The following is a 230,686-nucleotide window of genomic DNA, read 5'->3' as shown; positions in this document are numbered from 1 at the left end:
GTCCGTCCAGACGGGCGCGCGCTTCTCCAGGAACGACGCCATGCCCTCCCGTGCACCCGGGCTCTGCGACAGCGCCGCCATCACCTCCACGGCGATCGCATAGGCGTCGGCCTCGGGCCGGTCCAGCTGCGCGTAGAGGGTCTGTTTGCCCACGCCCTTGCCGAAGCGGCTGCCCCGGGTGGCCCGCGCGAGCAGGTCGTCGACGCGCGTGTCGAGCTCGGCGTCGGGCACCGCATAGTTCACGAGCCCCCACTCGGCAGCGGTGGCGGCGTCGATCGCGTCGCCGGTGAGAGCCATCTCCATCAGGCGCTTGCGCCCGACGCTGCGGGCTACCGGGACGGCGGGTGTGTGGCAGAACCAGCCGCCCTTCCCACCGGGAAGGGCGAACGCCGCCGACTCGGCGGCGACGGCCAGGTCGCAGGACGCCACGAGCTGGCAGCCTGCAGCCGTCGCGATCGCCTGCACCCGCGCGATGACGACCTGCGGCACCGACTCGATCGTGCGCATGACCTTCGTGCACAGCTGGAGGAGATCGCGGACGCCTGCCAGGTCGCGCGCGGCGACGTCGCCGAAGTCGTGCCCTGCCGAGAAGGCCTTGCCCTCGGCCCCGAGCACGATGCCCGTGGCGTCGGAGGCGGCGGCGGTCTCGAACGCGTGGAGTAGCTCCCGCAGATGCGCCTCGGTGAGGGTGTTGCGCCGCTCCGGCCGGTTCATCGTGATCCGGACCGTGTCCCCGTCCTGCTTGACCAGCAGGTGCTCGTAGTCGGCCATGTTCCAACCGTAGCCCGGACCGTGCGTCGCGTCAGGGTCGTGACAATTCCTGCGAAACGGGCTTGTTGCCGATTCGCGGCGGGCGTAGCGTGACCGCGTGACCGGATCAGCAGATCTGGTCACAACGTCAGACGGTCAAATCGTCACGAAGCAGGAGGTGAGGGTGGCCGATCCGGATTTCGCGAGCCCCCGCATGGAGCGGGTGCTCGACACCGCGGCGGACCTGTTGGTGCGGTGGGGATACCAACGGGTCACGATCGACGAGGTCGCGCGGCACGCCGGGATCGGCAAGGGCACGGTCTATCTGCACTTCCGCACCAAGGAGGCGCTGTTCCTCACGGTGCTGCTACGTGCGCAACGTCAGATCGTCGCGGCGATGGCCGATCGGATGGAGGCCGACCCGGGCGAGGTGCTGCCCTCCCGGTTGCTTCGCGGTCTCTACCTGGTGCTGAGCAACGACGCGATCGCCCGCGTCCTGTACATGGGCGACGCCGAAGTGCTCGGCCGGCTTGCGCACGAGGCGGAGGACACGCTCGGTGGGCTCGTCACCCGCAGGCAGGAGATGCTCGCCGAGTACCTGCGGCTGCTACGTGCGGAGGGGTGTCTGCGGTCCGACCGCCGGCCCGAGGAGCTGCACTACCTGCTCTCGGCGATCGGAGCCGGGTTCTTCTTCGTGGGCGGGATGCCGGGGGGTAGTCCCGATCTCGACGTCGAGACCCGCGCCGACCTTCTCGAGCACGCGATCGCCACCGCGATCCAGGTGCCGGATCCACCCCCCGCCGCGCTGGCGAAGGTGGCACCCGTCATCGCCGCGCTCTATCGATCACTCATCACGGAAATCGATCACGAGGTGCGCCGCCGCATCCGGTGACCCCGGGGCGGGGCGGCGCCGGGAAAGGGAGTCAACGATGACCGCATCTGTCGAGCCGAACATCATGGATCCCGCGCTGATCGCGGATCCGTACGGCGGCTACAACCGGTTGCGGGAAGAGGCGCCGGTGCTGCGGGGACGTACCCCGGACGGCAGCCCCGCCTGGTACGTCACGCGCCAGGAGGACGTGCGGACGGTGTTGGGCGACCCCCGCTTCGTCAACAACGCAGCGTCCGTGCCGGGCGTCGAGGTCGACAGCGTTCGCGACAAGATGTTCGAGATGGTGGGCATCCCGCCGGAGTACGCCCGCTTCCTCAAGGACACCATCCTCGACTCCGACGGTGAGCGGCACACGCGGCTGCGCAAGCTGGTGTCGCGCGCGTTCACCGTGCGGCGGGTGAACGACCTGCGCCCGCGCGTCGAGGAGATCACCGCGCGGCTGCTGGACAAGTTCGTCGACCCGGTGGACTTCATGGCGGACTTCGCCTACCCGCTGCCGATCACCGTGATCTGCGAGCTGGTGGGCGTGCCGGAGGCCGACCGGCCGTCCTGGCGGGAATGGGGTGCTGCGATCACCACGATGAAGCCGGACGTCGTGGGTGTCGCCGTGCGGGACATGGTCACCCACGTGCAGGACCTGATCGCGCGCCGCCGTGCCGAGCCCGCCGACGACCTGCTCACCGCCCTCGTCCACGTGCGCGACGAGGAGGGCGACCGGCTCAGCGAGGACGAGCTCGTGACCATGGTGCTCACGCTCGTGATGGCCGGCCACGAGACCACGGCACACCTGCTCGGCAACGGCTTGGTGGCCCTGCTCGAGCACCCCGACCAGCTCGCCCTGCTCCGCTCGGACCCGGCGCTGTGGCCGGGTGCGGTGCACGAGCTCATGCGCTGGTGCAGCCCGGTGCAGGTCACGCGGATCCGCTACGCCACGCAGGACCTCGAGATGGGCGGGGTGGCGATCCGCGCGGGCGACGCGATGCAGGCGGTTCTCGTGTCCGCCAACCACGACCCGCGCGAGTACACCGACCCCGAACGGCTCGACGTCACCCGTCGCCCGGCCGGGCGGGGCGAGGGCCACGTCGGTTTCGGGCACGGCTTCCACTACTGCCTCGGCGCCGCCCTCGCGCGGCAGGAGGGTGAGGTGGCGCTGCGCGCCATCGTCGAGAGGTTCCCGAACCTGGCGCTGACCTCGTCGGAACACGACTGGCTGCAGGCGCCAGGAATGCGCCGCCTGGCCCGCCTCCCCCTCCACCTGGGCTGAGGAACACGGCACACACCTTCGCGCTTCGGCACACGGCGTCGGCCGTCTGTGCGGGGACCGGAAGGTGTGTGCCGTGGTCAGGCCGTTGCGGGGATCGCTATCGCCGACTCCTGTTCCGGCACCACCCAGACCGGTTCCCCGTGGCCGAGGCCCTTCTTCTCCCGGTACATCCGGGAACGGAGCACCGTGTCCCCCACGCGGACGTGGTAATCCCAGCAGTCACCGCGGTAGATGCTGAACTCCACCGTTCCCTTCCAGCCCTGTCCGGCGGAGTTCTTGCGGGACAGCACCAGGCACTCCGGGCGGACGAAGACGTTCACCTCCGTGCCGGGTGGGAACTGGCCGGCCGCCAGGCAGATCAGACGGCCGTGGCCGAGTTCGATCTCGGCGCGGTCGTCCGTCCGGGAGATCACCGTGCCGGGCAGGCTGTTGGAGATGCCCATGAACCGGGCGGTGAACTCCTCACGCGGCCAGGCGTAGATCTCTTGGGCGGGGCCGCGTTCGACGATCCGGCCCTTGTCCATGACGACGACCTCGTCGGAGACGGCGAGCGCCTCGTCCTGGTCGTGGGTGACGAACACGGTGGTGATGCCCAGGCGCTGCTGCACCGCGCGGATCTCGTCGCGGACGCGGTCGCGCAGTCCGGCGTCGAGGTTGCTCAGCGGCTCGTCCAGCAGCAGCACCTCGGGCTCGCGGGTCAGCGCTCGGGCGAGCGAGATGCGCTGCTGCTGCCCGCCGGAGAGTGCAGGTGCGGGGCGGTCGGCGAGGTCGGCGAGGCCGACCATCTCCAGGGCCGCCATCGCGCGTTCGCGTGCCTCCGCCTTCGGCAGGCGCTTCTGGCCCGAGCGCAGCGGGAACATGACGTTCTGCACGGCCGTCATGTGCGGCCAGATCGCGTACGACTGGAAGACCACGCCGATCGGACGCTGGTGCACCCCGACGAACACGCCCTCCGCGGGGGCGCACACCACGCGCCCGCCGATCCGGATCTCTCCGGCGTCCGGGCGCTCCAAACCGGCGATCAGCCGGAGGGTGGTGGTCTTGCCGCAGCCGCTCGGCCCCAGCAGGGTCACCAGCTTGCCGTCCGGCACATCCAGGTCGACGCCGTCGACCGCATTGCGGGTGACCGCCCGCCCCTCGAAACGTTTGACCAGTCCACGGATCTCGATCACGGGACGCTCCTTTGCGTGCTCAGCTCGACTGCCGGTTGAGCCCGGTTCTCCTGCCGAGAAGGCGGACCAGGACGACGATCAGGGCGAGGAAGACGACGATGCAGACGCCCAGTGCCGCCACGACGGGATAGCTGCCGTTGGACCACTCCTGGTAGATCGTCACCGACACCACCTGGGTGTCCTGCGTGTAGAGGAAGATCGCCGCTGAGATCTCCCGGAACGCCACGATCACCGTGTAGAGGAACGCCGCCAGCAGCGACGGGGCCAGGAGCGGTACGTAGATCTGGCGGAAGGTGCGCAGCCAGGACGCTCCGCTGGCGGCGGCAGCCTCCTCCAGTTCGTCCTTGATCTGGGCCATGCCCGGCACGATGTAGCGCATGCCGTAGGGCAGGCCGATGGTGACGAACGCGATCACGAGGATCGTCAGCGTGCCGTAGAGATGGAACGGCAGCGGCGCCGTCAGGTACCAGTACAGGATGCCCACGCCCATCACCACACTCGGGACGGCCAGCGGCACGGTGGCCAGTCCGTCGAGCAGTCCGCGGCCGCGGGCCCGGGTCTTGACGGTGATGTAGGCGACCAGGGCGCTCAGCACGGTGACGATCGCGCCGGCCAGCACGGCCGTGATGAGGCTGTTGCGCACCGAGGACGTCAGCGCCGGGGTGTGCAGCACCTGCTGGTAGTCGGCGAGCGTCAGGTGGTGCAGGGCCGAGATCGACGGCGGCTCGTAGCCGGGCAGCAGCGACGACCACACCAGCATCAGCAGCGGCAGTGCCACCGCGACGACGAAGAACAGGACGAACACCGCGAGCCCCAACCAGCGCCAGCGGCCCAGGTCGGTGACGGTGGGCCGGAAGCCCTTGCCGGTGATGGTCTGCGCGGCGGCGCCCGAGCCGGACAGGCGCCGGGAGAGCCACAGGCCGCCGCTGGACACGGCGAGGATGAAGATCCCGGTGACGCCCACGGTGCCGTAGTCGGTGGGGAAGGTCTGCAGGGCGGAGTAGATCCGGCTGACGAAGACGAACGTGTGCCCGGGTACGCCGATGAGCTGCGGCACCTCGAACGTGGAGATCGTCTGCACGAACATCAGCAGCGCGGCCGACAGGATCGCCGGCCGGATCATCCGCAGGGTGATCATGCGGAAGACCCGCAGCGGAGGGGCCCCCGACGCCTGTGCGGCCTCCTCCAGGGACGAGTCCATGTTGGAGAACGCGGCGGCGCCCATCAGGAACGCGACCGGCGTCACGTGCATCGCCTGCACGAGGACCATGCCGGCGAGCGAGTAGATGTTGAACACGGGCAGGTGCACGGCCCGCAGCAGCACGTTGAGGGCCCCGGTCTGCGGGGCGAACAGCAGTGCCCAGGCGACGGTGTTGAGGATGCCCGGGATGATCAGCGGGATCATGGCCGCGATCTGCGCGAAGAACTTCGCCGGTGTGTTGGTGCGGGCCACGAGGTAGGCCAGGCCGAACCCCAGCACGGTGCACAGCACGGCGGTGGCGCCGGCGTAGGCGAAGGAGTTGCCCACCAGCCTCCAGAAGGAGGCGCTGCCGAGGGTCTCGCTGTAGTTGCGCAGGGTCCATTCGACCGGCCCGGTGGACAGGAAGGACGACTGCAGGCTCGCGACCGCCATGGTCAGCGCGGGCACGACGGCCAGGTAGGCCACCACGACCGCGACGACGGCCAGCAGGATGTGCCGCGGGTCGCCGAACCAGGACAGGACGCTTCGAACCCGGTTCTTCGGGCCGCGGGATACACGCGTGGTGCGGGGCTGCGCGGTGCGCGACCCGATGGTCAGGCTCATAGCATTTGCCGTCCTTGCAGGTGAGGAGGTACCGAGATGGCGTGGCCTGTCAGACGGCGTGCAGAGCCTCCTGGTACTCCTCGAGCAGGTGGTCGTAGGTGTCGGCGCTGATCACGGGCGTGGACCAGGCAGGCGTCCAGTTCGAGGGGTTCCACACGCTCGTGTCGTTCTGCGCGGACTCGCTCAGCGAGACGTGGTTGGAGACGTCCACGACCTCCTGCTGCCCGTCGTTGGACATGATCCAGTCGATGAACAGCTTCGCGGCGGCCGGATGCGGCGCGTTCTTCGCCAGCTCCGCCAGCACGCCCGCCGAGGGCAGCGGGTCGGTGTTGCTGAACGCCATCCGCTCGGGAGTCTCCTTCGCGAGCGACGCCGCCTTGTAGCCGTAGGCGTTGATCGCGGCGACGGGCTCGCCCGCCTGCACGTCGGTGAGGGACTGCGTGTGGCTCTCCGCCAGCCGTGGGTCGTTGTTCCCCAGCGCCTTCACCAGCGCGAGGGCCTTGTCGTGCCCCATCGCGGAGATGAGGCCCTCGTACCAGTTGATGGCGTTCGGGTCGATCGAGAAGCGGCCCCTCCAGGCGGGACTCGTCAGATCCTCGATCGAACGTGGCACCGGGAGGTGCCCGGCCTCGAGAGCCTGCGGGTTGTAGGCGATTGCACTCGTGTTGACGTAGACGACGTTGCGGTAGCCGTCCGGGAGGCTCTGCAGCTGCTCGGGCAGTGCCGGGGTCTCGGGCACCCGGTAGGGAGCGAGCGTGCCCACTTGGATGAGCTGGTAGACGGGTTCGGAGTCGGCGGTGATGACGTCCGCGTTGAACTTGCCTCCTCGCTGCTCCGTGACCAGGCGGGTCGGCAGCTTGTCGGCGGACAGGCGCAGCGCATCGACCTCGACCCCCGGGTACTTCTTCTCGAACGCGGCGATCACGTCGTTGACGTCGTCGTCGGCGAAGGTCGTGTACCAGAGCACCGAGCCCTCCTGCCGCGCCTCGGCCAGGAGTTGCTCGGGCTGCTGGGCGGGAGCCACCGCCGTTGTGGTGGTGGCCGCGGGCCCTGCGCATGCGGTCAGGAGCGCGATCAGGAAAAGCGCAGGCGTGAGGCGGGCGGGGATGCGCGGTAGTGGGGGCAGGTGCAGGTCGTGCATTCGGTCCCTCCGGGTCGTGACTGATCGGTTGCCGCCCGCCGGTGGAGGACGGTCTCTGCGGAGGAGGTCAGTAGCCCTGTGGGCGCAGCACGAGACAGCAGCCCAGGGATATCAGCACGGTGACGAACATCAGCCCGAAGCCGGCGGTGTAGGAGCCGGTGGCGGTCAGCAGGATGCCCACCAGCGCCGGCAGCGTCGCACCCACGAGGTTGGTGATCGAGGCGAACACGCTGGAGGAGTACTCGGACTGGTGCGTCGGCATCAGGCTGTGCAGCAGGGACCAGTTGGTGACCACGCACCAGGCGTTGCCTGCCAGGCCGAGGAAGATGAAGAAGCTGTCGACACCCGCGTTGGAGAACAGCACCGTGCCCGCGATGCCGACGCCCTCGATGACGAAACCCCATGCCGCCCAGCCTGCGCGTCTGACCGTGCGGTCCGATGCTCGTCCCACCAGCACCATGACGACGATCGACAGGACGTTGGCCACGGTCAGCACGACGCCGATGTCACTGAGCTCGACGTGGCGCTCCTGCTGGAGGTAGAGCGGCGCCCACGTCACCAGCCCGTAGAAAGGGGCGTTGGTGCCGACGTACATCAGCATCGTCAGCCAGTAGCGGTAGTTGCGAAAGGGCGACGCGGGTCCCCGCTTCGGCACCACCGTCGTCGACTCGAACCGGCCTTCGACGATGTGGTTGACCTCTTCGGTGCTCACGCCGTGTGCCTTCTCGGGCTGGTCCTGGAGCAGGGCCAGCACGACGCAGAACGCGAACACGGCGGCGATCAGCGCTTGCGAGAGGAAGGTGGCGCGCCAGCTGAACGCCGTGAGCATCGTCGTCGTGAGGACGCTGCCCAGTGCCGAGCCGACGAAGATGCCCGAGAGCCAGGACGCGTTGGCCCGCGCCCGTTCGTTCATCGGGAACCAGCGGGCGGTCAGGGTGTGTGCCACCGGGTAGAAGCACGCTTCGCCCACCGCGAGCAGGATGCGCGTGCCGTACAGCTCGCCCAGGCTGTTGACGAACGGCGGGAGCGCGAGCGCCACCACCCAGATCCCGGTGCCGATGAGCATCGATGTGCGTGGGCCGAGCCTTTTGAGGATGAATCCCCAGGCGAAGAGCGCGATTCCGTAGGCGTAGAGGAACAGGCTGGTCAGCCAGCCGACGGAACCGGGATGAACGTCGAGACCGAACTGATGGCTGAACGCCCGATCGGCGACGATGACGCCGATCGAGGACTTGCTGAGCTGCGCCACCGAGAAGGCGATCAGCAACGGCAGGCTGACGTGAAGCCATCTCTGCATGTGGCGGCCGCGCAGGGCGGCGGGAAGCCATTCCCTGCCCGTTGCGGGGCGGACGTCCGTTTCGGGTGTCATCGGGATCCTTGCGTGCGGGGTGCGTCGTTGAACTCGGCGCGCTCATGAACTCGGCGACGCTCCGTGCGAAATGTGCGGCGGAACCGGAATGCGAGATCGGGGGAGGAATCGACGTTCCTCACGCACCGGCATTCGGTCCGACGCGACGGCCACCCAGGTGGTGGGGTGGGGGCCGGTTCAGCTCTGTGGGCTCCGGGAGGCGCGGCCGATGAACAGGCAGCTGTAGAACGCCTTCCAGGCGACGTCCACGTCGCTCACGCCCGCGGCTCGATAGCCGTCGAGATGATCAGCCTCGCTGGGTAGCGGGTAGTTGTGGTGGTGGGACGGGGTGGCCGCGCGGGGTGCGGCGAACTTCTTGCGCACCGATCGATAGCGCTTGTCCCACACCTCGTCCTCTGGGCCGATGTGGTCGAGGTTGACCAGCCAGCCGCCCGGGGCGAGCAGGCTGCCGACCTCCCGGTAGAAGTTCCGGAGCTCCTCGCCTGCCAGGTGGTGGCTGGCGCGCGAGGTGACGAGCACGTCGACCTGCTCGGGTACGCCTGCCGCGCGTAGCGCCGTCATGTCGCCCACCATGAAATCGACGCGGTCACCGAAGCGGGCCAGATCCGTCCGGGCGCGCTCCAGCATCGTGTCCGAGACGTCCGTCCAGACGCCACGCGCGTCGGGGAAGGCGTCGAGCAGGACGGACAGGAACTTGCCCGCCCCGCTGGCCACGTCCACGATCAGCGCCGGTTGCGGGGTCTCCTCGGCCACCAGCCGGGCCGCCATGTGCCGTGGCAGTTCGAGCAGGTCCTGCGGGCCCTGCGGGTCGGCACCCAGCCAGGCCTGCGCGAACTCCGCATCGGACCACACCGCCGCGGCGGAACGGCTTTGTTCCGACATCTCGTCTCCTTCGTCAGAGAAGTGGGTCAGGAACGGGCGCCGGCTGGTCCGTCGTACTCGGGCGCGTTCTCGAGGAACACCGTGCTGTTGTAACCGAGCTCCTTGAAGAGCCGGTTCTGGGCGGAGACGAAGGTGAGCGGTTCCCCGTCGGCGGCGAAGTGCTGGGCCACCGTGTTCTGCGGGACGTAGAGCGTGTCGCCGGGCTTGAACTCGTGCCGCGTGGGCTCGTGCGCGATGCGGGCGTAGTACTTCTCGGAGAGCTCGGCCGCAACCTCCCAGTGGAGGCTGTACCCGGAGCCGGAGCGGACGTAGAGCACCTCGTCGGCCATGTGCCAGCGCTTGCCGGAGCGGCTGCCTGCCGGGATCTCCAGCACGTACGCGTCGACGCTGAAGGTCCGCACGTCGTCGCCGGGCCGGGACATCACCCGCACCTTGCCGAGCGGGGTCGACTCCCAGTGCGTGTCGGCCGACTTCACGACCTTGCGGCGCTTCTCCACATCCGGGGTCCACAGCTGCGACCAGTCCATGCGCGGGCCGAAGCGCTCCTCGTCGTCGACCGGGCCGCTGCGGCCCTGCTGGAGCAGGCCGAGGTACATCCACATCGACTTGGCCTTGAAGATCAGGCAGCGCGCTGTCTCGTCGTACGGGTTGAAATGCCGGTGGATCGAGTCCGTGTGGACGATCACCAGGTCGTCCTTCTCCCAGTCGTAGCGCTGGTCGTCATGGATTTCGTAGCCGGCGCCCGCCAGGATGAAGAAGGCCGCCTCGTTCTGGTGCCCGTGGCCGTGGTTCGAGGTGCGCGGGGGCAGCTCGACGAAGTGCACCTGGAGGCTCTGCGTGAGGAAGGGATCGTCGCCCGGTCCGATCCGCCACCATGTGCGGGACTCGTGCGAGTCGCCGGAGTGTGCGACCTTCGCGTCGTCGACCACGACCGAGTCGTCCCGTACCCGTGGCGCGTCGAGCTGGCGTCGCCGGAACTCCTTGAGCCCGTACGTCTCGGACGTGATGCCGCGCAGGAAGACCCTGCCCTTCGTGTCGCTCATACCGATGCCCTCACAGATCCCGGCCCGAGTCCGCACTCATCGGTCCCGGCCGTCGCTCATCCGACAGTGCCGTATCGGCGCTGTATCCACCCGTGCAGCGAGCCCGGCCCCGTCCGGTGGGCGGAGGCCCTGAGCAACGTGAACAAACCGGGCCGACGAAAGGGCCAGGACGGATTCGAAGCGGTCCTGGCCCACGGCCGGAACATCCACTGCTTCTGGTGGTACGGCCAAGGTTCTGCGGCTCCGACACAACCCGGGCCTCCATTGGCCTAACAGTTATATCAATAGCCCTCAACGCGGGTCAATGGGCCGGAGGGACGCCTTGGGGATCACCGCGTTTTACGCCGATTCGGCGGCTGCACGTGAGACCCGCGCGGACGGCGCCCGGAGGACATGCCTGACGGGTCGATCGCCGGCGCGGCGAAAGGATTCAAAAGGGCGAGCCGGGCATAAATGCGCAAAACGCCCGCCCGACTGATCAGCCGGTGCGGCCGGGTCGCCGCGGGTCCTCACTGAATATCAGGGACTTGATGGTGACCGGCACGGTATTCGACGGAAAGCGCACCCGGCCGATGTCGATGTAATCGAAGTCCCGCAGGCTGAGCCCGTCGACGACCAGGAGGTTGCCCGCGACGCCGAGCTCGTCGGTGAGCAGCCGGCCGAGTGTCATGGCCACGTCCCCGTCGAGCATCACGTACACGGGCCGCCCGAGCGCGGTGCGGTGGGCGAGCCCGTCGCGGATCCCCCGCGCGAGCGCCACGACCCGGTGGTAGCTGGGCAGCCCGCTCCACCCCATGGCGAGCGCAACGTCAGCGGTCTCCGGGACGTCGAGGGCGACCAGGTGGCGCCGGACCGCGTCGGCGACGGCCTCCGGGTCGACCGTCTCGCCGAGCCGGTAAGCGGGCTTGACCACCTGGAGGTTGCGGCGGGGCAGCAGCGCGTCGGGGTCGGTGATGAAGCCGGTGTTCCCGCTGAGCTGCACGCTGTACTCGGACGCACCCAGCGCGGTGGCGCGGATGCACTCCCCGGCGGGCAGCAACGGGAACGGCAGCTCGCCGGAGTCGATCCGGCGGCGCAGGGCCCGGCCCAGTGGAAGGCCGAGATCGCCGAACCGCCTGGTCTCGCGGTCGTAGACGTACTCGGCGACCCCGCCGGAGAACATCACGCCGTCGATCGGGCCGAGCTCACCGATCGGTTCGGTCAGGTACAGCCGCTCGATCTCGGCGGGCAACGCGGCTCCGGCGGCGACGGCCGTGATCAGTGCGTCCGCCATGGTCTCGGCGACCTTCTCGATCTCGTCGGCACGCGCGACGTCGCCGAGCGCCCAGTCGTACCCGGCGCGAGCGGCGTGGTCGCGGCCCGCGGGGTCGAGCCGTACGACGCGGTCGTCGGCGTCCACGACCTGTAGCCGGCCTCCGATGTGCACGGCCGCGGTGCGCACGACCTGCCCGCGGTCGAGCACCGCGAGCTTGGTGGTACCGCCCCCGATGTCGATGTTGAGGATGCGCGTGCCGGTGTCGTACGAGGTCTGCGCGGCGCCGGAGCCGTAGGCGGCCAGCATGGCCTCCATGTTGTGGCCCGCGGTCGCCGTCACGAGTTCGCCGCCGCGCTCGGCCAGCACACCCGCGATCGCCTCGGCGTTGCTGCGGCGCAGGGCCTCGCCCGTGAGGATCACGACGCCGGTGTCGATGTTCTCCGGATCCACCCTCGCGGTGTTGTAAGCGCGGTCGATGATCGACCCGAGTGCCTCGGCGTCGATGCGCTCGGCGCTCGCGTACGGGGTCAGCTCGACCGGTGAGCGGTAGTCGGTCTGCCTGCGCACGACGATGTAGCGGCTGGTCAGCTCCTCGCTGATGCGGCGCAGGTGCAGCGTGGAGAAGACGACCTGGGTGCCGGAGGAACCGATGTCCATCCCGACGCTGCGCAGGGTGACGTTGTCCTGCTGCCAGATCGGGTTGTCCTCGAGCGGGCTGAGCGGCTCGTCGTCATGCACGTGGTCGTCGCCCGGCAGGTAGGAGGACGAGTAGACCGTGCCCGGCTCCTCGTGGCCGTGGCCGTGGCCGTGGCCGTGGCCGTGCGGGGCGGCGTCCGTCACGCGCGTACTCCTCGTCGTGTCGCGAGCGTGCCCGTGCGGCCCGCCTGGGGAGCAGGCGGGCCGCACGGGATGCCTCCTGGCTAGGGCTTCGGGGCGAGCGTGGGCAGTTCGGCCTCGTAGACCGCGTCCATGTTCGGTTCGATGCCGTACTTGGCCAGCGCTTCGCGGAACAGTTCGCGGACCACGGGCGACTCGTCGGCGTAGTCGATCTGGTCGCCGCCCAGGCGCTGGCTGATCCACGCCTTGGGCACGCCCTGGGCGTTGCGGATGGAGACGCCTTCGTGCTTGAACGCGAGGTAGCGGCTGGGCTCCTCGCCGGTGTTGAAGTGCTGGTGGTACCACATGTTCGGCGGGACGATCAGCGCGCCGGGGCCCCATTCGTAGCGCCGCGGCTCTTCGCCTTCGGGCCACATGAGGCTGTAACCGGTGCCGGACAGGATGATCACGTGGGCGCCGGGGCCGTGGCGGTGGCCCTTCTTGTAGGTGCCCACGGGGAACTGTGAGATGTGGCTGTTCATCGATCCGCGGGCCATGTTGAAGCGGATGTGCCCGCCGCCCGCGCCGCGTTCGGCGGCGTGGACCAGGGGCAGGTTGACCGCGTCGGCCACGAAGTTGGTGTCGAGCAGCAGGCCTTTCTGCTCGCCCTTGGGGGCGAAGTAGTCGGGCTCGCCGTTGAAGCGCTTCGGGAAGTCCTTGGCGGTACCGAAGACGAACTCGACGTCGTCGTAGAGGTTGATGACCGGGGGCATGTTGGTGGAGGCGACGAACCGGGCGGTCTTCTGTCCGGAGCCGTTGAAGTGCTGGTGGTTGGCGTTGAGCGGGATCGCGAACAGCGACCCGGGCTGCCATTCGAAGGTGACTTCGGCGCCGTTGTCGTTCCAGACCTTGGTGGAGCCGTGCCCGTCGAGGACGAGGATCATCTCCTCGAACAGTTGCCGCTGGGGGGCCAGGGCGGCGCCGGCGGGGATCTCGCAGACGTAGCAGTCGTTGGAGGTGCGGGTGGCCTCGTGGTTGATGAACACCCCGCGCCCACCGCGACGGTCCCAGGGCTTGAGATCCACGGTGCGCAGGTCGGGCACGTAGTGGGCGGCGATGATCTCCAGGCCCTCGTTGGCGACCCACCGGGTGTAGGGGGAATCCTTCTCGGTGGCGAACTTCGCCGCCAACGTGTCGTCGACGATCGCGTCCCCGGCCATGCAGCAGACCTCCGCTTCGAGTTCAAGCTATTGGTATGACCATAAGGCCGATATTTCCGCCATGTCAACGCCGCCCGTACGGAAGGGCGGCGAGCGCGTGGTGCTATGCGTCCGCCCGGACCGCCGGTGCCTCGTCGGCGGCCTCCGGGCGCCTCCACCGTCGCAGCGTGGGGTTGGTGGCGGCCAGCACGGCCACGACGAGGGCGCAGGCGAGGCCGCCGGTGACCGCGGCGAACCCGGCCGACGTGAGGTCGGCGACCGCACCCGCTCTGGCGTTGCCGATGCCCGGCCCACCGGCGCCGACGACGTTCTCGACGGAGACGATGCGACCGAGGTAGCGGTCCGGTGTCGCCAGCTGGACCAGGGACCCGCGGGAGATGACGGAGATCGTGTCGGCTGCTCCGGCGACGGTGAGGCAGGCGAGGGTCGGGAGCAACGTGTCCGCGAGGCCGAACCCGGCCAGGGCCACGCCCCACACGCCCGCGGCCGTGAGCTGGACGAGTCCGGCCCTGGGGATGCGCGCCACGATGCCCGAGGTCAGGCCGGCGGTGATCCCGCCGACCGCTATCGCCGACAGGAACAGGCCGAGTGTCTGCGGGTCCCCGCCGAACCGTTCCTCGTTGAGCACCGGGAGGAGCGCGATGGGCATGGCGAGCACGGTTGCCGCCAGGTCGGTGGCGATGGAGCCGCTCAGGGCCGGGCGCCGCAGGATGAAGCGCCACCCGTCCACGCTCGCCCGCAGGCCGACGGTGGTTCCTCCGGTGGGCCGCATGCCCGGCAGCCGGGCCACCCCGTACAAGGCGAGCGTGATGGCCGCGGCGTCCACGGCGTAGGCCCACGTCAGTCCCCCGTGGGCGAGCACGAGTCCGGCGGCGGCCGGCCCCACCAGCATCGCGATCTGGAAGCTGACGTGGTTCAGCGCGATGCCGGCGGGGACCTGGCCGGGTGGGAGCAGCCGGGCCACGAACGTGCGGCGGGCCGAGGAGCCCAGCGCTCCGCACGCCGTCTGTGCCGCCACCAGGACCAGGACCAGTGGCAGGGAGTGCGCACCGAGACCCGCCTGGACGGCGAGCAGTACCGCCGCCACGGCCGTGCCGATGCTGGTGACGGCGACGAGCCTGCGCCGGTCCATCGCGTCGGCGAGGACGCCGCCTAGGAGTCCGAAGACGATGGTCGGGACGGCGGTGGCGACCCCGATCGCGCCGACCCACACGGCGCTCTGCGTGAGCTCCCACACCTGGTACATCACCGCGACCACGGCGACCTGACCGCCGAAGCTCTGTGCCGTGGTGCCCACCCAGATGCGGCGGAACGCCGGGTGTGATCGCAGCGGGCGGGTGTCGAGGATGCCGTCGATCGCGCTCACGCCCGGCGGCCGTGATCGTCGCCGGGAGCCGACGGGTGGTCGAGCTGCTGCTTGAGGCGATCGAGGAACGAGCGTTGTCGCAGCGCGGCGGCGATGTCGTCGACCACGCGGGTCAGGGGGTAGGGAATCTCGGCCTCCAGCTCCACCCACGCTCGTTCGGTCGCGCGCCATTCGTCCTCGAGGAACGGCACCAGCGCGCGGCCCCGCTCGGTGAGCGACACCGTGCGCGTGCGGGCGTCCGAGCCGGTCGAGGTATCGACGAGCCCTTCGCGGCGCATCACGGTGACGGTCTGGCTCATTGCCGAGTGCGTGACGTCGATCTGCTCGGCGAGCTCCTTCACCGTCATCGGGCCGCGGTGGCGCAACCGGATCAACGCCATGCTGAACCGCGGGCGGACCCCGGCGACCCCGTGCTCCGTGTAGAGGCGCCCGATGTCCGCGTCCATCGCCGACAGCAGGACCTTGAGCGGCCGGATCGAGCTCTCCAGCGTCGGGTCGACCGGATCTTCAGGAGATGTCACAGCGCTAATATAACAGCGCTTCTGAAATATTTCTCAGGGCGGTTCCGGCCGAGATCACGCAAGATGGGGACGGGACGACCGGGAGGTAACAGGGTGGGCTTCGCCTTCGGCATCTTCGACTCGTTCGATCTCGGAGACTCCACACCCGGTGCGGTACTCACGAACCGGCTGGATCTCGCCGTCGCGGCCGAGGCAGCGGGGATCGACCACTACCACGTCACCGAGCACCACGGCACGCCGTTGTCGGTGTGCCCGTCACCCAACCTCTTCCTCGCCGCGCTGAGCCAGCGCACCTCCCGGATGCGCATCGGGGCGCTGGTGAACGTGCTGCCGATCTACGACCCGCTGCGCCTGGCCGAGGAGATCGCCGTCCTCGACCAGCTCTGCGCGGGACGGCTCGATCTCGGCGTCGGCCGCGGGGTCAGCCCCTACGAGCTCGCCTACTTCGGTGTGTCCGACGAGGACTCCAGAGCGCTCTTCACCGAGACGCTCGACGTCGTCACCACCGCGCTGGCGACCGGGCGCATGATCCATCGGGGCGAGCGCCTGCGCGACTACGACGTCGAGCTGTCGGTCCGTCCCGTGCAGCAGCCGCACCCACCGCTCTGGTACGCCTCCAGCAACACGAACAGCGCGGAGTGGGCCGGTCGGAGCGGCATCAACTTCGTCGGCCGGTGGAACGGCGGCTCCTTCACCTCTGCCGCGGACACGTACTGGAACGCCTGGGAGTCCGGCCCACGCCCGCACGACGGGACACCGCGGGTGGGGATGGCCGCCACCGTCTACATCGGCGACACCGATGCCGAGGCGCTGGACCGCTACCGCAAGGCCAACGACGTCTTCGTCCGTGAGCTCACCAAGCTGTGGCACGACAACGACGACCACCGGGTGGACGCCCAGTTCGACACCGACGCCGGGCTCCGCCGCGGCGCGGCCCTCGTCGGATCGCCGGAGACCGTCCGCGATCGCCTCCTGGAGCAGGTCGAGCGTGCGGACATCAACTACTTCGAGGCGACCCTCGCCTTCGGCGACCTTGCCGCCGCTGAGAGCATCGCGAACCTGGAGGCCTATGCCGAAGTGGTGGTGCCGGCCGTGCGCGCAGCCACGGCCGGTCGCCCCCACACCGGATAGGCCGACACCCCCGGTCTAGCCGGCCCATGATCATTCCGAGATCTGTGGTTTCGCCCTCCGGAGGGCGCGTATCTCGATCTCGCGGTGATCTTGATGTCGCGATCGTTGCGAGATCGGGGTCTTCGCCGCACCGGTCCCGGCGTCAGCCACATAATGACTGGTCAGGGCTAGTACGACTTCGGCAGCCCGAGCGAGTGCTGGGCGATGTAGTTGAGGATCATCTCCCGGCTCACCGGAGCGATCCGTGCCGCGCGTACGGCGCCGATCAGGGTGCCGACGCCGTACTCGACCGACATCCCGTTGCCGCCGTGCGCCTGCACGGCCGCGTCGACGGCGTTGATGGCGGCCTCGGCCGAGGCGTACTTCGCCATGTTCGCCGCCTCGCCCGCGGCGGCCTGGTCACCCTCGTCGTAGAGCCAGGCCGCGCGGGTGGTGGCGAGGCGGGCGAGCTCGACCTCGACGTGTGCCTTCGCCAGCGGGTGGGCGATCGCCTGGTGGCTGCCGATCGGCGCCTGCCACACGGTGCGGTCCCTGGCGTAGGCGGCGCCCTTGCGCAGCGCGTAGCGGGCGAGCCCGTTGATGTACGCGGCCACGGTGATCCGCTCCGGGTTGAGCCCGGCGAACAGCGCCGCCAGCCCGGCCTCCTCGCCGCCCACCAGCGCGTCGTCAGGCACGAACGCGTCGTCGAAGAAGACCGTGAACTGCTTCTCGGGGCTGTGGATCGCCATCTCGATCGGCTGGTAGGTCATCCCGGGCGTATCGGTGGGTACGACGAACATCGCGGGTCGCAGCGTCCCGGTGGTCGCGTCCTCGAGGCGGGCCACCACGAGCGTCGCGTCCGTCTCGTCCACGCCGGAGATGTAGTACTTGGTGCCGCTCAGCAGCCATCCGCCGCGGTCCCGGTCGCGCCGGGCGGTGGTGCTGATCCGGTGGGAGTTCGATCCCGCGTCCGGCTCGGTGATCGCGAACGACATCCGCACGGAGCCGTCGGCGAAGCGGGGGAGCCAGCGTTCCTTCTGGTCGACGGTGCCGGACCGGGCGATCACCGAGGCGGCGATCGCGGGCGAGACCACGATCAGCAGCAACGGACAGCCCGCCGCGGCGATCTCCTCGGCGACGATCGTGAGCTCGACCATCCCCGCACCGCCGCCGCCGTACTCGGCCGGCACGGCCACGCCGAGGTAGCCCGCCGCGGCGGCGTCGGCCCACAGCTCGGTGGTCTTGGCGCCGGTGCGCGCCTTCTCCATCAGGTAGTCGTGCCCGTACCTCGCGGCCATCGCGGCCACGGAGGACCGCAGCAGCCGTTGCTCGTCGGTCTCACGAAGGTCCATGCACCGGTGCCTTTCCCGTCGTCGGGTGTCGTCGCGGGCGATCTTGCCGTGCCCGTCGTCGGCGCCGGTGGTGCGGATGCAGGAGCAGACGCGAGCTACTTGCGCCGCAGCGTGATGCCCAGGTCGCGGGTCAGGTGCACCTCGATGAACTCGCGCAGGTAGGTCTGGCGCGACATCTCCGCGAAGAGCGCGGCCATGGACGGGTCGACCTCGTCGGTGAGGTGCACGATGCGCCAGGCGTTCAGCGGCCGCTGCTCGGTGCCCCTGACCGAGTGCTCGACGTGGAACAGCGGCTGACCGGTGCCCGCGGTCACGGTGCGGCCGTCCGGGGTGTCGAACGAGGCGGCGCCGATGAAGAACGCGCGCCGCTGCTGGTCGTCGAGGTGAACGTGTTCGATGATCGTGCCGTACGTCTTGGGGTCGAGCCACAGTCGCTGTTCGGTGATGCGGACGAAATCGACCGCCGGCCCTGTTGTCGGCAGGCCGAAGGTTTCCAGGCTGCCCGCCTTGACCACGCCGGAGATGTAGATGTCGGGCGCGGCGGCCTTGCGCTGCTCCATCTCCCACATCATCGACGCGGTGTAGACGAAGCCGGGGCGGTCGGTCTCGTAGTGATCGGCGAGGACCTGGTTGACGTCGACCGACGCCAGCTCGATCGCGGTCCGGCCTGGTGCGTGCCACTCCCGTTCCAGCTCGTCCAATGCAGTGCTTGCCGACGATGCCATCTGGTCCTCCCAGGTCACAGAGCCCGAGTTAGTAAGGATTTATTACTAACCGCAGGCTAGCCGCCGCCTGTCCGTCCAGCAACGAGCACAGCTCGCCGACCTCGAGCGCGTATCGGACGGCGTCGACACGGGAGTGGAAACCGGCGGCAACGGATTAGTGACGTCGCTCACACCGTTACGAGTCCGGCTTCAGCCCCGGTCGTGCAGCTGCAGGAGCAGGTAGGCGGCGAGGCTCTGGGAGTCGGTCATCGCGCCCGAGCGGGCCATCGCCTCGAACTCCGCGGCGGTGAACCAGGCGGTGCGCATGTCCTGCTCGGTGTGTTCGCGTTGCGCGGGACCCTCGGTCAGCTCGGTCGCGAGCCAGACCGTTCCGGTCTGGCTCGACATCCCGGGCGCCACCTCGAGCTTGCCGACCAGCTCCATCCGGCCGGCGACGAGCCCGGTCTCCTCGCGCAGCTCCTGCACGGCGAGCTCGGCGGGGTCGACCTCGGCACGGTCGGGAGCCGTGCCGGCGGGGAACTCCCACCGCCGCCTGCCCACCGGGTAGCGGAACTGCTCCACCATCTGTAGACGGTCGCCGTCGCGGGGGATCACCAGTGCGAATGTGGGCTTGTCGATCACTCCGTAGATGCCGTTGGTTCCGTCCGGGCGGCGCACAGCGTCCTCACGGACCGTCATCCAGCTGTTGGCGTAGACCTGGCGGCTGCTGAGCATCTCCACAGGGACACGGTGCCGGGTGCCGGGATCGGGCACGATCCCGGGGTGCGCGCGTCCCGCCTGGTCACCCTGTTGTTCACCCTTCAGCGCCTGCGCGAGGCCACGGCGGGCGAGCTGGCGCGCGAACTGGAGGTCTCGGAACGGACGATCTACCGCGACGTCGCCGCGCTCTCCGCGGCAGGCGTGCCGCTCTTCACCGAGCCGGGCCGGGGAGGGGGCATCCGGCTCGTGGACGGCTGGCGCACGCGTCTCGACGGACTGACGGCGCAGGAGGCGGCTGCGCTCTTCGCGGTCGGTGCCCCGCAGGTTCTCGCCGAGCTGGGCATGAGTGCCGCGCTGGCCGGCGCGCAGGCCAAGCTGCTCGCCACCCTGCCGGCGGGGATGCGGGAGCACGCCCGCACCGTCGCGGAGCGGTTCCATCTCGATGCGCCGGGCTGGTTCCACACGCCGCATCAGGTCACCCAGCTCGCCGCCGTCGCCGAGGCGGTGTGGGGGCAGCAGCGGCTGCGTATCTCGTACCGCCGCCGGACCGATGTGGTCGACCGGACGATCGAGCCGCTCGGCGTGGTGGTGAAGGCGGGGACGTGGTACTTAGCCGCGCGGAGCGTCAGCGGAGCGCGTGTCGATTCAGCGCGGAGCGTCAGCGGAGCGCGTGTCGATTCACCGGACACCGTGTTGACCTACCGGGTCGACCGGATCGTGGCCGCGGAGCCCACCGGCGAGGGCTTCACCCGTCCGGACGGGTTCGACCTCGCCTCGTGGTGGGCCGACGCGACGACCCGGTTCGCGAGCCAGATGCTGCGCGTCACGGTGCGGCTGCGGCTGGGACCGCGCGGCGTGAAGATGCTGTCGCACGTGACCGACTCGGATGCAGCCGCGCAGGCGATCGCGCGTGCCGGCCCGCCGGATGCCGAGGGCTGGCGCGAGGTCGAGCTGGACGTGGAAGAGATCGCTGTGGCTGCGTCGCAGCTCACAGGCCTGGGCGGAGAGGTGGAGGCGCTCGACCCGCCCGAGCTGCGCACGGCCTTGGCCGCCGCCGGCGCCGCCCTCGCGGAGCGCAACGCTCCTCGGTGATCGTTACGAGATCGATGGGGCGGCCCTGTGGCGCAGCGCTCGTCCGTCAATTATTGACAGAGCGTCCGGCCGGTCGTGAGCATCGTTGTCATGGAGACGACCACGGCGCGCGGGACCGGCAGTTCCCGGCGTGCTGTCGTCGCGGGCACGGTAGGCAACTTCATCGAGTGGTACGAGTTCGGCGTCTACGGCTTCTTCGCCACGATCATCGCCACCAACTTCTTCAGCCCGGACGGGAGCGCCGGGCTGGAGAGCCTGGTCAAGACGTATGCCTCGTTCGCGCTGGCCTTCTTCTTCCGCCCGATCGGGGCGGCGTTGTTCGGCAGGGTCGGCGACCGGATCGGCCGCAAGCCCACCCTGGTGCTGGTCCTGCTGCTGATGACCGGGGCCACCTTCCTCATCGGCGTGCTGCCCACATACGCCACGGTCGGCGCCGCGGCCCCGTGGCTGCTGACGCTGGTCCGAGTGCTGCAGGGCCTCTCGGCGGGCGGTGAGTTCGGCGGCGCGGTTTCGGTGATGACGGAGTTCGCCCCCACCGGCCGGCGCGGGCTCTACGGCTCCTGGCAGTCGTTCACGGTGGCGCTCGGCCTGCTCGCCGGGGCCGGGCTCGCGGCGATCCTGGGTGCCGTGCTCAGCGCCGACCAGCTCACGGCGTGGGGCTGGCGGATCCCGTTCCTGCTCGCGTTGCCGTTGGGGCTGGTGGCGCTCTGGCTCCGCCTGCGACTGGAGGAGACGCCCTCGTTCCGGCGAGCGGTAGCCGTCACGGGTGAGGCGCCTGCCCGGCCGGGCGCCTGGCAGACGACCCGGGCGATCGCGGTGGGGGCCGCGCGGCTCATGGGCTGGTCGGCGGCGGGCTACACGTTCCTCGTCGTGATGCCGGCGTACCTGCAGTCGTCGCTGGGGGCGTCGTTCCTGCAGGCGCTGGTGGCCACGGTGGTGGCCAACGCCGGGTTCGCGGCGACGATCCTGCCGGCAGGCATGCTCAGTGACCGGATCGGCCGCCGCCCGGTGATGCTCACCGGAACCGTGCTGATCGTCGTACTGGCACTGCCGCTGCTGGGCGTGCTGCAGGACAAGAGCAGCGGCCCGCTCCTGCAGGGACTCGCGGTCCTGGTGGCGGGCGGGGCCGTCGGCCTGATCGCCGGGCCAGGGCCTGCGATGTTGTCGGAGATGTTCCCCACCGGGGTCCGCTACACGGGCCTCGGCCTCGCGTACTCGCTGTCGAACGCGATCTTCTCCGGCTCGGCGGGCCTGATCATCACGGCGTTGATCGCCGGAACGTCCGATGTGGACATTCCGGCTTACTACGTGATGGCCACCTGCGTGGTGAGTGCCATCGCCCTCGCCACGCTGCGCGGAGACGACCACCGCAGGCCGTTGGGGGAGTCGGCGTGAGGGTGATCGGGTTGATGTCCGGGACGTCGTTCGACGGGATCGACGCCGCCGCGGCCGATCTCGACCTCGACGGCGACCGGATCGTGCTGCGTCCGCTCGGCGGGCTCGGGGTTCGCTACCCCGACGAGCTGCGTGTTCGGATCGCCTCGGTCCTGCCCCCGTCCGTCACCACGATCGAGGACGTCTGCCGGCTCGACACCGGCATCGGCCAGGCCTTCGCCGAGGCCGCGGCCACCGCGAACGAGAAGCTGTGCGCCGGGCGTGCCGAGCTCGTCGTCGCGCACGGCCAGACCGTCTTCCACTGGGTGGAGGGCACTGCCGTCCGGGGCACGCTGCAGATCGGCCAGCCCGCCTGGATCGCGGAGCGCACGGGTTGCGCGGTGGTGGCCGACCTGCGCAGCCGCGACGTCGCCGCGGGCGGCCAGGGCGCTCCGCTGGTCAGCGCCGTCGACGTGATGTGGCTGCGCGGACGCCCCGGCGCTCCCGTCGCGCTCAACCTCGGCGGCATCGCGAACGTCACGGTCGTCCCGCCCGGCGCCGACGCGATCGCGTTCGACACCGGCCCGGCGAACGCACTGCTCGACCTCGCCGTGTCGGAACGCACGGCTGGGCGGCTCACCTGCGACGTCGACGGGGCCATGGCCGCGCGGGGACGGGTGGACGCCGAACTGTTCGATCGCCTGCTCGCCGAACCCTACTACGCGCGGCGCGCGCCGAAGACCACGGGCAAGGAGCTCTTCCACCGTCAGTACCTCGACGCGGCGCTCGCGGGGCTCCCCGCCGTCGCCGACGACGACCTGGCCGCCACGCTCACAGCCCTGACCGCTCGCACCGTCGGCGATGCCGTCCGCTCCGTCGGTGGCACCGAGGTGATCGCGGCAGGGGGTGGCACCCGCAACCCCACGCTGATGCGCGCGCTCGCGGCCGAGCTGCCCGGCGTCCCGGTTCGCAGCTCGGACGAGCTGGGGCTTCCGGCGGCGTGGAAGGAGGCCTACGCGTTCGCGCTGCTGGGCTTCTGCACCGTGCACGACATCCCCGCCACCGTGGCGAGCTGCACCGGCGCTCGGCACCCGAGCGTGCTCGGTGCGGTGCTCCCGGGCCGGGCGGGGTTCCCCTGGCGGCCGCGACCCGAGCGGCTGCCCCAGGTGCTCGAGATCGTGGCGGCCGCCGCATGAGCAGCCTCGCCACCCGGATCCGCGCCCTGCTCCCGGAGCTGTCGCCCGCCGAGGCCAGGGTCGCCGCCGTGCTGGACGCCGACCCCGCTGCCGCGGCCCGGCTCACGATCACCGAGCTGGCCGGGCAGACGTCGACGAGCACCGCGACCGTCGCCCGTATCGCGCGCCGTCTCGGCTACCCGGGCTACCCGGCGCTGCGGCTGGCCCTGGCCGCAGTCGGCGACCGTCCGGGCGCCACGCTGCCGCTGGACTCCGATGTCGCCGACGACGACCCGATGCCGACGGTGCTGCGCAAGCTCGCCGCGTTCGAGAGGGAGCAGCTCACCGGCACCGCCGAGCTCGTCGACGGCGACACGCTGGAGGCGGTCGTCGCCGCGATGGCAGGCGCCAGGCGGATCGACGCCTACGGGATCGGGGCCTCCGGCCTGGTCGCGCTGGACCTGGCGGGGAAGCTCAGCCGGATCGGGTTGCTCTGCATCGCCCATCCTGAGCACGACGCAGCCATGGTCAGCGCTTCCCTGCTCCGTCCCGGCGACGTCGCCATCGGTATCTCGCACTCCGGCGGCACGGCGGGCGTCGTGCGTCCCGTCCAGGTGGCTCGGACCGCAGGCGTGGTGACCGTGGCCGTCACAGGTGCGTCGCGATCCGTGCTGGCCCGCACGGCGGACCACACGCTCCTCACCGCGGGCCGCGAACTCGGCTTCCGCTCCGCGGCCATGGGCAGCCGGACGAGCCAGCTGCTGGTGGTCGACACCCTGTTCGTCGGCGTCGCGCGGCGCACCCCCGGAGCGCGCGCCGCACTGGAAAGCACGTACGAGGCGGTCTCCCCCCGCCGGCGCGATCGCTCCCGAAACGACCCGAACGGATGTTGATGGATCTGCAGTCACTCACGACCGAGTCTGCGCTCCCCGAGAGCGCAGACCTCGACCGGATGCCGGTCGCCGACCTGCTGGCGCTGATGAATGCCGAGGACCACAAGGCCCCCGCCGCCGTCACTGCAGCCCTGCCGCAGATCGTGAGGGCCGTCGAGCTGATCGTCGCGGCCAGGGCGCGCGGCGGACGGCTGATCTACCTCGGTGCGGGCACGAGTGGCAGGCTCGGCCTGCTCGACGCCGTGGAGTGCCCGCCGACCTTCGGCACCGAGCCCGGCGATGTCGTCGGGCTCATCGCCGGAGGACGGCAAGCGGCCGGCACAGCTGTCGAGGGCGCCGAGGACGACCCCCTGCTGGGCGCCGAGGACCTGCGCGGCATCGACCTGCGTGCCGTCGACGTCGTCGTCGGCCTCACGGCGAGCGGCCGCACGCCCTACGTGCTGGGCGGGCTGGATCACGCGACGTCCGTCGGGGCGTTGACGGTGTCGGTGGCCTGCAACATCGGTGCGCTGGTCAGCAGCCACGCGGACGTCGCGATCGAGCTCGCCACGGGCCCCGAGGTGCTCACCGGCTCCACCCGGCTCAAGGCAGGCACCGCGCAGAAGCTGGTGTGCAACATGCTCTCGACCGCCGCGATGGTGCAGGGCGGCAAGGTCTTCGGGAACCTCATGGTCGACGTCAGGCCGACCAACGCCAAGCTCGTCGACCGGGCCCGCCGGATCGTCGCCACCGCGGCCCGTACGGATGCCGACACCGCCGCCGCCGCGCTGGACGCGGCGGGCGGTGAGGTCAAGGTCGCGGTCGTGATGCTGCTCGCCATGTGCTCGCGCCAGACGGCGATCGACCGGCTAGCCCGCGCCGACGGACGGGTCCGCCCCGCCGTCGACGGGCTGTGAGCCTGTCGTCGCCCACATTCGGCCGGCCCTCGCAGGGTTGAGGGGTCCTGCGAGGGCCGCGTCTTGTGCGCGCACTAGGGTCGCCGGGGTGCGTCTCGTCATCGCCCGCTGCCAGGTCGACTACGTCGGTCGGCTCACCGCGCATCTGCCGATGGCGCCGCGCTTGCTTCTGGTCAAGGCGGACGGGTCGGTGAGCATCCACGCCGATGACCGCGCCTACAAGCCGCTCAACTGGATGAGCCCGCCGTGCTGGCTCGAAGAACAGCCCGGCGTGTGGACCGTGCGCAACAAGGCCGACGAGTCGCTCGTGATCACCATCGACGAGGTGCTGCACGACACCGAGCACGAGCTGGGCGTCGATCCTGGCCTGGTCAAGGACGGCGTCGAGGCGCACCTGCAGGAGTTGCTGGCCGCGCACCCCGGCACGTTGGGTGAGGGGTTCACGCTCGTGCGGCGCGAGTACATGACCGCGATCGGTCCGGTCGACCTGCTCTGCCGGGATGCGGACGGCCGCAGCGTCGCCGTGGAGGTCAAGCGCCGCGGTGAGATCGACGGTGTCGAGCAGCTCACGCGGTACCTGGAGTTGATGAATCGCGACCCACTGCTCGCGCCGGTGGCTGGTGTGTTCGCCGCTCAGCAGATCAAGCCGCAGGCGCGCACGCTCGCCGAGGACCGTGGAATCCGGTGCGTCACGGTCGACTACGACGCGCTGCGCGGGGTCGAGAGCACCGACCTGCGCCTGTTCTGAGCCGTCCGCCCTGCGCGCGGCCACCTGATCGCTGACCGGTCTAGATGGTGCCGGTGAAGATCGCCGGGTCGCCCATGATCACGGGCCGCACCTCGATCTGTACCTCGGCGGGGTTCTGCCCGATCGAGAACGCGGCCGGGAAGGTGATCGACTTTCCGGGCAGCACCGTTCCCGCAGGCTGCATGCCGAGACCCCGCTGGCTGTCGAAGATCTGTGTGGCCTGCTGCCCGCCGTGTCTGCCGTTGACGGTGATGAGCGCGGCGTCGATCGGCTTGTCGGTGCCGTTGGTGACGGTGATGTCGACCTTGATGGCGCGGTCGCGGAGGTGTCCGGCAGCGTAGGACGACGGCTTGAACGTGACAGGGGTGGCGACGAGGACCTTCATGCCGTCGTCGAACGTGACCGCCTGGCCGAGCCGCGCCGTCGCGCCGCCGACCTGGTTGGCGGAAGCTCCGATGATGGGTGCCGGTCCGGACAGGCTGTCGAACAGCTGATTGGTGACTCCGAACACGATGGTGATGCCCCAGGCCCCGAGGGCGAGCGCGCCGATGCCGACGATCAGGCCGAACACGGTGGTCCTGCCGTTCGAGGCGCGCCGGTAGCGGTAGCGGGACCAGCCGACGAGGGCGAGGGGGACGGCGACGAGGCCGCAGATGACGGCGATGAACCCGGTGAGCGGGATGAGTCCGAAGAGGATCCCGATGGGGGCGATGATCGCGGCGGCGAGGCCAGGGCCGTTCTTCGGAGGCGGCGGGGCGCACCGCGGCTGGTAGTGGAGCGGCTGGGGCGGATAGTGCTGCTGGGACGGGTGTTGGTGCTGGGGTGAGCGGTGGCGCTGGGGCGGGCGGTAGTGCTGCTGGGGTGGGTGGTAGTGCTGTCTGGGCGGGTGGTAGCGCTGCTGGGCCGGGTAGGGCTGAGGCATCGGGGCTCCGCGGCTGTTCGGAATGGTTGGGCACTCAACCGTCGCTCAGAGTATCGAGCACGTTACAGAGAGTTGGAGAGGCGGGGCCGTTCGACCGTCGACGACTTGTAGCCGCTGCTCTTTCACGCGGGAACGTCGGCTCGCCGTGCGACGGTCCGTCACCCGTGCGCGGTTAATCGCGTGACCGCTCCCGTGCTCCGTGGCGCCCGGCTGCGCCCTGTGCGCCGTGCGGTCGTACCCCTACTCTGGAGTAATGACCGCCACCGACACGCCCCTCCCCGGCGTCAGCGGCACTCCGGCCACGTTCGAGTCACTCGACCCGCGCACCGGAGACGTGGTGGGTACGCATCCCGTGCACGACGCCGATGCCGTGGCGGCTGCCGTGGCGCGGGCGGAGGACGCCGCGCAGTGGTGGGCGGCCCTGGGCTTCGCCGAGCGCCGCCGCAGGCTGGATGAGTGGCGCAAGGCGCTCGTGCGTCGCATCGACGACCTCGCCCGCGTCGTCACCGAGGAGACGGGCAAGCCGATCGACGACGCCCGGCTCGAGCTGGTGCTCGCGATCGACCACCTGGACTGGGCGGCGAAGCACGCCGAGCGGGTGCTGAGGCGGCGCATGGTCCTGCCCGGGGCGCTGATGAGCAACCAGGCGGCGAGCGTGACCTACGTGCCGATCGGCGTGGTCGGCGTGATCGGCCCCTGGAACTACCCGGTGTTCACCCCGATGGGCTCCATCGCCTATGCCCTCGCGGCGGGCAACGCGGTCGTCTTCAAGCCCAGTGAGCTGACGCCCGGTGTCGGGGTCGCCCTGGCCGACTCCCTGGCCGAGATCGTGGACGGACGCGCGCTGTTCCAGGTGGTCACGGGCTTCGGTGAGACCGGGGCCGCCCTCTGCCGGGCCCCGGGAATCGGCAAGATCTCGTTCACCGGTTCCACCGCCACCGCCAAGCGCGTGATGGCCACGTGCGCCGAGAGGCTCACTCCCGTGCTCATCGAGTGCGGCGGCAAGGATCCGATGATCGTCGACGCCGACGCCGATCTGGCCGCGGCTGCCGACGCCGCCGTCTGGGGTGGCATGTCCAACGCGGGACAGACCTGCGTGGGCGTGGAGCGGGTCTACGTGCTCGACGCGGTTGCCGAGGAGTTCATCGCGAAGGTGGTGGGCACCGCGCGGACTCTGCGCTCGGGGTCGACGGGCGACTACGGGCCGATGACATTGCCCGCTCAGGTCGACGTGGTGCGCCGGCACGTGGAGGACGCGCTCGGCCGCGGTGGGCGCGCCGTGGTCGGCGGGCCCGAGTCGGTGCAGCAGCAGTTCATCGAGCCGGTCGTGATCGTCGACGTCCCCGAGGACAGCACCGCCGTCACCGAGGAGACGTTCGGGCCGCTGCTCGTCGTCAACCGGGTGCCGGACGTGGCCGAGGCGGTGCGCCGGGCCAACGCCACCGGCTACGGCCTGGGCGCCACCGTGTTCTCGAAGAACCGCGGCGAGGAGATCGCGACGCAGCTGCGGTGCGGGATGGTGGCGATCAACGGGGTGATCTCGTTCGCGGGCGTGCCGAGCCTGCCGTTCGGTGGCGTGGGCGACTCCGGCTTCGGCCGCATCCACGGAGCCGACGGGCTGCGCGAGTTCACCCGTCCGCAGGCGGTCGCGCGCCAGCGGTTCCCGCTGCCGATCGCGGTCACGAGTTTCCGCCGTTCTTCGCGCGGAATGAAGGCGCTGCTGGGGGTCGTCCGGCTGCGGTACGGCCGGTAGCCCGCAGGGGTCGGTGAGGTCACAGCGGAGCCCGCACAGGGCTCTGGAGTGCGAGGATCCGGTAATTGTCCTCGGAGTCGGGAGGTGGACGGGTGGCACGCGAGTTCCGGACGGTCGGCGTCGTCGGTCTGGGCACGATGGGTGCGGGCATCGTCGAGGTGTTCGCGCGCAACGGCCTCCGCGTGATCGCCGTAGAGATCGACGACGAGGCGGTCCAGCGCGGACGCGAGCACCTGCAGACGTCCACCGCACGGGCCGTAGGCCGCGGCAAGCTCACGCAGGAGGACGCCGACGCGCTCCTCGGGCGGATCATCACCACCACCTCGCTCGCGGACCTTGCCGACGCCGACCTCGTGGTCGAGGCGGTGCCGGAGCACATCGAGCTCAAGGCCACGCTGTTCGCCGAGCTGGACGCGGTGTGTCCCCCCGACGCGATCCTCGCGTCCAACACCTCGTCGCTCTCGATCACCGAGCTCGCGGTGCGCACCGGGCGTCCCGGCAAGGTCATCGGGATGCACTTCTTCAACCCGGCCCCGGTGCAGAAGCTCGTGGAGCTGGTGCGCACGGTCGTCACCGAGCACGACGTCGTGGACGACGTGAAGGCGTTCGCCGCCACACTCGACAAGGTGCCGGTCGTCATCCGCGACCGCGCCGGGTTCATCGCCAACGCGCTGCTGTTCGGCTACCTGAACCACGCCGCCCGGATGTACGAGGCCCACTACGCGAGCCGTGAGGACCTCGACGCCGCCATGCGGTACGGCTGCGGCTACCCGATGGGCCCGCTGGCCCTGCTCGACCTGATCGGTGTCGACACGAGCTACGAGATCCTCGACACGATGTACCGGGAGTCGCGCAACCTTATGCACGCGCCCGCCCCGGTGCTCCGGCAGATGAGCACCGCAGGCCTGCTGGGCCGCAAGACCGGCCGCGGCTTCTACACCTACGCCAAGCCGCACAGCTCGGAGGTCGTGCCCGACGCGCTCACCCCGTCAGGCACGGTGGCTCCCGACACCGCGGTGCGCGACGTGCAACGTGTCGGCGTGGTCGGCACGGGCACCATGGCCACGGGCATCGTCGAGGTGTTCGCCAGGGCCGGGTTCGACGTGATCGTGCGTGGACGCTCGCAGTCCAAGGTGGACGGCAGCGTGGGCGGTATCCGCAAGTCGCTGGACAAGGCCGTGGTGCGTGGCCGGATCACCGAGGACGACCGCGACGCCACACTGGCCCGGATCACCGGCACCACGCACCTGGAGGATCTCGCCGACGTCGACCTGGTCGTGGAGGCCATCGCCGAGGAGCTCGACGTCAAGCGCGCGGTGTTCGGGGCTCTCGACGAGATCTGCAAGCCGGGCGCGATCCTCGCCACCACCACCTCGTCGCTGCCGGTGGTGGAATGCGCGGGGGCCACCAGCAGGCCGCAGGACGTCGTCGGACTGCACTTCTTCAACCCGGCGCCGCAGATGAAGCTGGTCGAGGTGGTCTCGACGATCACCACCGACCCCGAGGTGGCCGCCTCGGCTCGGGTGCTGTGCGAGCGGCTGGGGAAGGTGCCGGTGGCCTGTGGCGACCGGGCCGGGTTCATCGTCAACGCTCTACTGTTCCCGTACCTCAACGACGCGGTGAAGATGCTCGAGGCCCACTACGCCACCGCCGACGACATCGACGCGGCCATGAAGACCGGCTGCGCGCTGCCGATGGGGCCGTTCGAGTTGCTCGACGTGGTGGGGCTCGACGTCTCGCTGGCCATCCAACGCTCGCTCTACCAGGAGTTCCGCCTCTCCGGTCTTGCGCCGGCCCCACTGCTCGAACACCTGGTCACGGCGGGCAGGCTGGGCCGTAAGACGAGTCACGGATTCCGGGACTACGCGGCGCGCTGAGGCCGTTCCGACAACCGTGCCCAGATCCAACCGTCCGCGGCGCGCCGATCACGTTCCGCTGCGGTCGGCGACGCACACGCGTGTCGAAAGTGCGGCGGACGGTGAATGGTTCGTGCGCAGCGTGCCGGGCTCGTCGTCGGCGAAGACATACCGCTGCCCTGGCTGCGACCAATCGATTCCGGGTGGGACGCCGCATGTCGTGGCGTGGCCGGCAGCGGAGTTCGGCTCGGTGGAGGAACGCAGGCACTGGCATGCGGCCTGCTGGTCGGCACGGGATCGCCGTGGTCCGGGCCGGCGGCGGTGGCGCTGAGCGCCGTTCGGACAACCGTGCTCGGATCCAACCGTTTGCGGGGCGCCGATCACGTTTCGCTGTGTTCGGCGAGCACCCGTGTGTTGAGAGTTCGGCAGTTGGGGAACGGCTGATCCCGCGGATTCCTGATATGAACGTAATTCACTCGGGAGAGTGAACTTCGGATCCGGTTCGATGGCTTCCCTGAATTCTGTAGGACAATCTGCGGTGCCCCGATCCGACGTGCTTCGCCACAGTTTTCGTCGCTGGCGAAGGGATCCTACGGCAGCGAAACCGGCTCCGTCGGCTAGGCCGTTCCGGTGTTCTCGCGCGCGATTCCCAGCGAATTGTGACGCGCGGATGAGCTGTCCAGGTAGATCTGTGTCAGGAATCGATGACGATCTTGCGAAAACGGGATCCCGGCCGCAATCTGAACGTGCGGCCTCCACGCCTCCCGCAGTGGGAATGCACCGGGGGCCGTCCCTCGGAAGAAGGGGGCACGTGATGGGCAACGAAACACTGTTGACCATGGTGGTGGTGGCCGGTATCGCCGTGCTGCTGGGGATCGCGTTGATCATCGGCCGCGGGGACATCACGGCCCGTTCCGGGGCCTGGAAGAGGATCGCCGCCGCCCGGCATGCGAACTGGCTCCACGAGCAGGACCTCCGGTCGATGCTCGACCAGCCCAGGTGCGCCGAGTGCCCGATGAACCGGATGTGGCCGTGACGGCCCCGGCCCCGGAGCCTGCCGCTCAGCGGTGGCCGGCTGCCGCCTGAGGGCGGGGACGGGGGCGCGGACGGCCGTTCGCCAGGGTGTCGGTCCCATCGCCGGCGTCGCCGACGGGACCGGCCTCCGCGTCGGTGGTGGCTCGCCCCGCGACGGACTCACGCTGGCTGGGCACCGCACGTCCGTCGGGTCCGACGGGGGCCCGTTCCGGAGTGGCGGTCATCTTCTCGAGAGTGCGATCGAGCAGCACGCGCGCGTCGCTCAGCTGATCGCTGATCCGCTTGCGCAGCTCGATGAGGTCATCGAGGCGCTGTTCGGCATCTCCGACGATGGCGCGGCCCATCTCCTTGGCCCTGATCTCCTCCTCGCGGAAGCGTTGCGCGGCCAGCTCGCGCAGCTCCTCGGCCTGGCGGTGGGCTTCCCTCCGCTCGGCGGCGATCGTGGCGAGCGCCTCTGCGCGTCGCTGGTCCAGGGCCAGGGTGAAGTCCTCTTCGGCCGTACTGCGCCGTGCCTCCGACTCGGCCCAGGCGCGTGCCTGCTCCTGCTCGGCCGCCTCCCGCTCGGCGGCGAGTGCCTGCTCCACCTCGCGCTGGTGCGCTGCCAGCTGCTCCAGCGACGTTCTGCGCTCGGTCTCGAACTCGGCTCGAGCGATGGCGAGCTCCGCGGCCAACCGCTCCGACTCGGCCCTGGCCGCACTCAGCGCCGCGTCGGCCTCGGCCTTCGCGGTGTGCACGGTGGCCTCGGCGTTGGCCCTGGCGTTGCTTACCGTGGCCGCTGCTTCGGCTCTCGCGCTGCTCAGCGTCGACTCGGATTCGGCTCTGGCGGCGGTCAGCGTCGACTCGGATTCGGTCCTGGCCGCCGTCAGGGTTGATTCGGCTTCGCTCCGGGCGCTGCTCAGCGTCGCTTCGGCTTCGGCTCTCGCGCTGCTCAGCGTCGACTCGGACTCGGCCCTGGCTGCGGTCAGGGTTGATTCTGCTTCGGTCCGGGCACTGGTCAGGGTTTCCTCGGCTTCGGCCCGGGCGCTGCTCAGGGTCGCTTCGGCTTCGTTCCGAGCGCTGGTCAGGGTGGTGTCGGCTTCGGTCCTGGCGGCTGTCAGCGTTGATTCGGCCTCGCTCCGGGCGCTGCTCAGGGTCGCTTCGGCCTCGTTCCGGGCGGCGGTCAGCGTCGTCTCGGCCTCGCTCCTGGCCGCGTCGAGGCCCGCCTCCGCCTCGGCCCTCGCGGTGGCGACGATCTGCTTGGCCTGGGCCTCGGAATCCGTGAGGCGCCGGGTGACCTCGCTGGCGGCCCCGCTGAGCATCTCGGTGACCTCGTCCTGGGCCAGTCGGAGCATCGCGCGCATCCGCTCGCTCATGCCCTGTACGTTCTGGCCCGGGCTCACGAGGGTGCGCACCTGCGCCCGCAGTTTCTCCGCGCGCACCCGGGATTCATCGAGCTCGCGAGCGAGCTGGCCGGCCTGCTCGAGCGCGGCGTTACGGTCCGCCACGAGGATGCTGACGTGCGCGTCAAGAGTGCGCAGGTGGGTGTCGACCTGGCCCTGGTCGTAACCCCTGCGGACGACCTCGAAGCCGGCTTCGGTAGAGGGCGGAACAGGGTGTCCGGGCATGTTGGTCACCGTACCGGGGAGGTTCCGCGGCGGGGCGATGCGCGGGCATTGTGGTGAACCGCCTCACTCCACCGGGCGAATGGTGACGAGATCACACCCCGCGGAAGCGATTGATCGCGTCGAGGTGTTTCGCGCGCTTCTCCGGGTCGGTCACCCCGAGACCTTCGGACGGGGCGAGCGCCAGCACCCCGACCTTGCCCTGATGGCTGTTGGTGTGGACATCCAGCGCAGCCTGGCCGGTTTCGGCGAGCGGGTAGACCTTCGAGAGTGTGGGGTGAATGAGCCCTTTGTCGATCAATCGGTTGGCTTCGAACGACTCGCGGTAGTTGGCGAAGTGTGAGCCAATGATCCGCTTGAGGTTCATCCACAGGTACCGGTTGTCGTAGGTGTGCTCGTACCCCGACGTGGACGCGCAGGTGACGATCGTGCCGCCGCGGCGGGCGACGTAGACGCTCGCCCCGAACGTCTCGCGCCCGGGGTGCTCGAAGACGATGTCCGGGTCGTCGCCGCCGGTCAGCTCACGGATCTTCGCGCCGAACCGCTTCCACTCCGCGGCGTCCTGGCTGTGCTCGTCCTTCCAGAACCGGTACCCCTCCGCGCTGCGGTCGATGATCAGCTCCGCGCCCATCCTCCGGCAGATGGCGGCCTTCTCCGGGGACGAGACGATGCAGACCGGGATCCCGCCCCCGTTCAGCGTGAACTGAGTGGCGTACGAGCCGAGGCCGCCCGACGCCCCCCAGATCAGGACGGTGTCGCCCTGCTTCATGTCGGCCCCGTTGCGGGAGACGAGCTGCCGGTAGGCGGTGGAGTTGACCAGGCCGGGGCTCGCCGCTTCCTCCCACGTGAGGTGGCGTGGCTTCGGGAGGAGCTGGTTTGACTTGACCAGCGCCAGCTCCGCCAGTCCGCCGAAGTTCGTCTCGAAGCCCCAGATGCGCTGCTGGGGGTCCATCATCGTGTCGTTGTGCCCGTCAGGGCTCTCCAGCTCCACCGACAGGCAGTGCGCCACCACCCGGTCGCCTGCCTTCCACAGGTTGACGCCGTCGCCTGCGCGCAGCACCACGCCCGCCAGGTCGGAGCCCACCACGTGATAGGGCAGGTCGTGGCGCTTGGTGAGCGGCGAGAGCCGCCCGTAGCGCTGCAGGAAGCCGAACGTCGGCATCGGCTCGAAGATCGACGTCCAGACGGTGTTGTAGTTGATGGCGCTGGCCATCACCGCCACGAGCACCTCGCCAGGGCCCGGCTCCGGAGTCGGCACCTCGTCCAGGTGCAGGCTCTTGCGTGGGTCCTTCTCGCGCGTCGGGATGTCGGCGAACATCTCGGTCTCGTCGGCGTGCACCGTGATGCCACGGTAGGACTCGGGCACCTCGAGGTGGCCGAGGGTGTCGAGCTGCTCGGCGAGGATCGCGTCGAGGATCTCCTGCACGGCTGCCTCCGGTGGCTCGAGTCGCGCCGGGTGGTATCCCAAAAGTTACTGCGCAGTATGGTAGCCGTAGCAGGTGATCGACGGGAGTGACCAGCGCCACTTCCACTCAGTGGGCGGCGTCCTCCGCCGGTTCCACCAGCTCGACGAGCACGCCTCCTGCGTCCTTCGGGTGTACGAAGTTGATCCGCGAGTCGGACGTGCCCCGGCGCGGCTCGTCGTAGAGCAGGCGGATGCCCTTCTCACGCAGGGCCGCGCACGTGGCGTCGATGTCCGCCACGCGGTAGGCCATCTGCTGGATGCCCGGGCCGCTGCGATCGAGGAACTTGCCGATCGCCGAGTCCGGACGCAGCGGGGCGAGGAGCTGCACCGCGGCCCCGGCATCCCCGGGTGCGGACAGCATGGCCTCACGTACTCCCTGCTCCTCGTTGGTCTCGACGTGCGTGGCGACCAGCCCGAAGGTGTCGGCGTACCAGGCGATGGCCGCGTCCAGGTCCGCTACCGCGATCCCGACGTGGTCCACTGCGACGACCGTGTGCTCTCCCATGGGTTGGGAATGTAACCCGGCGGGGTCGTGACGTGCGGTTTGTGCGGTGAGTCACCATCGGGGGCCGTCGCAGACCAGGATCATCGGTGGTAGCGCGGGTATCGTGGCCCCGCGCCGTCGGAGCTGCTGGAGGTAGTCGTGTCCGGATCCGTGATCGTCGCAGGTGCCCGCACCCCCATGGGGAAGTTGCTGGGCGGTCTGAAGGACTTCAGCGGGGCCCAGCTCGGCTCGTTCGCGATCAAGGCGGCCCTCGAACGCGCCGGTGTCGCCCCCGAGCAGGTTCAGTACGTGATCATGGGGCAGGTCCTCACGGCAGGCGCCGGTCAGATCCCGGCCCGCCAGGCCGCCGCAGGCGCCGGCATCCCGATGGATGTCCCGGCGCTCACCATCAACAAGGTGTGCCTGTCCGGGCTCGACGCCATCGCCCTGGCCGACCAGCTCATCCGCGCGGGCGAGTTCGACATCGTGGTGGCAGGCGGTCAGGAGTCGATGACGCAGGCTCCGCACCTGCTGCCGAAGTCCCGTTCCGGGTTCAAGTACGGCGATGTAACGATGCTCGACCACATGGCTCACGACGGGCTGTTCTGCGCGTTCGACCAGGTCGCGATGGGTGCGTCCACCGAGAAGTTCAACTCCCGCTACGAGCTGACCCGCGAGGAGCAGGACGAGTTCGCCGCCCGCTCCCACCAGCTCGCCGCCAAGGCGTCGGTGAACGGGACGTTCGCCGAGGAGATCACCCCCGTCGCGGTGCCGCAGCGCAAGGGCGACCCCGTGGTCATCGACACCGACGAGGGCATCCGCGGCGACACCACCGCCGAGGGCCTCAGCAAGCTGCGCCCTGCCTTCTCCTCCGACGGCAGCATCACCGCGGGCTCGTCGTCCCCGATCTCCGACGGCGCCGCCGCCGTGGTCGTCATGAGCAAGGCCAAGGCCGAGGAGCTCGGGCTCGCCTGGATCGCGGAGATCGGTGCCCACGGCATGGTCGCCGGACCGGACGCCAGCCTGCACGAGCAGCCCGCCAACGCCATCGCCGCCGCGTGCGCGAAGGAGGGCATCGGCGTGGCCGACATCGACCTCGTCGAGATCAACGAGGCGTTCGCGGCGGTGGGCATCGTGTCCACGCGGAAGCTCGGCATCGACCCGGAGAAGGTCAACGTCAACGGCGGCGCCATCGCGCTCGGCCACCCGATCGGCATGTCCGGCGCCCGCCTCGCGCTGCACCTCGCGCTCGAGCTCAAGCGCCGCGGTGGCGGCACCGGCGTGGCTGCGCTCTGCGGCGGCGGTGGCCAGGGCGACGCCCTGATCGTCCGCGTGCCGGCGGCGAGCTGACCCCACCGGCATGGCACGCCGGGCGGCGGTCGCCGATCTGGTCGATCGGGCCCGGCGCGGCGAACACCTGGCCGTCGCGCGCCTGATCTCCCTGGTGGAGGACGGCGTCGGGACGTCCGGTGGCGGGCAACTGCGGGAAGTGGCCGCCGCGCTCGCCCCGTACAGCGGCCGGGCCCACGTGGTGGGCCTGACCGGGCCTCCCGGAGTCGGCAAGTCGACGTCGACCTCGGTGCTGGTGCGTGCGCTGCGAGAGCAGGGCCGCCGGGTCGGCGTCCTCGCCGTCGACCCGACCTCACCCTTCTCCGGCGGCGCGCTGCTCGGCGACCGGGTGCGGATGGGGGAGCACGCCACCGACGACGGCGTCTTCATCCGCTCGATGGCCACCCGCGGCCACCTCGGCGGCCTGGCGTGGGCCACCCCCCAAGCCCTGCGCGTGCTCGACGCGGCCGGCTGCGACGTGGTGCTGGTGGAGACCGTCGGGGTGGGACAGTCCGAGGTGGAGGTCGTGTCACTCGCCGACACGACGGTGGTGCTGCTGGCTCCCGGCGCGGGCGACGGCATCCAGGCAGCCAAGGCCGGGATCCTCGAGGTGGCCGACGTCTTCGTCGTGAACAAGGCCGACCGCGACGGCGCCGATCAGGCGATCCGCGACCTGCGCCACATGCTCTCCCTCGGGGAACGTCCTGCCGAGGGCGGTTGGACCCGCCCGGTGGTGCGCACCGTGGCCGCCCGCGGCGAGGGCGTGGACGACCTGGTCGCGGCACTCGACGCCCACCGCCACTGGCTCGACGAGGCGGGCGAACGTGAGCGCAGGCGGATCGCCCGGGCCGAGTCGGAGATCCAGGCCATCACCCTGGAACAGGTCCGATCCCGCATCGGCGACCTGCGCGGCGTGCACGGGCTCCGCGAGCTGGCCCGACAGGTGCTGGCCGGTGACCTGGACCCCTACCGCGCCGCCGACCAGCTGACCGGCCGCGTGGGGCCGGCTGGGGCGACACCCGGGGGACACGGGCCGCAGGCGTGACGACGTTGCGGGGCGGGCGGCGAGGCGGCTTCCCGTCGCGGGTGGCGTGATCGTTGTTTGGGGAGCGGTGGCCGTGTGGGGTGCGGCTGCGCGTCCCCAACTGGTGATCTTGGTGGGGCGGCTGACGGGCGGGTGGGGGCGGTAGGTGTCGGTGGGCGGGCCTCCCTGCGGGCGGGTGTGTCGTGCTCGTTGTTCGGGGAGCAGTGGCCGTGTGGGAGCGGCCGCGCGTACCAACCTGGTGATCTTGGTGCTGCGTGGGGCAGGCGCGCGCCGTGGTGATCGGAGTTTCGGGGCGGCCGCCGGGTCCGGTGATCGGGTCGTGGGCGGCGGCGTGATCATCGTTTGGGGCGAGGTGGCCGCGGAGCGGTTCCGCGCCCCGACCGGGGGTGCCGCAGGGACGACGGTCGTCATGATCGCTGATTCGGGAGCGGTAGCCGTGCTGGACGCGGCTGCGCGTCCCCAACCGGTGATCATGGTGCCGCTGAGGGATGGGTTCCCGTGATGATCGCTGTTTCGGGAGCAGCAGCCGTGTCGGACGCGCCTGCGCGTCCCCAAACGGTGATCATGGCGGGGACGACCCGGTGTTGGGGGCGTTAGCCGCGGCGGCCTGGCTGCGTGGTGTCGTCCGATGATCACCCGAGCCCACGGGCGGGCTCGCGGTGGCGTGATCGTTGTTTCGGGCGCGGTAGCCGTGTGAGGGCGGCTGCGCGTCCCGTCCTGGTGATCACGGTGCTCGGTCATGGACGGCACACCGTGGTGATCGGCGTTGCGGGACCGGTAGCTGTGTTGGGCGCGCTTGCGCGTCCCCAAGCGGGAATCATGGTGCTGACGGCGGTCGGTGTGCGGTAGCCGGGCGGGCTGGCCTTCGTGGTGCTGGCCAGTGATCGCCTCATCCCCCGGCTGGGTGCGCGGTGGCTTGATCATTATTTGGGGAGGGTTGGCCGTGCTCGGCGCAGCTGCGCGTCCCGAACTGGTGATCTTGGTGGGGGCGGGGGCGGCTCGTCGTGATGATCGTTGTTTCGGCGGCGGGAGCCGTGTTGGGCGCGCTTGCGCGTCCCCAAATGGTGATCATGGTGTGGGCCGCCGTCGGTGCGAGGCGGTCACTGGAGCTGGCCGGCCTTCGACCAGTGGTCACCTCAACCCGCGGGCGGGTGCGCGGTGCCTGATCATCGTTTGTGGAGCGATAGCCGTGCCGGGCGCGGCAGCGCGTCCCAAGCTGATGATCACGGAGCCCTCTCAGACATCGGCGCTCCGCGGTGATCCGGTGCTTCGGACGTAGGTGCGCTGGGGGGCGGCTGGCGGGGTCCCGTGATCGGCGCGGCGGGGGCGTGGGTGCCGGGCGATCAATCCCTTCTGAGGGCGGCGACCTGGCATGACAGCGGAGGGACGTTCACGAGCCCCTGCGGAGCGCGGCGAGCCGGGCACCGACTCGCTCCGAGCCGATGCGAAGGGCGAGTTCCCTGGCCCGGCGCGCGTGCTCGGCAGCGTCTTGTGGCCGGTGGGCCGCGAGCGCGAGGGCGAGGTCGGCGTGGACGGCGGCGCGGTGGCGGGCTGATCGGGGAACGGACGCGAGTGCGCGCTCCAGCGGCCCGACCGCCTCCGCATCGCCGAGCGTGACCAGGGCGCGTCCGTGCCATCGGTGCAGGTCGGCCAGCTCGAGAATGGGCCCACCCCGCAGGGCGACGATGTCGATCCGGGAGTGCTGGAGCCGGCGTGCGGCCGCGGCGATGGCTCGGTGGGCGGCGGGGGCGTCGCCCGCGGCGGCGCTGGCGACGGCGCGTGCGGCGTCGAGACGTACCTGGGCGGGGTCGCAGGTGGCAGGTCCGGCGAGGTCCAGCAACTCGACGGCGGTGGCGGGCTCGCCCACGTCCACCAGCACAGCGGCCTGTCCGGCCACGGCATCGGCCTCCGGGACGCCGGCCTCCCGCGCAGCGGTGCGGGCGCGGTCGTACCGGCGCCAGGCCTCGTCGGGGCGGGCGCGGTCGAGCTCCTGGGCTCCGGCCAGTGTGGCTGCTCCGGCCAGCACGGCCGCGATCTCGGACCGCCGGGCTGGAGTCAGTGTGTGGATGAGCGTCTCCTCGAGCTGCTCGACGAGCGCTCGCACCAGTTCGCCCGCCCCGGCGGCGCCCAGCTCGTCGTCGAGCCTGCTAGCGACAGCGAGCTGCTCCCACCACAGCTCGAGGCCGGTGTGGTCGACGGCCGCGGCTGCGGCGATCGCCGACCGGAGCCGATCGGACGCGGTGGTGGCATCGGCTGCGGGGGCCACCGCGATTCCGAGGTCGTCCGGTGTGCGGCCGTACAGCTCGGCGAGGAGGGCGCGGTAATGCGGCTCGGGCAGGGCGTGGCCGTTCTCCCACCGGGAGAGCAGGGTCTTCAGGCTGGCCGGAGCCGCGACGGGTGTGCCCGAGGCGCGGCCCAGCGCCACGAGCTCCCCGGCCGCGTCGGCCTGGGACCAGCCCCGCGCCGCCCTGGCGGCACGCAGACTCATGCGTCCGCCCGTGCCGGTGACGGCGGCAGGCCGACGAGCGGCCACGTGGCCGGGTCGCCCGCCACCCGGCTGCCCTCGGCGACGGTGATGGCGCCGGTGTGCAGCTCCGGTGAGGTGGTCTCCACGTCGATGAATGTGCCCACCGACGCGCCACTGAAGGCCACGTCGCCGCTGAAGGTGGCGTGCTGGAAGGAGATGCCTCCGTCGAACCGGGCGTCGCGCATGTCCACGCGGCCCAGGAAGGTGGCGCCGGAGAACAGTGCGGGCTTGCTCGCCTGAAGGCTGCCGAGCCGGGTGATGCCGTAGAACCGCGTGCGCCGCGCCGTGAGCCGGCCGATCCTCCGGCCCTCCAGCCGGAAGTACTCCAGGCTCGCGCCGGTGAGATCGAGGTGGTAGGCGCGTGGGTCGTGGTTCATCCCCCACGGGAGCAGGTCGGTGATCAGCCGTTGGGCGGTGAGCCGCACCTGACGCTCCCGGTCGGCTTCGGGCGCCTCGTCGGTGGTGGTCTGTTCGGGATCGTCCGCGCGCTGGGTGTAGCTGGGGTGTGAGAAGGGCCTGCGCAGGTACGCGCACAGGACGTCGAGCACCGTCTGCTTGTAGCGCGGGCTGGAGTCGGCGAGCCACGCCAACGCGTGCAGGGCGCCGACACGCACCTGGTCGGCCTCGTTGCCCAGGAGTTCCACCGACCGCGCGAAGCGCTCGTCGGCCACCTTGTCGCTCTCGAGCTCGTGGCGCGCCTCCTCGGTGCGTCGCCTGCGGTCGTTGAGCCACAGCGCGTACAGCGCGACGACGGCGCCACCGGCGAGGCCGCCGGTCTTGATCGCCTCGGCCTTGGACGCAGTGGGTTCGACCAGCAGCAACACGACGGTGGTGGTCGCCGTGACGAGGATGGCCGCAAGCACGCTGGCAGCCAGCAGGACGCGACCTCGCACGTGAGCTCCTCGCCGTTGATCTCTCCGTCGTCGTCCAGATTGTCGGGGTCGCCACCTACTGTCAACGCTGTTGCCGCAACGCGCGTCAACAGCGTCGGAAGGGGATGGCCATGGATCTCACCACGTGCTCGGTCTGCGTGATCGCGGGATCGGCCGGTGGAGCCGTCAGTGGCTACTACGCGGCCGGAGGGCGGGGTGTCCGCCGCCCCGGCCGCCGGGCGGCCACCAGGTCCACCCACGGCCGCACGATGCGGTCCTGGCCCGGGGCGCGCCGGCGCCACCGGCGGCGGCCAGGAGGGTGACGCGACGCCCGCGGGCGGCGGCCCTGCCGACCTGACGCGCGGCGGCAGTGTGCGTCAGTCGAAGTCGCCCGCTGCCCTACGCACTTTCGCCAGCAGTTCGGTCAGCTGCGCCTCCTGCTCCGGGCTCAGGCCGCTGAGGCCGAAGTCGATCTCGGTCACCGACTTGGTCGCGTCCTCCTGCAGAGCGGAGCCGGCCTGGGTGATCTCCACGAGCGTGGCCCGCCGGTCGGTCGGATGCGGGATGCGGCGAACCAGCCCGTCGGCCTGCAACCGGTCCACGATGTTGGTCACGCTCGTGGGGTGCAGCTGAAGCCGCTCGCCCATCACCCGCATCGGCAGCCTGCCGACACGGGAGAAGGTGAGCAGCACCAGCGCCTCGTACCGGGCGAAGGTGAGGCCGTGCGGGCGCAGCGCCCCGTCCACTGCAGAGAGCAGGATCTGTTGCACCCGCATCACGCTGGTCACAGCAGCCATGGTGCGGGCGGGGCCGATTCGCTCGTCCCAAATCTCCGCCGCCCGCAGGATCGGGTCGAACGGCAGCGGATCGCGAGTGGCCATGACCGGCGACGCTAGCAGTGACGTGCTCGGCCGGGGTCGCGGTCGGCCCATTCGCTACGGCAGGCTGTGGTTCATGCTCTTCGCATTCAGTATCGCCCCTGCCGGGGGCGACAGCGGCACCGACAGCGTGAGCGAGATCGTCGCGGAGGCGGTCCGCGTGGTGCGTGAATCCGGGCTGCCCAACGAAACCACGGCGATGTTCACCACTATCGAGTCCGAGACCTGGGACGAGGGCATGGACGTGGTGAAGCGGGCCGTCGAGGCGGTGCAGGCCCACGCTCCCCGCGTGAGCCTCGTCCTGAAGGCCGACATCCGGCCGGGCCACTCCGGACAGTTGAAGGCGAAGGTGGATCGGATCGAAGAGGCACTCCACAAGGAATGACACTCGAAAAGGCCGGGCCACCGGGTCGGCGCACGGGCGCCCGCCCGCCGACCCGGTCGAGGGTGGATCAGCGCATGGCAATGGCGAGGGTGAAGAAGAAGACGCCGACCAGAATGGCCGCCGCACCGAGCGTCATCGCGATCTTCGCCTGCTTCACGCACACGGGGCGGCGCACGGCAGCGGCACCGAGGCCGAGCGCCGTGATGCCGACGATCCACCCGAGGATCGACACCGGGCTGACGATCAGCGCGATGATGCCCACGATCAGCGCCGCCTTGCCGAGCGTCGGGCTCTCGCTCTTCGCGGTCCTGCGGCGGGCTTCGTCGAGGAGGCGGTCGGCAACGGGGTTCTTCGTGCTCATGCGGGTTCCTTCGAGGGGAGGCGGCGTGCCGCGACGGGTGGGATTTGTCGGCGGGGAGCGACCATTGATCACTCGTACCTTCTCAACGATTGCCGGGGTGGCCGCGTTGTTCTGCCAGTCCGGTGACCAGCGCTCTTCCCGTACCTCTCGGAACGCCTTTTCCGACTCCAGAGGGTGACCACCGACGACCGGACCGGTGAATTACTGTGCGAAATCGAGTGCATCACAGAAACAGCGAGGACTGAGATGGCCGAGCGTGTCAGTGCAGAACCCGACCACCGGTCGCGCCGGATGTGGAGGGCGGTCGAGCCGATCCACACGATCACCTACTTCGCGCCCGAGTCCCAGGCGGCGTGCGAGGCGCTGGGCACCAGGGGCTACTGGATGAGCTACTTCGCGCTGCGGGCCGCTCCGCTCGGGGCGGCGCCACCCGAGATCGTCACGGCGCTGTTCTACAACTTCCACCCGGGGCTGGTGGCCAAGGTGGTGCCCGCCGTCTGGGAGTTGGCCTCGCCCGAGCGCTTCCGGGCCATCCGCCTGGAGACGGTGGACGCGGCCATGCGGCGGCTGGTCGGCGCGGAGTTGCTCGGTTCCCCGGGGCTGGCCGAGGCGGCCTTGATCGCCCGCGAAGCCGCGGTCGCGGCCCCCACGGCCGGCCGGGCTCTCGCCGCCGCCAATGCCGCGCTGGAGTGGCCGGAGGAGCCGCATCTCGTGCTGTGGCAGGCCCAGACGGTCTTGCGTGAGCACCGCGGTGACGGGCACGTGGCCGCGCTCCTCACGGCCGGCTTGGATCCGGCGGAGGCGCTCGTTCTCTTCGCAGCCGACCAGGAGATCGAGGCGGAGTGGTTGCGCAAGCGCAGGGGCTGGTCGGAACCGGAGTGGGCAGAGGCCATCGGCCGGCTCACCGAGCGCGGGCTGTTCGACGCCGGTGGGATCACCGCGGCCGGGCGTGCCGTCCGCGATGAGGTCGAGGCCCGCACCGACGAGCTCGCCGACCCGCCGGTGGCGGCCATCGGCGACGCAGCCGAGCGGCTGGTGGAGCTGGCGGCGCCACTGGTCACCGCGATCATCGATGCCGACGGGTTCCTCCGCGCAAACCCGATGGCGCTTCGCCCGCTGGTGTCCTCGGGCTGAAGCTCCGGTCGAAGCGGACGGTCGCCGACTCCGGTGGCAGGATGAGTCTCGTGTCCCGACCCGATCCCCGTCAGGCGGCCAGAACGGCCGCGCTGTCGTCCGCCATGGCAGGTGCGGTCGACCTGTCCGCCCTGAAGGCCCGCTCGGAGGCCGCTGCGCGCTCGCAGCAGACGCAGGCGTCCGGGGGTGCGGAAAGCGCAGACGGAAGCCCCTTCGTCATCGACGTCACCGAGCAGAGCTTCCAGGCCGACGTCCTCGAGCGGTCGTTGCAGGTGCCGGTCGTCGTCGATCTCTGGGCCACGTGGTGCGGCCCGTGCAAGCAGCTCTCGCCCGTGCTGGAGCGGCTCGCCGAGGCCGGCAACGGCGCCTGGGTACTGGCCAAGGTCGACGTCGACGCCAACCCGCGGATCGCCCAGGCGTTCGGCGTCCAGTCCATCCCGATGGTGGTCGCCGTCGTCGGGGGCCAGCCGGTGGATGCGTTCAACGGAGCGCTGCCGGAGCCCCAGGTCCGCCAGTGGATCTCGGCGCTGCTCGACGCGCTGCGCGACCGGATGCCGGCCATCGCCGAAGCGGAAGCGGGGGCCGCCGCAAACGGCGCACCGACCGAGGAGCCGGAGGATCCCCGGTTCACCGCCGCCGAGGATGCGCTCGATCGCGGCGACTACCCCGCTGCGGAGGAGGCCTACCAGCAGATCCTCGCCGTCGAGCCGGCCAACGAGCAGGCACTGGCCGCGTTGTCGCAGGTGCGGTTCCTGGCCCGTGCGGAGAACGCCGACCCCTCGGCCATCGCTCGTGCCGACGCCGCACCCGACGACATCGACGCGCAGCTCGCCGCGGCGGACGCCGAGGCGGCCTCCGACCGGGTCGAGGACGCGTTCGCGCGGCTGGTGGGCACGGTCGCGCGCACCTCGGGCGACGAGCGTGACCGGGTGCGCGAGCACCTCATCGGGCTCTTCGAGCTGTTCCCGCCGGACGACCCCCGGGTCACCGCGGCCCGGCGGGCCCTCGCCCGCGCGCTGTTCTGAGCCACACGCACTCGCTGTAGTCCTCGCAGAGCCGGCGGGCCCTGCGAGGACGAGACACGGCGCCAGATCGCGGACGAGCTAGGTGCCGGCGGCCACCGCGTCGATCTCGGCGAGGATCCGGGTGCGCAGCTCGTCGGAGCAGAACGCCACCCGCGCCCCGGTCCTCGCGATCTCGGCCAGCTCCGGAATGCCCATGCCGAACGCCTCGTGGCACAGCAGGTACTCCGCGTCGAGGTCGGTGTGGAACATGCCGGGATCGTCGGTGGCCAGCGTGACCGGCACCCCGGCGGCGACCAGCGCCGGTAGCGGGTGCTCGGCGAGCGACGGGGCCGCACCCGTGCGCAGGTTGGACGTCGGGCACACCTCGAGAGCGATGCCGTGCTCGGCCAGGTGGGCGAGCAGGTGTGGATCCTGGGCCGCCGCGATGCCGTGCCCGATGCGCTCGGCGCTCAGCTCGGTGATCGCGGCCCAGACCTCGCCCGGCCCCACGGTCTCCCCGGCGTGGGGCAGGCTGTGCAGCCCGTCCGCCGCGGCCCGGTGGAACGCGGGCGCGAAGTCGGCGCGGCTGATCCCCAGCTCCGAGCCGCCCAGGCCGACCCCGACCGTGCCGTCGGGACGGTGACCAACAGCGAAGTCGACGGTCTCCTCGGCACCCGCTGGGCCCAGCACGGCGTCGGCGTCGAAGATCCAGCCGATCTCCACCCCGTGGCGTTCCCTGGCGAGGGCCCGGCCGTCGGTGAGCGCCTGGGCGAGGTCGTCGTAGCTCGTGCCGGCCAGACGGTGGCGGACGGGGGTGACCTGCACCTCGGCATACCGGACGGTGCGGGCGGCGAGGTCGGCGGCGAGCCCCGTCACCAGCGTCACGACGTCGGCGGCGGTGACCAGCAGGTTCACCCGACGGTAGACGTCGAGAAAATGCGGGAAGTCGGTGAACGCGTAGAACTGGCGCAGCGCCTCGAGTTCGGTGGGCACCCCGCCTTCGGGGTGCCTGCGCGCGAGGGCGAGCACCGTGTCGAGCGAGGCGGACCCGACGAGGTGCAGGTGTAGTTCGACCTTGGGCAATGCGGTGACGAACGACGCCACGGTGGACGTGGGCATAGCAGGGGACCTCCCTGGACGAGGGGGTGCGGCGGACGGGCGCGAACGGCCCGCGTCACCGGTCGGCGTCGCCCTGTCGCGGCACTCACCGTAGAGCGGTCGCCGCAGCAGCGTCGTCGCGACGAGATCCGCATCAGCAGCCTTCCCCTCGGCCTCTCGAAGCGTCAAGCGCCGACGTTCGTTGCCTTCAGCGGTGAGGCAGGCAGGAGCCGGGGCCGTCGAGCAACCCGGCGCGGAACCGTGCGACGCGCTCGAACCCGTGCTCGGCCGAATCCACATCGCCCTCGGCGTCGCGGGCGGCCCAGTCGTGGGTGAGGAGCACCTGTACGGCTTCGTCGAGGTCGCCAGGGGAGAGCGTGAACCCGCGGCCCGGCTCCATGAGCGCAGCGGTGTAGGCGCCGGCCAGGCACACCGCGGCCGCGCCGGCGGCCGGCCCCTCCGTGGCCAGGCCGAGCGCACCGAGCACTGCGACGCCGTAGCGGCTCGCCACCAGCGTGACGCCCGCGAAGTCGCCCACCTCCCGATGCACGGCGGCGAGCGCGCTGCGGTCGATCGACAGCCCGCCGTCTGCCGGGCAGAACAGCACCGGACCCTGGGCCGTTCCACCGTGGACCGGACAGACCGCGCCGTTCAGTGGCGGCACGTTCCGGCCGGGCGCCAGCGCGCCGAACCATCCGACGGCGTCGTGCTGCACGGCATCCAGAAGCAGCGGCAGCGGAAGGTCACCGCCCCGGGCCCGATCGGCCGCTGAGCCGAACCGGCGCTGGGTGAACACCCGGTTCTCCGTGGTCATCGCCGCGCAGCGGGCGGCTCCGTCCCGGAAGCCGTCCTGGAACGCCGAGACTCGGTCGAACGCGTTGCCGTGCGCGCTGTCGTCGCCCGGTTCGACACCGAGTGGGTCGCGGAAGCCCACGAGCGCCAGCAGCGCGTCGTCAGCGACAGGTGCGTCGGTGGCGAGCCCGCCCACGGACTCAAGGCCCGGCTGGGCGAAGGCGGCACCTGCATAGCAGTCGGCCATCGTCTCCAGCAGGATCGCCGGGTATCGCCGCGGTTCCCGGGACTGCGCCTCGTCGATCCCGAGCCGGGTCTGCACGGCGTGCCCCACCTCGTGCGCCAGCGCGACGGTCACCCCGGCGCTTCCGAACCGGCGGTGCAGGTCGGGCACCAGGGTGTCGGCGTCCCAGACGACGGCGTCGGCGGCGGGACAGTAGAAGGCCTGGCCGACGAGGTCGGCCACCCGGTCGACGCACGTCGGCGCAGGCGCGGCGGCGTTCGCGGTGTGAACCGGCTCGAACCTCGCGATGTCGGTCCACGCCCGGCCGAACGCAGCCGGGAACGCGCTGCGCCAGATCTCCTGGAGTGCGGCAGTGGCATCGGCGGTGACGTCGCCCGTGGCCGGCAGGCTGCCAGGGGTGGCCGCAACCGACGCTGCCGGATGCTGGGGCGCGGGACGGGCGTGACCCGGAACCGCCTGTGTGCATCCAGCGACGAGAACGCTCAGCGCGACGGCGAGAAGGGCCGCTGCCGGCGGTCGCTGCCGGGACGGAACGCGCACGACGATCATCATCGTCACTCGGGCGATGCGGGGGAGCGGTTCCGCGGAATCCGGACGCGCGGGATAGCGTCAGTCACCGTGTCGTTGATGAAGGAGCACCCCGAGCGCCGGGCCGAGGCCGTGCGATGGGGTATCGCCGGGCTGCTCGTGGTGGCGTCGATCGTCACGACGGTCGTGCTCTACGTGCGGCATCCCGACGCGCTGGTGATGTTGCTGCCGTCCACGGACATGCGCGAGCTACACGTCGACTTCGACACCTTCTGGCACTCCGCGGTGGCGGCCACCCACGGCGCCGACATTTACCACACCGGTGCCAAGCTCACGAACCTGAACCCGCCGCTCCTCACGGTGCTGCTCACGCCCCTCGCCGGGTTGAGCTCCCTCGTGGCGTACCGGATCTTCGCCGCGTTCACGCTGCTCATCGTCGTGGCCGCGGTGCTGGCCGTGGCCCGTGAGCTGCGCCTCGGGCGAGGTGCCACCACGCTGGCCGTGCTGGCCGTGCTCTGTTCCTCGCCCTTGCACGGCACGCTCGTGCTCGGTCAGATCTACCCGCTCCTGCTCGCCGGTCTCGTGGCCGGCTGGATCGCCGAACGGCGGGGCCGGCCGGTTCTCGCCGCCGTGCTTTTCGGGATCACCGTGGCGCTCAAACCGTCGCTCGCGCCACTGCTGCTGCTCCCCGCGGTGCAGCGGCGCTGGGTGCCGTTGCGCGCCGGGCTGACCTCGGCCGCAGCCGCCACGCTGCTCGGAGTGCTGATCGCCGGGCCGTCCAGTGGGTTCGAATGGCTGCGCATCGCGGTCACGGAACCTGTGCCCGACACGGTGGACAACGCCTCGCTGCCCGGGCTCGCGGTGCGGTTCGGGGTGCCGTCCGTGCTGGGCACGCTGCTCGGCGCGGTCGTCCTCATCGGCACGCTCATCTGGATCGGCCGCCACCGCGAGCGCATCGACCCGGCCGGAACGGCACCGTTCGCTGTGGTCGCCGCGGGCCTGCTCGTCTCTCCGATCTCCTGGCACAACTATCTGATGCTGCTGTGGCCGGGCGTGCTCGTGCTGATCGCGCTCGGGCGGACCGCCACCGCGGCCGTCGCGCTCGCGGTGATCGTCATTCCGGTGTCGTGGAACGCGGAGTGGCCGCCCCACGGCCTCTGGCCGGACGTGGCGCGGTCGCTCTACTGCGCGATCCTGATCGGTTACTGGGTCGCTCTGCTCGGGTCGACGCCGTTGCGTCCGCTCGTCGGCGTGGTCGGCTCCGCGGGCTCGGCGAGATCCGACGGCCCGGCGGGCGCGGAAGCCGTGGCCACGGGCTCGACCTCCACGTGCGGCTCCCCTTCCACGTCGGCGCGAACCTCGACCTCGACCTCGGGTACGGGCGGCGCCACCTCCGGGGCATCGTCCGTGACCGGAGCCGCGGGAGCCTGATCCACCACGTCCTCCTCGGCGGGCACGACATCCAGGAGCACAGCGGGTGCGGCGGCCGGGACGGATGCCCGCGCGGCCGCGGCCCGGCGCACTGCGCCCTGGAACGGCTCGGGGACCAGCCACAACACACCTGATGGCGGAAGCTGCAGCGTCGCCGACGCCGGTCGGCCGTGCCACACCGACGGCTCGGCCTCCACGGCGCCGAGGTTGCCCACCCCCGAGCCGCCGTAGATCTGGGCGTCGGTGTTGAGCACCTCCCGCCACCTGCCCGCGAACGGCAGCCCCACCCGGTAGTCGGGCGTGGGGGTGCCCGAGAAGTTGGCCACGCAGGCGAGCACGGTGGGCTTGCCGTCGGCGTCCACCCCGTGCCGCAGGAAGCTCAGGACGTTGCCCGAGGCGTCGTTCGCGTCGATCCAGGAGAAGCCCTCGGGGGTGGTGTCCTTCGTCCACAGCGCAGGGGTGGCCCGGTAGGTGCGGTTCAGGTCGCCGACGAGCGTCTTGATGCCCTGGTGCAGCGGGTCCTCGAGCAGGTCCCAGTCGAGCGAGCGCTGCTCGGACCACTCCCGCTCCTGGCCGAACTCGCCGCCCTGGAACAGCAGCTGCTTGCCCGGGTGGGCCCACATGTAGGCGAGTGTGGCGCGCAGGCCGGCGGCCTTGTTCCAGGCATCCCCAGGCATCCGCGTCCACAGCGAGCCCTTGCCGTGCACCACCTCGTCGTGGGAGAGCGGCAGCACGAAGTTCTCGCTGAACGCGTACATCAGCGAGAAGGTCATCTGGTTGTGGTGGTAGCCCCGGTAGATCGGGTCGCGCCCGACGTAGTCGAGCGTGTCGTGCATCCAGCCCATGTTCCATTTGAAGCCGAACCCCAGCCCGCCGAGGTGGGTGGGGCGCGAGACGCCCGGCCACGCCGTGGACTCCTCGGCGATCGTGACGACCCCCGCGTACTTGCGGTACACGGTCGCGTTCATCTCCTGCAGGAACGCGACGGCGTCCAGGTTCTCCCGGCCGCCGTGCACATTCGGCAGCCATTGGCCCTCAGGACGCGAGTAGTCGAGGTAGAGCATGCTCGCCACGGCGTCGACCCGCAGGCCGTCGACGTGGAACTCCTCGAGCCAGTAGAGCGCGTTCGCGACGAGGAAGTTGCGCACCTCGATGCGTCCGAAGTCGAACACGAGCGTGCCCCAGTCGGGCTGCTCGCCGCGCCGTGGGTCGGCGTGCTCGTAGAGCGGCGTGCCGTCGAATTTAGCCAGCGCCCACTCGTCCCGCGGGAAGTGCGCCGGTACCCAGTCGACGATCACGCCGTAGCCGTGGCGATGCAGATAATTGACGAAGTAGCGGAAGTCGTCGGGTTCGCCGAACCGTGCGGTCGGCGCGTAGTACGACGTGACCTGGTAACCCCACGACCCGCCGAACGGGTGCTCGGCCACGGGCAGCAGCTCGATGTGCGTGAAGCCCGTCTCGTCGAGGTAGTCGACCAGCTGGTGCGCCATCTCGCGGTAGGTGAGGCCCTGGCGCCACGAGCCGAGGTGCACCTCGTAGACACTCATCGGCTCGACGTGCGGCTGGCGGAGCTCACGCGCCGTCATCCACTCCTCGTCGCCCCACTCGAAGGTCGACTCCTCCACGATCGACGCCGTGGCGGGCGGGATCTCGGTGCGGAACGCCATCGGGTCGGCCTTGTCGCGCCACCGGCCGTCCTTGCCGAGGATGCGGAACTTGTAGCGCACGCCGGGGCCGATGCCGGGGACGAAGAGCTCCCACACCCCCGTGCTGCCCAGCACACGCATGGGGTGTGCCCAGCCCGACCAGCCGTCGAAGTCGCCGGTGACGCGAACGCCCTGCGCCGTGGGCGCCCAGACGGCGAAGCTCGTGCCCGTGACGGGACCGGCCGGGGTGTCGTAGCTGCGCACGTGCGCGCCGAGCACATCCCACAGCCGTTCGTGGCGGCCCTCTCCGATCAGGTGCAGGTCGATCTCGCCGAGCGTCGGCAGCCAGCGGTACGGGTCGTCGACGTTGTCCACGCGCTCGCCATAACGCACGGCGAGGCGGTAGTCGGCCGGTGGGCCCGGCACGATGCCGGAGAACAGTCCGGCCTCGTGCACCTTGACCAGGGGGTGGCTCTCGCCGCCCTCGCGGACCACGTTCACCTCGTCGGCGTGCGGGCGCAGCACGCGTATCACGGTGCCGTCGGGGTGCGGATGTGCGCCGAGCACGGAGTGCGGGTCGTGGTGCGCTCCACCGAGCACGCGGTCCACCGTTTTGGGGTCCGGCGGATACGCGTGGGCGACCGTGCTGGTCGTGGACGACGAGGCGTTCGAGGTCGAACTCTTCGAGGTCGAGTTCGTCGTCGCTGCGCTGATCGTCCGGGTCTGGTTCTCCTCACGATCCACCCGCGCACCCTATTGTGCTGCAGCGTTCGCTGCCGACCCTGGCTCGACCATCCGGTGTACCCGGCCGGAACCGACCAGCGGCCCGTAGGTGATCTCTGTGCGGGCGCCCGGTCGGATCAGCCGACGCTCCTGGTGTCGCCGCGCTCGGACATGGCGTCGGCAGTGAGCCGGGCGATCGAGGCCAGCGGGATCTGAGCCCACGACGGGCGGCTGCGGGTCTCGTAGAGCACCTCGTAGACGGCCTTGTCCAGCTCGTATCCGCGCAGCAGCACGGCCTGGTCGCGGGGATCGGAGCCTGCCCGGAGCGTGTAGCCGTCGCAGAACGCCGACCGGTTGCGCTCGGCCCATTCCTTGGCCCGCCATGCCATCTGCGAGTCGTGGTCCGGGTTGGTCAGATCGCCTGCGGGCTCCCACTGCGAGAGCTGGTGGAAGGCTGCGTAGTCGAACGAGCGCAGCATCCCGGCGATGTCACGCAGCGCCGAGTCGGGCTTCACCCGCTCGGCGAGCGGTGCGGCAGGCTCTCCCTCGAAGTCGATCACGAGCCAGCCGAACGGTGTGCGCAGCGTCTGGCCGAGGTGCAGGTCGCCGTGCACGCGCTGGGTGGGGATCGATCCCTCCACCGTGGCGACCGCGTCGTAGACCTCGCGGATCGGCTGCACGTACGGCTCCAGCGTGGGCACCTGCGCCACCACGGCGGAGAGCCGCTCGTGCCACGTGGCCGCCAGTGCGCGCGGGTTGCGCTCGCTCGTGCCGAGGGCCCGGCGCAGCTCGGCGTGCACCACCGCGACGGTCTCTCCGAGCCGTGATGCCTCGCCCGCGAAATCGCCACCGACCTCGTCGGCGTGCAGATCGCCCTCGGCCAGCAGGTCACGCACGCTCGCGAGCGCCATCGACCAGCCGTCGGCCGAGTTGGCGGCGAAGTCCTGCAGCATGGCGAGCGTGACGGGCTCGCCGTCCAGCACACCTTCGATCGCCCCCTGCAAGGCGGCGACCTCCCGGCTTCCCACTGACCGCAACGCGCGGTGGAGCTCCAGGTCCGGGTTCACGCCGGAAGCCATCCGGCGGAACAGCTTGAGGATCGACTGGTCGCCCCAGGACACCGACGTGTTGGACTGCTCGACGCCCATGACACGCCCGATCGCACCCTCCGCGATCTTGGCGCCGGGCTCGGGCACGAACCGCACGTCACCGACGGTGAGCCCGCTGCGCACCGCTTCGAGCAACCACTCGGTGACCGTGGGGTCCCACAGCCCGTCGTAGGCCATGCAGTTGCCGACCTGTCCGATGCACGCGTGCTCCAGCTCGCCACGCAGGTGCTCCCTGCGGGCGACGAGTAGCTGGTAGTGCTGCACCGGGGAGTCGTCGTCGAACGCGACGGCGAACAGCACGAGGTCGAGGAGCGGTTCGTCCTCGGTCAGGAGCGGTGTGACGCTGGTCAGTGCCACCTGCCGGACCGGTCGGCCCTTTGCGGCGAACCAGCGCTGCTGAGGCAGCCACTGGGGCAGCAGGGACGGGAGCTCCTCGGCCAGACTCACGCAGACTCCTCCGCAGGGGTGATCGAGAACCAGTAGAAGCCGTGCCCTGGCAGCGTCAGCAGATAGGGCAGCTCACCGATCCGCGGGAACGGCACTCCTCCGGTGAGTTCGTGGGGGGCGCACCCCTGCCACGGCGACAGGTCCAGCTCGACGGGCTGCGGGAACCTCGACATGTTGTTCACACACAGGACGACGTCGTCGCCGTAGCTGCGCACGTAGGCGAGCACCGATGGGTTGGTGCCGCCGAGCTCCTGGTATTCGCCCACACCGAAGGCGTGGTGGCGCTTGCGGACCTCGATCATGTGCCGGTTCCAGTGCAGCAGCGACGTCGTGGAGTTGACCTGCGCCTCGACGTTGACGGCCTGGTAGCCGTAGAGGGGGTCCATGATGATCGGCAGGTACATCCGCCCCGGGTCGCACGTGGAGAAACCGGCGTTGCGATCGGGCGTCCACTGCATCGGGCTGCGCACCGCGTCGCGGTCGCCGAGCCAGATGTTGTCTCCCATACCGATCTCGTCACCGTAGTACAGAACAGGTGAGCCGGGCAGGGACAGCAGGAGGGCCGTGAACAGCTCAAGCTGGTTGCGGTCGTTCTCCAGCAGCGGGGCCAGCCGGCGGCGGATCCCGATGTTGGCCTTCATCCGCGGGTCCTTGGCGTACTCCGCGTACATGTAGTCGCGCTCTTCGTCGGTGACCATCTCGAGCGTCAGCTCGTCGTGGTTGCGCAGGAAGATGCCCCACTGCGCCCCGGACGGGATCGACGGCGTCTGGGCCAGGATCTCCGAGATCGGGAAGCGGTTCTCCCGGCGCACCGCCATGAAGATGCGTGGCATCAGCGGGAAGTGGAATGCCATGTGGCACTCGTCGCCGCCGACCTCCGCGTCGCCGTAGTACTCCACGACGTCCGACGGCCACTGGTTGGCCTCGGCGAGCAGCACCCGGCCCGGGTACTCGTCGTCCATCACCTTCCGGCAGCGCTTGAGGAAGGCGTGCGACTCCGTGAGGTTCTCGCAGTTGGTGCCCTCCCGCTCGAACAGGTACGGCACCGCGTCGAGCCGGAAGCCGTCGATCCCGAGGTCCAGCCAGAACCGCAGCACCTCGAGCATCGCTTCCTGGACGGCCGGGTTGTCGTAGTTCAGGTCGGGCTGGTGGGAGAAGAAGCGGTGCCAGTAGAACTGCCCGCGCACCGGGTCGTAGGTCCAGTTCGACGTCTCGGTGTCGACGAAGATGATCCGGGCGTCGGCGTAGCCGGAGTCGTCGTCGGCCCAGACGTAGTAGTCGCCGTAGGGGCCCTCGGGGTTGCGCCGGGACTCCTCGAACCACGGGTGCGTGTCGGACGTGTGGTTCATGACCAGGTCCGTGATCACCCGGATGCCCCGCTTGTGCGCCTCGTCGAGCAGCACGACGAAATCCTCGACCGTGCCGAACTCGGGAAGCACCGCCCGGAAGTCGCGGATGTCGTAGCCGCCGTCGCGCAGCGGCGAGTCGTAGAAGGGCGGCAGCCAGAGGCAGTCCACACCCAGCCACTGCAGGTAGTCGAGCTTCTCGGTGAGTCCGCGCAGGTCTCCCGTGCCGTCGCGGTTGGAGTCGGAGAACGCTCTGACGAGCACCTCGTAGAACACGGCCCGCTTGAACCAGTCGTGGTCGACGTCGAGCGTCCGAGCGTGGTCGTACTCGTCGGAGGAGTTCTCGATCAGCTGGTCATCTGAGGAGTTTTGGGCGGCAGCGGCCGAGGTGTCGATGGACATAGGGGTATCGCGTTCCTACCGGGCGGGGACGGATGGCGGGAGGAGCACCCGGCCAGTCTTACCGGGCGAAGGGCCCGCGCGCAGAACGTGGCTCGGTAGCTGGGGTGAGAGTAACTGTTGCACCCGGCGCGGCAACGACCGCGCTCGTCTTCGGGTGCGCTGTAGAGATGAAGTTCTGGTAACCGATCTCCGACGAACTGCTACCGATTTCGCCCGGGCCGATCAAGGGCACAGCCGAAACGATCTTGAGCACCCGGAGGGGGCCGGTACCCAGGCAAAAGACGTCGTCGCGCGCCCGGATATTCCGGGCGCGCGACGACGGTGAGTGGATTCCGGCGGCGGGCTACGCCGTCGGCCGCTCCACGCGGAAGATGTGCGCGACGTGGGCCAGGGGGTCCAGCCGGACGTAGTTGAACTGGCCCCACTGGTAGGACTCGCCGCTCACCTCGTCGTGCACCGTGACGGTCTCGTCCCAGTCCACGCCGAGTGCCGGCATGTCCAGTGACGTGGTGCCCTCCTGCGCGAACTTCGAGTCGAGCGTGCACACCACGAGCACGGTGTCGCCCGTGGCAGGCTCGGTCTTCGAGTAGGCGATGAGCGCGTCGTTGTCGACGCTGTGGAACTGGATGTCGCGCAGCTGCTGCAGCGCCGGGTGCGCGCGCCGGATCTCGTTGAGCCGCGTGATGTAGGGCTCCAGCGACTTGCCGCTCGCCGCGGCTCCCTCGAAGTCACGCGGGCGCAACTCGTACTTCTCCGAGTTGAGGTACTCCTCGCTCCCGGGCTTGACGGGCTCCCACTCGTACAGCTCGTAGCCGGAGTAGACGCCCCACGTCGGCGCCATCGTGGCGGCGAGGGTGGCCCGGATGGCGAACATCGCGGGGCCGCCGGTCTGGAGCGACTCGTGGAGGATGTCCGGGGTGTTGACGAAGAGGTTGGGCCTCGCCTCGTCGGCCCGCTCCGCATGCATCAGCGCGAACTCGGTGAGCTCGGCCTTCGTGGTGCGCCAGGTGAAGTAGCTGTAGGACTGCGTGAACCCGAGGCGGGCCAGCCCGAACAGGCGCGCGGGGCGCGTGAACGCCTCGGCGAGGAAGAGTACGTCCGGGTAGCGGGACTTCACCTGCCAGATCAGCCAGTGCCAGAAGTTCGGCGGCTTCGTGTGGGGGTTGTCCACACGGAAGATCCGGACGCCGTGCTCGACCCAGTGCAGAACGACGCGCAGCGACTCGGCGTAGATCCCGGCCGGGTCGTTGTCGAAGTTGATCGGGTAGATGTCCTGGTACTTCTTCGGCGGGTTCTCGGCGTAGGCGATGGTGCCGTCGGGCCGGACCGTGAACCACTCCGGGTGCTCGGCCACCCACGGGTGGTCGGGGGCGCACTGGAGCGCGAAGTCCAGCGCCACCTCCATGCCGAGGTCGTGGGTGCGCGCCACGAATGCGTCGAAGTCGTCGATCGTGCCGAGCTCGGCCTCGATCGCGTCGTGCCCGCCCTCCGCCGAGCCGATGGCCCACGGGGAGCCGACGTCGCCGGGGCCTGCGTTCACGGAGTTGTTGCGGCCCTTGCGGTGCACCGTGCCGATCGGGTGGATCGGCGGGAGGTAGACCACGTCGAAGCCCATCGCGGCGATGCGGTCGAGCTCCTTGGCCGCCGTGACGAACGAGCCGTGCACGGCGCGGCCGGTCTCGTCGCGACCACCCGTGGAGCGGGGGAAGATCTCGTACCAGGAGCCGAAGAGTGCCCGCTCCCGGTCGACATATATCTGCTGGGGACGGCCCCGCGTGATCAGCTCACGGATCGGGCGCTCCGTCATGATCGTCTGGACGGCCGGGAACAGCGCCGGCGCGACCCGGGCGTGGAGCGGCAGCGCGGTGTCGCGCAGGGCGTTGGCGGCGCCGAAGAGCAGGTCACGGTGGTTGCGCTCGCCGGGACGGCGGCCCACTCGCTGCAGCAGCCGGGCGCCGACCTCGAGGTCGTTGGCCAGCTCGTCGGGGCCCTGGCCCGCATCGAGCTTGACGGTGACGGCGTGGCGCCAGGTGGACCAGGGGTCGCTCCAGGCGTCGACGCGGAAGGTCCACAGGCCGGACTCGGGCGCGGTGACGATGGCTGCGAAACGGTCGGTGCCGGTGCCGGTGGGGGTCATGCGGACGTGGTGGGCGGGCTCGCGACTGCCCACCTTCTTCCAGACCACGTTGGCGGCGACGGCGTCATGGCCTTCCCGCCATACCGTGGCGCCGATAGGGATCACCTCGCCGACCACGGCCTTGCTGGGATGGCGGCCACCGCTCACCGAGGGGCTGACGTCATCGATTCCCAGCCGACCCGTCATCGTCGGCTCACCCCCCAGCTGCACGCCCATCGCGGAAGTCACAAACCTATCTACCCGTTATGGCCCAGGTCAGAACGGGTCACTGCCGTTCACGTGATCGTGACCTGATGTCCGCCGTACGGACGAAGCCGCGTCGGCGCGGCCTCTCGGTCGCCCCCGCCGCGGGCCGCGCGGTGGAAGGCCGCACAACGCTTGACCGATCACGGAATCCATTCATCTATGGTTCCCGCCGTGAGAGCTCTCCGGCGGTTCACCGTACGCGCCCAGCTGCCAGCGCCGCTGGCACCGCTACAGGCCCTGGCGACCAATCTGCGGTGGAGTTGGCACGCACCGACGCAGGATCTCTTCGCCGCCCTCGACCCGGACGCCTGGGAACGGGCGGGACACGACCCCGTGCGGCTGCTGGGCGAGATCTCCTCGGCGCGCTTCGGTGAGCTCGCCAAGGACGCCGACACCGTCGTCACGGTGCGGGAGCTGGCCGACGATCTGGAGAGCTACCTCCAGGAGCCGCGCTGGTACCAGATCGAGCGCGAGGACGACCCCAGCCTGCCTGCGGCCGTCGGCTACTTCTCCATGGAGTTCGGCGTCAGCGAGGTGCTGCCGAACTACTCCGGTGGGCTCGGCGTGCTCGCGGGCGACCACCTCAAGGCCGCCTCCGATCTGGGCGTGCCGCTGATCGGGGTGGGGCTGCTGTACCGGTCGGGGTACTTCCGGCAGTCCTTGTCGTTGGACGGCTGGCAGCTCGAGCACTACCCGGTGCTCGACCCCCAGGGCCTCCCGCTGCAGCTGCTCACGGACGCCGACGGGCAGCCCGTGCTCATCGACGTGGCCATGCCGGCGGGGCGCACCCTGCGGTCCAGGGTGTGGCAGGCGGCCATCGGCCGGGTGCCGCTCCTGCTGCTCGACTCCGACATCGAGGAGAACGAGCCCGACTACCGCAGCGTCACCGACCGGCTCTACGGGGGCGACCAGGACCACCGCATCCGGCAGGAGATCCTCGTCGGCATCGGCGGGGTGCGTGCTGTGCGCGCGTTCTGCGCGGTCACCGGCCACGCCGAGCCCGAGGTGTTCCACACCAACGAGGGGCACGCCGGCTACCTGGGACTGGAGCGCATCCGCGAGCTGCTGGCCCGTTCGGAAGCCGGTGTGCAGCCCCTCACCTTCGACGAGGCCGTCGCCGCCGTCCGCGCAGGCACCGTCTTCACCACCCACACCCCGGTGCCCGCTGGCATCGACCGGTTCCCGGTCGACATGGTGCAGCACTACTTCTCCGACACCCTGCTGCCGGGGGTGCCGATGGACCGGATCCTCGCGCTGGGCGCCGAGGAGAACCCGAACATGTTCAACATGGCGCACATGGGGCTGCGGCTGGCCCAGCGCGCCAACGGCGTCTCTCGGCTGCACGGGCGGGTCTCGCGCAGCATGTTCGGCGGGCTCTGGGAGGGCTTCGACGCCGACGAGGTGCCGATCGGCTCCGTCACGAACGGCGTGCACGGCCACACGTGGGAGGCCAGGGAGGTCACGGCGCTGCTCGGCGACCCCGGGCCGGGTGCCATGGCCGGGCAGCCGTCGCACGAGCCGGTGCCCGACGAGACGCTCTGGGAGCTGCGCGGCGCGTTGCGTGCCCGGCTGGTCTCCGAGGTTCGGCGCCGCGTCCGGGAGGCGTGGCTGCAGCGCGGGGCGTCGACGCCCGAGCTGGGCTGGACCGACCAGGTGTTCGACCCCGAGGTGCTGACCGTCGGGTTCGCCCGGCGCGTCCCCACCTACAAGCGGCTCACCTTGATGCTGCGTGACAAGGACCGGCTGCGCGACCTGCTGCTCGACCCGCACCGGCCGGTGCAGCTCGTCGTCGCGGGCAAGAGCCACCCCGCAGACGACGGCGGCAAGGCGCTCATCCAGGAGGTCGTCCGCTTCGCCGACGACCCTGCGGTGCGGCACCGCATCGTGTTCCTGCCCGACTACGACATGTCGATGGCCCGCTACCTCTACTGGGGCTGCGACGTGTGGCTGAACAACCCGTTGCGCCCGCTGGAGGCGTGCGGCACGTCGGGGATGAAGTCGGCGCTGAACGGGGGGCTCAACCTCTCGATCCGCGACGGCTGGTGGGACGAGCTCTATGACGGCGCCAACGGATGGGCCATCCCCACCGCCGACGGGATCGACGACCCGGTGCGCCGCGACGACCTGGAGGCCAACGCCCTCTACGAGCTGCTGGCCACGCAGGTGGCACCGGCGTTCTACGAACGCACCGACGGTGTGCCCGTGCGCTGGACGGAGCTGGTGCGCCACACCCTCACCACGCTGCGCCCCCAGGTCCAGGCCACCCGCATGGTGCGCGAGTACGTGGAGGACTGGTACGCCCCCGCCGGGCGCGCCGCCGCCCGGATCGTGGCCGACGACTACGGGCCCGCGAGGGAACTGGCCGCCTACCGGGCCCGGCTCAACGCGGCGTGGACGCGCGTGGGTGTCACCGGCGTCGACGCCTCCGGGCTGCCGGACACCCCTGAGGTCGGCGCGGCCATGACGGTGCGGGCCGCCGTGGAGCTCGCCGGACTCGCCCCGTCGGACGTCATCGTGGAGGCCGTGGTGGGACGCGTCGGCCACACCGACGACCTGGCCGACGCGGTGACCGTGGCGATGCAGCACGTCGGCGACGCGGACGGGATGGGTGAGCGCTTCGAAGCGGTCGTGAAGCTCCCGCACGCCGGCCTCACCGGCTACACGGTCCGCGTTCTGCCGTCGCACCCCCTCCTGGCCACGCCCGCGGAACTGGGCAAGGTCGTACTCGCCCACTGACGCCGACTCGCCGCGAACCGAACGGCACGGACCCGGTGGACGAGCGCCCCGTTCGTTGGGGCGGGCACCGGGGACGGTGCCGAATGACCTGAGCCGGGGTCACGTTCTCCGCAGTCCTGAGTGGACCCAGCGGCACTCTCGTCCGTAACCATCGGACGGGGGTGCCATTCGTTCGGCCAGACTTGTTTTGTTACTTGCCGGAATTCCCGAGAGCAGTTGAAATGGGACGTTTTCCGTGTTCAGCGGGCCGGCAGCTCGTGTACGGTCGGGGCGGAAGCGGGTTCGAGCGAGCCGAATTGCCGGCGCGGGCGTTCATGAATCGCTCCTTTCTGGCGGGGGTGTGTCATTCCGGAGGATTCTGCTGTCTCTGCGAAGCGGGCCGCGGAGGAACTGCGAGAACGGATCGCGGGCTCGGTTCTGCTGCCGGGTGATGCCGGTTACGACGTGGCGCGGGCGGTCGTGAACCAGGCCGTCGACCATCGGCCGGCTCTGGTCGTGCGGGGTGTGAGCACCGAGGACGTACGGGCCGCGGTGCGCGCGGCTCGATCACACGGCCTGCCGTTGTCGGTACGCGGCGGCGCCCACGACTGGCTCGGACGGGCTGTGCGGTCCGACGGGTTGGTGCTCGACATGAGCGGGCTGCGGGCCGTCGAGGTCGACGCCGGGGCGCGGGTGGCCACGGTGGGAGGAGGGGTGCTCTCGGGGAGCCTCGCGCAGGCCGCCGCGGAGCACGGGCTCGCAGCGGTGCTCGGCACCGTCAGCGTGGTCGGGGTGGCCGGGTTGACGATGGCGGGTGGGTACAGCCCGCTGAGCCCGCGGTTCGGCCTGTCGCTGGACAACCTGCTCGGAGCGGAGATCGTCCTCGCCGACGGCACGGTGCTGGACGTCGACGAGTCGCAGAACGTCGACCTGTTCTGGGCGCTCCGCGGTGGAGGCGGCAACTTCGGCGTCGTCACGTCGATGCGGATCCGGCTCCACGCCGTTCCCACGGTGATCTCCGGGCCGATCGTCTTCCCCTGGTCACAGGCGGAAGCGGTGCTGCGCGGGCACGCCGAGTTGGCTGCGGCCGCGCCCGACGAGCTCGGCATGGTCGGGGGCATCGTCCCGGGCCCTGACGGAGCGCCGGTGGTGGCGTTGACGCCCGTCTGGTCCGGAGATCCGGCGGAGGGCGAGCGGTTCCTGGCCGAGGTGGCAGCACTGGGCAAGCCGATCGTCGAGCAGGTGCGGCCGATGCAGTTCCCGGAGACCTTCGTACCGGCCGACGCCCGGGCGGCCGTGCCGGCACGGTCCGCGATGCGCACCCGATCGTTGGCTGAGCTGGGCCCCGACTCGGTGGCCACGCTGGTTGCCGCCGGTGGTGACCGGACCTCGCCGCTGTCGGTCGTGTCGTGGCAGTACCTGCGAGGGGCCGCCACGCGCGTTGCCCCGGACGCCACCGCGTTCGGGACGCGCCGGGACCACTTCATGCTGCAGATCATCCCGGTGTGGGACACGGCCGACGGGGCCGAGCGGCACGTGGCCTGGGCCGAGGGGCTGAGCCGTGCGTTGGCCCCGCAGGCCCTGCCGGGCGGCTACCCCAACCTGCTGGCGCCGGACATGCGCGAGCAGACCGAGCATTCGTATGGCGGGAACCTGCCGAGGCTGCGGCAGGTGAAGCAGCACTACGACCCGGACTCGGTGTTCACGGCGACGCCGATCCCCGCCTGAGACCCGGATCGGTCGTGCTCAGCCCTCCGCTGCGACCGTCGCCTGCCAGGTGTAGATCTGCGTGCCGGCGGTCTCCTCGCCGTTGTCCGGCGCCGCCCACATCGTGATCACGTCCCCGTCCGCGGCGAGCTTCAGCGGGTTTCGGGTCATGACGTGGCCGGCGGCCGACCACTGCTGGAACGGGAACTCATTGACGACGGTGTGCGAGCGCAGGTCGAGAAGCGCTACGCCGCCGAGCTCGTAAGTGGCCTTCGCGCCCCCGGCGCTCGGTGTCTGCGGGAGGTTCGTGATTCCTCCGCAGGCCATCTTTCCCTTCGGCACGTACTGGCAATCCTGGAAGTCCACCAGGTTCTCCGGGTTCTTCCACGTGGTGACGGGCTTGCCGCTCGGCGTCCACTCGTAGAACTTCCGCGAGCCCCAGTTGTTGCCGACCAGGTGCCCGGTGGAGGCGTCGTAGACGATTCCGCCGATGTGGTCGTCGACCGTGAACTCCGTGGTGACATCGAGGGTCCGGACGTCCACACGGTCGATCTCGGCCGTGCTGCCCGGCCGGTACTGCGCTACGGGGATCCAGAGGTCGTCGCCGTGCAGGTCGATTCCGCCGGGGTGGTAGACGTCGCCGTGGCCGAGGATGACGTCCTTGACGAGCTTCCCGTCGCGGTCGATGACGAACAGGTGGCCGATCCCCTTGCCGGGCGTGCGGTCGAACCCGTCGACGGGCGCGGGATACGTCTTCGTGGGTTCGATGATCTGCGTGGACGTCAGGTAGAAGCGGTCGGCCGTGACGACGAGTCCTTCAGGGTGGTACGTCGGGAAGCCGAGCGTCACCGTCGACAGGAGCTGCCACTCGGTGGAGCGGTCCACTGCTGCGAGATCGGAGGCCAGGTCACCGTCGGAGGCGGCGGGGGAACTCGCCCCCGGCTCCGCGACGGCGTTGCCGGCGGCCGGGAGCAGAGCCGCGAGTGCCAGTGCCGCCGCAGCGGCTCCCACAGCGAACATGCGCGAACGACGACCCATGGCGGTGCACTTCTCCTGCGTGAGGCGGCCAGTGAGGAACCGGCCACCGCAGCGTCGCCGTCGCGGGACCGCGCGAGAACGCTAGAGATCGTCACTGGCCCCGAGTGCGCACCGACGTGAACAGGGCCGAACATCCACCCGACATCCCGCGACGGCTGGCGGACGGCAGGCCCCGCGGGTCAATTCCGGTGAGCAGGGATCACCGGAGCGGCTCAGCCGCAGCAGCCGCCGCCGCAGCAGCCGCCTCCACCGCCACCGACCCGGGCGGGTGCGGCGGAGCGCGAGCTCAGTCCGCCGACGGCCACGGTGGTGAGCAGCTTGACGGTGTCGTCGTGCCCGTCGGGGCACGGGGCCGGGTCGCTCGCGGCGGTCATCGAGCGGCTGACCTCGAATGTGGAACCGCACTCACGGCAGCGGAAGTCATAACGGGGCACGGAGGGAGCGTACGTCCTCACGAGGTGCGCAGGAGGAGCAGCGAGCGAGGCGGGAGGGTGATGGTCGTGCGGCCGGGCAGGGGGCGCGTGCTCACCGGGTCGCCGTCCGGGCGGGTGCTGTCGAGCACCGGCGTGAACGGGCCGCCCCGGGGCAGCGTCGCGGCCAGCGCGGGATCGCCGGCGTGCAGGAGAAGCAGCCACTCCGCCCGCAGCAGGCCGAGGCTGTGCAGGTTGCCGTCGTGCCAGTCGTGCCCGCCCATCCGGCGCCCCGACGGGTGCCACCAGAGCACCTCGCCGTCGCGGTAGAAGCGGTCGCGGTGCAGGGCGGGGGAGCTGCGCCGGATCTGGGCCACGCGAGCGGTGAACGCGGTGAGCGCGGCGGCCTCGTCGTCGGTCCAGTCCACCCAGGACGTCTCGTCGTCGAGGCAGTAGGCGTTGTTGTTGCCGCCCTGGGTGCGCCAGAGCTCGTCGCCTCCGAGCAGCATCGGGGTGCCGGTCGACAGCAGCAGCGTGGCGAGCATCGCGCGGGCCGTCGCCAGCCGCCGCGAGACGAGCACCGGCGAGGTCGTCTCGCCCTCGACGCCGAAGTTCTGCGAGCGGTTGTCGTCGGTGCCGTCACGGTTGTGCTCGCCGTTGGCCTCGTTGTGCTTGTGCTCGTAGGAGACCAGGTCGCGCAGGGTGAAGCCGTCGTGCGCGGTCACGAAGTTCACCGACGCCCACGGACGGCGACCCGAGAGCCGGTACAGGTCCGAGCTGCCGGTCAGCCGCGAGGCCACCTCGCCGATGCCGCCGTGGCCGCGCCAGAAGTCGCGCACGGCGTCGCGGTAGCGGCCGTTCCACTCCGACCAGGCCACGCCGAACCCGCCGACCCGGTAGCCCTCGCCCGTGGCGTCCCACGGCTCGGCGATGAGCTTGACGCGGGACAGCACCGGATCGACCGAGATCGCCGTGAGCAACGGTGCGTTCGGGTCGAACGCTCCTGACCGGGGCCGCCCGAGCACGCTCGCGAGGTCGATGCGGAAGCCGTCGACGCCGAAGGTGGTGACCCAGTGCCGCATCGCATCGCACACGAGCCGGATCACGGTGGGCGAGCCGGCGTCGAGCGTGTTGCCGGTGCCGGTGATGTCGGCGTCGTGGCCGTTGCCGCCCAGCGAGTAGTACGCGGGCGCGTCGAGGCCGCGGTAGGACAGCGTGGTGCCCCCGACCCCGCCCTCCGCGGTGTGGTTGGGGACGAAGTCGAGGATCACCTCGATGCTCGCCGCGTGCAGCGCGGCGACCATGGCGCGGAACTCCTCGATCTCCGCTCCCGGGACGCTCGCGTACCCGGCGTGCGGGGCGAGGAAGCCGAGCGTCGCGTAGCCCCAGTAGTTCGTCCGGCCGCTCTCCACCAGCGGTGGCTCGTCGGCGATCGACGCCACGGGCAGCAGTTCGACGGCCGTGACGCCGAGCGCGCGCAGGTGTTCGACCACGGCAGGGTGGGCGAGCCCGAGATACGTGCCGCGGTGCTCGGGCGGCACCTCGGGGTGCAGCTTCGTGTAGCCGCGGACGTGCAGCTCCGTGATCACGGTCTCCGACCACGGCACGTCCGGGCGCGGCCCCGCCGCGAGGACGTCGGGTTCGGTGACGACCGAGAGAGGCACGTGGCCGAGCGAGTCGACGGTGTTGAGCAGGCCGGTCATGGGGTCGTCGACCCAGCCGCGCGCTGCGTGCAGGTCGGTGACCCGGCCCGTGATCCGCCGGGCGTAGGGGTCGACGAGGATCTTGGCCGGGTTGGCGCGCACGCCGTCCCACGGCCGGTACGGACCGTGCACCCGGTAGCCGTAGCGCTGCCCGGGCATCACCCCTGTGAGGTACCCGTGCCAGACGCCGAAGGTGCGTTCCGTGAGCGCCACGCGCTTCTCGCCCAGCGCCCCGTCGGTGCCGTCGATGAGGCACACCTCGACCGCGTCCGCGCTGGTGGAGGCCACGGCGAAGCGGACGCCGCCCGCGTCGGCATGGGCACCCAGAGGGAAGACCGGCACGATCGGCGAGGATAGGGCCGTGGCAGCGCCGGAATCGCACTCTGAGTCCTTCCTCACCGTAGGCAGCACCCCACGCAGCGTCAGCGACAACAGTGACCTCGTCATCGGAATGGAGGGCGTGGCGGTCCGACGCGGGAAGTCGACGCTGCTGCACGACGTCGACTGGTCCGTCGAGCTGGACGAACGTTGGGTGGTGCTCGGGCCGAACGGTGCCGGCAAAACCACTCTTCTGAAGCTGGCCGCGGCCGAGCTGCACCCGACGCAGGGCGCGGTGCACGTACTCGGCGAGCGGCTGGGCCGGGTGAACGTGTTCGAGCTGCGCACCCGGATCGGCCTCACCTCAGCGGCGCTGGGCATGCGCGTGCCGGGCGACGAGACGGTCGAGGACGTCGTTGTGAGCGCCGGGTACGGCGTTCTGGGCCGCTGGCGCGAGCAGTACGACGCCGCCGACACCGACCGTGCGAAGCAGCTTCTCGACGCGCTCGGCATGCTCCCGCTGGCCGAGCGGATGTTCGGCACCCTGTCCGAGGGCGAGCGCAAGCGCACCCTGATCGCGCGGGCGCTGATGACCGACCCCGAACTGCTGCTGCTCGACGAGCCCGCTGCCGGGCTCGACCTCGGCGGCCGCGAGGACCTCGTCTCCCGGCTCGCCACCCTGGCCGCCGATCCCGACGCTCCGGCGTCGGTGCTGGTCACCCACCACGTCGAGGAGATCCCGGTGGGCTACAGCCACGGCCTGCTGCTGCGCCAGGGCGCAGTGGTGGCCGCGGGGCTGCTCGACGACGTGCTGACGAACGAGAACCTGAGCACGACCTTCGGGCTCCCCCTCGCGGTGCAGCGCCGCCGCGGCCGGTACACGGCCTGGCTGCGGTAGCCGCGCGCCCTCCCTCCGTCGTGCACCCGCGACACTAGGGTCGGGCCGTGAGCGAATTCGTGAGGCTCGAGGTCGATGGCGGCGTGGGGACGATCCGGCTGGACCGGCCGCCGATGAACGCGTTCAGCCGGCAGGCGCAGGAGGAGCTGAAGGCGTCCGCGGAGGAGGCCACGCGCCGCGCCGACGTACGGGCGGTGGTCGTCTACGGCGGGGAGAAGGTGTTCGCCGCGGGAGCCGACGTCAAGGAGATGGCCGGCATGTCCATGGCGGACATGGCGCCGGTCGCGCGCAGGCTCTCGGCCTGTCTCGGGGCCCTCTCGGAGATCCCGAAGCCCACGGTCGCGGCGATCACCGGTTACGCGCTCGGCGGTGGGATGGAGGTCGCGCTGGGCTGCGACCGGCGGGTCTGCGGCGACAACGCGAAGCTCGGCCAGCCGGAGATCCTCCTGGGGGTCATCCCGGGCGGCGGCGGCACCCAGCGGATGGCCCGCCTGATCGGGCCGTCGCGGACCAAGGACCTGATCTTCACCGGCCGGATGGTCGACGCGCAGGAGGCGCTGGCCATCGGCCTCGTCGATCAGGTCGTGCCGGCCGATGAGGTGTACTCCGCGGCCCGGAGCTGGGCCGAGCAGTTCGTCGACGGTCCGGCGATGGCACTCGCGGCGGCCAAGAAGGCGATCGACGGCGGTCTCGACGTCGACCTGCGCACCGGCCTCGACCTGGAGGCGGAGTTCTTCGCGGCGCTCTTCGCCACCGAGGACCGGCAGACCGGGATGACGTCGTTCGTGGAGAACGGGCCGGGGAAGGCGAAGTTCAGCGGGCGCTGACGGCGTCCCCCATATGCTCCCTACCCATGAGTACGGACCCGGCCCCCAACCCGCACGCCACCGCTGACGAGGTGGCGGCCGCCCTGCACGACCGGAAGCTGGCCAACGTCCTCTACCACGACTGGGAGGCGGGCTCGTACGACGAGAAGTGGTCCATCTCGTACGACGAGCGCTGCATCACCTATGCCGCTGATCGATTCCGTTACGCGGCCGGTGAGGGCGGCTGGCCCTATGAGCACGCGCTGGAGCTGGGCTGCGGCACCGGGTTCTTCCTGCTCAACCTCATGCAGGCGGGTGTGGCGAAGCGGGGGTCGGTCACCGATCTGTCGCCCGGCATGGTGCAGACCGCCCTGCGCAATGCCCAGGGTCTCGGCCTCGACGTCGACGGGCGGGTGGCCGACGCCGAGACCATCCCGTACCCGGACGCGACGTTCGACCTGGTCGTCGGGCATGCCGTGCTCCACCACATCCCCGACGTGGAGCTCGCGCTGCGCGAGGTGCTGCGGGTGCTGAAGCCGGGCGGCCGGTTCGTGTTCGCCGGGGAGCCGACCACCGTCGGCGACTTCTACGCGCGCCGGCTCGGGGCGCTCACCTGGAAGGCCGCGACGACGATCACGCGGCTGCCCGTCCTCGCCGGCTGGCGACGGCCGCAGGAGGAGCTCGACGAGTCCTCGCGGGCGGCCGCGCTCGAGGCGGTGGTCGACATCCACACCTTCGACCCGGCGGAGCTGGAAGAGACCGCGCGCCGGGCCGGAGCAGGCGACGCACGCGTGGTCACGGAGGAGTTCACCGCGGCGATGCTCGGCTGGCCGGTGCGCACGTTCGAAGCGGCCGTGCCGCCGGGAAAGCTCGGGATGGGCTGGGCGATGTTCGCCTACCGCTCGTGGCAGCGACTGTCCTGGTTGGACCAGAACGTGCTCTCCCGCGTGGTGCCGCGCGGGTGGTTCTACAACGCGCTCGTCACGGGGACCCGATCCCGGTAGTTCCACTGATCCGCACTGCGGCCCGGTCGGCAAGGATGGAGCGGTGAGGACGCCGCAGGCCGACATGGAGCGGCCACTCGTGCCGCTGTGGCGCGGTCTACTGGTGTACCGGGTGCTGGCACTGCTGAGCGCGTCGGCCGTCGTCCTCTACACACTGCCCGAGTTCGCCTCTCCCGTGGGCGCGGTGGTGGTGCTCGTGGTGATGGCTGCCTGGACGGTGCTCAGTGGTTACGCCTACGCCGGCGGCGGCCTGCCCGAAGTGTTGAGGGACCGGCCGGGCCGGGTCGCGATCAGCGACGTCGTCGTCACGGTTGCCGTCATGGCGACGACACCGATCGTGCAGACGCCTGCGCAGTTCGCCGGGGACGCGCCTGTGATGGGCTCGATCTGGACGCCGGGCGCCGTACTCGCCTGTGCGTTGGCCTACGGGATTCGCGGCGGGCTGGCCGGCGCAGTGGTGGTCTCGGCGGCGCTGCTCGCCTTCCAGGCCCACTGGCGCGACGAGCTGAGCGACGTTCAGCTGCTCGTCCTCGCCGGGGTGGTGATCGGCTACGCGTCCACGGTGCTGCGCCGGTCCGCCGAGCGGCTCCGGCTCGCGATCGCTTCCGAGGCGGCGATGGCCGAGCGTGAGCGGCTGGCCCGTGCGGTGCACGACGGCGTGCTGCAGGTGCTGGGGTTCGTGCGGCGCCGCGGCGCCGAGCTGGGCGGGGCCGCCGGGGAGCTGGGCGTGCTCGCCGGGAAGCAGGAGTTCGCGCTGCGGACGTTGCTGACCACCGGCGCGGCGCCCGTCGACGCCAACGGCCGCCGCGATCTCGCGGCCGCGCTGCGGATGCTCGGCTCCGAGCACGTCTCCGTGTCGACGCCGGCGCAGCCCGTCGAGCTCGGCGCGCACGTCGTCGACGAGCTGGTGGCGGTGGCGGCTGCCGCGCTGGCGAACGTCGCGGTGCACGTCGGCCCCGATGCACCGGCGTGGGTACTGCTCGACGACACCGGGGCCGGCGTGGAGATCAGCGTGCGCGACGAGGGACCGGGCATTCCCGACGGCAGGCTGGAGGAGGCGGAGGCCGAGGGGCGGATCGGGGTGGCCCGCTCGATGCGCGGCCGGGTGATCGACCTGGGTGGCACGATCTCCTGCGACACCGGGCCGGGCCGGGGTACGGACTGGACCATCAGGTTTCCCAAGCGGGAGGTGCCGGCATGACGGAGCCCGAGATGATCACCGTGATGGTGGTTGACGACCACCCGATCTGGCGCGAGGGCGTGGCCAGGGATTTGACCGAACGCGGCCTGACGGTCGTCGCCACCGCGGCCGACGCGGACGCCGCGGTGCGGATCGCCGCAGCGGCCCGCCCACGCGTGGTGCTGATGGATCTCAACCTTGACGGCACGTCAGGTGTCCGGGCGATCGAGGGGATCCTGCAGAAGCTGCCGGAGACCCGGATCCTCGTGCTCTCGGCGAGCGGCGAGCACACCGACGTGCTGGAAGCGGTGAAGGCCGGGGCCACCGGATACCTCCTGAAGTCGGCAGGCGCCGACGAGTTGCTCGCGGCGGTGCAGCGCACGGCCGAGGGCTTCCCGGTGTTCACCCCCGGGCTGGCCGGGCTGGTACTCGGGGAGTACCGGCGGCTCGCGGGCGAGTCGGACGGCCCCGCGGTTCCTGCGCTCACCGAGCGGGAGACCGAGGTGCTGCGACTGGTGGCGAAGGGCCTCACGGCCCGGCAGATCGGCGAGCGTCTCGTGCTGTCGCACCGCACGGTCGAGAGCCACGTGCAGAGCACGCTGCGCAAGCTGCAGATGCACAATCGCGCCCAGCTCGTGCGTTACGCCATTGAGCGAGGATTGGCCGGGGACTGATCACCCGGTGTGGTTGTCGTGTGGCGAACGGGTGATCATTTCTGAACGGATTCCGCGTGGCGTAGCTCCTTGGGAGGATCCGCGACATGTTCGCGGGCGCGCCGCTGGGGCGGGTGACAGGCTCGACGGTGGGCACGGGGCCCGCGATCACCGCCGTGCTGGTCGGTGAGCCCGCCGTAGGCGCGTACTCCGCGCGCGAGTTGGCTCGCTGCGGCGTCGAACTGCTGCACGCGGTCGCCATCCGGGGCGCCCTGCAGGTGGTGTTCGAACTGCGCCCGCGGGTGGTCGTCGTCGATCTCGCAGACGGCCCCACCGCACTGGCGGTGATCGGGTCGATCGCTGCTGCGGTCCCCCAGACCCCGGTGCTCACCCTCAGCGCTGCTCCCGACCATGCCACCGTGCTCGCCGCGGTGCGGGCCGGTGCCACGAGCCATCTCGTCGCGCCTGCCACCGCGCAGGAGCTGGCCGACGCCCTGCGGCGCACCGCAACCGGGCACGCCGTGTTCAGCCCCGGGCTCGCCGACGTCGTGCTGGAGGAGTTCGGCCGTCCGGCCGACCTGCTGGACGGCTCGCGGCGGCTCACCGAGCGGGAGGCCGACGTGTTGCGGTTGGTGGTCGACGGCCTCACCGCCCGCCAGATCGCCGCCCGGCTGGTCCTCTCGCCGCGCACGGTGGAGAACCACGTGCAGAACGTCCTGCGCAAGCTGCGGTTGCGCAGCCGCGCCGCGCTGGTGCGCTACGCCATCGAGAACGGACTGGCCTGACGCCCTCAGCCCAGGCGCAGCAGGCGGGTCAGGATCTCGGTCAGCACGGCGTCGACTTCGGCGTCGACGGCAACGAGCACCGATGGGGCATCGACGTCCGCAAACGCCACGGTGGCACCGCGGGCCGGGCCGAGGTCGCACGCCACCTGGATCGGCATCGGCGTGGTCGCCAGTACGCCGGGCGTCACCGCCTCCAGCACGGCCACCGCGTCGTGCAACGCGACGGCGTCGATGCCGTAGCGGGCGAGGTAGGCCGCGCGATAGTGGGTGATCGTCTCGGCCAGTGCGGCACACCGCGAGCCGCCGGAAGCCAGGGTCTCGATCCAGGCCGGACCCGCCGGGCATCGCAGGGTCATGTCGAGCGGCACCATCGTGACCGGGACGGCGGGCTGGGTGAGCACCCGGTGGGCGGCCTCAGGATCCGAGTGGATGTTGAACTCCGCGACGCCGCTGATGTTGCCCTCTCCCAGCGCGCCGCCCATCACGATGATGCGACCGATCCGGGGTGCCAGCTCCGGGTGGACCGCGAGCAGCAGCGCGATGTTGGTGAGCGGCCCGATCCCCGCGATCGTCACCGGCTCGCTCGCCGCGCTCAGCACGGCGGCCATCAGCCCGACGGCGCCGCGTGGGTCCGGCTCGGCGGCCGGGGCGGGCAGCATCTCGGCCCGCCCGCCGAGCCCGTCGCCCCCGTGCCAGGCCTCGGCGCGCTTGCGCTGCGGGTGAACGAGCGGGCGGGTGGCGCCCCGGCCGACCGGCACGTCGGAGCGGTCGCACAGAGCGAGAAGACGCCCGGCGTTCTCGGTGGTCCGGGGCTGCGGGACATTGCCGAACACCGTGGTCACAGCCAGCAGTTCGATCTCCGGTGAGGCCAGCGCCAGCATGATCGCGACGGCGTCGTCCACGCCGGGGTCGGTGTCGATGATGAGCGGTGTGGGGCGGGTCGGCGCGCTCACAGGACAGCCTCCAGTTCTGCGGCGGTGGGCAGAGACGGCTGGGCCCCGGCCTTCGTCGCGGCCAGTGCACCGGCGGCGCACGCCCTCCGCAGGGCGTCGGAGTCGGGCGCGCCGTCGAGCAGGGCAACGGTCAGGGCGGCGGTGAAGGCGTCACCCGCCGCGGTGCCGTCGACGGCGTCGATCGGCGGGGGCTCCGCACGGGCCACTTCCTTGCCGCCGCGGCGCAGCACGGCCCCCTCGGCGCCGGCGGTGACCGCCACGGCGCCGGCCGCGTCCAGCCCGTCGATCGCGGCGTACTCCGCCGTGTTGACGACCACCAGGTCGACCTTGCGGAGCAGCTCATCCGAGAGCGCACGCGCCGGAGTGGCGTTGAGCACGACGAGCCCCGAGGCCTGCTCGGCGGCAGCCGCCACCGCGGTGTCGGGAACGCCCAGGACGGTGAGCACGGCATCCGCGCCGCGCACGTCGTCCGGGCCGACCTGGAGGGTCGCGTTCGCACCCGCAGCGGCGACGATCATGGTCTCGCCGGAGTCGTCGACGATGATCACGGCATGGCCGGTGGAGCGGCCAGGCTCGCGGCGCAGCCCGTCGAGCCCCACTCCGTCCTGACGCAGCAGGGCAAGCGCCTCGTCGCCCGCGGCGTCGTCGCCGACCGCGGCCACGAGATTCACCTCGGCGCCGAGCCTGCGAGCGGCGAGTGCCTGGTTCGCGCCCTTCCCGCCCGGCACGCGGCACAGGTCACCGGCGGCCAGCGACTCCCCGGGAGCGGGCAGGCGGTGCACGCGGGCCACGAGGTCGATGTTCACGCTGCCGACGACAGCGATCCGGGGCACTCCGCGGACGATGGCCGACCGTGCGGGCCTGCGCAAGGCCTTCACCCGCTGATCAGCGGGTCGGGTCGGGAAAGTGCGCTCACAGGACGGCCGCCAGTTCCGCGGCGGTGGGCAGCGACGGCTGGGCCCCGGCCTTCGTCACGGCCAGCGCACCGGCGGCGCAGGCCCCGCGCAGGGCGTCGGCGTCGGACGCGCCGTCGAGCAGGGCCACCGTGAGTGCGGCCGTGAAGGCGTCACCCGCCGCGGTGCCGTCGACGACGTCCACCGGTGGGGGCTGTGCGGAGGCCACCTCCCGGCCGTCCCGGCGCAGCACCGCGCCCTTGGCGCCTGCGGTGACGGCGACGGCCCTGGCCGCGTCGAGCCCCTCGATCGCGGCGTACTCCGCGGTGTTGACGACCACGAGGTCGATCCGGCGGAGCAGCTCGGACGGGAGCGCCCGCGCGGGAGCGGCGTTGAGCACGACGAGCCCGGTCGCGTGCTGCACGGCGGCAGCCACCGCGCTGTCGGGGATCTCCAGCACGGTGAGCACCGCATCCGCGCCGCGGACGTCGTCCGGGCTCACGTCGAGGGTGGCGTTCGCCCCGGCTGCGACGACGATCGTGGTCTCGCCGGAGTCGTCCACGGTGATCAGTGCATGGCCCGTGGGGTGCCCGTGCTCGCGGCGCAGCCCGTCGAGCCGTACTCCGTCGTGCTGGAGCAGAGCGAGGGCCTCGTCGCCTGCGGCGTCGTCACCGACTGCGGCCACCAGCGTCACGTCGGCGCCCAGGCGGCGAGCCGCAAGCGCCTGGTTGGCGCCCTTCCCGCCCGGCACCCGGCGCAGGTCACCCGCGGCCAGCGTCTCCCCGGGAGCGGGCAACCGGGGCACGCGGGCCACGAGATCGAGGTTGACGCTGCCGACGACCGCGATCCGGGGCACCCCGCGGACGATGGTCGATCACGCAGGCCTGCGCAAGCACCCTCACTCCGACCGCGTCGGTTCGCTCTCGTTGCTCGAATCGAGGTCGTGCCCGGCGCGCTCGGTGGTGCTCCCACCACCCCCGCTGGATCGGTCGGGCGTGGCCGGGTCGGCGTCGGGATCGGCGGCGCGATACGCGCGTTCGTCCTCCGGGCCGGCAGCCGTGGGGTTGTCGACCCGCCGCGAGACGACCCGGTCCTCCTCGGTGGCGCTCGGCGGCTCGGGTCCGCCGATGCGCGAGCTCTCGGTGGTCACCGCCGCGACTACCCGGGCGGCAGCGGAGGGGAAACGCGCCGGTCCTATCGTCGGGTCATGACCAGCATGTGGGGGGCGCCCATGCGCGAGCGCTGGGGGCGGGCATCGAGGCGCGACCCGCGGCAGGCCAGGTTCCTCACGCTCGCCTCGCTGCGCTGGGTGATCCGCAACCGCGCCTACACGCCCTGGTACCTGGTCCGGTACTGGAGACTTCTGCGGTTCCGCTTGGCGAACCCCCACGTGATCTTGCGCGGAATGGTGTTCCTCGGCAAACGCGTGGAGCTGCATGCACGGCCGGGTTACGGGCGGCTCGAGATCGGCCGATGGGTGCACATAGGCGATGGCAACTCGCTGCGCTGCCACGAAGGCTCGCTGCGGATCGGCGACAAGGTCGTTCTCGGCAAGGACAACACCATCAACTGCTATCTCGATGTCGAGGTCGGCGCATCCACGATCGTGGCGGACTGGGTGTACGTCACGGACTTCGACCATCGCACCGAGGACGTTCACGTTCCCATCAAGGACCAGGGCATCGTGAAGACGCCGGTACGCATCGGGCCCGATTGCTGGGTCGGGGTGAAAGCGTCAATCCTGCGTGGCACGAGGGTGGGGCGGGGTTCGGTGCTCGGCGCGCACGCCGTGGTACGTGGCGACATCCCTGAGTACTCGGTGGCAGTTGGCGCACCGGCGAGAGTTGTGCGCAACCGCCTGGCCGACTACGAGGCGGGCGCCGACCGCCGCGCTGCTCTCGCCGACATCGCGCGCAAGACGGAGGCCGCTGTACACGAGCGTGTCGCGCAAAGTTCCAGTAGTGCGGTCGTCAAGAAGGGTTAACAAACTCTGAATCGATGTGAGCTGCGGCAACTATGGTAACGGATGCGGCCCGTCCTGCGTTGGAATAGGCGTCGGAGAAACCCCGAAGCCCAGGAACAGGTGCCTCATGAAGGACGACACCGTCCGCCGCCTCAATGCTCTCGACCAGGAGTACACCGCGGCCGTCAACTCTGCCGTGGCGGAGGACCGCGACGACCTCATCCAGCAGCTCATCGCCGAGTACCCCGACGCCGCTCTGGAGATCATGAACGACGAGGCGGCCTGATCACCGCCACGGGCGCGCTGCGTCCGAAGACGTTGCCAGTAGGAATCTTCGGCCGGCCCAGCTGGGTCGGCCCCTCTACGGGTGCTGCTGCGTACACCGCAGCGGTACCTGCGGCGATACGGGCCCAGTCGAAGTCGACGGCGAGCCGTGCCCGTGCCGTGTCAGCGCGCCGTGCCGCGGCCTTCGGGTCGTCGAGCACGGCGCCGACCGCGCTTGCGAGCGCCGTGACGTCCCCCGGCGCGAACGACAGCCCGGTCTCCCCGTCGACCACCACCTCGCCCAGGCCGCCCGCCGTCGACGCCACGAGTGGCGCTCCGGCCGCCGCCGTCTCCAGGGCCACGATCCCGAACGGCTCGTAGCGGCTCGGCAGCACCACCACGTCGACGGCCGCCAGCAGGGCCACCAGATCGTCGTCGGGCAGATGCCCGAGAAAGCCGACGCTCCGCCGCACCCGGTGCGTCCGTGCCGTCCCCACGAGCATCTCCGCGGCGGTGCCCGTGCCCGCTATCAACGCCTTCGTGCCCGGATGCGCGCGGCGGACCCTGGGCAGCGCCGCGATCAGGTCCTGCACGCCCTTCTCGTACTCCAAGCGTCCGAAGTAGAGGAGTAATGGTTCCCCGCGGGGTGCGAACCGCTGCCGGGCGGCCGTGACACGGGACTCGTCGGCACGCCAGCGCCGGGGCGAGATGCCGTTGTGCAGCACAGCGATACGGGCCGGGTCCAGCTCGAACAACTCGGCGGCCTCGTCGCGCATCGCGGTGGAACACGTGATCACGGTGTCCGCCCGGTTGGCGAGCCACCATTCCGTTGAGTGCACCTGACGGCTCAGCGGTGAGGACAGCCATCCCGCGTACCGGCCCGCTTCAGTGGCGTGGATGGTGGCCACGAGCGGCACGCCGAACACGTCCGCCAGTGCGATGGCGGGGTGGGCTACGAGCCAGTCATGGGCGTGGATGACGTCCGGGCGCCATCCCGCGATCCTTGTGAGCGCCGTGCGGAGCAGCGCGTGCCCCATCGCGAGCGTCCACGCCACCATGTCGCGTTCGAACTCGAGGTGCGCTGGATCCTCGGCGACCCGCAGGACCCGCACGCCCTCCACGACCTCGTCGACCGTCGGGTGCGTGCCGGCGTCGGTGCCGCTCGGCTGCCGGGACAGGACGACGACGTCGTGGCCGGCCGCCGCCAGTTCCGTCGCGAGGGCGTGCACGTGCCGGCCCAGGCCTCCGACCACCACCGGCGGGTACTCCCACGACACCATCAGCACCCGCACACATCGGAACCTATCCCGCGGTGGGACCCGGCCCCGAGGACGCCCCATCCCGTCGTGAGTTCAGGTGGTGGTCGAGGACACGGCTCAGCAGGTCGGTCAGCTCGGCCCGTTCGTGCTGTGAGAGGGGCGCGAGCAGCGCGTCCTGCACGCCGTCCAGCGTGGCGCCGAGGCGGTGGAGCCGGTCGATCCCGGCGTCGGTGATCGTGATGATGTTGCGCCTGCGGTCGGCCGGATCGTGGGCACGTACCACCAGCTTCTGCTCGGCGAGCTCGGTGACCGCCTCCACGACGTAACTGCGGTCGATCCGGCAGCGCCGCCCCAGCTCCGCCTGGCTGGCGGGGCCGAACTCCTCGAGCGCGGCGAGAAGCGCGTAGTGATACCGGCGCCATTCGCCGGCATCGAACGCCTCTCCCAGTAGCCGGCCCGCGTACGTCGCGAGGTGCGTGATGAGCCACGTGGGCTTGGAGTGCAGGCGGGTGGGAGTCCGGCGGTCCGCTGGGTTGTCCACGCAACGAGGCTACAACTGTTGGCCTGGCCCACAATCCCCGCTACTGTTGGCTGCGCCAACGTTGGTCTAGCCAACATTCTTGCTTGGAGAAACCATGCTCAGCCCGTACCGCATCGAGATCCCCCAGAGCACCCTCGACGACCTGGCCGACCGTCTGGCGCGCACCCGCTGGCCCGACGAACCGCCCGCCGCCGGGTGGGACTTCGGTATCCCGCTGACCCGCGTTCAGGAGCTCGCCGAGCACTGGCAGAAGGCCTACGACTGGCGCGAGCACGAGGCCGAGCTGAACAGGTACCCGCAGTTCGTCACGGAGATCGACGGGCAGCGCATCCATCTCCTGCACGTGCGGTGTGCCGACCCGGACGCGCTGCCGCTCGTCCTCACGCACGGCTGGCCCGGATCGATCGTCGAGTTCCTCGACGTCGTCGAACCGCTCTCGCGCGACTTCCATCTCGTGATCCCGTCGATTCCCGGGTTCGGCTTCTCCGGCCCCACCAGGGAGCGGGGCTGGGACGTGCAGCGGGTGGCCCGGGCGTGGGCCGAGTTGATGCGCAGGCTCGGCTACGACCGCTACGGCGCCCAGGGTGGCGACTGGGGGTCGGCGATCTCCCGCGCCCTCGCTGCCGTCGCACCTGACCACGTCGTCGGTGTGCATCTGAACTACCTGCCGACCCCACCGCCGCCGGAGGGCGAGGAGGACGGCCTCTCCGAGTCGGATCTCGACCGTCTGGCGCGCACCAGGCGCTACCTCGCCCACCAGCCCGGGGTCCGCGTGCTGAACGCCACCCGGCCGCAGTCGGTGGCGTACGCGCTGACCGACTCACCGGTCGGGCAGCTCGCCTGGCTCGCCGACGTGTTCGCCGAGTGGGGCGACCCGAGTGGGGCGGTTCCGGTCGACCGCCTGCTCACCAACGTCATGCTCTACTGGCTCACCGGTACGGCCGGTTCGTCGGCGCGGCTGAATCGCGAGAGCCCGCTCGGCCCGCTGCCCTGTCCGGCGCCGGTGGGCGTCGCCGTCTTCGCCCACGACGTCACCCTGCCGATCAGGTCCCTGGCGGAGCGCGCCTACAAGATCACGCACTGGTCGGAGTTCGACGAGGGCGGCCACTTCGCAGCGCTGGAAGCTCCGGCCCTGCTTGCAGGAGACGTCCGCGCCTTCTTCCGCGACATGGACACGCATCGCTGATCCGCGGGCGGTCGAACAGCGTCAGGTGTCCATGTCGCGCTAGAGGGTGCGGGCGTCGATGTGACCGAAGGGAGCCGGCGGCCAGGACGTCATCCTGCGGATGGCCGATGCCCGGCCCTCGGGGGTCAGCAGGCCGGCCAGCTCCTCCACGCGGTTGGCATGTCCGTACGCGCGCTCCCGGGCGTAGCCGGCGGCGGAGTCCTTGCTGACCATGAAGGCCCAATCGCTGGACAGCGCGAGGAGGGCCTCCTGCGCGAGGCGGTCGCGCAGGGGGTCTCGCGTCCGCGCCGGCGTTACCTCACCGAGCAGCGCCTTCTGCACGCGCTCGTTGAGCGCCACCAGGTCCGCCACCGGCTCCCCGGCCCACACCCGCCAGTCCTTGCCCGACCCCCACGACGACGGCGGCAGCTCGACAGGTTCACCGATCAGCCCCGCCGCAACGGCCCCGCGCAGCGTCGTCACGCGGACGCCGGCGGCGGGTAGCGCGCGCAGCACCGCCTCCAGCCAGGCCGGTCCCTCGTGCCACCAGTGCCCGAAGAGCTCCGTGTCGAAGGCGGCCACGGTCAGCGCGGGCCGCTCGAGCCGTTCGCGCAGGCCGAGAAGCCGTTCTCGGACGATCGACACGAAGTCGGCGGCATCCCGCGCCACGGCGGCCGCGGCCCGCTCGGGGTCGTAGGGGTGCTTCTTCTCCGGCGGCACCGACCGTCCGGTGACGCGCGCGGGCTTCAGTCCGGACGGGTGGTCGAACGTGTGGAAGTCGCGGTAGTCGCGGTCGCCGGGATAGCCCGAGCGTGGTGACCAGACGCGGTAGGTGACCTCCAGGTCACGGCCGAACGCCAGCACGTCGGAGCTCCCGACCGGGCGGGCGAGCGCGGTATCGCCGCGCAGCGCCGGCCCGTCGACGAGGAACCGACGCACACCGGCCGAGGCGTACCCGTGCTCCATCCCCGGCGCGTAGCCGCACTCGGGAGCCCAGATGCCCGCCGGTCGGGTGCCGAGCCGGATGGTCGCGTCGGTGAGTCCCGTCTCGAGCGCGAACGTCCGGACCTCGGGCAGCAGCATCGGCGCGAACGGATGCGTCGCAGGCCCGCCGAGCAGCTCCAGGGCGCCCGCGTCGGCGAGGCGGCGCAACACCGGCGACGCCCCGTGGCGCCACCGGGACTCGAACAACCTAAGCGCGGCGGTCGCGGCGCGATGCTCGTACGTGGCCAGGTCGGGCAGTCGTGGGGCCGCGCCGTGGGCACGCAGCAGCCAGCCACCGAGCCACTCGTGCATGCCACGCAGGCAGTGCGGGTCGTCCAGCTGCGCGGCGAGTACGGGCGTGACGCCGAGGGTCAGCAGGTCGCGGTGGCCCTCGGCGGCGAGCCGCTCGACGACGTCGAGCACCGGGAGGTAGGCGTGCGCCCACGACTGGTAGAGCCACTCCTCCCCGACGGGCCAGCGCCCGTGGTGGGCGAGCCACGGCAGGTGGCTGTGCAGTACCAGGCAGAACGTGCCGGCGGGGTCGCTCACGGGCGCACGGCGAGGGCGACGAGATCCAGGCTCGCGTCCGGGTCGCCCGCGGTGAGCTCGAAGTCGGCACACGTCACGGAGGTGACGTCGCGCAGCAGCGCCGCAGGCCAGCCCTCGCCCGAGAGTGCGACCTCCACCTGCGCGTCGACGATCGAGCCGCCGTGGCGCGCGTCGATGTCGCGCAGCCGCGGCCCGTGGTGCAGCCCGAGGATCTCGACGTCGGCGAACCCGGCGTCGCGGACCAGCCCGGCCAGCTCGGCCGCGGACAGCTCACGGGTGTGGAACGGGTTGAGCGGGGTGTCGCGCCCGGGTGAGAACGTGAGCCGGTTGGGAGTGGACAGCGCCACCGTGCCGCCCGGGCGCACCACGCGGAAGCACTCGCGCAGGAACCGCTCCTGCTCCCAGAGGTGCTCGATCACCTGCAGGGACACGAGCGCGTCACAGACCTCGTCACGCACCGGGAGCGCCACGAGGTTGGCGCGCGCGGGGGCGACGCGCGGGTAGCGCCGGGCCACGTGCGCGACGGCGAGCGGGTCGTAGTCCACGGCCAGCACGGTGGGGGCGCTCCCGGCCAGCAGATCGGCGCCGTAACCCTCCCCGCATCCGGCCTCGAGCACGACGCCACTGGAGCAGCGGGTACGCAGGGCCTCGTAGACCACCTCGTGCCGGCGGAACCAGTAGTTCTCCTCCGGGATGCCGGGCACGGTTCGCTCGCCGGTGAGGGGCAGCGCCTGAACGCCGATGTCGGTCATCGCGGGAGGACCACGGACGAGCTGATCGCCTGCGCACCGGAGTGAGATCTCACGCGCGGACCGTCTCAGACGGCACCGAGGAGGTCCACAACAGCCCTCGCGCAGTTCGGCGCATGGCCGGTGGACGTCGTCGAGCGAGCGCGCGTGGAGCCGCCCGGGACGTAACAAGCGGCCGTCCGCAGCGATCGAGCAGGTGCAGCCCCCCAGCGCAGGGGCGCGGCAAAGGGGGCGGCACATGACGCACGACGGGCCACCGCAGCAGCCGAACCTTCAGCGCCGGCTCGGGCGGCGCACGACGTGGCCATGGGTGGTCGGCGCGGGCGTACTCCTGCTCGGCGTGGTCATCGCTACCGGAGTGCGAATCTCGCCGCCGTCGAACAGCGCGTCGATGCCACCGCCTCCCCACCGCGCGGTCGACGCGCGGGAGTGGCAGGTCATCGCGAAGGACCCTGATGCCTACCAGGGCGAGCGCATCGTCGTGTACGGGCACGTGACCCAGATCGACCCCGCCGCGGGCGAATCCACCGTCCGTGCCAACGTCGACGGCATCGCGCACGATGGTGAGGACCGCGCCTATCTGAAGTACACGACGAACACGATGCTCAGTGGGGACGCGAAAGCTCTCGACGGCGTCGTCAGCGGGGATCTGTTCACCGCGGAGGTCACCGTGCGCGGGTCGATGTCGTACGACACGCAGGTCGGGGGGAACGCGACGGTGCCCGTGCTCGCGATCGACTCCATCCACGTGACGGGCTAGCTCGCGTCACGTCTCCGGCACGCGGAAGAGCGTGAAGAACTGCTGTGCCGCGGCGAGGTCGCCGCCGGCCTCGAGGACGCCGGCTGTCGCGCCCGACGCGAGGGTCGCGTCGCTGAAGATGAGACCCAACAGAACCGGCACGGGGGCCCGGACGGTGGCGTCGACGTCTCCGGTGGCACTGCGCCTGACGTCGATCGAGCCCGGCCGTACCCGGGCGTCGAACGAGTCCGTGCCCACGAGGAGGCGGATCGCGATCGTCGGGGTGGCGTCCGCGGGCGGGAAGTACAGCGCCTTCAGCAGGAGCATGAAGGCGTCGGTGCTCATCCCGGTGTCCGGGCTCGCGGGGATGCGCGCTCCCCAGCGGGACAGCGCGAGGAGCACCGGCTCCAACTGGTGTCCGCGTTCCGTGAGCTGGTAGGCGTGCGCGCTGGCGGGTGGCCCGAGTTCGACGCGCTGCACGACGCCGCTCTCCTCGAGTTCCTTGAGCCGTTGGCTCAGCACGTTCTGGCTCGCCTTGGGCAGCCCCGTCCGAAGGTCTCCGAACCGCTTCGGCCCGAAGATCAGCTCGCGTACCACCAGCAGGGCCCAGCGCTCCCCGATCGCGTCCATCGCGAGGGCGGCGCCACAGGCGTCGTCGTAGCTCCTGTGCGTCACCTCGCAACACTACTGACACGCCACTTGTCGGTGCTACTTTAGGACTGTTGAATCCTAACTGAGGAGCGACTGGTGGACGCGTTGCTGAAGCACGTGCTGGAGGCCGGCGGTGGGGTCGACCGGTGGAAGGAGGTGTCGTCCTTCGAGTCGCGGATCGCCTACGGCGGCCCGTTCTGGGAGTTCAAGGGGCAGGCCGACTTCGTGGGCACGGACGCCGTGGAGGCGAGGCTCCACGAGCAGTTCATGCGCTCGGTCCAGGAGTCGACCGGCCGCGTGGTGGTGTTCGACAAGAAGGCCGACCGGGTGACCGTGACCGGGCCGGACGGCGAGCTCATCGAGGCGCTCGACAACCCTCGCGCGAGTTTCGATGGGTACACGCCCGAGACTGCGTGGAGCCTCGCGCAGACGGCGTACTTCCGCAGCTACGCAACCTGGCACTACCTCGTGGAGCCGTTCCTCTTCACCTACCCCGGCGTCGAGGCGCACGAGGTGGAGCCGTGGGTCGAGAACGGCGAGACGTGGCGCGGACTCTCCGTGACCTTCCCGGACACGATCGACACGCACAACGACACGCAGCTCTACTACTTCGACGACGCCGGTCACCTGCGGCGCATGGACTACCAGCCGGTCGTCAACGGCTACTCGCCGACGGCCCACTACGTGCGCAAGGAGGAGACGGTCGACGGATTCGTGGTCCCGACGCAGCGGCGCATCCACATCCGCAACGAGGACCGCACCCCGGACCTGTCCTGGGTCCCGATCACGCTCGACCTGAGCGATTCCAGGTTCAGCTGACGGCGGGCCGATCCGGTGGGGAGCGGGGTGAGGCGCTTCCCACCGGAGCCCGGTCAGCCGTGGGGCCTCGGGCGGGGAGTGGGGCTTCCCTTGACGGTGAGCACGCCCCCGACGTCGTGCGTGAGCCACGCGAGGATCGTCGTGTCGTCGAGGGTGAGTGGGACGCGTGGACCAGACCAGCTCAACGTGGCCGTCGGCCGGTGGTCCAGCGCGTCTTGCAGCAGCGCGGCGAGCTCTGGGGTGGCCAGCACCGTCACCCCGTTGTGGCTGATGGGTCTGCCTCCGGGCAAGCCCTCGGCTGCGTCGGGCCCCGTGCTGAGTACGTAGCCGCAGCCCTGCCGGTCGTCGTAACCGGTCACGATCAAGGTCTTGCTCCCGTTACTCACTCGATGATGCCGGCCGCAAGGCGTGCGAGCCGGTCGGAGTCGGCGGCGAGCCGCTCGATGTTCGGGTCGTTCGCGGAGATGCCGTGCCGGACCGCGAGCCTGCGCACGTCGGGATAGCCGATCTGGGTCAGTTCCTCCGCGTCGAGCCACACGACGAAGCGCATCGGCAGATCCAGCCCGATCGACGGCGCGGCGGTGAGGAGGGGGATCTCGGCTCCCGAGTTGCTCACGAACACCACCGACGTCGGACGGATCGGTGGACCGGAGTCGGCCGAGCCTGCGGCCAGGTCGACCACCGCGATCGAGCGGGTGGGCGCGCGATCGGCGTTGCGGCGTAGTCGCTCGACGGTGGTGGGTACGTCGGCGCTGCCGTAGACGGTGACGAGGTAGTCGAAGGGGGTCACGCCGATCAGCGGGGAGCCGACCGGCACGGAGGAACCCGGCGCCGTGTCGGTGAGAACGGGCATCGTGGCGTCACGCAGTGCGTCGCGCGGGGCGGCGGCTGCGATGCCCGACACGGCGGCGACGTAGTCGGCGCTGTTGACGGTGAGGCTCACCCAGCCGTCCGTCTCCCGCACGAGGAATCGCTGTGGCAGGTCGACGCCTGCCCGCTGGTCGACACGCAACAGCGGCAGCTGCCCTGCAGGCGGTCCGCCGATGACGAGGGTGGAGGCCGGGATCGTGACACCGGCCTTGCGGGCCTCAGCGGCGTGGTCGACGACGGTGACCACGGAACCGCCGCTGCTCGTGATCGCGTCCTTAACCCGTTGTGTGGTGGTGGCGACGTCTGTGCCGACCGTCAGCATGATCGTGCCCGACGGCTGGCCCGGCGCGGCGCGGGGTGCGAGCTCCACCTCCCCGTTGCCGACGTTGCCGCAAGCGGCAGCGACCACGGCGAGCATGACTGTGGCGCCCCACGTCCGGATGGTGTCGGATCTCCGGGTCTGGGGGCTCGGACCAGCACGGACATGGGGCGGCTCCGCGAGTAGACGGCGCCCGACCCTATCCGCCTTCAACCGCCTGTCCGGCGAATGAAATGGGCGCGCCGGTCAGCGGCGCCGCAGGCGCGCCAACAGGCCCCTCGCCCGCTGCTGATTGCGGGGATCGGCTGCCATCCGCCGGCCCTGTTCGGTGAGGCGTCGGCCCTGTGGGCTAGCGAGGAAGGTGCGGATGCGGTCGATGATGGGCATTCGGACTAATACCCGATCACGCGGAGGATCACACAGCCCGTCCGCCACCACGGTGAGAAGTTTCACCCGGGGTCCGTTTGCCGCTGGGGATACTCGCCGGTAACAATTGCCCGATCCGGCTGCCCCCGCGCCGAGCTGTGGTCAGTGGTGGCAGAGTCGGGGAGATTGGGCGCGGCGTGTGAGCGCCCCCGTGTGGCCCACCGCGGCTCGTCCGCACCGGCAGGAGGTCGAAGAGGTCTGATGAACATCGTCGTGCTGGTCAAGCAGGTGCCGGACACCTATTCGGAGCGCAGGCTCAGCCCGTCGGACGGCACGTTGGACCGGGATGCCACCGATGCGGTGCTGGATGAGATCAATGAGCGTGCGGTCGAGGCGGCTTTGCAGTTGAAGGAGAGTCACGGTGGTGAGGTGACCGTGGTGACGATGGGTCCGGATCGTGCGACGGATGCGATTCGGAAGGCGTTGTCGATGGGTGCGGACAAGGCGGTGCATCTGTCGGATGAGGCGGTGCACGGGTCGTGTGCGGTGCAGACCGCGCGGGCGCTGGCGAAGGTGTTGGGCACGGTCGAGGGCGGGTTCGATCTGGTCGTGGCGGGCAACGAGGCCTCGGACGGGCGCAGCGCCGCGGTGCCGGCGATGGTGGCCGACGTGTTGGGGTTGCCGGCGTTGACCCACGCCCGCGAGATCACGGTGGACGGCTCGACGGTGACGGTGCGCCGGGAGACCGACGACGGGGTCACGCACCTGAGCGCGGAGTTGCCGGCGGTGGTGAGCGTGAACGAGAAGATCAACGAGCCGCGGTATCCGTCGTTCAAGGGGATCATGGCGGCGAAGAAGAAGCCGGTGGCCACCCTGTCGCTGGCGGATGCGGGCATCGACCCGGCGGAGGTCGGGTTGGCCACCGCGCTGTCGGCCGTGGTCTCGTCGCAGCCCAAGCCGCCCAAGAGCGCGGGGGAGAAGGTCGAGGACGAGGGCGACGGCGGCGCGAAGGTGGCGGCGTTTTTGGTCGCGCAGAAGCTCATCTGAGAAACCGGTTCGGCGAGAAGGGGAGAAGGCTCATGGCTGAGGTGCTGGTCCTCGTCGACCACCTCGAGGGTGAGATCAAGAAGGCGACGTTGGAGTTGTTGACCGCGGCCCGCGCGCTGGGTGAGCCCAGCGCGGTGGTGGTGGGTGTGGCGGGCACGGCGGCGAAGCTGGCCGGGGTGTTGAAGGAGCACGGCGCGGAGAAGATCTACGTCGCGGAGACCGACACGGGCGAGTTCCTCACCGCGGAGGTGGGGGTGTTGGCGTCGCTGGTGGAGTCGAGGGATCCGGCGGCGGTGCTGATCGCGGTGTCGGCGGACGGGAAGGAGATCGCCGGGCGGGTCGCGGTGCGCACCGGGAGCGGTCTGCTGGGCGACGTGGTGGCGGTCGCCCCGGACGGGGTCACGCATTCGGTGTTCGGTGGGGCGTTCATCGCCGAGGCGAAGTCGAACACGGGGCATCCGGTGATCACGGTGCGGCCGGGTTCGGTGGAGGTCGAGCCGGTGGCGGGTGCGGGGGTGGAGGAGCAGGTCGCCGTTCCTGCCACGGCGGGGCGGGCGGCCACGGTGACCAGCCGGGAGCCGATCACGGGTGGGGACCGTCCGGAGTTGACCGAGGCGTCGGTGGTGGTCTCCGGTGGCCGCGGTGTCGGGTCGGCGGATGACTTCGCCGTGGTGGAGGCGCTGGCCGACTCGCTGGGTGCGGCGGTCGGGGCCTCGCGCGCGGCGGTGGACTCGGGGTATTACCCGCATCAGTTCCAGGTGGGTCAGACCGGGAAGACGGTCTCGCCGCAGTTGTATATCGCGTTGGGGATCTCGGGTGCGATCCAGCACCGGGCGGGGATGCAGACCTCGAAGACGATCATCGCGGTGAACAAGGACGCGGAGGCGCCGATCTTCGAGATCGCCGACTTCGGGGTGGTGGGCGATCTGTTCAAGGTGGCCCCCCAACTGACCGACGAGGTCACCAAGCGCAAGGGCTGAACGCTCGGTCGGCCGACATCACGCCCCTGCCCCGGACGGTGAACTCCGTCCGGGGCAGGTCTGTGAGAACGCTGTGCTGTTCACCCGGTTGCCATCGGCGGTCGATGCCCGCGGCGGTCGGCGTTAGCTCACGACCCGTACCAACTCCCGCGTGACCTCATCGCAGGTTCTGGCCCGGACTCCACAGGCCGCCAGTTCACGCTACTCGCTGCTGATCACCACCGACCCGGACGAGGTGCGCGAAGCCCAACGGCTCCGGCACCGCGTCTTCGCGGGCGAGCTCGGCGCCGTGCTCCACACCCCGGAGCCCGGGCTCGACATCGACCGCTACGACGAGTTCTGCGACCACCTCGTCGTGCGCGACGACATCACCGGCGAGATCGTCGGGACCTACCGGATGCTTCCGCCGGAGCGTGCCGCCGCAGCCGGCGGCCTCTACATGGAGTCCGAGTTCCGGATCGACGCCCTGGCGCCGCTGCGGTCGTCGCTCGTGGAGACAGGGCGTTCCTGCGTGCACCCCGACCACCGCGACGGAGCCGTCGTCGGACTCGTCTGGGCCGGCATCGCCCGGTACATGCTGCTCACCGGCCACCGCTGGCTGGGCGGATGCGCGAGTGTCCCGCTGGGCGACGGTGGCGGGATCGCCGCGAGCGTCCGCGACCGAGTGCGTGCCCGCCACCTCTCCCCGCAGCCCTACAGCGTCCAGCCGCTGAACCCGTGGGACCCGGACGGGGTCGTCCGGTCGCAGCGGGCGCCGATGCCCCCGCTGCTGCGCGGCTACCTGCGCCTCGGCGCGTGGGTGTGCGGCGAGCCTGCACACGACCCGGATTTCGACTGCGCCGACTTCATGGTGCTGCTCGGCATGGACCACGTGGACGACCGCTACCTGCGCTTCTTCCTAGGGGACGGCGCGGAGTGACCAGCGTGATCACGGCGTCGGGGATGACGCCATCGACGGCTTCGTTGCCGTCTCCGTCGGCGACGTCGGCGACGTCCGAGCCGCCGCACCCGGTGCATACGGCGAGCTGGGCGCCGTCGTCGCCGTGCGGGCCCGGTTGCCTGCAGGACGACGAGGCGCCCGTGTCACAGGTACGGGTGGTCGTTCGGCTGGTCCGGCTGGTGGCAGTGCTCTGCGCGGCCGTGCTGGTCGGCGCTGTGCTGGCCGTGCCGGTGCTCGGTGGACCGGCACGGGCCCGGTGGCTGAGCGCGTGCTGCCGGGCGGCGCTCCGCGCCGTGGGGGTGCGGCTGCGGGTCAACGGCGGTCCCTACAGCGACGGCGCGGGCGTGCTCGTCGTCGCCAACCACATGTCGTGGATCGATGTGCTCGCCATGGCCGCGGTGCAGCCCGTGCGGATGCTCGCCAAGCACGAGGTGCGGGACTGGCCGGTGATCGGCGCTCTGGCGGCGCGCACCGGAGCGCTCTTCGTCGACCGCGCGGGGCTCCGGGCGCTGCCCGCCACGGTCGACGCCACGGCGCAGGCGCTGCGCTCCGGCTCGGCCGTCGGGGTGTTCCCCGAGGGCACGACCTGGTGCGGGCAGGCGGCCGGGCCGTTCCGGCGGGCTGCGTTCCAGGCGGCCATCGACGCGGGGGCCCAGGTCCGGCCGGTGGCGTTCGAACTGCGACGCCCGGACGGGACCCCGGATCGTTCGTCGGCGTTCGTCGGCGACCAGACGCTGTGGGACTCGCTGCACCGGGTGCTGCGGCTGCCTGCACTGATCTGCGAGCTGACGGTCCTTCCGGCGATCCCGGCAGGATCCGCGGCCGACCGGCGCGAGCTCGCCCGAATGGCGGCCGACGCCGTCGCGGCGGTCACCGGAGTGCCACACACGGCGGAGTGGCAGCAACCGCTCGGCGGTGCCGCTGAGTCGGCGCGTGTCGAGGCCGCATAGCCCGAGGCCGCGGGCTGCGGACGGCGACTACCCTGGCGTGCGATCACCGAACCGGGACGGGTCGCCGACCTGAAATGGCAGCGTAGAGCTCTGTGACACCACCACCGATCTACCTCGACCACGCCGCCACCACGCCGATGCTGGATGAGGCAGTGGTGTCGATGACGGATGCGCTGCGTCGCACCGGCAACGCCTCGTCCCTGCACACCGCAGGGCGGCGGGCCCGGCGCGACGTCGAGGAGGCGCGCGAACGGATCGGGGCCGCGGTGGGTGCCCGGCCCTCGGAGGTCGTGTTCACCACAGGTGGCACGGAGAGCGACAACATGGCGGTGAAGGGCCTCTACTGGTCGCGCCGCGCCGCCGATCCACAGCGCGTGCGGGTGCTCGTCTCGTCGATCGAGCACCACGCCGTGCTCGACTCGGCGCAGTGGCTCGCCGAGCACGAGGACGCCGAGCTGGAGCTGCTCGAGGTCGACGAGGTCGGCCGCGTCCGTCCCGAGACGTTGCGCGCCGCGCTCGCCCACGAGCCCGAGCGGGTCGCGCTGGTCTCGGTCATGTGGGCCAACAACGAGGTCGGCACGGTCAACCCGATCCGTGAGCTGGCCGCCATCGCCCACGACTTCGGCATTCCGATGCACACCGACGCCGTGCAGGCCGTCGGCGTGCTGCCGGTGGACTTCGGCGCGTCCGGAGTGGATGCACTCAGCCTCACCGGGCACAAGCTGGGCGGCCCCATCGGGGCGGGCGTGCTGCTGCTCGGGCGGGAGGTGGCGCTCACCCCGATCCTGCACGGTGGTGGTCAGGAGCGCGACGTGCGGTCCGGCACCCTGGACACCCCCGCCGTGGTGGGTCTGGCCACGGCGGTGGAGCTGGCGGCCGGCGCGTCCGCCCGCCGGGCGGCCACCCTGGCCGGGCTGCGCGACGACCTCGTCGGCAAGATCCTCGCCACCGTGCCCGACGCCACCCTGAACGGCGACCCCGGCACAGGCGTGGTCGAGGGCGGCCCGTCGCGGCTGCCCGGCAACGCGCACCTGTCCTTCCCCGGGTGCGAAGGCGACAGCCTGCTCATGCTGCTCGACGCCCAGGGCATCGAGTGCTCCACCGGGTCGGCGTGCACAGCCGGGGTGGCGCAGCCCAGCCACGTGCTGCTCGCCATGGGTGCCGACGAGGCCGTCGCCCGCAGCTCGCTCCGGTTCTCCCTCGGGCACACCTCCACGCCGTCCGACGTCGACGCCGTGGTCGCCGTGATCGGCGCCGTGGTCGAGCGGGCGCGACGCGCCGGGCAGCCGGCGGCCGGCATCCGATGAGAGTGCTCGCGGCGATGAGCGGCGGCGTCGACTCCGCCGTGGCGGCGGCGCGGGCCGTCGACGCCGGGCACGACGTCGTCGGGGTGCACCTGGCGCTGTCCGAGACCCCGGCCGCACTACGTGCCGGCTCCCGGGGGTGCTGCTCGCGCGAGGACGCTGCCGACGCCAGGCGAGCCGCGGACGTTCTCGACATCCCGTTCTACGTCTGGGACTTCGCCGCGCGCTTCACCGCCGACGTGGTCGACGACTTCGTGGCCGCCTACGCCGCGGGCCAGACCCCCAACCCGTGCCTGCGCTGCAACGAGAAGATCAAGTTCTCGGCGTTGCTCGACAAGGCGCTGGCGCTCGGCTTCGACGCCGTCTGCACCGGGCACTACGCCCGGCTCACGGCAGGCGAGCTGCGCCGGGCCGTGGACGCCGGCAAGGACCAGTCCTACGTGCTGGCGGTCCTGACCTCCCACCAGCTCGCGCACGCCATGTTCCCGATCGGCGACACCGAGAAGACGGCGGTGCGCGCCGAGGCAGCCGAGCGCGGGCTGCGGGTGGCCGACAAGCCCGACAGCCACGACATCTGCTTCATCCCTTCCGGCGACACCCGCGCGTTCCTCGGCGCCCGCGTCGGCGCCCGGCCGGGCTCCGTGGTCGACCACACCACCGGCGAGGAGCTGGCCCGCCACGACGGCGTGCACGGCTTCACGGTCGGGCAGCGCAAGGGACTCGGCGTCCACGCTCCCGCCGTCGACGGCAGGCCGCGTTACGTGATCGGGATCGAGCCGGCCAGCGGCACCGTCCGCGTGGGGCCGGCCACCGCCCTCGATGTGCGCACCATCGACGCAGCGCGTCCGGTGTGGAGCGCCGGGCAGGCGCCGGCCGGCCGGTTCCCGTGCGTGGTCCAGGTGCGGGCCCATGGCGGTCTGGCCGAGGCTGTCGCCGTTCCGAGCGCCGACGGGCTGCGGGTCGAGCTCGACGAGCCACTGCGTGGTGTCGCTCCCGGCCAGGCGGTCGCCCTCTACCGGCCGGACGCCGGCGGCGATGTCGTGCTGGGCAGCGCCACGATCACCAGGGCGCACTGAGCTCGACCGCCGGACCGCCCACCGAGTGGCGGTGTCGCCGTGGCAGGCCGCCAGGGGACGCTTCGCGCGCACGAGGAGGTGCGCGTGGTGTCCGAGACCACCGAGGCAGCGGCGCGGGATGTGGTGCGCAGCGCACCCGTGGTCATGCTCGGCCGAGGTGGCCTCGTCGCGTACGGGGTGGTGCACCTGCTGGTCGCCGCACTCGCCGTGCAGGTCGCGCTCGGTGATCGAGAACGAGTCGACAAGAAGGGTGCGCTGCAGACGATCGCCGAGCAGTGGCCGGGGGTGGCGCTGCTGTGGGTGATCACGGTCGGCCTGAGCGCGCTGGTGGTCTGGCAGCTCGCCGAGGCGGTGTGGGGGCACCGCGGCGCACCGGTCGGGAACCGCGTGCTGCGAACCGCGGTCAATCTCGCCGAAGCCGCGCTGTTCGGCGTTCTCGCCTGGTCGGCTGCATCCATCGCCGCGTCCGGAGGCGCGCCGTCGAAGCAGCCGTCGTTCGCCACGGTCGTGTTCGGGCTGCCCGGAGGCCCGTTCCTCGTGGGGCTCGCGGGCGCCGGGCTCGTCGTCGGGGGCGGTTACGCGGTGTACCGCGGGATCACGCATGCGTTCCTCCGTGAGCTCGACCTCGCCGGGGCCGGGCTGAACCGCTCGCAGCTGGTCACCCGGGTCGGGCAGATCGGCTGGGCCGCGCTCGGCGTGGCCTACGGGATACCCGGGGTGCTCCTCGTCGTCGCAGCGGTGCGGTTCGACCCGGCACAGCCGACCGGCCTCGACGCGGGGCTGCAGGCCGTCGCCGGCCAGCCGTACGGGCCGGTGGTGCTCGTGGTGCTGGCTCTCGGGCTGGTCGCGTTCGGCGTCCACTGTTTCTTCGACGCCCGGTACCGGAAGGCATGAGCGCGCGCTCCGGGTGGTAGACACCGGCCGTGAGTACCGATGACGCGCTCGAGGCCGCGATCGCCGCAGCCGGCCTGGCCGGGGTCACCCCGGGCGAGACGGCCGCAGGCGGCGCCATCGTGATGCCCGGGCCGGTCGACGAGGCCGAGCCCGCAGCACCGCCTCAGCGCTGGCCCGACGGGGCCGCCACCGGCGTCGGGTCGCTGCCCGGCAGCGATCCGCGCGAGGCCGCCGCCACTGTCGTGGGGGAGGTGCCGCTGCTGCCTCACCTGCCCGAGCTGCCGGCCCGCGGTGTGGGCGCGGACATGATCGGGCGCACGGCGGGGATGCTCGTGGACATCGCCGTCGAGGTCGTGCCGACCGGTTACCGGGTGACTGCCCGGCCCGGAAGAGACCACCGCCGGGCCGTCGACCTGATGCGCGTCGATCTCGACGCCTTCGAGGAGGCGTGCGAGCCTGCCCGGCCCGACTGGGTGAAGGTGCAGGCGGCCGGGCCGTGGACGCTCGCGGCAGGCGTGGAGCTGCATTCGGGGCACCGCGTACTGACCGACCACGGTGCCGTGCGCGAGTTCGCCGAGAGCCTGCTGGTGGGCTTCCGCACCCACGTCGCCGAGGTGGCCGCCCGCACCGGAGCCCAGGTGCTGGTGCAGCTCGACGAGCCGACGCTGCCGGCCGTGCTGGCAGGCTCGCTGCCCACGGCGTCGGGATACGGGACGGTTCGAGCGGTCGGGCGGAACGAGGCGCAGGACACACTGCGCGAACTCGTCTCCGGACTGGGCGTGCCGGTGATTGTGCACTGCTGCGCCGACCGACCGCCGGTGCGGCTGCTCGCGGACATCGGGGCAGCCGGGATCGGGATCGACGCCACGCGCCCGGCGTTCTCCGGGGACACCGCCCTGCCCGCGGCGCTCGACGCTCTCGGTGAGGTCTGGGACGCCGGCACCCCGCTCATGCTGGGTCTGGTGCCGGCACTCGACCCCGGACGACCGGTCACGACACGGGAGCTCGTTCGCCCCGCGTTCGATCTCGCCGACCGGCTCGGCTTCGACCGCTCGCGCCTTGCGGCACTCGCCATCCCGACGCCGACATGTGGTCTCGCCGGCGCGACGCCGGCGTGGGGCCGCCGCGCACTCACCCTCTCCCGTGAGTTGGGTGACGTATTTCTCGATCCACCCGACGTGTCCTCCGCTACCGATCGCACGTAGCGTGCGACCTATGCACGGTGACCGTCTGCTCCTCGGCCCGGGACCTTCCGCGCCGTACCCGGAGGCCGTCGAGGCCCTGACTCGTCCGGTGCTGGGCCATCTCGACCCCGAGTACCTCGGTGTGGTGCACGAGATCGGCGACCGGCTCCGCGAGGTCTTCCGCACCTCCAACCAGTTGACGCTTCCGGTCAGCGGCACCGGCTCCGCCGGTATGGAGGCCTGCCTGGCGTCGCTGCTGGAGCCGGGCGAGACCGTCATCGTCGGCGTCAACGGCTACTTCGGCGAACGCATCTGCGAGGTCGCCCACCGCGGGGGCGCCCGCGTGGTGCGGGTCGAGGCACCGTGGGGCACCGCGCTCGACCCCGCCGACGTGCTCGCCGCGCAGCGGGCACACCCGCAGGCCGCGTTGGTCGCCGTGGTCGCGGCGGAGACGTCCACCGGTGTGCGCAACGACATCGCCCCGCTCGGGCCCGAGCTGTCGCAGACCGACACCCTGCTGCTCATCGACGCTGTCACCGCGCTCGGCGGCACCCGCCTCGAGATCGACGAATGGCAGATCGACGCCTGCTACTCGGCTTCCCAGAAGTGCCTCGGCGCGCCGCCCGGGCTCGCTCCGGTGACGCTCGGCCCGCGTGCCGTCGCGAAGATGCAGGCGCGCACCACGCCGATCCACTCGTTCTACCTCGACCTAGGCCTGCTCAACGAGTACTTCCTGGCCACGCCCCCGCGCTACCACCACACCGCGTCCTCCACGCTCGCGTACTCGCTGCACGCTGGGCTGGGGCGGCTGCTGGAGGAGGGCGTCGAGGCGGTCTGGGAGCGGCACGCGCGGGTCGGCGCGCTGCTGCAGTCGGCGCTGCCGGAGCTGGGTTTCACGGTGCTCGCCCCCGACGGTGCCCGGCTGCCGCAGCTCACCACCGCGCTCCTTCCCGAGGATCTCGACGACGCGCAGGCGCGCACGCGGCTGCTCGCCGACTACGGGATCGAGGTCGGGGGTGGCCTCGGCGCATTCGCCGGGCGGGCGTGGCGGATCGGGCTGATGGGGCACGCCGCCACGGAGCGTTCCGTCGTGACGTTGCTCGGTGCGGTGCGGGAGCTCCTGAAGGCCTGACCTCCTGACCTGGGGTGTCGGCCGGCTGAGACTGTCGGTCGGTCTCGGTAGCCTCACGGCGTGAGCCCAGAACCCGCCGCCCCTTCGGCCCCGCCCGCGGAGGTCCGCGAGCGTCACTCTCGGCTGGCGACCGAGATAGCCGACCACCAGTTCCGCTACTACGTGCTCGACGCGCCCGTGGTCTCCGACGGGCAGTTCGACGCGCTGTGGCGTGAGCTGGTGGAGCTGGAGGAGCAGCACCCCGAGCTGGCCACGCCCGAGTCGCCCACGCAGAAGGTGGTCGGGCGGTTCTCCACCGACTTCACGGCCTACAACCATCTCGAGCGCATGCTCAGCCTGGACAACGCGTTCAGCCCCGACGAGCTGCGCAGCTGGGCCGAGCGGGTCGCGCGCGATGTCGGTGCGGAGCAGCTCCACTACCTCTGCGAGCTCAAGATCGACGGGCTGGCCGTCAACCTGCTCTACGAGAACGGCAGGCTCACCAGAGCGCTCACCCGTGGCGACGGGCGCACCGGTGAGGACATCACTCTCAACATGCGCACGCTCGAGGAGGTGCCCGACCGGCTCACGGGCACCCCGGAGTTCCCTGTGCCCGCGGTGGTTGAGGTGCGCGGCGAGGTCTACTTCCGGCTGGAGGATTTCCAGGCGCTCAACGCGGCGCTGGTGGAGGCGGGCAAGCCGCCGTTCGCCAACCCGCGCAACACCGCGGCCGGGTCGTTGCGGCAGAAGGACCCGAAGGTCACCGCGTCGCGCCATCTACGCCTGATCTGCCACGGCTTCGGCAAGCGCGAGGGCTTCGCACTCGAGCGCCAGTCGCAGGGCTACGACGCGCTGCGCGCCTGGGGGCTGCCCGTCTCGGAGCGCACCGTGGTGCTCGACAACGTCGGCGACGTCGTCGCCCACGTCGAGTACTGGGGCGAGCACCGCCACGACATCGAGCACGAGATCGACGGCGTTGTCGTCAAGGTCGACGAGGTGGCGCTGCAGCGGCGGCTCGGCTCCACCTCGCGGGCACCCCGCTGGGCCATCGCGTTCAAGTACCCGCCCGAGGAGGCCACAACCAAGCTCCTCGACATCCAGGTCAACGTGGGGCGCACCGGCCGGGTCACGCCGTTCGCGCAGATGGAGCCTGTGGTGATCGCCGGGTCCACGGTCTCGCTGGCCACGCTCCACAATGCCGATGAGGTGCGGCGCAAGGGTGTTCTGATCGGCGATCGCGTCGTCATCCGCAAGGCGGGCGACGTCATCCCCGAGGTCCTCGGCCCGGTCGTCGATCTGCGCGACGGCTCGGAGCGAGAGTTCGTCATGCCCACCCACTGCCCGGAGTGCGGCACGCGCCTGGTGCGGCAGAAGGCGGGCGACGTCGACCAGCGTTGCCCCAACGCCCGTTCCTGCCCCGCGCAGCTGCGTGAGCGGCTGTTCCACGTGGCCGGGCGGGGCGCGTTCGACATCGAGGGGCTGGGCTACGAGGCCGCCACCGCGCTGCTCGCCTCCGGTGTGGTGCAGGACGAGGGCGACGTCTTCACGCTCACCGAGCAGGACCTCCTGCGCGTCGACCTGTTCCGCACCAAGGCGGGGGAGTTGTCGGCCAACGGCCACAAGCTGCTGGCCAACCTGGAGGCGGCGAAGGACCGGCCGTTGTGGCGTGTGCTGGTCGGGCTGTCGATCCGCCACGTCGGACCCACCGCCGCGCAGGCGCTGGCCCGGGAGTTCGCGTCGATGGATGCGATCGAGGCGGCGGCGGAGGCCGCGGCCCGCGACACCGCTGCTGCCGGAGTTGCGATCACCTCCGACGGTTCGCTCGACGACTCCGACGACTCCGCCGATGCGGTTGCGCTCGCGGCGGTACCGGACGTCGACGGGGCGGTCGACGGGGGAGCGGTTGACGGAGCGGCGGCCACCGACGGCGAGGCCATCGAGGCCGCTGCCGGCAGTGGGGCGAGCGACGGTGCCGCGGAGCCGGCCACGGCAGGGGCAACCGAGGAGGACGTGCCGGAGCTCTCCGCCGAGGAGCAGGCGGCGGCCGCGCAGCGCGCGGCACGCGTGGCGGCGCGGGCGCAGGCGAAGGCCCTCACGGCGGCGTTGGCGCCGATCGCCGGAGTGGAAGGGGTCGGACCCACCATCGCCGCGGCGGTGCGCGACTGGTTCACCGTCGACTGGCACCGGGAGGTCGTCGAGAAGTGGCGGGCCGCGGGCGTCCGGATGGTCGACGAGGTCGACGCGTCGGTGCCGCGCACGCTCGAAGGCCTCTCCATCGTCGTCACCGGCTCGATGGAGGGTTATTCGCGCGACGAGGCCAAGGAGGCGATCACCGCCCGCGGCGGGCGCGCGGCGGGCTCGGTCTCGAAGAAAACCGCGTTCGTGGTGGCGGGCGATGCCCCCGGCTCCAAATACGACAAGGCGTTGGAGATCGGAGTGCCGGTGCTCGACGAGGCCGGCTTCCGGGTGCTTTTGGAACGGGGTCCGGACGCGGCGAGGCAGATGGCGACAGTAGAGTCATAAGCCCCCGATCGTGTCAGGCGTGAGTCCGTATGATCGATGTGCCGAGAGCCTCTGATGGGGCTTGTCGGCCCATTGGGGTTCGCTGCGTGGTCCGTGTGGGGGTGTTTGCGTGCTGCAGGCGGTTCTGAACGGATCGCGACCGGCGGATGCGCATCCCGCGCTCCCGGTGCTCGCCCGGCACCTCGCGCGCGACGCCCGTGACGTGGCGCAGCTGGGCATCTCGTCGGTGCACGTGCACCCACGCGGGCCCGACCAGCAGGAGACGCTCGACCCCATCTACGTCGGCGACACGGTCGCTGCCATCCGGGCCCAGGTGCCCGGCATGGAGATCGGCGTCACCACCGGCCGCTGGATCCAGCCCGACCCCGTCAAGCGCATCGAGGCAGTGCTCGCGTGGGGCCATCTCGGTGTCGGCAAGCCGGACGTCTGCTCGGTGAACGTGCACGAGAAGGGCTGGGTCGACGTCTGCGCCGCGGCGGCGTCGGTGGGGATCGGCGTCGAGCTCGGCGTGTGGACCAGCGGCGACGCCGTCACCTTGCGCACCACCGGGGTTCCCCGCGGCACCACCCGCGTGCTGGCCGAGTCCACCGTCTCCGACCCCGAGACGGCAGTGGCCGAGGCGGTGCGCATCCTGCGTGCGCTCGGCACGCTCCCGGTTCCGATCCTCCTGCACGGCGAGGAGGACGGCGCTTGGCCGGTTCTGGAATACGCGATGCGCATGGGTATCGACACCCGCATCGGGTTCGAGGACGTCCTCGTCACGCCGAGGGGATGGCTCGCCACGGGCAACGACCATCTCGCCGAGCTGGCGTTGGAGATCCGCGTCTGATCCACGGATTTGGCTCCTGCAACAGAAGGGGCTGCCGGGACGTGGTCCGCGACGTGGCCGGTTGTGTGAAGCCGGCAATAGCGTCGGACGTATGGGGGTTCTGGGGTTATTCGGACGGCGGGCGCGAGTGGCAGCGTCCTGGTTCACGCAGCCATTGCTACCCGATGATCTGCTCGGCACGCTGAACCCGCTGTGGTCACGCCGCGAGCCGCACGCCCGCGTCGCCGGACTGCGCCGGGAGACCGCCGACACCACCACTCTGCTGTTGCGTTCCGGCCCTGGCCGTCTGGAGCACCGGCCGGGCCAGTTCGTCGGGGTCGGCACCCGGATCGACGGGGTCTGGCACTGGCGGACCTACTCGGTGACGTCCTGCCCGGGCGACCCACTGCTCGCCGTCACCGTCACGGCCGTGCCGGGCGGCACCGTCTCGAACGCGCTGGCGTACAGCACGCCGATCGGCACACTGCTGCGGATCGGGCCGCCGGCAGGCGAGTTCGTGCTGCCGGAGCCGGTGCCCGAGAAACTCCTGTTCCTCACCGCAGGCAGCGGGATCACGCCCGTCATGGGCATGCTCCGCCACTTGGCCGCGGCCCGGCCCGGGACGCTCGGCGGAGCGGTGCTCGTGCACTGCGACCGCACGGCGTCCGACGTCGTCTTCGGGCAGGAGCTGCGGACGCTCGCCGCGCGTACCGGGCTCACGCTCGTGGAGCGCCACACCGCCGTGGAGGGCCGGCTCACCCCGGAGAACCTCACCGACACGGTCCCCGACTGGGCGGCCCGCCAGACCTGGGCGTGCGGGCCTGCCGGCCTCCTCGACGCCCTCACCGCGCATTGGGCCAGGGTCGGTGACCCGGACGCATTGCACGTCGAGCTGTTCACACCGCCGGTAGCCGTCGCCACCGACGCCACGGGCGGGCGCGTGTCCTTCACCGCCAGCGGGATCGAGGCCGACGCCGGCCCCGGCACTCCGCTGATGGTGGCCGGCGAGGCGGCGGGTGCGCTGCTGCCCAACGGATGCCGCATGGGCATCTGCCACACGTGCGTCGGCCGGCTGCGCTCCGGCGCGGTCCGCGACCTGCGCACCGGCGACCTGCACGACACCCCCGGCGAACCCGTACGCACCTGTGTCTCCGGTGCCGCGGGCGACGTCGAGATCGAGCTCTAGGAGGCATCTCCATGGCTACACAGACCTTCACCAAGTCCACCGTCCCCAGCGCTGCAGCGCACCTCACCGACGAGCAGGTCGAGGCCATCGGAGCCGAGTTGGACGCGATCCGCGCCGAGGTGGTCGCGTCGCTCGGCGAGGCCGACGCCCGCTACATCCACCGGGTCATCGCCGTGCAGCGAGGACTCGAGGTGGGCGGCCGCGCCGCGCTGATCTTCTCCTTGTTCCCGCCCGCCTGGGTGGCCGGTACGGCGGCGCTGTCCGTGGCCAAGATCCTCGACAACATGGAGATCGGCCACAACGTCCTGCACGGTCAGTGGGACTGGATGCGTGACCCGAAGATCCACTCCACGACGTGGGAGTGGGACCACGCATCGCCCGCGGCGGCGTGGAAGAAGTCGCACAACTACGAGCACCACACGTTCACCAACGTCCGAGGCAAGGACCGCGACCTGGGTTACTCGATCATGCGGATCACGCCCGAGCAGGAGTGGAAGCCCACCGACGTCTTCCAGCCGCTCGTGAACCTCGGCCTCTCGATGATCTTCGAGTGGGGCGTCGCGATCTACGACATCGAACTCGAGAAGGTCAAGGACGGCACCAAGCCGTGGCCGCAGGCCAAGGCCGAGCTGATGGGACTCTGGCGCAAGGCGCGGCGCCAGCTCGCGAAGGACTACGTGCTGTTCCCGCTGCTGTCGGGCCCCGGCTTCCTGAGCACGGTGGCGGCGAACGCCACCGCCAACGTCGCACGCAACATGTGGGCGCACGCCGTGATCTTCTGCGGCCACTTCCCCGACGGCGTGGAGACGTTCGACGAGGAGCGGCTCGAGGGCGAGACGAAGGGACAGTGGTACGTCCGGCAGATGCTGGGGTCGGCGAACCTGTCGGGCGGCAAGCTCTTCCACCTGATGACCGGCAACCTGAGCCACCAGATCGAGCACCACCTCTTCCCCGACGTGCCCAGCAACCGCTACGCGGAGATCGCGCCGCGGGTGCAGGAGATCTGCAAGCGCTACGGCCTGCCGTACACCACCGGGTCGCTGCCGCGGCAGTACGGCAAGGTGCTGCGCAAGATCGCTCGCCTGGCCTTCCCCGGCGGGGGCAAGGCCCCGGCGACCACGCCACCCGCTCAGCTGCCCACCCCCACCCGTCGCCCCCTGGCCGCCGCGGCCCGCCTGGCCTCCTGACCCACCGTCACGCGGCTGGACCAAGATCACCGCGAGATCTGCTTATCCGCCCCCAAAGGGCGGAAACCCGGATCTCGGAACGATCATCGGGCCAAGATCGCTGCGAGATCCGGTTATGCGCCCCCGCGAGGGCGGAAACCCGGATCTCGGAACGATCGCTCGGGGTCACGGCTCCGGGGGGTGGTCGGTTGCGGTGCAGCTGTCCACCGACATTCGCAGTGCTATCGCCAGTTCCAGCCGCGCTGCCGGGTCGTCCAGCGCCCCACCGAACGCGTCACGGAGCCCGGCCAGGCGGTAACGCACCGTTTGGGGGTGCACGTGCAGCGCGGCGGCGGTGGCCGTGATGTCGCCGTGCGCGTCGAGCCAGGCCCGCAGCGTCTCCTCGCCGCGGGCGGCTGGTCCGGCCGGCAGGGTGCGCAGCGGTGCCACGGCGCGTTCGTACAGGTCGGCGGCGAGTTGGGGTTCGGCGGCGAGGAGCAGAGCGAGCAGGTGCTCGTCGGCGCGGGCCAGTGTCTGGTCGGAACCGGGGTGAAGGAGGCCCGCGACGTGCAGCGGCCACGCCGCCTGCGCCCTGGCGATGGAGCGGTGCGCCTGCGACGGCTCGACCACCGGTCCGAGCACAGCCCGCCGGCCGCCCAACCCGGCCCGTAGCCGGTCGAGCCAGCCGGTGCCGTCCGGTGTGGGTTCGCCGCGCGTTCCGCTCGGGCCCGCAGGTCCGTTCCGGGTGGCGCCGACGCTCACGATGGCGACGCCGACCGGATCGAGGTCGGCCCCGATCGCTCCGGGCAGCCTGCCCGCCATCGCGACGGCGTCTTCGACCACGAGCGCGGCGAGCCGGCCCGGCAGGACCCAGCCGGCCGCCGCGGCGACCCGTTCGACCTCGGCCGGGGCCGCTGGTGGCTGCCGGGCGAGCAGCTCCACCAGCGCGTGCCGACGGGCCTGCATCGAGCTCGCGCGGCTGGACTCCTCGTAGGCCCAGCCCGCCACCGAGGCGGCCGAGATCTGTTCGACGTAGCTGAACAGTGCCTCGGCGAGGCTGAAGATCACCTCGGAGGGCAGCTGACGTGCGGTGGTACTGCCACCGAGCCGGCGCCACATCGTGCGGGTGCCGACCTGGTAGGCCGACTGCAACGCCGCCAGCGTGCGGCCCTCGCGGTGTTCGAGCTGGCCGAGCGCCCGGTAGACGCTGGCATCGCCGAGGGGCTCGTCGCGGCCGAGCAGGTCGATGAACTGCCCGAGCGCGACCGAGACCCCCTCGGTGATCCGCATGCCGAACCGGCCCGTCAACGGGCGCGCGTAGTCGGGCACCTCCGCACGCACTGCTGCGATGACCTCGTCGGTGGCGCCGGCGAGCTCCGGCCGCAGCGCCGCGCCCACCCAGCCGGGCACGCGGGACCAGGGCCGGTCCACGGTCAGCCCTCCATCACTGGCTGCCGAGCACCGTGGTCACGATCCCCGCGAGGTGCGTGAGCCGGGCAAGCTCCGACGGCCGGAAGGCCGGACCGCCGGGCCTGCCGACGACGAGCGCCCGCGCGTCGGGCCCGAACGGCGCTGCTCCGAGCTCCGTGTCGAGTGCACGCCAGGGATCGGGCACCCAGTGCACCGAGGGGTCGACGACGATCGCGCGCTTCAGCGGGAGCCACGGCAGGTCGCCCGCGCGGGTCTCCGGCGCCGCTGAGCTCTCGGCCAGCCGGTAGGAACGCGTGCCGTCGCGCTCGGCGACGAGCGCCCACCCGGCCCGGAAGATCCGCGGCACGCCGTCGGCGAGGAGTTGCAGGCCATGCGCCGGGTCGCTGGTGATCTCCTCGATCAGCTCGAGCTCGCGGTGGGTGTCGAGCTTTCCCGAGTGTGGCCGCACCGACTCCACCTCCACGCCCGGAATCGACTCGGCCGCGGTGATCAACACGTCGGGCGGCCGCCCTGACGGCAATTCGACGGCGAGGTCATCGACCGCGTGCCCCCTGCTCCGCTCGACCACGTCGACGCTGAGGATGTCGGCGCCTGCGTTGCCCAGTGCCGTGGCGAGGGCTCCGAGACTGCCCGGCTTGTCCGGCAGCACCACCCGGAGCAGGAACGACACACTTCACGTCCTCTCGCGAAAAGCTTCCAGCCGCGAGGGACCGGCGCCACTCGGGCGGGCCGACGCGGCACTCCGGGCGAGATTGTGTCAGGGTGCGCCCCCTTCGGCGCAACATCTGGCGAAGGCATCTGAATCCGCGCAGATCCGGCAGCGGATCCGGACGGAGGCCTGGTTGCCGGACGACTAGACTCGACGTAGTCGACATCTGCGCCGGTGCCGCTGCGCTTGCCCGGCGCGCGGGGAGCAGGCGCAGTGCACGCCGACACCACCCCGCATCCTGCGCAGCACTGAACCGCCCTGGAGGGACATGTCCGCCGATCCCGTGACCTCGGGTGGCGACACCGGGATCACCCGGGATGAGGTCGCGCACCTCGCCCGACTGTCCCGGCTCGCCGTCACCGACGCGGAGCTCGATGTCTTCGCCGGTCAGCTCGAGGTGATCATCGCCGCGGTCAGCCGCGTCGGCGAGGTCGCCGCCGACGACATCCCGCCCACCTCGCACGCGGTGCCGCTGCAGAACGTGTTCCGGCCCGACGAGCTGCGTCCCGGCCTCACGCAGGAGCAGGCGCTCGCCTGTGCCCCCGCTGCCGAGGACGGGCGCTTCCGGGTGCCCCAGATCCTGGGGGAGGAGGCATGAGCGAGGAGCTGACCCGCCTCACCGCGGCCGAGCTGGCCGAGAAGATCCACTCGCGAGAGGTGTCGGCCGTCGAGGTCGCTCAGGCCCACCTCGACCGGATCGCGGCCGTCGACGACGAGGTGCACGCGTTCCTGCACGTGGCCACCGACGCCGCGCTGGCCTCGGCCGCGATGGTCGACGAGAGCCTGGACGCCGGCACGGCCCCGGCTTCGCCGCTGGCCGGTGTGCCGCTGGCCCTCAAGGACGTCTTCACGACGCTCGACATGCCCACCACGGCGGGGTCGAAGATCCTCGAGGGGTGGCGCCCGCCCTACGACGCCACGGTGGCGTCGCGGCTGCGCGCCGCGGGGATCACGATCCTGGGCAAGACCAACATGGACGAGTTCGCGATGGGCTCGTCCACCGAGTACTCGGCCTACGGGCCCACCCGCAACCCGTGGGACACCACCCGCGTGCCGGGCGGCTCCGGTGGCGGCTCGGCGGCGTCGCTCGCCGCGTTCGAGGCGCCGCTCGCGATCGGCACCGACACCGGTGGCTCGATCCGTCAGCCTGCCGCGTTCACCGGCACGGTGGGCGTCAAGCCGACCTACGGCGGCGTGTCCCGCTACGGGCTCATCGCCTGCGCGTCCTCGCTCGACCAGGGCGGGCCCTGCGCGCGCACCGTGCTCGACGCAGCGCTGCTGCACGAGGTGATCGGGGGACACGACCCGCTCGACTCCACCTCGATCGACGAGCCGATCCCCGCTGTCGTCGAGGCCGTGCGGCTCGGCGCCACCGGCGACCTCTCCGGGCTGCGCATCGGCGTGGTGCGCGAGATGGGCGGCGAGGGCTATCAGCCCGGCGTCCGGGCCTCGTTCGACGAGGCGCTGCGGCAGCTGGAGAAGCTCGGCGCCGAGCTCGTCGAGGTCTCCTGCCCCCACTTCGAGTACGGGCTCGCGGCGTACTACCTGATCCTGCCGAGCGAGGTCTCCTCGAACCTCGCCCGCTTCGACGCCATGCGCTACGGCCTTCGCGTCGACACGGGCGCGTCGGCGGAGGAGGTCATGGCGGCCACCCGCGAGGCCGGGTTCGGGCCCGAGACCAAGCGGCGCATCATCCTCGGCACCTACGCGCTCTCGTCGGGCTACTACGACGCCTACTACGGGCAGGCGCAGAAGGTGCGCACGCTCATCGCGCGCGACTTCGCCGCGGCGTTCGCCCAGGCGGACGTCCTGGTCTCGCCGACGACGCCCACCACGGCGTTCCCGATCGGCGACAAGGTCGACGACCCGCTGGCCATGTACCTGAACGACCTGGCGACGATCCCGACCAACCTGGCGGGCACGGCCGCGCTGTCGGTGCCGACGGGACTCGCGGACGGGCTGCCCGTCGGCCTTCAGGTGATGGCCCCCGCGCTCGGCGAGGCCGTCATGTACCGGGTGGGAGCGGCGTACGAGGCCGCTCGCAACGCCGAGGACGGCGGCCCACTGATCAACCGGGTCCCTTCGCTTCCGGGAGGTGCGGGATGAGCGAGCTTGCGAGCGAATCATCGATACAGCGTGTGCGCGAAGCGCCGACCGAGCTTTGCGAGGGAGGACGATGAGCGCCCCTACGCTGGTCGACTTCGACGAGGTCGTGGAGCGCTTCGAGCCGACGCTCGGGCTCGAGGTGCACGTCGAGCTCAACACGAACACGAAGATGTTCTGCGGCTGCCCCACCACGTTCGGCGCCGAGCCGAACACGCAGGTCTGCCCCACGTGCCTGGGCCTGCCGGGGGCGCTTCCGGTGGTGAACCGCGCGGCCGTGGAGTCGGCGATCCGGATCGGCCTGGCGCTGAACTGCGAGATCGCGCCGTGGGGCCGCTTCGCGCGGAAGAACTACTTCTACCCCGACATGCCGAAGAACTTCCAGACCTCCCAGTACGACGAGCCGATCGCCGTCAACGGGTACCTGGACGTGCCGCTCGACGACGGCACCACCGTCCGCGTCGAGATCGAGCGCGCCCACATGGAGGAGGACACCGGCAAGTCGCTGCACGTCGGAGGCGCCACCGGGCGGATCCACGGCGCGGAGTACTCGCTGCTGGACTACAACCGCGCAGGTGTGCCGCTGATCGAGATCGTCACGAAGATGATCCCCGGCACCGGCGCGCGGGCGCCGGAGGTGGCACGGGCGTACGTCACGGCGCTGCGCGACCTGCTGCGGGCGCTCGAGGTCTCCGACGTGCGGATGGACCAGGGCTCGATGCGCTGCGACGTGAACCTGTCGCTGTCCCCGCGGGGCTCCGGCGTGCTCGGCACGCGCACCGAGACCAAGAACGTCAACTCGCTGCGGTCGGTGGAGCGCGCCGTCCGGTACGAGATGACGCGGCAGGCGGGCGTGCTGCTCGGGGGCGAGCCGATCGTGCAGGAGACCCGCCACTTCGAGGAGGCCGGCGGCACCACCCGGCCCGGTCGCCGCAAGGAGACCGCCGAGGACTACCGGTACTTCCCGGAGCCCGACCTGGTGCCGATCGCTCCTCCCGCCGAGTGGGTCGAGGAGCTGCGCGGCACGCTGCCGGAGCGGCCGTGGGAGCGTCGCCGCCGGCTCCAGGCCGAGTGGTCGCTCACCGACGAGGAGCTGCGCGACCTGGTCAACGCCGGGGCACTCGACCTCATCGAGGCCACGGTCGCAGCAGGCGCTCCCGCGGGTGAGGCCCGCTCCTGGTGGGTGGCGTACCTCGCCCAGCAGGCGAACGCGCGTGGCGTCGAGTTGGCGGGGCTGCCGATCACGCCCGAGCAGGTGGCGCGGGTGATCGAGCTCGTCGCGTCGGGCTCGCTGAACAACAAGCTCGCCCGTCAGGTCGTCGACGGGGTGCTGGCCGGAGAGGGTTCGCCCGACGACGTCGTCGCCGCTCGTGGGCTCGCCGTCGTCTCCGACGAGGGCGCGCTGGTGGCGGCGGTCGACGAGGCACTGGCCGCGCAACCGGACGTCGCGGAGAAGATCCGCGGCGGCAAGGTGCAGGCCGCCGGTGCGATCGTCGGTGCCGTCATGAAGGCCACGAAGGGCCAGGCCGACGCCAAGCGGGTGCGGGAGCTGATCATCGAGCGCGTCGGGGCGTAGCGGCGTTCGGAGTGGTGGGCCGGGTCGCTCGGTGCGGCCCGGCCCCACATGCCGAGGGCTGCGTAGAGGTGGCCCCCCTGCCGTCAGGACAAGATCCAGCGAAGACCTCCTTGATGTGAAGCGCTGGATCTGATCGTGCACCGCAGCGGTTCTCGACCATCCGGAATCGGCGGCCCCTGGCCGCACCTGACCCCCTCGGCCTTGCGTACAGTTCGTACGACTCGTACGCTGTAGTGGTGACTGCGCCTGAGGAACTGCCCATCTCCGACGCCCGCGACCACTTCGCCGACGTCCTTGGGCGGGCGACGTACGCCGGGCAGATCACCTACATCACGAAGCGTGGACAGCGCGTCGGTGCGGTCGTCCCCGTCGAGGTCGCCCAAGCCGCGGAAGCCGCCGAAGACGCACACCTGTCGAGGCTCGCACGGGAAGCGGAGGAGGAATTGGACGCCGGCGCCTCGACCCGGCCGCTGCTCGACGTCGCCGACGAACTGGACGTCGTTCCCCCGCCGGTCCCCAGGCAGAGGGACGCGAGGCCGCTTGGTCGTCGGGGGCGCAACAGCCGGTCGATCGGGTCGACCACAGCCGATGACGCCGAGCCGCGCGAGCGTCAGTGAACGAGGACGACGACCTACTCCGCTACGAGGTCGAGCTGACCCCCGCGGCTGAACGCACACTGCGCAAGCTCGACAAGCCCATCGCTCGCCGGCTCGTGGTGGCGATGTACAACCTCGCCCTCGAACCGAGGCCCTCCGGGGTCAAGGCTCTCGCCGGTCATCCTGGGGCGCTGCGGCTCCGTGTCGGCGACTACCGCGTGGTCTACCGGGTCGAGGACAAGCGGCTCCTGGTCCTGGTGCTCGACGTCGGACACCGCCGCGAGATCTATCGGGCCTGGTGACCCGCGGCACGCCCTCCTGGTCGGTGGGGTGCGTCAGGACGCGGCCGTCGCCGATCGGTGGGCGCGCCATCCGCCGTGGTCCGAGATGTCCCTGGCCTGCTCGATGGCATCACGGCGCGCTCACGTCGGCTGCCGCGACGAGAACGATCTTCCCGGGCGAGAGGCGGAGCGGTAGGACTTCCGGAATGGAGTTCAACCAGATCGTCCGCAGACGACGCATGATCCGGAACTACGATCCAGAGCGGTCCGTGCCGTCTCCGATCCGGGACCGCATCCTGGCCAACGCCCTGCACGCTCCTTCCGGCGGCTTCAGCCAGGGCTGGGCGTTCCTCGCACTCGAGAGTCCGCAGGACCGGGAGCGGTTCTGGGCGACAGCGGCCGAGGAGGAGGCCGACGGGAGCCACGACTGGGTCCTTGCCGGTCTGCAGCGTGCGCCGCTGCTGGTGATCCCGTTCGCGCACAAGGCCGGCTACCTCGAGCGCTACGCCGAGCCGGACAAGGGCTGGACCGACCAGGACGAGGCCCGCTGGCCCATGCCCTACTGGTACATCGACACGGGTATGGCGTCTCTGCTGATGCTGCAGACCGTGGTGGACGAGGGGCTGGGTGCCTGCTTCTTCGGGCTCCCACCGTCGCGGGTGTCGCCTGTCCGGGCCGAGTTCGGGGTGCCGGACGCGTACGAGCCGATCGGTGTGCTCTCCATCGGCTACCCGGCCCCCGACACACCCTCCCCCTCCTTGAAGCGGGGACGGCGCGGCGTCGCCGAGGTCGTCCACCACGGCCGGTGGGGGCAGCACCAGCCCTGACCGCCCTGATCATCGACGTCCGGCGCCGCCCCCGCTCGTCGATATGAATGCGGGAATTCGCATATCCGGATTCCGGATCCGGGCGGATGTGATTCCTTCCACGTCACTGGACCGGCCCGCCCGCCGCGCACGTCTGCCTTGGTGTGCGCAACGCCTGCGCATCACGGGGGCGACCAGTGCCGGGGGGAACGATGGAGCAACAGCGCCAGATAGCGTGGCAGCGGGCCAGATGCCGCTACGGGGCGGTCCGCCTGCTCGGTGAACGGATCCTGCCCCACAGACTCCAGTTCCGCGGCACGACGGTCGGCGGGTTCTCCGGTGTCGACTACGACCCTCACACCGGCCGCTACCTGCTCGTCAGCGACGACCGCTCCGCCGTCGACCCCGCGCGCTTCTACACGGCCGAGATCGAACTGGACGCCGGCGGGCTCCACGACGTCATGCTGACCGGGGTCACCTTCTTCCGGCGGCCCGACGGAAAGGCATATCCGTCACTCGACGAATGGGCCACGGAGCAGTTCGACTTCGGACCGGGTGAACGCAATGTGTTCGGCACCGTGGACCCCGAGGAGATCCGCGTGGATCCGCGTACCGGCCGCATGTTGTGGAGCCACGAGGGAATCCTCGCCGAGTCGAGCGCGGGGCAGCGCATCCTCGTCGATCCCGCGCTGCGGATCTCGACCCGCGACGGCCGTTTCTTGCGTGACCTGCCGATCCCGCGCAACGAGCTGTACTCGGGCGGGCTCGGGCCGAGGCAGGACCACGCCATCGAGAGCGTCACGTTCGCCCGTAACGGCGACCTCGTCGTCTCCGTCCTGGAGGACCCGCTCGTGACGGACGGGCCCGAGCCGACGGTGGGTGCGGGCGGCGTCACGCGGATCACGGTGCAGTCGGTGGAGGGGGCGGTCCTCGCGCAGTACGCCTACGAGCTCGACCCCCTTCCCGAGGGGCCGGCAGAGGGAAACTCCGGCGTGGCGTCGATCCTCGCCTGTGAACCGGCGACCTCCACCCGGTTCCTCCTCCTGGAGCGGGCCTTCGTGGCCGGCTTCGGCAACCGGATCCGCGTCTACGTGGCCGACATCTCGCGCGCCACCGACGTGCGCGCTCTGCCGTCGCTGGTCGGGGCCTCGGTCCAACCGGCGCGCAAGACGCTGCTCGTCGATCTCGCCGACGTCGGGCTGGAGGGGATCGAGAACATCGAAGGCATGACGTGGGGGCCGGACGTGTGCACCGGTGAGCGAACCCTGGTCCTGGTCAGCGACGACAACTTCGCAGCGACTCAGCGGACGCAGGTCGTCGCGCTCGCCATGGCCCGCACGGGGGGACGCATCCGGCCGGTCTGACTGCCGTCGACCTCAGGTGCGGCTCTCCCCGCCTCCCGCAGGCGGCTGGATCCGGATCACCCTGTCGTCGCTGGGCACGGGCTTGCCGCCCGCCTTGTTGACGGTGCCCAGCCAGAGCAGCCCGTCCGAGCCGAAGGCTGCCGCCGACAGCCGGCCGTAGGTGTTGGTGAGCATCTTCTCCGGCGTCCCCGTGAACATGGCGTTGTCGCCCGGGTGCAGCACGAAGAGCGACGCGGCTCCGGTGAGCGCGATGGCGACCAGCCCCGGCTGGGCCACGCAACCGGCCACACCGGGCCGGTCGGGCCAGGTCCAGGCGGGGGCGGGGAGCGGCCCGGGCACGACGAGGTGCAGCACGTCCTGCGTGCCGGTGCGGTCGGTCACCCACACCATCGTCGTGACCGGGTCGATGCAGATCCCGCCCGGCGCCCGCAGCCCGGAACTGAGCACCACCGAGGCGGGCTCCGGGTTGCCGGGGGCGGGACGGCCCAGCGTGTCGATGCGCAGCAGCTTGCCCGCGAGCGAACCGGGCGCCGCCGGGTCGCCACCCGCGTCGCCCGTGGCCACCAGCAGCGACCCGTCGACGTCCACGCCGAGGGCTCCGCTGTTGTTCCGGGGGCCGCGGGGGATGCCGGTGAGCACGGGTTTGGGGGCCTCGCCGGGTGCGATCCGCACCACACGGTTGTCCTCGCGGGTGGTGGCGTAGGCGTAGACGAGCTGGTCCTCGGCATAGGACGGGGAGAGCACGAGCCCGGTGAGGCCGCCGCCACCGCTCGGGTCCACGGGCACGGTGGCGACCAGGACCGGGTCCGCTCCGCGCTGCACTCGCAACACCCGGCCGGTCGCGCGCTCGGCCACGAGTGCTGAATGTCCGTCGGGAAGGACCGCGATCGCGCCCACCGGCTCCAGGCAGGTCGCCACGACCTGCGGGTCGGGGTCGACGCACCCTGTGGGCTGCTGGGGCGCACCGGGCTGCCCGGCGTCGCCTGCGGGAGGCGGGGACTGCGGCGGGCTGGGCTCCGGAATGACGGGCGGGCCTCCGAGCTCTCCCGCGCCCTCCACCTGCTCCCGCCATTCCCGCGGGCCCTGGTCGGGGAACGTCGCGCAGCCGGCCAGCAGCAGGCCGAGCAACGCCGTGGCCGCCGCCCGCCGAACCCGTCCTCCCACGGACCCAGGCTATGCGGCACGGAGTGAGCGGCCGGTGAACGGTTCGTGTTGGACCCCCACACCCGCAGGCCGACGCGAGCCACGTCATTAGGGTCGTGGCATGGGCGACATCGTTGTTCTGGTTCCGCACGAGGAGGGGATGACCGCTCTCGCCGCCGTCCCCGGCATCATTCCGTTGAGATACGACGTCGGTAGCGAGCTCCCGGAGGCGGCGGAGACCGCACAGGTGCTCGTGCCGGCCCTCGCGAACAGCGACGGGCTGGCCATGGCGAGGTCGTTGCCGAAGCTGCAGCTGGTGCAGCTCCTGTCGGCGGGTGCGGAGAACTGGGTCGGTCAGCTGCCCGACGGTGTCGCACTCTCCGACTGCCGGGGCGCCCACGGTGGCGCCACGGCGGAGTGGGTCGTCGGGGCCCTCCTGGCTGTCTATCGCGACTTCCCGCGGTTCGTCCGGGCGCAGGACGAGGGGCACTGGGACCAGCACACCACCGAGGAACTGGCCGGGAAGCGGGTGCTCATCCTCGGTGCGGGCGACCTCGCAGAGAACACGGTTCACCGCCTCGCGCCCTTCGACGTCGAGACCACGCTGGTCGGGCGCCGGGCTCGTCCGGGCGTGCACGGCATCGACGAGGTGCTCGACCTGCTGCCCCTGCACGACGCCTGCGTGGTGGTCGTTCCCCTCACCGACGAGACCCGCGGGCTCGTCGGCGCCGAGTTCCTGGCCGCGATGCCGGACGGGGCGCTGCTGGTCAACGCCGCGCGCGGGTCGGTGGTCGACACCGACGCGCTCACCGCGGAGCTCACGAGTGGCCGGCTGCGTGCCGCGCTCGACGTCACCGAGCCCGAGCCCCTGCCCGCCGACCACCCGCTGTGGCGCGCGCCCGGGCTGCTCATCACGCCGCACGTGGGCGGCAGCGTGCCGAGCACGAGGCGACACGCTTACGAGGTGGTCGCCGAGCAGCTCGGTGCCTACGTGCGCGGGGAGCAGCCGCCGAACCTGGTGGAGAACGGGTACTGATCCGGGTGAGTGACGAGCCGAGCCGGGTGCGTAACCGGCCCGGCGCGTCTACCCTCCCGGCATGACCGACCGGCCGACGTCGATGCTCCCGGGTCCTGGTAGTTCCTTCGGCGAGCCGGAGGCGAGCACCACGCGTCCGAACCGCAGGCCGCTGGCATGGAACGGCGCCACGGACGTCGGGCTGCTGATTCTTCGGTTCGCGGTGGGCGGCACGTTCTTCGCCCACGGCATGCAGAAGGTGTTCGGGCTGTGGGACGGGCCTGGGCCTGCCGAGTTCGGCCGCATGCTCGAGCGGTACGGCTACCAGCAGGCCCCCACCCTGTCGTGGGCCACCGGGATCGCGGAGCTGGTGGCCGGGGCGTTCGTCGTGCTGGGGGTGCTCACGCCGCTCGCGGCGGCCGCGCTGGTAGCCATCAAGATCAACGCGGTGCTGATCAAGATGACGAGCGGGTTCTTCATCACGGCCGCGGGGGCGAACGCCGTGGAGCTGGACGTCGTGCTCGGGCTCGCGGCCGCCGCGCTCGTCCTCACCGGGGCCGGAAGGATCGCGATCGAGAACGGCAGCGCCTGGCACCGGCGGCCGGCCTCGTGGGGCGTGCTGGCGCTGGTGGTCGGCGTGGCCGTGGGTGTGCTGGTGTACGTGTTCCTGCGCGTCTGACGCCGAGCCGGCCCGGATGCCACGGCGGCATCCGAGCCGGCCGGAGACGTCAGGGCACCCGGCGAACGGCGCCCGTGTGCGCGCTCGTGGCGAGCGCCGCGTAGGCGCGCAGTGCCTTCGAGACCGGGCGCTCGCGGTCCTTCGGCTGCCACGGCTGCTCGGAAGCGTCCATCTTGGACCGGCGTTCGGCCAGCACCTCGTCACTGACCTGCACCTCGAGCGTGCGGCTCCGGACGTCGATGAGCACCGTGTCGCCGTCCTCGATCAGGCCGATGACACCGCCCGCAGCGGCCTCGGGGGAGATGTGCCCCACCGAGATACCGCTCGACCCGCCCGAGAAGCGGCCGTCGGTGATCAAGGCGCACTTCGCGCCGAGCCCCGCGCCCTTGAGGAACGCGGTGGGGTGCAGCATCTCCTGCATCCCCGGCCCGCCCGCCGGACCCTCGTAACGCACCACGAGCACGTCACCGGGCTGGATCTGCTTGGTGAGGATGACCGACACGGCCTCCTCCTGGCTCTCCACCACGCGAGCGGGCCCGGAGAAGCGCCAGATGTCCTCGGGGATGCCGGCGGTCTTGATCACCGCGCCGTCCGGGGCGATGTTGCCGCGCAGCACGGCCAGCCCACCGTCGGCGGTGTAGGCGTGCTCCGCGTCGCGGATGCAGCCGTCGGCCGCATCCGTGTCGAGCGACGACCAGCGGTTCTCCGTGGAGAACGCCTCCGTCGTGCGTACTCCGCCGGGGGCCGCGTGGTACAGCTCAACGGCCTTCTCCGACGGCGCCTCCGCCCGGACGTCCCACTCGGACAGCCACTGCCGCAGCGACGGCGAGTGGACCGTGTGGACGTCCTCGTTGAGCAGGCCGGCCCGCCAGAGCTCGCCGAGGATGGCGGGGATTCCACCGGCCCGGTGCACGTCCTCCATGTGGTAGCTGGAGTTCGGCGACACCTTCGCCAGGCAGGGGACCCGGCGCGACAGGGCGTCGATAGCCTCCAGGTCGAAGTCGATCTCGCCCTCCTGCGCGGCGGCGAGGATGTGCAGCACGGTGTTGGTGGAGCCACCCATCGCGACGTCGAGCGCCATCGCGTTCTCGAACGCCTTCCGGTTCGCGATCGACCGGGGCAGCACGGAGGCGTCGTCGTCGCCGTACCAGCGCTTCGCGAGCGCCATCACCGTGCGGCCCGCCTCGAGGAACAGCTCGCGCCGCGCGGCGTGCGTGGCCAGCGTGGAGCCGTTGCCGGGCAGCGCGAGGCCGAGGGCCTCGGTGAGGCAGTTCATCGAGTTGGCGGTGAACATCCCGGAGCACGAACCACAGGTCGGGCAGGCCGAGCGCTCCACGAGCCCCAGGCCTTCGTCGTCGACCTGCGACGAGGCCGAGGCGGAGATCGCGGTGATCAGGTCCGTGGGCGCGTGCGCCACCCCGTCGACGACGACAGCCTTGCCGGCCTCCATCGGCCCGCCCGAGACGAACACGGTGGGGATGTTGAGGCGCATCGCGGCGTTGAGCATGCCGGGCGTGATCTTGTCGCAGTTGGAGATGCAGACCAGCGCGTCGGCGGCGTGCCCGTTGACCATGTACTCGACGGCGTCGGCGATCACCTCACGGCTGGGCAGCGAGTAGAGCATCCCGCCGTGGCCCATCGCGATGCCGTCGTCCACGGCGATGGTGTGGAACTCCCGCGCCACGCCTCCCGCTTCCCGGATCGCGCCCGCCACGAGCTCACCGAGCTCCTTGAGGTGCACGTGACCGGGCACGAACTGGGTGTAGGAGTTGGCGATGGCGACGATCGGCTTGTCGAAGTCGTCGTCGGTCATGCCGGTGGCGCGCCAGAGCGAACGAGCTCCGGCGGCATTACGGCCTTGGGTGGTGACGCGGGAACGCAGAGCCGGCATCGGCTCACTCTCCAGCCGGGTCGGGCAGCCTGCCGCCACTGACGGCGGCGAGCTGGGGCAGGTCGCGGACTCCGACGGCGGGGAGCGAGAGCTCGGCGCCGTCGGTCAGCACCGCGCTGACCCCGGCACGACCGCGAATTCGAGAACGTTGGCCGAGGCGCAGGGAGCTGATTTCCGGCCACGTTACGCGCCTCCCGCCGACTATCCGGCGGATGGTCACTGCGTCCGGATCGGCCACGGTGCGCACCCGCAGCGTCCAGACGATGATGCCGATCGGTATGAGGTAGAGCAGCCACAGGTACGGGCCCCCCAGCGCCACGGGTGTGGCGCAGAAGGCGAACGCGAGCGCCACCAGGATCGTCAGCGGCGAGGTGCGGAAGACGGCGCGGGGGACGGGATCGGGGCCGGTGGTGCTCACCAGGCCATGGTCTCACCCATCGGGGATCGCCACCTGCGGACCGGGCGGTCGCGGGGACGGCGGGGTGCAGGCGGTGATCGGGCTTGTGCAGACTTCGACCCCACGGTTCGGTGTCCCACCGTTCGGCAGGAGGCCCGGTGACAACGCGCACTCTGGCCGTCGCCCGGTACGTGGCCGCCGACGTCGTCCGGTCCCAGCGGGTCCTGATCCCGGTAGTCGTCTACGGCGTCGTGCTCGCGGTCCTGCTCAGCGACAGCGTCGGTCCTCCGCCCGGCGTATGGCCGGCGACGGCGCTCGCGCTCTACCCCATTGCCGCATGGCTGACGTTGGTGGTGGCGAACATCGAGGCCCCGGCCCAGCGTCTCGTCACGATGGCGGCGGCGGGCGGGCCGGTCCGGCTGGTGACCGGCACCGTGCTGGTCGCTCTCGCCGCCGACGCCGTGCTCGTCCTGCTCTCCGTGGTGGTGCCGGTGGTGCGGGCGACCGACCCCTATCCGGCGGAGGCGGTGCTCTCCGGTGTGCTCGTCCACGTCGCCGCGGCAACCACCGGTACCGCGATCGGGGTGCTGTGCGCCCGGCCCCTGGTCACCCGCATCGGCTGGTCGTTCCTTCTCGCCGTCAGCGTCGTGACGATCACGGCCGTACAACCCTGGCTCCCGCCGGTCGGCAGTGCGGTGCGCGCGCTCACGAGCGATGCCCCGCCACCGTTCGGTGAAGCGCTCCTCGGTCTACTGCTCGTCACGTCTGCTGCTGCCGTGGCCGTGGCGGCGGACCGGCGGGCGTGAACAGATCGGACCATCCGGACGAGCGTGGCGGGAATCGCCTGGTGGTGTTCCAGTATCTGGTATCACAGTCCCAGGGATTTGACGCCCTCGTGGGCGGGCGGCTAGCGTCCCGCGCATGCCCGCCGTCCAGGACCTCGTACTTATCAGGCGCGTCCACGCCTGAGAGAGCCCTCGGTCGTCGACGCGCCACCCTCGTTCCGCCCGCTGGCGGTCGGGGGTTTTTTCATGTCCGGCCCCAACTCCCGGAGCTGCCGCAGATGACCACCGCAACGCCCCGTTCCGGCTCGGTCCCCGGACCGTCCGGACCGAAGCCGGCGCCGCCGCCGGGCCGCCAGGGTGCCCAGCCCGGCTCGGGCCCCGCTCAGCCGGCCTCGGCGCAGACCGTCCCCGGTCCGCGCTTCGACCGTGTACCGATGACCGGCGCACAGTCGCTCGTCCGCTCCCTCGAGGAGCTGGGCTGCGAGGTCGTATTCGGTATTCCGGGAGGCACGATCCTTCCCGCGTACGACCCGCTGCTCGACTCGACGCGCGTGCGCCACGTGCTCGTGCGTCACGAGCAGGGCGCGGGGCATGCGGCCGAGGGGTACGCGCAGGCCACCGGCAAGGTCGGCGTCTGCATGGCGACGTCGGGGCCGGGTGCCACGAACCTCGTCACGCCGATGGCCGACGCGTACATGGACTCGGTCCCGATCGTCGCGATCACCGGCCAGCAGACGCGCGCGCTGATCGGCACAGACGCGTTCCAGGAAGCCGACATCACCGGCATCACCATGCCGGTGACCAAGCACAACGTTCTCGTGAAGGACGCGACGGAGATCCCGCGCGCGATCGCGGAGGCGTTCCACCTGGCATCCACGGGCCGACCCGGCCCGGTCCTGGTGGACATCCCGAAGGACGTGCTGCAGGAGCGCACCACGTTCTCCTGGCCGCCGGAGTTCAAGCTCCCCGGCTACCGGCCCACCACGCGGCCGCACGGCAAGCAGATCCGGGAGGCCGCCAAGCTGATCAACTCGGCGCAACGGCCGGTGCTCTACGTCGGCGGCGGCGTCCTCAAGGCGGAGGCCTCGGCCGAGCTCCTGGAGCTGGCGGAGCTCACCGGCATCCCGGTGGTCACCACCCTGATGGCCCGCGGCGTCTTCCCGGACAGCCACCGCCAGCACGTCGGGATGCCCGGCATGCACGGCACGGTCACCGCGGTGGCGGCCATGCAGGAGTCCGACCTGCTCGTCGCACTCGGGGCGCGGTTCGACGACCGGGTCACCGGTCATCTCGCGAGCTTCGCGCCCGACGCCGCGGTCGTGCACGCCGACATCGACCCTGCCGAGATCTCCAAGAACCGCCGGGCCGACGTCCCGATCGTCGGGGACGCCAAGGAGGTCATCGCCGAGCTCATCGACGCGCTGCACGTCGAGCGGGCCGAGCGCGGTCAGACCGACCTCACCACGTGGTGGAAGCGGCTCGACGGGCTGCGTTCCACCTACCCGCTGGGCTACGACTGGCCTGCCGATGGCTCGCTGTCGCCCGAGTACGTGATCGAGCGGATCGGCCAGACCGCAGGCCCGGACGCCGTCTACGTGGCGGGGGTCGGGCAGCACCAGATGTGGGCCGCGCAGTTCGTCCGGTACGAGAAGCCGCGCACGTGGCTGAACTCCGGGGGCCTCGGCACCATGGGCTACGCGGTGCCTGCGGCGATGGGCGCGAAGATGGGCCGCCCGGACACGGTGGTGTGGGCGATCGACGGCGACGGCTGCTTCCAGATGACCAACCAGGAGCTCGCCACCTGCGTGCTGGAGGGCATCCCGATCAAGGTCGCCATCATCAACAACGGCAACCTCGGCATGATCAGGCAGTGGCAGACGCTCTTCTACTCGGAGCGCTACTCGCAGAGCGACCTCGGCACGCACAAGCACCGCATCCCCGACTTCCTGCTGCTCGCCGAGGCGATGGGCTGCGTCGGGCTGCGTGCGGAGTCCAAGGACGAGGTCGACGCCGTCATCCAGCAGGCCATGGAGATCAACGACCGACCGGTTGTGATCGACTTCGTGGTCGGCGCCGACGCCCAGGTGTGGCCCATGGTCGCAGCGGGCACCGGCAACTCCGAGATCATGGCGGCCCGCAACATCCGGCCGTTGTTCGACACAGACGAGATCGTCGCTGACGACGCCGGCACCGGCGCCGTCACGGCGGAGGCCATGAGGCAGGGTGAGGAAGAGTGATCGAACGGCACACCCTGTCGGTGCTCGTCGAGGACAAGCCGGGGGTGCTCGCCCGGATCTCGGGCCTGTTCTCCCGGCGCGGTTTCAACATCGAGTCGCTCGCCGTGGGACCCACCGAGCACCCGGACATCTCGCGGATGACGATCGTCGTTGCCGTCGACGAGTTCCCGCTCGAGCAGGTCACCAAGCAGCTCAACAAGCTCGTGCACGTGATCAAGATCGTGGAGCTGGAGCCGGCAGCGTCCGTCCAGCGCGAACTTCTGTTGGTCAAGGTGCGCGCCGACCCCGGCGTGCGCAGCCAGGTGCTCGAGATCGTCAACCTGTTCCGCGCGAAGGCGGTGGACGTGACACCGGAGGCACTGACGATCGAGGCCACCGGAACCGCTGAGAAGCTGAGCGCGCTGCTCAAGAACCTCGAGCCCTTCGGCATCCGCGAGATGGTGCAGTCGGGGATGGTGGCCGTCGGCCGCGGTCCCCGCTCGATCACCGCCGCCGCTGCCATCCGTTAGCCACGATCCGAGAGGAACACTTCACCCGTCATGGCCGTGAACATCTACTACGACGACGACGCCGATCTGTCGATCATCCAGGGCCGCAAGGTCGCTGTGATCGGTTACGGCAGCCAGGGCCACGCGCACGCCCTGTCGCTGCGTGACTCCGGCGTCGACGTCCGGATCGGGCTCCCGGAGGGCTCCAAGTCGCGGCAGAAGGCTGCCGACGAGGGGCTCCGGGTCGTCACGCCTGCCGAGGCGTCCGCCGAAGCCGACGTGATCATGATCCTGGCGCCCGACACCAAGCAGCGCTTCATCTACGCCGACGACATCGCGCCAAACCTGAAGCCGGGCGACGCCATCTTCTTCGGCCACGGCTTCAACATCCGCTACGAGCTGATCAAGCCCCCGGCCGATGTCGACGTGGCCATGGTCGCGCCGAAGGGCCCGGGTCACCTCGTGCGTCGCCAGTTCATCGACGGCAAGGGCGTGCCGTGCCTCATCGCGGTGGAGCAGGACCCCACCGGCAACGCGAAGGCCCTCGCCCTCTCCTACGCCGCGGCCATCGGCGGCGCCCGCGCGGGCGTCATCGAGACCACGTTCAAGGAGGAGACCGAGACCGACCTGTTCGGTGAGCAGGCCGTGCTCTGCGGTGGCGCCGCTGCGCTCGTCCAGACCGGTTTCGAGGTGCTCACGGAGGCCGGCTACGCGCCGGAGATCGCGTACTTCGAGTGCCTGCACGAGCTCAAGCTGATCGTCGACCTCATGTACGAGGGCGGCATCGCGAACGAGCGCTTCTCGATCTCCGACACCGCCGAGTACGGCGATCTCACCCGCGGTCCGCGCATCATCACGCCCGCGGTGAAGGACGAGATGCGGGGGATCCTCGCAGAGATCCAGGACGGGCGGTTCGCGCGGGAGTGGGTGGCCGAGGACGAGGCAGGCCGCCCGAACTTCACCCGGCTCCAGAAGGAGGGGGCGGAGCACCCGATCGAGCAGGTCGGTGAGAAGCTCCGCGGCCTGATGAGCTGGGTGGGCTCGAAGGCGACCTGAGCCCCACGCTCAGCACCACGAACGGCACTCTCGCCCGACAGGTCGGCGCGAGAGTGCCGTTCGTGCTTTCCGGTTAGATCTCGGGTGGTGGCACGTACTCGTACGGCAGTCCGTTGCTGGTGCCGCCCGGCGTCGTGACCGTCACCTGGACAGTGCCTGTACCCGCTGGTGCTGTCGCAACGATCTGGCTGTCGGACAGCACCGTGAACGCAGCGGGGGCAGCGCCGAACTGCACCGCGCTCGTGAAGGTCAGGCCGGAACCGCTGATCGTCACCGACGTCCCACCGGCCTGCGGGCCGGCGGTCGGCGCCAACGCGGTGATCACAGGAGCAGCAACATAGGCGTACGGAGCACCGGTGCTCGTACCGCCCGGGGCCGTGACGACGACCTCGGCCGTGCCGGGCGCGTGCGCCGGCGCGGTCGCCGTGATCTGGGTGTCCGAGTCCACGGTGAACGCGGTGGCGAGTGTGCCACCGAAGGTCACCGAGGTGGCCCCCGTGAACCCGGTACCGGTGATCGTCACGACTGTGCCACCCGAAGCAGGCCCCTGATCAGGGGAAAGCTGTGTGATCACAGGAGCGTTCAGGTAGAAGAACGCCACGTTGTTGTTGCTGCTTCCGCTCGGTGTGGTGACCACGACGGGAGCCGTGCCGGCCGCGTGCACCGGCGTGGTCGCGGTGATCTGAGTGGCGGAGTTGACCATGAAGCTGGTGGCCGGTGTTCCGCCGAAGGTCACCGCGGTGGCGCCGGTGAACCCCGAGCCGGTGATCGTCACGACCGTTCCACCGGTGGTGGGTCCGGACGACGGCACGACGCTGGACACGATCGGACCCGCAGGCGCCTGGTAGGCGAAGTTCGCGGGGTTGCTCGTGCCACCGGGCCCGGTCACCGTCACCTGGACGACACCCGCGGCGTGTGCGGGTGTGGTGGCGGTGATCTGGGTGGCGGAGTTGACCGTGAAGGTGGTGGCCGGTGTTCCGCCGAAGCTCACCGCGGTGGCGCCGGTGAACCCGGTGCCGGTGATCGTCACGATCGTTCCACCGGTGGTGGGTCCGGCGGATGGGACGATGCTGGTGATCACGGGCGCGGCAGGCGCCTGGTAGACAAAGTTCACGGGGTTGCTGGTGCCGGTGGGCCCCGTGACGGTGACCGCGACGGTCCCTGCGGCGTGTGCGGGTGTGGTGGCGGTGATCTGGGTTGCGGAGTTGACTGTGAAGGTCGTGGCCGGTGTTCCGCCGAAGCTCACCCCGGTGGCGCCGGTGAACCCGGACCCGGTGATCGTGACGACGGTGCCACCGGTGGTGGGGCCCGTCGATGGCGCGATGCTGTTGATGACCGGCGGTGTGGTGGTGCCCTGGTAGATGATGTTCACGGCGTTGCTGGTGCCGGTGGGCCCGGTCACGGTGACCCCGGCGATGCCCGCGGCGCGCGCCGGCGTGGTGGCGGTGATCTGGGTATCGGAGTTGACCGTGAACGTGGTGGCAGGCGTGCCGCCGAAGCTGACGGCGGTGGCGCCGATGAATCCGGAGCCGGTGATCGTGACGACGGTGCCACCGGTGGTGGGGACGATTGACGGGACGACGGTCAATACCGTGGGCATGGCTGCCTCACTGGGCTGACGGCGCCCGAAGGCACCATGGTTGTTGCGCTGGTCACGATTCCTTTTCTCCCACGATTCGTGTGCTTGATGCTCATCGCAATGAGGCGTGGTGGGCATGCGTCGCCCGCGCGCCGCGGCGGTGCCGAAGGCGCGGAGCCGGCCAAAGAGCTTCCTATTCAAATATTTGCGTCAGCACCTTCCTTGCTGATGGGCTGTCGGTGTGCATTCTTGCTGAAGTCGCCTCGGTCTCGGGCGGTGCAGCGGAAGGAGCGCTGGGCCCCGGCGAGCTCGGTGGGCGTTCTATTCGTGCACAACGGGATCGATCGGCCGGAATCACTGCGGTGCACCGGGCGGCCGAGGGTGATGAATCGAGGGGCGCCGATGTGTGCGGCGTCCCCTCGATTCATCAGGTATCTCAGATGCCAGGCCCGGCGACGTAGGTGAAACCGTCCTCCAGCGTGGCGCTGCCGCCCGTGGTCGTCACGACCACGTCAACCGCTCCGGCGGCTCCGGCCGGTGTGGTCGCGCTGACCTCCGTCGCGGAGATGACGACGAAGCTGGCCGGCGTGCCGCCGAACGTCACCGAGTTGGTGGTCGTGAGACCGGTGCCGGTGATGGTGACGCCCGTTCCGCCTGCCGTCGGGCCCGAGACGGGGTCGATGGCCGTGACGGTCGGTGCGACCACGTACTCGTAGGACAGGCCGTTGGTGCTGCCGCCGGGCGTCACCACCGTGACCGGCACCGAGCCGGTCCCGGCCGGAACCGTCACCACGATCGAGCCGGAGTTGTTGGCGGTGATGGTCCCGGCGTTGGCTCCGAAGGTCACCGAGGTCGCCCCGTTCAGGTTGGCACCGGTGATGGTGACCGAGTTGCCCCCCGCCTCGACGCCCGAGATCGGGCTGAGGGAGAACTTGGCCGGCGGCTCGAGATAGAAGAAGGACAGCGGATTGCTGGTGCCGCCCGGAGTGGTGACGGTGACGCCCACGACGCCGTGACCTGCCGGGCTGGTCACGTTGACCGAGGTCGGCGTGTTCGCCGTGATCGTCGCCAGGTTCGAGCCGAAACGGACCGCGCTCGCATTCGCGAGATTGGTACCGGTGATCACCACGGCCGTGCCTCCGGCACTGGAGCCCTGGTTGGGGGAAATGGGCATGACAAAACCCTCGCTTCAACCGCTGGGATTGGGAATTCGCCGAACGGGAGAACGTGTCTCGGGAATTGGGCGACGAGACGGGAGTCGCCGCCGGGCCCTGAGACAGTCCTGTCTACGGCAGGCGAAACTCTACCGGGTGAATCAAGCACTATGAAGGAGCGCCGCAGAATACAACTATTCGGCGCAAGGTGATCATTTCTATGCACGCACGGTTCGGGGGTGTTCAGCCGAACGGCGTAACCACGGGCAGCCGGACGGCCTCGTGGAAAGTTTCGATCACCGCCTGTGCTGGCGTCCTGGCAAATGTGCCTGACATTTTGTCGGCGAAACAGTAGGAACCCGTTTCAAGCGAGGTGGCGCAGTTTCGTGCAACGGCACGAACCGTTTCGACTGATCGTGCAGATGCTCGCGCAAATCGCGCTTCGCGGAGGCCGGCCGTGTGTCAGGCGTAGGCGCCCGGGCGCACGATCATCAGTACGACGACGATCGCCCACAGCAGGTTGTAGATCCCGGCGGTCATGCTCAGCTTGCGCAGTCGTGTGCCGTCGTCCGGATCGGCGAGCGCGTCGCGTTGGCGTGGGTAGATCTGCAGCGCGAGCAACAGTCCTGCAGCCGCGGTGAGGACCATGGAGACCATGATCCAGATCTCTCCCATGCGGCCCTGCGCGATCGCGAGTGCGATCCCCACGGCGGGGACCACGATCCCGAAGATGCCGTAGACGCGCGTGATGCGGTGCAGGGCGAGTGCGACGGCGCGGCTGCGCTCGTCCGAACCCGCTGGCGTGCTCTCGCCTGACGCCGCTCCTACGCCGACCGACGCCAGGACGGGCGCGTAGCGCGGGAAGAGGCTCGTGGCGACGGCCGACCCCCCGACGAAGACGATGCCGGCGAGCACGTGCACCGACAGCAGTAGACCTTCCATCGATCCCCCCAGGTCACCTTCAGCTTTCCTGAAGGCTAGCAGGAGCTTCAGGGAGGCTGAAGCTGCGGCTGGGATCAGTCTCCGAACGCGGTGCGCACGGCGTCGCCGACCTGCCGGAGGACGGGGTCGGCGTCGGCGCCGAACAACCGGCCGTCCACGTCGGACACCGCGGTCATCGCCTGCTCGAGAAGCCGGGAGCCGGCCGGCGTGAGCTCGAGGGTGGAAGCGGCACCGGCGCGCGCGGTGTTGTCCCGCACGAGCCCCGCGCCTGCCAGCGTCTTCACGGCCGCGTGGATGCTCTGGACGCTGATCCCCGACATCCGTGACAGATCGCTGAACGATGCCCCGGGCACCCCGGCGATGTGCCCGAGAAGCCCGAGCCTGCTGACCGTCAGTCCGAGCGGCGCGAGTGCGGTGCCCAGTTCGGTCTCGATCCGATGTGCCAGCGTGAGCAGCACGATCGACGTGCTGGTCGGCGGCGGAGCCGGACGGGCGTCGTTCTCCGTGGTCACCTGTCCAGTCTTCAGCACCGCCTCGGGGTCACCCGTGACGCTGTGCAGCCCTGGCTGCTCGCGGCGGATTCGAGGCGCCGCGCAGAACGGACGATTGCGCGCCGCGAGATCCACCCGTTCGTGTCTCGTGACCGACTCGATTGCTCCATCGGTAGGACCGGACGAGTGAGACGTACCCCCGTTCATCCTGTTGCGCGGCCCACGCCGCAGCGCCCTGGGCACCGTGCCGCATCTACCATCGGGAGCGTCCCAGCCGTCGATTCGGGGAGCACACAACCGCCGTGAGCACCGCAGCCACCCGCCCCGTCGTCCTGATCGCCGAGAAGCTCGCGCCGTCCGCGATCGCGTGTCTGGGCGACGAGGTCGAGATCCGCAGCGTGGACGGCACCGATCGCCCCGCGCTGCTGAGTGCCATCGCCGGCGCCGACGCGCTCCTCGTGCGTTCGGCCACCAAGGTCGACGCCGAAGCGCTCGCCGCCTCCAGCCGACTCAAGGTCGTGGCCAGGGCCGGCGTCGGACTGGACAATGTGGACGTCCCTGCCGCCACCGCCCGTGGCGTCATGGTCGTCAACGCGCCCACGTCCAACATCGTCTCCGCCGCCGAGCACGCCGTCGCGCTGCTGCTGGCCGCCGCCCGGCGGATCCCCGCGGCGGACGCGAGCCTGCGTGCCGGGCAGTGGAAGCGCAGCTCCTACACCGGCGTCGAGCTCAACGGCAAGCTCGTCGGCATCGTCGGCCTGGGCAAGATCGGCCAGCTCGTGGCCCAGCGCCTGGCCGCGTTCGGTGTCGAGCTGATCGCCTACGACCCGTACGTCGCGCCGGCCCGCGCCGCGCAGCTCGGCATCGAGCTCGCGAGCCTCGAGGAGCTGCTGCGGCGCGCCGACGCCATCTCGATCCACCTGCCGAAGACCGCCGAGACGCTCGGGCTCATCGGCAAGGACCAGCTCGCGATGACGAAGCCTGGCGTGATCATCGTCAACGCCGCGCGCGGCGGCCTGGTCGACGAGGACGCCCTGGCCGATGCCGTGCGCAGCGGCCACGTCGGCGCGGCGGGCATCGACGTGTACGTCACCGAGCCCACCACCTCGAGCCCGCTGTTCGAGCTGCCGCAGGTGGTCGTCACCCCGCACCTGGGCGCGTCCACCGACGAGGCGCAGGACCGGGCGGGCACCGACGTCGCCCGCTCCGTGCAGCTGGCGCTGGCTGGTGAGTTCGTGCCGGATGCGGTCAACGTGCAGGTCCGTGGCGTGGTCGGCGAGGAGGTCCGGCCGTGGCTGCCGCTCACGCAGAAGCTCGGCACGGTGCTGCACGCCGTTGCGGGCCGGCTGCCCAGCTCGGTCACGGTGGACGTCGCCGGTGAGCTGGCGTCCGAGGACGTCTCCGTGCTGGCGCTCGCCGCGTTGCGGGGCGTCTTCACCCACGTCGTCGAGGACCAGGTCACGTTCGTCAACGTGCCGAGCATCGCCGCGGAGCGCGGTGTGGAGGTCGAGGTGACCACCGCACCGGAGAGCGAGAACCACCGCAGCGTCGTCCAGCTGCGCGCCGCCATGCCCGACGGTGCCGCGGTCACGGTGTCCGGCACGCTCACCGGGCGTTCCCAGGTGGAGAAGCTCGTCGAGGTCAACGGCCGCCACTTCGACCTGCGGGCCGAGGGCGACGTGCTGCTCCTGGAGTATGCCGACCGTCCCGGCGTGATGGGCCGGGTCGGCTCGCTCCTCGGCGAGGCCGCCGTCAACATCGAGGCCGCACAGATCAGCCAGACCACCGACGGCACCGACGCGATCATGCTGCTGCGGGTCGACCGCCCGGTCGACCCCGGTGTGCTGGAGCCGATCGGCGCCTCGGTGGGTGCGCGCACCACGCGGCTGATCTCGTTCGAGAGCGACTGAGCACTCCGGGCCCCGCCCCGGACCGTGACGACCGGTCGCTCGTGCGGCGATCGGTCTCATCGGATCCGGTGTCGCACCGGCGCCTGATCGGTCACCAGCGGCGATCGTCGAACTGCTGACCCGCCGCGGCCTCGCAACAGCGAACCGCGGCGGGTCGCGGCCGTTCCTGCCGCCCGTCCGGTGTGCGGCAAACCGTTGCCGACCTCGTCGAAGACGGCACCCGTGGCGGGCCGGGACAGCACCGGCAGGGTGTCGAGGCCCGTCCGCCGGAAGTTCGCCGTCGTAGCGGCGTGCGGCGCCGGTAGCGCCCTAGTGTGAATCAGCAGCGCGTTGCGCGGCGACGCCGCGGCGCGCCCGTGATGGCAGCGAGCAGTTCCTCATGGGCGAACGGGTGAAGCTCTCTGACCTGCGACAACACGACCGGGGCAGCGACAGTGCCGACGTGACCGGCGGCTGCGTCCGGGGGTTGCGCGATGCCCGGCATCTGGGCGGGGCAGAATGGCCCGCATGGGGGCGTGTCGCGTCGGGAGTGGTTCCGGCGACATCGCTTCCGCATCAGTTCCACCCTTTGGGGTGACCCCGATCGGATGGCGGAAAGCATAGCGGTCCCGTAGCAGCGGGTAACGTGCCCCCGGCTGCTCTCGGGCCAACTGGAGAGAGGACATCGGTAATGCGCCTTGCGGTCATTCCCGGAGACGGCATCGGGCCGGAGGTCATCGACGAGGCGCTGAAGGTCCTCAACGAGGTCGAGCCCAACGCGGAGACCACGACCTACGACCTGGGCGCCGCCCGCTGGCATTCCACGGGTGAGCTGCTGCCGGAGTCCGTCCTCACGGAGCTGCAGGCACACGATGCGATCCTGCTCGGCGCCGTGGGCGACCCGTCGGTGCCGAGCGGCATCCTCGAGCGCGGGCTCCTGCTGCGGCTGCGGTTCGAGCTCGACCACCACGTGAACCTGCGTCCCGCCCGGCTCTACCCGGGCGTGCGCGGCCCGCTGGCGTCCAACAACGAGATCGACCTGCTGGTGGTGCGTGAGGGCACCGAGGGGCCGTACGTCGGCACCGGCGGCCTGCTGCGCAAGGACACCCCGAACGAGATCGCCACCGAGGTCAGCGTCAACACGGCCTTCGGTGTGGAGCGGGTGGTCCGCGACGCCTTCGCCCGCGCGGCCCGCCGCACGCGCAAGCACCTCACGCTCGTGCACAAGACCAACGTGCTGAGCTACTCGGGGCGCCTGTGGTCGCGGCTGGTGGAGGAGGTCTCGCTCGAGCACCCCGAGGTCAGCGTGGCCTACCAGCACATCGACGCCACCACGATCCACCTGGTCACCGATCCCGGCCGGTTCGACGTGATCGTCACCGACAACCTCTTCGGCGACATCCTCACCGACCTGGCCGCCGCCGTGACCGGTGGCATCGGGCTCGCCGCGAGCGGCAACCTCGACGTGAGCCGCCGCAACCCGAGCATGTTCGAGCCGGTGCACGGCAGCGCTCCCGACATCGCCGGGCAGGGCATCGCCGACCCCACCGCCGCCGTGCTGTCCGTGGCGCTGCTGCTCGACCACCTCGGCAACCGCGACGCGGCCCGCCGCATCGAGGCCGCGGTGGCGTTCGATCTCGCCACCCGGGACCACAGCGCCACCGGCCACACGCAGTCGATCGGCGACCGCCTCGCTGCGCTCGTGAGCTCGCACGCCGCGGCCCCGTCCACGAGCTGAGGCGGTCCGGCCGGGGCCGAGGCGAGCGGGGATCGGGTCAGACGAGCGTCTGGCCCTTCGAGGTCAGCATGGTCACGCCCGCATCCGCGAAGTTGGCCAGGTCCGCCACCGCTGCCTGCCCCTCCGGGCTGCTCATCGCGCTGCCCAGGGCCGCCTCGTCGTCGAACTCGAGCACGGCGACGAGGTGGTAGGGCGGGGTGTTCCCGTCCGCGTCCGGCACGGGCCTGGCCGCCGTGAACCGGCGGAGGCCGGGCATCTTCATGGCGAGCGGGGCGTGCACCTCGTCGTAGTGCCGGTCGAAGGCGTCCTTGTCCTCGGGGTGGTTGTAGAGCGCGGTGAGCTGGAGCATCGTTGACCCTCTCATGATCGGCCCGCCTGCCTGTGCCGACGGGCTCGACATCAATCCCTAGCCGACGCACGACCGTGTGAACACCGTCTCTCCCACGATCTGGGAACGCGGTGTGACGTCTCCGGAAGCGTCGTGCAACACTCGTCGACGTGCAGCACCTCTACGTGATCATTATCGACAGGCGCGTCGGCTAACCAGCACCACAGCCGACGCGCAGACCTCTCGCATTCGCGGGGGGTCTTTTTTGTTGCCCGATGAATCCCTGATCACGTCCGACCCACTTCCAGGAGCCCCCGGATGTCCCGCACAGAACCGGCCGGAACCCCGCTCGGAGACGCGTTCCACGTCTACGACACGACGTTGCGCGACGGCGCTCAGCGCGAGGGCATCAGCTACTCCATCGCCGACAAGCTCGCCGTCGCCCGGCACCTGGACGCTCTCGGAGTGGGGTTCATCGAAGGGGGTTGGCCGGGCGCACTGCCGAAGGACACCGAGTTCTTCACCCGCGCCGCTGCGGGTGAGCTCGAACTGCGGCACGCGGTGCTCGTGGCGTTCGGCTCGACCCGGCGCGCCGGGACAACCGCTGCGGCGGACCCGCAGGTCAGGGCCCTTCTGGACAGCGCGGCGCCGGTCGTCACGCTGGTGGCGAAGGCGGACCGCCGCCACATCGAGCGCGCCCTGCGCACCGACGTGGCCGAGAACTGCGCGATGGTGGCCGACACGGTGGCGTTCCTCCGTGGCGAGGGCCGCCGGGTGTTCCTCGACGCCGAGCACTTCTTCGACGGCTACCGCTTCGATCCGGACACCGCGCTGCGGGTGCTGGACGCCGCGGTCGGCGCGGGTGCGGACGTCGCGGTGCTGTGCGACACGAACGGCGGCATGCTCCCGATGGGCATCGCCGAGGTGGTGACCGAGGTGGCCGGGCGCACCGGTTTCCGCCTCGGGATCCACTGCCAGGACGACACGGGCTCCTCGGTGGCCAACTCGGTCACCGCGGTGCAGGCCGGCGCGACGCACGTGCAGTGCACCGCGAACGGCTACGGCGAGCGGACGGGCAATGCCGACCTGTTCGCCGTCGTCGGGAACCTGGTGACCAAGCTGGACATGCCCGTCCTACCGGACGGCGCGTTCGGCGAGCTGACCCGCACCTCGCACGCGTTGGCGGAGATCGCCAACATCGCTCCCGATACCCACCAGGCCTACGTCGGGACGTCAGCGTTCGCTCACAAGGCGGGCCTGCACGCGAGTGCGATCAAGGTGGACCCGGAGCTGTACAACCACATGGACCCTGCGGTTGTCGGCAACGGGCAGCGGGTGCTGGTCACCGAGATGGCCGGCCGGGCCAGCGTCGAGCTCAAGGGTGCTGAGCTCGGCCTGGACCTGGCCGGCCACCCCGAGGCGGTGTCGTCGCTCGTGGCGACCGTGAAGGAGCGAGAGGCGCAGGGGTGGTCGTTCGAGGCCGCCGACGCCTCCCTGGAACTGCTCATGCGCTCCGCGGTGGGCGGCACGGAGCCGGTGCCGTTCGCCCTCGAGTCCTATCGCGTGATCGTCGAGCACGGCGCCGACGGCAGCGTGATCGCCGAGGCGACGGTGCGGGTCGTCCTGGCCGACGGGGAGCGGCTCATCGCCACCGCGGAAGGGAACGGGCCGGTCAACGCGCTCGACGCGGCGCTGCGGGCCGCGCTCACGCCGACGTGCCCGTGGCTCTCGGACGTGGAGCTGTCCGACTACAAGGTCCGCATCCTCACCACGGGCCGGTCGCAGAGCTACGGCACCGACGCGGTGACGCGGGTGCTGCTCGAGTCCACCGGCCACGCGGGCTCGTGGACCACCGTGGGCGTGCACAGCAACGTTGTCGAGGCGTCCTGGCTCGCCCTGGTCGACGCGCTGGCGTACGCGGCGCTGCGCGCTCCCGTCCCCGTGGGAGCCCGAACCTGACCACAGGAGGGTGCTGAACAACTCCGCCGTACGGCGCCGCGCAGTACGGCCGAGTTGTTCGGCACGCCCCTAGGGCAGGATCAGCGCGTGGACGACGTGCTGCGGAGGATCGACCGGTTCTGCGACGAGGTCCCGCGGCATTGGGCCATGGCGGCCGACGACGGTCCGTTGCGCCTCTTCGTCCGCAACCGCGCGGGATCCGGCTGGCCGTTCTACGCGCGCCCGATCCCCGGTGGCCCGCCGGTCACCACGGAGGACATCGAGCGGGTTCGGGCACGCCAGCGGTCGCTCCGCGTGCCGGAGGCGTTCGAGTGGGTCGCCGACACGACCCCGTCGATGGCCGACGCTGCCCGCGATGCCGGCCTGCCGGTGACGATCTGCCCGCTGCTCGTGCTGAACAGCGATCCGGTCGCCCCCTCGCTCCCGCCCGGCTACTCGGCCCGCCTGCTCGGACCGGCCGACGGTGATCTGCAGACGGCAGCGCACGCCGTGATGACCGTTGCCGCCGCGGCCTTCAAGGCCCCGCCCCCCGGGCCGCCGGTGGGCGCCGCCCTTGCCGAGCTGCAGGCCGACCTCGCGGCAGGGGCGATCGCGCGAGCGCTGGTCACGGGCCCGCGTGGACCGGTCGCTGCGGGATCGGTGCAACGGGTAGGGAACGTGGTCGAGCTGGTCGGGATCGGCACCGTGGAGGCCGCGCGCGGCCAGGGGCTCGGTGCCGCCGTCACGGCGCTGCTGGCAGGCGCCGCCCGGGACGCGGGTGCGGAGGTGGTGTTCCTCGCCGCGGGCGACGAGGCCGCCACCCGCGTCTATGAGCGCGTGGGCTTCCGGCGGGTGGGCGAGTGCGGAATGGCGGAAGCCGCCTGACAGGGCCCGTCAGGCGGCGGGTTGCGGCGAGCGCCGCGCCCACTCCGGCGCGTGCTCCGGCAGCGGACCGATCGCGATGAGCCGCGCCGGCACACCCTGCAGCGCCGGGAAGCGTTGCAACATGCTCAGCGGGAACGGAACCTCGCCGACGGCGGCCGGCCTGGCGTCTTCGTCGCGGTTGAACATGCCGGACGTCGCCTGCGCCTGCGGCGAGCCGTCGGTGGGCTGGGCGACGCGCTCGCCGAGGATCCCGCGGTGTGCCGCGCGCTGGGCGCCCTGGATGAGCGCGGTGGCCCACCAGCGGCGGAGCTGGACCCGGCGCAGCAGGGCAGGAGGCACGATGCCGCCGGAGCGCAGCGCGGGCGCGAGCAGCCGGGCGGTGGCCACCGCGTCGGCCACGGCGAGGTTGATGCCCACCCCGCCGACCGGCGACATCGCGTGGGCCGCGTCGCCGATCAGCAGCAGGCCGTCGCGGTACCAGCGGCGCAGCCGGTCGAGCTTGACGTCGAGCAGCTTCACGTCGTCGAACGACGTGAGTGTGTCCATCCGGTCGCTCAGCCACGGCAGCAGCCCCGCGATCCGCGCGCGGAACTGCGCGATCCCCGCCGCCCGCATCTCCGCGTCGCTGCCCTTGCGGATCAGGTAGGCGCACTGCCAGTAGTCGCCACGGTCGATCATCACCGCGAACTCCCCGGTGCCGACACGGCCCACGCCGCCGTCGGGATCGCCGGCGTGGCGCGGCAGCCGGAACCACCACACGTCCATCGGCACGCCGAACGAGCGCGGCCGCATGCCGGCCGCCGCCCGGACCGCGGACGCCCGCCCGTCGCAGCCGACGGTGAGGCTTGCCCGGATCTGGTGTTCGGTGCCGTCGGTGCGGTCGCGGTAGCGCACGCCTGCCACCCGGCCGCCGTCGTAGAGCAGATCCACGACCTCGGCGTTGCGTCGCAGTGTGAAGGTGGGCTCGGCCTCCGCCGCGTCGGCGACGAGATCGAGGAAGTCCCACTGCGGCACCATCGCGATGTGCTGGTGGGCGCCGGGCAGCCGGCGCAGGTCGGCCACCTGCGCGCTGCAGCTGTCCAGCTGCACCTGCATGCGGTTGATCCGCTGCTGGGGCAGGGCCGCGAACCGCTGCCCGAGGCCCAGCTCGTCGAGCAGGGTAAGGGTGGATGCGTGCACGGTGTCGCCGCGGAAGTCACGCAGGAAGTCGGGGTGCTTCTCCAGAACCGTGACCTCGACCCCGGCCCGAGCGATGAGTAGACCGAGGACCAGCCCGGCTGGGCCGCCACCGACGACGAGGCAGGTCGTGCGCTCGTTTCTCAACATGCGTTGAATTCTAGGCGCAGCGGGCCGGGAAGGCCAGGCATCTGCCCGGATAGGCTTGGCCACATCATGAGTGAGCCTGCGAGCGAATCCCGGCCGGCCGGCGTCCGGGTCCGGTTCTCCCCGTCGCCGACGGGCACCCCCCATGTCGGCCTCATCCGCACCGCGCTGTTCAACTGGGTGCACGCGCGCCATCACGGCGGCACCTTCGTGTTCCGGATCGAGGACACCGACGCCAGCCGCGACTCGGCCGAGTCCTACGCGGCGCTGCTCGACGCCCTGCGGTGGCTCGGGCTCGACTGGGACGAGGGTCCCGAGGTCGGCGGCCCGCACGCCCCGTACCGGCAGAGCGAGCGCGGGCCCGTCTACGCCGACGCGCTGCAACGGCTGATCGACGGGGGAGAGGTCTACGAGTCGTACTCGCGGGCCGACGAGATCGAGGCTCGCCACCGCGCCGCAGGCCGCGACCCGAAGCTCGGCTACGACAACGCCGACCGCGACCTCACCGAGGAGCAGCGCGCCGCGTTCCGGGCCGAGGGGCGCGCGCCCGTCTACCGGCTGCGGATGCCCGACCGGGACATCACCTTCACCGACCTGGTGCGCGGCGACGTCACCTTCCGGGCGGGCACCGTGTCCGACTTCGTGCTCGCCCGCGGCGACGGCACCCCGCTCTACCCGCTCACCAACCCGCTCGACGACGCGCTCATGGGCATCACCGACGTGCTGCGCGGGGAGGACCTGCTCTCCTCCACACCGCGGCAGATCGCGCTGCTCGAGGCGCTTCAGCGCGTCGGAATCGGCACAGGGCCGTTCCGCTACGGGCATCTCCCGCTCGTCACCGGAGAGGGCAACCGCAAGCTCTCCAAGCGCGATCCGGAGTCGAACCTCTTCCTCTACCGAGAGCGCGGATTCATCCGCGAGGGCCTGCTCAATTACCTGGCCCTGCTCGGCTGGTCGATTGCCGAGGACCGCGACGTGTTCACGATCGACGAGATGGTCGCCGCCTTCGACATATCGCGGGTGTCCAGCAACGCCGCTCGTTTCGACGTGAAGAAGGCCGAGGCCATCAATGCGGCTCATCTGCGGGCGCTGCCCGTTGAAGAGTTCGCGCGACGGGTCGAGCCCTACCTCGTTCACGAAGGTGTGATCGAGGGCACGATCACCGAGGAGCAGCGTGCGCTGCTGGCCGCGGCTGCGCCCCTCGTGCAGGAGCGCAGCGTCGTGCTGTCCGACGCGGCACGCATGCTCCGGTTCCTGTTCGTGCCGGAAGAGGGCTTCGTCCCCGAGGCCGATGCCGCGGAGAAGAATCTCGGCGCCGACGCGGCTCCGGTGCTCGAAGCGGCCCTGACCGGCCTGAACGGCGTCGACGACTGGTCGACCGAGCGCATCGAGACGGCGCTGAAGTCGGCTCTCATCGACGGCCTGGGGCTCAAGCCGCGCAAGGCGTTCGCGCCCGTCAGGGTGGCCGTGAGCGGCCGTACGGTGTCCCCGCCGCTCTACGAATCGATGGAGCTGCTTGGCCGGGAACGATCGCTCGCCCGGCTGAGGGCCGGTTTGGAGCGGGCTGGAGGCCTCGGCTAGAGTAGTCGCCGCAGGGCAGGCGAGACCGGCTCCCGCAGTAGAGGGGCCGGTTGATCCTGAACTCTTGGGGTATGGTGTAATTGGCAGCACGACTGATTCTGGTTCAGTTAGTCTAGGTTCGAGTCCTGGTACCCCAGCGGAAACGCACCAGAAGTGGTCTGATAAGCTAATAGCGTTTCCACGGCCCCGTCGTCTAGCGGCCTAGGACGCCGCCCTCTCAAGGCGGTAGCGCGGGTTCAAATCCCGTCGGGGCTACACCGAAAAGGCCCGTTCCGGTTCTCCGGAACGGGCCTTTTCGCATTGCATTGTGCGAGGGTGGCTCGCCGAGATCATGCCTCGGGAGTGGGCTCGTGTCCGGGCAGCAAGGGCGGGCGAAGCTGCGCGAGGAGGTCAGCCGCTCGACTGCCGCGGAGCCGTCCACCACGGTCCGGCACGTCCGCGAACTGCTCGACGACACGATCCAGCAGCAGCTCATCTCCGACGTGCCGCTGTGCATGCGCCACCGGCACCGTGATCCCGACCGGCGCCGCGGCGAGGATCACCTCCACCTCCAGCGTCGGTCCGCGCACCGTGCACATACGACGGCCGCCGCTCACGTCGATTGCGACGTGAGCGGCGGCCGGCGGACATGCAGGGGCTCAGGCCACCCCGCCCGCGCGCGCCGGCGATGACGGCGGTTGTGAACCGCTAGCGGCCGGAGGTTGGGATGCCGACGTCGGCGGTGGAGGCGTCGTTGTCGGCGCTGGCGGCGTCGTCGTCGTGGTCGGAGGCCGGGTTGTCGTGGTGGTGGGGTCCGGCTGCCGGGTCGTCGTGGGATCCGGGCGTCCCTCGGTGGTCCGCGGTACCTCTGTCGCCTGCGTCGGCGCCGGATCGCCAGGGGGCCGGCGTGTCGGTTCGGTTCCTTGGCCCGCGGGGCCTCCGGACCCGTTGTCATCTTCGGGCGCGGGCTTCTCGTCGGGTGTCGGCTCGCCGGGATCCGTCACCGCCGAGATGGGCGGATCGCTGCTCGTGACGTCGGGCTCGAGCGGCACCGACCCGCCGGTGGGCCACAGCGCGATCGCCGCGACCACGGCGATCGCGGCGGCGATCCCACCGATGGTCACCAGCCGGGCAGCAGACGGGCCACGGGGACGGTCGGCGTACTCGATGAAGTCGCGACCGTCGTCCGGGTCGAGCTGTGGTCGCTCGGGGTAGGAGGGCGCCGGAGGCATCGGGCCGTTGCGGGAGCCCGACATCCACTGGGTGGGGGCGGGGGCGGCAGCCGCCGCGGGTTCGCCGTAGCCCGGCCGGGGTGGGTAGGACGAGGACCCGACGCCGATCGGCGGGGTGGCCCCCGTGCCCATCGGCGCGCCTGCGCCGGCGAGCGCCGCAGCGCCCATCGGCTGGCCCCCGGGCGCGGGCCGCGAGGGCGACACCTGCGGCATCGCGCCGCTGCCGGACGGGGGACGCAGCGACAGCGCGGCGCCCATGGCGATCGCGTTCTTCGGGTCGGCGTCCACCGCGACCGGGCGGCCCAGCTGCTCGGAGACGAGCTGGCCGACGAGCGGGATGCGCGACGATCCGCCGACGAGCAGCACGGCCGACAGCTGCGCCGGTGCCAGACCGGCCGAGCCGACTGCTCGGCGCAGGGCGTCGACCGTCTCCTCGACGCGCGGGCGGATCATGGCTTCGAACTCGCTGCGGTGCAGCCGTACCGAGCCTTGCCCGGCGGGCGTCATGACCTGGATCGAGACCTCGGTGTCGCTGCTCAGCGCTTCCTTGGCCTCGGTGCACTCACGCCGCACCGCAGCAACGGCTGACAGCACGGCCGGGTCGGTCTCGTCGAGCCCGTCGAACGCCTCGGGGAGCCCCTGGCGGACGTGCTCGAACACCACCTCGTCGAAGTCGATGCCGCCGAGGCGCTCGATGCCTTCCGGGCGGCCGAGGAGCGTGAACCCGTGGTCGTCCTTGTGGACGACGGCGGCGTCGAAGGTGCCACCGCCGAGGTCGTACACGGCGATCGTGGAGCCCGGCTCCACGCGCTCGCCCGCCGCGTAGTGCAGCGCGGCGGCCTGGGGCTCAGCGATGAACGTGATGGGCACGCCCTGGGCGGCGACCGCTGCGCCCAGCCGGTCCTTCTTGTGGGCACCCCACGACGCGGGATGCGCGACGGCGACCCGCATCGCGGGCCCGCCCTCTCGCTGAGCCGCCCGGTCGACGACCCAGCGCACGAGCCGGGCCGAAAGCTCCTCCGGTGCCCACGGCCTGCCGGCGACGAGGATCGGCGTGGGATCGCCGATCCGGCGCTTGAACTCGCGCACCACGTGGTCGGGGCTGCTCACCGCCCGGCGTTCGGCCGCTTCGCCGACGATCACCGCCCCGTCGTCGCCTATGTAGAGGACGGAGGGCACGGCACTGGAACGGTCGCCGAGATTGACGATCTCCGTATCGCTCGGGCGGGCCCCCGACCGGCCGATGGCGGCTGCGGTGCGGGTCGTGCCCACATCGATGCCGAGCAGATAACTCATCGTCACCCGTTTTCGTGTCCGTACGACTCTCTGTGCCCATCGAGCAGAGCGTCGGTCACGTTAGCCGCGCCACGCCGGGGACCGATCGGGCGGGTATGGATCGCAATGCGACATACCGCCCGCAACCCAACCGAGTGTTGCGGTACGGCGACCCGGTGTCACAGGCGGTGCTGCAGAGCCTCCGCGGCTGCCAGTAGATCAGCTGCCCAGCGGACGCCCGGACGCCGGCCGATCCGATCGACCGGACCCGACACGGAGACCGCTGCGATGACCTGGCCAGAGCTGTCACGGACGGGAGCCGACACGCTCGCGACGCCGGACTCGCGCTCGGCAACGCTCTGCGCCCAGCCGCGTCTTCGGACGTCGACGAGCACCCGCTCACCGAACATGGCGTCGGCAAGCACGGCGCGTTGCACCGTGGGCTCGGCCCAGGCTGCCAGCACCTTTGCTCCGGAACCGGCGGTCATCGGCATCCGGGTGCCGACGGGAACGGTGTCGCGCAGCCCGCTGGCGGGCTCCGCGGAGGCGACGCAGACGCGCTGGGCGCCGTCGCGGCGGTAGAGCTGCACGCTCTCGCCGGTGATGTCGCGGAGCCGGGGCAGCACGGCCGCTGCTGCTTCGAGCAGCGGATCGACGCCGCCCGCCGATAGTTCGGCGAGCGTGGGCCCGGGGCGCCAGCGGCCGTCGGCGCCGCGGTGCAGGAGGCCGTGGACCTCGAGACCCACGGCGAGCCGATGCGCCGTGGCGCGGGGCAGACCGGTGCGCTGACACAGTTCGGCCAGCCCACAAGGCTCGGCAGCTGCGGCCCGGAGAACCCCCACGGCCTTGTCCAGAACTCCGACGCCGCTAAGCTGTCTCACGGGACGATATTAACGTCCCGATATATGGGACGTCCAGCGGAGGATGGGATGGCTATGGGACGCACGCTGGCGGAGAAGGTTTGGGAAAGGCATGTCGTCCGACGTGGCGAGGGTGATGAGCCCGACCTCCTCTACATCGACCTGCACCTCGTGCACGAGGTGACGAGTCCCCAGGCGTTCGACGGGCTCCGGCTCGCCGACCGCGGCGTTCGCCGTCCCGATCTCACGGTCGCCACCGAGGACCACAACGTTCCCACCGCCGACGTCGAGCTCCCGATCGCCGACCCGGTGTCGCGCACCCAGGTGGAGACGCTCCGCAAGAACTGCTCCGAGTTCGGCGTGCCGCTCTATCCGATGAACCACGCCGAGCAGGGCATCGTGCACGTCGTCGGTCCCCAGCTCGGGCTCACGCAGCCGGGCATGACGGTGGTCTGCGGCGACAGCCACACGTCCACCCACGGCGCGTTCGGGGCGCTGGCCTTCGGAATCGGCACGTCGGAGGTGGAGCACGTACTGGCCACCCAGTCGCTGCCGCTGAAGCCGTTCCGCACGATGGCGATCAACGTCAACTCGGCCGACGGCCGGCTGCGCGAGGGTGTCACCAGCAAGGACATCGTGCTCGCGATGATCGCCCAGATCGGCACCGGCGGCGGGCAGGGCTACGTGCTCGAGTACCGCGGCAACGTCATCGAGAACCTCTCGATGGAGGCCCGGATGACGATCTGCAACATGTCGATCGAGGCCGGTGCCCGGGCCGGCATGATCGCCCCGGACGACACCACGTACGCCTACCTGAAGGGCCGCGACCGCGCCCCGAAGGGCGAGGCGTGGGACGAGGCCGTCGCGTCGTGGAATGCACTCCGCACCGACGACGACGCCACGTTCGACTCCGAGGTGTTCATCGACGCCGACGCGCTCACGCCGTTCGTCACCTGGGGCACCAACCCCGGCCAGGGCCTCCCCCTCTCGGAGAACGTGCCCGACCCGTCCCGCATCGTGGACGAGCAGGAACGCGCGTCGGCCGAGAAGGCGCTCGCCTACATGGGTCTGGAGGCGGGCACCCCGCTGCGCGAGGTGGCCGTCGACACCGTGTTCGTCGGCTCCTGCACCAACGGGCGCATCGAGGACCTGCGCGCTGCCGCCGCCGTGATCAAGGGCCGGAAGGTGGCCGACGGTGTCCGGATGCTGGTGGTCCCGGGCTCGATGCGCGTGCGCTTCCAGGCCGAGGACGAGGGGCTCAGCGACATCTTCGCCGCGGCGGGCGCCGAGTGGCGCTCCGCGGGCTGTTCGATGTGCCTGGGCATGAACCCCGACCAGCTGGCGCCGGGCGAGCGCAGCGCGTCCACGTCGAACCGCAACTTCGAGGGCCGCCAGGGCAAGGGCGGCCGCACCCACCTCGTGTCCCCGCTCGTCGCCGCGGCCACCGCGGTGCGCGGCACCCTGAGCTCTCCGGAGGACCTGGACTGATGGAACCGTTCAGCACTCACACCGGCATCGGCGTGCCCCTTCGCCGGTCCAACGTCGACACCGACCAGATCATCCCCGCGGTGCACCTCAAGCGCGTCACGCGCACGGGCTTCGAGGACGCGCTGTTCGAGGCCTGGCGCCAGCAGCCCGACTTCATCCTGAACGTCGAGCCGTTCTCGCGTGGATCCGTGCTCGTGGCCGGACAGGACTTCGGCACCGGCTCCTCCCGGGAGCACGCCGTATGGGCGCTCATGGACTTCGGGTTCCGGGCCGTCATCTCATCCCGGTTCGGCGACATCTTCCGCGGCAACTCGGCGAAGGCGGGGCTCGTGGCGGCGCAGGTGGCGCAGCCCGACGTCGAGCTCCTGTGGAAGCTGCTGGAGAACGCCCCCGGCACCGAGGTCACCGTCGACCTGACGGAGAAGACGGTGCGGGCGGACGAGCTCGTCGTGCCGTTCGAGATCGACGAGTACACGCGCTGGCGCCTGCGTGAGGGCCTCGACGACATCGGGCTCACGCTGCGCCACGCCGACGACATCGCGGCCTTCGAAGCGGCCCGGCCCGGCCACCTCCCCACCACGGCCCAGGTCTGATCCGGGCATTCGCGCCTTTTCGTCCGGCGTTCGGTCGAAAAGGCGAGGATGCGGCCCGGGCGGTCGTACTTTCGACCGAGATCAACACTGCAACGTGCGCCGTAGCGTCATTCCCCGTCGACAACCGTGGAAATCGGGGGGAATCCGATGGCGTGGGGAAGTTCAGGGCGACGGTGGGTGCGAGCGGGAGTGCTCGGCTCGCTGGGGGCGGCCGTGGCGGTCGTCCTGGCCGCGGCGCCGGCACAAGCGATCACCGGTGGCACCCCGGTGCCCGATGCCGCTGATGCGCCGTGGATGGTGACGCTCGCACGCCCCGGTGACGAGCCACTGGCGCAGCGCTCGTTCTGCGGCGGGGCACTGATCGCGCCGGACCGGGTGCTGACCGCCGCGCACTGCGTGTCGGAGGGGGATCCCCGGCGGGTCGAGGTTCATCTGGGCGCGTCTGTGCTGTCACGTGAGCCCGGCCGGATCCTTCCGATCGCGGGTGTCGCCGTGCACCCGGAGTACAAGCAGGTTCCGTCGCCTGCCGATCCGACGAGCTTCACCAAGTCGAGCGCGGTGGCCGACGTCGCGATCATCGGTCTGGCCGAGTCCGTGCCCGGTGCGGAGCCCTTGGCGGTGGCGGACGAGGCACCGTCGCCCGGTGCCACGCTGACGGCGTACGGGCACGGCATCACGGCAGCGCCGTCGGCGGACCCCGCGACGCCGCCGCCGTCCAGCAGCGATGAGCTGTTGAGGGCGGATCTCGGCCTGATCTCGGCGCAGGACTGTGCGAGCCGTCTCCACACGCCCTCGGGCAGCGACGAGTCGGTGGTGTGCGCTCAGGCGCCGCAACCGGACGGGCCGGCGATCTGCCCCGGCGACAGCGGCGGGCCGCTCGTCGAGGTTGCGGACGGGCGCGCGGTCGTCGTCGGAGTGACGAGTTTCAGTGGCGAGGTGACCGATCAGATGTGCGCGGCCGGCACCGCAGCGGCGTTCGCCAATGTGGCGGGGCTGCGGGACTGGATCACACAGCCCCACCCCGTCTTCGAGCCGTCGCCCGCCGAGGACGTCACGGTGACCGGGAAGCTCGCCGTGGGCTCGACCATCACCTGCGCGGCACCGAGATGGGAGGGCGGCAAGCCCGCGGCGCTCGAGTACAGCTGGTCGCGTGGCGAGATCGACACGACCACGCCCAAGGAGGCATGGAACACGCCCACCGGATTCCTCTTCTTCGTCCCGATCGACGGCCAGACCGCTCCGACGCTGACCGTGCCCGCTGATCTGTCCGGACGCGATGTCCTCTGTTCGATCAAGGCCGGTAACGCAGGGGGTTCGGTCTCGTACTACTCGGACAGCGTGACGATTCCCGAACACTCCTAGTGCCGAGGAAACGGCCGTCCGCCCGGTAACTGCGGAGCCGGCACGCCGGTTTCGCAGTGACTCGCGACGCGTTCGGCCAGGTCATGTGCCATCGGCGCGGTGCGCGATCTACGTTGGTCGGATGAACAAAACCCAACTCGTGGATGTACTCGCGGAACGGCTCGGGGATCGGCGCACCGCGGCGGGTGCGGTCGACGGCCTACTCGAGACCATTGTGGACGCCGTCCGGTCAGGTGACTCGGTCTCGCTCACCGGGTTCGGTGTGTTCACCAGCCGCGCCCGGGCCGCCCGCGTCGCCCGTAACCCGCGCACCGGCGAGACCGTGGACGTCCCGGCCACCACGGTGCCGGCGTTCCGTCCGGGCACGGCGTTCCGCACGGCCGTCAGCGGCGTCGAGCCGCCGACGGCCCCGCGCACCGCAGCGGCGGCCCTGACACCCGCGGTCGTCGTGACCGAGCAGGTCGACGCCCTGGAGAAGCCCGCGAAGGCGAAGCGGGACGACCGGGCCGCTGACAAGGCCGACAAGATCGACAAGGCGGCGAAGGCGGGAAAGAAGGCGGCGAAGGCGAAGGACGGCAAGCCCCGCAAAGGCAAGAAGAAGTAGGCCGGCCGCGTCGCGGGCCCACCGCGTGCGTGGTCAGCCGGTGGGGCGCGGGTAGTAGTCGGCGGTGCACAGCTCGGCGTCCCTGCAGAACGTCAGCGCCCAGGTGCTGCCCTTCTTGGCCGGGACATCCTCAGGGTCCACGGACACGGCCGAGCCGGTGGCGAGTGCCGCCACGATGTCGGGGATCACGCCACCCTGGCTGCACACGACCGTGACGCCGGGCTCCTTGGCCAGCTCCCGGAATCGGGCGAGCCCGGCGGCGATGTCACGGTAGAAGGCGTGCTCGCCGAGCAGCGGCTCGTCGAGCACGGGAACCCCGAGCGTCTCGGCGAGCGGTGCCACCGAGTCCCAGCAGCGCACCAGGGGCGCGCTGGAGACGCGCTCCGGTCCGAACAGCGCCAGCAGCCCGGTCAGCCGACGGACCTGCTCCCGGCCTGATCCCGACAGCGGCCGCAGGTCGTCGTCGCCGTCCCAGTCGCCACGGCTGCCGGCCTTGGCGTGCCGCACCAGCAGCACCATCGAGCTGGGGACGCCCACCTCCACGAACCGCTGCAGCACCTCGAGGTCGTGCCGGTAGGACAGCATGTCGGCAGCGCGTTGGATGTTGACCCACCGCAGCTCGTCGGTCTCCTCGCCCGGCACGAACTCGCCGCCGAGGGCCTCCGCGCCCCAGTACCGCACCAGCTTCTGGCCCTCGGCCACGGGATAGTGCACGTCGCCGAGTGCCGGCCCGAGACAGACGCGCTGTCCCGTCTCCTCGGCCACCTCCCGGACGGCGGCGAACGGCATGGTCTCGCCTGCGTCGAGCTTGCCCTTCGGGAACGACCAGTCGTCGTAGCGCGGCCGGTGCACGAGCCCCAGCTCGGGGCCGCGGGTGCCGGGTCGCCACAGCACCGTTCCCGCGGCCAGCACGTCAGCGTTGTTCGTCTCTGTGGTGGCCTGCGGAGGGCCGGACCGGAAAACGCCGTTCATCGCTCGCCCTCGCTGCGCTCGGCCGGCCCATCAGGAGACGTCACCGTGCGAAGGCGCTGTGACACCGATTCGCTCGCAAGCTCGCTCATTCGTCGTCGGCCGCGGCGCCTGCGCCGGCGTGTAGCAGCATCATCTCCGCCTGGTGGTCGCGCACCGGTGACACCCCGGATTCCGGCGGCGGCGACGGCTCCCACGACCCGTCGGCGTGCAGCGTCCAGCACCGGGTGGCCGGGTCGAGGCAGGAGTCGAGCATCAGGCCGAGCTTGCTCGCCAACCTCGGGTCGGCCACCCGCAACAGCACTTCGACCCGGCGGTCGAGGTTGCGGTGCATCATGTCGGCGCTGCCGATCCAGTACTCGTCGGCCGCCCCGAAGTGGAACACCCGCGAGTGCTCCAGGAACCGGCCCAGGATCGACCGGACGTGGATGTTCTCCGACAGCCCAGGGCGATCCGGCCGGATCGCGCAGATGCCGCGCACCACCACGTCCACCGGAACGCCGGCCAGGGACGCGCGGTAGAGCGCGTCGATCACCTGCTCGTCGACGAGCGAGTTGACCTTGATCCGGATCCGGGCGGCGGGGTTGCCCTCGCGGTGGGCCTCGATCTCGTCCTCGATCCGGCGGACGATGCCGCGGCGAACGCCGTAGGGCGCCACCAGCAGGCTCCGGTAGGACGTCTGGTGGGAGTAGCCGGTGAGCGAGTTGAACAGGTCGGTGAGGTCGGCACCGATCGTCGGGTCGGCCGTGAGCACGCCCAGGTCCTCGTAGAGCCGGGCGGTCTTCGGGTTGTAGTTGCCGGTGCCGATGTGGCAGTAGCGCCGGATCGTCGACCCCTCCTGCCGCACCACGAGCGAGGTCTTGCAGTGCGTCTTCAGACCGACGAGCCCGTAGACGACGTGCACGCCCGCCTTCTCCAGCTCGCGTGCCCAGCGGATGTTGGCCTGCTCGTCGAACCGCGCCTTGATCTCCACCAGCGCGACCACCTGCTTGCCGGCCGCGGCGGCGTCGATCAGGGCGTCGACGATCGGGGAGTCGCCGGAGGTGCGGTAGAGGGTCTGCTTGATGGCGAGGACGTTCGGGTCGGACGCGGCCTGCTCGATGAACCGCTGCACGCTCGTGGAGAACGAGTCATAGGGGTGGTGGACCAGCACGTCGCCCTCGCGCAGGGTCGCGAACACGCTGCGTGGGGTCTCCCGGTCGGCGAAGGCCGGGTGTGTCGCCGGGACAAAAGGGTCGTCCTTCAAATCCGGGCGGTCGACCCCGTGCACGGCCCACAGCGAGGTGAGGTCGAGCAGCCCGGGCACGGTGACGACGTCGGCGGGGTCGACGTCCAGCTCGCGCAGCAGCAGCTCCAGCACGTGCTCGCTCATCGTGTCGGTGACCTCGAGGCGCACCGGCGGCCCGAACCTGCGCCTGGCGAGCTCGCGCTCCAGTGACTGCAGGAGGTCCTCGTCGCGGTCCTCCTCGACCTCCACGTCGGCGTTGCGGGTGACGCGGAAGGCGTGGACCTCGGCGAGCTCCATGCCCGTGAACAGCTCACCGAGGTGGGCGGAGATGAGGTCCTCGAGCGGAAGGAACGTGATCGTGTCGTCGTCGGTGCGCACCCGCACCAGCCGCGGCACGTTGTTGGGCACCTTGACCCGCGCGAACCGCTCGGTGCGGCCCTCGGGGTCGCGCACGGTGACGGCGAGGTTCAGCGACAGCCCGGAGATGTAGGGGAACGGGTGGGCCGGGTCGACGGCCAGCGGGGTGAGCACCGGGAACACCTGGGCCGAGAAGTATGCAGAGAGCCTGATCCGCTGGTCGTCGGTCAGGTCGCCCCAGCGCAGGATGCGGATGCCCTCGGCCGCCAGTTCGGGGCGCACCTGGTCGAGGAAGACGCGTGCGTGCGCCTCGGCGATCGCCTGCGTGCGGGCCGCGATCCTCGCGAGCTGCTCACGGGGGGAGAGCCCGTCGGCGCTGCGGACGGCGAGCCCGGTCTCGTCGCGGCGCTTCAGTCCGGCCACCCGGACCATGTAGAACTCGTCGAGGTTGGACGCGAAGATCGCGAGGAACTTGGCCCGCTCCAGCAGCGGCTGGCTGGGGTCCTCGGCGAGGGCGAGCACCCTGGCGTTGAAGTCCAGCCATGACAGCTCGCGGTTGAGGTAGCGGTCCTCGGGCAGGCTGGACGACGGGGCGATGGTGCGCGCAGGTGGACTCACCGGCACGGCGGCCGCTGTGCCGGTGACGGCCGGGACCGTGGCGGGGGCCGCAGGGCCAGGCCGCCGGTCGCTCCTACCCCGCGAGTCCGTGTCCGGTTCCTCCTGGCGGACGGGCACCGTAGTGCTGCTCACGGGGCGGCTCGCCGCATGCACCCGACGGGTCGACGGCCGCGGGGACCGTCGCCCGCGCGTTCCCTGCCGGGCGGGCATCTGGTCCTCGGGGCCGGGTTCCGGGACAGAACTGCTCACGTCGTCACCCACGATGGTGATTCTGGCCCACCCGGCGACTGTCTGCGGATCCCGTCGAGAGTCGAGCGGGTGAACTGCGCCGCAGGAAGCAGCCGATACGCGAGCTAACGGCGGATCCGAGCAGCTCCGATCGGGGCCCGCGTCAGTGGTGCGGACTGGGGGCGAGGACGCTCGATGTGTGCTCACCCAGTCCGAGGTCCATGGCTTCGCGCAGGTCGTCGCCCGTGTCGACGTCTCGCCGCAGGCCCGGCCATTCGCCGTGCAGCGGCTGGGCGCCGGACTCGCGATGACGCAGGGCGGAGCCCACGCCGAACATCGGATCGAGCCCCATGCCCGGCGCGGCGAGCAGGAAGGTCGTGCCTGTGCCCTCCGCGTCGGCGCAGAAGGCGCGGCCCGCCCGGCCCGAGGCGAAGAGCTGTGCCGCCGCGGTGATCGCGTCGTCCAGCTCGGCGGGGCGAAGCGCCGGCAGGTCGGCCTGCAGCGCCCCGACCGCCGCTGCGGGGTCGTGCTCACGCAGAAGCGCTGCGCCGCCCGCGTAGGCGGCGTTGAGGCCCGGCACGGGGCCGTCCGGAACGACCTCGACGCCCACGGCGCAGAGCTCGGCGGCGACCACCGGGTCGGAGCTGATCACGAGGAGGCGCCGCACCATGGTCGAAGCGCGCACCGCGGCCACCGTGTCATGCGCCAGCGCCAACGCCAGGCGTGCGTGGGCGTCGGCGTCGCCGATGCCCTGGTCGGCGGCGCCGCGCAGCCGGGACTTGGCCACGCCCAGCTGCTTGACCGGGACCACCAGGTCCACGGTCGACATCTTCGAGCCCACCCCTCCATCGTGCACCGAACCCGGAGGTGGACCCCGAGCGCCCGGCCAGGAAGACTCTGCGCGTCAGGCCGGGATCGGAGGTTCGTGCGTGAGGCGTGAGAAGGGCGGCTTCTGGATCGCGTTCTGTGCGGTGTTCTTCTATCCCATGGGTTGGCTGCTGGGCCGCTCCCGGTTCGACGGCAAGGAAAACATCCCCTCGACCGGTGGCGCCCTCCTCGTGGCCAACCACATCTCCCACCTCGACCCGATCTTCAGCGGCCTCGTGGTGCACCGGGCCCGGCGAGTGCCCCGGTTCCTGGCCAAGAACAGCCTGTGGAGCAAGCCGGTGCTCGGCTGGGCCATGCGCGGCAGCGGCCAGATCCCCGTCTACCGGGAGTCCGCCGATGCGCAGCACAGCCTGCGGGAGGGCACTCGGGCGCTGAGCGAGGGCAAGGTCGTGGTGATATACCCGGAGGGGACGATCACCCGCGACCCGGAGGGATGGCCGATGCTCGCGCGCACCGGCGTCGCCCGGCTGGCGCTGTCGGCCGACGTTCCTGTCGTTCCGTTCGTCCACTGGGGCACGCGGGACGTCTACGACGGCTACAAGCGGAAGTTCCGGCCGTTGCCCCGCAAACCGATCATCGTGCGCTGCGGCGAACCCATCGACCTGACGGCGTACCGCGGGCGTCCGCTCGATGCCGCGCTCCTGCGTGAGGTCACCGACGTGATCATGTGCCGGGTCAAGGAGCTGCTCGCCGAGGTTCGCCAGGAGGAGGCCCCCGTGCAGTTCTTCCGCCGCGGAGCGGATTCGTGAGCGGTGGCCGGGAGGTCCGCCGCGTCGCCGTCCTCGGGGCGGGGTCGTGGGGCACGGCCTTCGCGAAGGTCATGGCCGACGCCGGACGCGAGGTGCGGTTGTGGGCCCGCCGTCCCGAGGTGGCCGCGGCCGTCAACGAGCGACGCAGCAACCCGGACTATCTGGCGGGCATCGTCCTGCCTGCGCTGCTGACGGCCACCACCGACGCGGCGATCGCGCTCGACAAGGCCGATGCGGTGGTGTTCGCGGTGCCGTCGCAGACCCTGCGGGAGAACCTCGTCCTCTGGCGGGATCTGCTGCCCCCCGACAGCACGCTGGTGAGCCTCGCGAAGGGCGTGGAGCTCGGCACGCTGCTGCGGATGAGCGAGGTGATCTGCGAGGTCGCGAGGGTCCCCGCCCAACGGGTGGCCGTCGTGTCCGGCCCCAACCTGGTGCGCGAGATCGCGGCGGAGGAGCCCACCGCCACCGTGATCGCCTGCTCCGACCACGACCGCGCGGTGGCCCTGCAGCAGGCATGCACCACCGGCTACTTCCGTTCCTACACCAACACCGATGTCATCGGCTGCGAGCTGGGTGGCGCGGGCAAGAACGTCATCGCGCTCGCCTGCGGCATCGCCACCGGAATGGGGTTCGGCGACAACACCACTGCCTCGCTGATCACCCGCGGACTCGCGGAGATCGCGCGGCTGGGGGTGGCGCTCGGGGCGGACCCCCTGACGTTCGCCGGGCTCGCCGGGCTCGGCGACCTGGTTGCCACGTGCTCGTCGCCGCTGTCCCGCAACCGCACGTTCGGCGAGCACCTGGGCCGCGGGGAGTCCCTGGCGAAGGCGGAGGCCGCCAACCACGGGCAGGTGGCCGAGGGCGTGAAGTCGTGCCTGTCGATCTGCCAGCTCGCGGCCCGGCACGGGGTGGAGGTCCCGATCGCCGACGCCGTGCGGCGCGTCTGCCACGAGGGGCTCTCCGCCGCGGAGATGGGCAAGGAACTGATCAGCCGGGCTCCGCGCCCCGAATGACCCGCGTCGTAGTGTGAGGGCGTGACGGGGGACGGGACGCGCTGCGTGCACGGTGGCCACGGAGCAGGCGTCCTCGGAGAAGCCCTGCACCCCGGCCCCGTGCTGTCGTCGGCGTTCCACCTCGGCGGTCCCGGGGACCCGACACCCACGGACTTCTACGGCCGCGCGGACAACCCCACCTGGCGTGTGCTCGAGGCCGCCATAGGCGATCTCGACGGCGGCGAGTGCGTCGTGTTCGCCTCGGGGATGGCCGCGATCGCGGCGGTGCTGCGGCTGGCGGGCCGCGACGGTGCGCTGGTCCTGCCCTCCGACGGGTACTACCTGGCCCGTGCGCTCGCCCATGACGAGCTGGGCCCCTTCGGCGTCGAGGTGCGGGAGGTGCCGACCGCGGGTGAGTGGCCGGCCAAGGTGCTCGACGGCGCCGCGCTCGTGCTGCTGGAGACGCCCTCCAACCCCGGCCTGGACGTGGCCGACATCGCAGCCGCCGCAGCCGCTGCCCACGCCGCAGGGGCGCTCCTGGCCGTCGACAACACCACGGCGACGCCGCTGGGACAGCAGCCGCTGGCCCTCGGCGCCGACTTCGCGGTGGCCAGCGATACCAAGGCGCTCGCGGGGCACGGGGACGTCGTTCTCGGGCACGTCAGCGTCCGCGACGGGGCACTGGCTGCCCGGCTGCGCGAGGCGCGTTCCCGCGGCGGCGCCGTGCCCGGGCCGATGGAGGCCTGGCTCGCCCACCGCGGGCTCGGCACCCTCGACCTGCGTCTCGCTCGTCAGGCCGCCAACGCGGCCGCCGTGGCAGCCGCGGTCGCCGAACACCCGATGGTGTCGGACGTCCGGTGGCCGGGACTGCCGCATGATCCCGCCCACGCCGTGGCGGCCCGGCAGATGCGGCGCTGGAACGGAGTGCTGCGTTTCACCCTCCCCGATGAGCACGCGGTCGGGCAGTTCCTGGCCGCGTCCCGGCTCGTCACGTCGGCCACCAGCTTCGGTGGCCTGCGCAGCAGCGCCGATCGCAGACAACGCTGGGGCGACGACGTGGCGCCGGGGCTGGTGCGGTTCTCGGCGGGCTGTGAGGACGAACACGATCTTGTCGCGGACGTCCGAGCCGCGTTGGCTGCCATCACCGGGTGAGAGTTGCCACTCAACCAAACGTGATTCGGACCCATATCACACGTGCGTCGCCCCCTCCCGCTATGGTCTGATCTGCGAGGGAGGTGGTCGCGTGAAGCATCGACAACCCGACCCCATCAGTGCCGACCCCGAGCCAGGGGAGGCGCTGGGGATCACGCCGCACCCGAGCGTGGTCCCGACGGGGTCCCGGGTCCTGCTTCTCAATGCGACGTTCGAGCCGCTCGCCGTAGTCACGGCGAAGCGTGCCGTCGTCCTGATGCTCACCGGCAAGGCCGAATGCGTCGAGGCCGCACTCGACGAGGTCTTCCACTCGGAGAACCTCACGGTTCCCGCGCCGTCGGTGATGCGCCTTTCCCGTTACGTGCGAGTGCCCTACCGCCGCGCCGTCCCGATGACGAGGGCGGGTGTCCTGCGCCGCGACAGCCGCCGCTGCGGCTACTGCGGCAAGCGCGCCGACACGATCGACCACATCGTTCCCCGCAGCCGCGGCGGCACCCACTCCTGGGAGAACTGCGTCGCCGCCTGCCGCACCTGCAACTCCCGCAAGGCCGACAGGATGCTGGCCGAGCTCGGCTGGAGCCTCGAGTTCGTTCCTCGGGCCCCCGACCGCGCGGCCGGGGGCATCCTCGTGCTGGCCGTGGAGCCGCTCCCCGCGTGGGAGCCGTGGCTCGGTGTCGCCGCGTAGATCCCGAAACACGACAAACCACCCGCTAACGTCAACTGCCGTTCTTGCGAGCCCACTCTCGACATAGACCTGGAAGCGTTCGGGGGGGCTTGTGTCGATGTCGCCATCTGTTCCCGTGCTCGTCGTAGGACCGCACGACCTGGTCACGACCTCAGTGGTCATCGCGTTGCAGGCCAACGGGTTTGCCGCGGAGGAGCGCGAGATCAACGGGGGTTGTGCGTTTCCCAGAGTGGACAGAGCACGGGGCGTGGTCGTGGTGAACCTCGATCTCCCTGAGGGCGTCGGCCTGGTCGCCAAGGCCGTGACGTCGGGCTGGCCGACGCTGGTCGTCGGTCAGCAGGCCGACCGGGCGCGCACGGCCGCGGCCGTGGCCGCGGGTGCCGCGGCGTACGTCCCGCGCAGCTGTCCGCTCGACGTGCTGGTCCGCACGGTCCTGCACATGAGCGTCGGCCGGCCGGTGATGATGGCCAAGGAACGCATGGCCTGGCTCGAGCTGCACCGCGTGGCACGGGCGGAGGTCAACACGCGCAGGCGCCGCCTCGACCTGCTCACCGACCGCGAGTTCGAGGTGCTGCGCCGGCTGGAGCGCGGCCAGAAGGCTGCCGACATCGCCGTGGACGCCGTGCTGGCGATGAGCACGGTGCGCACGCACATCCGGTCCATCCTCGTGAAGCTCGAGGTCAACTCCCAGCAGCACGCGATCGCGATCTACCGCGAGACGAGGCGGCAGGGCGAGTAGCCGGCCCCGGGTACGTCGTGCCCGGAACTTCGTGCGGCCTCCGTTCGTGATCCGGATGTGAGGGGAGAAATCGGGCGCACGCGAGGCGTGCAGCAGCGGGCCGTGCTCGACGAGCTGGGGGCGACGGCTTCCGCATGACCGTCCAACCCGGCGCCGTCCGATCTCTCGTACCCGCAGCCCACACGTCTTCGCCGGCGGAGCCATCGGTGGGGATCTCCCGGTGGCTGTCGCCGCTGCTCGCCTTCGCGGCTGTCGCTTTGCTCCCGGTGGCCGCGGCGACCACCGATCTGGCAGCGCTCGACGGCTGGGGGCTGGCTCGGGTGCTCGGGCCTGCCGCCTGGGCTTCCTTGTCGTGCGCGGTGGGCGCCTGCGTGGTCGAGCTGCGATCGCCACGCCCGCGGATCCCGATGCTCGGTGGAGCCACCGCCGTCCTCATCCTCTGCTCGTTCGGCATGCCGTCGGTGGTGGAGCCGGCGGCCCGGTTCACCACGGCGTGGCTGATCGCCGGGTTCACCAACGCGATCGCGGGCGATGGCCAGGTGCCGATCGGTGTCGACGCCCGGTTCTACTGGCCGGCGTTCTTCGCGCAGTGGGCGTTCTTCCAGGACGCCGGGGGTGTCAACCGGCTCGACCTGGTGCTGCGGTGGTTCCCACCGGTGATCGTCGGTGTCTGGGCGATCGGTGTGTACGCATTGGCCCGTTCGATGTTGGGGGGCACCCGGGCACCCTGGGTGGCCGCCTGGCTCTTCCTCGGCTTGAACTGGATCGAGCAGGACTACTTCTCGCCGCAGGCCATCGGCATCGTGTTGATGCTGACCGTGCTGGCGTTCGCGCTCGGCCCGCTGGCCACCCGTCGCACCGACTCGGCCGGAGTGCCGGGCTGGCCATCCCCGCATCCCGACGCGCCGCGGCTGCCGCTGTGGCGCAGGTGGTTGGTCGCGGCGAGGACACAGCCGAACCGGCCGGGTCTGCCGCCCCGCCAGCTGCTGCTGATCTACTTCTGCGCCGCGCTGTGCTTGATCGCGATCGCACCCGAGCACCAGCTCACACCGTTCGCGATCATCGGTCAGCTGGTTCTGCTCGCGGTGGTCGGCCGGTTCAGGGGCCGTGGCCTCGTGCTCGTCGCGATCCTCGCGGTGGCCGTGTACGTCATGATCGCGGGCCGGGAGTTCTGGCTCACCCAGCTGAGCCTCATCACGGGCGCGGGGGAGGAGGGCAACGCGCTGGAGGTGGGTGTCGCAGGCCGGCTGGAGGGCGACTTCGGTCAGGTCGCGGTGAAGGTCCTGCGCATCGTCGTCCCGGTCGCCACGTGGCTGCTCGCGATCATCGGGGCCTGGGTGTACTGGCGGCGCAGGCGCGACCTGGTGCCGATCGCGCTCGCCGCGGTGCCCATGGGCATGGCGGCCGTACAGAGCTACGGCGGTGAGCTGTTCCTGCGCATCGTGCTGTACGGCCTGCCGATCCTCGCGATCCTCGGCGTCGACGCACTGCGGGCGCTCGTGCGCCGGTGGCGCGGCATGGAGTACGTCCTCGCCGCCGGGATGCTGCTGCTGTTCGGGTCGATCATCCTGATCCGCGGCGGCAACGAGGCCTACATGATCGTCTACCCGGACGAGGTGGACATGGTGCGCGAGGTGTATGCCACCACTCCGCCCGGCCTGGAGGTCATGCCGCTGATCAACGTCGGCCCGTACGCCGTGGAGGGCATCGACACCCACAGCCGCGGCACGGTGATCGAGGGATGCACCCAGCTGGCCGACGACCCTATCCGCTGCATCAACGCCGAGTACCCCGACGTCCTGCTCACCTTCGACGCCGTTGAGGCCCAGGGCCGTTTCCTCGACCTGAAGCCGCCGGGTTGGTCGCTGCAGGTGGTGCAGGAGCTCGTGGCTTCAGGCCGCTACGTCATCACATATCAGAACGGATTCGACGTGGTGTTGCGCAAGACCGTGCCTCCCCCGCCGGCATGAACGACGTGGGCGAGCCGCTATGTGGTGCTCTCGAGCGTGTAGCGCACGGTCTGGACGCGGATGCCGTCGTCGTCGAAGACGAACGTGTCGACGCCGTCCAGGGCCTGCTGAGATGCGGACACCGCGCTCCACGTGATGAACAGGACGTTCTTCTCGAAGATCTGGGTCGGCACGTCCCACTTCGCTTCCGGGAGGTCGGCGAGGAGCTCGGTGAAGGCCTCGCGGACGCCGGCCTTGCCGTGCCGGACCCCGCGCGGCGTGATGAACACCGCATCGTCGGTGTAGTCGGCGACGATCCCGTCGACGTCGCCGGCGATCAACGCACCGGCGTGGTGCTCGAAGATCTGCTGCGGAGTTCTCGCCATCGCTGCCCCCTCGGTGCTACCAGGTCGATTCAGCGTGTCCTGCCTGCACACCGGTGTCCAGAGGGCGGGCCGACGGCTGAGGGACAGGACAGCCGCCCTGACGATACTGATCTCGAGATGACCCGAAAGTGAACGGGGTGCTTCGCTCCGTGCTCGCCCCGTGGCGGGATGATCGAGCCATCACCGCACGCGCCGCCGTAGCCGCGGGCCTCGTTGAGCCGCCGAGCGAGCCGGGCATGCACACGGGGCCGGCTGGTGCAGAACTTCAGCGACCGCTGGTGCCATCGCAGGCCCAGACCGCGGTCGGACCCCCTTCGGAGATTCCGCGTGTATTTCAGTACCCCCACAGCTCTGGCCGATCATCCACTCGCCGTCGTCGACGTGCAGGGCAACGGGCAGCAGCCGCCGGAGATCGTCGACATCGCCGTGCTGCCCATCGAGCCCGCCGCGGACGTACGGCAGGCGAGCATGCGTGTCTGGCTCGTCCGCCCGGACCGTCCGATCACGCCCGACGTCACCGACGGCGTCCACGGCATCCGCAACACCGACGTCCTCGCCTGCCCGAGTTGGGCACGGGTGGCCGAAGAGGTGTACGCCGCGATCAAAGGGCGGGTGCTCGTGGCGCACAACGCGGCCGTCGAGCTACGGGTGATCGCCAACCACCTGCCGCAGTGGCGCCCCTCGCTCGTCCTCGACACGGCGCGCCTCGCGAGGGCGGTCTGGCCGGGGCTGCCCGGCGGCTACGGCTTGAGCCGCCTCGCCACCTACGCCGGGCTTCATCCGCCGCACATCCAGCCAGGGGAGCGACGCCACCGGGCCGGCTATGAGACATGGATGACCGGGCAGTTGCTGTTCGCTCTGGTTCAGAGCAGCGGTCTCACGTGGGAACAGGTCGTCGAGGCGGGCAGTGTCGCGGATCTCTCGACGTGACAACTACTCACCGTGGTAACGGATGCACACTGCAGAATGAATAACTCTTTGATCGACGTCGAGCATCGAGGAGAGCAGTGGATATCCAGCAGATCGACAAGCAAGCCACATGGCCAATGCGAAGCACCCGTCGGGGCGGTGCAGCCTTCCGGTATGTCCTCACCGAGGCGCTACGCATCGATGCCTGAGGAGCAGGAGGCCCAGGCGAGGATTCATCTCACGGAGTCCGACGCGCATGCGCTGAGCGCGTGGCTCAACCGGGCCGGGCACTTCCGTGGCCTGGTCGACGTCAGCTCGTGCGTACCGGGCCGGGGCGGGTCGACGTGCATGGTCGACGTGGTGATCGTCCTGGTCGGCAGCCGCATGCTGGCTCTGCTGGTCAGCAAGATCTACGACTGGATCACGGTGCAGCGCGGCGCGACGAGCGTGACGGCGACGTACACGAGTCCTGGCGGCAGACCGCTGGAGATCGAGGTCGATCGCTCCGACGACCGCTCCCAGCTGATCGACCGGGTGCGCAGGCTCGCCGAGTCGGGCGAGGCCCGTGCCTGACCTCACCACCCGATCGAGTGAGGAACCCGGGAGTCCATCCGTCCGTTTTCCGGGGGCCGGCGTCGAGAGGGATCGTCACTTATGGGCATGAAAAGCACATTGCGCGTCGCGGCAGCGGCCGTCCTGGCCGGATCCGCGGCGAGCGTGGTTCTTCCCGATTGGATTCGGCGTGACCGCCGATTCCCATTCGTGGCCATCGTCGCTTTTCGCCCGCAGTTCGCGGTTTCGGCGCTGGCCGCCGCTGCACTGCTTGCGAGGGGTTCGCGCACCCGTCCGGCGGCAGCGGCCGTCGGGGCGGTCGCCGTGGCGGGCCTCGGCGCGGTCGCCGCTCGGGCGATCCGGCTCCCGATGCCTGAGGCTGCTCCGGACGACCTCTCCATCCTGACGTTCAACGTGCTCAACGGGCGGGCCGACACCGGGGAGCTCGCCACTCTGATCGCCCGGGAGACGCCGCACTTCGTCGTGCTCCCTGAAGCGGGCGCCGACTTCCGCGACAAGCTGATGCCGCTGGTGGAGACGCTGGGCTACCGGTCCTGGGTCTCGACGGCACCTGGTGTCAAGGACGGCCAGGGCGTCACGCTGCTGGCGTCGTCCGGGGCAGGGGACGTTCAGGTCCGCTCGGGCACCGGGATGCGGTTACGGCACCTGGAGGCCGGCGGCGGGATCCTCGGCAGGCGAAGCCTCTTCGCGATACACACCGCGGCACCCGTGGACCCCAGGCGGACGGCCCAGTGGCTGCGCGACCTCGCGCTGGTCGATCAGTGGTGTCACGGTCCCGTGGCGCCGATCGTCGTCGGCGACTTCAACGCCACGCTCGACCACTCGGCGTTCCGCGCCGCGCTCGGGGGATGTCGCAGTGCGGCCATCGGCACCGGGAAGGGACTGGTCGGCACCTACCCGTCGTCGGCCGCACCATGGGCCGGCATCCAGATCGACCATGTGCTGGTGCCGACCGGCACGGTGACCACCGGGTTCGAGGTGGTCGACGTCGAGGGCACCGACCACCGTGGCGTTCTCGCGCGCGTCCGCGTGCCCCGGTGAGGAGCAGGCCCCGATCCCTCTCGGGGAGCCGGGCCGACCACGCACGGCAGAGCTCAGACGCGGCGGCGGAACACCGGCTTCACCGGCCTGCCGCCCATCCACGGTGTCGCCCGCGTCGAGCGCTTTGCGGTAGACGGCGCACGCCTCGGACACCACCTCGACGGTGCGGTCGATGTCGTCCTCGGTGAGCGCGCTGCTGACCACGAAGGACGGTCCGATCACGCCACCGGCGATGAGCTGACGCAGAAACAGCGTGCGGTAGGGCTGCGACGGTTTCAGCTCCTCGTCGAGCGTGGCGAACACGAGGTTGCTCGCCCGCCCCCGGACGAGGACGTGGTCGGCCACGCCCATCCCGGCCGCTGCCGCGGTGACGCCGGCGGCCAGCCGTTGCCCGAGGCTGTGCAGCCGGGCCGCGATCCCCTCCTCGGTATAGGTGTCCATCACCGCCATCGCGGCGGCGAGCGAGTGCGTCTCGGCGCCGTGGGTGGTGGAGAGGAGGAAGACCCGGTCGCGATCGTGGCGAAGCCCGCCCCACTCCATCACGTCACGGCGTCCGGCCAGGGCCGACACGGCGAAGCCGTTGCCCAGCGCCTTGCCGAACGTCGACAGGTCGGGCACCACGCCGTACACGCCCTGAGCCCCCGCCTCCGACCAGCGGAAGCCGGTGATCATCTCGTCGAAGACCAGCAGGGCGCCGTACTTGTCGGCGAGCGCCCGCATGCCCTGCAGGTAGCCGTGAGGGGGCTCCTGCTGGGCCGCGGCCTCGAGGATCAGGCATGCGATCTCGCCCTCGTGCTGCTCGAGCAGCTCCGCGGTGGCGTCGAGGTCGCCGTAGGGGAAGGTCAGGGTGAGCTGCTCGGGGATCCCCGCGGACATCGGTGTGGTGCCGATGAACCAGTCGTCGGTGGAGAAGAACGGCTGGTCACGACACATGGCCACGTGGGAGCGCCCGGTGGCCGCCCGCGCCAGGCGCACGGCGGCCGTGGTGGCGTCCGAGCCGTTCTTGGCGAACTTCACCATCTCTGCGGTGGGGACGGTGGCGAGGAAGCGTTCCGCCGCCTCCAGCTCGACGACACTCGGCCGCACGAAGTTGCTGCCCCGATCGAGCTCCCGGCGCACCGCCTCGACCACGCGCGGGTGGGCGTGCCCGAGGCTGACCGAGCGGAGTCCTGACCCGTACTCGATGTACTCGTTGCCGTCGACGTCCCAGACGTGGCTACCGCGACCGTGGGAGATGATCGGGGCGAGGTCCTCGGGGTACTGGTCGTCGCCCTTCGCGTAGGTGTGCGCACCCCCGGGGACCAGCGTGTGGAGGAGCACGTTGATGTGGTCGGACACCGGGAGTGGCGATTCGGCGATCCCGGCAACCGGAACTGCTCGCAACAAGGACCTCCTACACGCCCTGGTCCCCGGGACGGCCCGACATATGGGACCAACATGACGATTCGACGGAGCGGAAACGGTACAGGCCCGCCGGCCGCCCTGCGCCGGGCCGGTAAGGCGAGGCCCGGTAGCGTCGTCCTCCGGTTCGTGATCTCGAGGTGGTTCACAACTCATGAAGGCTGTGCAGGACGCGCACCTCTGCCGGTTCTGCCGCTCCGCCAGCGGCACTCTCGTGATGGATCTCGGAGAACAGCCGCCGAGTGAGCTGTTCCCACCCCTCGACGCGCCGGGGCCCGACCCCGTCTTCCCGTTGCGACTGTGGATGTGCGGCGAGTGCGGGCTCGCCCAGCTGGCCGACGACATGGACGTGCCGGAGAACCCACAGGGCGTCCAGCCCGAGGCGCTCACCCGGCAGGCCGCCGCCGCCGTGGCCCAGCTCGCGTCGGCCCGGGTGCTGCCCGCGGGCGGCACGGTCGCCGAGTTCCCCAGCCCGCACGGGGGCAGCTGGCTGCCGCTGCTCGCAGAGCACGGGCTCGTGCCGGCCGCAGCGGCGGAGCCTGCCGACGTGGTGGTCGACTGCTCCTTCGGCCTGATGCACGCCCACGACCAGGCGGCTGCGCTGGCCGAGCGGGCTGCGGCGGTGGCGCAGGGTGGCCTGCTCCTCGTCCAGTTCCAGTCGCTCGCGTCGATCGTGGAGCAGCGGGAGTGGAACGCCGTCCGGCACGGGCACTTCGCCTACTTCTCGGTGCCGGTGATGCGCACGATGATGGCCGAGGTGGGGCTCGCGGCCTTCGCCGCGTTCTGGTTCCCGCTGTACGGCGGCACGGTGCTCGTGGCGGGCCGGGCCGGTGCCGAGCCGGAGGAGTCGCTCGAGACGCTCACGAAGCAGGAGATCGCCGCCGGCGTGCTCGACCCGGCCACGGTGGCCGCTCTCGACGGCGTGGTCCGGACCGGCGGCTCCCGGCTCAACGACTGGCTCCTGGCCGAGCAGCGCAGCGGCCGCCGCGTCTACGGGTACCCCGCGGCATCGCGGGCGGTGCCGCTGCTGCACCGCGCGGGCGTACGTCGTGAGCTGCTCGCGGGAGTCGCCGACGCCTCGGCGGCGAAGCAGGGCAGCCGCATCCCCGGTTCGGACATCCCGGTGATCGGCCCGGGCGACCTGGTGGACGCCGCACCTGACTCCGTCCTGCTGTTCGTGCCCGACCTCCTCGACGAGGTCACGAAGGCGATGCCGGGAATCGAGGCGGCCGGTGGCCGGTGGGTGAGGGCCGACGAGGTCCTTGCGCCCGATCGCCGGCCCAGCTGAGCCGGGCCGCGCCATGATCTCTGACGGGAAGACCCAGCCGCACGACCTCACTGCGCTGGAGCAGGCTGCGGCATTGCGCCGGGGCGAGCTGTCCGCGGTGGAGCTGGTGGAGCACTACCTCCGGCGCATCGAGTCGCTCGACCACCTGCTCGGTGCCTTCGTCACGCTCACCCCGGACGCCGCGCTCGCGCAGGCGGCAGCGGCAGACCGCGCGCTGCGGGACGGCGACGAGCGTCCGCTGCTCGGCGTCCCCACCGCGATCAAGGATCTCGCGATGACAGCTGGGGTCCGCACCACGTTCGGGTCCCCGGTGTACGGCGACTACGTCCCGGACGTCGACGACGACTCGGCCCGGCTGTTGCGGGCCGCGGGCACGATCAGCCTGGGCAAGACGTCGACGCCGGAGTTCGGACTGCCGCCCTACACCGAACCGGCGGGCCGCCCGCCCGCCGTCACACCGTGGGACACCGGCCGGCTGGCTGGTGGTTCGTCGGGCGGTGCCGGAGCGGCCACCGCGGGTGGGCTCGTCCCGTTCGCGCACGGCACCGACGGTGGCGGCTCGATCCGGATCCCGGCTGCCGCGTGCGGCCTCGTCGGGCTCAAGACCAGCCGCGGGCTGGTGTCCCGCGGGCCGGCAGGGGGCGACCCGCCCGGCATGTCCGTGTCCGGGCCGCTCGCCCGCACGGTCGCCGATGCCGCCGCGATGCTCGATGCGCTCGCCGTGCCTGTGACGGGCGAGCCGTACGTCCTGGAGGCCCGGGTCGACAGCCATCTCACGGCCGCCGGCCGCCCGCCGGCGAGGCTGCGGGTGGGCCGGTACGCCGTCCCGCCGGTACCGGGTGTGGCGGTCGACCCCGCTTGTCTCGCCGCGTACGAGAAGACGTCCGCCGCGCTGGCCGAGCTCGGCCACGAGGTCGTCGAGTTCGACCCCTGCATCCCCGAGGACCTCCTGCCCGTGTTCGAGGTGCTGTGGGCCGTCCTCGCGCACGGGCACCCCGTGCCGCCGGAGGCCGAGCCGCTGCTCGCTCCGCTCACCCGGTGGTGGCGCGACCGCGGCACGGCGATCAGCGGGCCGGAGTACATGGCAGCCACCCAGTCGGCGATCCAGGCCACCCGCCTGGTCGTGAGAGCGCAGGCGGCCGTCGACGTCGTGCTCACGCCGATGCTTGCCCAGCTGCCGCGTCCGGTCGGCTGGTTCACCGCGGGCGGGAACCCTGCGGAGGACTACGAACGGCAGAAGCAGTTCACGCCGTTCACCGCGATCTACAACCTCACCGGGCAGCCCGCGTTGAGCCTTCCCATGGCGTGGGGGCGCGAAGACAGCGGCCCCGAGCTGCCCGTGTCCGTACAGCTGGTCGGCGGCATGGGTGACGATGCGCTACTGCTCGCACTCGGCGCGCAGCTGCACGTCGCGGCAGGGTGGGGCGGTCGGCGCCCGCCCACCTGGTGAGCTACGTTCTCCCTCGTGAGCGTGCCCGAGACGATCTTGTACTTCGCGGTGCCGCCGGTCGGGCTGTACCTGGTCATCGTCCTGCTCGTCGTCGGTCCCCGGATGGCGCGGCGGCCTCGATACCGGTCCGGTCAGCCGTGGACCTTCGCGCCGATGTGGTTCACCGCCAATCCCGAGGGCGCCCAGCTCCCGGCGGCCGACGAGAGCCATGGCACCGGGGCCCACGGCACCGCGGTGCGTAGCAATCTCGAACGAGGAGGTGCCCGTGGCAGCTGGTGAGACCACACATCCGGGCAGCACGAGCCACCACGGTGGCCCGGGCACGGCCGTCGCTGTTCCGAGCGAGGAGCTGCCCGTCGGCGCTGTCGTGACCGCGTCCGGCCGGGTGTCGGCTGCCGAGGTCTACCGCGAGGAGTCGCGGGCCGACCAGCCGTTCTCGCCGGTGCAGCTCACTCGTCTCGATGAGGCGCTGACCCTGGCGAGCCGCGAGTCCGGGCTGCTGTTCAGCGTCTACATCGGCGACCTGGGTGAGGACCCGACGGCGCGGGTCGCCGAGCTGCACGACCAGCTCGACGGTTCGAGCGAGGCCGTGCTGGTGGCGGTGAGCCCTGGGCAGCGGATCGTCGAGGTGCTGAGCGGTGCCGAAGCGCGCATGCGGCTGCCTGACCGGGGCGCGAAGCTCGCGGTGATGAGCATGGTGGCGTCGTTCCGCGAGAGCGACCTGTTGGGCGGATTGCTCAGCGGGCTGCGCATGCTTGCCGACCAGGCCGGCGGTCGTCGCCGCACGCAGTAACCGCTCGTCGCTGGGGTAGGGCAAATCACCGACAGCCGCGTAACCTCTCGTCATTCACTACAGTTGGTGGGACCCGAGCGGGTGGTCCCATCGCATAAGGTGCGGTGCAGTCCTCGGGGCAACACCGACTGACGAAGGGCAGGAACCCTCATGGGGGACTCGGTAGCGGGGCGTCCGACCGGTGGTGGTGGACGGCCTGACCGTCGGCACTCAGCCGGCTCGTCCGTTCTGACTCCGCCCACCGGGGTGCCTGCGGTTCCCGCGCAGCGGAAGCCCGCATCTGCACCGGCCTCGCGTGAGCCCGAGGCCCCACCGGTCACGCCGCCCGCCCCGCCGGTGCAGCCCACCGTGGTCGAGCCGTGCACCTGTGGCCACGCGCGCGAGGCGCACGAGCACTACCGGCCCGGCACCGACTGCGGCGTGTGCGGAGCCACGGGTTGTTCCGCGTACCGCGCCCGCGGCGGGTCGGTCAGCGGCATGCTTCGCCGCCTGGGCCTCATCGACTGACGCCGCCACCCGCGCCACACCCCTGCGCCCGGTCGTCCCAACGGACGGCCGGGCGTCGTCATGTTCGGGTGGTTTCGACGTGCCATTCGGGTGGATGCGGGCATACGCATGCCACGACGCCGGCGCGTGGCCGTGCCCAGCAAGCCCCGAGTCCTGACGGTGAGCCGGTCCACTCGGCCGTTCCGGATAGCCCGGTCGCAGGAGCGCTCGGCGTGCTGTCAGCCGAGTGCCACCGGTCCGAGATCAGGCGATAGGCCGTTCAGCACCCTGGATGCGGCATTCGGGCGATCGCGGATCCGGCCAGGCAGGCGAGCGGGTATCCCAGCAAACGACCCGAAACGTTGCGTCTCGCAAGTGCGATAACCGGATCGCCTCGTGCAGGGAGACCGAACCATCTCTCGGCCCATCTGTAGATCGCACCTGTCGCGTCGAGATTCGGGGCTGGGCCACGGCGCGGCTCGGCACTGTCCGTGGCCCGCAGGCTAGGAGGATCGATGACGTTGCTCGAGCATGGTGGGTTTGCGCGGCCCTGTGTGGTGGGGGAGGTGCCGGGACCACGGTCGCAGGAGTTCCTCGATCGTCAGGGTCGTCGTGAGTCGAACGCTCGGGTGTATCCGCGCCATTTTCCGATTGCCGTCGAGACGGCGTCGGGGAGCTTCGTCCGGGACGTCGACGGGAACGTGTTCATCGACTTCCTGGCCGGAGCCGGAGTGTTGTCGCTGGGGCACAACCATCCCGATCTCGTGCAGGCGGTGATCGATCAGCTCGGCCGTTTCACGCACGGGCTCGACCTGCCGAGCCCCGCGAAGGACGCGTTCACCGAAGCGCAGCTGTCGATGTTGCCGTCGGGTCTGCGTGACCGGATGAAGGTGCATTTCTGTGGTCCCACAGGGGCCAATGCGGTCGACGCGGCGATCAAGTTGTGCAAGATCGCCACCGGTCGCGGCGATGTCGTGTCGTTCCAGGGCGGATTCCACGGGACGACGCACGTCGGGATGGCGGTCACCGGGCTGGTGGCGAACAAGGGCCCGGTCGCCAACGGCGTGCCGGGAGTGCACTTCTTCCCGTACTCGAACTGTTCGAGCTGCCCGATGGGGTTGACCAGGGACAGCTGCTCGACGAACTGCATCGGCTTCCTGGAACGGTCGTTGCGGGATCCGAACGGTGGCGTTCCGCTGCCGGCCGCGGTGGTCGTGGAGATGGTGCAGGGCGAGGGCGGAGTCGTCCCGGCGGACGACGAGTTCGTTCGCCGGCTGCGCCTGCTGACCCGCGAGCTCGGTGTGCCGCTGGTGGTGGACGAGGTGCAGACCGGATGCGGGCGCACGGGCACGTGGTTCGCCTTCGAGCAGTACGGGATCGAGCCCGACGTCATCGTCGCCTCGAAGGCGTTGAGCGGGATCGGTCAGCCGGTGGCGATCATCCTCTACAACGAGCGGCTCGACGTGTGGGAGCCGGGGGCGCACACCGGGACGTTCCGCGGAAACCAGTTGGCATTCGCGGCCGGCGCCGAGGCCGTGCGAGTGGTGGAGCGCGACGACGTGCTGGGCAACGTCCGGCGTCGCGGCCTTCAGATCGACCGGCGGCTGGGTGCGCTGAACGGGAACCGCTGGGTTCGTGAGGTGCGGGGCCGGGGTCTGATGTGGGGAATCGAGCTCGAGGACCCTCCGGGTTCGGCACCGGGAGAGCTTGCGGGGGAGGTGCAGGCCCGGGCGCTTCGTCAGGGGCTCATCGTGGAGCTGGGCGGCCGGAACGACACGGTGGTGCGGATGTTGCCGCCGTTGAACGTGACCGCCGAAGTGGTCGACATGGCGTGCACGATCCTGATCGACGCCATCGAACACTGCGCGCCGAAGGCGGGACGCCTGCTGAGTCTGGTTCCTGCTCCCGTGAGGGCGCGGACCTGATGGTGCAGCCGACCCTGGTGTGGAAGTTCGGCGGAACCTCGGTCGCCGATCCGATACGTCTGCGAGCGGTCGCAGAACGAATGGTCGCCGCCCAGCGGGCAGGTCATCGGATGGTGACGGTGCTCTCGGCCATGGGCGGTTCCACCGATGAGCTCAACAGGATGGCCTACGCGATGTCGTCGCGCCCGCAGCTCCGCGAGCTCGACGCGTTGTTGTCCGTCGGCGAATGCATTTCGTGCGCGCTCGCCGCGCTGGCTGTGCACGATCTGGGATCGCGAGCGGTGTCTTTGACCGGTGCGCAGGCCGGAATTCTGACCGACGCCCGCTACGGCAACGCACGATTGCAGGACGTACGTCCGCAACGGATCCTCGGCGCCCTCGACACCGGGGCCATCGTCCTGGTGGCCGGCTATCAGGGGATCTCCCCGTCGGGTGACGTCACGACATTGGGGCGCGGCGGTTCGGACGCTTCGGCCGTGGCGATCGCCGCGGCTCTCGGACTGCGCGAATGCGAGATCTTCACCGACGTCGCCGGGGTGTTCTCGGCGGATCCGCGGGTCGTTCCGGATGCGCGGCGGTTGGCCACGATCAGCCGGGAGGAGATGTTGCAGCTCGCCGCTGCGGGTGCGCGGGTTCTCCAGCCTCGCGCGGTGGAGCTCGCCGTTGCCCACGACATCGACATCCACGTGCGGTCGAGCTTCACGACGGCTGCCGGGACCTGGCTGCAGGAGGAGACCGTGTTCGAGCAAGCCGACATCACCGGGGTGGCGCATCGGGAGCGCGAGAGCTTCTACACGGTCACCGGGGCGTCCCCCGCGGTGATCACCGCCGCATTGGCCGAGCGCGGTGCGGCCGTCGGCTCGATGGTGCGCGACGGCGACAAGGTGCACATCACGGCACCGGGAGCGGAGCAGTCCGAGATCGTCGCGGCCCTGTTCGCTGCGGGAGCCCGCGTCCTGGTCCGCGACGACATGGGTTCGGTGAGCATCGTCGGTTCGGGCGTGGGCCGGCGCCCCGAGGTGACCGCGCTGGCGCTGCGCACCCTCGAGGCCGAGGGCATCCAGCCCCAGCTGGTGACGAGCACGCCGAGCCGCGTCTCCTTCCACGTGCCGGAGCGCACCGTGCACCACGCGGTCCGGCTGCTCCACACCGCGTTCGGTCTTCACCAGGACATCGGCACTGAGCGGAGGCGTGACCGTGTTACGCGATCGGCATCCTGAGACAGGGGTCCCGCCGGAACTGTCCGACCTGGTCCTCGTCGGCGACGAGCCCGGTCGGGGAGTCCGGTGGCGCCCCGGGGAACGTCTGGAGCAGTTGTTCGAGGACCGGTGCGACGAGCTCTCTTCGGCCGGCCGGACGGACCACCTGGCGGTGGACGGTGCCGAGGAGGCGCTGACCTACCCCGAGCTGGACAGCCGCGCCAACCGGCTGGCCCGCTACCTGCTGGATCTGGGCGTCGGCCCCGGTGAGCGGGTGGCGCTGCTGCTCGATGACGCGGTGCGCGCCTACGTCGGCATGCTGGCGGTGTTGAAGGTGGGCGCCGCGTACGTGCCGTTGGATGTGGGCTTCCCGCCCGATCGGCTCGCCTTCATCGTGTCCGACGCCGATGTGGCCGTGGTGTTGTCGCTCGAGCACCTGCGGTCGCACCTGGCGGATGCCGACGCCGAAGTCGTGTGCCTCGACTCGACCGCGGCCGACATCGACGAGTACGACGCACAGCGACTCGGTCCCGACGAGCGCGAGGCGTTCGCCGACGGGCTGGCGTACATCATCTACACGTCGGGGTCGACCGGGCGCCCGAAGGGTGTGGCGGTGGCGCACTCGGCCATCTGCAACTTCGTGCGGGTGGCGGCCGAGGTGTACGGCTACCGGTCGGACGACCGCGTGTACCAGGGCCTGACGGTGGCGTTCGACTTCTCCGTCGAGGAGATCTGGGTGCCGTGGGCGGTCGGTGCGACGCTCGTGCCGAAGCCGTCGGGGTCGAGCCTGCTGGGCGTGGATCTGCACGAGTTCCTCACCGAGCAGCGGGTCACCGCCATGTGTTGCGTGCCCACCCTGCTGGCGACGCTGGACGACGAGTTGCCGGAGGTGCGGTTCCTGCTGGTGTCGGGGGAGGCGTGCCCGCACGACCTGATCGTGCGCTGGTCACGGCCGGGTCGCCGCTTCCTGAACGTGTACGGGCCGACCGAGGCGACGGTGACAGCGACATGGACGGTGCTGGATCCGGACCGCCCGGTGACGATCGGCGGGCCGTTGCCCACCTACGCCACGGTGATTCTCGATCCCGAGGATCCGGGGCGGGCGTTGCCGTCCGGTGAGACGGGGGAGATCGGTATCGCCGGGGTGGGCCTGGCGATCGGCTACGTCAACCGTGACGATCTGACGGAGGCGGCGTTCGTCCCGGATTTCCTCGGCATTCCTGACAATCCGTCCGGGCGGATCTACCGCACCGGCGACCTGGGCCGGGTGAATTCCGACGGGGAGATCGAGTACCTGGGCCGCATCGATCTGCAGGTGAAGATCCGCGGATATCGGATCGAGCTGACCGAGATCGAGTCGGTGCTGCTCGAGGTGCCGGGAATCGCGCAGGCGGTGGTACACACCTACGAGCCGGCGCCGGGCACCGTGGAATTGGTGGGCTATTACAGCCTGCGGCACGACACCGAGAACGTGGAGCCTGCCGAGGTCCATGCGGCGTTGTCCGAGCGGCTGCCCGCCTACATGGTTCCGGCGTACCTGGAACAGCTCGACGTCATCCCGATGACGACGAACGGCAAGGCGGACCGCGAGAACCTGCCCGCGCCGACGCAGCGGGGCCTGCGCGTGGTGCGCGAGGACGTGGCGCCGTCGACCGCGACGCAGCAGGCGCTGGCCGAGCTCATGGCGGAAACCGTGGGCGTCGACCATGTGTCGGCCGACAGCAACTTCTTCGACGATCTCGGCGCCAACTCACTCCTGATGGCGAAGTTCTGCGGGCGGGTGCGCAAGCGCGACGACCTGCCGTCGATCTCGATCCGCGACGTCTACATGCATCCGACGGTCGCCTCGCTCGCCGCGTCGCTGCCGGAGCCGGACGTCGCGCCGCAGCTCGACTCTGCCGACGACTCGGCATCCGCACGTCCCGTGGTCCCGGCCAAGTCGCTCGCGGTGAGGGCGAAGCGGGTGGGCACGGCGGGGTACGTGCTGTGCGGCACGCTGCAGCTACTGGCCTTCGTCGTCTCGCTGTGTCTCGGCGGGGTCGTGCTGGAGCGGGGATTCGACTGGGTGTCGCGAGCCACCGACTGGCAGGGCGCCTACCTGCGCTCGCTCGCGTATGGCGCTGCGGTGTTCGTGGGGTACTGCCTGCTGCCGATCGTGGTGAAATGGCTGCTGATCGGACGCTGGAAGGCAACGGAGTTCCCGATCTGGAGCCTGCGGTACTTCCGCTTCTGGTTGGTCAAGCTGCTCATCCGTGCCAACCCGATGGCCCTCTTCCGCGGCTCGCCGCTCTTCGTCCTGTATCTGCGTGCACTCGGCGCGAAGATCGGGCCCGGCACGACGATCTTCTCCCGGTCCGTTCCCGTCTGCACCGACATGCTGACGATCGGCGCCGGAACGGTGATCCGCGAGAGCGCGGTGGTGCTGGGTTACCGGGCGCAGGCCGGAATGATCCAGATCGGTCCCATCGCGCTGGGAAACAACGTCCTGGTGGCGGAGAAGACCGTGCTCGAGATCGGCACGTCCATCGGTGACGGCGCCCAGCTCGGCCATTGTTCGTCGCTGCATCCGGGCCAGCACATTCCGACGGGGCAGGCCTGGCACGGGTCACCCGCGGTGCCCACCGACGTCGACTACCGCGTGATCGCCGAAGCGCGCTGTGGCAAGGCGCGCCGATTCTGGTACGGCTTCCTGCAGCTGTTCAACGTGCTGCTGCTCGCCCCGCTCGGGCTGGCCGTGCTGGTCGAGGTGGTCTCGGTCGTGCCGTGGACGGCGGAGCTGCTCGGTGCGGGGCACGACCGGCTCACCGGCTGGCTGTTCTACGCCGAGGTGCTGGCGGTATCGCTGGTGGTGTTCCTCGGGGCGGCCGTGCTCGGGCTGGTGGGCGTGGCCGTGGTGCCGCGCATGCTCAGCCGGCTCGTCGTGCCCGGGAAGGTGCACGCGCTCTACGGCTTCCACTACTACGTCCACCGCATGATCCGGCGCCTGACGAACGTGCGGTTCTACCACTCGGTCTTCGGCGACAGCTCCTACATCGTCCACTACCTGAAGTGGCTCGGGTACCGGCTCCCTCGGGTGGTGCAGACCGGCTCGAACTTCGGGTCCGAGCTCGCGCACGACACGCCCTACCTGACGACGGTGGGCGCCGGCACGATGGTGTCCGACGGCCTGACGGTCATGAACGCCGACTACACCAGCACCTCCTTCCGGGTCGCCAAGGCCGAGCTCGGTGAGGACAACTTCCTCGGCAACAGCCTCGCCTTCCCCGTCGGGGCGAAGGTCGGTGACAACTGCCTGCTCGCGACGAAGGCGATGATCCCGATCGGCGGGCCTGTGCGGGAGAACATCGGCCTGCTCGGGTCGCCGTGCTTCGAGATCCCGCGCTCGGTGCAGCGAGACGACGACCTGCGTAAGACGGGGGCGGAACTGGAGCGCGGGCTCGCCCGTAAGAACCGCTACAACCGGCGGACCATCTTCCTGTTCCTGCTGGTGCGGTGGTTCCAGACGTTCCTGTTGCTGCTGGTCACCGCAATGGCCGGTGACCTCTACCACCTGTTGGGCCAGTGGGCGGTGGCTGCGGCGCTGCTCCTCGTGATGCTGCTCGCAATCGGCTACACCACGTTGGTCGAGCGGCTCACCACCGGGTTCCGCGCCCTGAAGCCGCAGGTCTGCTCCATCTACGACCCCTACTTCTGGTGGCACGAACGGCACTGGAAGATGCTCGCCACGCCGCTGTTCAACGGCACTCCCTTCAGACCGATGATGATGCGGCTGCTCGGAGTCAAGGTCGGGCGCCGGGTCTTCGACAACGGGTGCTCGATCCCGGAGAAGACCCTCGCCATCATCGGCGACGAGGCCACGATCAACGAGGGCACGGTCATCCAGTGCCACTCCCTCGAGGACGGTGCCTTCAAGTCCGACCGCACGGTGATCGGTGCACGCTGCACGTTGGGTGTGCAGGCCTTCGTCCACTATGGCGTCACGACGGGCCCGGACTCCGTGATCGACGCCGACTCCTTCCTCATGAAGGGCGAGGAGGTGGCCGCGGGCGCTCGGTGGCGGGGCAACCCTGCCGTCGAGATGCACGAGGCGACGTTGCGTGCGGTCATCCCGGCTCCGCCGGTGCTGCCGGCCATCGGGACGCCCGTGGCGCCCCTCCCGATGCCGCGCATACTTCCGGTCGGGGCGGCCGTCGCGGTCTCGATGGCGCTGTCGCTCTCGATCGCGGTAACGGTCGCGCTGGCGAGTCCTCCTGACAGGAGGGCTGCGGTGGCGGTGCCACAGGACGGGGCCGCGAGCGCCGTCCCGCCGCCTCCGGCGACGGCCGCACAGCCGGAACTGGAGGCGGGAACGCCACAGCGGCGGACAGTGCCACATGAGACGGTGCCGGGCGGCGACGAGACAGCCGTCACGCCCGACCCCGGTTCCGGGGCGGCGAGACAATCGTCACCGGGCTCGGCGCAGTCACCCGGCCCCGGGCGGGCAGTGCAGGGCGCAGCCGTCGAGCGCGAGCGGAACCCGGCGCGGGGGCCTCTGCCGGAGCAACCCGCGATCCGCCGGCCTGCGGTGCAGCCCCCGGCGGCCCAGCCTCCCGTGGCCCAGCCGCCGGTAGCGGAGCCGCCCGCGGTCCAGCCTCCTGCAGCGGAGCCTCCCGTAGCGGAACCGCCCGCCGCGCAGCCACCTGCGGTCGAGCCGCCGGTAGCGGAGCCTCCCGTAGCGGAACCGCCCGCCGCACAGCCGCCCGCGGTCGAGCCGCCAGTGGTGGAGTCGCCTGCGGCCCTGCCGCCCGTGCTCCGGCCGCCCGCGGTGCAACCCGCGGTCGTCCGGCCTCCTGCGGCACCGCCGTCTGTGGACCAGCCGCCTGCCTCCGAGCCCCCTGCGGTCCGGCTTCCGGCCACGCGGCACCCTGTGAGCCGGCCGCCCTCGGATGTGACACAGGCGCCGACGTCGAGGTCTCAGCGCCCGCCCAGCAGTGACTCGGGAACGCCGCCGACGCCGTCATCGGCATCGGACACGCCGGACCAGGACACGTCCACACCCGGCAGCACAGGGCGCTGAGCAGGCCCGACAGGCCGTCCGGCCATCCCGAGGGGGGTGGCCGGGCTTCGCCATTCCGGGGCCGGACGGGTGAGCGCCCAGATCGGGCAGCTGGATGATATTACTGCTTTCTGCGCGAATTTGGACGAAATACCCGATCCAAATGGCGCCGCATGGGTGAGTATTTGTGTTCTCTTGACCCAGACGGGATCGCAGACCTTCACTATAACAGCCGGAGAGGGGCGCGGCGATCGTCACATGGTGTGGGATCTACTCGCGTTCGGGTTACACTTTTGATCGCGTGGGGGCCAGGCGGGTGAACGCCGATCTGCGGTGAAACACTCGGCGCCGCACCCACGATTTCCCGGATGTCTCTCTCCGACCGCCAGGTTCTCGGGCGCGTCGGCCGGAAGTGCGGATCGCACCGCCAAGCCCGGGACCAGGAGATCGCGCTCGGCGTGATCTGAACCCTGATGAGTGGTCGCACGTAAGGAAGTTGGGTACTTGCACGTTGGGAGGATCGATGACCTTGCTCCGACATGGCGGGTTCGGCGCGCCGTGTGTGGTGGGGGATGTGCCGGTTGCGCGATTCTGGACGGAATCTTGGTCAGGTGCTCCAGGTTCCCCGCGCGATCTGTTCATTCCCGATCTCGGGAGCGATGTAGGTCACTATGAGGATCTTTCTTCTGACAGGTCGGAGCGGCTCTCCGATGAGCTCCCCGGAGCCTGCCCCGAAATAGCCAACTTCCTGCGCAAGGAGCCCGCGTAGTGGGAGAGTCGACCGAGGTCCTGACAGACGTCGTGGCCGAATCCCTCACCGCCCAGGGTGGGTCTCCGACCCTCACCCACGGCGGCTACGCCGAGTCGTTGACCAGCATCGAACGTGGCCTTGCCGGGGTGCTGGCGGACGTCATGCATGTCGATCGCGTGCCGGTCGACAGTCACTTCTTCGATGATCTGGGTGCCGACTCACTGGTGATGGCGCACTTCTGCGCCCGGGTGAGAAAACGGACAGACCTGCCGTCGGTGTCGATAAAGGACGTCTATCGGAACCAGACGGTGCGCAGCCTGGCAAAGGCGCTCACCCCGGATGTTCCGGCTCCGGTCGCCGCCCCGCTGTCAACCGTTACGACGCCTGTCGCAAGGGTCGATCCGGCCGTGCTCCCGGTGTCGGCGCCGGCCGCTGTGAAACCGGCGAGCAGGACCGAGTACGTCTTCTGCGCGGCACTGCAGCTGTTGACCTTTCTGGCATATTCGTACCTCGCCGCGATTGTCACCGACGAGGGCTATCTCTGGATCTCGGCGGCGCCGAGTCTGGGTGATATCTACCTGCGATCGGTCGAGTTCGGCACTGTGGCTGTGATTGGCCTGTGTCTCCTGCCGGTCATGGCGAAATGGCTGATCATCGGTCGCTGGAAGCCCAGCGAGATTCGGGTGTGGAGCCTGGGGTACGTCCGCTTCTGGATCGTCAAGACGCTGGTCCGCTCGAACCCGCTGCTCCTCTTCATCGGGGGCCGCTCGCGCATGAGCACGACCTCGCCGCTCTACAACATGTATCTGCGGGCGCTGGGCGCGAGGGTCGGACGAGGCGCGGCGATCTTCTCTCGGAACATGCCCGTCTGTACCGACATGCTCACCATCGGCGACGGTGCTGTGGTGCGTAAGGACGTGTTCTTCAACGGGTACCGCGCCTACGCCGGCGTGATCCAGACAGGGGCGATCACTCTCGGGAAGGACGCGTTCGTCGGCGAGATGACGGTGCTCGACATCAACACCGCGGTGGGCGATGGCGCGCAACTCGGCCACGCCTCCTCTCTGCAGACCGGGCAGGTCGTGCCGGACGGTGAGAGCTGGTCCGGGTCGCCGGCGCAGCCGATGGGGGAGGACTACCGGGTGGCGCCCGTCCTGGGGCACTCCAGGGCCCGAAGGTTCATGTTCGGTCTCACACAGGTGCTGAAAGTGCTCCTCGTGGGCATGCCTCTTGTGGTCGGCGGCCTGGTGCTACTGCTCGCCGAGGTGCCGGCGCTCAACACGCTCATGGATGGGGACCCCGCCGCCTTCACGAGCTGGTGGTTCCACCGCGACGCCCTGATCTTCTCGACCGCTCTCTTCCTCGGCCTGATGATCTTCGGGCTTCTGTTCGTGGGCACCGTCCCACGCCTCCTGAACAAGCTGATCGAGCCGGGCAAGGTCTACCGCCTCTACGGCTTCCGTGCCTCGGCCCACCGGTTGATCGCACGGACGACCAACGTGCGGTTCTTCACAACGCTCTTCGGTGACACCTCGTACATCGTCAACTACCTCCGATGGATCGGGTACAAGCTGACGCCGGTCGTGCAGACCGGGTGCAACTTCGGCATGGAGGTGAAGTCGGAGAACCCGTTCGTGACCTCGGTGGGTAGCGGCACGGTCGTCGCCGACGGACTGTCGATCATGAATGCCGACTATTCGAGCACGTCCTTCCGGGTGTCACCGGCTTCGATCGGTTCGAACAACTTCATCGGAAACTGGGTCGTTTATCCCGCACACGGCAGGACCGGCGACAACTGCCTCCTCGCGACCAAGGTCGCAATCCCCGTCGACGGTGCGGTTCGGACGAATACGGGCGTTCTCGGATCGAACAGCTTCGAGATTCCCCGATCGGTGCAGCGGGACACTCGGATGGCCCACCTCAAACGGGGTCAGCAGCGTCGCGCCGTCGCCGCGAAGAACCGTTACGACATTGCCAGCATGGGATTGTTCTTGGTTGCGCGGTGGTTCCTCTTCTACGTGATCTCCCTCGTCCTGTTGACCACCGCGGACCTCTATGGATCGTTCGGGGCAGCAGTGATCGCGGGAGCCGGTGTGCTCACCCTGCTGTTCGGGATCCTGTACCTCGTGCTGGTGGAGCGTGCCGTGAGTCACTTCCAACGGCTCCGGCCCCGGTACTGCTCGATCTACGACTCGTATTTCTGGTGGCACGAGCGCTTCTGGAAGCTGTCCGTGAACCCGAAGGTGTTGGACGGCACGCCGTTCAAGAACGTTGCCTGGCGGCTTCTCGGGGTGCGCCTCGGGGCGCGCGTTTTCGACGACGGCTGCGCAATCATCGAGAAGACCCTCACTACGGTCGGTGACGGTTGCACGCTCAATGCCGGAAGCCGGTTGCAGAGCCACTCGCAGGAGGACGGCGCCTTCAAGTCCGATCACATCACGATCGGCGCCGGAACCACGCTCGGAGTCGGTTCCTTGGTCCACTACGGAGTCACGATGGGTGAGGGCGCGGTTCTCTCCCCGGACTCCTTCTTGATGAAGGGCGAGGACGTCCCGTCGTATGCCCGTTGGGGCGGAAATCCCGCCCGGGAGATTGATGACAATCGCGCCACCGTCCAGGTTGGCGGAAAGTGACACCGTGACCACGGTGCGTGAAGGGAAGACTGGAATGGGAATGCCAGCGGAGGGCAGCCGGGATTACTGGCGTGGGGTGCTCGTCGCCGGTGGGTTCACGGCGATCCCGCGGTGGACCCTGGACTCGGCGCCGGGCGTCGCCGAGCACGAGGTGCCGGTTCCTGACGAGCTCGTGACCGCCATGCGCGGCCTCGCGGGCGAGCAGGCTGTATCGCTCGGTTCAGTGCTGCTGGCCGCGCATGTCAGGGTGCTCGCGGTTCTGTCGGGTGAGCACGAGGTCGTCACCGGGTACGTCGCCGCAGGCAGCGACAGACCGCTGCCGTGCAGGCTCTCGACCGAGTCGGGCTCGTGGCGGACGCTTCTCGTGGACGCGCACCGCGTCGAGACGGACCTGGAGGCGCACAAGGACTTCCCGGTCGATGACCTGCGTGGCGAGCTGGGCCTGACCGAGCCGCCCTTCGAGACCGTGCTCGACCCGGTGGGCGATGGGGGCGACCTCGCCGCGGACACGGTGCTGTGGGTAGGCGCTCCGCAGTCAGGCGGGCGGATGGTGCTGCGGCTGCGGTACCGCACCGACGTGCTCGACGCGGACTACGCGGCCAGGGTGGCGGGCTACCACCTCACGGCGCTCGCGCTGATGACAGCCGATCCGGATGCCGAGCACGGGCGGCAGAGCTTGCTGTCGGCCGAGGAGGCGCGCTACCAGCTCGAGGATCTGGTCGGGGCGCGGCGTGAGCTGCCGCCGTTCCGGTTCCATGAGCTGTTTGAGCAGCGGGTGCAGGCCCACCCGGACGCGGTCGCGGCCGTGCACGGTGAGCGGGAGTGGACCTACCGGGAGCTCAACGCGCGGGCCAACCAGCTGGGGCGGGCGTTGCTGGCGCGGGGGCTGCGTCGCGAGGACGTCGTGGCCGTGGTGACCGAGCGCAACCTGGACTGGATGGCCTCGGTGCTGGCGGTGTTCAAGGCCGGTGGCGCCTACCTGCCGATCGAGCCGCACTTCCCGGCCGATCGGATCGCGACGACCATCTCACGCGCGGAGTGCCGGCTCGTGCTGACCGAGCCGGGCAGCACCACCACCCTGGACAAGGCCCTCGAGGCACTGCCGGGCGTGCAGACGGTGTCGGTCGACACCGCTTACGCCGAGGACCACGCCGAGGGTGATCTCGGTGTCGCGGTGACCGCGGACCAGCTGGCCTACATCTACTTCACCTCCGGTTCCACGGGTGAGCCGAAGGGCGCGATGTGCGAGCAGGCGGGGATGCTCAACCATCTGTACGCCAAGATCGACGCCTGCGAGATCGGTGAAGGGCAGGTCGTCGGTCAGATCGCACCGCAGTGCTTCGACATCTCGTTGTGGCAGCTGATCTCCGCGTTGATGGTCGGCGGCCGCACGGTGATCATCGAGCAGGACGTGATCCTCGACGTCCAGCGGTTCGTCGAGAAGGTCATCGACCAGCGGATCGCCGTGCTGCAGGTGGTGCCCTCCTACCTCGAGGTCGTGCTGTCCTATCTGGAGCAGCACCCGCGGCAGCTGCCGGAGCTGCACTGCGTGTCGGCCACCGGTGAGGCGCTGAAGAAGGAGCTGACCGAGCGCTGGTTCGCCGCCGAGCCCGGGATCAAGCTGGTCAACGCCTACGGGCTCACCGAGACCTCCGACGACACCAACCACGAGGTCATGGACCGCGCACCCGACGGGGACCGCGTCCCGCTCGGTCCCGCGTCGCCCAACATGAACGTCTACGTCGTCGACGAGAACCTCCAGCCGGTGCCGCTCGGTGCGCCAGGGCTGATCGTCTTCGCCGGTGTCTGTGTGGGCCGTGGCTACGTGAACGACCCGGAGCGCACCGCGCAGGCATACCTGACCGATCCGCACCGGCCCGGTGAGCGCCTCTATCTCGGTGGTGACTACGGGCGGTGGCTGCCGGGCGGGAAGCTGGACTTCCTCGGCCGCAAGGACTCCCAGGTCAAGATCTCGGGCTTCCGGATCGAGATCGGCGAGATCGAGAACACCCTGCTGCGGGTCCCCGGTGTCCGTGACGGCGCGGTGGTGGTCGCGGAGCGGGCGGACCAGAGCAAGCAGCTGGTGGCCTTCTACTCGGCCAGGCAGCCGCTCGAGGTCGACGTCCTGCGTGACCGACTGGGTGAGTCGCTGCCGTTCTACATGGTGCCGGCGGCCTTCCACTGGCAGGAGAACCTGCCGCTGACCGCCAACAGCAAGATCGACAAGAAGGCGCTGACCAAGCTGGCCGGCGAGCTGGAGACCGTCGAGCAGGCGTACGACGCCCCGCAGACGCCGACCGAGGAGCGGCTGGCGGCGGCGTGGGCCAAGGTGCTCAAGGTTCCGGCCGACCAGATCGGCCGCGCCGACCACTTCTTCGACCGGGGCGGCAACTCGCTGTCGGCGGTGAAGCTGGCGGTCACGCTGAAGCGGACGGTGTCCCTCAAGGACATCACCCGCTACCCGATCCTCGCCGACCTGGCCGAGTTCGTCGACGGCAGGTCCGACCGCCGTTCCGGACTGCTCCAGCAACTGTCGGCATCGAACGGTGCGGACGCGGGTGCGTTGATCTGCTTCCCCTACGCCGGTGGCAACGCGGTGAACTACCAGCCGATGGCCTCGGCACTGCGGGACAGCGGGCTCGGGGTCTACGCCGTGGAACTGCCCGGTCACGACCTGGCGGCCGAGCGCGAGCCGTTCGCGCCGATGGCGCAGGTCGTCGAGCAGGTGGTCGACGAGATCACCCGGCGCGGCCTGACGAAGGTCCTGCTGTGGGGCCACTCCTCGGGCACCGCGCCGGCCGTGGAGACGGCCAGGGTCCTGCAGGAGCGCGGCGTGGCCGTCCAGCGGGTGTTCCTCGGGGCGCAGCTGCTCGGCACCGCAACGGACCGGCGCGCGGCCCTCGCCGCGTTGGAGGGCCGCAGCAACTCCGACATCGCGGCCGGCCTGAGCTCGGATAGCGGTTACACCGAGCTGGGTGAGCTCGATGTGCAGCGAGCCGAGCACGTCGGTGCGGCCTATCGGCACGACTACGGGACCGCACTGCAGTACTTCGCCGAGATTCTCGACAACCCACCGGCGGTGAAGCTGACCGCCCCGGTCACGGCGGTTCTTGCCGATGACGATCCGAGCACCGCGGAGTTCCCGCGCAGGTACCGGGAGTGGGAGCTGCTGGCCGAGCACGTCGACCTGCACGAGCTCGGCGGGGGCGGCCACTACTTCCTGCGGACCCGTCCCACCGAGGCGGCCCAGGCCGTGCTGACAGCCGCCGAACTGCTGACTTCTTCTTGAATAGCAACTGGAAGGAACGAGAGATGTCGTCCTCATCCGCGGCGTCACTGCTCGACGTGGATCTGCGGCCCGGCAAGCCGCCGATGTTGCGGGTCGAGCCCACCGGCGATGCGCCGGGCTGGGCAGCCGAGCGCCGGGACGCGCTACGCGCCGTCGTCGCCGACCACGGTTCGGTCCTGGTCCGCGGCCTCGGCCTGCGCGACGCCGCGGAGGTGGCCGCTGTGTTCCAGCGGCTGACCACCACCGGGCTGATGACCGAGCGGGAGGCCTTCGCGGCTCGGCAGGTCTACTCCGACGGCGTGTACTCGTCGTCGAAGTGGCCGCCGAACCAGCCGATGTGCATGCATCACGAGCTGAGCTACACGTTCGAGTTCCCGGGGATGATGCTGTTCGCGTGCCTGGGCGCGGCCTCGGCAGGCGGGGCGACCGGGGTGGCCGACTCGCCGACCGTGCTCAACGCCTTGCCCGCTGCGCTCGTCCAGCGGTTCGAGCAGGAAGGCTGGCTGCTCACCCGCACCTACAACGAGGACGTCGGGGCGTCCTACGCCGACGCATTCGGCACCGACGACCGCGCTGCGGTCGAGAGCTACTGCCGCGCCAACGCGATCGAGTTCGAGTGGCAGCCCGACGGCGAGCTGCGCACCCGTCAGCGCCGCAGCGCGGTGGTACGCCACCCGATCACCGGCCAGCGCTGCTGGTTCAACCAGATCGCCTTCCTCAACGAATGGACGATGGACCCCGAGGTGCACGAGTACCTCGTGGACGTCTACGGCGCCGACGGGCTGCCGTTCAACACCCGCTTCGGCAACGGCGACCCGATCAGCCAGGACGTCGTCGAGCTGCTCACCGGCATCTACGACGCACACACCGCGCGGGAGCCGTGGCAGGCGGGCGACCTGATGCTCGTCGACAACATTCGCAGCGCGCACAGCCGGGAGGCCTTCGAAGGGCCGCGTGAGGTGCTCGTCGGAATGGCTGACGCGGTGCGACTCGTCGACGTCGCGCCGACCGGCGGGGTGACGACCGGATGACCGCCGTTCCTTCCACTCCATCGACTTCCGGGGCGCTCACCGTGCCACCGTTCGCGGTGATCTCGGGTGCCCAGGTGCAGCGCGCGCTGCAGGGCCACGAGAAGCAGGTCATGGAAGTGGTGGAAGCCACCTACCGGCTGCACGGTGCCGGCGACTCGGTGAACCCGCCGTCGTACTTCCTGCGCTTTCCCGACCGCCCGAACGACCGCATCATCGCGCTGCCGGCGTCCATCGGCGGACAGGCGCGGGTGGACGGGCTGAAATGGATCTCGAGCTTTCCTGAGAACGTGGCGGCCGGCATCCCGCGAGCGTCGGCGGTGCTGATCCTCAACGACCACGACACCGGCTACCCGTTCGCCTGCCTGGAGAGCTCGATCATCAGCGCCACCAGGACGGCTGCGTCGGCGGCACTGGCAGCCGACTGGCTCAGCCGCGGCCGGGAGCGCCCCACTCGCGTCGGATTCTTCGGCGTCGGCTTGATCGCCCGCTACATCCACACTTTTCTGGCCGGCAGCGGATGGTCATTCGACGAGGTCGGTGTCTTCGACCTGTCTGCCGACAGCGCGGCCGGATTCCGCGGATATCTCGAGCAGTCCGGCACCGCCGGGCGCATCACGGTGTACAACAATGCTGAGGATCTGATCCGGTCCAGCGATCTGGTGGTCTTCGCCACAGTGGCGAGCCAACCGCACGTAGAAAACGTGTCTTGGTTAGAACACAACCCGCTGGTGCTGCACGTGTCGCTGCGCGATGTCGCGCCGGAGATCGTGCTCGCGTCGACCAACATCGTGGACGATGTCGAGCATTGTCTCAAGGCCAACACCTCACCGCATCTGGCCGAACAGCTCACGGGCAACCGGGACTTCCTGCACGGCACATTGGACGACGTAATGGCCGGAAGGGTGACGGTGCCGGAAGGTCGGCCCGTTGTGTTCTCGCCCTTCGGCCTCGGGGTACTCGACCTCGCAGTGGGCAAGTACGTCTACGACGAGGTGACCCGCTCTGGAGAGCTGCATGTCATCGATAATTTCTTTCATGAGCTGCGTCGGTACGGGTGAGCGGCCGAATGCTCTGCTGCAGATGAGGAGGCAATCGTGCCTGTGATCTCCGTTCCCCAGCGCTTCAACGAGGACGAACTCTACGTCGACCTGCGCTCGATCTTCGGGCAGTCGCTGTACCTCAAGTGCGAGGGATTCAACTTCGCCGGCTCCATCAAGCTCAAGGCCGCGAGTGAGATGATCGAGGCCGCCGAGCGTGACGGGGTCCTGACCCCGGGGTCGATCCTGATCGAGTCGTCGTCCGGCAACCTCGGCGTGGCGATCAGCATGATCGCCGCGAGCAAGGGCTACCAGTTCCTGTGCGTGACGGACTCCCGGTGCAACCTCTCCACCAGGCGACTGATGGAGGCGCTGGGCAGCCGGGTGCACATCATCTCCGAGCCGGACGCCGTGGGCGGCTTCCTCGGTGCGCGAATCGACTACGTCCGCGCGATGTGTGCCTCCGACGACCGGTACGTGTGGCTCAACCAGTACACCAACCCGGGCAACTGGCAGGCGCACTACCGCACCACGGCGCCGGCGATCGCTCGGCAGTTCCCGCTGCTGGACGTGCTGTTCGTCGGGGCAGGCACCACCGGAACCCTCATGGGTTGCGCCCGCTTCTTCAAGGAGTGGCACCGCCCGGTGCGGATCGTCGCGGTGGACAGCGTGGGCTCGGTGACCTTCGGTGGCGCTCCCGGCCGCCGCATGATCCCCGGTCTGGGCACCAGCGTTCGTCCGCCGCTGCTCGACGAGTCCTACATCGACGAGGTGGTGCTCGTCGAGGAGGCGGACACCATCCGGGCCTGCCACCGACTGGCCAGGCGTGGCTTCCTGTTCGGAGGCTCCACCGGCACGGCGGTCAGTGGCGCGACCCGTTGGCTCGAGCAGCACGGCTCGCCCGACGTGACCGCGGTGACCATTGCCCCTGACCTGGGCGAGCGTTACCTCGACACCGTCTACCAGACCAACTGGCTGCACGACCTGTACGGCGAGGACGTGCTTGCCGAGGAGTCCGTCGCTGCTACCTGGACGGCCTGATTGTGATGTGCCTGCGTGGCCACGGGACCGGAACCACGGCCCTATGACCCGCGGTGGGGAAGAAGCACCACGAGGGCGGCGTACGGGATCCGGACGACTCCGGTGCAGCCCTCTGATGACGAGTCGCCGCAATGCAGACGGATGTGGCTCATCGCCGAGTCACCCCGCCTGCGGCAATCGTGGCCTGATCGACGGCCACACCAGCACCACCCATCGACTTCGCCCGTCAGTGGTTCGTCCTGACCGGCTCCCGGCCGTCCTGTCGAGACGACTCCGAGTCGTCTCCGGGTAGACCCCCTTCTGCGGGGACCGGCCGAAAGCAAACGATCGTCGCTCGCACGGCGTGGGTTCTCGCCGCCGTGCGTGGCGCAGCCGGGGCGCGGCCTCGGCGTCACGTCGCAGGTGTGCGGCCCGGGTCCCGGCGCTCCAGGATCGGGTGGGCCCTCCTGACGAGCCCGCTCCGCCATCTGGACGGGAGTCCCTGAGCGCCCGCCGTGGGCTGCCGCTGAGAGCGCCCCAGAGGCGCCGCCAGGCTGTCACTGTGGGTCGCGGTGTGTCGGGCCGCTCCGCGGTGTGTCGGGCCGCTCGGCCCGGTGCGCCCGCGATCGCCGCCCGGGCGCCGAGGCGTGCGAGCGCGGCGGGCTTGCGCCGACGCGGCGCTGTCGATCATCACCTGTCTCTCTCGCCACTCGGCGAAGCTTCGCGCGCGCTTTTCTGCTAAGCGGCCACTGGCGCCGAAGGCAGCTTCCGGATTGTCTCTATCAATCCGGGCAGGCGGCCGGGGTCACCGTGCACAAGCCCGCGCCGCGGTGGCGTCGATCACAGTGATGAGCCAACTCCACGGCTAAGCCGTATTCCGAAGAGTGGAGCAGTTCAACTTAGCCGGATGACTCCCGCGCGACGCCGCGCAGGAGAACGCGCAGCGCCCGACATCGGCGTCGAGCACATCCTGGTGGCCGGCATCTCACCGCGGCCGGCTAACGCTTCACCACTGCAATCGGTTCAAGTGAGCGGCCGAATGCCTGTCGGAGATGAGGAGACAATCATGCCAGTAACTGCAGGATCGCCGGAAGGCCCCTCGGTGGCCGGCCCGGCTCATGGTTGCGGCGTGGTTGGCTTCGTTGTTCTTGCCGTTCGGCAGAGAGTCGACTCGCAGAGTCACCGTGGCAACCACGTGCCGATCCGTCCGGCCGTCGATTCCTGATTACTGCCGCGGTCTCCTGTTTCCGGTGCTCGAGGCGGGTTCACCGCCGTCCGGCCCGGAAACATGGTGACGTGGTTGTAAGTCGGTTTCACCGGCGGTACCTGTAAGCATTGTGAGTAACGCCACGGAATCATTTCACGCGGGTGGTCGAGTGCTTTTCGAACGCCTTCCCGTATGCCGCACGGCATGACCAACTTTGACTGAAGGAGCTCACGTTCGTGGGAGAGTCTGTCGAGGCCTTGACCGAAGTGATTGATTTCTCAGCCACTCGAGTCGGCCACACCAACCCGATGCCGAGCACGGAGACGCTGCTCGCAGAAGTGCTCGCCGACATCATGAAGGTCGAGCGGGTGGATCCGGAAAGCAATGTCTTCGACGGCCTGGGCGCCGACTCACTGGTGATGGCCCAGTTCTGCGCCCGGCTGCGTAAGCGGCCCGATCTCCCGACGGTGTCGATGAAGGACGTCTACCGCCACCCGACGATCCGAGGCCTGGCCACAGCATTCGAGGTGCCCGCCGGCCCGGTTCCGACGGCCAAGTCGGCCGCGCCGGCCAGGCCGGCGCCGTCGGTGGGGTCGGCCGCGGCCCCCAAGGCGTCGTCGACTGCCACGCCGATGCCGATCGCCGACCCTGCCCCGGCGCGCAAGGCGGCTCCGACGGCCGACTCGGCTCCCACGCCGGCTCCGATGCCGACGCCTGAGCCGTCCGCCGTATCGGCCGCACCTCTCAAGCCGTCGCCGACACCCAGGCGGCGGGCTGCAGCGGCCCCGACGGCCGCCACAGCGCTCGCGGAGGTCCTCGCCGAGGTGGTGGGAGTGGAGCGGGTGTCGCCCGACAGCCACTTCTTCGACGATCTGGGCGTCGACTCGTTGGTGATGGCACGGTTCTGTGCCCGGCTGCGGAAGCGGCCCGACCTCCCGACCGTGTCGATGAAGGACGTCTACCGGTACCCGACGATCGGCGGTCTCGCAGCGGCGTTCGCCGATGCGGTGCCCGTGGCGCCTGCCGTGCCTGCGGTCGTCGCAGAGCCGCAGACCGTGTTGATCCCACGCGCGGAGCCGGAAAGCGGAGCCGGCGCGGAACAGGCGACAGGCGCGGAGAGCGCGGCCGGTGGGAGGAAGCGGGCGGGCACGCTGCAGTACCTGTTCTGCGGATTGATGCAGGTGTTGGTGTTCCTGGGCTACTCCTACCTGGCCGGAGTGATCATCGATGCCGGTTACAACTGGGTCTCCGCCGGCTCTGGCCTGGTGGATGTCTACGTGCGGGCACTGGAGTTCGGTGCTGCGACCTTTCTGGCTCTGAGCCTGTTGCCGATCGTGCTGAAGTGGGTGCTCGTCGGGCGGTGGAAGGCTCAGGAGATCCCGATCTGGAGCCTCAAGTACCTGCGGTTCTGGATCGTCAAGACGATGATCCGCGCGAACCCGCTGCTGTTGTTGATCGGTGCCCGCTCGCGGACGAGCACGGCCTCGCCGATCCTCAACCTCTACCTGCGGGCGCTGGGCGCGAAGATCGGACGCAACGTCGCGATCTTCTCCCGCACCTTTCCGGTGTGCACCGACCTGCTCACGATCGGAGAGGGCACGGTGATCCGCAAGGACTCGTTCTTCTCCGGGTACCGGGCCCATGACGGCGTGATCCAGACGGGGCCTGTCACCCTCGGCAAGAACGTGTTCATCGGGGAGATGTCGCTGATCGACATCGGTGCGTCGATGGGCGACGGGGCGCAGTTGGGCCACGCCTCCTCGCTGCACAGCGGGCAGTCCGTGCCGGCGGGAGAGAGCTGGGACGGGTCGCCTGCAGAGCCGTGCGGCACTACCTACCGCGTGGTCGAGCGGGCGCCGGGCGGCAGGCTGCGCAGCGCCTGGTTCGGGTTCTCCCAGATCCTGTCGGTGCTGGTGGTGGCCATGCCGCTGCTGGTCACGGTTCTCGTGCTGGCGCTGGGTCGGGTTCCGCAGCTCAACACGGTGTTCAACCCCGGGCCGATGGCCCTGACGACCTGGACGTTCTACCGCGACATCCTGATCACCTCAGCGGTGGCGTTCGGTGCGTTCGTGGTGATCGGCGTGCTGGTCGTGGGCACCATCCCGCGCCTGCTCAACCTCGCGATCAAGCCGGACAAGGTCTATCCCCTGTACGGATTCCACTACGGGCTGCACAAGACGATCGCGCGGATGACCAACGTGCGGTTCTTCACCTGGCTCTTCGGTGACAGCTCCTACATCGTGAACTACCTGCGCTGGATCGGCTACGACCTGGGCAAGGTCGTGCAGACGGGTTCGAACTTCGGCATGGAGGTGCGCCACGAGAACCCGTTCCTGTCCGCCGTGGGAAGCGGAACGATGGTCGCGGACGGCGTGTCCTTCATCAACGCGGACTTCTCCAGCACGTCCTTCCGGCTGTCGCGGGTGGCGCTCGGTGCGCGCAGCTTCCTGGGCAACAACATCGCCTACTCCGCACAGAGCACGGTGGGTGACAACTGCCTGCTCGCGACGAAGGTGATGGTTCCGGCCGGCGGCAACGTCCGGGAAGGCGTGGGTCTGCTGGGCGCGCCCAGCTTCCAGATCCCGCGATCGGTCGAGCGGGACGTGAAGGCCGCTCGCCTGAGCCGGGCACAGCAGCGCCGCAGCCTCAGCACCAAGAACCGGCACAACATCGTCACCATGGCGCTGTACCTGATGGTGCGGTGGGTGTTCTTCCTCGGCGTCCTGCTGCTCGACGCCGCCTCCGCCGAGCTGTACTTCGGCTGGGCCAGCCAACTGGCCCTGGCGCTCTCCAGCGTTGTCACCATCCTGTTCACCGTCTTCTACTGGGTGCTCGTCGAACGCCTCGTCATGCGTTTCCGCAGCTTGGAGCCGCGGATCTGCTCGATCTACGACCGTGCGTTCTGGCGGCACGAGCGGTACTGGAAGGTGCCTGCTCAGACCTACATCCAGCTGTTCAACGGCACCCCGTTCAAGGGCATGGTCTGGCGCATGCTGGGCGTGAAGGTCGGTCGCCGCCTCTTCGACGACGGCCTCACCATGACCGAGCGCACGCTCGTCACCATCGGCGACGACTGCACCCTCAACCTGTCCAGCAACGTCCAGTGCCACTCGCAGGAAGACGGTGCGTTCAAGTCCGACCGCTCCACCCTCGGCAACGGCGTCACCCTCGGGGTCAACGCCTTCATCCACTACGGCACCACCGTCGGCGACAACGCCGTGATCGACGCCCACTCCTTCCTCATGAAGGGCGAGGAAGTGCCGCCTCACGCACGCTGGCACGGCAACCCCGCGTCGGAGGTTCGAGAGGGACAGCACGAACTGAGCGTCGCCTGACGCACTGCACGGACCTATCCGGACAGCTGAAAGCGCCCCGTGATCAAGGAATACCGGAACGATCGAAATTCCGGATTCCCTGACGCGGGGCGTTTTCAATGATACGTGTCGCCGGTCCGTCGAATCGGGCCAGTGGTTCTCGCCACAATGCCGAGCCGATCGCACCTCGGCGACGTGTGCTGGTGGGGACACACTCGAGGTGGACGGGTCGTTGCGCGAAGTCGCGCCTTCGTTCGTTCTGTCGTCCGAAGCCCAGCATCTCATCGCATCCGGTCCGCACCGGCGACCGGGCGAACACACCACACTGTTAGAGGGGGAAATAGTTCCCGTGGCACCCGCTTCCCAGCCCCAAAGAAATAGTTCACACCCGCTACTTCGCGAAGTTCGGGCGACCGTCATTTCGGAAACATGAATATCCGGATCGGTCAGGACCGGCGACATCGTGAAAGTGGTGAACAGATGACGGAGAGCACGACCGAGACGGAAGACCGTGCACCGGCGCGCCGGGCACGTATCGAGGGGGTCGACCTGGCCAGAGGGCTGGCCCTGCTCGGAATGATCGCCACGCACGTATTCGACGCCGTCGACGACAACGGGGCGCCGACCGCCGCGACGATTGTGGCCGCAGGTCGTTCCGCCGCGTCATTCGCGATGATCGCCGGAGTGAGCCTGGCGCTCATCTCCGGACGGCAGCGACCGTTGGAGGGGCGCGACCTGTCCGCCATGCGCACGGGCATCCTGGTGCGCGCCATCGTGATCGGGGCGATCGGTCTCGCAATCGGCTTCAGCGACGACGTCGACATCATCCTCCCCTACTACGCCGTGCTCTTCCTCCTCGCGATTCCTCTGCTCCGGTTGCAGCCACGGATGCTGGTCCGCATCGCGATCGCATTGGTGATCGTCGCGCCATTGCTGAACACGGCGATGATCTTCGCCGGGCTCCCCAGGCCGGACGACAACCCCACGTTCGCGACGCTGTTCACCGACCCGGTCGGCCTGTTCCAAGTGCTGTTCCTGACCGGCTACTACCCGGTGCTGGCCTACCTCGCCTACCTCTGCGTGGGGCTCGCCATCGGGCGTAGTGACCTGTCGTCGGCGCTGGTGGCCCGCCGCCTGCTGTTCGGCGGGATCGCGCTCGTGGTCCTGGCGTGGGCCATCGCGTTGCCCCTGCTGTACGGGCTCGGCGGTATCCACACGCTGTCCGGGCTCGGCGACTTCGACGGCGACCCGGCGTCGTCGTACCTGCTGTGGGACGGAGACGATCTCACCCCCATCAGCTCGTGGTGGTGGCTGGCGCTGCCCGCATCCCACTCCACCAGCTGGATCGACATGATCAACACCGTTGGTTCCGCGATGGCGGTGATCGGTGGCTCGCTGCTCCTGGTGCGCGTTCCGTTGATCGCGCGTCTGCTGCGGCCGATCACGGTGGCGGGCACGATGGCTCTCACGATCTACACCGCGCACGTGCTGGTGCTCGCCACCGGCGTGCTGGACGACGAGGCCGGTCTGCTGTACCTGGTGCTGATCGTCGGTGCGTGCGTGTTCGCGCTGCTGTGGCGGCGGTTCGTGGGGCAGGGCCCGCTGGAGAGGCTCGTCGCGGAGCTCTCGGGCAGGGCACGACGAGCTGTACTCACTCCCCGCCCGATCGAGCGGCGCGCGTAGCGCGCCGCAAGCCGGCGACGTGGCAACCAGCGCGGCTGCGGGGGCGACCTGCGCTGGTTGCCACGTCGCATTGGCGTGACGTATCAGAGCGACCTGTCGGGGCGGCGCGTCAGCTCCGGTCGAACTCCCGCGCCCCGAGGGCCCGGATGATCCCGGCACGCCCCTCGGAGACCAGCCGCCGAAGTGCGGGCGGGTGCGACTCGTCGGCGAGCCACCTGTCCGCGGCCTCAACCGTGGACTGCTCCACGGCCCACGACGGGAACAGGCCCAGCACCACCGACTGCGCCCGTTCGCTCGTGCGCCTGGCCCAGACCTCCGCCACCTCGTCGAAGTAGCGCTGGACGTAGCCGCTCAGCAGGGCGCGCTGTGTGGGGTGGCTGAACCCGCTGATGACCGCCTCCTGCACGGCGTTCGGAAGCTCGTCGTCGTGCACGGCGCGATCCCAGGCACGTTCCTTAGCCTCGGCGGTGGGCAGCAGCGCGCGGGCCCGCTCGCCCTGCCGCTGCCCCGTGGAGGTGGGGTCGCGCTTGAGCTCCTCCTCGATCTCGGCCTCTCCCAGGACACCGTGGGCAACCAGCGCCTGCAGCAGCCGCCAGCGCAGGTCGGTGTCGAGCGTGAGCCCCTCCGGGACGTCCGGGTTGTTCTCCGGCTGGAGCAGCCAGCTGCGCATCCGGTCGAGCACGCTGCTCGGCAGGACGCTCGCCGCGAGGGCGTTCACCGTGGTGAGCTGGGCGTCGGATCCGGCAGGCGCCGTGTCGAGCCGGAACCGCAGCGCGTCCACGAGCAGTGGCCAGCCGCGATCCTTCGCCCATCCCTCCTCGGCGTAGGAGCCGAGGGCGGTCTGAGCCTGCAACAGCAGCCGCTGCACCACGCCGATCTCCGACTCGGCTCCGAACCCACCCGCGATGAGCGTGACGAAGTCGCGTGCCTTGAGCTCTGCCTCCCGGGTCATCTCCCATGCCGCCGACCAGCACAGGGTGCGGGGTAGCGGTTCGGCGATGTCACCGATGCGGTCCACGAGCGTGGCGAGCGAGTCGGGGTCCAGGCGGAGCGCGCAGTAGGTGAGGTCGTCGTCGTTGACGAGCACGAGCTTGCCCCGCGGCACGCCCACGAGCTCCGGCACCTCCGTGCGCTCGCCGGAGACGTCCACCTCGACCCGGTGGGTCCGGATGAGCTTGCTCCCGGCCTGGTCGTCGGTGTCGTCGTACACGCCGACGGCGATGCGGTGGGTGCGCAGCTCCCCGGCACCCGGACGCGCGCCACCCTGCACCACCTCGAACCGCGTGAAGCGGCCGTCCGCGTCCACCTCGAACGACGGCCGGAGCAGGTTCAGCCCGGTGGTGCGCAGCCACTGGGCTCCCCAGCCGGACAGGTCGCGGCCCGACGCCTGCTCCAGCGCGCCGAGCAGGTCGTCGAAGGTGGCGTTGCCCCAGGCGTGCGCGGCGAAGTAGCTGCGCAGCCCGGCCAGGAAGGGGGTGAGGCCGACGTAGGCGACGAGCTGCTTGAGCACCGACGCGCCCTTGGCGTAGGTGATGCCGTCGAAGTTCACCTCGACGGCCTGCAGGTCGGGGATGTCGGCGGCCACCGGGTGGGTGGAGGGCAGCTGGTCCTGGCGGTACGCCCACGACTTCTCGACGTTGGCGAAGGTCGTCCAGGCCTCGGTGTACTCGGTGGCCTCGGCCTGGCAGAGCACCGACGCCCAGGTGGCGAACGACTCGTTCAGCCACAGGTCGTCCCACCAGCGCATGGTGACGAGGTCGCCGAACCACATGTGCGCCATCTCGTGCAGCACGGTCTCTGCGCGGCGCTCGTAGAGGAACCGGGTGACGCGCGAGCGGAAGACGTAGTCCTCCAGGAACGTCACCGCGCCCGCGTTCTCCATGGCGCCGGCGTTGAACTCCGGCACGAAGAGCTGGTCGTACTTCCCGAACGGGTACCGGACGCCGAAGTTGCGGTGGTAGAAGTCGAAGCCCTGCCTGGTCTCGGTGAACAGCCGCTCCGCGTCCATGTGCGGGGCCAGCGAGGCCCGGCAGTAGATGCCGAGCGGGATCTCGCCGAGCTCGTCGGAGTAGGTGGCGTGCCAGTCCGCATAGGGTCCGGCGATCAGTGCCACCAGGTAGGTGCTCATGATCTCGCTGGTGGCGAAGCGGTGGACCGCCGCACCACCGGTGCCCTCGCCGGTCTCCTCGATGACGGCGTTGGAGACGACCTTCCAGTCCGCAGGAGCGGTGACCGTCAGCGCGTAACGGGCCTTGAGGTCCGGCTGGTCGAAGCAGGCGAACATGCGCTTGGCGTCGGCCGTCTCGAACTGGGAGTAGAGGTACACGCCGCCGTCGACCGGGTCGACGAACCGGTGCAGCCCCTCGCCGGTGTTCATGTACCGGCCGGTGGCCTCCACTCGCAGCTCGTTCTCGGCAGCCAGGGCGGGCAGTGCGATGCCGTCGTCCTCGCGGTAGCCGCTGACGTCGAGTGGCTTGCCGTTCAGCGTGGCCGAGTCGACCCCTGCGCCCACGAAGTCGATCCAGCTGTCCGTGCCGGGCTCGCTGCAGCTGAAGCGCACGGTCGTGGTGCTGGCGAAGGTCGTCTCGCCGGGCTTGCCGCCACCGTCGGTCAGGTCGAGCTCGACCGCGTAGTCGGCGACATTCAGCAGCGCGGCCCGCCGCTCGGCGTCGGCTCGTGTCAGGTTGGGCGGGGGCATGCGGTCTCGGCTCTCCTACATCGGGTCGTCCTGCTGTGGGTCGGCCACCTCGCTCGGCCCACCCTCGGGTCGGCCGGATCCGGTCGGCGCAGTGGCTGCCGATCCAACCACGAGTGCGCCCGGGATGCCCGGGATCGGGGAGTGGGAATCCCGTCGACCTTGTCCGGGTTGTGCGGGTAGCCGTGCAGTGAGGCGTTCCCCGATCGGAGAGACTGTGACGACCGCGATCAGCACCGAGACCCCGACCCCCACCGAGACCGCTCACGTCGACTTCTGGTTCGACCCGCTCTGCCCATGGGCATGGATCACGTCCCGATGGATGCTGGAGGTCCGCGAGGTCCGCGACGTGCGGATCGACTGGCACGTGATGAGTCTGTCCGTGCTCAACGAGGACCGCGATCTCCCGGAGAACTACCGCGAGATGATGGACCGCGCGTGGGCGCCGGTGCGGGTGGCCATCGCCGCGGCCCGCGACCACGGGCAGGAGATCCTCGAACCCCTCTACACGGCCATGGGCACGCGTATCCACAACGGGGGCAACAAGGACTTCGACGTCGTCATCAAGGAGTCGCTCGCCGAGCTCGACCTGCCGGCCGCCCTGGCCGACGCCGCCGGCAGCACCGAGTACGACGAGGAGCTGCGCGCCAGCCACAAGCGCGGCATGGAGCCGGTGGGCCTGGACGTGGGTACGCCCACGATCCACGTGAACGGTGTGGCCTTCTTCGGCCCCGTGCTCTCCCGAATCCCGCGTGGCGAGGACGCCGGCAAGGTGTTCGACGGTGCCCGCCTGCTCGCCGCCTACCCGCATTTCTTCGAGCTCAAGAGGACCCGCACCGAGGGTCCGGAGTTCGACTGATCGACATGACGGCGCTCCCGCCCACGAATTCGTCGGGCGGGAGCGCAGCCGTCAAGAAAACTACAGCTCAGTAACGGGCGATCACGGCGTCGCGGAGTACGCCCGTCTCGAGTTCCATCTCCCGGAGCCGGTTCTTCACCAGGTCGCCGATGCTGACCATGCCGACCAGCTCGCCACCCTGGACCACGGGCAGGTGGCGGTAGCGCCCGGCCGTCATCCTGGCCATCGCATGGGCCACGGTCTCGTCGGGCGCGCAGGTGCTGACATGGCGCGTCATCACGTCGCTGACCTGCTTGTCGAGCAGAGCGGCGCCATCCCGGCCAAGGGCTCGGACGATGTCGCGTTCGGAGACGATGCCGCGGATCGTCCGGTTCTCATCGCACACGAGCACCGCACCGACGCCGAGCCTGCCGAGCCGCTCGACGACCTCGCCGACCGTGAGCCAGGGCAGCACGGAATGTACGGTTCGCCCCTTTGCGGCGAGAATGTCCGAGATCTTCATCTACTCTCCACCTTCGTCGTCGCGCGTGGTTGAACCACCAGCACCGATGATCCCCCTACGCCTCCTCCAACGGGTGTCATCGTCGCCTCGATCACCCTCACGGCGTACATCTCGTAAGGAATACTGCAAACGAGTCGCCGAACGGTCATGCAGACAGGCATCGCGAACGCACCGAGAGTGTTCGGTAACAGGCGCAAAAAATCTGGTCACCGCACGTCAGGCGCTGGTTTCGGTGATCTCCGGTGGCTGACCTGCGGCGGGGCGCGAACCCGGCGGCCGGGCCGGTGCCGTGGGCTCCGTCATTCGGCCTCGCGCCGCGCACCCGCCTTCCTAGCGTCCGCCCGTGCTCCCTCAGCGCCGCTGCGGCGCCGTCCTGCCGCCGGTCTTCACCGTGCTCGCCGTGGCCGTCGTGCTGGGCGGCGCGCTGGTGCTGACCGGCTCCCGGGCCGCGCCGGCAGTGCCCGCCGCCATGCTCCCGGGGTGCGACGGTTACCTCACCGGGGCGTCCGTGCGTGCGCGCAGCGGCGAGACCGGCGTGCCCGACATCGGCACCCTCGACGCAGGCGGATGCCGCGGCGGCCTCGTGCGGATCGGGCCGGACGGCCGCACCTTCACGCGGGGCCAGGAACCGTTCTTCTGGCTGAGCGACGCTGCCCCGGGTCCGCTCGCCGACCTTGATCGACCACAGCTCGACGCGTACCTGGACGCCCGGTCGGCCCAGGGCTTCACGGTGGTCCGGACGGTCGCCCCGGCCGGCGACCCGGGCGACGACGAGTGGGAGCGGCTGGACGTCGTGGTGGACGAGGCCGCGCGACGTGGCCTCGTCGTGGCGCTGCAACCGGTGCCGGGCGACGCCGACGCCGAGGCGTACGGCGAGCTCCTCGGGGAGCGCTACGCGGAGGACACCAACGTGGTCTGGGTGCTGGGTGCCGCCGCGGGCGACGGCACGGAGGACGTCCGGAGGTCCGTGGCCACGGGGATCAGGGCGGGCGGGGGAGAGCAGCTCATGAGCCACCACCCCGGCAGTGCCGAGGGGGCGGGCTTCGATCTCCTCGGCCACTTGTGCGGCAACGACGACGAGTCCGCGAAGCTCGTCGCCGCCTACGCGGCCGGGCGGCCGTTCGTCGTCGAGGCGTGCGACGACGGGTCCGCGGCGCCGGACGTTCGCCGCTATGCGTACCGGGCCGTGCTCGGCGGCGCCGCCGGCGCCGCACGTGGGCCTGAGGGGGCCCAGGAGCGCGCCACAGGCCCGACCCGCTCCTCGGCCCTGGATGCCTCCGCTGCGGCGCAGCTGGGCCATCTCCGCGCCCTTGTGGAATCACGGCCGCGCACGGAGCCCGCCGATGTGGTGATCGGTGCCGAGAGCGGACGCGAGCGCATCCACGGAGCACTGGCCGCCGACCGCTCCACGCTCGTCGCCTACACGCCGGTCGGCGCCCCGATCACCGTCGATCTCGCAGGTCTCGCGGGTGAGACCGCGCGGCCCTGGTGGTTCGATCCCCGCACCGGGCGGGCCACCAAGCTCCACACGGTGCCGGCCCGCGGCGCCACGACGTTCACGCCCCCTGGCGGCGAGGCGGACGCGGCCGACTGGGTGCTGGTGGTGGACGACGCGGCTGCGGGCTACGGACCGCCGGGTCGCAGGGGCGCTGGGGAGTCCGGCGACCCGGAAGCCACCGCCCCTCCTGCGCCGTCGACCGCCGCTCCGCCGCCCTCGCCCACGAGTGCGCCGCCGACCACGTCCCCTGAGCCCCCGCCGCCACCCGCCGCGCCACCGCGGCCGCCCGCTCCGCCGTCGGCCGAGCCGGTCTGGGACCGGCTCGCCCAGTGCGAGTCGTCGGGCGACTGGGCGATCGACACCGGCAACGGCTACTACGGTGGCTTGCAGTTCGACGCCGACACCTGGCGCGCGTACGGCGGAACGGAGTTCGCCCCGTCGGCCCACAGGGCCACTCGTGAGCAACAGATCACAGTTGCCACCCGAGTGCGCGACGACCGGGGCGGATACGGCTCCTGGCCTGCCTGCGCACGCAAGCTCGACCTGCCTTCGTAACCATCTCGTGATAACGGAGTGAGATCGGGACCGCCGTCGCCGCCGGGTGAATGGTCATCGCTACCCTGACGGGCGATGAGCGAGCGCTCGCAGTCCGAGGAGACCCCTATCCGCGTCGGCAACCGGTACCGCCTTGACGAGCGGATCGGGGCCGGCGCCATGGGTGCTGTGTGGCGCAGCACCGACGAGCTGCTCAATCGCACGGTCGCGGTGAAAGAGCTGCTCGCAGCGGCTGCCCCGGACACCCCCGCCGGCAACGATGCGCTGGAGGAGTCGCGCCAGCGGATCTTGCGGGAGGGCCGGATCGGGGCCCGCCTGCAACATCCGCACGTGATCAGCATGTTCGACGTCGTGGTGCACGAGGACCGGCCCTGGCTGGTGATGGAGTACCTCCCGTCGAAGTCACTGGCCCAGGTGCTGGCAGAGAAGGGCGCGCTGGAGCCGCGGCAGGTCGCCGACGTGGGCCGCCAGGTGGCCGACGGACTGGCAGCTGCGCACCTGGCCGGTGTGGTGCACCGCGACGTCAAGCCGGGCAACGTCCTCCTCGGCGAGGACGGGCGGGTCAAGCTCACCGACTTCGGTGTCTCCCGCGCGGTCGACGACGTGCAGCTCACCCGCACCGGCCTGATCGCAGGGACCCCCGCGTTCCTCTCGCCCGAGGTGGCCAGGGGTGGAGATCCCACCGCGGCGTCCGACGTGTTCGCGCTGGGGGCCACGCTCTACGCGGCGGCGGAGGGCACCCCGCCGTTCGGGCTCGACGACAACGCGTACGCGTTGCTGCACAAGGTCGCCATGGGCGAGGTGCGGCCGCCGAAGAAGTCCGGCCAGCTCACAGCCGTGATCATGTGGTTGCTGAGCAAGGAGCCCGGCGAGCGGCCGTCGGCGATGCAGGCCCGCGACGTGCTGGCCGCCGTGGCAGAGGGCCGCGACGGCGGGCCTGCAGTGCCGGCGTTGGCAGCGGCTGCCGCCGGTGGCACCGGCAACACCCTTGCCATGGAGGCCGCACCCACCGCCGCGGCGCCGGCGATCGCGCCACCGCCCCCTCCCACCTCGCCGCAGACGTCTCGGCCTGCGTCCGAGCCCGCTCCCGGTCGTCCTCGCCGCTGGCGAGCCGGCCTGATCGCGATCGTGGCGCTGCTGGTGGTCGGCGGCGGTGTCGCGGCGGCGATACTGACGTCAGGGAACGGCCCCGCCGATCCTGGGAACCAGCAGGCCGCTCCGCCTTCCCCCAGCACCAGCGCGGCCGCGCCGCCGGCCCCCGCTCCGGCTGCCACCACGGCGCCGCGTACCACCGAGCCGGCGCCCACCACCACCCAGGCGCCGCCACCGACCACGACGCCTACCCCTGCGCCTGACGGAGGAGCCACGCCCAGCGACCCGGTCGCCTTCGTCCAGAACTACTACGCGCTGCTCCCGGGCAACACCGACGCCGCATTCGCGCTGCTGAGCCCTGCGGCGCAGAGTGCGTCCGGTGGGCGGAGCGGGTACGACGGCTTCTACGGGCGGATGCAGTCGGTGAGTGTGCAGAACCCCCGCCAGACCGGCGACAACACGGTGCAGGCCACCATCGTGTTCGTCGAGAAGAACGGCACCACCACCCACGAGCCGTACCGCTTCGTCGTCGGGACGGACGACGACGGTGCCACGATCATCCAGTCCTTCAGCAAGCTGTAATGCCGGCCGCGGGCGGCCTGGTCAGGCCGTCTGAACGCCCACGTCACTGAGGTTCGCGGTGACCCACCGCACCACCTCGCGGACGAACACCTTCTTGTTGTCGATGCCGTGCACCTCGTGGCCCTCGTCGTGGAAGAGCAGGAAGCCCGGTGACGCCCCGCGCTCCCGGAGGGCGTCCACCACCTGCTGGGCCTCCACGAGCGGCACGTTGGTGTCGTGCGCACCGTGCACCACCAGCAGCGGCGCGGTGATGCGGTCGACGCGGTGGATCGGTGAGAGCTCCCGCAGCAGCGCGGCGTCCGAGCGTGGGTCGCCGTACTTGGTGGTGGCCGCTTCGGCGATCCAGGGCTCCGTGGAGGCGTAGAAGGTGGCGAAGTCGGAGATGCCGCAGACGTCGACGCCCACCGCGAAAAGCTCCGGGAACCAGGCCAGCGCGGCGAGTGCGAGGTAGCCGCCGTAGGAGCGGCCCGACACACCGACCCGGCCGGGATCGGCGAGCCGCGCCGACACGAGGAAGTCGACGGCTGCACGCACGTCGGTGATCGCGACGAATCGGCGCTCGTGGTCGTCGGCGCAGGCGAAGCTGCGTCCGTAGCCGCCCGAGCCGCGGACGTTGGGTGCGAAGACCGCGACGCCTTCGGCGAGCAGGGCCTGGAACAGCGGCTGGAAGGTGGGCCGTTCCTGCGCCTCAGGGCCGCCGTGGAGCCAGATGAGCGTGGGCAGTGACCCGAGCACGCCGGAGGGCCGGAACAGCCATCCGGACAGCAGCAGGCCGTCCTCGGCGCGGAACTCGTGGAGCGTCGGGGAGACGAGCGACTCGCCGTCGCCCGGCTCGGCAGGCAGGAGCGGGGTGGCATCCCCGTAGGTCTCGAGCCCGATCCGGGCGAGCTGCGGCGGAGTGGCCGGCCCCTCATTGGCGGCGAGCAGTGCGCGCCCGTCGAGGCTGAAGGCCAGCCCGGTGACCACGTCGCCCGGCACGGGGACCACGGGCTCGAGCATCCCGGAGCGCAGGTCGAGCAGCTCGATCTCGCTGCGCCCGTCGACGTTCCAGACGAGCGCGGCGCGCGCGCCCGCAGGGTCGAGCGCCACGAGGTCGAGGTCGTCGTCGGGACGCTCGGCGACCGGGTACGCGGTGGACAGCTCGGTGCTACCCAGCAGGGTGACCACGAGCAGCGCAGGGCGCTCGCGGCCCGCATCGGTATGGACGTAGAGCTGGCGGCCGGTGACGCCGAACCTGGCGTCGGCGATCGTGGCACCGCCGGGCAGCAGTTCGGTGCGCTGCCCGCTGTGCAGGTCCACCAGCTCCAGCCGCCGTTCGCCGCGGCGACCGAGCCGCACCACTGCGCGCCTGCCGTCGCCGCTCACGGCGCAGACCCGGGCGGCGGGGCCGGCGGCGAGCACCGTGGACGTGCCGTCGCGCAGGTCGACCAGACAGGCCTGGCCGTCGCCCGCCCCTTCCGGGAAGACGGTGACGCCGAGCTGGCGGCCGTTGTGGGACCACACCCCGAGCGTCACGGCGGCCGCCCCGGGAGCGAGCTGACGCGACTCACTGCCGTCGGGGGTGAGCACCTGGACGCGCGTGCGCTCGCCGCCGTGCAGCGCGGTCTGGAAGGCCAGCCAGGTGCCGTCGGGCGACCAGGTGAGGGCCTGAACATCACCCTCGACGGGCAGTGGGGCATCGGGTTCGACGATGGGGCCGCCGTCGGGGGGCAACACGCCCACCCACGCTCGCGGGCGGCCGTCGCGGTCGGAGACCCAGGCCACCAGGGTGCCGTCGGGGGAGGGCACCGGATTCGAGTAGGCCGTGGGGAACAGTTCGCCGTAGGTGGTGCCGGCCGGATGCGCGTCGGCACCGCCGGTCAGACGAGCGAGCCTCCGCTCGGTGAAGTCCGACACCCCTAGGTGATCCATCCCTACAACCCCCTCTCCTGAAACCACATCTCGAGCAGCGCAACCTGCCACAACGCATTGGAACCGAGGTTTGTTCGTGCAGTGTTGGGGTCGGCCAGCATGGTGTCCAGCCAGTCCCGGCGTACCAGCCCACGGGCCTTCGCCACGGGATCGGTGACGGCGTCACGTACCCGGTCGAGGAATGGGCCTTCGAGGTGCCGGATCGCCGGAACCGGAAAGTACCCCTTGGGCCGATCGATGATCGAGTCGGGGACCACGCCGCGGGCTGCGTCCTTCAACACACCCTTCCCGCCGTGGGCGAGCTTGAGCTCCGGCGGGCAGGCGGCGGCGAGCTCCACCAGCTCGTGGTCCAGGAACGGGACGCGGGCCTCCAGGCCCCACGCCATCGTCATGTTGTCCACGCGCTTGACGGGGTCGTCGACCAGCATGATGGTCGAGTCCAGCCGCAGCGCCGCATCGAGCGTCTCGTCGGCGCCCGGGGCGCCGAAGTGCTCGGCGATGAAGGCCCGGCTCGGGTCGTGGTCGAGCACCCACTCCGGTTCGAGGATGTGGGCGAGCTCGGCGTGGGGACGGTCGGTGAACTGCTTCGCGTAGGCCTCCACGCCCTGCGAGCGGGGCACGCCGGCCAGCGGCGGGTACCAGCTGTACCCGGCGAACACCTCGTCGGCGCCCTGCCCGGACTGCACCACCCGCACCGACTTCGACACCTCCTGCGCGAGGAGGTAGAAGGCGACGCAGTCGTGGCTGACCATGGGCTCGGACATCGCGACGATGGCGTCGTCGACGGCGGGCAGCATCCGTGCGGGGTCGACGAGGATCTGCTGATGTTCGGTGGCGAAGTGCTCGGCCACGAGGTCGGAGTACTCGAACTCGTCGCCGGACTCGCCCGCCGCGGCGTGGAACCCGACGCTGAACGTCTGGAGGCCGGTCTGTCCCTCGGCGGCCAGCAGGGCGACGACCAGCGAGGAGTCCAGCCCGCCGGACAGCAGCACGCCGACGGGGACGTCGGCGACCATTCGCCTGCGCACCGCGATCCTCAGCGACTCGAGCACGGCGTCGCGCCAGTCGCGGGCGCTCATCCCGGCGTACTCGGGGCGCCGGATGTGTGAGGGCTGCCAGTAGAGGTGGTCGCTGCTCGTGCCATCCGGCTGGATCGTCCGCACGGTGGCGGGCGGGAGCTTGCGCACGCCGCTCAGGATCGTGCGCGGCGCGGGCACCACCGAATGGAAGGTCATGTAGTGGTGCAGCGCGATCGGGTCGATCGAGGTGTCGATGCCGCCGGCCTTGAGCAGGGCGGGAAGCGAGGACGCGAACAGCAGCCTGCCCTGGCCCTCGGCGAGGTAGAGCGGCTTGATCCCGAGGCGGTCGCGGCCGAGCGTCAGAACTCCGGTGTCGCGGTCGGCCACCGCGAAGGCGAACATGCCGAGGAAGCGCTCGACGCAGGCGGGACCCCAGTGCTTGAAGGCCTTGAGCAGCACCTCGGTGTCGGACGTGGAGAAGAAGTGGTAGCCGGCGGCCTCGAGCTCCGCGCGCAGTTCGCGATAGTTGTAGATGAGCCCGTTGAAGACCGCGGACAGGCCGAGCTCCGGGTCGACCATGGGCTGGGCGCCGCGCTCGGAGAGGTCGATGATCTTGAGTCGGCGGTGTCCGAGCGCGATCGCGCCGACGGAGTAGACGCCCGATCCGTCGGGGCCGCGACGGTGCATCTCGGCGGTGATCCGGGCGACAGCCTCCACGTCCGGAGCGCTGCCGTCGAACCGGATCTCACCGGCGATGCCGCACATACGTGTCCTCCGCTGGTCGGGCGCCCGGGTCATCCCGGTCGTCGAGGTTGAGTGGACGATGCGGTACCCCGCGTGCGCAACCCGCACCTTGTTTCGAGTGTGTGACCAGAATCTCGTCGAGCCGAGCCGTGGTGGACTTGCGTACATGAACGACATACACCTCGGCGTGGTGTTCCGGCCGCAATCCCCTCCAGAACGGCTTCGTGATGTGGCGCTCGCCGCCGAGGCCTACGGGGTCGGCGAACTGTGGCTCTGGGAGGACTGCTTCCTGGAGGGCGGTCTCACCGCGGCGACCGCGGCGCTCGCCTGGACCGAGCGGCTGAAGGTCGGAGTGGGCCTGCTGCCGGTGCCGTTGCGCAACCCCGCCGTGGCCGCGATGGAGATCGCCACACTCGCCCGGATGTTCCCTGGCCGGTTCCTACCCGGCCTCGGGCACGGCGTGCTGGAGTGGATGGCGCAGGTCGGAGCCCGGGTCCCGTCGCCGATGACGTTGTTGCGTGAGCACGCCACCGCCGTTCGCGATCTCCTGCACGGCCGCACGGTGGACGTCGACGGCCGTTTCGTCCATCTGGACGGTGTCGCGCTCGACTGGCCGCCCCGCGAGGTGCCGCCGATCCTCATCGGGGCCAGGGGCCCGAAGACCGTGCGGCTGGCGGGGGAGATCGCCGACGGCGTCCTGCTCGACTCCGGGCTCACCGTGGGGCAGGTCCGTGAGGCGCGTGCCCGGGCGGAGGAGGGCCGGGCGGCGGCAGGCCGGACCGGAGAATTCCGCATCGTCGTGTACCTGGAGTTGGACGCCACGTCCGGTGGGTTGGCGGAGCAGGTCGAGGAACACGCGCGGGAGTTCTCGGCCGCCGGCGCCGACACCGTGGTGTTCCAGGCGACCGGCGAGGCGCCCGACCCGGAGCCGCTGCTGGAGGCCTGTGGCCGACTCGTCGGCGGTCCCGTGTGAGATGACGGGCCGACGCTTCCGAAACACTTTTCTTCCGGGCATCGTCGAATTCTCGATCGAGATCCGCTCGATGTTTCCGGCGATCCTGCGCGCGCACGAAATGTGGATATCGGATCAGCTCGGCCATGCGGGTGGGGCGTGTGCCGCTGAAGGGTGAATCCGGCGGGCGCTTGCCCTGGGGCGGGCCAAGGTTGCCCGCGTATTCACTCGCTACCGTTCCGGAGGCTGGACAGTGACCACTGCAGCAGCGGACTCGGTCCACCAGAGGATCGAACGGACATTCGACGGCCTCGACAGCAACCACGACGGGTATGTGGACTGGTCGGACTACCAGAACCTCGTCGACCGCTACCTCGGTGCGTTTCAGCTCGACAGGGGTGATCGCAGGGCCAGGGCGCTGCAGTCGATCCACGAGATGTGGTGGCTGGAACTGTTGCGGCACGCGGGCGCAGGGGAGGACCGGCTGCTGAAGAACGTCTTCGTCGCCGCCACTCGCCTCACCATCGTCGACACCAGCCGCCTGAATGTGGTCGAGGGCTTCGGACACGCCATCTTCGACGTCGTCGACACCGACGGCGACAACGAGATCAACAAGGAAGAGTTCGACCGCCTGCTGCGGGACGTCTGGAAGGCCGACTCCCCGGAGTCGAGCAAGGCGTTCGGCCGGGTGGACACCGATGACGACGGCACGATCTCCCGGCAGGAGTTCCTCCGGGCCGCGCACAGGTATTTCAACTCCAGCGACCTCAACGGCGCCGGCAACCTGCGCGTCGGCGGCTGATCGACTTCGCTCCGGCGGTGGCCTGGAAAGCGGCTCGGCCACCGCAGAAATCTCAACGGGGGAGCCGTCGCCGGCGGTCAGCGCTTCCGGTAGACGTCGCGACGGTGGCCTACGGCGAGAACCAGAATCACGAGCTCGCCGTCGTGGATCTCGTAGATGATCCGGAAATCACCCGTGCGCACGCGCCACTCTCCTGCCCCGCCGACCAACTGCGTGGCTGCCGGCGGGCGTGGTTCGGTGGCGAGCAGCTCCAGTGCCGCCTGGATACGACGTCGGCCGGGGGCATCGAGCTTGCGCAGCTGACGTGCCGCGCTCGGGACGACTGTGATGCGGTAGGTCACGTTGGTGGCTCAGAGGCCCAGATCCGCCTTGACCTCTTCCCACGGAATCGGAGCCGCCTCAGCGGCTGCCAGCTCCGCCCTGGCAGCCTCGGCCGCCCGGATGTCCGCCATGTCCTCCGCCAGCTCGAGGATCCGATCGAGATCGTCGGCATCGATGACGGCGGCGATCCGATGGCCCCGCCGCGAGAGGTAGACCGGTCGGTGCTCGGAGCGCGCCTGGTCAACCACAGCGGCGAGCTGCTCGCGGGCGTCCGAGATGCTGATCCCGTCCTCGGTCACCTCATGAACGTACGCCTGCCGACTCAGCTGTACAACCATCCCGGAAATGTACAAGCGCGCCGGGTGGGCGAGTCCGCGAGCAGCGCCAGTCGCGTCGGCACGAGATCAGCGCAGCACCCAGGTGTCCTTCGCCCCACCGCCGCGCGAGGAGTTGACGATCATGCTCCCGAACGGGGCGACGCGGCTGAGCGCCGCCGGTAGCACCTCGACGTTCGTGCGGTCGCCGAGCCGGGACTGCAGGACGAACGTCCGCAGGTCCACCGCTCGCGGTTCGAGCCTGCCGTTCGCGAACGTCGGGTGGGTGGAGAGCATCACCAGATCCTGTGCCACCCATCCGGCCGGGTTGCTGCGCACCGCGGCGGCTGCCTCGGCCAGCTCCGCACGGTCGGCGTGCGGCCCGATCACGATGCCCTGCCCGCCGTACCCGTCCACCGGCTTGAGCACGAGCTCGTGGAGCCGGTCGAGCACCTCGGCCCGCCGGTCGGGGTCGACGCACGGGTAGGTCGGGACGTTGTCCAGCAGGACGTCCTCGCCCAGGTAGTAGGAGATCATCTCGGGCACGTAGGCGTAGATGAGCTTGTCGTCGGCCACGCCGTTGCCCATCGCGTTGAGCAGCGCGACGTCGCCGCGGGCCACCGCGTTGCAGAGGGCCCGGCCGATCGGGCGGAGATCCGCGCCCTTCGCGTCGAGCAGGGCGCGCTCGTCGAGGCGCCGGTAGAGCGCCGAGAGCCGCCGCCGTGCGCCGGAGCCCACGAGGAAGACGCCGTCCTCGGTGACCTGCAGGTCGCGCGGCGTGACCAGCGGGATGTCCATCCGGTCGGCGAGCAACTGGTGCTCGAAGAACGCCGAGTCCTCGTGGCCGGCAGAGAGCAGGGCGACCTCCCCCAGTGCGGGGTCGTCGGGTTCGGTTGCCGAGAGCAGCGCCGAACGCAGCTGCCCTGGCACCGGATCCAGCCCGACGACGCCTGCGGGCGGCTCCAGGTCGGGCATCACACTGCGGACCAGCCGCCTGCTCGTGATCGAGTAGCCGATGCCCGACGGGACGCGCAGGTTGTCCTCCAGCACGAGCCAGTGGTCGGCCCGGTCCCGGACGAGATCGATGCCGGCGACCGCGATGCGCACGGCATCGGCCGGGAACAGCTTGCCGAGCCGGCTGCGGCCCGGTGCGTCGTGCACGATCTGGGCCGGGATCACGCCGTCGGAGACGATCTTCTGCTTGCCGTAGACGTCGCGGACGAACTGCTCGAGTGCGCGGATGCGCTGGGTGAGCCCGGCGGTGAGCCCGGCCCAGTCCTCCGCGGTGACGATGCGGGGGATGAGGTCGAGCGGGAAGAGCCGGTCCGGTTCGCCGTCGCCCACCCGGAACGTGACGCCGCGGGCGCGCTGCTCGGTGCGCAACGCCGACTCGGCGGCCGTGAGACCGCGCGGGCCGAGCCGATCGAGCGCCCGGAACATCCAGCCGTAGTGGGGCAGTACCGTGCCGCCCGCGCTCACGGCCTCGTCGAACGCCCGCTGCTCTGAGCCGTCGGTGTGGTAGCCGACGAGCAGGTCCGGCGTGTGCGGGACGGTGGCGGGTGGCTCGGTGACCAGCGTGCGGCCCTGGGTGTGCGCCAGCAGGACGTCGACGACGTCGCTGAGCTCCCCGCGGCGGCCGTATGCCCGCCGCTGCACGGCCGCGCCGCTGCCGCGGGCCAGCGTGGCCTGCGACAGCTCGAGCACCTGCTCCCAGTCGCCGAGCTCCTCCAGCTGTGGCCGGAGCTGGTCGACGAGCTGGCCGACGAGCAGCGGCGGCGACACCAGCGAGGGACCACAGAGGTCGACGAGATCGCCCTCCAGGCCCGAACGCGCAGCCCGCCAGGTGGCGGCTCGCAGCAGCTCGTGCCGGGACTCGGACAGCGGCACCTCGGCCGCAAGGTCTTCCCGGGCCTTGCCGACCAGCGCACGGAAGAGGCCCGCGATGAGCACCACGTCGTCCACCTCGGGGCAGGCGTCGCAGACCCGCAGCTCCACCGTGGGCAGATGGGCGCTCGGCCGGATGTCGAAGTAGACCATCCCGGGGTCGCTGATCGTGCCCGACGCGATGAGATCGGCGACCATGGCGTCGTACTCGGCCGCGGTGCGCACGGTCGCGGGCGGGCCGGCGGTGGGCCAGCGCGACCACACCATCGACCGGTAGCTGGCGTAGCCGGAGTCGTGGCCCCGCCAGTACGGCGAGCTGGCCGAGAGGGCGAGCAGCACCGGCAGATAGGGGGCGACGCGGCGCACGACCTGGACGGCCTCGTCGCGATCGGGCACGTCCACGTGCACCTGAGCGCCGCAGATGTGTTGCTCGCGCACCAGCATCTGGTACTCGTGCTGCATCTTCTCGTAGCGCGCCCCCGCCGAGATGGCGTCGCCGTGAAGTTCGGCGAGCGGCACGGTGCCTGCCGCGACCACGCCGAGACCGAGCGGCTCGGCCACGCCCTCCAACGTTGCGCGCAGCCGTCGCAGGTGCCCGCGCAGCTCGTCGAGCGTGCCGCACACCGGCGTGTTCGTCTCGACGAGGGACCGCTGCAGTTCGGGTGCGAACTCGGCTCCGTCGAGCTGCGCGAGCAGCGAGTCGACCTCGGGCGCGGAGCGCCTGCTCTCCAGGTCGACGACGTGGAACTCCTCCTCGACGCCCAGCAGGGGGAGGTCGCTCATGACGCCGACGCTAGGAGACTCGTGTTACAGCCGTGATGCCGTCGTGCTACTCCGAGGCTGTTCCGCACCCCAGCACTGTGCCCACTCGGGTGCGTGGGAAACACATCACGCCGTGTGGATTGCTCCGAACGGCGTCATCAGATAGCGGACGTCAGGTATAAGCGGCGTCGAAGAACGCGAGTTCGAGATCGACCGAACGGACGAACATGTCGCGCACCCGCTCCAGGTCGCCAGGTTCGAGGCCGACGACGACGCGGTCGAACTCGGTGCGCAGGAACGTCACCCACGTCTCGAAGGCAGAGCCCCTGTGCAGCTCGATCCACTCCCGTTGCAGCGGTTCGTCGGGGGCGGTGGCGTCAGGTCGCGTGGCCCAGTCCAGGTAGAGCCACTCCGCCACGAGCAGCACCGCGAGGCAGGAGGCGTAGTCGGCGCTGCGCCGTGCCGTGTCCATCAGCTCGACGAAGCCGGCCGTGGGGGCCAGGAGAGCCGGGTCGGTGCGTTCGGGAAGCGGGACGTCCAGGGCGTCGAGCGCCCGCGCGAAGAAGTCGTTCTCCGGTCCGGCGACCAGCCCGAGCTGGCGGGCGTGCACGACCCGGGGTTCGAGCCGGTCGGCGGCGGCCACCGCGGCCCCCATCAGCGCCAGGAAGGAGTCGAAGAACTGGTGGTCCTGCACCAGGTAGGTGGTGAGCACAGCGGGGTCCAGCTGCCCGCGCCAGAGCTCGTCCACGAACCGGTGTCCGACCGCCGCGTCCCAGGTGGGGCCGGTCAGCTCACGCAGCTCAGCACTGAAGGTCACCTTCCCGACCCTAGTGCCGAGGAAACGAGGTCGCCTTCCGCGGCACCAGAGGTCGGCTACGCCCGCAGCAGGCCGCCCTGGAGCCGGGGCGCGATGACGCTCGTGTCCAGCGCCGCTGCCAGCGTGACGTCCGCTGCGTAGCCGTCGGCCACGAGCTCGCGGCCGGACGCGGTGGCCGCCAGCACGGCGGCGAGTCCCTTGTCCCGGGCCGCGACGAACTGCGCCACGGCGAGCTCGGCCTCGGGGGAGAGGTCGGCCGCGGGCAGCGCCGCCGCGATCGCCCCGGCACCGAGCACGTCCTCCACGGCCACCCGCAAGGTGCCACCGGGCCAGCGCTCCCCGGCAGGGACGAGTCCGATCGGTCCGTCCACCGCGAGCGCTGCGGCTGCCGTGGCCGAGGCGTTGCGCAGGCAGCCGGCGAAGAGCGCGGCGCCGGTGGCCGCGACCGTGGCGCACAACGTGGCGCCGTTGGGCGAGGGGAGCCCGAGCCGGGTACCGGGCGTGAGGTCGACCAGCGACGACGGTCGCAGCGACGGGCCGCTGCCGTGACGGGGACCCGCGGGCTGCACGCCGAGGGCTCGGGCTTCTGTCGCCGGGTCGCCGCCGGACCAGCGCTGCGGCAGGATCGCGGCGCCCCGGCCGACGGCGACGTCGACGGCTGTGCAGAACGACAGCACGTCGACGACGATCACCGCGGCGCACTCGGCTGCCAGCAGTTCGGCGCCTTCGCGCCCCCATTCCAGTCGCACCCGGTACGCGCGTTGCCGGTGTTCGGGGCGGGCGTCGATCGGCACGCGATCACCGTACGTGCCGAGGGCGTCTCAGATGTCGATCGCCGATCCCAGGGAGACCACCTGGTGCGTCGGGAGACCGAAGTACGCGGCGGGGCTCACCGCGTTGCGGCTGATCAGGCAGAAGAGCTTCTTGCGCCAGGTCGCCATGCCCGGCTCCTTCGTGTGCACGATCGTGACGCGGCTGAGGAAGTAGGTGGCGTCCTTCATGTTGATGTCGAGGCCCTTCTGGCGGGCGAGCCGCAGCGCCGCCGGGACGTAGGGCTTGTCCTGGAAGCCGAACCGCACGGTGAGGTGGAAGATCCCGTCGTCGGGAACGCAGGCGTCGTCGATCTCCAGGCGCTGGGATCTGGGCACGTGCGGAATTCCCAGGTTCTGCACGTTGAGGACCAGTACGTGCTCGTGGAGGACGTGGTTGTAGCGGACGTTGTGGCGCAGTGCGAGCGGCGTGGTGCCGGCGTTGGCGTTCAGGAACACCGCGTTGCCCGGGACGCGGATCGGCGGGTTGTCCGAGGTCGAGAGCGCCTTGACGAAGTCCTCGAGCGGGCCCTCCTGCTCGGTGCGCTTGCGCGTGACGATCTGGCGCCCGCGGTGCCAGGTCATCAGGACGATGGCGACCGCCACCCCGACGACGAGCGGGAACCAGCCGCCCGACAACACCTTGGTCATGTTGGCGGACAGGAACGCCAGCTCGATGAGGAGCAGGCTCCCGGCCCCGAGGACGACGAGCCACATCGGCGTGCCCCAGCGGTGCCGGGCGATCACGAAGAACAGGACGGTGGTGATGGTGAGCGTGCCGGTGACGGCGATGCCGTAGGCCGAGGCCAGTGCGGTGGAGGACCCGAAGCCGACCACCAGGCCGATCACGGCGACGAACAGCACCCAGTTCACGAACGGCACGTAGACCTGGCCGGCCTCCTTCTCGGACGTGTGCCGGATCGTGAGGAACGGCAGGTAGCCGAGCTGCACTGCTTGACGTGCCATGGAGAACGTGCCTGTGACGACGGACTGGGAGGCGATCACAGCGGCCGCCGTCGCGAGAATCAGCAGCGGGTACTGACCCCACGAGGGCGCCAGCCGGAAGAAGGGGTTGTCCGCGGCTCCCGGGTCGGCGAGCACGATGGCCCCCTGGCCGAAGTAGTTCAGCGTGAGTGCGGGGAACACCAGCGCGAACCAGGCGTTGCGGATCGGGCGGCGGCCGAAGTGCCCGATGTCGGCGTAGAGCGCCTCCGAGCCGGTGATCGCCAGCACGACCGACCCGAGGGAGAGGAACGCCGTCAGTGGCGCGTTGACGGCGAACTCGACCGCGTAGGACGGTGACAGGGCTCTGAGGATTCCGGGCTGCGCGATGACGTGGGCGAGCCCGAGCACGCCGATCACCAGGAACCAGAGCAGCATGACCGGGCCGAAGGCCTTGCCGACCACGCCCGTACCGAAGCGCTGGAAGAAGAACAGGCCGCACAGCAAGACGATCGCGATCGGGACGACCCACTCCGCCAGCCCGGGACTGGCCACCTCCAGACCCTCCACCGCGCCGAGCACGGAGATCGCAGGCGTGATCATCCCGTCGCCGAAGAACAGCGCTGCTCCGAGGACGCCCAGTCCGATCAGGAACCATTTCGTCCGCGCGGAGAGCCCCTTCACGCGCTCGACGAGCGAGATCAGCGCCATCGTCCCGCCCTCGCCGTCGTTGTCGGCGCGGGTGACGAGGCTGACGTACTTGATGCTGACGATGATGGTGATCGTCCAGAACACGAGTGACAGCACGCCGTAGACCGAAGTGGGGTCCGGGGTGAGCCCACGGGTGTCGGTGAAAGTCTGCTTCAGCGCGTAGAGCGGGCTCGTGCCGATGTCGCCGAAGACGACTCCCAGCGCGCCCAGCGCCAACGCGGCCGCGCTGCTCTTCTCCACTGCGGACGGCCCTGGGCCCGGGGCGGATGACCCGGGCGGACCAGGGGCCGTCTCGGGCGTCGAGGCCATCAGGCGAGGCGGCGCGTCACGGGGTCCATGTGTCCCCATTGTGCCTGGTTGAAGTGCCGAAAGGGTGTGACCGAGCCGTCACCGGATCCGGTGGCCCGTCTCTGAGCACGAGTAGCCTCCGAGCGCTTCGACCTCCGCGCGGAAAGCGGGGCTTTCCAACAGGGCCCACAGCGGAGCAAGCAACTCGTCGTGCAGACCGGACTCGCGCAGTACCAGGTCGTAGGGCTCCTCGGCGACGGGCACGAAATCGAGTTCGAACGCCCGTGCGGCGGCGCGGATCCCGAGCCCGGTGTCGGCGCGGCCCGCCGCCACGGCCGCGGCCACCGCGAGGTGTGTGTTCTCCTCCCGCGAGTAGCCGCTCACCTGGCCGGGATCGAGGTCGCGCCGCGCGAGCTCGTGGTCGAGCAGCGCCCGCGTGCCGCCGCCGGGCTGGTGGTTGACGTAGCGCACGTCCTTGCGCACCAGGTCGTCGATCCCGGAGAGTCCGAGCGGGTTGCCGGGGGCCACGATCAGCCCCTGCTCGCGGTGCACGAGCCGCACGACGGCGATCTTGTCCCCGCCGAGGATCTTGTCCACGTAGGGCAGCGTGTACTCACCGGTGGCGGGGTCCAGCAGGTGCGATCCGGCGATGTGGCAGAGACCGTCGCGCAGCGCGAGGAGCCCGCCGAGCGACCCGGCGTTCGACGTGGCGAGCGTGACGAGCGGGTCGGCGGTCCGCAACGCGGAGGCGGCCATGTCGAGCGCGAGGTCGTGCGACCCGATCGCCATGATCGTGCGCCCGATCTCCTCGAGACCGCGCAGCAGTTCGACGCGTACGTGCTCGCCTGCATGGTGGCCCTCCACCCCGGCCGGGACCACCAGGAGGCCGTCGGCGCGCACCAGTGAGGTGAGCACCCCCGCACCGCGGGGCAGCGGCGTCGCCACCACCTCGCCGCCCACCCGGCCGAGCCGCACCCGCACCCAGTCGTCCATCCCGGCGGTGGAGCCGAGTTTGCGGGCGAGCCGCGCCGTGGTGGTGGGGCGCTCTCGGGGCGCGACGCCCTGGAGGGCGGCGAGCAGCGGGGCGGCGAAGATGTCGAACGTGAGCGAAGCCGACACCGGGTAGCCGGGGGCGCCCAGCACCGGGGTGGCGTCCACCGCTCCGAGCACCACCGGGTGCCCGGGCCGCACGGCCACGCCGTGCACGGCGAGCGTGCCGGCCCCGGCAACGACCCGTGCGGTGAAGTCGTGGCGTCCGGCGCTGGAGCCCGCGATGAGCACCACCAGGTCCGCCTCCGCGGCCGCGGCGCGGAGCGCGTCGGTGATCACCGCCGGGTCGTCGCGGACGATCGGCATCACGCGGGCCTCGCAGCCCACGTCGCGCGCCTGCCCCGCGAGCATGAGGGAGTTGGTGTCGAGGATCTCGCCGGGGGACGGCTCGGTGCCGACGGGGCGGATCTCGTCGCCGGTCGGGACGATGATGACGACCGGGGCGCGCCGCACGGCGAGATCCACCGCGCCGGCTGCCGCCGCTGCGGCCACGTCGACCGGACGGAGCCGATGGCCGGCCGGGAGCAGCAGCTCGGTGGCGCTGATGTCCTCACCGATCGACCGAACGTGCTGGTAGGGCGGTGTAGCCGCGCGCACCTCGGCGGTGCCGTCGGAGAGGCGGTGCACGTGCTCGCGCATGATGACGGCGTCGTAGCCCTCGGGCAGGGGGTCGCCCGTGTCGACCACGACGAAATCGGTGAGCCGCACCGGTGTGGTCTCCGCTGCCCCGACGGTGTCGGCGGCGTGGACCGCGATGCCGTCCATGGCTGCGGAGTCGAAGGCGGGGGAGGAACGGCGGGCCCGGACCGGCTCGGCCGTCACCCGGCCGATGGCATCGCCGATGGGCACCCGTACGACGTCGACGCGTGCCGGGCAGCCCGCCGCGACACACCCTTGGTGCCAGGCCTCGCGCGCCTCCGCAGCGGGGACGTCGGACACGAACGGCGAGTCGGCCACCACGTGTCGACCGTACGACGACGGTGGGGTGACGCGCCTACCGGGACGTTTCCTTATGGCCGGTCCGGGCCGGTGTCCTGCAAGCGCTTGCCGAGCATGTGGAGGTGGTCGAGGAGCTCGGCCGGCCCGTCGAGCGTGAAGTCGGCGCCGAGGGCGACCAGATCCTGCACGAGGACGTCGAGCGAGTCGCCGCGCAGGAGCACGGTGCAGGTTCGTGGATCGAGTGCCTGCACGCGGTCCGGCATCGGGTCGGGCAGCCGCGCTGTGACGACATCGGCGGGCGCCTGCACGGTGGCGAGCGCCGTGTAGCGGTAAGGCGCCTCACGGATTGCCGAGGCCAGGAACGCGGTGGTGTCCTCGGCGGGCAGTGGCCGTGGGGCGAAGCGCAGCCGGATCGGCGTGGGGCGTGCGATGCGGTCCACGCGGAACGTGCGCCAGTCGCCGCGGCCGGTGTCGAAGGCCAGCAGGTACCACAGCCCGTACCCGGTGAGGAGCTGGTACGGCTCCACCCGGCGCTCGCCGCTCACGCCGTCGCGCCTGCGGTGGTCGAACGTGACCAGCTCGCGGTCCCGGCAGGCGGCGGCGAGCACGGCAAGCGTGGTGGGGTCGACGCGCGACCCGCGGCCTGGCCGGAGCCGGACGGTGACGTCACCGACCGCCGCGATCCGCTGCCGCAGCCTGGCGGGCAGCACCTGCTGGAGCTTGGCCAGCGCCCGCGGGGCGGTCTCGTCGACGCCGGCGACCCCGGCCCGCGCCGCCGTGAGCAGGCCGACCGCCACTGCGACGGCCTCGTCGTCGTCCAGCAGCAGGGGTGGGAGGTTGCTGCCGGACGCGAGGCGGTACCCACCTGCCGTGCCGGTGGTGGCCTCGATCGGATAGCCGAGCTCGCGCAACCGCGCGACGTCGCGGCGCACCGTGCGGCCGGTAACCCCGAGCTGGTCGGCCAGCTCCCCGCCTGCCCACTCGCGCCTGCTCTGCAGGAGCGAGAGCAGCCGCAGGACCCGGGTGGTCGTCACCGTCGCAGTTTGCTTGCGGACCGATGCTGTCCGCAAGCGGCCATACCGTCGCCCGCATGACGTGGACGCAGCAGGTGCAAGGCCCGGTGTTCCGGCCGGGTGACAGCGAGTTCGACGAGGAGACCAGCGGATTCCAGACCGCGTACAAGCACCGGCCGGCGTACGTGGTCGCGGCCACCGGCGCCGACGACGTACGTGCAGCTCTCGCCGGGGCCGACGGGCTGCCCGTGGCGGTGCAGGCCACGGGGCACGGACGGACGCTGCCGCTCGACGGTGGCGTGCTCATCAGCACGCGCCGGATGACCGGTCTGCGGATCGACCCGGGAAGGCGGTCGGCGTGGATCGAGGCGGGGGTGCGCTGGCGGCAGGTGATCACCGCGGCAGCAGAGCACGGGCTGGCGCCGCTCAGTGGTTCGTCGCCGGAGGTCGGCGCCGTGGGCTACATACTCGGGGGAGGCCTGGGCGTGCTGGCGCGCCGCTACGGCTATGCCGCCGACCACGTCAGCAGCATCGATCTCGCCGCAGCCGACGGGAGCCTCCGGCACGTCACGGCGGGCGACGATCCCGACCTGTTCCGGGAGCTGCGCGGCGCGGGTCACGGCCTCGGTGTGGTGACGGCGATGGAGATCGGGCTCGTCCCCGTCACCCGGCTGTACGGCGGGGGGCTCTACGTCGACGGCCCGCACGTGCCGGAGCTGCTGGAGGCGTACCGCGACTGGACGGTGGACCTGCCCGACGAGCTCACGTCCTCGATCGCGCTGATCACCTACCCCGACATGGCGGGGGTGCCGGAGCTGCTGCGCGGCCGGTACGCCGCTCACGTCCGGATCGCCTTCGCGGGCCCCACGGCGCAGGGCGAGCGGCTCGTCGCGCCGCTGCGCGCTGCCGTCCCCCTCCTGCGGGACACCCTCGGGGAGCTCCCGTTCACGCAGTCGGCTTCGATCTACAACGACCCGGCCTGGCCGCATTCCTACGGCGGCACCAACGCGATGCTCCGCGAGCTCGACCCCGCGGCGCTGCGCGACATCGTCGAGCTCGCCGGGCCAGGTGCGCCGGTGCCATGCATCGTGCAGCTCAACCACCTGGGCGGCGCACTGGCCCGCCCGCCTGTTGTTCCGAACGCCGTCGGCCACCGGGACGCCGCCTACCTCGTGCGCGTCCTGTCGGTGCTCGGTGACCCCGCGGCGGCGAGCCGTGCGCACAGCCGGTTGCTGGACGCGCTGGCGCCCTGGACCGTCGGCCGGTCGCGCAACTTCCTGTTCGGGCAGCCGTGGGCCGATCAGGCGGGGGCAGTGGTCAGCGGGACGGCGTGACCACACCCCTGTTGACCGGCGCGGTCCCCGATCACTCCTCCTGCGCTGCCGGACGGTTCGCCCGCAGGAGCGCTCTGCGCCGGGGTGCCGGGGGCGGCGCCTGTTGTTCGTCGTGCCCCAGCAGCGCAGGCCACGTCCGGTGGACGATCGCCGCGACCGGCACGGCGACGATCGCCCCGACGAGCCCGCCCAGCACGGTGCCGGTGGCCAGGACGAGACCGATGGCCAGCGGGTGCAGCCGCACGTACCGGCCGACGATCAACGGCTGGAGCAGGTGCGCCTCCAGCTGGTCCTCGACGACCAGAACACCGAGAACGATCAGCCCCGCCAGCAGGCCGTGTGTGCCCAGCGTGACCACCACGGCCACCGCGCCCGACACCAGCGCGCCCACGATCGGGATGAAGCTGCCGATGAACACCAGCACGGCCAGCGGGATGGCCAGCGGCACGTGCAGCAGCGACACCACGAGCCCGATCACGATGCCGTGGATGGTGGCGATGATCGCCGTGCCGTGGACGTATCCCGTGAGCGTGGTCCAGGCGATGCGCCCGGCGCGGTCCGCCCGGGCCGACATGCGGGGACGCAACGGCATGAGCAGCCAGCGCCAGACGCGCTCCCCGTCGTAGAGCAGGAAGAACGTGACGAAGAAGGTCAGGACGATCGCGGTGGCGATCTCCACGGCGAAGCCCGTGCCGGTGGTGAGGTACGCGATCAGCTCGCTGCGGTTGTCCTGCAACCATCGGATCAGGTTCGCCTGCAGCTCGGCGAGCTGCTCTTCGCCGAGACCGAGACGCGCCAGAGTGGCGCCCAGCTCGCGGACCGTGCGGACGACCTCCTCGATCAACGAGGGCAGCTCCTGGGTGAACCGCAGATCGATCACCCACCCGAGTCCGGCGAGAACCATGAGGGCGACGAGCAGTGTCAGCAGAGCCGAGAGCGGCCCGGGTAGGTGGCGCCGCAGGAGTACGGCCAGGGGGCGGACCAGCGCCGTCACCAGGAGCGCCACCACGATCGGCACGAGTACCAGCCAGAGCAACGCGAGTACCCGGATCGCCAGGTACGCCACGACCCCCAGCACCAGCAGCCGCCACGACCAACCTGCGGCCAGAACGAGGCCGCGCGGGACTCCGCGACCGGATTCGGGACGGAGGGTTGCCGAGCCGCGGGTGACGCCGAGCGGCTGAGCCGCGCCCGCCATCGTGGTGGCTCGACGGCGCCGGGGCGCCGGTGTCGCGAGCCGCCGCCGGGCCGCCGTTGTCGCGAGCCGCCGGCGATCAGCCACGACCGGATGGAGCCGTCGGCGAGCTCGTGCCGTCAGCGAACCGCGGTTGCCGAGATCGGGGTTGGTGGGCCGTGCGGTCATTCATTCTCGTGGGATGCCTTTCACCGAACCAACCGGCTGCGAGTTGCCCCGAACACGAACCTACGCGGTCAGGTAGCGCACCTCGGTAACGGTTTAGCACAGTGACGCGCGAAATCCCTGGCCGGTGCGCAGCGGAGCCGGATCTGCCAATTCCTCACCTCGTGCCGGGAACGGGTCGAGTTCGCCGAGACCGGTCGGCACATCTGCGACCTGCCGGATCACCGCGTCGAGCGCGCGGGTCCGAGCTATTTGTCGTTCTCCCCGGAGAACCGCAAAGCGATGAAAGAGGTCGCTCCGTTCGCATCTCCCCACGGCGGCAACGGAACAGAGTATCTCTGTACATCTGCCCTCCGGGGCATAAAGATCGGAAAGGGAAATCGTCGGACGAATCGGCATGGTTGCTGACAAGCCCGAGCCTCCGCGCGGGTCGATGGCGGGACATCCCACATGTGTGGGATGAGGAGCGGCGGTGGTCACAATTTCGTGCACCCGAGTCGACGTCAGGGCGCGAGCAGACCCCAGAAGGCGGCCCACGGCACGAACACCGCGCCCGTTGCCAGGAGCACCGCCACTCGTGTCCGGCCCGCGCCGGCCGCGGCGGCCCGCCACCGGACGGCGACCATGGTCGCTGCGATCACTGTGACCACCGCCAGCGCCTGAAGCGCCAGCCACACCAGTGGCCGTCCGGCGAGCATCGGTCCTACGGCCACGGTGCGGCCTGCGGATACCTGCAGGTATCCGAGATACGTGAACGTGCCTACCACCGTGGTGAGACCCGCACCCGCCAGCACGCCGGCAGGCCAGGACGAGCGCATGACCGGACGTCCGCGCAGCCGGCGCCACGCCGCCGTCAGGCCGAACCCTGCGAAGCCGAGCACGAGCACCGTCGGCGCGCCCACCTGTACCCAGGCCGACTCGTACCAGTAAGGCGGTGGCACGGCAGCGGTCGGCCGGGGCTGCTCACCCACGCCGGCCACGCTCGTGGCAGGCGGCCGTCCACCGGCGGCATCGGTGACCCAGGACGTCACGAGGTCGATGTAACCGGGGGCGAACGTGGTGCCCTTGTCGAAGCCGGTGGTGGTGATCCGTAACCCGTGCTCGGCTCCCTCCACGGTGCGCAGCGTGTAGTGGCTGTTGCCGGCCTCGTCGAGGGTGGTCCGGTACGCGGTGACGCTCTCGACGGGCGGGGTCAGCCGGTCCTGCGCACCCCAGATGCCCAGCACCGGAAGACTGAGGCTCCGCAGCGCGGGGCCGGGGTCGAAGTACGGCTCCGGGAAGAGGCCCATGGCGGCGAGCACCCGGTACGGCGTGCGCGCATGTGTCTCGACGAGCGAGCCCGTGACACCGGCGTGCTCCATCTTGATCGTGTCGGCCCAGATCTGCTGGCGCAGCGGGGCCACGCCGTTCGCGCCTACGACCACGAGGAATGCGGTCTGCGGCGCTCTTTTCGCAGCCAGCGGCGCGACCCAGCCGCCCTCGCTGAACCCCCAGAACCCGACGGCGTCCGGATCGACCTCCGGCCGCCCCCTGAGGAGATCGGCGGCGGCGATGGCGTCGTCGGCGAGGCGGGAGTACGAGCGCTCCAAGAGCGAGTAGCCGGCAGTGCGCTTGTCGTAGGCCAGCGTGGCGATGCCTGCGCGTGCGAAAGCCTCCGCCTCGGCGCGGTACTTCTCGCGGGGGCCGGGTCCGGCTCCGTGCACCAGCACCATGCCGGGCAGCTGCGGTCGCGCGTCTGCCGGCACTCGCAGCGTGGCGGGCAGAACCAGTCCGTCGCTGGTGGGGATGCTCAGCTGTATCTCGCGGATGGCCGGCTCTGCTTGCGCCGGCGCCCCCTCCCGCGTGGCTGCGGCGGCAGGCGTCGCCGACCACGCTGCCGTGCCCATCAGTGCTGTCAGCAGCGCCGCGCCGGCGCCGAGGGCGACCAGTCCGCGTCGAAGTCCCATGTCCGCTCCTCATGCAGAGTTTCCTGTGCAAAGAACTGTTTGCAACAGGAACTCTGCTAGCTTCGGCGCGGTGACGGATCAGGGAGAACCCCGAGAGCTCACCGATCCGGCGGCCCTGAGGGCGCTCGGCCATCCGTTGCGGCAGCGGATCCTGCGACAGCTGCACCGGGACGGCCCGGCTACCTCGACCTCGCTCGCCCAGGCGCTCGGCGAGAACACCGGGGCCACCAGCTACCACCTGCGGCAGCTCGCCGAGCACGGGTTCGTGGAGGAGGTGCCCGAGCGGGGGCGGGGCCGGGAGCGGTGGTGGCAGGCCCGGACGCGCGACATCCGGTTCCCGCCGCGCAGCCGCATGGACGAGGAGGTACGGGCCGCCTTCGACGAGCTCGGCCGGCTGAACGTCGCTGAGGACGTGGCGGCCTTCGCGCGCTTCCAGCAGCAGCGCGACTCACTGGGCGAGTGGGGCGACGCCCTGCTGTTCGCCCGCGGCGCGCTGCGGCTCACGCTGCCGCAGCTGCGCCAGTTCTGGGAGGACTACATGGCGCTCTACAAGCGCTACGCGAGCGACGCCGATCCTCCGCCTGACGATGCCCGCCGGGTGCTGCTGCGCTTCGTGGCGTTCCCGGACGTCGAGTGAGCGCTCTTCGCACAGGGCGTGTGCTCGTCGCAAGGGTCGCGGCCCTTGCGACGAGCACGGTGGATCTGCGCGGACGCGTCAGACGCCGGCCAGTTCGACCGGGTCGTTCGGCTGGTCGAACTGGGTGCGGTGAAGTTCGGCGTAGCGGCCGTCCTGCGCGATCAGCTCCGTGTGGGTGCCACGCTCGACGATCGTGCCGCCCTCCAGCACCAGGATCTGATCGGCGGCCCTGATGGTGGAGAGCCGGTGGGCGATCACGATCGCAGTGCGCCCCTCGAGTGCCTCACCCAGCGCCTCCTGCACGGCGGCCTCCGAGGTGGAGTCGAGATGGGCGGTGGCCTCGTCGAGAACGACCACGCGCGGCCGCGCGAGCAGGAGCCGGGCGATGGTGAGCCGCTGACGCTCTCCGCCGGAGAGCCGGTAGCCACGCTCACCGACCACCGTGGCGAGACCGTCGGGCAGGGAAGCCACCAGCTCGTCCAGGCGCGCCCGGCGCAGCACCTCCCACAGCTCGTCGTCGGAGGCCCCGGGACGGGCGAGCAGCAGGTTGGCCCGGATCGTCTCGTGGAACAGGTGGCCGTCCTGTGTGACCAGGCCCAACGCTCCGCGGAGTGTGTCGAAGGAGAGGCTGCGGACGTCGACCCCGCCGAGCCGCACCGCACCGGAGTCGACGTCGTAGAGCCGGGGAAGCAGTTGCGCGATGGTGGACTTGCCGGCTCCGGACGAGCCGACGAGCGCGATCATCTGCCCGGGCTGGGCGGTGAAGGAGATGTCGTGGAGCACCTCCTCGCCGCCCCGGCGATCGAGCTGCGCGACCTCCTCCAACGAGGCCAGCGATACCTTGTCGGCGGCCGGGTAGCCGAAGCGGACCTCGTCGAACTCCACGGACAGCGGCCCGTCGGGTAGCGGCAGCGGCTCGGCGGGCTCGGCGATGAGCGGCGGCAGGTCCAGCACCTCGAACACGCGCTCGAAGCTCACCAGTGCGCTCATCACCTCGACGCGGGCGCTGGCCAGCGCCGTGAGGGGGGCGTAGAGACCGGTGAGCAGAAGGGCCAGCGCGACGACGTCGCCTGCGGGCATTCCGCCGCTGATCGCGATGTAGCCGCCGAGCCCGTAGACCAGCGCGAGAGCCAGCGCGGATACGAGCGTGAGTGCGGTGATGAAGACCGACTGGACCATCGCGGTGCGCACCCCGATGTCGCGCACGCGGGCGGCCCTGGCGACGAACTCGCGCGTCTCGTCGGCGGGACGGCCGAAGAGCTTGATCAAGGTGGCGCCCGGAGCGGAGAACCGCTCGGTCATCTGGGTGCCCATGGTGGCGTTGTGGTCGGCGGCCTCGCGCTCGAGGTAGGCGAGCCGGCGGCCCATCCGCCGGGCGGGGAGCACGAACACCGGCAGCAGCACGAGCGCGAGCAGCGTGACCTGCCAGGAGAGCGTGAGCATCACGACGAGCGTGAGGGTGAGCGTGACGAGGTTGCCCACCACTCCGGACAGCGTGTCGCTGAACGCCCGCTGGGCACCGATCACGTCGTTGTTGAGGCGGCTGACCAGTGCGCCGGTGCGGGTGCGGGTGAAGAACGCGATCGGCTGGCGCTGCACGTGGTCGAACACCGCGGTGCGCAGGTCGAGGATCAGTCCTTCACCGAGCGACGCCGAGAGCCAGCGCTGCACGATCCCGCTGGCGGCCACGGCCACGGCGATCACGGCGATGAGCACCGCCAGGCCGACCACCACCCCGAGCGGGCCGTGGTTGACGATCGCGTCGACCACCCGGCCCGCGAGCACGGGCGTGGCGACCGCGAGCACGGCGCCGATGACGCTGACCAGCAGGAATGCAGCCATTCGACGGCGGTGCGGCCGCACGAACGCCACGATCCGGCGCAGAGTGGCCATCGAGAAGGGGCGTTTCTCCCCGTGGGCGGTTGCCGCGTGGTACAGCGAGTTCCACGCAACCATCTCCATGCTCATGAGCTGCTCCTCGTTCCGGTCGCCGCACCTGCCGCGCACCCATAGGACGTGGGGGACCGGCCGAACTCATCGGTGTGGAACAAACCTCGCCCGTCAGTGTGGCGAGGGGGACCGACAGTTCGCGTCCGGTTTTCCCGAGGTCTGGAGTAGACGCTAGAAGTTGAAGTCAACTACATGTCAAGGCGCCTCTTGACCTCCGCTGCCACCACGGAGACCATAAGTGACAAGACTCACAAAATGGACATGGGGACAGCCATGACCGAGGTGCAGCGCGGCGCCGGTGCCTACCCGCTCGGCGTCAGCCGACCCGAACTCGCCGTCCAGGACCTGCCGACACCCGAGGAGGTGTTCCAGGTCAAACGGATCGGCTTCCGACAGATCGCCATGTTCGTGGTGGGCCCGAGCCTGATCGCGTTGGGCATCTCGATCGGCAGCGGCGAATGGCTGCTCGGCCCCCAGGCGGTCGGGCAGTACGGGTTCGTCGGCGTCGGCTGGGTGATCGTGGTGTCCGCCGTGTTGCAGACCTTCTACAACGTGGAGTGCGCCCGCTACGTCGTGGCCACCGGCGAGGCGCCCGTGATCGGCTGGGGGCGGGTGCCGCCAGGGAAGATGCTGTGGATCCCGCTGTCCGTCTTCGTCGTGATCTTCGCCTTCATCGCGGGCGGATGGGCCGCCTCGGCGGGCCAGGGCCTGTTCGCACTCGTCAACGGCCGCGTCGCGGACGCGTCAGAGGTGCAGCAGACGCGGTGGTACGCCATCGGCCTGCTCATCGTGGTCTTCCTGATCACCGCGGCCGCCCGCCGGATCAGCAGGGCACTCGAGCTGAGCAACTGGGTGATGGTGGGCTTCATCCTGGTCGCGCTCGTCGTGGTCGACCTCATCGTCGTGCCGTGGAGCGTGTGGTGGGAGGGCATCCGCGGGTTCGTCACCCCCGCCGCGCCACCCGCGGGAATCACCGCCACTCAGCTCGGGGCCCTGGCCGGGTTCACCGCGCTGGCGTCGGGGCTGAACTGGTACGTGATGGGCCACTACCGCGACAAGGGCTACGGCATGGGCCACCGCACCGGCTACATCGCCGGGATGCGCGGCAGCCGTCGTGAGCTGCGCTCGGTCGGTGTCACCTTCCCCGACGACGAGCGCAACGCGGGCCGGTGGCGGCGCTGGTACCGGTTCCTCATGGTGGACATGTGGGGCGTGTTCTTCGTCGGAGCGATGCTGGGCATGCTGCTCCCGACGGTGTTGATGGCCCAGGCCGTGGCGATCTCGGGCGAGCAGCCCACCACCGCCAACGTGCCCACGTTCGTGGCGAGCGCGCTGCAGCCGGAGTACGGCTCCGGCATGTTCTACCTGCTGCTCCTGATGGGCGTGCTCATCCTGTTCTCCACACAGCTGGGGATCTTCGAGGGCATGGTGCGGGTGGTCACCGACGCCGCGCCCACGCTCAGCCCGCGGCTGCGCGAGCTCGTCGAGGGCGACCCACGGCGCTTCTACTACCCGTTCATGATCGTGCTGCTGGTCGCGATCTCGGTGATCCTGCACCTCGCGGTGCCGGTGGCGCTCGTCCAGTTCTCGGCGAACATGTCGAACCTCGGCGCGTTGATCTACCCGTTCATGCTGATCTACCTCAACAGCAGGCTCCCGAAGGTGGCCCGGCCGCGGCCGTGGCACTACGTGATCCTGCTGTTGAACTTCCTGTTCTTCGGGTTCTTCTTCGTCAACTTCGTGGCGGACGCGTTCGGCGACCCGCTGATCACGTTCTGAGCTCCACGACGAGGGTTGCCGGATCGGCCGGCTCCGGATTTTCTTCGGAGCCGGTCACTTCGACTGCTTCTCCAGTCGCGGATCCTCGTTCCAAATGATCTGGTAGCCGCCTCGGTCGTCGACGAAGACGATTACTCTGCGCCCGTCGACCGTACCCGGAGCCACTCCCTCGACTCGCATCTTCTCCGTGAACCAGATGTCCTCGAACTGGTGCATCTTGCCCTTGTCGTTGCCGTCCCAGAGGAACATCAGGAAAGGTGCGTCGGACTCGCTGGTCGAGTTGGCGAGAACGACGAGCGAGGCTTCGCGCGTCGGGTCGTACTCGATCGAGCGAACACCCATCTCGTCGCCCGTGACGTCGACCTTGAGCTGGACGGGATCGAGCATCTTCAAGTTCTCGAGCTTCCACGGAGCTGCCAGATCCTTGATCTTGACCCGAACGAGCATGGGGTGCCCGTGGGGCACGGGGGTCCGAATGCCGAAGATGAGAGCGTTCGAGGTCGGATCCCAGGAGAGGCCTTCGACGTTCAACCCGGAGTCGTCCGGGGTCCACTCGGCCGACTCGCCGATCTTCGGCGAGTTGGCGACGAACCAGTCGCGAAAGTCCGGAATGAGCTCGGCGTGCAGCGAGTCGTCCTCATGGACGTCGATGCGGAGTAACCCGGCGCGTGCGGGAGCGGGCTTCGCGCGGTCGCGTCGCTCCGGTGCCGTCTCGAAACCCTTGCGGATCTTGTTGCTGAGAGACGGCGAAGCAAAGATGGTCCTACCGTTTTCGTGCTCCACGAGCGCCATGCACTCCATATCGTCGACTCCGCCTTCGGGAAGCCCCTGGATCGGACGGCGTATGAGTGGTTCGGCGAGTGTTCCGTCCGGGCCGAAGACCATCTCCACGAGACTGTCAGTGACGTTGTTGTCACAGAACAGGAACCTGGAGTCGGCGAGGGCTACCACCTCGGATGCATTGAACACGTCGATCCACGGGGTCGGCGGAAAAGATATCGGGTGTATCGGTTCGACTGCTCGCGGTGGCGACCAGGACGTCTCTGTAGTCGGCATGCGGTCCTCCTGTGTGCGAAATGACGAGCCGGCGTCGAGCATTGGACAGCAGCGCGCTGGAACTGTCCAACTGGCTCATGGCGGGTTTGACCTGCGATGAACACTCAAACATTCATCTTGGGTATGCAGGTGGTCGAATCAGTGCCCGGCGCGCATTCGCGCGGTCTCGTTGCCGCCGCCCGGGCGTCTCGAGCACGGGAGATGGGCGACCAGCGGGCCCGGAACGGGCGACTCGCGCCGCGCCTGACGGGTCAGGCGTCCGTGTCGGCCGAGAGGAACGCGATGGCGTCACCGGCTACGAGGGGCATTTCCGGGTCGCGGGTGAGTCGGTCGCCGTTCAGGGCGGCGACGACGTGCCGGTCGAGCGCCAGCCCGACGGCGGCAGCGGCGGCGCCCAGCGTGGCCGCCTCCACCAGGGTGGGCTCGCGCTTGCCGGCGGCGGCCAGCACGCCGTAGTGCTGCACGGTGATCTCCGGGGCCGGCCGGGCCCGGGCGACCCGGTAGTGGTCGGGTTCGTTGACGTTGAGCACCGAGTCGAGCGCGGGATCCAGGGCGTGCAGCCGGGGGTCGGCGAGCAGGGCCGCGTCGTCGATCCGGCGCACGCGGCAGTGGTCGAACAGCTTCGTGAGCTTGAGCTGTCGGTGCGCCACCATCCCGGCCACGACGGGCGCGAGCGCCGTGCGGTACGCGGTGGCGAGCGGCTGGCGGCGCCCGTGGACGTGCGGCAGCACGACGTCGACGTCGGCGTCGAGCGCGGCGAGCACCCGCCGGACGTACGCCGGATGCAGGAACGGCAGGTCGGTGGAGCAGGCGAACGCGACGAGTGCGCGGTCGGACAGCGCGGCGAGTCCGGTGGCGATGCCCTGCATCGGCCCGAGCCCCTCCACGGGGTCCTCGACGACGGCGACCCCGGCGGGCAGTTCGGGCAGGGGCTGGCCGGGCGCACGGACCACGACGACCGGTCCGTCGACCGTGCGGGCCAGCAGCGCGGCCGTGCGGCGCACCAATGTGGAGCCGTGCCATTCGAGCGCGGCCTTCGGCTCACCCATGCGCGACGATCTACCGCCGACGAGCACGACTCCTGCAGCCGGACCGTCGCGGCCTGTGACGGCGCTGTCGGTGCTCACCTCCGGAATCGTAGGCGGTACGGCGTCAGGTGCAGATCTCCGATGTCTGAGAACCTTGTCCGCGGGTAAGGCTGGCGTGCCGGGCGGGACGGCACGCAGCGGTGCCTCCGGACCGAGAAGAGGAGTCGTCGTGACCACCAGCGAGCGCCCGCGCCGGGGCCGCGGAACCGCGATCGGCGAGGGCCTGACCTGGGCTGCTCGCTGGAGTCTCCGGGTGATCCTGGTGGCAGCGGGCGCGTTCCTGATCTGGACCGTCATCGGTCTGCTGTGGTCGGTCATCTTCCCCGTGATCCTGGCGGTGATCATCACAACGGTGCTGTGGCCGCCCACGTCGTGGCTGCGCAAGCACGGCTTCCCGCCTGCGCTGGCCTCGGCCACCGTGCTGCTCGCCGGGATGGTCGTGCTGGCCGGGCTGATCACGCTGATCGCCACGTCCGTGGCGGGCAGCGTTCCCGAGATCACGCGCAGCGCGTCGAGCGGTCTCACGGCGATCCAGCAGTGGCTGGCCGGACCACAGGTCGACTTCGCCAGGGGCGAGCTCGACGCGGTGCTGCAGAACATCACCACCCAGTTGCAGCAGAGCCTGTCGACGATCACCACGGGCGTGCTCGCCGGGCTCGGGAGCGTGGCCTCCGGTGTGGTCACCGCCCTGCTGACGTTGGTGCTCGTCTTCCTGTTCCTCAAGGACGGGCCGCGCTTCCTGCCGTGGTTACTCGGGGTGGCAGGCGAGGGCGCGGGCAGTCACCTCGCCGAGGTGCTGCGGCGGGTCTGGAAGACCGTGTCGGACTTCATCCGCGTGCAGGCGATCGTGGCGCTCGTCGACAGCGTCCTGATCGGGCTGGGACTGGTGATCCTCGGGGTCCCGCTGGCCGTCCCGCTCGCCGTGATCACGTTCATCGGCGCGTTCATCCCGATCGTCGGCGCGATCGTGGCAGGCGCGCTGGGGGTGCTCGTGGCGCTGGTGAGCAACGGCTTCACCACGGCGCTCATCGTCCTGGCGATCATCGTGGCCGTGCAGCAGCTCGAGGGCAACGTGATGCAGCCGATCCTGCAGGGGCGCAGCCTCCGCCTGCACGCTGCGGTCGTGCTGCTCGCCGTCACCGCGGGCGGCACGCTGTTCGGGATCGCGGGAGCGTTCCTGTCCGTCCCGGTGGCCGCCGCGGGCGCAGTGGTGCTGCGCTACCTGAGCGAGCGGATCGACGCCCGGGCGGGCGGTGAGACGGCCCCGCGGGTGGATCCGCCGCTGGAGTCGCTGCAGACGGTGCTCTCCGTGCCCAACGCGCCGTCGCCGGACGGCTCGGCGCCCGACCCGGACGCACCCGAACCCGCCGGGCCGGCCACTCACATTCCCGACCCCGCCCCCGAGGACCAGGACGAATCGAACCGGGACGGGAGCCCCGAGGCCGACACGGACGCCGCGAAGCGGGACGACCCTCGCCACTGAGGCCACCACCCGTCCGTGTGCAACCCCGTCCGGGCCGGGGCGGAGTCGCGTGGGGCAGTATTTCTTCTCGTGCGCGTCTACCTCGGTTCCGACCATGCAGGCTTCGAGCTCAAGGCCCACCTGGTCGCGCACCTGACCAGCCAGGGTCATGAAGCGATCGACGTGGGGCCTGCCACCTACGACCCGCAGGACGACTACCCGCCGTTCTGCGTCGAGGCGGCCCGGCGAACCCTCGCCGACCCGGGCAGCCTGGGCGTCGTCGTCGGTGGTTCGGGTAACGGCGAGCAGATCGCCGCCAACAAGGTGCCCGGCATCCGGTCCGCACTCGCCTGGAGTGTCGAGACCGCCACCCTGGCCCGCCAGCACAACGACGCGCAGGTCGTCGCCGTGGGCGCGCGGATGCACACGTTGGACGAGGCCACCCGGTTCGTCGACGCGTTCGTCGCCACGCCCTTCTCGGAGGAGCCCCGCCACCAGCGGCGGATCGACCTGCTCGCCGAGTACGAGCGCACAGGCACCCCGCCGCCGCTGCCGCCCGGCCAGATCCCGGCCGCGCCGTAGAGATCACCCGTAGATGCCGGAAGGCCACACCCTCCACCGGCTCGCCCGGCTCCACCGCCGCCGCTTCGCCGGCGCACCCGTCGCCGTGTCGAGCCCGCAGGGCCGCTTCGCCGCGAGCGCGGCGGCCATCGACGGCCACGTCCTGTTGCGGGCCGAGGCCCACGGCAAGCACCTGTTCCACCACTACGGTCCCGGGCTCGTCGTGCACGTCCACCTCGGGCTGTACGGGCAGTTCAGCGACGAGCTCCTGCCCGTCGAGGCTCCGCGCGGGCTCGTCCGGATGCGGATGGCGGGGGCGACGCACTACGCCGACCTGCGCGGCCCGGCGGCCTGCGAACTGATCACGGCCGCCGAGGCCAAGGCCATCCGCGCCCGGCTCGGTGCCGACCCCCTGCGTCGCGACGCCGATTCGGACCGCGCCTGGGAGCGGATCTCCCGTTCCCGTGCCCCGCTCGCCACGCTGCTGATGGACCAGTCGGTGATCGCCGGGGTCGGCAACGTCTACCGGGCGGAGGTCCTCTTCCGCCACGGGCTCGACCCTCAGCTGCCCGGCCGCGCACTGGAGAAGCCGCAGTGGGACGCGCTGTGGGCCGACCTGGTGGCCCTGATGCGCGACGGTGTGCGCCGCGGCCGGATCGACACGGTCGCCCCCGAGCACGACCCCCGGCGAATGGGCCGCGCCCCGCGCCAGGACCGGCACGGCGGCGAGGTGTACGCCTACCGGCGCGCCGGGCACCCCTGCCTCGTCTGCGGCACGCCGATCGCGCACGTCGAGCACGGTGCACGCAACCTGTTCTGGTGCCCGACCTGCCAGCCGGCAGCGACCGCCTGACGATCACGGCCCCGCGGGGCAGCCGCGACATGGACACGTGTCGCTGATCCACCTGCTCCGGTTCCGCGATGTGTGTCCATGTCGCGGGGTCACCGGCTACGTGACGAGGAGCGCTGCCAGCTCCGACGGCGCCGTGACCATCGCGTCGTGGCCGGTGTCGATCGTGTCGAGCCGCCACTTCGGGTCGTCGGCCGCGGCGGCCGCGAACCCGGCGAAACTGTCGTGTCCCGGCTTCACCGTGCAGTGGATGAAGCGATGGGGCAGGTCGGGCACCGGGTCGTGCGGGAGCGGCTCCGACAGACCACCGATGGGGTGCGGGCGCAGCCGGGGTCGCACCCACGCGCGGTCGGCCGGGTCGGTGACCGCCCAGCTGTCCAGCGCCGTGTCCCAGTCGTGCACGATCCGCCCGAGGTCGTCGACCATGTCGAGGAAGTACTCGCGACGCCCCGCTGACATCGTGTCCAGGACCGACCGGCCCGGCTCCGGCACGAAAGCGTCGAGGTGCACGACCTCGCGGAGGCGATCGGCGCACCGCTGGGCCACGCCCCGGACCACCGCCCCACTCGCGCTGTGCCCGACGAGCACGACGTCCCTCAGGTCGTCGAGCTCCAGCACCGCGACGACGTCCTGCACGTGCGTGTTGAGGCCGATCGACGGGGTGGCGAGGTGGGCCCGGTCGCCCACCCCCGTCAGCGTCGGCGTGTGCACGTCGTGGCCCTGCTCGAGCAGGAGCGGGGTGACACGCCGCCAGCACCAGCCGCCGTGCCAGCCGCCGTGGACGAGCACGAACGTGGTCATGAGCGGAGCCGGTCGGCCGACGGCGAGGCGGCCCGCGAATGTCCGCCCGTGATCACCGGAAGCGTGGCCAGCCCGTTCACCAGCAGCGCGGGGCTGCGGGCGGGGTCGGCATCGGGCTCGGCGAGACGCAGGTCCGGCAGCCGGGCGAGCAGTGAGCCGATCGCGATACGGGCCTCCAGCCGGGCGAGCGGTGCGCCGAGGCAGTGGTGGATGCCGTGGCCGAACCCGACGTGTTGGGCTGCGTCCGCACGGCCGATGTCGAACTCCGTGGGACGTTCGAACCGGGCGGGATCGTGGTTGGCGCTGAAGAGAACCGGGATCACCACCTCACCGGCGGGGATCGTGACGCCGGCGAGTTCGACGGGTGCCGTGGTGACGGACGGGATCGCCACCTGCACCGGCGCGTCGTACCGGAGCATCTCCTCGATGGCGGCGGGCAGCCGCGCCGGCTCGGCGCGGAGCAACTGGAGCTGGGCGGGATGCGTCAGCAGCGCGTACGTGCCGAGCACGATCAGGTTGGCCGTGGTCTCGAACCCGGCGAGGAGCAGCAGATTGACCATGGACGTGAGCTCGTCCTCGGTGAGCCGGTCGCTCCCGTCCCGCACCGCGATCAGATCGGACAGGAGGTCGTCGGCGGGCTCGGCACGCCTCTCCACGATCAGCTCGCGGACGTACGCGACGAGGTGCTCAGCGGCGTCGATGTAGACGTCCGCCGGGTACACCGACCCGTTGATGGCGATCGTCGTCCACGTGCGGAAGTCGTCGCGCATATCGGCGGGTATGCCGAGCATCTCGGCGATGACGGCGATCGGCAGCGGGTAGCCGAACGCCGCCACGAGATCCACCGGCGAGCCATCGGCCCCGGCGGCCTCGACGTCGTCGAGCAGTGCATCGGTGATGGCCTGGATCCGTGGGGCGAGGGTGTCGACCCTGCGGCGGGTGAACGCCGCCGACACCAGACGCCGCAGGCGCGTGTGGTCGGGCGGGTTCCTCATGAGCATGTGCGAGTCCCGTGCTGCGCCGAGCTCGGCAGGGACCTCGTCGAGATGCGGGCCGTCGAGATGCGGCTTGACGACGTGGGGGTGGGTCAGCAGCTCACGGGCCTCGGCGTGGCCGGTGATCAGCCACACCCGCACGCCCGTGAACAGCACTGTCTGCTGTACCGGCCCCGACGCCGCCAGCTCGGCGTAGGCCGCCCTCCGTGCCGACGTACTGGTCTCCGTGAAGGGTGACGGACCCGCCCCGACGATCATCGCCCAACCGTACGGGAGCCCGGTGCCGAGCGGCGGTGCCCGGCCCGTGGGCCCGTGAGGCAGGCGTCAGAAGTCGCCGAACCCTCCGCCGCCGAAGTCGCCTCCGCCGAAGTCGCCGCCGAAGTCCCCGCCTCCGAAGTCGCCGGGGTCGCCCGCTCCCGGGTCGCCGCCGTCGAAGCCGCCGTCGGCGCCCATGTCGCCCTGCGCGGCGCCGTCGGCGAACCCGTCGGCGTAGGCCACCCCGGACATGCCCGAGAACAACGAGGTGAAGAGCAGGGCCGAGCCCAGTCCCCACGCCCCGGCCACCAGCGCCGGGCGCCACCACGGCTCGGAGTACCAGCCCCGCGGAACCGGCCGTCCGGCGACCATTCCGCCGGGGTAGTAGTGCCGGTTGCGCTCGGAAGCCTCCGGGGAAGCGCTGTAGGAGTGACCCTCGACGTCGACGTCCCGGTCCTCGGTGACGGCGCCCGCGCGCTGCTGCCCTGGCAGCGGGGGCAGATCGGGCCCCGGGTCGATCCCCATCGCGGTGCGGGCCGCGCGCACGTAATAGAGGCCCTCGTACGCCGTCTCGGTGACGTGCCGGGCCTGGGCGGTGGTCTTGGCCTGGTCGAGCTGCGAACCCGCGGCGTTGTACCGCTCGGCGGCATCGGCCAGTGCCTGCTTCGACGCCTCGTCGGTGCCGATCAGATTCAGCACCTGGCCGCCCAGCCGCTCGACCCAGCGCCGCGCCTCGGACTTCGCGTCCTCCAGCTCACGCTCGCGTGTGGCCGCACGCTGGCGGATGAGCCAGACAGCGCCGGCCACTATCAGTACCAGGACGACCACGGTAAGTATCGTGCCCGCCATTCCCCACCACTCCCTCTGGAAACAGTCAACTTGGACAACGCGGGTAGCCAAGGCATCGTTCCCCTAGGCTCCCACTTGTGGGCGATCCCAAGGCGATCGAATGCTGGATGACCGACATGGACGGCGTGCTCGTCCACGAGGGCAGGCTCATCCCCGGGGCCGACGCTTTCGTCTCGCGGTTGCGCGAGGCGGGCAAACCGTTCCTCGTGCTCACCAACAACTCCATCTATACCCCGCGCGACCTGCAGTTCCGGCTCCGGTCGAGCGGAATCGACCTGCCGGTGGAGTCGATCTGGACCTCCGCGCTGGCCACTGCCACCTTCCTCGACGACCAGCGGCCGCAGGGCAGCGCATACGTGGTGGGGGAGGCAGGGCTCACCACCGCGCTGCACGAGATCGGTTACGTGCTCACCGACAATTCACCCGACTACGTGGTGCTTGGTGAGACCCGCACGTACAGCTTCGAGGCGGTGACCACGGCGATCCGGCTGATCCGGTCGGGCGCCCGGTTCGTGGCCACCAACCCCGACGCCACAGGGCCCTCCAGCGACGGCGTGCTCCCGGCAACCGGCGCGGTGGCCGCCCTCATCAGCCGTGCCACGGGGGTCAGCCCGTACTTCATCGGCAAGCCGAACCCGTTGATGATGCGGGCTGCGCTCAACCGGCTGCAGGCCCACTCCGAAACCACCGTGATGGTCGGCGACCGGATGGACACCGACATCGTCGCGGGGCTGGAGGCGGGAATGCGCACCGTTCTGGTGCTCACCGGGATCATGCAGGCCGACGAGATCGACCGATTCCCCTACCGGCCGTACCGGGTGGTGCCCTCCATCGCCGATCTCATCGACGAGATCTGAACCACTGGAGCGGCTACACGGTGCAGGTCGAGGCCCTGCGAAGGGCCGAGCCACGGAAAATGACAGCCGTGTGATTTAGCATCGGGCTCCATGGACATCACGATCACCACCAGCTGGTGGAGCTGCCCGGGCTGCGGCGTGGAGGTGGAACTGCCGGACACCGCGGTGTCCGGCTGCCTGGTTCCCTGCCCCGACTGCGGCGATGCGATGACCGAGCAGTGGCAGTGGGACACCGCCGCCTGATCGAGCCCCGGCAGCGGCAGCTCACCGGCCCACCGGCGCCCCCTCGGCGACGTGCGGCCGTGTGACCTGCAGGAACGGCGTGAGAAGGTCCGGCACCGCCCGCTCGGCGACGAGGAGCCCGTCACTCACGCCGACGTCGAGGATCGAGTAGGCGCCGGCGCCCGCTGCGGTCGTCGCGCTGAGCGTGAGGAGGCCGGCGTTGCGCTGGAAGATCGACTGCTTCGCGGTCCAGCCGATGATCCCGCTGCGCTGCAGGGCCACGGTTGCCCGTCGCGTGGTGCCGCTGCGGGCCACGAGGTACTCGGGGGTCAGACCGTGGCCGAGGCCGCGGTAGGCGTCCAGCGCGAGCAGCACGGCTGCGGGCACGAGCACGAGCGCGGCGATCCACGCCACGTGTAGCAGCACTTCGGTGAGGAGCAGCCCCAGCACCGCCAGCACGGCCAGGGGCACGGCGGCGGTGCCGGCGGCCCAGCGCACACGGCGGCTGCGGGCCGTCACCGGATGAGCCGTGAGGCTGATCGACGTGGGAGGAGTGTCGGGTTCCCGCAGAACGCCGGCGGCCACCCGGTCCGCCACCGCGCGGGGTGCGGCGGGCAGCAGGGTCCGGTGGTCGGTCTTGTCCTTCTCGGACGGTGTCACCATCCCGGTCGCCACGGCGTCCACGCGGGCGGCACCGGCTAGGCGCGCGCCGAGCGGCTCCACGATCTCGACGCCACGCAGGCGCCGCTCCTCCAACGAGATCGAGCGGGTGGTCAGGAGACCGCGCCGGACTCGCAGGGTGCCGCCCGGCTCGCGGTCCAGCCGGTAGGACCACCACATCTCCACGAAGAGGGCGAGCGAGCCGATCACGCCGATCACCAGGGCGATCGCCGCCAGTACGACGACGGTGGTGACGAGCGGTACGCCGCGGAAGAGCGCGATCGCCCAGCCGATGACGCCGTCCTGTAGACCGAACCAGTCCGCCACGTTGAGCACGACCCCGAACGCCCCGCCGCCGAGCACCGGGGTGAGGAACGACAGCGGCGCGTACCGGATCCATGCCGGGTCGAGCCGCGCGAGCGAGCCGTCGGTCGTGACGTCGGTCGCCCGGTCGAGCAGCGTGCGGCGTAGCACCTCGGCCACCTGTCTCGTCACGGGGCGGAGCCTGACCGACCCTTCGGATCCCGACTGCTCGCCGGTGCCGACCAGCACCTGGACGAGTCCGAACACCCGCAGGAGCGGGTCGGCCGTGACGTCCACGGTGCGGACACGATCGCGGTGCAGCGAGCGGCGCCTGCTGACGAACACCCCCGTGTGCAACTCGACCCGCTCGGGCGTGACGCGGTAGCGCGTGCGGCGCCACCGGACGTGGTCGATCACGCAGGAAACGGCGACGATCAGCACGGCCGCCGACAGCACCCACAACAGGGCGGTGTCGAAGGACGTGACGCGCGTGATCCAGTAGATCGCGAGCACCGCCGCGCCCGCGCATCCGCCGGCGACGATGAGGGCGGTGACCGCAACCGTGCGGCGGTCGAGCGTCGCCCACTCCGGGCCGGTCATGTCGCATCCCCGGCCGTGGCCTGGGTGGTCTCGGTCAGCTGTTCCGCGACGTCCGCGGCGGTGTGCTGGTCGAGGCCCTCGATCTTCACCGCTCCCTTGGCCGACGCGGTCGTCACCGTCACCGTCGCGAGGCCGAAGTGCTGTTCCAGTGGGCCGCGCTGCGTGTCGACGGTCTGGATGCGGGACAGGGGCGCCACGCGCCACTCCTGCCAGAAGTAACCGGAGCGCGTGTAGACCGCGGTGTCGGTGACCTCCCAGCGGTGCAGGCGGAACCACCACCGCGGCAGGAGCAGTGCCAGCGGGAGTCCGGCCAGCACCAGCACCACCGCGGGCATCAGCAGCCAGAACCGGGCCGGCTCGATCAGCAGTCCGAGCACGACGAGCACCACGACAGGCACGGCGAACGTCAGCGCGATTCCTGCGCGCCACCAGGCCACCGCGCGAGGGTCGACCTCGTTGCGGGGCGGTCGTAGTCGTACCTCTGCCGGTTCCGAGTGTGACGTAGTCACTGTTTCTCCCCCCGTTGTCATGCGATCGCATCGTATAAGCTCAACGGGCGGCTTCGCAATGCGAGCGCATGATGAAAGGACAAGGGTCGGTGCCCAAGCTGGTTGATCACGATGAGCGACGGCGCGAGATCTCCGCCGCTGTGCTGCGGCTCGCGGCCGGCGAGGGGCTCGAATCCGTGAGCTTGCGCCACGTCGCGGCGGAGGCGGGCATCTCGATGGGGTCGGTGCAGCACTACTTCGACAGCAAGGACGAGATGCTGCTCTTCGCCTTGCAGCACCTCGCCCAGCAGCGCGAGCAGCGGATCACCGAGCGGCTCTCGGTCGCGCCCGACCCGCCGACGGTGCGGTCGCTGCTACGGACCTGCCTGGTGGAGGTCCTGCCCACCGACGAGCAACGACGCGCGGAGTGGCTGGCCGGAATCGCCTACTTCATCCGCGCCCTGAGCGAGGCGCAGGTGGCCGCCGCGATGGCCGAGGGCGTGCCGAAGCTCATCGCGTTCTTCGCCGACCAACTCGACATCGCCCGGCGCGCGGGCGACCTCGCCCCGGGCGTCGACGTCCGGCAGGAGGCGATCCTGCTGTGGTCGATCGTCGACTCCCAGGCGACGGCCGTCGTGCTCGGGCAGCGCACTCCGGACGAGGCCGTCGCCACGGTGGACTACTACCTGGACAGGTTGTTCAGTCCGTCGGGAAGTGCGACTTCGTGATCACTCCGTGCACGCCGACCGTGCGGTCCACCACTTGCGAGACCGTGAAGTTCGCAGCCGCCGAGAGATAGGCGAACGCGGTGGCGCGGTCCATACCCTGGTCGTGCTCGAGGAAGTCGAGAGCGTTGACCACGGCCCGCCGCATCGCGGCGTTCAGGTCGCTGCCCTGCCCGTTCGCGGAGCCGTCGGGGTCGGACAGGCCGATCGGCACCCACGCGTCGGGCGTCTCCGCGAAGGGATAGCGGTACGCGACCGACGGCGCGTCGCCCGAGCCGGGCTTGCACACCGTCAGCCGGAAGGTGGCCCGAAGCGACCCCTCCACGGCGGTGAGAGCCACCTCGCCGTCGCCCATCGCGAGGTGTGGGTCGCCGACGTAGAACAGTGCGCCCTCACCGTGGACGGGCAGGTAGAACGCCGAGTCCGGACCCAGCAGCCGGATGTCGATGTTGCCGCCACCCAGTGTCGGGGGGATCGAGTTGAGCTCGGGTGCGGTCTCGCCCGCTGCCGTCGTGTGCGCGACGCCCATCGTCCCCATGAACGGCTGCAGCGGGAACACGACCTCGCGCCCGTCAGAGCCGAAGGGCATCACTCCGACCGCGCCGCCGTCCTTGCCCTCCCGGACGCTGGTGAAGACCGAGACGTTGCCGTACCGCAGCGGGTCCTTCGTCGCGCGGCCGTCGGCGGCGACAGGGGGCATCACCTCGTCGAGTGTGATGCCCGCCGGGGCGCCCCCGTCGGCGGTGCGGGCGAGCGCCCCCTTGCCGTGCCGGCTGGAGACCACGCCGTACGGCACGCGAGGCACGGCGGACAGCGTCTCGACCTTCAGCACGTCGCCGGGTTGGGCGCCCTCGACGAAGATCGGGCCGGTGATCACGTGCGGCCCGTCGACGTCGAAGTTGCGCGGGGTGCGGCGGTAGTCCCGGGCGATCGCGATCGCGTCGGTCAGCACGTCGCTCTCGGCCACGTGGTGACCTCCGAAGTACGCGACGGGATCGCGGCCCTGGTCCTCCAGGATGCCCTCGTGCGAGACGGTGTCGATCGTCACCGTCTCGCCCGATGCGATGCGCAGGGACGGTGTGGCCCCGATGGCCGGGACGTATCCCCAGCGGACATCGTCGGGGGTGGAGGGCAGGTAGTGATCGCCGTGGATGGGGCCGGAGCCCGGCTGCAGAGGTTCGGTCGGTGCCGAGGCGGGCGCGGCCAGGGCGGGAGGAGTTCCGAGCAGCGTCGAACTCACCGTGACAGCGGTGACGGCGGTGGCGGCGCGCAAGAAACCGCGCCTGCCGATGCCCTCGACGATGAGTGCGCGTGCGGCAACCGGATCAAGAGGGGAGCTCATGCACGAATCTTCATGTTTCTCGTTATCGCCGGCGTTACCCACCATGTCGGACGGATGAATCCACCGGATCGGGCGCAGCTCGTCAGGCGGAGGAGCAACTTCGGCTCCGTCGTGGTTGGATACGAGGAGGTCGTTCAGTTTCGGTGTTCGTGTGATTCACGCTCGCGGGAACAGGTTGGTGGGGGAGTCGGCGTCGACACGAGATGTCGATAAACCCACCAGGGCCGGCCGGGACACGCACGGTGCGGGTCCCACCGTCAGCTAGGAGCACATCGCATGGCGCAGGGAACTGTGAAGTGGTTCAACGGCGAGAAGGGCTTCGGCTTCATCTCGGTCGACGGGGGCGGCGCTGACGTCTTCGTCCACTACTCCGAGATCGACGCCTCGGGCTTCCGCAGCCTCGACGAGGGGCAGCGCGTGGAGTTCGAGATCGGCCAGGGCACCAAGGGCCCGCAGGCCACCGGCGTTCGCGTCGTCTGATCCACCTCGCTCAGCAGGAGCCCGTCACCCTCCGGGGAGGCGGGCTCCCGGCGTTTCAGGCTGATTTGTCCCGCCACATTGTGACGAACAGGTGGGTGGCGGCGCAGGTCAGCAGGGCTGCGCCCAGGACGTGCACGGCCACCAGCGGGACCGGCAGCCCGAGGGCGTACTGCGCGTAGCCGATCGCGGCCTGCACCAGCGACGCGCCCAGCAGTAGCAGCGTGGCTCGCCGCTGTGCCGAGGACGCGCCGGTCATCCACACAGCCACGAGGGCCGCGATCTGGAGTGCGAGGAACACCAGAACGGCGTCGGCGTGCAGCTGGCTCAGAGCCGCCGGGTCGAGGTCGAAGCGACGGGCGCCCTCGTCGCCGGCATGCGGGCCGCTGCCGGTGACGAGCGTGCCGAGGACGAGCACCGCAGTCAGCGCGACCGGAAGAGCCGCGACCAGCCAGGCGATCCCCCGATGCTCGGGAGCGCCGAGGCGTGCCCCGGGGCGTCGCAGGACGTCGACCAGGACCGTGGCCCCGGCGATGATGATCATGCTGACCAGGAAGTGGACGGCCACGATCTCGGGTGCGAGTTCCTGGCGGACGCTGAGCCCGCCGACGAACCCCTGTGCGATCACCAACGCCAGCGTGCCGATCGCGAGTGCCGCGGCCGATCGTGGGCGCGGACGGTGGCGCAGCACCGTGATCAGCACGAGCAGGGTGATCAAGCCGACAGCGATCCCCACCACCCTGTTGGCGAACTCGACGACCCCGTGGAGTCCCATCTCGGGAGTGGCCACGAAGGAGTCGTCGGTGCACCGGGGCCATGTCGGGCAGCCGAGACCGGAGCCGGTGAGCCGCACGAGCGTCCCGGTCAGGACGATCACGACGTTGGCCACGAGCCCGGCGATCGCCACTCTCACAGCGGTACGGCGCCCTGCCGGGGTGACCACATCTGTGGAGTCGCTCCGATGATCGTTCACGGCCGAATCACAGCCCCACGTCCGCGGCGGTGAGGGGTCGGCCGGGAAGGGGAGTGCCCGTGTGGGCGCGAAGGCCGTCGAGCACCAGCGCGGTGCAGCGTTCCTGCGCCAGTTCTGCTGTCTCCTCGTCCAGCAGGGGCACAGGTCGGACCAGCAGTGTGAACAGCATCGACACGTCGCCGGTGTCGACGTCCGTGCGCAGGGTGCCCTCGGCCTGTGCGGCGTGCACCACGTTGTCGAGCACCTCGATCATCGCCCGGCGGAGCTCGCTGCTCTCCTCGTCGTCCTTGACGATGGTCTTGGCAGGCTGCGCCGCCGTGGTGAGGCGGACGATCAGCCGGAGCTCGCGCGACTGGCGCAGGACGCGCACCAGCGCCTGCCAGGCCGTGGGCTCCTCCGCGAGTGCGGCGCGTGCCTCGGCGACCGAGATGGTGAGGCTCTCCCTGACCACGGCACGGATCAGGGCTTCGCGATCGGGAAAACGGCGGTAGAGGGTGCCGACCCCGACGCCGGCGGCGCGCGCGATCTCCTCCATCGGCACGTCCGGCCCCTGTACGGCGAACCACTGCTTGGCGGCAGCCACGATCTGGTCGCGGTTGCGGCGTGCGTCGGCTCGCAGACCGGTGACTTCCGCCGTCATGTGATCACCTCTCGCAGGTCGCCGGGATTGTTGCACAACGTCCGAATTTGATCGGCTCCTGCTCCCGTTAGGTGGACGAAGGCCTTCCGCTTGCGTACCGTGAAGACGTAAGTGGAGGAAAGACCTCCAGATGGTAGCCAGTCCGATATGGGGTACCGCCGTGACACAGGCCGTGGAGCAGAACGTTCCGAGCTTTCCGATGCAGCGCCAGTGCCCGTTCACGCCACCACCGGAGTACCGGAAGCTGCGCGAGGAGTCGCCGATCGCACGCGTCCTGCTGCCGACAGGCCGCCACGCGTGGTTGGTGACCAAGCACGAGGACGTGCGCTCGATCCTGATCGACACACGGTTCAGCTCGGACCGGAACCATCCCGACTTCCCCCGCTTGATCGAGCTGATGCCCAACAGGCGGGTGTTCTCGCCGTCGATCATCTCGATGGACCCGCCCGAGCACGGTCCTGCCCGTCGCGCCGTGGTGGGCGACTTCACCGTGAAGCGCACGCGGGGGCTGCAGCCGCGGATCCAGGAGATCGTCGACGACGCCATCGACGCGATGCTCGCCGGACCTCAGCCTGCCGACCTCGTGCAGGCGCTCTCGCTGCCCGTGCCCTCGCTGGTGATCTGCGAGCTGCTCGGTGTGCCCTACGCGGACCACGAGTTCTTCCAGACCCGTTCCAAGCTCCTGATCGCCCGTAGCACCAGCGGAGAGGTGCGGCAGCAGGCGGTGGAGGAGCTGCAGCGCTATCTCAGCGACCTGGTGACGTCGAAGCAGCAGGAACCCACCGACGACCTGATCGGCCGGCAGGTGCTCAAGCAGCGCGAGAACGGCACGGAGGATCACGAGTCGCTGGTGTCGCTCGCGTTCCTCTTGCTGATCGCAGGGCACGAGACCACCGCCAACATGATCTCGCTCGGCACCATCGCCCTGCTTCAGAACCCGGGCCAGCTCGCGATCATCGCGAACGACCCGAGCAAGACCCCGGAGGCCGTCGAGGAGCTGCTGCGCTACTTCAGCATCGCCGACACCGCGACGGCCCGGGTGGCCACCGAGGACGTCGAGGTGGACGGGGTGCAGATCAAGGCGGGGGAGGGCGTTTTCGCGCTCACCTACGCCGCCAACCGCGACCCGGAGGTGTTCCGGGACCCGGATGCGCTGGACCTCGAGCGCGGGGCACGGCACCACGTGGCGTTCGGGTTCGGTCCGCACCAGTGCCTCGGGCAGAACCTCGCTCGGGCCGAGCTGCAGATCGTCTTCGACACCCTCTTCCGGCGCGTTCCCGGCTTGAAGCTGGCCGCCCCGGTCGAGGACCTGTCCTACAAGGACGACGCCATCGTCTACGGCGTCCAGGCACTGCCGGTGACCTGGTAGCCGCTCACTCCGTCGACGAGGGCGCGCGGGTCTCGTCGTGGACCCAGCGCAGGTAAGCAGGGTGACCTGCGGTGATGGGGAGCGCGATCACGCAGGGAACGTCGTCGGCGTGGTCGCGGTCGGCCCGGGCGACGATCTCGGGGACGAGCGCGGCGCGCGTGTGCAGGCCCACGCGCGCCTGCGCCTCGTCGTGGACCGTGCCCTCCCAGCGGTAGATCGCTCGCATGGGCGTGATGGTGTGTCCACATGCGACGAGACGGTCCTCGACGAGCGAGCGCGTGAACCCGGCGAGCCAGTCGGCGCTCTCGGCGGTGATCACGACCTCGACACAGCCGAGGTCGTCGTCGGTTGGCTCGGTCATCGGGCGCCCTTCTCGTCGTCACGCCTCCCGCGCGGGGGCGTTCGTCGCGTCTGCCCGACTGCTGCCAGGCTCGCTTCCCGTGATCGATGACTTCGCGAAAGAGTACCTGCACAGCGACCTACGCGATGTGCGAGCGACGATGCTCTGGAAGATCGAGGGGCTCTCCGAGTACGACGCTCGCCGCCCGCTGACCTTCACCGGAACCAATCTCCTCGGCCTGATCAAACACCTGACGAACACCGAGGCCAGGTACTTCGGCGAGGTGTTCGGGCGCCCATTCCCCGAACAACTGCCCAGATGGGGCGCCGACAAGTGGGCCACCGAGCACGAGTCGCGCGCCGAGGTCGTCGACCGCTACCGGCGCGCGTGGGAGCACTCGGACGCGACGATCGCCGCGCTCGACATCGATTCGCCCGGCCACGTGCCCTGGTGGCCGCGCCCGAACGTGAAGCTGTTCAACGTCATGGTCCACGTGCTCACCGAGACCAATCGCCACGCCGGGCACGCCGACATCCTGCGCGAGCAGCTGGACGGCACGGTGGGAACGGACGCGGAGAACACAGGTCCACAGGAGCGAGGCACGGCATTCTGGGACAACCACCGCGCAAAGATCGAGCGGGCAGCCAAGGCCTTCGACGAGGCTCAGGCCTGAACGAGACCTGGTCGATCTGGACCGATCCGGTCCTACCTGACGACCGCCGCCAAGCTTGGCATCGGGTTCCCACATGCAGTGATCGAGCTCACTCAGGGTCGTCCCCGGCTGCCCGCGTACCCCGATCGGTCACGGACCGGTTGGCGTTGATCTGCTCGTGGTTGGCCATCGCCCACTCGGCGAGCGCCATCACCAGCGGCACCAGCGTCCGGCCCAGCTCTGTCACCTCGTACTCGACCCGCGGCGGCACCTCGGCATAGGCGGTGCGCGCGACCAGACCGTCCTCGACCAGATGTCTGAGTGTCAGCGTGAGCATTCGCTGCGAGATGCCGGTGACGGCCTCCTCCAACTCGCCGAACCGCAGTGGCCCAGCGCGCAGGGTGCCGATCACCAGGAGGCTC

General features: G+C 70.7%; 195 protein-coding genes, 2 tRNA genes and 2 pseudogenes (2 of these 199 cut by a window edge). 111 read left to right on the top strand and 88 right to left on the bottom strand.

Annotated features, from left to right (window positions below; all coding sequences use genetic code 11):
• Positions 1-771, bottom strand: the 5' portion of a protein-coding gene (locus ACQPZQ_RS38305; protein ID WP_433289242.1) for an enoyl-CoA hydratase-related protein. The gene continues 3 nt to the left of window position 1, outside the view; the window shows 771 of its 774 coding nt (coding positions 1-771); it begins with the start codon at positions 769-771; its stop codon lies off the left edge, out of view.
• A gap of 163 nt (positions 772-934) precedes the next feature.
• On the opposite strand from ACQPZQ_RS38305, the gene ACQPZQ_RS38300 reads away from it, so the two are divergent.
• Together ACQPZQ_RS38300 and ACQPZQ_RS38295 are read left to right on the top strand one after the other, a co-directional pair.
• Positions 935-1,642, top strand: coding sequence for a TetR/AcrR family transcriptional regulator (locus tag ACQPZQ_RS38300; RefSeq protein WP_433289240.1), 708 nt, complete (start codon positions 935-937; stop codon positions 1,640-1,642).
• A gap of 37 nt (positions 1,643-1,679) precedes the next feature.
• On the top strand, positions 1,680-2,906 hold the full coding sequence (locus ACQPZQ_RS38295; protein WP_433289238.1) for a cytochrome P450 family protein: 1,227 nt from the start codon (positions 1,680-1,682) through the stop codon (positions 2,904-2,906).
• 77 nt (positions 2,907-2,983) lie between these two features.
• Here ACQPZQ_RS38295 and ACQPZQ_RS38290 read toward each other — a convergent pair whose 3' ends face one another.
• The 10 genes from ACQPZQ_RS38290 to ACQPZQ_RS38245 form a co-directional block, all read right to left on the bottom strand.
• Positions 2,984-4,078 (bottom strand): ABC transporter ATP-binding protein, encoded by a 1,095-nt coding sequence (locus tag ACQPZQ_RS38290; RefSeq protein WP_433289236.1) that lies wholly within the window; start codon positions 4,076-4,078, stop codon positions 2,984-2,986.
• Positions 4,079-4,097: 19 nt separating this feature from the next.
• Positions 4,098-5,882 (bottom strand): ABC transporter permease, encoded by a 1,785-nt coding sequence (locus ACQPZQ_RS38285; protein WP_433289234.1) that lies wholly within the window; start codon positions 5,880-5,882, stop codon positions 4,098-4,100.
• Between the two features lie 49 nt (positions 5,883-5,931).
• Positions 5,932-7,023, bottom strand: a complete 1,092-nt coding sequence (locus ACQPZQ_RS38280) for an ABC transporter substrate-binding protein (protein WP_433289231.1) — start codon at positions 7,021-7,023, stop codon at positions 5,932-5,934.
• Between the two features lie 67 nt (positions 7,024-7,090).
• Entirely contained in the window at positions 7,091-8,392 is a 1,302-nt protein-coding gene (locus ACQPZQ_RS38275) for an MFS transporter (protein ID WP_433289229.1), read from the bottom strand.
• Positions 8,393-8,569: 177 nt separating this feature from the next.
• Positions 8,570-9,274 carry a class I SAM-dependent methyltransferase gene (locus ACQPZQ_RS38270; RefSeq protein WP_433289227.1) on the bottom strand — a complete coding sequence of 235 codons (705 nt, stop codon included), beginning with the start codon at positions 9,272-9,274 and terminating at the stop codon, positions 8,570-8,572.
• A gap of 26 nt (positions 9,275-9,300) precedes the next feature.
• Positions 9,301-10,317, bottom strand: a complete 1,017-nt coding sequence (locus ACQPZQ_RS38265) for a cupin domain-containing protein (RefSeq protein ID WP_433289225.1) — start codon at positions 10,315-10,317, stop codon at positions 9,301-9,303.
• 478 nt (positions 10,318-10,795) lie between these two features.
• On the bottom strand, positions 10,796-12,412 hold the full coding sequence (locus ACQPZQ_RS38260) for an ethanolamine ammonia-lyase reactivating factor EutA (RefSeq protein ID WP_433289223.1): 1,617 nt from the start codon (positions 12,410-12,412) through the stop codon (positions 10,796-10,798).
• Positions 12,413-12,492: 80 nt separating this feature from the next.
• The gene (locus ACQPZQ_RS38255) at positions 12,493-13,608 is read right to left on the bottom strand and encodes a hypothetical protein (protein WP_433289221.1); all 1,116 of its coding nucleotides are present in this window, start codon (positions 13,606-13,608) and stop codon (positions 12,493-12,495) included.
• Between the two features lie 103 nt (positions 13,609-13,711).
• The gene (locus ACQPZQ_RS38250) at positions 13,712-14,974 is read right to left on the bottom strand and encodes an MFS transporter (RefSeq protein ID WP_433289219.1); all 1,263 of its coding nucleotides are present in this window, start codon (positions 14,972-14,974) and stop codon (positions 13,712-13,714) included.
• Positions 14,971-15,495: a MarR family winged helix-turn-helix transcriptional regulator gene (locus ACQPZQ_RS38245; protein WP_433289218.1), complete on the bottom strand. Its 525-nt coding sequence runs from the start codon at positions 15,493-15,495 to the stop codon at positions 14,971-14,973. The genes ACQPZQ_RS38250 and ACQPZQ_RS38245 overlap by 4 nt, the downstream gene beginning before the upstream one ends.
• A 93-nt stretch (positions 15,496-15,588) precedes the next feature.
• On the opposite strand from ACQPZQ_RS38245, the gene ACQPZQ_RS38240 reads away from it, so the two are divergent.
• Entirely contained in the window at positions 15,589-16,626 is a 1,038-nt protein-coding gene (locus tag ACQPZQ_RS38240; protein ID WP_433289216.1) for an LLM class flavin-dependent oxidoreductase, read from the top strand.
• 167 nt (positions 16,627-16,793) lie between these two features.
• Here the strand turns inward: ACQPZQ_RS38240 and ACQPZQ_RS38235 are convergent, their stop codons facing one another.
• The 3 genes from ACQPZQ_RS38235 to ACQPZQ_RS38225 all read right to left on the bottom strand — a co-directional run bounded on the left by ACQPZQ_RS38235 (position 16,794) and on the right by ACQPZQ_RS38225 (position 19,402).
• The gene (locus ACQPZQ_RS38235; protein WP_433289214.1) at positions 16,794-17,957 is read right to left on the bottom strand and encodes an acyl-CoA dehydrogenase family protein; all 1,164 of its coding nucleotides are present in this window, start codon (positions 17,955-17,957) and stop codon (positions 16,794-16,796) included.
• 95 nt (positions 17,958-18,052) lie between these two features.
• Entirely contained in the window at positions 18,053-18,682 is a 630-nt protein-coding gene (locus tag ACQPZQ_RS38230) for a hypothetical protein (RefSeq protein ID WP_433289212.1), read from the bottom strand.
• 189 nt (positions 18,683-18,871) lie between these two features.
• The gene (locus ACQPZQ_RS38225; RefSeq protein ID WP_433289210.1) at positions 18,872-19,402 is read right to left on the bottom strand and encodes an NUDIX domain-containing protein; all 531 of its coding nucleotides are present in this window, start codon (positions 19,400-19,402) and stop codon (positions 18,872-18,874) included.
• Between the two features lie 42 nt (positions 19,403-19,444).
• On the opposite strand from ACQPZQ_RS38225, the gene ACQPZQ_RS38220 reads away from it, so the two are divergent.
• The 6 genes from ACQPZQ_RS38220 to nucS all read left to right on the top strand — a co-directional run bounded on the left by ACQPZQ_RS38220 (position 19,445) and on the right by nucS (position 25,559).
• Positions 19,445-20,473, top strand: coding sequence for a helix-turn-helix transcriptional regulator (locus ACQPZQ_RS38220; RefSeq protein ID WP_433289208.1), 1,029 nt, complete (start codon positions 19,445-19,447; stop codon positions 20,471-20,473).
• 90 nt (positions 20,474-20,563) lie between these two features.
• Complete coding sequence (locus tag ACQPZQ_RS38215; protein WP_433289206.1) at positions 20,564-21,868, top strand: MFS transporter; 1,305 nt, start codon at positions 20,564-20,566, stop codon at positions 21,866-21,868.
• A complete protein-coding gene (locus ACQPZQ_RS38210) occupies positions 21,865-23,043 on the top strand; it encodes an anhydro-N-acetylmuramic acid kinase (RefSeq protein WP_433289204.1) in 1,179 nt (392 codons plus the stop codon). Before ACQPZQ_RS38215 ends, ACQPZQ_RS38210 begins: the two co-directional genes overlap by 4 nt.
• Positions 23,040-23,915, top strand: a complete 876-nt coding sequence (locus ACQPZQ_RS38205; RefSeq protein WP_433289202.1) for a MurR/RpiR family transcriptional regulator — start codon at positions 23,040-23,042, stop codon at positions 23,913-23,915. The genes ACQPZQ_RS38210 and ACQPZQ_RS38205 overlap by 4 nt, the downstream gene beginning before the upstream one ends.
• On the top strand, positions 23,915-24,811 hold the full coding sequence (murQ, locus tag ACQPZQ_RS38200; protein ID WP_433289200.1) for an N-acetylmuramic acid 6-phosphate etherase: 897 nt from the start codon (positions 23,915-23,917) through the stop codon (positions 24,809-24,811). The genes ACQPZQ_RS38205 and murQ overlap by 1 nt, the downstream gene beginning before the upstream one ends.
• Positions 24,812-24,899: 88 nt before the next feature.
• A complete protein-coding gene (gene nucS, locus ACQPZQ_RS38195) occupies positions 24,900-25,559 on the top strand; it encodes an endonuclease NucS (protein WP_433289198.1) in 660 nt (219 codons plus the stop codon).
• A gap of 40 nt (positions 25,560-25,599) precedes the next feature.
• Here the strand turns inward: nucS and ACQPZQ_RS38190 are convergent, their stop codons facing one another.
• Complete coding sequence (locus ACQPZQ_RS38190) at positions 25,600-26,481, bottom strand: hypothetical protein (RefSeq protein WP_433289196.1); 882 nt, start codon at positions 26,479-26,481, stop codon at positions 25,600-25,602.
• 253 nt (positions 26,482-26,734) lie between these two features.
• Here ACQPZQ_RS38190 and ACQPZQ_RS38185 point away from each other — a divergent pair, with 253 nt between their 5' ends.
• The 3 genes from ACQPZQ_RS38185 to ACQPZQ_RS38175 all read left to right on the top strand — a co-directional run bounded on the left by ACQPZQ_RS38185 (position 26,735) and on the right by ACQPZQ_RS38175 (position 31,126).
• Positions 26,735-28,234, top strand: a complete 1,500-nt coding sequence (locus ACQPZQ_RS38185; protein WP_433289194.1) for an aldehyde dehydrogenase family protein — start codon at positions 26,735-26,737, stop codon at positions 28,232-28,234.
• A gap of 92 nt (positions 28,235-28,326) precedes the next feature.
• Positions 28,327-30,111, top strand: a complete 1,785-nt coding sequence (locus tag ACQPZQ_RS38180) for a 3-hydroxyacyl-CoA dehydrogenase family protein (RefSeq protein WP_433289192.1) — start codon at positions 28,327-28,329, stop codon at positions 30,109-30,111.
• A 793-nt stretch (positions 30,112-30,904) separates the two neighbouring features.
• Complete coding sequence (locus ACQPZQ_RS38175; protein WP_433289191.1) at positions 30,905-31,126, top strand: hypothetical protein; 222 nt, start codon at positions 30,905-30,907, stop codon at positions 31,124-31,126.
• 25 nt (positions 31,127-31,151) lie between these two features.
• Here the strand turns inward: ACQPZQ_RS38175 and ACQPZQ_RS38170 are convergent, their stop codons facing one another.
• From ACQPZQ_RS38170 to mce, 3 genes are all read right to left on the bottom strand, one after another.
• Positions 31,152-32,729, bottom strand: coding sequence for a hypothetical protein (locus ACQPZQ_RS38170; protein ID WP_433289189.1), 1,578 nt, complete (start codon positions 32,727-32,729; stop codon positions 31,152-31,154).
• Positions 32,730-32,820: 91 nt separating this feature from the next.
• Positions 32,821-34,152 carry a crotonyl-CoA carboxylase/reductase gene (gene ccrA / locus ACQPZQ_RS38165; RefSeq protein WP_433289188.1) on the bottom strand — a complete coding sequence of 444 codons (1,332 nt, stop codon included), beginning with the start codon at positions 34,150-34,152 and terminating at the stop codon, positions 32,821-32,823.
• A 106-nt stretch (positions 34,153-34,258) separates the two neighbouring features.
• Positions 34,259-34,696: a methylmalonyl-CoA epimerase gene (gene mce / locus ACQPZQ_RS38160; protein WP_433289186.1), complete on the bottom strand. Its 438-nt coding sequence runs from the start codon at positions 34,694-34,696 to the stop codon at positions 34,259-34,261.
• 138 nt (positions 34,697-34,834) lie between these two features.
• On the opposite strand from mce, the gene ACQPZQ_RS38155 reads away from it, so the two are divergent.
• The 3 genes from ACQPZQ_RS38155 to ACQPZQ_RS38145 all read left to right on the top strand — a co-directional run bounded on the left by ACQPZQ_RS38155 (position 34,835) and on the right by ACQPZQ_RS38145 (position 37,551).
• Positions 34,835-36,025, top strand: a complete 1,191-nt coding sequence (locus tag ACQPZQ_RS38155; RefSeq protein ID WP_433289184.1) for an acetyl-CoA C-acetyltransferase — start codon at positions 34,835-34,837, stop codon at positions 36,023-36,025.
• 10 nt (positions 36,026-36,035) lie between these two features.
• A complete protein-coding gene (gene meaB / locus ACQPZQ_RS38150; RefSeq protein ID WP_433289181.1) occupies positions 36,036-37,049 on the top strand; it encodes a methylmalonyl Co-A mutase-associated GTPase MeaB in 1,014 nt (337 codons plus the stop codon).
• A gap of 211 nt (positions 37,050-37,260) precedes the next feature.
• Positions 37,261-37,551, top strand: coding sequence for a hypothetical protein (locus tag ACQPZQ_RS38145; RefSeq protein ID WP_433289179.1), 291 nt, complete (start codon positions 37,261-37,263; stop codon positions 37,549-37,551).
• Positions 37,552-38,439: 888 nt separating this feature from the next.
• Here the strand turns inward: ACQPZQ_RS38145 and ACQPZQ_RS38140 are convergent.
• Both ACQPZQ_RS38140 and ACQPZQ_RS38135 read right to left on the bottom strand, forming a co-directional pair.
• A complete protein-coding gene (locus ACQPZQ_RS38140; protein ID WP_433289177.1) occupies positions 38,440-39,537 on the bottom strand; it encodes a helix-turn-helix transcriptional regulator in 1,098 nt (365 codons plus the stop codon).
• A complete protein-coding gene (locus ACQPZQ_RS38135) occupies positions 39,534-40,469 on the bottom strand; it encodes a pentapeptide repeat-containing protein (RefSeq protein ID WP_433289175.1) in 936 nt (311 codons plus the stop codon). Before ACQPZQ_RS38135 ends, ACQPZQ_RS38140 begins: the two co-directional genes overlap by 4 nt.
• A 110-nt stretch (positions 40,470-40,579) precedes the next feature.
• Between ACQPZQ_RS38135 and ACQPZQ_RS38130 the strand changes: the two genes are divergently transcribed.
• Complete coding sequence (locus ACQPZQ_RS38130) at positions 40,580-40,771, top strand: hypothetical protein (RefSeq protein ID WP_433289173.1); 192 nt, start codon at positions 40,580-40,582, stop codon at positions 40,769-40,771.
• 54 nt (positions 40,772-40,825) lie between these two features.
• On the opposite strand, the gene ACQPZQ_RS38125 is transcribed toward ACQPZQ_RS38130, so the two are convergent.
• A complete protein-coding gene (locus ACQPZQ_RS38125; protein WP_241035928.1) occupies positions 40,826-41,329 on the bottom strand; it encodes a MarR family winged helix-turn-helix transcriptional regulator in 504 nt (167 codons plus the stop codon).
• A gap of 73 nt (positions 41,330-41,402) precedes the next feature.
• Between ACQPZQ_RS38125 and ACQPZQ_RS38120 the strand changes: the two genes are divergently transcribed.
• Positions 41,403-41,711 carry a thiamine-binding protein gene (locus ACQPZQ_RS38120; protein ID WP_241036031.1) on the top strand — a complete coding sequence of 103 codons (309 nt, stop codon included), beginning with the start codon at positions 41,403-41,405 and terminating at the stop codon, positions 41,709-41,711.
• Between the two features lie 67 nt (positions 41,712-41,778).
• Here ACQPZQ_RS38120 and ACQPZQ_RS38115 read toward each other — a convergent pair whose 3' ends face one another.
• Positions 41,779-42,072, bottom strand: coding sequence for a hypothetical protein (locus ACQPZQ_RS38115; RefSeq protein WP_433289171.1), 294 nt, complete (start codon positions 42,070-42,072; stop codon positions 41,779-41,781).
• Positions 42,073-42,318: 246 nt separating this feature from the next.
• Between ACQPZQ_RS38115 and ACQPZQ_RS38110 the strand changes: the two genes are divergently transcribed.
• Positions 42,319-43,206: an SCO6745 family protein gene (locus ACQPZQ_RS38110; RefSeq protein WP_433289169.1), complete on the top strand. Its 888-nt coding sequence runs from the start codon at positions 42,319-42,321 to the stop codon at positions 43,204-43,206.
• A gap of 41 nt (positions 43,207-43,247) precedes the next feature.
• A complete protein-coding gene (locus ACQPZQ_RS38105; protein WP_433289167.1) occupies positions 43,248-44,231 on the top strand; it encodes a tetratricopeptide repeat protein in 984 nt (327 codons plus the stop codon).
• 78 nt (positions 44,232-44,309) lie between these two features.
• Here ACQPZQ_RS38105 and add read toward each other — a convergent pair whose 3' ends face one another.
• Both add and ACQPZQ_RS38095 read right to left on the bottom strand, forming a co-directional pair.
• On the bottom strand, positions 44,310-45,329 hold the full coding sequence (gene add, locus ACQPZQ_RS38100; protein ID WP_433289165.1) for an adenosine deaminase: 1,020 nt from the start codon (positions 45,327-45,329) through the stop codon (positions 44,310-44,312).
• A 187-nt stretch (positions 45,330-45,516) separates the two neighbouring features.
• Positions 45,517-46,884: a neutral zinc metallopeptidase gene (locus ACQPZQ_RS38095; RefSeq protein ID WP_433289164.1), complete on the bottom strand. Its 1,368-nt coding sequence runs from the start codon at positions 46,882-46,884 to the stop codon at positions 45,517-45,519.
• Between ACQPZQ_RS38095 and ACQPZQ_RS38090 the strand changes: the two are divergent.
• Positions 46,765-47,874, top strand: a pseudogene (locus ACQPZQ_RS38090) (glycosyltransferase family 87 protein); the annotation flags it as partial. The gene ACQPZQ_RS38095 and the pseudogene ACQPZQ_RS38090 sit on opposite strands and share 120 nt — an antisense overlap.
• 200 nt (positions 47,875-48,074) lie before the next feature.
• Here ACQPZQ_RS38090 and glgB read toward each other — a convergent pair.
• The 4 genes from glgB to ACQPZQ_RS38070 all read right to left on the bottom strand — a co-directional run bounded on the left by glgB (position 48,075) and on the right by ACQPZQ_RS38070 (position 56,299).
• Entirely contained in the window at positions 48,075-50,558 is a 2,484-nt protein-coding gene (gene glgB / locus ACQPZQ_RS38085) for a 1,4-alpha-glucan branching protein GlgB (protein WP_433299559.1), read from the bottom strand.
• A gap of 251 nt (positions 50,559-50,809) precedes the next feature.
• The gene (locus ACQPZQ_RS38080) at positions 50,810-52,228 is read right to left on the bottom strand and encodes a maltokinase N-terminal cap-like domain-containing protein (RefSeq protein WP_433289162.1); all 1,419 of its coding nucleotides are present in this window, start codon (positions 52,226-52,228) and stop codon (positions 50,810-50,812) included.
• A complete protein-coding gene (gene treS / locus ACQPZQ_RS38075) occupies positions 52,225-53,976 on the bottom strand; it encodes a maltose alpha-D-glucosyltransferase (RefSeq protein ID WP_433289160.1) in 1,752 nt (583 codons plus the stop codon). The genes ACQPZQ_RS38080 and treS overlap by 4 nt, the downstream gene beginning before the upstream one ends.
• Positions 53,977-54,319: 343 nt before the next feature.
• A complete protein-coding gene (locus ACQPZQ_RS38070; RefSeq protein WP_433289158.1) occupies positions 54,320-56,299 on the bottom strand; it encodes an alpha-1,4-glucan--maltose-1-phosphate maltosyltransferase in 1,980 nt (659 codons plus the stop codon).
• Between the two features lie 231 nt (positions 56,300-56,530).
• Here ACQPZQ_RS38070 and glgP point away from each other — a divergent pair, with 231 nt between their 5' ends.
• Positions 56,531-59,095 (top strand): alpha-glucan family phosphorylase, encoded by a 2,565-nt coding sequence (glgP, locus tag ACQPZQ_RS38065; RefSeq protein WP_433289156.1) that lies wholly within the window; start codon positions 56,531-56,533, stop codon positions 59,093-59,095.
• A 444-nt stretch (positions 59,096-59,539) separates the two neighbouring features.
• A complete protein-coding gene (locus ACQPZQ_RS38060; protein WP_433289154.1) occupies positions 59,540-60,802 on the top strand; it encodes an FAD-binding oxidoreductase in 1,263 nt (420 codons plus the stop codon).
• Between the two features lie 18 nt (positions 60,803-60,820).
• Here ACQPZQ_RS38060 and ACQPZQ_RS38055 read toward each other — a convergent pair whose 3' ends face one another.
• The 3 genes from ACQPZQ_RS38055 to glgX all read right to left on the bottom strand — a co-directional run bounded on the left by ACQPZQ_RS38055 (position 60,821) and on the right by glgX (position 64,274).
• Positions 60,821-61,801 carry a DUF6454 family protein gene (locus tag ACQPZQ_RS38055; protein ID WP_433289152.1) on the bottom strand — a complete coding sequence of 327 codons (981 nt, stop codon included), beginning with the start codon at positions 61,799-61,801 and terminating at the stop codon, positions 60,821-60,823.
• A 230-nt stretch (positions 61,802-62,031) separates the two neighbouring features.
• The gene (locus ACQPZQ_RS38050) at positions 62,032-62,253 is read right to left on the bottom strand and encodes an FmdB family zinc ribbon protein (protein WP_433289150.1); all 222 of its coding nucleotides are present in this window, start codon (positions 62,251-62,253) and stop codon (positions 62,032-62,034) included.
• A gap of 17 nt (positions 62,254-62,270) precedes the next feature.
• Positions 62,271-64,274 carry a glycogen debranching protein GlgX gene (gene glgX, locus ACQPZQ_RS38045; protein WP_433289148.1) on the bottom strand — a complete coding sequence of 668 codons (2,004 nt, stop codon included), beginning with the start codon at positions 64,272-64,274 and terminating at the stop codon, positions 62,271-62,273.
• Positions 64,275-64,383: 109 nt separating this feature from the next.
• On the opposite strand from glgX, the gene ACQPZQ_RS38040 reads away from it, so the two are divergent.
• The 6 genes from ACQPZQ_RS38040 to ACQPZQ_RS38015 all read left to right on the top strand — a co-directional run bounded on the left by ACQPZQ_RS38040 (position 64,384) and on the right by ACQPZQ_RS38015 (position 69,576).
• Positions 64,384-65,148, top strand: coding sequence for an ABC transporter ATP-binding protein (locus ACQPZQ_RS38040; protein ID WP_433299557.1), 765 nt, complete (start codon positions 64,384-64,386; stop codon positions 65,146-65,148).
• Positions 65,149-65,195: 47 nt separating this feature from the next.
• Positions 65,196-65,975, top strand: coding sequence for an enoyl-CoA hydratase/isomerase family protein (locus ACQPZQ_RS38035; RefSeq protein WP_433289146.1), 780 nt, complete (start codon positions 65,196-65,198; stop codon positions 65,973-65,975).
• A 26-nt stretch (positions 65,976-66,001) separates the two neighbouring features.
• A complete protein-coding gene (locus ACQPZQ_RS38030; protein WP_433289144.1) occupies positions 66,002-66,958 on the top strand; it encodes a class I SAM-dependent methyltransferase in 957 nt (318 codons plus the stop codon).
• A 43-nt stretch (positions 66,959-67,001) separates the two neighbouring features.
• Positions 67,002-68,159 (top strand): MacS family sensor histidine kinase, encoded by a 1,158-nt coding sequence (gene macS, locus ACQPZQ_RS38025; protein WP_433289142.1) that lies wholly within the window; start codon positions 67,002-67,004, stop codon positions 68,157-68,159.
• Entirely contained in the window at positions 68,156-68,812 is a 657-nt protein-coding gene (locus tag ACQPZQ_RS38020; RefSeq protein WP_433289140.1) for a response regulator, read from the top strand. The genes macS and ACQPZQ_RS38020 overlap by 4 nt, the downstream gene beginning before the upstream one ends.
• 86 nt (positions 68,813-68,898) lie before the next feature.
• Positions 68,899-69,576 (top strand): response regulator transcription factor, encoded by a 678-nt coding sequence (locus ACQPZQ_RS38015; RefSeq protein WP_433289138.1) that lies wholly within the window; start codon positions 68,899-68,901, stop codon positions 69,574-69,576.
• A 5-nt stretch (positions 69,577-69,581) separates the two neighbouring features.
• Here ACQPZQ_RS38015 and ACQPZQ_RS38010 read toward each other — a convergent pair whose 3' ends face one another.
• The 4 genes from ACQPZQ_RS38010 to ACQPZQ_RS37995 all read right to left on the bottom strand — a co-directional run bounded on the left by ACQPZQ_RS38010 (position 69,582) and on the right by ACQPZQ_RS37995 (position 72,572).
• Complete coding sequence (locus ACQPZQ_RS38010; protein ID WP_433289136.1) at positions 69,582-70,529, bottom strand: nucleoside hydrolase; 948 nt, start codon at positions 70,527-70,529, stop codon at positions 69,582-69,584.
• Entirely contained in the window at positions 70,526-71,362 is an 837-nt protein-coding gene (locus tag ACQPZQ_RS38005; RefSeq protein ID WP_433289135.1) for a PfkB family carbohydrate kinase, read from the bottom strand. The genes ACQPZQ_RS38010 and ACQPZQ_RS38005 overlap by 4 nt, the downstream gene beginning before the upstream one ends.
• Positions 71,363-71,441: 79 nt before the next feature.
• Entirely contained in the window at positions 71,442-72,278 is an 837-nt protein-coding gene (locus tag ACQPZQ_RS38000; protein WP_433289132.1) for a ribokinase, read from the bottom strand.
• A gap of 42 nt (positions 72,279-72,320) precedes the next feature.
• Positions 72,321-72,572, bottom strand: a complete 252-nt coding sequence (locus ACQPZQ_RS37995) for a hypothetical protein (RefSeq protein WP_433289130.1) — start codon at positions 72,570-72,572, stop codon at positions 72,321-72,323.
• Positions 72,573-72,629: 57 nt separating this feature from the next.
• Between ACQPZQ_RS37995 and ACQPZQ_RS37990 the strand changes: the two genes are divergently transcribed.
• Together ACQPZQ_RS37990 and ACQPZQ_RS37985 are read left to right on the top strand one after the other, a co-directional pair.
• Positions 72,630-73,406 carry an acyltransferase gene (locus ACQPZQ_RS37990; protein WP_433289128.1) on the top strand — a complete coding sequence of 259 codons (777 nt, stop codon included), beginning with the start codon at positions 72,630-72,632 and terminating at the stop codon, positions 73,404-73,406.
• A gap of 106 nt (positions 73,407-73,512) precedes the next feature.
• Positions 73,513-73,671: a hypothetical protein gene (locus tag ACQPZQ_RS37985; RefSeq protein ID WP_241035951.1), complete on the top strand. Its 159-nt coding sequence runs from the start codon at positions 73,513-73,515 to the stop codon at positions 73,669-73,671.
• On the opposite strand, the gene ACQPZQ_RS37980 is transcribed toward ACQPZQ_RS37985, so the two are convergent.
• On the bottom strand, positions 73,649-74,941 hold the full coding sequence (locus ACQPZQ_RS37980) for a glycosyltransferase family 4 protein (protein ID WP_433289126.1): 1,293 nt from the start codon (positions 74,939-74,941) through the stop codon (positions 73,649-73,651). The genes ACQPZQ_RS37985 and ACQPZQ_RS37980 overlap by 23 nt on opposite strands.
• A 10-nt stretch (positions 74,942-74,951) precedes the next feature.
• Positions 74,952-75,449, bottom strand: a complete 498-nt coding sequence (locus ACQPZQ_RS37975) for a MarR family winged helix-turn-helix transcriptional regulator (protein WP_433289124.1) — start codon at positions 75,447-75,449, stop codon at positions 74,952-74,954.
• 94 nt (positions 75,450-75,543) lie between these two features.
• On the opposite strand from ACQPZQ_RS37975, the gene ACQPZQ_RS37970 reads away from it, so the two are divergent.
• On the top strand, positions 75,544-76,635 hold the full coding sequence (locus tag ACQPZQ_RS37970) for an epoxide hydrolase family protein (protein ID WP_433289122.1): 1,092 nt from the start codon (positions 75,544-75,546) through the stop codon (positions 76,633-76,635).
• A gap of 39 nt (positions 76,636-76,674) precedes the next feature.
• On the opposite strand, the gene ACQPZQ_RS37965 is transcribed toward ACQPZQ_RS37970, so the two are convergent.
• Positions 76,675-78,147: a 1,4-alpha-glucan branching protein domain-containing protein gene (locus ACQPZQ_RS37965; protein ID WP_433289120.1), complete on the bottom strand. Its 1,473-nt coding sequence runs from the start codon at positions 78,145-78,147 to the stop codon at positions 76,675-76,677.
• Positions 78,144-78,899, bottom strand: coding sequence for a class I SAM-dependent methyltransferase (locus ACQPZQ_RS37960; protein WP_433289119.1), 756 nt, complete (start codon positions 78,897-78,899; stop codon positions 78,144-78,146). Before ACQPZQ_RS37960 ends, ACQPZQ_RS37965 begins: the two co-directional genes overlap by 4 nt.
• A gap of 235 nt (positions 78,900-79,134) precedes the next feature.
• Between ACQPZQ_RS37960 and ACQPZQ_RS37955 the strand changes: the two genes are divergently transcribed.
• Positions 79,135-79,656 carry a hypothetical protein gene (locus tag ACQPZQ_RS37955; protein WP_433289117.1) on the top strand — a complete coding sequence of 174 codons (522 nt, stop codon included), beginning with the start codon at positions 79,135-79,137 and terminating at the stop codon, positions 79,654-79,656.
• 6 nt (positions 79,657-79,662) lie between these two features.
• Here the strand turns inward: ACQPZQ_RS37955 and ACQPZQ_RS37950 are convergent, their stop codons facing one another.
• On the bottom strand, positions 79,663-80,310 hold the full coding sequence (locus tag ACQPZQ_RS37950) for a winged helix-turn-helix transcriptional regulator (RefSeq protein ID WP_433289115.1): 648 nt from the start codon (positions 80,308-80,310) through the stop codon (positions 79,663-79,665).
• A 72-nt stretch (positions 80,311-80,382) separates the two neighbouring features.
• Here ACQPZQ_RS37950 and ACQPZQ_RS37945 point away from each other — a divergent pair, with 72 nt between their 5' ends.
• A complete protein-coding gene (locus ACQPZQ_RS37945; RefSeq protein WP_433289113.1) occupies positions 80,383-81,105 on the top strand; it encodes a hypothetical protein in 723 nt (240 codons plus the stop codon).
• Positions 81,106-81,158: 53 nt separating this feature from the next.
• Here ACQPZQ_RS37945 and ACQPZQ_RS37940 read toward each other — a convergent pair whose 3' ends face one another.
• Positions 81,159-81,491 (bottom strand): hypothetical protein, encoded by a 333-nt coding sequence (locus tag ACQPZQ_RS37940; RefSeq protein WP_433289112.1) that lies wholly within the window; start codon positions 81,489-81,491, stop codon positions 81,159-81,161.
• A complete protein-coding gene (locus ACQPZQ_RS37935; RefSeq protein WP_433289109.1) occupies positions 81,488-82,393 on the bottom strand; it encodes a DUF302 domain-containing protein in 906 nt (301 codons plus the stop codon). The genes ACQPZQ_RS37940 and ACQPZQ_RS37935 overlap by 4 nt, the downstream gene beginning before the upstream one ends.
• Before the next feature lie 525 nt (positions 82,394-82,918).
• Between ACQPZQ_RS37935 and ACQPZQ_RS37930 the strand changes: the two genes are divergently transcribed.
• The 13 genes from ACQPZQ_RS37930 (at position 82,919) to ACQPZQ_RS37870 (ending at position 97,850) form a co-directional block, all read left to right on the top strand.
• Positions 82,919-83,707, top strand: coding sequence for an electron transfer flavoprotein subunit beta/FixA family protein (locus ACQPZQ_RS37930; RefSeq protein WP_433299555.1), 789 nt, complete (start codon positions 82,919-82,921; stop codon positions 83,705-83,707).
• A gap of 32 nt (positions 83,708-83,739) precedes the next feature.
• Positions 83,740-84,687, top strand: coding sequence for an electron transfer flavoprotein subunit alpha/FixB family protein (locus tag ACQPZQ_RS37925; RefSeq protein WP_433289107.1), 948 nt, complete (start codon positions 83,740-83,742; stop codon positions 84,685-84,687).
• 151 nt (positions 84,688-84,838) lie between these two features.
• On the top strand, positions 84,839-85,606 hold the full coding sequence (locus ACQPZQ_RS37920) for a GNAT family N-acetyltransferase (RefSeq protein ID WP_433289105.1): 768 nt from the start codon (positions 84,839-84,841) through the stop codon (positions 85,604-85,606).
• Positions 85,607-85,767: 161 nt separating this feature from the next.
• Positions 85,768-86,577 (top strand): lysophospholipid acyltransferase family protein, encoded by an 810-nt coding sequence (locus tag ACQPZQ_RS37915; protein ID WP_433289103.1) that lies wholly within the window; start codon positions 85,768-85,770, stop codon positions 86,575-86,577.
• Positions 86,578-86,669: 92 nt separating this feature from the next.
• The gene (locus ACQPZQ_RS37910) at positions 86,670-87,884 is read left to right on the top strand and encodes a cysteine desulfurase family protein (RefSeq protein WP_433289101.1); all 1,215 of its coding nucleotides are present in this window, start codon (positions 86,670-86,672) and stop codon (positions 87,882-87,884) included.
• Positions 87,881-88,957 carry a tRNA 2-thiouridine(34) synthase MnmA gene (mnmA, locus tag ACQPZQ_RS37905; RefSeq protein ID WP_433289099.1) on the top strand — a complete coding sequence of 359 codons (1,077 nt, stop codon included), beginning with the start codon at positions 87,881-87,883 and terminating at the stop codon, positions 88,955-88,957. Before ACQPZQ_RS37910 ends, mnmA begins: the two co-directional genes overlap by 4 nt.
• 84 nt (positions 88,958-89,041) lie before the next feature.
• On the top strand, positions 89,042-89,851 hold the full coding sequence (locus ACQPZQ_RS37900; RefSeq protein ID WP_433289097.1) for a DUF1206 domain-containing protein: 810 nt from the start codon (positions 89,042-89,044) through the stop codon (positions 89,849-89,851).
• A gap of 122 nt (positions 89,852-89,973) precedes the next feature.
• Positions 89,974-91,056, top strand: a complete 1,083-nt coding sequence (locus ACQPZQ_RS37895) for a methionine synthase (RefSeq protein ID WP_433299553.1) — start codon at positions 89,974-89,976, stop codon at positions 91,054-91,056.
• Between the two features lie 10 nt (positions 91,057-91,066).
• Positions 91,067-92,167 carry a pyridoxal-phosphate-dependent aminotransferase family protein gene (locus ACQPZQ_RS37890; RefSeq protein WP_433289095.1) on the top strand — a complete coding sequence of 367 codons (1,101 nt, stop codon included), beginning with the start codon at positions 91,067-91,069 and terminating at the stop codon, positions 92,165-92,167.
• A gap of 60 nt (positions 92,168-92,227) precedes the next feature.
• A complete protein-coding gene (gene ligA, locus ACQPZQ_RS37885; protein ID WP_433289092.1) occupies positions 92,228-94,669 on the top strand; it encodes an NAD-dependent DNA ligase LigA in 2,442 nt (813 codons plus the stop codon).
• A gap of 109 nt (positions 94,670-94,778) precedes the next feature.
• Complete coding sequence (locus ACQPZQ_RS37880) at positions 94,779-95,498, top strand: 3-keto-5-aminohexanoate cleavage protein (RefSeq protein WP_241035966.1); 720 nt, start codon at positions 94,779-94,781, stop codon at positions 95,496-95,498.
• 91 nt (positions 95,499-95,589) lie between these two features.
• Entirely contained in the window at positions 95,590-96,663 is a 1,074-nt protein-coding gene (locus tag ACQPZQ_RS37875) for a ferredoxin reductase (protein WP_433289090.1), read from the top strand.
• Positions 96,664-96,674: 11 nt separating this feature from the next.
• Positions 96,675-97,850, top strand: a complete 1,176-nt coding sequence (locus ACQPZQ_RS37870; RefSeq protein WP_433289088.1) for a fatty acid desaturase family protein — start codon at positions 96,675-96,677, stop codon at positions 97,848-97,850.
• A gap of 165 nt (positions 97,851-98,015) precedes the next feature.
• Here the strand turns inward: ACQPZQ_RS37870 and ACQPZQ_RS37865 are convergent, their stop codons facing one another.
• Positions 98,016-99,260: a PucR family transcriptional regulator gene (locus ACQPZQ_RS37865; protein ID WP_433289086.1), complete on the bottom strand. Its 1,245-nt coding sequence runs from the start codon at positions 99,258-99,260 to the stop codon at positions 98,016-98,018.
• Between the two features lie 13 nt (positions 99,261-99,273).
• A complete protein-coding gene (locus ACQPZQ_RS37860; RefSeq protein ID WP_241035970.1) occupies positions 99,274-99,930 on the bottom strand; it encodes an amino acid-binding protein in 657 nt (218 codons plus the stop codon).
• A gap of 307 nt (positions 99,931-100,237) precedes the next feature.
• Between ACQPZQ_RS37860 and gatC the strand changes: the two genes are divergently transcribed.
• The 7 genes from gatC to ACQPZQ_RS37825 all read left to right on the top strand — a co-directional run bounded on the left by gatC (position 100,238) and on the right by ACQPZQ_RS37825 (position 106,695).
• Positions 100,238-100,567: an Asp-tRNA(Asn)/Glu-tRNA(Gln) amidotransferase subunit GatC gene (gene gatC / locus ACQPZQ_RS37855; RefSeq protein WP_241035971.1), complete on the top strand. Its 330-nt coding sequence runs from the start codon at positions 100,238-100,240 to the stop codon at positions 100,565-100,567.
• Entirely contained in the window at positions 100,564-102,075 is a 1,512-nt protein-coding gene (gatA, locus tag ACQPZQ_RS37850) for an Asp-tRNA(Asn)/Glu-tRNA(Gln) amidotransferase subunit GatA (protein WP_433289083.1), read from the top strand. The genes gatC and gatA overlap by 4 nt, the downstream gene beginning before the upstream one ends.
• A gap of 70 nt (positions 102,076-102,145) precedes the next feature.
• Entirely contained in the window at positions 102,146-103,648 is a 1,503-nt protein-coding gene (gene gatB / locus ACQPZQ_RS37845; protein WP_433289081.1) for an Asp-tRNA(Asn)/Glu-tRNA(Gln) amidotransferase subunit GatB, read from the top strand.
• A gap of 236 nt (positions 103,649-103,884) precedes the next feature.
• Positions 103,885-104,265, top strand: a complete 381-nt coding sequence (locus tag ACQPZQ_RS37840) for a type II toxin-antitoxin system prevent-host-death family antitoxin (protein WP_433289079.1) — start codon at positions 103,885-103,887, stop codon at positions 104,263-104,265.
• Positions 104,262-104,546 carry a type II toxin-antitoxin system RelE family toxin gene (locus ACQPZQ_RS37835; protein WP_433289078.1) on the top strand — a complete coding sequence of 95 codons (285 nt, stop codon included), beginning with the start codon at positions 104,262-104,264 and terminating at the stop codon, positions 104,544-104,546. Before ACQPZQ_RS37840 ends, ACQPZQ_RS37835 begins: the two co-directional genes overlap by 4 nt.
• Before the next feature lie 185 nt (positions 104,547-104,731).
• Complete coding sequence (locus ACQPZQ_RS37830) at positions 104,732-105,352, top strand: nitroreductase family protein (protein ID WP_433289076.1); 621 nt, start codon at positions 104,732-104,734, stop codon at positions 105,350-105,352.
• A gap of 191 nt (positions 105,353-105,543) precedes the next feature.
• Positions 105,544-106,695 (top strand): esterase-like activity of phytase family protein, encoded by a 1,152-nt coding sequence (locus tag ACQPZQ_RS37825; protein WP_433289074.1) that lies wholly within the window; start codon positions 105,544-105,546, stop codon positions 106,693-106,695.
• A gap of 12 nt (positions 106,696-106,707) precedes the next feature.
• On the opposite strand, the gene ACQPZQ_RS37820 is transcribed toward ACQPZQ_RS37825, so the two are convergent.
• Complete coding sequence (locus ACQPZQ_RS37820; protein WP_433289072.1) at positions 106,708-107,859, bottom strand: PQQ-dependent sugar dehydrogenase; 1,152 nt, start codon at positions 107,857-107,859, stop codon at positions 106,708-106,710.
• 100 nt (positions 107,860-107,959) lie between these two features.
• On the opposite strand from ACQPZQ_RS37820, the gene ACQPZQ_RS37815 reads away from it, so the two are divergent.
• On the top strand, positions 107,960-108,874 hold the full coding sequence (locus tag ACQPZQ_RS37815) for a 2-hydroxyacid dehydrogenase (RefSeq protein ID WP_433289070.1): 915 nt from the start codon (positions 107,960-107,962) through the stop codon (positions 108,872-108,874).
• 61 nt (positions 108,875-108,935) lie between these two features.
• Positions 108,936-109,532: a DoxX family protein gene (locus ACQPZQ_RS37810; RefSeq protein ID WP_433289068.1), complete on the top strand. Its 597-nt coding sequence runs from the start codon at positions 108,936-108,938 to the stop codon at positions 109,530-109,532.
• A gap of 49 nt (positions 109,533-109,581) precedes the next feature.
• Here ACQPZQ_RS37810 and ilvD read toward each other — a convergent pair whose 3' ends face one another.
• Positions 109,582-111,423 (bottom strand): dihydroxy-acid dehydratase, encoded by a 1,842-nt coding sequence (gene ilvD, locus ACQPZQ_RS37805; RefSeq protein ID WP_433289066.1) that lies wholly within the window; start codon positions 111,421-111,423, stop codon positions 109,582-109,584.
• 4 nt (positions 111,424-111,427) lie between these two features.
• Positions 111,428-111,841 (bottom strand): PH domain-containing protein, encoded by a 414-nt coding sequence (locus ACQPZQ_RS37800; protein ID WP_433289064.1) that lies wholly within the window; start codon positions 111,839-111,841, stop codon positions 111,428-111,430.
• Positions 111,842-111,978: 137 nt separating this feature from the next.
• On the opposite strand from ACQPZQ_RS37800, the gene ACQPZQ_RS37795 reads away from it, so the two are divergent.
• From ACQPZQ_RS37795 to ilvC, 4 genes are all read left to right on the top strand, one after another.
• Positions 111,979-112,626: a hypothetical protein gene (locus tag ACQPZQ_RS37795; RefSeq protein ID WP_433289062.1), complete on the top strand. Its 648-nt coding sequence runs from the start codon at positions 111,979-111,981 to the stop codon at positions 112,624-112,626.
• Positions 112,627-112,883: 257 nt separating this feature from the next.
• Positions 112,884-114,842, top strand: coding sequence for an acetolactate synthase large subunit (locus ACQPZQ_RS37790; RefSeq protein ID WP_433289060.1), 1,959 nt, complete (start codon positions 112,884-112,886; stop codon positions 114,840-114,842).
• Complete coding sequence (gene ilvN / locus ACQPZQ_RS37785) at positions 114,842-115,351, top strand: acetolactate synthase small subunit (RefSeq protein ID WP_241036039.1); 510 nt, start codon at positions 114,842-114,844, stop codon at positions 115,349-115,351. The genes ACQPZQ_RS37790 and ilvN overlap by 1 nt, the downstream gene beginning before the upstream one ends.
• A 30-nt stretch (positions 115,352-115,381) precedes the next feature.
• Positions 115,382-116,386: a ketol-acid reductoisomerase gene (gene ilvC / locus ACQPZQ_RS37780; protein ID WP_433289058.1), complete on the top strand. Its 1,005-nt coding sequence runs from the start codon at positions 115,382-115,384 to the stop codon at positions 116,384-116,386.
• Positions 116,387-116,459: 73 nt separating this feature from the next.
• Here the strand turns inward: ilvC and ACQPZQ_RS37775 are convergent, their stop codons facing one another.
• From ACQPZQ_RS37775 to ACQPZQ_RS37760, 4 genes are all read right to left on the bottom strand, one after another.
• Positions 116,460-117,986: an IPT/TIG domain-containing protein gene (locus ACQPZQ_RS37775; protein WP_433289056.1), complete on the bottom strand. Its 1,527-nt coding sequence runs from the start codon at positions 117,984-117,986 to the stop codon at positions 116,460-116,462.
• Between the two features lie 415 nt (positions 117,987-118,401).
• Positions 118,402-119,139 carry an IPT/TIG domain-containing protein gene (locus ACQPZQ_RS37770; RefSeq protein ID WP_433289054.1) on the bottom strand — a complete coding sequence of 246 codons (738 nt, stop codon included), beginning with the start codon at positions 119,137-119,139 and terminating at the stop codon, positions 118,402-118,404.
• A gap of 442 nt (positions 119,140-119,581) precedes the next feature.
• Positions 119,582-120,061, bottom strand: a complete 480-nt coding sequence (locus tag ACQPZQ_RS37765; RefSeq protein ID WP_433289051.1) for a hypothetical protein — start codon at positions 120,059-120,061, stop codon at positions 119,582-119,584.
• Positions 120,062-120,135: 74 nt separating this feature from the next.
• Positions 120,136-120,573 (bottom strand): MarR family winged helix-turn-helix transcriptional regulator, encoded by a 438-nt coding sequence (locus ACQPZQ_RS37760; RefSeq protein WP_433289049.1) that lies wholly within the window; start codon positions 120,571-120,573, stop codon positions 120,136-120,138.
• Between the two features lie 281 nt (positions 120,574-120,854).
• Between ACQPZQ_RS37760 and serA the strand changes: the two genes are divergently transcribed.
• On the top strand, positions 120,855-122,462 hold the full coding sequence (gene serA, locus ACQPZQ_RS37755) for a phosphoglycerate dehydrogenase (protein ID WP_433289047.1): 1,608 nt from the start codon (positions 120,855-120,857) through the stop codon (positions 122,460-122,462).
• A gap of 670 nt (positions 122,463-123,132) precedes the next feature.
• Positions 123,133-124,179 (top strand): 3-isopropylmalate dehydrogenase, encoded by a 1,047-nt coding sequence (locus tag ACQPZQ_RS37750; RefSeq protein WP_433289045.1) that lies wholly within the window; start codon positions 123,133-123,135, stop codon positions 124,177-124,179.
• Between the two features lie 37 nt (positions 124,180-124,216).
• Here ACQPZQ_RS37750 and ACQPZQ_RS37745 read toward each other — a convergent pair whose 3' ends face one another.
• Positions 124,217-124,528, bottom strand: a complete 312-nt coding sequence (locus ACQPZQ_RS37745) for an EthD family reductase (RefSeq protein ID WP_433289043.1) — start codon at positions 124,526-124,528, stop codon at positions 124,217-124,219.
• 297 nt (positions 124,529-124,825) lie between these two features.
• On the opposite strand from ACQPZQ_RS37745, the gene cimA reads away from it, so the two are divergent.
• Positions 124,826-126,466, top strand: a complete 1,641-nt coding sequence (gene cimA, locus ACQPZQ_RS37740; protein ID WP_433289040.1) for a citramalate synthase — start codon at positions 124,826-124,828, stop codon at positions 126,464-126,466.
• Between the two features lie 87 nt (positions 126,467-126,553).
• Positions 126,554-127,330, top strand: coding sequence for a GNAT family N-acetyltransferase (locus ACQPZQ_RS37735; protein ID WP_433289039.1), 777 nt, complete (start codon positions 126,554-126,556; stop codon positions 127,328-127,330).
• Between the two features lie 9 nt (positions 127,331-127,339).
• Here the strand turns inward: ACQPZQ_RS37735 and ACQPZQ_RS37730 are convergent, their stop codons facing one another.
• Positions 127,340-128,656: an FAD-dependent oxidoreductase gene (locus ACQPZQ_RS37730; protein WP_433289037.1), complete on the bottom strand. Its 1,317-nt coding sequence runs from the start codon at positions 128,654-128,656 to the stop codon at positions 127,340-127,342.
• 66 nt (positions 128,657-128,722) lie between these two features.
• Between ACQPZQ_RS37730 and gltX the strand changes: the two genes are divergently transcribed.
• The 3 genes from gltX to ACQPZQ_RS37715 all read left to right on the top strand — a co-directional run bounded on the left by gltX (position 128,723) and on the right by ACQPZQ_RS37715 (position 130,489).
• Positions 128,723-130,234 (top strand): glutamate--tRNA ligase, encoded by a 1,512-nt coding sequence (gene gltX, locus ACQPZQ_RS37725; RefSeq protein ID WP_433289035.1) that lies wholly within the window; start codon positions 128,723-128,725, stop codon positions 130,232-130,234.
• Between the two features lie 65 nt (positions 130,235-130,299).
• Positions 130,300-130,371 (top strand) — tRNA-Gln (locus tag ACQPZQ_RS37720).
• 45 nt (positions 130,372-130,416) lie between these two features.
• Positions 130,417-130,489, top strand: a tRNA-Glu gene (locus tag ACQPZQ_RS37715).
• A 74-nt stretch (positions 130,490-130,563) separates the two neighbouring features.
• Here the strand turns inward: ACQPZQ_RS37715 and ACQPZQ_RS37710 are convergent.
• From ACQPZQ_RS37710 to ACQPZQ_RS37700, 3 genes are all read right to left on the bottom strand, one after another.
• Complete coding sequence (locus ACQPZQ_RS37710) at positions 130,564-130,803, bottom strand: hypothetical protein (RefSeq protein ID WP_433289033.1); 240 nt, start codon at positions 130,801-130,803, stop codon at positions 130,564-130,566.
• 69 nt (positions 130,804-130,872) lie between these two features.
• Entirely contained in the window at positions 130,873-132,741 is a 1,869-nt protein-coding gene (locus ACQPZQ_RS37705; protein ID WP_433289031.1) for an Hsp70 family protein, read from the bottom strand.
• 158 nt (positions 132,742-132,899) lie between these two features.
• Positions 132,900-133,601 carry an IclR family transcriptional regulator gene (locus ACQPZQ_RS37700; RefSeq protein ID WP_241035996.1) on the bottom strand — a complete coding sequence of 234 codons (702 nt, stop codon included), beginning with the start codon at positions 133,599-133,601 and terminating at the stop codon, positions 132,900-132,902.
• Positions 133,602-133,655: 54 nt separating this feature from the next.
• On the opposite strand from ACQPZQ_RS37700, the gene leuC reads away from it, so the two are divergent.
• The 4 genes from leuC (at position 133,656) to ACQPZQ_RS37680 (ending at position 137,627) form a co-directional block, all read left to right on the top strand.
• Positions 133,656-135,068, top strand: a complete 1,413-nt coding sequence (gene leuC / locus ACQPZQ_RS37695; RefSeq protein WP_433289029.1) for a 3-isopropylmalate dehydratase large subunit — start codon at positions 133,656-133,658, stop codon at positions 135,066-135,068.
• A complete protein-coding gene (leuD, locus tag ACQPZQ_RS37690; protein ID WP_433289027.1) occupies positions 135,068-135,661 on the top strand; it encodes a 3-isopropylmalate dehydratase small subunit in 594 nt (197 codons plus the stop codon). Before leuC ends, leuD begins: the two co-directional genes overlap by 1 nt.
• 177 nt (positions 135,662-135,838) lie before the next feature.
• Positions 135,839-137,023 (top strand): S1 family peptidase, encoded by a 1,185-nt coding sequence (locus ACQPZQ_RS37685; protein ID WP_433289025.1) that lies wholly within the window; start codon positions 135,839-135,841, stop codon positions 137,021-137,023.
• Positions 137,024-137,144: 121 nt separating this feature from the next.
• Positions 137,145-137,627, top strand: a complete 483-nt coding sequence (locus ACQPZQ_RS37680) for an HU family DNA-binding protein (protein ID WP_433289023.1) — start codon at positions 137,145-137,147, stop codon at positions 137,625-137,627.
• A 33-nt stretch (positions 137,628-137,660) separates the two neighbouring features.
• Here the strand turns inward: ACQPZQ_RS37680 and ACQPZQ_RS37675 are convergent, their stop codons facing one another.
• From ACQPZQ_RS37675 to cofC, 3 genes are all read right to left on the bottom strand, one after another.
• Positions 137,661-138,599 (bottom strand): NUDIX hydrolase, encoded by a 939-nt coding sequence (locus tag ACQPZQ_RS37675; RefSeq protein ID WP_433289021.1) that lies wholly within the window; start codon positions 138,597-138,599, stop codon positions 137,661-137,663.
• An 85-nt stretch (positions 138,600-138,684) separates the two neighbouring features.
• Positions 138,685-141,009 (bottom strand): RNA degradosome polyphosphate kinase, encoded by a 2,325-nt coding sequence (locus ACQPZQ_RS37670; protein ID WP_433299551.1) that lies wholly within the window; start codon positions 141,007-141,009, stop codon positions 138,685-138,687.
• 181 nt (positions 141,010-141,190) lie between these two features.
• Positions 141,191-141,856 (bottom strand): 2-phospho-L-lactate guanylyltransferase, encoded by a 666-nt coding sequence (cofC, locus tag ACQPZQ_RS37665; RefSeq protein ID WP_433299549.1) that lies wholly within the window; start codon positions 141,854-141,856, stop codon positions 141,191-141,193.
• 100 nt (positions 141,857-141,956) lie between these two features.
• On the opposite strand from cofC, the gene ACQPZQ_RS37660 reads away from it, so the two are divergent.
• The 6 genes from ACQPZQ_RS37660 to ACQPZQ_RS37635 all read left to right on the top strand — a co-directional run bounded on the left by ACQPZQ_RS37660 (position 141,957) and on the right by ACQPZQ_RS37635 (position 148,202).
• Positions 141,957-142,664 (top strand): lysophospholipid acyltransferase family protein, encoded by a 708-nt coding sequence (locus tag ACQPZQ_RS37660; protein WP_433289019.1) that lies wholly within the window; start codon positions 141,957-141,959, stop codon positions 142,662-142,664.
• On the top strand, positions 142,661-143,677 hold the full coding sequence (locus ACQPZQ_RS37655; protein WP_433289017.1) for an NAD(P)H-dependent glycerol-3-phosphate dehydrogenase: 1,017 nt from the start codon (positions 142,661-142,663) through the stop codon (positions 143,675-143,677). The genes ACQPZQ_RS37660 and ACQPZQ_RS37655 overlap by 4 nt, the downstream gene beginning before the upstream one ends.
• 21 nt (positions 143,678-143,698) lie before the next feature.
• Positions 143,699-144,808, top strand: a complete 1,110-nt coding sequence (locus ACQPZQ_RS37650; protein ID WP_433289015.1) for a cystathionine gamma-lyase — start codon at positions 143,699-143,701, stop codon at positions 144,806-144,808.
• Positions 144,809-144,899: 91 nt separating this feature from the next.
• Entirely contained in the window at positions 144,900-145,493 is a 594-nt protein-coding gene (locus ACQPZQ_RS37645) for an HNH endonuclease (RefSeq protein WP_433289013.1), read from the top strand.
• A 115-nt stretch (positions 145,494-145,608) separates the two neighbouring features.
• A complete protein-coding gene (locus tag ACQPZQ_RS37640) occupies positions 145,609-146,232 on the top strand; it encodes a response regulator transcription factor (RefSeq protein ID WP_433289011.1) in 624 nt (207 codons plus the stop codon).
• A 206-nt stretch (positions 146,233-146,438) separates the two neighbouring features.
• On the top strand, positions 146,439-148,202 hold the full coding sequence (locus tag ACQPZQ_RS37635; protein WP_433289010.1) for a hypothetical protein: 1,764 nt from the start codon (positions 146,439-146,441) through the stop codon (positions 148,200-148,202).
• A 17-nt stretch (positions 148,203-148,219) separates the two neighbouring features.
• On the opposite strand, the gene ACQPZQ_RS37630 is transcribed toward ACQPZQ_RS37635, so the two are convergent.
• Complete coding sequence (locus tag ACQPZQ_RS37630; protein WP_433289007.1) at positions 148,220-148,567, bottom strand: nuclear transport factor 2 family protein; 348 nt, start codon at positions 148,565-148,567, stop codon at positions 148,220-148,222.
• A gap of 327 nt (positions 148,568-148,894) precedes the next feature.
• On the opposite strand from ACQPZQ_RS37630, the gene ACQPZQ_RS37625 reads away from it, so the two are divergent.
• The 3 genes from ACQPZQ_RS37625 to ACQPZQ_RS37615 all read left to right on the top strand — a co-directional run bounded on the left by ACQPZQ_RS37625 (position 148,895) and on the right by ACQPZQ_RS37615 (position 151,090).
• Complete coding sequence (locus ACQPZQ_RS37625; RefSeq protein ID WP_433289005.1) at positions 148,895-149,497, top strand: 3'-5' exonuclease; 603 nt, start codon at positions 148,895-148,897, stop codon at positions 149,495-149,497.
• A gap of 153 nt (positions 149,498-149,650) precedes the next feature.
• A complete protein-coding gene (locus tag ACQPZQ_RS37620) occupies positions 149,651-150,049 on the top strand; it encodes an effector-associated constant component EACC1 (RefSeq protein ID WP_433289003.1) in 399 nt (132 codons plus the stop codon).
• 81 nt (positions 150,050-150,130) lie between these two features.
• Complete coding sequence (locus tag ACQPZQ_RS37615) at positions 150,131-151,090, top strand: endonuclease/exonuclease/phosphatase family protein (protein ID WP_433289001.1); 960 nt, start codon at positions 150,131-150,133, stop codon at positions 151,088-151,090.
• 53 nt (positions 151,091-151,143) lie between these two features.
• Here the strand turns inward: ACQPZQ_RS37615 and ACQPZQ_RS37610 are convergent.
• A pseudogene (locus ACQPZQ_RS37610) lies at positions 151,144-152,428 on the bottom strand (glutamate-1-semialdehyde 2,1-aminomutase).
• A 217-nt stretch (positions 152,429-152,645) separates the two neighbouring features.
• Here ACQPZQ_RS37610 and ACQPZQ_RS37605 point away from each other — a divergent pair.
• The 15 genes from ACQPZQ_RS37605 (at position 152,646) to ACQPZQ_RS37535 (ending at position 180,632) form a co-directional block, all read left to right on the top strand.
• The gene (locus ACQPZQ_RS37605) at positions 152,646-153,779 is read left to right on the top strand and encodes a class I SAM-dependent methyltransferase (protein WP_433288999.1); all 1,134 of its coding nucleotides are present in this window, start codon (positions 152,646-152,648) and stop codon (positions 153,777-153,779) included.
• Between the two features lie 13 nt (positions 153,780-153,792).
• Complete coding sequence (locus tag ACQPZQ_RS37600) at positions 153,793-155,229, top strand: amidase (protein ID WP_433288997.1); 1,437 nt, start codon at positions 153,793-153,795, stop codon at positions 155,227-155,229.
• Between the two features lie 15 nt (positions 155,230-155,244).
• Entirely contained in the window at positions 155,245-155,508 is a 264-nt protein-coding gene (ctaJ, locus tag ACQPZQ_RS37595; protein WP_433288996.1) for an aa3-type cytochrome oxidase subunit CtaJ, read from the top strand.
• Positions 155,495-156,022, top strand: a complete 528-nt coding sequence (locus ACQPZQ_RS37590; RefSeq protein WP_433288994.1) for a DUF5130 family protein — start codon at positions 155,495-155,497, stop codon at positions 156,020-156,022. The genes ctaJ and ACQPZQ_RS37590 overlap by 14 nt, the downstream gene beginning before the upstream one ends.
• A 246-nt stretch (positions 156,023-156,268) precedes the next feature.
• Positions 156,269-156,529 carry a hypothetical protein gene (locus tag ACQPZQ_RS37585; protein WP_433288992.1) on the top strand — a complete coding sequence of 87 codons (261 nt, stop codon included), beginning with the start codon at positions 156,269-156,271 and terminating at the stop codon, positions 156,527-156,529.
• A 494-nt stretch (positions 156,530-157,023) separates the two neighbouring features.
• Positions 157,024-158,433 (top strand): aspartate aminotransferase family protein, encoded by a 1,410-nt coding sequence (locus tag ACQPZQ_RS37580; RefSeq protein WP_433288990.1) that lies wholly within the window; start codon positions 157,024-157,026, stop codon positions 158,431-158,433.
• Entirely contained in the window at positions 158,433-159,653 is a 1,221-nt protein-coding gene (locus tag ACQPZQ_RS37575) for an aspartate kinase (protein ID WP_433288988.1), read from the top strand. The genes ACQPZQ_RS37580 and ACQPZQ_RS37575 overlap by 1 nt, the downstream gene beginning before the upstream one ends.
• Positions 159,625-164,688 carry a Pls/PosA family non-ribosomal peptide synthetase gene (locus tag ACQPZQ_RS37570; protein ID WP_433288986.1) on the top strand — a complete coding sequence of 1,688 codons (5,064 nt, stop codon included), beginning with the start codon at positions 159,625-159,627 and terminating at the stop codon, positions 164,686-164,688. The genes ACQPZQ_RS37575 and ACQPZQ_RS37570 overlap by 29 nt, the downstream gene beginning before the upstream one ends.
• A gap of 747 nt (positions 164,689-165,435) precedes the next feature.
• Positions 165,436-168,051 (top strand): Pls/PosA family non-ribosomal peptide synthetase, encoded by a 2,616-nt coding sequence (locus ACQPZQ_RS37565; protein ID WP_433288984.1) that lies wholly within the window; start codon positions 165,436-165,438, stop codon positions 168,049-168,051.
• Between the two features lie 34 nt (positions 168,052-168,085).
• Positions 168,086-171,340: a non-ribosomal peptide synthetase gene (locus tag ACQPZQ_RS37560; protein WP_433288982.1), complete on the top strand. Its 3,255-nt coding sequence runs from the start codon at positions 168,086-168,088 to the stop codon at positions 171,338-171,340.
• A 23-nt stretch (positions 171,341-171,363) separates the two neighbouring features.
• A complete protein-coding gene (locus ACQPZQ_RS37555; protein ID WP_433288980.1) occupies positions 171,364-172,371 on the top strand; it encodes a TauD/TfdA family dioxygenase in 1,008 nt (335 codons plus the stop codon).
• Positions 172,368-173,429 (top strand): 2,3-diaminopropionate biosynthesis protein SbnB, encoded by a 1,062-nt coding sequence (sbnB, locus tag ACQPZQ_RS37550; protein WP_433288978.1) that lies wholly within the window; start codon positions 172,368-172,370, stop codon positions 173,427-173,429. Before ACQPZQ_RS37555 ends, sbnB begins: the two co-directional genes overlap by 4 nt.
• 36 nt (positions 173,430-173,465) lie before the next feature.
• The gene (sbnA, locus tag ACQPZQ_RS37545) at positions 173,466-174,449 is read left to right on the top strand and encodes a 2,3-diaminopropionate biosynthesis protein SbnA (protein WP_241041394.1); all 984 of its coding nucleotides are present in this window, start codon (positions 173,466-173,468) and stop codon (positions 174,447-174,449) included.
• Between the two features lie 1,494 nt (positions 174,450-175,943).
• Positions 175,944-178,970 (top strand): Pls/PosA family non-ribosomal peptide synthetase, encoded by a 3,027-nt coding sequence (locus ACQPZQ_RS37540; protein WP_433288975.1) that lies wholly within the window; start codon positions 175,944-175,946, stop codon positions 178,968-178,970.
• Positions 178,971-179,429: 459 nt separating this feature from the next.
• Complete coding sequence (locus tag ACQPZQ_RS37535; protein WP_433288973.1) at positions 179,430-180,632, top strand: heparan-alpha-glucosaminide N-acetyltransferase domain-containing protein; 1,203 nt, start codon at positions 179,430-179,432, stop codon at positions 180,630-180,632.
• Positions 180,633-180,741: 109 nt separating this feature from the next.
• On the opposite strand, the gene pepN is transcribed toward ACQPZQ_RS37535, so the two are convergent.
• A complete protein-coding gene (gene pepN / locus ACQPZQ_RS37530) occupies positions 180,742-183,330 on the bottom strand; it encodes an aminopeptidase N (RefSeq protein WP_433288971.1) in 2,589 nt (862 codons plus the stop codon).
• A 214-nt stretch (positions 183,331-183,544) separates the two neighbouring features.
• Here pepN and ACQPZQ_RS37525 point away from each other — a divergent pair, with 214 nt between their 5' ends.
• On the top strand, positions 183,545-184,186 hold the full coding sequence (locus tag ACQPZQ_RS37525; protein WP_433288969.1) for a mycothiol-dependent nitroreductase Rv2466c family protein: 642 nt from the start codon (positions 183,545-183,547) through the stop codon (positions 184,184-184,186).
• A gap of 67 nt (positions 184,187-184,253) precedes the next feature.
• Here ACQPZQ_RS37525 and ACQPZQ_RS37520 read toward each other — a convergent pair whose 3' ends face one another.
• The gene (locus ACQPZQ_RS37520; RefSeq protein WP_241041399.1) at positions 184,254-184,688 is read right to left on the bottom strand and encodes a CBS domain-containing protein; all 435 of its coding nucleotides are present in this window, start codon (positions 184,686-184,688) and stop codon (positions 184,254-184,256) included.
• A 343-nt stretch (positions 184,689-185,031) separates the two neighbouring features.
• On the opposite strand from ACQPZQ_RS37520, the gene ACQPZQ_RS37515 reads away from it, so the two are divergent.
• Together ACQPZQ_RS37515 and ACQPZQ_RS37510 are read left to right on the top strand one after the other, a co-directional pair.
• Positions 185,032-186,741, top strand: a complete 1,710-nt coding sequence (locus ACQPZQ_RS37515) for a transglycosylase family protein (RefSeq protein ID WP_433288967.1) — start codon at positions 185,032-185,034, stop codon at positions 186,739-186,741.
• A gap of 75 nt (positions 186,742-186,816) precedes the next feature.
• On the top strand, positions 186,817-188,415 hold the full coding sequence (locus tag ACQPZQ_RS37510; protein ID WP_433288965.1) for a protein kinase domain-containing protein: 1,599 nt from the start codon (positions 186,817-186,819) through the stop codon (positions 188,413-188,415).
• A 21-nt stretch (positions 188,416-188,436) separates the two neighbouring features.
• Here the strand turns inward: ACQPZQ_RS37510 and ACQPZQ_RS37505 are convergent, their stop codons facing one another.
• Entirely contained in the window at positions 188,437-190,326 is a 1,890-nt protein-coding gene (locus tag ACQPZQ_RS37505; RefSeq protein ID WP_433288963.1) for a S9 family peptidase, read from the bottom strand.
• Between the two features lie 2 nt (positions 190,327-190,328).
• Complete coding sequence (locus tag ACQPZQ_RS37500) at positions 190,329-192,110, bottom strand: N-acetylglutaminylglutamine amidotransferase (RefSeq protein ID WP_433288961.1); 1,782 nt, start codon at positions 192,108-192,110, stop codon at positions 190,329-190,331.
• 145 nt (positions 192,111-192,255) lie between these two features.
• Here ACQPZQ_RS37500 and ACQPZQ_RS37495 point away from each other — a divergent pair, with 145 nt between their 5' ends.
• Positions 192,256-193,062, top strand: coding sequence for an LLM class flavin-dependent oxidoreductase (locus ACQPZQ_RS37495; protein WP_433288959.1), 807 nt, complete (start codon positions 192,256-192,258; stop codon positions 193,060-193,062).
• 232 nt (positions 193,063-193,294) lie between these two features.
• Positions 193,295-193,843 (top strand): EF-hand domain-containing protein, encoded by a 549-nt coding sequence (locus ACQPZQ_RS37490; protein ID WP_433288957.1) that lies wholly within the window; start codon positions 193,295-193,297, stop codon positions 193,841-193,843.
• Between the two features lie 77 nt (positions 193,844-193,920).
• Here the strand turns inward: ACQPZQ_RS37490 and ACQPZQ_RS37485 are convergent, their stop codons facing one another.
• The 8 genes from ACQPZQ_RS37485 to ACQPZQ_RS37450 form a co-directional block, all read right to left on the bottom strand.
• Positions 193,921-194,184: a type II toxin-antitoxin system RelE family toxin gene (locus ACQPZQ_RS37485; RefSeq protein WP_241041406.1), complete on the bottom strand. Its 264-nt coding sequence runs from the start codon at positions 194,182-194,184 to the stop codon at positions 193,921-193,923.
• A gap of 9 nt (positions 194,185-194,193) precedes the next feature.
• Positions 194,194-194,463, bottom strand: coding sequence for a type II toxin-antitoxin system Phd/YefM family antitoxin (locus tag ACQPZQ_RS37480; protein ID WP_433288955.1), 270 nt, complete (start codon positions 194,461-194,463; stop codon positions 194,194-194,196).
• Positions 194,464-194,568: 105 nt separating this feature from the next.
• Complete coding sequence (locus ACQPZQ_RS37475; protein WP_433288953.1) at positions 194,569-197,145, bottom strand: glutamate--cysteine ligase; 2,577 nt, start codon at positions 197,143-197,145, stop codon at positions 194,569-194,571.
• Positions 197,146-197,296: 151 nt separating this feature from the next.
• Complete coding sequence (locus tag ACQPZQ_RS37470; RefSeq protein WP_433288951.1) at positions 197,297-197,941, bottom strand: TenA family protein; 645 nt, start codon at positions 197,939-197,941, stop codon at positions 197,297-197,299.
• Between the two features lie 56 nt (positions 197,942-197,997).
• On the bottom strand, positions 197,998-198,735 hold the full coding sequence (locus ACQPZQ_RS37465) for a 2-phosphosulfolactate phosphatase (RefSeq protein WP_433288949.1): 738 nt from the start codon (positions 198,733-198,735) through the stop codon (positions 197,998-198,000).
• Positions 198,736-198,762: 27 nt separating this feature from the next.
• Positions 198,763-200,643 carry a potassium transporter Kup gene (locus ACQPZQ_RS37460; protein WP_433288947.1) on the bottom strand — a complete coding sequence of 627 codons (1,881 nt, stop codon included), beginning with the start codon at positions 200,641-200,643 and terminating at the stop codon, positions 198,763-198,765.
• A 147-nt stretch (positions 200,644-200,790) separates the two neighbouring features.
• Entirely contained in the window at positions 200,791-202,701 is a 1,911-nt protein-coding gene (locus ACQPZQ_RS37455) for a molybdopterin biosynthesis protein (protein WP_433288945.1), read from the bottom strand.
• Between the two features lie 50 nt (positions 202,702-202,751).
• Positions 202,752-203,714 (bottom strand): helix-turn-helix transcriptional regulator, encoded by a 963-nt coding sequence (locus tag ACQPZQ_RS37450; protein WP_433288943.1) that lies wholly within the window; start codon positions 203,712-203,714, stop codon positions 202,752-202,754.
• Positions 203,715-203,770: 56 nt separating this feature from the next.
• Here ACQPZQ_RS37450 and ACQPZQ_RS37445 point away from each other — a divergent pair, with 56 nt between their 5' ends.
• Positions 203,771-205,027, top strand: a complete 1,257-nt coding sequence (locus ACQPZQ_RS37445) for an FAD-binding oxidoreductase (RefSeq protein ID WP_433288941.1) — start codon at positions 203,771-203,773, stop codon at positions 205,025-205,027.
• A gap of 31 nt (positions 205,028-205,058) precedes the next feature.
• Here the strand turns inward: ACQPZQ_RS37445 and ACQPZQ_RS37440 are convergent, their stop codons facing one another.
• Together ACQPZQ_RS37440 and ACQPZQ_RS37435 are read right to left on the bottom strand one after the other, a co-directional pair.
• Positions 205,059-206,390: an AI-2E family transporter gene (locus ACQPZQ_RS37440; RefSeq protein WP_433288938.1), complete on the bottom strand. Its 1,332-nt coding sequence runs from the start codon at positions 206,388-206,390 to the stop codon at positions 205,059-205,061.
• Positions 206,391-206,890: 500 nt separating this feature from the next.
• Positions 206,891-208,333 (bottom strand): alpha/beta hydrolase family protein, encoded by a 1,443-nt coding sequence (locus tag ACQPZQ_RS37435; protein WP_433288936.1) that lies wholly within the window; start codon positions 208,331-208,333, stop codon positions 206,891-206,893.
• 70 nt (positions 208,334-208,403) lie between these two features.
• Between ACQPZQ_RS37435 and ACQPZQ_RS37430 the strand changes: the two genes are divergently transcribed.
• On the top strand, positions 208,404-208,970 hold the full coding sequence (locus tag ACQPZQ_RS37430) for an ArsR/SmtB family transcription factor (RefSeq protein WP_433288934.1): 567 nt from the start codon (positions 208,404-208,406) through the stop codon (positions 208,968-208,970).
• A 78-nt stretch (positions 208,971-209,048) separates the two neighbouring features.
• Here the strand turns inward: ACQPZQ_RS37430 and ACQPZQ_RS37425 are convergent, their stop codons facing one another.
• Positions 209,049-210,938 carry an ABC transporter ATP-binding protein gene (locus ACQPZQ_RS37425; protein WP_433288932.1) on the bottom strand — a complete coding sequence of 630 codons (1,890 nt, stop codon included), beginning with the start codon at positions 210,936-210,938 and terminating at the stop codon, positions 209,049-209,051.
• 243 nt (positions 210,939-211,181) lie between these two features.
• Between ACQPZQ_RS37425 and ACQPZQ_RS37420 the strand changes: the two genes are divergently transcribed.
• On the top strand, positions 211,182-212,699 hold the full coding sequence (locus tag ACQPZQ_RS37420) for an Nramp family divalent metal transporter (protein WP_433288929.1): 1,518 nt from the start codon (positions 211,182-211,184) through the stop codon (positions 212,697-212,699).
• A gap of 54 nt (positions 212,700-212,753) precedes the next feature.
• Here the strand turns inward: ACQPZQ_RS37420 and ACQPZQ_RS37415 are convergent, their stop codons facing one another.
• Both ACQPZQ_RS37415 and mobA read right to left on the bottom strand, forming a co-directional pair.
• Positions 212,754-213,797, bottom strand: a complete 1,044-nt coding sequence (locus ACQPZQ_RS37415) for a DUF3616 domain-containing protein (RefSeq protein WP_433288926.1) — start codon at positions 213,795-213,797, stop codon at positions 212,754-212,756.
• Between the two features lie 209 nt (positions 213,798-214,006).
• Positions 214,007-214,882 carry a molybdenum cofactor guanylyltransferase gene (gene mobA, locus ACQPZQ_RS37410; protein ID WP_433288924.1) on the bottom strand — a complete coding sequence of 292 codons (876 nt, stop codon included), beginning with the start codon at positions 214,880-214,882 and terminating at the stop codon, positions 214,007-214,009.
• A 130-nt stretch (positions 214,883-215,012) separates the two neighbouring features.
• On the opposite strand from mobA, the gene ACQPZQ_RS37405 reads away from it, so the two are divergent.
• From ACQPZQ_RS37405 to ACQPZQ_RS37395, 3 genes are all read left to right on the top strand, one after another.
• The gene (locus tag ACQPZQ_RS37405; protein ID WP_433288922.1) at positions 215,013-216,326 is read left to right on the top strand and encodes an AI-2E family transporter; all 1,314 of its coding nucleotides are present in this window, start codon (positions 215,013-215,015) and stop codon (positions 216,324-216,326) included.
• Between the two features lie 69 nt (positions 216,327-216,395).
• The gene (locus tag ACQPZQ_RS37400; protein ID WP_241041500.1) at positions 216,396-216,887 is read left to right on the top strand and encodes a ribose-5-phosphate isomerase; all 492 of its coding nucleotides are present in this window, start codon (positions 216,396-216,398) and stop codon (positions 216,885-216,887) included.
• A 13-nt stretch (positions 216,888-216,900) separates the two neighbouring features.
• Complete coding sequence (locus ACQPZQ_RS37395) at positions 216,901-217,719, top strand: Fpg/Nei family DNA glycosylase (protein WP_433288920.1); 819 nt, start codon at positions 216,901-216,903, stop codon at positions 217,717-217,719.
• Positions 217,720-217,815: 96 nt separating this feature from the next.
• On the opposite strand, the gene ACQPZQ_RS37390 is transcribed toward ACQPZQ_RS37395, so the two are convergent.
• From ACQPZQ_RS37390 to ACQPZQ_RS37380, 3 genes are all read right to left on the bottom strand, one after another.
• On the bottom strand, positions 217,816-218,517 hold the full coding sequence (locus ACQPZQ_RS37390; protein WP_433288918.1) for an alpha/beta fold hydrolase: 702 nt from the start codon (positions 218,515-218,517) through the stop codon (positions 217,816-217,818).
• On the bottom strand, positions 218,514-219,770 hold the full coding sequence (locus ACQPZQ_RS37385) for a cytochrome P450 family protein (RefSeq protein WP_433288916.1): 1,257 nt from the start codon (positions 219,768-219,770) through the stop codon (positions 218,514-218,516). Before ACQPZQ_RS37385 ends, ACQPZQ_RS37390 begins: the two co-directional genes overlap by 4 nt.
• Positions 219,771-219,836: 66 nt before the next feature.
• Complete coding sequence (locus ACQPZQ_RS37380) at positions 219,837-220,616, bottom strand: hypothetical protein (protein ID WP_433288914.1); 780 nt, start codon at positions 220,614-220,616, stop codon at positions 219,837-219,839.
• Between the two features lie 107 nt (positions 220,617-220,723).
• On the opposite strand from ACQPZQ_RS37380, the gene ACQPZQ_RS37375 reads away from it, so the two are divergent.
• Both ACQPZQ_RS37375 and ACQPZQ_RS37370 read left to right on the top strand, forming a co-directional pair.
• The gene (locus ACQPZQ_RS37375; protein WP_433299547.1) at positions 220,724-221,473 is read left to right on the top strand and encodes an HAD-IIA family hydrolase; all 750 of its coding nucleotides are present in this window, start codon (positions 220,724-220,726) and stop codon (positions 221,471-221,473) included.
• 90 nt (positions 221,474-221,563) lie between these two features.
• Complete coding sequence (locus tag ACQPZQ_RS37370; protein WP_433288912.1) at positions 221,564-221,716, top strand: hypothetical protein; 153 nt, start codon at positions 221,564-221,566, stop codon at positions 221,714-221,716.
• Positions 221,717-221,737: 21 nt separating this feature from the next.
• Here ACQPZQ_RS37370 and ACQPZQ_RS37365 read toward each other — a convergent pair whose 3' ends face one another.
• Entirely contained in the window at positions 221,738-223,258 is a 1,521-nt protein-coding gene (locus ACQPZQ_RS37365; protein ID WP_433288910.1) for a PH domain-containing protein, read from the bottom strand.
• The gene (locus ACQPZQ_RS37360) at positions 223,255-223,767 is read right to left on the bottom strand and encodes a PH domain-containing protein (protein ID WP_433288908.1); all 513 of its coding nucleotides are present in this window, start codon (positions 223,765-223,767) and stop codon (positions 223,255-223,257) included. Before ACQPZQ_RS37360 ends, ACQPZQ_RS37365 begins: the two co-directional genes overlap by 4 nt.
• A gap of 89 nt (positions 223,768-223,856) precedes the next feature.
• Between ACQPZQ_RS37360 and ACQPZQ_RS37355 the strand changes: the two genes are divergently transcribed.
• Entirely contained in the window at positions 223,857-224,474 is a 618-nt protein-coding gene (locus tag ACQPZQ_RS37355) for a TetR/AcrR family transcriptional regulator (protein WP_433288906.1), read from the top strand.
• Here ACQPZQ_RS37355 and ACQPZQ_RS37350 read toward each other — a convergent pair.
• Positions 224,446-225,813, bottom strand: coding sequence for an acetamidase/formamidase family protein (locus ACQPZQ_RS37350; protein WP_433288903.1), 1,368 nt, complete (start codon positions 225,811-225,813; stop codon positions 224,446-224,448). The genes ACQPZQ_RS37355 and ACQPZQ_RS37350 overlap by 29 nt on opposite strands.
• 276 nt (positions 225,814-226,089) lie before the next feature.
• Between ACQPZQ_RS37350 and ACQPZQ_RS37345 the strand changes: the two genes are divergently transcribed.
• Positions 226,090-226,293 (top strand): cold-shock protein, encoded by a 204-nt coding sequence (locus tag ACQPZQ_RS37345; protein ID WP_169395190.1) that lies wholly within the window; start codon positions 226,090-226,092, stop codon positions 226,291-226,293.
• A 55-nt stretch (positions 226,294-226,348) separates the two neighbouring features.
• On the opposite strand, the gene ACQPZQ_RS37340 is transcribed toward ACQPZQ_RS37345, so the two are convergent.
• On the bottom strand, positions 226,349-227,263 hold the full coding sequence (locus ACQPZQ_RS37340; protein WP_433288901.1) for a COX15/CtaA family protein: 915 nt from the start codon (positions 227,261-227,263) through the stop codon (positions 226,349-226,351).
• A gap of 7 nt (positions 227,264-227,270) precedes the next feature.
• A complete protein-coding gene (locus tag ACQPZQ_RS37335; RefSeq protein WP_433288899.1) occupies positions 227,271-227,903 on the bottom strand; it encodes a TetR/AcrR family transcriptional regulator in 633 nt (210 codons plus the stop codon).
• Positions 227,904-228,102: 199 nt separating this feature from the next.
• On the opposite strand from ACQPZQ_RS37335, the gene ACQPZQ_RS37330 reads away from it, so the two are divergent.
• Positions 228,103-229,272 carry a cytochrome P450 gene (locus tag ACQPZQ_RS37330; protein WP_433299545.1) on the top strand — a complete coding sequence of 390 codons (1,170 nt, stop codon included), beginning with the start codon at positions 228,103-228,105 and terminating at the stop codon, positions 229,270-229,272.
• A 4-nt stretch (positions 229,273-229,276) separates the two neighbouring features.
• Here the strand turns inward: ACQPZQ_RS37330 and cutA are convergent, their stop codons facing one another.
• Positions 229,277-229,633, bottom strand: coding sequence for a divalent-cation tolerance protein CutA (gene cutA, locus ACQPZQ_RS37325; RefSeq protein ID WP_433288897.1), 357 nt, complete (start codon positions 229,631-229,633; stop codon positions 229,277-229,279).
• 79 nt (positions 229,634-229,712) lie between these two features.
• Here cutA and ACQPZQ_RS37320 point away from each other — a divergent pair, with 79 nt between their 5' ends.
• Positions 229,713-230,285: a DinB family protein gene (locus ACQPZQ_RS37320; RefSeq protein WP_433288895.1), complete on the top strand. Its 573-nt coding sequence runs from the start codon at positions 229,713-229,715 to the stop codon at positions 230,283-230,285.
• Between the two features lie 88 nt (positions 230,286-230,373).
• Here ACQPZQ_RS37320 and ACQPZQ_RS37315 read toward each other — a convergent pair whose 3' ends face one another.
• Positions 230,374-230,686: the 3' portion of a winged helix-turn-helix transcriptional regulator gene (locus ACQPZQ_RS37315; RefSeq protein ID WP_433288893.1), read on the bottom strand. Its footprint extends 92 nt past the window's final position; 313 of the gene's 405 nt are visible here — the last part of the coding sequence; its start codon lies off the right edge, out of view; it ends in the stop codon at positions 230,374-230,376.

It is taken from the genome of Pseudonocardia sp. CA-142604, assembly GCF_050948475.1.
GTDB classification, from domain to species: domain Bacteria; phylum Actinomycetota; class Actinomycetes; order Mycobacteriales; family Pseudonocardiaceae; genus Pseudonocardia; species Pseudonocardia alaniniphila.
The sequence above is the reverse complement of the archived record's forward strand: the minus strand, read 5'-3'. Positions and strand labels throughout refer to the sequence as shown.

Bases quoted from the DNA above. Each gene is read 5' to 3' on its own strand.
- ACQPZQ_RS37790 (WP_433289060.1), top strand. From the start codon at position 112,884: ATGACCACCGCAACGCCCCGTTCCGGCTCGGTCCCCGGACCGTCCGGA.
- ACQPZQ_RS38055 (WP_433289152.1), bottom strand. From the start codon at position 61,801: ATGTTCGCTGTGGGAGCCGCTGCGGCGGCACTGGCACTCGCGGCTCTG.
- ACQPZQ_RS37745 (WP_433289043.1), bottom strand. From the start codon at position 124,528: ATGCTCCAGCTCACCGCGCTCTACAACCACCCCGAGGACAAGGACGCC.
- treS (WP_433289160.1), bottom strand. From the start codon at position 53,976: ATGTCCATCGACACCTCGGCCGCTGCCGCCCAAAACTCCTCAGATGAC.
- ACQPZQ_RS38110 (WP_433289169.1), top strand. From the start codon at position 42,319: ATGGCCGAGCGTGTCAGTGCAGAACCCGACCACCGGTCGCGCCGGATG.
- ACQPZQ_RS37435 (WP_433288936.1), bottom strand. From the start codon at position 208,333: ATGGGACTTCGACGCGGACTGGTCGCCCTCGGCGCCGGCGCGGCGCTG.
- leuC (WP_433289029.1), top strand. From the start codon at position 133,656: ATGGGACGCACGCTGGCGGAGAAGGTTTGGGAAAGGCATGTCGTCCGA.
- ACQPZQ_RS37345 (WP_169395190.1), top strand. From the start codon at position 226,090: ATGGCGCAGGGAACTGTGAAGTGGTTCAACGGCGAGAAGGGCTTCGGC.
- ACQPZQ_RS37895 (WP_433299553.1), top strand. From the start codon at position 89,974: ATGCCCGGGCCGGTCGACGAGGCCGAGCCCGCAGCACCGCCTCAGCGC.
- ACQPZQ_RS38285 (WP_433289234.1), bottom strand. From the start codon at position 5,882: ATGAGCCTGACCATCGGGTCGCGCACCGCGCAGCCCCGCACCACGCGT.
- ACQPZQ_RS37775 (WP_433289056.1), bottom strand. From the start codon at position 117,986: ATGCCCACGGTATTGACCGTCGTCCCGTCAATCGTCCCCACCACCGGT.
- pepN (WP_433288971.1), bottom strand. From the start codon at position 183,330: ATGCCCCCGCCCAACCTGACACGAGCCGACGCCGAGCGGCGGGCCGCG.
- ACQPZQ_RS37925 (WP_433289107.1), top strand. From the start codon at position 83,740: ATGGCTGAGGTGCTGGTCCTCGTCGACCACCTCGAGGGTGAGATCAAG.
- ACQPZQ_RS37680 (WP_433289023.1), top strand. From the start codon at position 137,145: ATGAACAAAACCCAACTCGTGGATGTACTCGCGGAACGGCTCGGGGAT.
- ACQPZQ_RS37630 (WP_433289007.1), bottom strand. From the start codon at position 148,567: ATGGCGAGAACTCCGCAGCAGATCTTCGAGCACCACGCCGGTGCGTTG.
- ACQPZQ_RS37335 (WP_433288899.1), bottom strand. From the start codon at position 227,903: ATGACGGCGGAAGTCACCGGTCTGCGAGCCGACGCACGCCGCAACCGC.
- ACQPZQ_RS38190 (WP_433289196.1), bottom strand. From the start codon at position 26,481: ATGCCTCAGCCCTACCCGGCCCAGCAGCGCTACCACCCGCCCAGACAG.
- ACQPZQ_RS37375 (WP_433299547.1), top strand. From the start codon at position 220,724: ATGACCGACATGGACGGCGTGCTCGTCCACGAGGGCAGGCTCATCCCC.
- ACQPZQ_RS37580 (WP_433288990.1), top strand. From the start codon at position 157,024: ATGACGTTGCTCGAGCATGGTGGGTTTGCGCGGCCCTGTGTGGTGGGG.
- ACQPZQ_RS37985 (WP_241035951.1), top strand. From the start codon at position 73,513: ATGAAGGACGACACCGTCCGCCGCCTCAATGCTCTCGACCAGGAGTAC.
- ACQPZQ_RS37385 (WP_433288916.1), bottom strand. From the start codon at position 219,770: ATGATCGTCGGGGCGGGTCCGTCACCCTTCACGGAGACCAGTACGTCG.
- ACQPZQ_RS37365 (WP_433288910.1), bottom strand. From the start codon at position 223,258: ATGACCGGCCCGGAGTGGGCGACGCTCGACCGCCGCACGGTTGCGGTC.
- ACQPZQ_RS37815 (WP_433289070.1), top strand. From the start codon at position 107,960: ATGGGCGACATCGTTGTTCTGGTTCCGCACGAGGAGGGGATGACCGCT.
- ACQPZQ_RS37350 (WP_433288903.1), bottom strand. From the start codon at position 225,813: ATGAGCTCCCCTCTTGATCCGGTTGCCGCACGCGCACTCATCGTCGAG.
- ACQPZQ_RS37560 (WP_433288982.1), top strand. From the start codon at position 168,086: ATGGGAATGCCAGCGGAGGGCAGCCGGGATTACTGGCGTGGGGTGCTC.
- ACQPZQ_RS37420 (WP_433288929.1), top strand. From the start codon at position 211,182: ATGGGGACAGCCATGACCGAGGTGCAGCGCGGCGCCGGTGCCTACCCG.
- ACQPZQ_RS38175 (WP_433289191.1), top strand. From the start codon at position 30,905: ATGGGCAACGAAACACTGTTGACCATGGTGGTGGTGGCCGGTATCGCC.
- ACQPZQ_RS38140 (WP_433289177.1), bottom strand. From the start codon at position 39,537: ATGAGTCTGCGTGCCGCCAGGGCGGCGCGGGGCTGGTCCCAGGCCGAC.
- ACQPZQ_RS37605 (WP_433288999.1), top strand. From the start codon at position 152,646: ATGAAGGCTGTGCAGGACGCGCACCTCTGCCGGTTCTGCCGCTCCGCC.
- ACQPZQ_RS37870 (WP_433289088.1), top strand. From the start codon at position 96,675: ATGGCTACACAGACCTTCACCAAGTCCACCGTCCCCAGCGCTGCAGCG.
- gatB (WP_433289081.1), top strand. From the start codon at position 102,146: ATGAGCGCCCCTACGCTGGTCGACTTCGACGAGGTCGTGGAGCGCTTC.
- ACQPZQ_RS38280 (WP_433289231.1), bottom strand. From the start codon at position 7,023: ATGCACGACCTGCACCTGCCCCCACTACCGCGCATCCCCGCCCGCCTC.
- cutA (WP_433288897.1), bottom strand. From the start codon at position 229,633: ATGACCGAGCCAACCGACGACGACCTCGGCTGTGTCGAGGTCGTGATC.
- ACQPZQ_RS38115 (WP_433289171.1), bottom strand. From the start codon at position 42,072: ATGAGCACGAAGAACCCCGTTGCCGACCGCCTCCTCGACGAAGCCCGC.
- ACQPZQ_RS38205 (WP_433289202.1), top strand. From the start codon at position 23,040: ATGAGCAGCCTCGCCACCCGGATCCGCGCCCTGCTCCCGGAGCTGTCG.
- ACQPZQ_RS37825 (WP_433289074.1), top strand. From the start codon at position 105,544: ATGGAGCAACAGCGCCAGATAGCGTGGCAGCGGGCCAGATGCCGCTAC.
- ACQPZQ_RS37970 (WP_433289122.1), top strand. From the start codon at position 75,544: ATGCTCAGCCCGTACCGCATCGAGATCCCCCAGAGCACCCTCGACGAC.
- ACQPZQ_RS37600 (WP_433288997.1), top strand. From the start codon at position 153,793: ATGATCTCTGACGGGAAGACCCAGCCGCACGACCTCACTGCGCTGGAG.
- ACQPZQ_RS38030 (WP_433289144.1), top strand. From the start codon at position 66,002: ATGAGTACGGACCCGGCCCCCAACCCGCACGCCACCGCTGACGAGGTG.
- ACQPZQ_RS38185 (WP_433289194.1), top strand. From the start codon at position 26,735: ATGACCGCCACCGACACGCCCCTCCCCGGCGTCAGCGGCACTCCGGCC.
- ACQPZQ_RS37935 (WP_433289109.1), bottom strand. From the start codon at position 82,393: ATGCTCGCCGTGGTCGCTGCCGCTTGCGGCAACGTCGGCAACGGGGAG.
- ACQPZQ_RS38235 (WP_433289214.1), bottom strand. From the start codon at position 17,957: ATGGACCTTCGTGAGACCGACGAGCAACGGCTGCTGCGGTCCTCCGTG.
- ACQPZQ_RS38070 (WP_433289158.1), bottom strand. From the start codon at position 56,299: ATGACGGGTCGGCTGGGAATCGATGACGTCAGCCCCTCGGTGAGCGGT.
- ACQPZQ_RS38265 (WP_433289225.1), bottom strand. From the start codon at position 10,317: ATGAGCGACACGAAGGGCAGGGTCTTCCTGCGCGGCATCACGTCCGAG.
- ACQPZQ_RS38295 (WP_433289238.1), top strand. From the start codon at position 1,680: ATGACCGCATCTGTCGAGCCGAACATCATGGATCCCGCGCTGATCGCG.
- ACQPZQ_RS38255 (WP_433289221.1), bottom strand. From the start codon at position 13,608: ATGGCCGGGGACGCGATCGTCGACGACACGTTGGCGGCGAAGTTCGCC.
- ACQPZQ_RS37960 (WP_433289119.1), bottom strand. From the start codon at position 78,899: ATGACCGACATCGGCGTTCAGGCGCTGCCCCTCACCGGCGAGCGAACC.
- meaB (WP_433289181.1), top strand. From the start codon at position 36,036: ATGGCACGCCGGGCGGCGGTCGCCGATCTGGTCGATCGGGCCCGGCGC.
- ACQPZQ_RS38275 (WP_433289229.1), bottom strand. From the start codon at position 8,392: ATGACACCCGAAACGGACGTCCGCCCCGCAACGGGCAGGGAATGGCTT.
- ACQPZQ_RS37770 (WP_433289054.1), bottom strand. From the start codon at position 119,139: ATGCCCATTTCCCCCAACCAGGGCTCCAGTGCCGGAGGCACGGCCGTG.
- ACQPZQ_RS37990 (WP_433289128.1), top strand. From the start codon at position 72,630: ATGACCAGCATGTGGGGGGCGCCCATGCGCGAGCGCTGGGGGCGGGCA.
- ACQPZQ_RS37765 (WP_433289051.1), bottom strand. From the start codon at position 120,061: ATGGAAGGTCTACTGCTGTCGGTGCACGTGCTCGCCGGCATCGTCTTC.
- add (WP_433289165.1), bottom strand. From the start codon at position 45,329: ATGCCCACGTCCACCGTGGCGTCGTTCGTCACCGCATTGCCCAAGGTC.
- ACQPZQ_RS37750 (WP_433289045.1), top strand. From the start codon at position 123,133: ATGCGCCTTGCGGTCATTCCCGGAGACGGCATCGGGCCGGAGGTCATC.
- ACQPZQ_RS37575 (WP_433288988.1), top strand. From the start codon at position 158,433: ATGGTGCAGCCGACCCTGGTGTGGAAGTTCGGCGGAACCTCGGTCGCC.
- gltX (WP_433289035.1), top strand. From the start codon at position 128,723: ATGAGTGAGCCTGCGAGCGAATCCCGGCCGGCCGGCGTCCGGGTCCGG.
- ACQPZQ_RS37475 (WP_433288953.1), bottom strand. From the start codon at position 197,145: ATGAGCGACCTCCCCCTGCTGGGCGTCGAGGAGGAGTTCCACGTCGTC.
- ACQPZQ_RS37540 (WP_433288975.1), top strand. From the start codon at position 175,944: ATGCCGAGCACGGAGACGCTGCTCGCAGAAGTGCTCGCCGACATCATG.
- mnmA (WP_433289099.1), top strand. From the start codon at position 87,881: ATGAGAGTGCTCGCGGCGATGAGCGGCGGCGTCGACTCCGCCGTGGCG.
- ACQPZQ_RS37955 (WP_433289117.1), top strand. From the start codon at position 79,135: ATGACGCACGACGGGCCACCGCAGCAGCCGAACCTTCAGCGCCGGCTC.
- ACQPZQ_RS37705 (WP_433289031.1), bottom strand. From the start codon at position 132,741: ATGAGTTATCTGCTCGGCATCGATGTGGGCACGACCCGCACCGCAGCC.
- ACQPZQ_RS37675 (WP_433289021.1), bottom strand. From the start codon at position 138,599: ATGAACGGCGTTTTCCGGTCCGGCCCTCCGCAGGCCACCACAGAGACG.
- cofC (WP_433299549.1), bottom strand. From the start codon at position 141,856: ATGTCGACCGTGGACCTGGTGGTCCCGGTCAAGCAGCTGGGCGTGGCC.
- ACQPZQ_RS37495 (WP_433288959.1), top strand. From the start codon at position 192,256: ATGAACGACATACACCTCGGCGTGGTGTTCCGGCCGCAATCCCCTCCA.
- ACQPZQ_RS38130 (WP_433289173.1), top strand. From the start codon at position 40,580: ATGGATCTCACCACGTGCTCGGTCTGCGTGATCGCGGGATCGGCCGGT.
- ACQPZQ_RS37555 (WP_433288980.1), top strand. From the start codon at position 171,364: ATGTCGTCCTCATCCGCGGCGTCACTGCTCGACGTGGATCTGCGGCCC.
- ACQPZQ_RS38270 (WP_433289227.1), bottom strand. From the start codon at position 9,274: ATGTCGGAACAAAGCCGTTCCGCCGCGGCGGTGTGGTCCGATGCGGAG.
- ACQPZQ_RS38020 (WP_433289140.1), top strand. From the start codon at position 68,156: ATGACGGAGCCCGAGATGATCACCGTGATGGTGGTTGACGACCACCCG.
- ACQPZQ_RS37620 (WP_433289003.1), top strand. From the start codon at position 149,651: ATGTCCTCACCGAGGCGCTACGCATCGATGCCTGAGGAGCAGGAGGCC.
- ACQPZQ_RS38105 (WP_433289167.1), top strand. From the start codon at position 43,248: ATGAGTCTCGTGTCCCGACCCGATCCCCGTCAGGCGGCCAGAACGGCC.
- ACQPZQ_RS37500 (WP_433288961.1), bottom strand. From the start codon at position 192,110: ATGTGCGGCATCGCCGGTGAGATCCGGTTCGACGGCAGCGCTCCGGAC.
- ACQPZQ_RS37890 (WP_433289095.1), top strand. From the start codon at position 91,067: ATGCACGGTGACCGTCTGCTCCTCGGCCCGGGACCTTCCGCGCCGTAC.
- ACQPZQ_RS37510 (WP_433288965.1), top strand. From the start codon at position 186,817: ATGAGCGAGCGCTCGCAGTCCGAGGAGACCCCTATCCGCGTCGGCAAC.
- sbnB (WP_433288978.1), top strand. From the start codon at position 172,368: ATGACCGCCGTTCCTTCCACTCCATCGACTTCCGGGGCGCTCACCGTG.
- ACQPZQ_RS37810 (WP_433289068.1), top strand. From the start codon at position 108,936: ATGACCGACCGGCCGACGTCGATGCTCCCGGGTCCTGGTAGTTCCTTC.
- ACQPZQ_RS37415 (WP_433288926.1), bottom strand. From the start codon at position 213,797: ATGCTCGACGCCGGCTCGTCATTTCGCACACAGGAGGACCGCATGCCG.
- ACQPZQ_RS38230 (WP_433289212.1), bottom strand. From the start codon at position 18,682: ATGGCATCGTCGGCAAGCACTGCATTGGACGAGCTGGAACGGGAGTGG.
- ACQPZQ_RS37615 (WP_433289001.1), top strand. From the start codon at position 150,131: ATGGGCATGAAAAGCACATTGCGCGTCGCGGCAGCGGCCGTCCTGGCC.
- murQ (WP_433289200.1), top strand. From the start codon at position 23,915: ATGGATCTGCAGTCACTCACGACCGAGTCTGCGCTCCCCGAGAGCGCA.
- ACQPZQ_RS37440 (WP_433288938.1), bottom strand. From the start codon at position 206,390: ATGACCGCACGGCCCACCAACCCCGATCTCGGCAACCGCGGTTCGCTG.
- ACQPZQ_RS37730 (WP_433289037.1), bottom strand. From the start codon at position 128,656: ATGTTGAGAAACGAGCGCACGACCTGCCTCGTCGTCGGTGGCGGCCCA.
- ACQPZQ_RS38120 (WP_241036031.1), top strand. From the start codon at position 41,403: ATGCTCTTCGCATTCAGTATCGCCCCTGCCGGGGGCGACAGCGGCACC.
- ACQPZQ_RS38040 (WP_433299557.1), top strand. From the start codon at position 64,384: ATGGAGGGCGTGGCGGTCCGACGCGGGAAGTCGACGCTGCTGCACGAC.
- ilvC (WP_433289058.1), top strand. From the start codon at position 115,382: ATGGCCGTGAACATCTACTACGACGACGACGCCGATCTGTCGATCATC.
- gatC (WP_241035971.1), top strand. From the start codon at position 100,238: ATGTCCGCCGATCCCGTGACCTCGGGTGGCGACACCGGGATCACCCGG.
- leuD (WP_433289027.1), top strand. From the start codon at position 135,068: ATGGAACCGTTCAGCACTCACACCGGCATCGGCGTGCCCCTTCGCCGG.
- ACQPZQ_RS37370 (WP_433288912.1), top strand. From the start codon at position 221,564: ATGGACATCACGATCACCACCAGCTGGTGGAGCTGCCCGGGCTGCGGC.
- ACQPZQ_RS37505 (WP_433288963.1), bottom strand. From the start codon at position 190,326: ATGGATCACCTAGGGGTGTCGGACTTCACCGAGCGGAGGCTCGCTCGT.
- ACQPZQ_RS37390 (WP_433288918.1), bottom strand. From the start codon at position 218,517: ATGACCACGTTCGTGCTCGTCCACGGCGGCTGGCACGGCGGCTGGTGC.
- ilvD (WP_433289066.1), bottom strand. From the start codon at position 111,423: ATGCCGGCTCTGCGTTCCCGCGTCACCACCCAAGGCCGTAATGCCGCC.
- ACQPZQ_RS37395 (WP_433288920.1), top strand. From the start codon at position 216,901: ATGCCGGAAGGCCACACCCTCCACCGGCTCGCCCGGCTCCACCGCCGC.
- ACQPZQ_RS37445 (WP_433288941.1), top strand. From the start codon at position 203,771: ATGACGTGGACGCAGCAGGTGCAAGGCCCGGTGTTCCGGCCGGGTGAC.
- cimA (WP_433289040.1), top strand. From the start codon at position 124,826: ATGTCCCGCACAGAACCGGCCGGAACCCCGCTCGGAGACGCGTTCCAC.
- ACQPZQ_RS37380 (WP_433288914.1), bottom strand. From the start codon at position 220,616: ATGGCGGGCACGATACTTACCGTGGTCGTCCTGGTACTGATAGTGGCC.
- ACQPZQ_RS37830 (WP_433289076.1), top strand. From the start codon at position 104,732: ATGGAGTTCAACCAGATCGTCCGCAGACGACGCATGATCCGGAACTAC.
- ACQPZQ_RS37535 (WP_433288973.1), top strand. From the start codon at position 179,430: ATGACGGAGAGCACGACCGAGACGGAAGACCGTGCACCGGCGCGCCGG.
- ACQPZQ_RS37875 (WP_433289090.1), top strand. From the start codon at position 95,590: ATGGGGGTTCTGGGGTTATTCGGACGGCGGGCGCGAGTGGCAGCGTCC.
- ACQPZQ_RS37670 (WP_433299551.1), bottom strand. From the start codon at position 141,009: ATGCCCGCCCGGCAGGGAACGCGCGGGCGACGGTCCCCGCGGCCGTCG.
- ACQPZQ_RS37330 (WP_433299545.1), top strand. From the start codon at position 228,103: ATGCAGCGCCAGTGCCCGTTCACGCCACCACCGGAGTACCGGAAGCTG.
- ACQPZQ_RS38215 (WP_433289206.1), top strand. From the start codon at position 20,564: ATGGAGACGACCACGGCGCGCGGGACCGGCAGTTCCCGGCGTGCTGTC.
- ACQPZQ_RS38125 (WP_241035928.1), bottom strand. From the start codon at position 41,329: ATGGCCACTCGCGATCCGCTGCCGTTCGACCCGATCCTGCGGGCGGCG.
- ACQPZQ_RS38170 (WP_433289189.1), bottom strand. From the start codon at position 32,729: ATGCCCGGACACCCTGTTCCGCCCTCTACCGAAGCCGGCTTCGAGGTC.
- gatA (WP_433289083.1), top strand. From the start codon at position 100,564: ATGAGCGAGGAGCTGACCCGCCTCACCGCGGCCGAGCTGGCCGAGAAG.
- ACQPZQ_RS37520 (WP_241041399.1), bottom strand. From the start codon at position 184,688: ATGAAGATCTCGGACATTCTCGCCGCAAAGGGGCGAACCGTACATTCC.
- mce (WP_433289186.1), bottom strand. From the start codon at position 34,696: ATGGGAGAGCACACGGTCGTCGCAGTGGACCACGTCGGGATCGCGGTA.
- ACQPZQ_RS38015 (WP_433289138.1), top strand. From the start codon at position 68,899: ATGTTCGCGGGCGCGCCGCTGGGGCGGGTGACAGGCTCGACGGTGGGC.
- ACQPZQ_RS37425 (WP_433288932.1), bottom strand. From the start codon at position 210,938: ATGAGCATGGAGATGGTTGCGTGGAACTCGCTGTACCACGCGGCAACC.